This is a genomic window from Amycolatopsis halotolerans (assembly GCF_042647905.1).
GTDB lineage: Bacteria > Actinomycetota > Actinomycetes > Mycobacteriales > Pseudonocardiaceae > Amycolatopsis > Amycolatopsis halotolerans.
In genome coordinates this window covers 173015-398992 of record NZ_JBHRWI010000015.1, presented here as the reverse complement: position 1 = coordinate 398992, position 225978 = coordinate 173015, and the positions used below count along the sequence as shown (strand labels likewise).

General features: G+C 70.1%; 204 protein-coding genes and 4 pseudogenes (1 of these 208 running past the window's edge). 113 read left to right on the top strand and 95 right to left on the bottom strand.

Translation table 11 applies throughout. From position 1 onward, the window contains the following. The first annotated feature begins 78 nt into the window (after positions 1-78). From ruvC to ACFORO_RS11935, 8 genes are all read left to right on the top strand, one after another. Complete coding sequence (gene ruvC, locus ACFORO_RS11970; RefSeq protein WP_377876042.1) at positions 79-681, top strand: crossover junction endodeoxyribonuclease RuvC; 603 nt, start codon at positions 79-81, stop codon at positions 679-681. Further along, positions 678-1274: a Holliday junction branch migration protein RuvA gene (gene ruvA / locus ACFORO_RS11965; protein ID WP_344276934.1), complete on the top strand. Its 597-nt coding sequence runs from the start codon at positions 678-680 to the stop codon at positions 1272-1274. The genes ruvC and ruvA overlap by 4 nt, the downstream gene beginning before the upstream one ends. Before the next feature lie 6 nt (positions 1275-1280). Beyond that, positions 1281-2369, top strand: a complete 1089-nt coding sequence (gene ruvB, locus ACFORO_RS11960; protein WP_377876039.1) for a Holliday junction branch migration DNA helicase RuvB — start codon at positions 1281-1283, stop codon at positions 2367-2369. Positions 2370-2487: 118 nt separating this feature from the next. After that, positions 2488-2925 (top strand): preprotein translocase subunit YajC, encoded by a 438-nt coding sequence (yajC, locus tag ACFORO_RS11955; RefSeq protein WP_354745223.1) that lies wholly within the window; start codon positions 2488-2490, stop codon positions 2923-2925. Positions 2926-3143: 218 nt separating this feature from the next. Continuing rightward, complete coding sequence (gene secD, locus ACFORO_RS11950; protein ID WP_354745225.1) at positions 3144-4862, top strand: protein translocase subunit SecD; 1719 nt, start codon at positions 3144-3146, stop codon at positions 4860-4862. Position 4863: 1 nt separating this feature from the next. Beyond that, the gene (gene secF / locus ACFORO_RS11945) at positions 4864-6096 is read left to right on the top strand and encodes a protein translocase subunit SecF (protein ID WP_377876036.1); all 1233 of its coding nucleotides are present in this window, start codon (positions 4864-4866) and stop codon (positions 6094-6096) included. A gap of 2 nt (positions 6097-6098) precedes the next feature. Continuing rightward, the gene (locus tag ACFORO_RS11940) at positions 6099-6617 is read left to right on the top strand and encodes an adenine phosphoribosyltransferase (protein WP_377896550.1); all 519 of its coding nucleotides are present in this window, start codon (positions 6099-6101) and stop codon (positions 6615-6617) included. A 439-nt stretch (positions 6618-7056) separates the two neighbouring features. Beyond that, the gene (locus ACFORO_RS11935) at positions 7057-9450 is read left to right on the top strand and encodes a RelA/SpoT family protein (RefSeq protein ID WP_377870149.1); all 2394 of its coding nucleotides are present in this window, start codon (positions 7057-7059) and stop codon (positions 9448-9450) included. A gap of 46 nt (positions 9451-9496) precedes the next feature. On the opposite strand, the gene ACFORO_RS11930 is transcribed toward ACFORO_RS11935, so the two are convergent. Next, the gene (locus ACFORO_RS11930) at positions 9497-9913 is read right to left on the bottom strand and encodes a Dabb family protein (RefSeq protein WP_377870150.1); all 417 of its coding nucleotides are present in this window, start codon (positions 9911-9913) and stop codon (positions 9497-9499) included. Between the two features lie 53 nt (positions 9914-9966). Then, positions 9967-11322: an MFS transporter gene (locus ACFORO_RS11925; protein ID WP_377870151.1), complete on the bottom strand. Its 1356-nt coding sequence runs from the start codon at positions 11320-11322 to the stop codon at positions 9967-9969. Positions 11323-11592: 270 nt separating this feature from the next. On the opposite strand from ACFORO_RS11925, the gene ACFORO_RS11920 reads away from it, so the two are divergent. Further along, entirely contained in the window at positions 11593-12372 is a 780-nt protein-coding gene (locus ACFORO_RS11920; RefSeq protein ID WP_377870152.1) for an enoyl-CoA hydratase/isomerase family protein, read from the top strand. Between the two features lie 43 nt (positions 12373-12415). Then, a complete protein-coding gene (locus ACFORO_RS11915) occupies positions 12416-13162 on the top strand; it encodes an N-acetyltransferase (protein WP_377870153.1) in 747 nt (248 codons plus the stop codon). A gap of 8 nt (positions 13163-13170) precedes the next feature. Here ACFORO_RS11915 and ACFORO_RS11910 read toward each other — a convergent pair whose 3' ends face one another. Both ACFORO_RS11910 and ACFORO_RS11905 read right to left on the bottom strand, forming a co-directional pair. Next, positions 13171-13950: an aminotransferase class IV family protein gene (locus tag ACFORO_RS11910; RefSeq protein WP_377870187.1), complete on the bottom strand. Its 780-nt coding sequence runs from the start codon at positions 13948-13950 to the stop codon at positions 13171-13173. Positions 13951-13957: 7 nt separating this feature from the next. After that, positions 13958-14842 carry a peptidylprolyl isomerase gene (locus tag ACFORO_RS11905; RefSeq protein WP_354751161.1) on the bottom strand — a complete coding sequence of 295 codons (885 nt, stop codon included), beginning with the start codon at positions 14840-14842 and terminating at the stop codon, positions 13958-13960. A gap of 136 nt (positions 14843-14978) precedes the next feature. On the opposite strand from ACFORO_RS11905, the gene ACFORO_RS11900 reads away from it, so the two are divergent. Both ACFORO_RS11900 and ACFORO_RS11895 read left to right on the top strand, forming a co-directional pair. Further along, a complete protein-coding gene (locus ACFORO_RS11900) occupies positions 14979-15563 on the top strand; it encodes an MBL fold metallo-hydrolase (RefSeq protein ID WP_377870188.1) in 585 nt (194 codons plus the stop codon). An 11-nt stretch (positions 15564-15574) separates the two neighbouring features. Further along, entirely contained in the window at positions 15575-16201 is a 627-nt protein-coding gene (locus tag ACFORO_RS11895) for a hypothetical protein (RefSeq protein WP_377870154.1), read from the top strand. Between the two features lie 177 nt (positions 16202-16378). Here ACFORO_RS11895 and ACFORO_RS11890 read toward each other — a convergent pair whose 3' ends face one another. From ACFORO_RS11890 to ACFORO_RS11880, 3 genes are all read right to left on the bottom strand, one after another. Then, positions 16379-16633, bottom strand: coding sequence for a hypothetical protein (locus ACFORO_RS11890; protein ID WP_377870155.1), 255 nt, complete (start codon positions 16631-16633; stop codon positions 16379-16381). 84 nt (positions 16634-16717) lie between these two features. Beyond that, positions 16718-18088 carry a YibE/F family protein gene (locus ACFORO_RS11885; RefSeq protein WP_377870189.1) on the bottom strand — a complete coding sequence of 457 codons (1371 nt, stop codon included), beginning with the start codon at positions 18086-18088 and terminating at the stop codon, positions 16718-16720. 441 nt (positions 18089-18529) lie between these two features. Further along, positions 18530-19507 carry a GlxA family transcriptional regulator gene (locus ACFORO_RS11880; RefSeq protein WP_377870156.1) on the bottom strand — a complete coding sequence of 326 codons (978 nt, stop codon included), beginning with the start codon at positions 19505-19507 and terminating at the stop codon, positions 18530-18532. A 98-nt stretch (positions 19508-19605) separates the two neighbouring features. Here ACFORO_RS11880 and ACFORO_RS11875 point away from each other — a divergent pair, with 98 nt between their 5' ends. From ACFORO_RS11875 to ACFORO_RS11865, 3 genes are all read left to right on the top strand, one after another. Further along, positions 19606-20304, top strand: coding sequence for a DJ-1/PfpI family protein (locus ACFORO_RS11875; RefSeq protein ID WP_377870157.1), 699 nt, complete (start codon positions 19606-19608; stop codon positions 20302-20304). A 64-nt stretch (positions 20305-20368) separates the two neighbouring features. Further along, on the top strand, positions 20369-20713 hold the full coding sequence (locus tag ACFORO_RS11870; RefSeq protein WP_344276889.1) for an STAS domain-containing protein: 345 nt from the start codon (positions 20369-20371) through the stop codon (positions 20711-20713). A 60-nt stretch (positions 20714-20773) separates the two neighbouring features. Beyond that, entirely contained in the window at positions 20774-21142 is a 369-nt protein-coding gene (locus ACFORO_RS11865) for an SPW repeat protein (protein WP_354751198.1), read from the top strand. 2 nt (positions 21143-21144) lie between these two features. On the opposite strand, the gene ACFORO_RS11860 is transcribed toward ACFORO_RS11865, so the two are convergent. Further along, positions 21145-21891: an SRPBCC family protein gene (locus tag ACFORO_RS11860; RefSeq protein ID WP_377870158.1), complete on the bottom strand. Its 747-nt coding sequence runs from the start codon at positions 21889-21891 to the stop codon at positions 21145-21147. A gap of 127 nt (positions 21892-22018) precedes the next feature. On the opposite strand from ACFORO_RS11860, the gene ACFORO_RS11855 reads away from it, so the two are divergent. Beyond that, a complete protein-coding gene (locus ACFORO_RS11855; RefSeq protein ID WP_354751196.1) occupies positions 22019-23767 on the top strand; it encodes a pyruvate dehydrogenase in 1749 nt (582 codons plus the stop codon). 676 nt (positions 23768-24443) lie between these two features. On the opposite strand, the gene ACFORO_RS11850 is transcribed toward ACFORO_RS11855, so the two are convergent. The 3 genes from ACFORO_RS11850 to ACFORO_RS11840 all read right to left on the bottom strand — a co-directional run bounded on the left by ACFORO_RS11850 (position 24444) and on the right by ACFORO_RS11840 (position 28850). Next, positions 24444-26333, bottom strand: a complete 1890-nt coding sequence (locus tag ACFORO_RS11850; protein WP_377870190.1) for an ABC transporter ATP-binding protein — start codon at positions 26331-26333, stop codon at positions 24444-24446. A 113-nt stretch (positions 26334-26446) separates the two neighbouring features. Beyond that, a complete protein-coding gene (locus tag ACFORO_RS11845) occupies positions 26447-28180 on the bottom strand; it encodes an ABC transporter ATP-binding protein (protein ID WP_377896549.1) in 1734 nt (577 codons plus the stop codon). Between the two features lie 43 nt (positions 28181-28223). Further along, on the bottom strand, positions 28224-28850 hold the full coding sequence (locus ACFORO_RS11840; RefSeq protein WP_354746599.1) for a TetR/AcrR family transcriptional regulator: 627 nt from the start codon (positions 28848-28850) through the stop codon (positions 28224-28226). A 109-nt stretch (positions 28851-28959) separates the two neighbouring features. Here ACFORO_RS11840 and ACFORO_RS11835 point away from each other — a divergent pair, with 109 nt between their 5' ends. The 8 genes from ACFORO_RS11835 (at position 28960) to ACFORO_RS11800 (ending at position 35113) form a co-directional block, all read left to right on the top strand. Next, entirely contained in the window at positions 28960-29634 is a 675-nt protein-coding gene (locus ACFORO_RS11835; protein WP_446681595.1) for a DUF3885 domain-containing protein, read from the top strand. A 59-nt stretch (positions 29635-29693) separates the two neighbouring features. Next, positions 29694-30320 carry a TetR/AcrR family transcriptional regulator gene (locus tag ACFORO_RS11830; RefSeq protein ID WP_377870161.1) on the top strand — a complete coding sequence of 209 codons (627 nt, stop codon included), beginning with the start codon at positions 29694-29696 and terminating at the stop codon, positions 30318-30320. 297 nt (positions 30321-30617) lie between these two features. Next, the gene (locus tag ACFORO_RS11825) at positions 30618-31289 is read left to right on the top strand and encodes a VOC family protein (RefSeq protein ID WP_377870162.1); all 672 of its coding nucleotides are present in this window, start codon (positions 30618-30620) and stop codon (positions 31287-31289) included. A 38-nt stretch (positions 31290-31327) separates the two neighbouring features. Next, positions 31328-32323, top strand: a complete 996-nt coding sequence (locus ACFORO_RS11820; protein ID WP_377870164.1) for an amidohydrolase family protein — start codon at positions 31328-31330, stop codon at positions 32321-32323. Between the two features lie 28 nt (positions 32324-32351). Further along, on the top strand, positions 32352-32717 hold the full coding sequence (locus ACFORO_RS11815) for a VOC family protein (protein WP_354746606.1): 366 nt from the start codon (positions 32352-32354) through the stop codon (positions 32715-32717). Further along, entirely contained in the window at positions 32714-33664 is a 951-nt protein-coding gene (locus ACFORO_RS11810; protein ID WP_377870165.1) for a S41 family peptidase, read from the top strand. The genes ACFORO_RS11815 and ACFORO_RS11810 overlap by 4 nt, the downstream gene beginning before the upstream one ends. Positions 33665-33761: 97 nt before the next feature. Continuing rightward, positions 33762-34634 (top strand): non-homologous end joining protein Ku, encoded by an 873-nt coding sequence (ku, locus tag ACFORO_RS11805; RefSeq protein ID WP_377870166.1) that lies wholly within the window; start codon positions 33762-33764, stop codon positions 34632-34634. Positions 34635-34906: 272 nt separating this feature from the next. Then, positions 34907-35113 (top strand): hypothetical protein, encoded by a 207-nt coding sequence (locus ACFORO_RS11800; protein WP_354746612.1) that lies wholly within the window; start codon positions 34907-34909, stop codon positions 35111-35113. A gap of 149 nt (positions 35114-35262) precedes the next feature. Here ACFORO_RS11800 and ACFORO_RS11795 read toward each other — a convergent pair whose 3' ends face one another. Together ACFORO_RS11795 and ahcY are read right to left on the bottom strand one after the other, a co-directional pair. After that, the gene (locus tag ACFORO_RS11795; protein WP_377870167.1) at positions 35263-35490 is read right to left on the bottom strand and encodes a hypothetical protein; all 228 of its coding nucleotides are present in this window, start codon (positions 35488-35490) and stop codon (positions 35263-35265) included. A 46-nt stretch (positions 35491-35536) separates the two neighbouring features. Next, the gene (gene ahcY / locus ACFORO_RS11790; protein ID WP_377870169.1) at positions 35537-36997 is read right to left on the bottom strand and encodes an adenosylhomocysteinase; all 1461 of its coding nucleotides are present in this window, start codon (positions 36995-36997) and stop codon (positions 35537-35539) included. 106 nt (positions 36998-37103) lie between these two features. Between ahcY and ACFORO_RS11785 the strand changes: the two genes are divergently transcribed. Next, positions 37104-37862 carry a class I SAM-dependent methyltransferase gene (locus ACFORO_RS11785; RefSeq protein WP_377870170.1) on the top strand — a complete coding sequence of 253 codons (759 nt, stop codon included), beginning with the start codon at positions 37104-37106 and terminating at the stop codon, positions 37860-37862. A gap of 171 nt (positions 37863-38033) precedes the next feature. Here the strand turns inward: ACFORO_RS11785 and ACFORO_RS11780 are convergent, their stop codons facing one another. The 3 genes from ACFORO_RS11780 to ACFORO_RS11770 all read right to left on the bottom strand — a co-directional run bounded on the left by ACFORO_RS11780 (position 38034) and on the right by ACFORO_RS11770 (position 40653). Next, a complete protein-coding gene (locus ACFORO_RS11780; protein WP_377870171.1) occupies positions 38034-39095 on the bottom strand; it encodes a DNA polymerase IV in 1062 nt (353 codons plus the stop codon). A 350-nt stretch (positions 39096-39445) separates the two neighbouring features. Further along, positions 39446-39715, bottom strand: a complete 270-nt coding sequence (locus ACFORO_RS11775) for a DUF3040 domain-containing protein (protein ID WP_377870172.1) — start codon at positions 39713-39715, stop codon at positions 39446-39448. 158 nt (positions 39716-39873) lie between these two features. Further along, positions 39874-40653 carry a right-handed parallel beta-helix repeat-containing protein gene (locus ACFORO_RS11770; RefSeq protein ID WP_377870173.1) on the bottom strand — a complete coding sequence of 260 codons (780 nt, stop codon included), beginning with the start codon at positions 40651-40653 and terminating at the stop codon, positions 39874-39876. Between the two features lie 152 nt (positions 40654-40805). On the opposite strand from ACFORO_RS11770, the gene ACFORO_RS11765 reads away from it, so the two are divergent. The 3 genes from ACFORO_RS11765 to ACFORO_RS11755 all read left to right on the top strand — a co-directional run bounded on the left by ACFORO_RS11765 (position 40806) and on the right by ACFORO_RS11755 (position 44250). Then, positions 40806-42593: a serine/threonine-protein kinase gene (locus tag ACFORO_RS11765; protein ID WP_377870174.1), complete on the top strand. Its 1788-nt coding sequence runs from the start codon at positions 40806-40808 to the stop codon at positions 42591-42593. Beyond that, on the top strand, positions 42590-43411 hold the full coding sequence (locus tag ACFORO_RS11760; RefSeq protein ID WP_354746626.1) for an FHA domain-containing protein: 822 nt from the start codon (positions 42590-42592) through the stop codon (positions 43409-43411). Before ACFORO_RS11765 ends, ACFORO_RS11760 begins: the two co-directional genes overlap by 4 nt. A gap of 107 nt (positions 43412-43518) precedes the next feature. Next, complete coding sequence (locus ACFORO_RS11755) at positions 43519-44250, top strand: FHA domain-containing protein (protein ID WP_377870175.1); 732 nt, start codon at positions 43519-43521, stop codon at positions 44248-44250. On the opposite strand, the gene ACFORO_RS11750 is transcribed toward ACFORO_RS11755, so the two are convergent. Continuing rightward, on the bottom strand, positions 44247-45395 hold the full coding sequence (locus ACFORO_RS11750) for an epoxide hydrolase family protein (protein ID WP_377870177.1): 1149 nt from the start codon (positions 45393-45395) through the stop codon (positions 44247-44249). The two genes, ACFORO_RS11755 and ACFORO_RS11750, sit on opposite strands and share 4 nt — an antisense overlap. Before the next feature lie 99 nt (positions 45396-45494). Here ACFORO_RS11750 and ACFORO_RS11745 point away from each other — a divergent pair, with 99 nt between their 5' ends. After that, positions 45495-46130 carry a GTP cyclohydrolase II gene (locus tag ACFORO_RS11745; RefSeq protein ID WP_377870178.1) on the top strand — a complete coding sequence of 212 codons (636 nt, stop codon included), beginning with the start codon at positions 45495-45497 and terminating at the stop codon, positions 46128-46130. On the opposite strand, the gene ACFORO_RS11740 is transcribed toward ACFORO_RS11745, so the two are convergent. Then, positions 46114-49203 carry a discoidin domain-containing protein gene (locus ACFORO_RS11740; protein WP_377870179.1) on the bottom strand — a complete coding sequence of 1030 codons (3090 nt, stop codon included), beginning with the start codon at positions 49201-49203 and terminating at the stop codon, positions 46114-46116. The two genes, ACFORO_RS11745 and ACFORO_RS11740, sit on opposite strands and share 17 nt — an antisense overlap. Positions 49204-49744: 541 nt before the next feature. On the opposite strand from ACFORO_RS11740, the gene ACFORO_RS11735 reads away from it, so the two are divergent. The 12 genes and pseudogenes from ACFORO_RS11735 to ACFORO_RS11680 all read left to right on the top strand — a co-directional run bounded on the left by ACFORO_RS11735 (position 49745) and on the right by ACFORO_RS11680 (position 61075). Beyond that, entirely contained in the window at positions 49745-50035 is a 291-nt protein-coding gene (locus ACFORO_RS11735; protein WP_377870180.1) for a hypothetical protein, read from the top strand. Positions 50036-50228: 193 nt separating this feature from the next. Continuing rightward, positions 50229-50501 (top strand): hypothetical protein, encoded by a 273-nt coding sequence (locus ACFORO_RS11730; RefSeq protein ID WP_377870181.1) that lies wholly within the window; start codon positions 50229-50231, stop codon positions 50499-50501. A 293-nt stretch (positions 50502-50794) separates the two neighbouring features. Next, positions 50795-51559: a sulfite exporter TauE/SafE family protein gene (locus ACFORO_RS11725; protein ID WP_377870182.1), complete on the top strand. Its 765-nt coding sequence runs from the start codon at positions 50795-50797 to the stop codon at positions 51557-51559. Positions 51560-51664: 105 nt separating this feature from the next. Next, on the top strand, positions 51665-53917 hold the full coding sequence (locus ACFORO_RS11720; protein WP_377896548.1) for a xanthine dehydrogenase family protein molybdopterin-binding subunit: 2253 nt from the start codon (positions 51665-51667) through the stop codon (positions 53915-53917). 1 nt (position 53918) lies between these two features. Further along, positions 53919-54395, top strand: coding sequence for a (2Fe-2S)-binding protein (locus tag ACFORO_RS11715; RefSeq protein ID WP_377870183.1), 477 nt, complete (start codon positions 53919-53921; stop codon positions 54393-54395). Then, the gene (locus tag ACFORO_RS11710) at positions 54392-55207 is read left to right on the top strand and encodes an FAD binding domain-containing protein (RefSeq protein ID WP_377870184.1); all 816 of its coding nucleotides are present in this window, start codon (positions 54392-54394) and stop codon (positions 55205-55207) included. Before ACFORO_RS11715 ends, ACFORO_RS11710 begins: the two co-directional genes overlap by 4 nt. Positions 55208-55336: 129 nt before the next feature. Beyond that, positions 55337-56023 (top strand): flavin reductase family protein, encoded by a 687-nt coding sequence (locus tag ACFORO_RS11705; RefSeq protein ID WP_354746647.1) that lies wholly within the window; start codon positions 55337-55339, stop codon positions 56021-56023. Between the two features lie 372 nt (positions 56024-56395). Then, a complete protein-coding gene (locus tag ACFORO_RS11700) occupies positions 56396-57247 on the top strand; it encodes an ESX secretion-associated protein EspG (protein WP_377870185.1) in 852 nt (283 codons plus the stop codon). Between the two features lie 47 nt (positions 57248-57294). Continuing rightward, positions 57295-57729 carry a hypothetical protein gene (locus ACFORO_RS11695; RefSeq protein ID WP_354746651.1) on the top strand — a complete coding sequence of 145 codons (435 nt, stop codon included), beginning with the start codon at positions 57295-57297 and terminating at the stop codon, positions 57727-57729. A gap of 11 nt (positions 57730-57740) precedes the next feature. After that, the gene (locus ACFORO_RS11690) at positions 57741-59828 is read left to right on the top strand and encodes a PPE domain-containing protein (protein ID WP_377896547.1); all 2088 of its coding nucleotides are present in this window, start codon (positions 57741-57743) and stop codon (positions 59826-59828) included. A gap of 7 nt (positions 59829-59835) precedes the next feature. Next, positions 59836-60135, top strand: a pseudogene (locus ACFORO_RS11685) (type VII secretion target); the annotation flags it as partial. A 349-nt stretch (positions 60136-60484) separates the two neighbouring features. After that, positions 60485-61075 carry a YbaB/EbfC family nucleoid-associated protein gene (locus tag ACFORO_RS11680; protein WP_377868470.1) on the top strand — a complete coding sequence of 197 codons (591 nt, stop codon included), beginning with the start codon at positions 60485-60487 and terminating at the stop codon, positions 61073-61075. A 229-nt stretch (positions 61076-61304) separates the two neighbouring features. Here the strand turns inward: ACFORO_RS11680 and ACFORO_RS11675 are convergent, their stop codons facing one another. Further along, on the bottom strand, positions 61305-61547 hold the full coding sequence (locus ACFORO_RS11675) for a hypothetical protein (protein ID WP_377868471.1): 243 nt from the start codon (positions 61545-61547) through the stop codon (positions 61305-61307). A 74-nt stretch (positions 61548-61621) separates the two neighbouring features. Beyond that, positions 61622-61963 carry an MmcQ/YjbR family DNA-binding protein gene (locus ACFORO_RS11670; protein WP_354746659.1) on the bottom strand — a complete coding sequence of 114 codons (342 nt, stop codon included), beginning with the start codon at positions 61961-61963 and terminating at the stop codon, positions 61622-61624. 89 nt (positions 61964-62052) lie between these two features. Here ACFORO_RS11670 and ligD point away from each other — a divergent pair, with 89 nt between their 5' ends. Beyond that, on the top strand, positions 62053-63042 hold the full coding sequence (ligD, locus tag ACFORO_RS11665; RefSeq protein WP_377868472.1) for a non-homologous end-joining DNA ligase: 990 nt from the start codon (positions 62053-62055) through the stop codon (positions 63040-63042). 82 nt (positions 63043-63124) lie between these two features. Here the strand turns inward: ligD and ACFORO_RS11660 are convergent, their stop codons facing one another. After that, positions 63125-63700, bottom strand: a complete 576-nt coding sequence (locus tag ACFORO_RS11660; RefSeq protein WP_377868473.1) for a TetR/AcrR family transcriptional regulator — start codon at positions 63698-63700, stop codon at positions 63125-63127. A 144-nt stretch (positions 63701-63844) separates the two neighbouring features. On the opposite strand from ACFORO_RS11660, the gene ACFORO_RS11655 reads away from it, so the two are divergent. Together ACFORO_RS11655 and ACFORO_RS11650 are read left to right on the top strand one after the other, a co-directional pair. Then, positions 63845-64747 carry an alpha/beta hydrolase family protein gene (locus ACFORO_RS11655; protein ID WP_377868474.1) on the top strand — a complete coding sequence of 301 codons (903 nt, stop codon included), beginning with the start codon at positions 63845-63847 and terminating at the stop codon, positions 64745-64747. 14 nt (positions 64748-64761) lie between these two features. Then, positions 64762-65631 carry an LLM class flavin-dependent oxidoreductase gene (locus ACFORO_RS11650; RefSeq protein WP_377868475.1) on the top strand — a complete coding sequence of 290 codons (870 nt, stop codon included), beginning with the start codon at positions 64762-64764 and terminating at the stop codon, positions 65629-65631. A gap of 6 nt (positions 65632-65637) precedes the next feature. Here the strand turns inward: ACFORO_RS11650 and ACFORO_RS11645 are convergent, their stop codons facing one another. Next, a complete protein-coding gene (locus ACFORO_RS11645; protein ID WP_377868476.1) occupies positions 65638-66159 on the bottom strand; it encodes a DinB family protein in 522 nt (173 codons plus the stop codon). A 60-nt stretch (positions 66160-66219) separates the two neighbouring features. Between ACFORO_RS11645 and ACFORO_RS11640 the strand changes: the two genes are divergently transcribed. Both ACFORO_RS11640 and ACFORO_RS11635 read left to right on the top strand, forming a co-directional pair. Next, on the top strand, positions 66220-66444 hold the full coding sequence (locus tag ACFORO_RS11640; RefSeq protein ID WP_377868477.1) for a hypothetical protein: 225 nt from the start codon (positions 66220-66222) through the stop codon (positions 66442-66444). Positions 66445-66523: 79 nt separating this feature from the next. Continuing rightward, positions 66524-67822, top strand: coding sequence for an MFS transporter (locus ACFORO_RS11635; RefSeq protein WP_354746670.1), 1299 nt, complete (start codon positions 66524-66526; stop codon positions 67820-67822). On the opposite strand, the gene ACFORO_RS11630 is transcribed toward ACFORO_RS11635, so the two are convergent. Further along, a complete protein-coding gene (locus ACFORO_RS11630) occupies positions 67809-68999 on the bottom strand; it encodes an SGNH/GDSL hydrolase family protein (RefSeq protein WP_377868478.1) in 1191 nt (396 codons plus the stop codon). The genes ACFORO_RS11635 and ACFORO_RS11630 overlap by 14 nt on opposite strands. 138 nt (positions 69000-69137) lie before the next feature. Here ACFORO_RS11630 and ACFORO_RS11625 point away from each other — a divergent pair, with 138 nt between their 5' ends. Then, positions 69138-70688 (top strand): S53 family peptidase, encoded by a 1551-nt coding sequence (locus ACFORO_RS11625; protein ID WP_377868479.1) that lies wholly within the window; start codon positions 69138-69140, stop codon positions 70686-70688. Positions 70689-70696: 8 nt separating this feature from the next. On the opposite strand, the gene ACFORO_RS11620 is transcribed toward ACFORO_RS11625, so the two are convergent. Then, positions 70697-71731 carry an LLM class flavin-dependent oxidoreductase gene (locus ACFORO_RS11620; RefSeq protein ID WP_377868480.1) on the bottom strand — a complete coding sequence of 345 codons (1035 nt, stop codon included), beginning with the start codon at positions 71729-71731 and terminating at the stop codon, positions 70697-70699. Between the two features lie 116 nt (positions 71732-71847). Here ACFORO_RS11620 and ACFORO_RS11615 point away from each other — a divergent pair, with 116 nt between their 5' ends. Continuing rightward, positions 71848-72348, top strand: coding sequence for a L,D-transpeptidase (locus ACFORO_RS11615; protein ID WP_377868481.1), 501 nt, complete (start codon positions 71848-71850; stop codon positions 72346-72348). An 8-nt stretch (positions 72349-72356) separates the two neighbouring features. Here ACFORO_RS11615 and ACFORO_RS11610 read toward each other — a convergent pair whose 3' ends face one another. The 3 genes from ACFORO_RS11610 to ACFORO_RS11600 form a co-directional block, all read right to left on the bottom strand. Further along, positions 72357-72770: a VOC family protein gene (locus tag ACFORO_RS11610; RefSeq protein ID WP_377868482.1), complete on the bottom strand. Its 414-nt coding sequence runs from the start codon at positions 72768-72770 to the stop codon at positions 72357-72359. Between the two features lie 101 nt (positions 72771-72871). Further along, on the bottom strand, positions 72872-73657 hold the full coding sequence (locus tag ACFORO_RS11605; RefSeq protein ID WP_377868483.1) for a SigB/SigF/SigG family RNA polymerase sigma factor: 786 nt from the start codon (positions 73655-73657) through the stop codon (positions 72872-72874). Then, a complete protein-coding gene (locus ACFORO_RS11600) occupies positions 73654-74106 on the bottom strand; it encodes an ATP-binding protein (RefSeq protein ID WP_377868484.1) in 453 nt (150 codons plus the stop codon). Before ACFORO_RS11600 ends, ACFORO_RS11605 begins: the two co-directional genes overlap by 4 nt. Positions 74107-74336: 230 nt before the next feature. Here ACFORO_RS11600 and ACFORO_RS11595 point away from each other — a divergent pair, with 230 nt between their 5' ends. Further along, positions 74337-74882: a bifunctional nuclease family protein gene (locus ACFORO_RS11595; protein WP_354746684.1), complete on the top strand. Its 546-nt coding sequence runs from the start codon at positions 74337-74339 to the stop codon at positions 74880-74882. 501 nt (positions 74883-75383) lie between these two features. Here ACFORO_RS11595 and ACFORO_RS11590 read toward each other — a convergent pair. Together ACFORO_RS11590 and ACFORO_RS11585 are read right to left on the bottom strand one after the other, a co-directional pair. Further along, on the bottom strand, positions 75384-75800 hold the full coding sequence (locus tag ACFORO_RS11590) for an STAS domain-containing protein (RefSeq protein WP_377868485.1): 417 nt from the start codon (positions 75798-75800) through the stop codon (positions 75384-75386). 768 nt (positions 75801-76568) lie between these two features. Beyond that, on the bottom strand, positions 76569-77396 hold the full coding sequence (locus ACFORO_RS11585; protein WP_377868486.1) for an LLM class flavin-dependent oxidoreductase: 828 nt from the start codon (positions 77394-77396) through the stop codon (positions 76569-76571). A gap of 125 nt (positions 77397-77521) precedes the next feature. Here ACFORO_RS11585 and ACFORO_RS11580 point away from each other — a divergent pair, with 125 nt between their 5' ends. Continuing rightward, the gene (locus tag ACFORO_RS11580) at positions 77522-78031 is read left to right on the top strand and encodes a PadR family transcriptional regulator (protein ID WP_354746690.1); all 510 of its coding nucleotides are present in this window, start codon (positions 77522-77524) and stop codon (positions 78029-78031) included. A gap of 16 nt (positions 78032-78047) precedes the next feature. Continuing rightward, on the top strand, positions 78048-79238 hold the full coding sequence (locus ACFORO_RS11575) for a cytochrome P450 (protein ID WP_377868487.1): 1191 nt from the start codon (positions 78048-78050) through the stop codon (positions 79236-79238). A 42-nt stretch (positions 79239-79280) separates the two neighbouring features. Here the strand turns inward: ACFORO_RS11575 and ACFORO_RS11570 are convergent, their stop codons facing one another. The 3 genes from ACFORO_RS11570 to ACFORO_RS11560 all read right to left on the bottom strand — a co-directional run bounded on the left by ACFORO_RS11570 (position 79281) and on the right by ACFORO_RS11560 (position 83688). Beyond that, on the bottom strand, positions 79281-81683 hold the full coding sequence (locus ACFORO_RS11570; RefSeq protein WP_377868488.1) for a glycoside hydrolase family 2 protein: 2403 nt from the start codon (positions 81681-81683) through the stop codon (positions 79281-79283). Between the two features lie 126 nt (positions 81684-81809). Next, complete coding sequence (locus ACFORO_RS11565; protein ID WP_377868489.1) at positions 81810-82655, bottom strand: LLM class flavin-dependent oxidoreductase; 846 nt, start codon at positions 82653-82655, stop codon at positions 81810-81812. A gap of 130 nt (positions 82656-82785) precedes the next feature. After that, positions 82786-83688 carry an NAD-dependent protein deacetylase gene (locus ACFORO_RS11560; protein ID WP_354746698.1) on the bottom strand — a complete coding sequence of 301 codons (903 nt, stop codon included), beginning with the start codon at positions 83686-83688 and terminating at the stop codon, positions 82786-82788. Positions 83689-83761: 73 nt separating this feature from the next. On the opposite strand from ACFORO_RS11560, the gene ACFORO_RS11555 reads away from it, so the two are divergent. Both ACFORO_RS11555 and ACFORO_RS11550 read left to right on the top strand, forming a co-directional pair. Further along, on the top strand, positions 83762-83950 hold the full coding sequence (locus ACFORO_RS11555) for a hypothetical protein (RefSeq protein ID WP_354746700.1): 189 nt from the start codon (positions 83762-83764) through the stop codon (positions 83948-83950). 161 nt (positions 83951-84111) lie between these two features. After that, positions 84112-84414 carry a hypothetical protein gene (locus ACFORO_RS11550; RefSeq protein ID WP_377868490.1) on the top strand — a complete coding sequence of 101 codons (303 nt, stop codon included), beginning with the start codon at positions 84112-84114 and terminating at the stop codon, positions 84412-84414. A gap of 10 nt (positions 84415-84424) precedes the next feature. On the opposite strand, the gene ACFORO_RS11545 is transcribed toward ACFORO_RS11550, so the two are convergent. After that, complete coding sequence (locus ACFORO_RS11545) at positions 84425-85795, bottom strand: hypothetical protein (RefSeq protein ID WP_377868491.1); 1371 nt, start codon at positions 85793-85795, stop codon at positions 84425-84427. A 74-nt stretch (positions 85796-85869) separates the two neighbouring features. Here ACFORO_RS11545 and ACFORO_RS11540 point away from each other — a divergent pair, with 74 nt between their 5' ends. The 3 genes from ACFORO_RS11540 to ACFORO_RS11530 all read left to right on the top strand — a co-directional run bounded on the left by ACFORO_RS11540 (position 85870) and on the right by ACFORO_RS11530 (position 90080). Next, complete coding sequence (locus ACFORO_RS11540) at positions 85870-86622, top strand: nucleotidyltransferase domain-containing protein (protein WP_377868492.1); 753 nt, start codon at positions 85870-85872, stop codon at positions 86620-86622. A gap of 153 nt (positions 86623-86775) precedes the next feature. Continuing rightward, positions 86776-88017: an ATP-grasp domain-containing protein gene (locus tag ACFORO_RS11535; RefSeq protein WP_354746708.1), complete on the top strand. Its 1242-nt coding sequence runs from the start codon at positions 86776-86778 to the stop codon at positions 88015-88017. A 38-nt stretch (positions 88018-88055) separates the two neighbouring features. Then, positions 88056-90080: a hypothetical protein gene (locus tag ACFORO_RS11530; RefSeq protein ID WP_377868493.1), complete on the top strand. Its 2025-nt coding sequence runs from the start codon at positions 88056-88058 to the stop codon at positions 90078-90080. Positions 90081-90094: 14 nt separating this feature from the next. On the opposite strand, the pseudogene ACFORO_RS11525 reads toward ACFORO_RS11530, so the two are convergent. The 3 genes and pseudogenes from ACFORO_RS11525 to ACFORO_RS11515 form a co-directional block, all read right to left on the bottom strand. Then, positions 90095-91431, bottom strand: a pseudogene (locus ACFORO_RS11525) (M20/M25/M40 family metallo-hydrolase); the annotation flags it as partial. Further along, a complete protein-coding gene (locus tag ACFORO_RS11520) occupies positions 91428-92891 on the bottom strand; it encodes an APC family permease (RefSeq protein ID WP_377868494.1) in 1464 nt (487 codons plus the stop codon). The pseudogene ACFORO_RS11525 and the gene ACFORO_RS11520, both read right to left, overlap by 4 nt. 91 nt (positions 92892-92982) lie before the next feature. Beyond that, positions 92983-94800: a glycoside hydrolase family 15 protein gene (locus ACFORO_RS11515; protein ID WP_377868495.1), complete on the bottom strand. Its 1818-nt coding sequence runs from the start codon at positions 94798-94800 to the stop codon at positions 92983-92985. 137 nt (positions 94801-94937) lie between these two features. Between ACFORO_RS11515 and ACFORO_RS11510 the strand changes: the two genes are divergently transcribed. Continuing rightward, positions 94938-96338, top strand: coding sequence for an MFS transporter (locus ACFORO_RS11510; RefSeq protein ID WP_377868496.1), 1401 nt, complete (start codon positions 94938-94940; stop codon positions 96336-96338). 78 nt (positions 96339-96416) lie between these two features. On the opposite strand, the pseudogene ACFORO_RS11505 reads toward ACFORO_RS11510, so the two are convergent. From ACFORO_RS11505 to ACFORO_RS11495, 3 genes and pseudogenes are all read right to left on the bottom strand, one after another. Further along, positions 96417-96659 (bottom strand): annotated as a pseudogene (locus ACFORO_RS11505) (ion channel); the annotation flags it as partial. A gap of 179 nt (positions 96660-96838) precedes the next feature. Beyond that, positions 96839-97243 (bottom strand): PLDc N-terminal domain-containing protein, encoded by a 405-nt coding sequence (locus tag ACFORO_RS11500; protein ID WP_377868497.1) that lies wholly within the window; start codon positions 97241-97243, stop codon positions 96839-96841. A 102-nt stretch (positions 97244-97345) separates the two neighbouring features. Beyond that, positions 97346-100006: a LuxR C-terminal-related transcriptional regulator gene (locus ACFORO_RS11495; RefSeq protein ID WP_377868498.1), complete on the bottom strand. Its 2661-nt coding sequence runs from the start codon at positions 100004-100006 to the stop codon at positions 97346-97348. Positions 100007-100124: 118 nt separating this feature from the next. Between ACFORO_RS11495 and ACFORO_RS11490 the strand changes: the two genes are divergently transcribed. Both ACFORO_RS11490 and ACFORO_RS11485 read left to right on the top strand, forming a co-directional pair. Then, positions 100125-100451, top strand: coding sequence for a hypothetical protein (locus ACFORO_RS11490; protein WP_377868499.1), 327 nt, complete (start codon positions 100125-100127; stop codon positions 100449-100451). Between the two features lie 32 nt (positions 100452-100483). Beyond that, positions 100484-100720 carry a hypothetical protein gene (locus ACFORO_RS11485; protein WP_354746725.1) on the top strand — a complete coding sequence of 79 codons (237 nt, stop codon included), beginning with the start codon at positions 100484-100486 and terminating at the stop codon, positions 100718-100720. 9 nt (positions 100721-100729) lie between these two features. Here ACFORO_RS11485 and ACFORO_RS11480 read toward each other — a convergent pair whose 3' ends face one another. Both ACFORO_RS11480 and ACFORO_RS11475 read right to left on the bottom strand, forming a co-directional pair. Next, complete coding sequence (locus ACFORO_RS11480) at positions 100730-102082, bottom strand: DUF2252 domain-containing protein (protein ID WP_377868500.1); 1353 nt, start codon at positions 102080-102082, stop codon at positions 100730-100732. Positions 102083-102360: 278 nt separating this feature from the next. Then, entirely contained in the window at positions 102361-102867 is a 507-nt protein-coding gene (locus ACFORO_RS11475; RefSeq protein WP_377868501.1) for a DUF1269 domain-containing protein, read from the bottom strand. A 196-nt stretch (positions 102868-103063) separates the two neighbouring features. Here ACFORO_RS11475 and ACFORO_RS11470 point away from each other — a divergent pair, with 196 nt between their 5' ends. Both ACFORO_RS11470 and ACFORO_RS11465 read left to right on the top strand, forming a co-directional pair. Further along, positions 103064-103525, top strand: a complete 462-nt coding sequence (locus ACFORO_RS11470; protein WP_377868502.1) for a DUF7144 family membrane protein — start codon at positions 103064-103066, stop codon at positions 103523-103525. A gap of 98 nt (positions 103526-103623) precedes the next feature. Next, positions 103624-106161 (top strand): LuxR C-terminal-related transcriptional regulator, encoded by a 2538-nt coding sequence (locus ACFORO_RS11465; RefSeq protein WP_377896546.1) that lies wholly within the window; start codon positions 103624-103626, stop codon positions 106159-106161. Positions 106162-106167: 6 nt separating this feature from the next. Here ACFORO_RS11465 and ACFORO_RS11460 read toward each other — a convergent pair whose 3' ends face one another. Continuing rightward, the gene (locus ACFORO_RS11460) at positions 106168-107322 is read right to left on the bottom strand and encodes an AI-2E family transporter (protein WP_377868505.1); all 1155 of its coding nucleotides are present in this window, start codon (positions 107320-107322) and stop codon (positions 106168-106170) included. A gap of 315 nt (positions 107323-107637) precedes the next feature. Between ACFORO_RS11460 and ACFORO_RS11455 the strand changes: the two genes are divergently transcribed. After that, the gene (locus ACFORO_RS11455; protein WP_377868506.1) at positions 107638-108234 is read left to right on the top strand and encodes a DUF6461 domain-containing protein; all 597 of its coding nucleotides are present in this window, start codon (positions 107638-107640) and stop codon (positions 108232-108234) included. Between the two features lie 117 nt (positions 108235-108351). On the opposite strand, the gene pqqB is transcribed toward ACFORO_RS11455, so the two are convergent. The 5 genes from pqqB to pqqA form a co-directional block, all read right to left on the bottom strand. Continuing rightward, entirely contained in the window at positions 108352-109221 is an 870-nt protein-coding gene (gene pqqB, locus ACFORO_RS11450) for a pyrroloquinoline quinone biosynthesis protein PqqB (protein ID WP_377868507.1), read from the bottom strand. Next, complete coding sequence (gene pqqE / locus ACFORO_RS11445; RefSeq protein WP_377868508.1) at positions 109218-110291, bottom strand: pyrroloquinoline quinone biosynthesis protein PqqE; 1074 nt, start codon at positions 110289-110291, stop codon at positions 109218-109220. The genes pqqB and pqqE overlap by 4 nt, the downstream gene beginning before the upstream one ends. Next, a complete protein-coding gene (gene pqqD, locus ACFORO_RS11440) occupies positions 110282-110554 on the bottom strand; it encodes a pyrroloquinoline quinone biosynthesis peptide chaperone PqqD (RefSeq protein WP_354735130.1) in 273 nt (90 codons plus the stop codon). Before pqqD ends, pqqE begins: the two co-directional genes overlap by 10 nt. Positions 110555-110558: 4 nt before the next feature. Then, positions 110559-111257: a pyrroloquinoline-quinone synthase PqqC gene (gene pqqC, locus ACFORO_RS11435; protein WP_377868509.1), complete on the bottom strand. Its 699-nt coding sequence runs from the start codon at positions 111255-111257 to the stop codon at positions 110559-110561. Between the two features lie 79 nt (positions 111258-111336). Continuing rightward, positions 111337-111432, bottom strand: coding sequence for a pyrroloquinoline quinone precursor peptide PqqA (pqqA, locus tag ACFORO_RS11430; protein WP_116204359.1), 96 nt, complete (start codon positions 111430-111432; stop codon positions 111337-111339). 313 nt (positions 111433-111745) lie between these two features. On the opposite strand from pqqA, the gene ACFORO_RS11425 reads away from it, so the two are divergent. Next, positions 111746-114520 carry a glycoside hydrolase family 2 protein gene (locus ACFORO_RS11425; protein WP_377868510.1) on the top strand — a complete coding sequence of 925 codons (2775 nt, stop codon included), beginning with the start codon at positions 111746-111748 and terminating at the stop codon, positions 114518-114520. A gap of 9 nt (positions 114521-114529) precedes the next feature. On the opposite strand, the gene ACFORO_RS11420 is transcribed toward ACFORO_RS11425, so the two are convergent. After that, positions 114530-114856 (bottom strand): ArsR/SmtB family transcription factor, encoded by a 327-nt coding sequence (locus ACFORO_RS11420; protein ID WP_354735127.1) that lies wholly within the window; start codon positions 114854-114856, stop codon positions 114530-114532. A 94-nt stretch (positions 114857-114950) separates the two neighbouring features. Between ACFORO_RS11420 and ACFORO_RS11415 the strand changes: the two genes are divergently transcribed. The 5 genes from ACFORO_RS11415 (at position 114951) to ACFORO_RS11395 (ending at position 121445) form a co-directional block, all read left to right on the top strand. Further along, entirely contained in the window at positions 114951-116099 is a 1149-nt protein-coding gene (locus tag ACFORO_RS11415) for an MFS transporter (RefSeq protein WP_377868511.1), read from the top strand. A gap of 163 nt (positions 116100-116262) precedes the next feature. Continuing rightward, complete coding sequence (locus ACFORO_RS11410) at positions 116263-116964, top strand: IclR family transcriptional regulator (protein ID WP_354735125.1); 702 nt, start codon at positions 116263-116265, stop codon at positions 116962-116964. A gap of 95 nt (positions 116965-117059) precedes the next feature. Then, the gene (locus tag ACFORO_RS11405; protein WP_377868512.1) at positions 117060-118676 is read left to right on the top strand and encodes a thiamine pyrophosphate-dependent enzyme; all 1617 of its coding nucleotides are present in this window, start codon (positions 117060-117062) and stop codon (positions 118674-118676) included. Continuing rightward, positions 118673-120133: an aldehyde dehydrogenase family protein gene (locus ACFORO_RS11400; protein ID WP_377868513.1), complete on the top strand. Its 1461-nt coding sequence runs from the start codon at positions 118673-118675 to the stop codon at positions 120131-120133. Before ACFORO_RS11405 ends, ACFORO_RS11400 begins: the two co-directional genes overlap by 4 nt. A gap of 55 nt (positions 120134-120188) precedes the next feature. Continuing rightward, entirely contained in the window at positions 120189-121445 is a 1257-nt protein-coding gene (locus ACFORO_RS11395) for an MFS transporter (RefSeq protein WP_377868514.1), read from the top strand. 1 nt (position 121446) lies between these two features. Here the strand turns inward: ACFORO_RS11395 and ACFORO_RS11390 are convergent, their stop codons facing one another. The 4 genes from ACFORO_RS11390 to mgtA all read right to left on the bottom strand — a co-directional run bounded on the left by ACFORO_RS11390 (position 121447) and on the right by mgtA (position 127828). Then, on the bottom strand, positions 121447-122727 hold the full coding sequence (locus ACFORO_RS11390) for an ABC transporter ATP-binding protein (protein WP_377868515.1): 1281 nt from the start codon (positions 122725-122727) through the stop codon (positions 121447-121449). A gap of 11 nt (positions 122728-122738) precedes the next feature. Next, positions 122739-124472, bottom strand: coding sequence for an ABC transporter permease (locus ACFORO_RS11385; protein ID WP_377868516.1), 1734 nt, complete (start codon positions 124470-124472; stop codon positions 122739-122741). 3 nt (positions 124473-124475) lie between these two features. Continuing rightward, positions 124476-125195 carry an MgtC/SapB family protein gene (locus tag ACFORO_RS11380; RefSeq protein WP_377868517.1) on the bottom strand — a complete coding sequence of 240 codons (720 nt, stop codon included), beginning with the start codon at positions 125193-125195 and terminating at the stop codon, positions 124476-124478. Between the two features lie 65 nt (positions 125196-125260). After that, complete coding sequence (mgtA, locus tag ACFORO_RS11375) at positions 125261-127828, bottom strand: magnesium-translocating P-type ATPase (RefSeq protein WP_377868518.1); 2568 nt, start codon at positions 127826-127828, stop codon at positions 125261-125263. 251 nt (positions 127829-128079) lie between these two features. Between mgtA and ACFORO_RS11370 the strand changes: the two genes are divergently transcribed. The 3 genes from ACFORO_RS11370 to ACFORO_RS11360 are packed head-to-tail and all read left to right on the top strand — an operon-like array spanning position 128080 to position 129770. Then, positions 128080-128436: an ArsR/SmtB family transcription factor gene (locus ACFORO_RS11370; RefSeq protein WP_344276592.1), complete on the top strand. Its 357-nt coding sequence runs from the start codon at positions 128080-128082 to the stop codon at positions 128434-128436. 25 nt (positions 128437-128461) lie between these two features. Next, entirely contained in the window at positions 128462-129184 is a 723-nt protein-coding gene (locus tag ACFORO_RS11365) for a mycothiol-dependent nitroreductase Rv2466c family protein (RefSeq protein ID WP_377868519.1), read from the top strand. Between the two features lie 19 nt (positions 129185-129203). Beyond that, entirely contained in the window at positions 129204-129770 is a 567-nt protein-coding gene (locus ACFORO_RS11360) for an NUDIX domain-containing protein (RefSeq protein ID WP_377868520.1), read from the top strand. A gap of 45 nt (positions 129771-129815) precedes the next feature. Here ACFORO_RS11360 and ACFORO_RS11355 read toward each other — a convergent pair whose 3' ends face one another. Continuing rightward, positions 129816-130169 (bottom strand): hypothetical protein, encoded by a 354-nt coding sequence (locus ACFORO_RS11355; RefSeq protein ID WP_377868521.1) that lies wholly within the window; start codon positions 130167-130169, stop codon positions 129816-129818. A 142-nt stretch (positions 130170-130311) separates the two neighbouring features. Here ACFORO_RS11355 and ACFORO_RS11350 point away from each other — a divergent pair, with 142 nt between their 5' ends. After that, positions 130312-131130 (top strand): alpha/beta hydrolase, encoded by an 819-nt coding sequence (locus ACFORO_RS11350; RefSeq protein ID WP_377868522.1) that lies wholly within the window; start codon positions 130312-130314, stop codon positions 131128-131130. A gap of 4 nt (positions 131131-131134) precedes the next feature. Here the strand turns inward: ACFORO_RS11350 and ACFORO_RS11345 are convergent, their stop codons facing one another. Then, complete coding sequence (locus ACFORO_RS11345; protein WP_377868523.1) at positions 131135-132511, bottom strand: helix-turn-helix domain-containing protein; 1377 nt, start codon at positions 132509-132511, stop codon at positions 131135-131137. 183 nt (positions 132512-132694) lie between these two features. On the opposite strand from ACFORO_RS11345, the gene ACFORO_RS11340 reads away from it, so the two are divergent. Next, the gene (locus tag ACFORO_RS11340) at positions 132695-133057 is read left to right on the top strand and encodes a hypothetical protein (RefSeq protein WP_377868524.1); all 363 of its coding nucleotides are present in this window, start codon (positions 132695-132697) and stop codon (positions 133055-133057) included. 84 nt (positions 133058-133141) lie between these two features. Here ACFORO_RS11340 and ACFORO_RS11335 read toward each other — a convergent pair whose 3' ends face one another. Further along, positions 133142-133399, bottom strand: a complete 258-nt coding sequence (locus ACFORO_RS11335; RefSeq protein ID WP_377868525.1) for a hypothetical protein — start codon at positions 133397-133399, stop codon at positions 133142-133144. 45 nt (positions 133400-133444) lie between these two features. On the opposite strand from ACFORO_RS11335, the gene ACFORO_RS11330 reads away from it, so the two are divergent. Further along, on the top strand, positions 133445-133648 hold the full coding sequence (locus ACFORO_RS11330) for a hypothetical protein (protein ID WP_377868526.1): 204 nt from the start codon (positions 133445-133447) through the stop codon (positions 133646-133648). A 14-nt stretch (positions 133649-133662) separates the two neighbouring features. Here ACFORO_RS11330 and ACFORO_RS11325 read toward each other — a convergent pair whose 3' ends face one another. Then, a complete protein-coding gene (locus tag ACFORO_RS11325; RefSeq protein ID WP_377868527.1) occupies positions 133663-134145 on the bottom strand; it encodes a MarR family winged helix-turn-helix transcriptional regulator in 483 nt (160 codons plus the stop codon). Between the two features lie 51 nt (positions 134146-134196). On the opposite strand from ACFORO_RS11325, the gene ACFORO_RS11320 reads away from it, so the two are divergent. Beyond that, positions 134197-134601: a nuclear transport factor 2 family protein gene (locus tag ACFORO_RS11320; protein WP_377868528.1), complete on the top strand. Its 405-nt coding sequence runs from the start codon at positions 134197-134199 to the stop codon at positions 134599-134601. Positions 134602-134614: 13 nt separating this feature from the next. On the opposite strand, the gene ACFORO_RS11315 is transcribed toward ACFORO_RS11320, so the two are convergent. Beyond that, the gene (locus tag ACFORO_RS11315) at positions 134615-135472 is read right to left on the bottom strand and encodes a sigma-70 family RNA polymerase sigma factor (protein WP_377868529.1); all 858 of its coding nucleotides are present in this window, start codon (positions 135470-135472) and stop codon (positions 134615-134617) included. 72 nt (positions 135473-135544) lie between these two features. On the opposite strand from ACFORO_RS11315, the gene ACFORO_RS11310 reads away from it, so the two are divergent. After that, the gene (locus ACFORO_RS11310) at positions 135545-136231 is read left to right on the top strand and encodes an FMN-dependent NADH-azoreductase (protein ID WP_377868530.1); all 687 of its coding nucleotides are present in this window, start codon (positions 135545-135547) and stop codon (positions 136229-136231) included. On the opposite strand, the gene ACFORO_RS11305 is transcribed toward ACFORO_RS11310, so the two are convergent. Further along, a complete protein-coding gene (locus ACFORO_RS11305) occupies positions 136221-138857 on the bottom strand; it encodes a glycoside hydrolase family 3 protein (protein ID WP_377868531.1) in 2637 nt (878 codons plus the stop codon). The genes ACFORO_RS11310 and ACFORO_RS11305 overlap by 11 nt on opposite strands. Positions 138858-139058: 201 nt before the next feature. On the opposite strand from ACFORO_RS11305, the gene ACFORO_RS11300 reads away from it, so the two are divergent. From ACFORO_RS11300 to ACFORO_RS11290, 3 genes are all read left to right on the top strand, one after another. Then, positions 139059-139802: a dienelactone hydrolase family protein gene (locus ACFORO_RS11300; protein ID WP_377868532.1), complete on the top strand. Its 744-nt coding sequence runs from the start codon at positions 139059-139061 to the stop codon at positions 139800-139802. Positions 139803-139946: 144 nt separating this feature from the next. After that, complete coding sequence (locus tag ACFORO_RS11295; protein ID WP_354735108.1) at positions 139947-140303, top strand: hypothetical protein; 357 nt, start codon at positions 139947-139949, stop codon at positions 140301-140303. 11 nt (positions 140304-140314) lie between these two features. After that, positions 140315-140959 carry a phosphate signaling complex PhoU family protein gene (locus ACFORO_RS11290; protein ID WP_354735107.1) on the top strand — a complete coding sequence of 215 codons (645 nt, stop codon included), beginning with the start codon at positions 140315-140317 and terminating at the stop codon, positions 140957-140959. Here ACFORO_RS11290 and ACFORO_RS11285 read toward each other — a convergent pair. The 4 genes from ACFORO_RS11285 to ACFORO_RS11270 form a co-directional block, all read right to left on the bottom strand. After that, complete coding sequence (locus ACFORO_RS11285) at positions 140871-142076, bottom strand: phosphatase PAP2 family protein (RefSeq protein WP_377896543.1); 1206 nt, start codon at positions 142074-142076, stop codon at positions 140871-140873. The genes ACFORO_RS11290 and ACFORO_RS11285 overlap by 89 nt on opposite strands. 128 nt (positions 142077-142204) lie before the next feature. Beyond that, positions 142205-142591, bottom strand: a complete 387-nt coding sequence (locus ACFORO_RS11280) for a hypothetical protein (protein ID WP_377868534.1) — start codon at positions 142589-142591, stop codon at positions 142205-142207. Continuing rightward, on the bottom strand, positions 142588-143796 hold the full coding sequence (gene ftsW, locus ACFORO_RS11275) for a putative lipid II flippase FtsW (protein WP_377868535.1): 1209 nt from the start codon (positions 143794-143796) through the stop codon (positions 142588-142590). The genes ACFORO_RS11280 and ftsW overlap by 4 nt, the downstream gene beginning before the upstream one ends. Positions 143797-143859: 63 nt before the next feature. Beyond that, a complete protein-coding gene (locus tag ACFORO_RS11270; protein ID WP_354735103.1) occupies positions 143860-144231 on the bottom strand; it encodes a winged helix-turn-helix transcriptional regulator in 372 nt (123 codons plus the stop codon). Positions 144232-144327: 96 nt separating this feature from the next. On the opposite strand from ACFORO_RS11270, the gene ACFORO_RS11265 reads away from it, so the two are divergent. Together ACFORO_RS11265 and ACFORO_RS11260 are read left to right on the top strand one after the other, a co-directional pair. Next, complete coding sequence (locus tag ACFORO_RS11265) at positions 144328-145155, top strand: alpha/beta fold hydrolase (protein ID WP_377868536.1); 828 nt, start codon at positions 144328-144330, stop codon at positions 145153-145155. After that, on the top strand, positions 145146-146270 hold the full coding sequence (locus ACFORO_RS11260; protein WP_377868537.1) for a hypothetical protein: 1125 nt from the start codon (positions 145146-145148) through the stop codon (positions 146268-146270). Before ACFORO_RS11265 ends, ACFORO_RS11260 begins: the two co-directional genes overlap by 10 nt. Here ACFORO_RS11260 and ACFORO_RS11255 read toward each other — a convergent pair. After that, positions 146195-147193 (bottom strand): DMT family transporter, encoded by a 999-nt coding sequence (locus tag ACFORO_RS11255; protein ID WP_377868538.1) that lies wholly within the window; start codon positions 147191-147193, stop codon positions 146195-146197. The two genes, ACFORO_RS11260 and ACFORO_RS11255, sit on opposite strands and share 76 nt — an antisense overlap. Before the next feature lie 92 nt (positions 147194-147285). Here ACFORO_RS11255 and ACFORO_RS11250 point away from each other — a divergent pair, with 92 nt between their 5' ends. The 9 genes from ACFORO_RS11250 to ACFORO_RS11210 all read left to right on the top strand — a co-directional run bounded on the left by ACFORO_RS11250 (position 147286) and on the right by ACFORO_RS11210 (position 154515). Further along, positions 147286-148176 (top strand): LysR substrate-binding domain-containing protein, encoded by an 891-nt coding sequence (locus ACFORO_RS11250; protein ID WP_377868701.1) that lies wholly within the window; start codon positions 147286-147288, stop codon positions 148174-148176. Positions 148177-148248: 72 nt separating this feature from the next. Then, positions 148249-149562 (top strand): FAD-binding oxidoreductase, encoded by a 1314-nt coding sequence (locus tag ACFORO_RS11245; RefSeq protein ID WP_377868539.1) that lies wholly within the window; start codon positions 148249-148251, stop codon positions 149560-149562. 54 nt (positions 149563-149616) lie between these two features. Further along, positions 149617-149967, top strand: a complete 351-nt coding sequence (gene fdxA, locus ACFORO_RS11240) for a ferredoxin (protein ID WP_377868540.1) — start codon at positions 149617-149619, stop codon at positions 149965-149967. Positions 149968-150058: 91 nt separating this feature from the next. After that, positions 150059-150751, top strand: a complete 693-nt coding sequence (locus tag ACFORO_RS11235) for a helix-turn-helix transcriptional regulator (protein WP_377868541.1) — start codon at positions 150059-150061, stop codon at positions 150749-150751. Positions 150752-150760: 9 nt separating this feature from the next. Beyond that, a complete protein-coding gene (locus tag ACFORO_RS11230; protein WP_377868542.1) occupies positions 150761-151156 on the top strand; it encodes an Imm7 family immunity protein in 396 nt (131 codons plus the stop codon). Between the two features lie 378 nt (positions 151157-151534). Beyond that, positions 151535-152533, top strand: coding sequence for a zinc-binding dehydrogenase (locus tag ACFORO_RS11225; protein WP_377868543.1), 999 nt, complete (start codon positions 151535-151537; stop codon positions 152531-152533). A 69-nt stretch (positions 152534-152602) separates the two neighbouring features. Then, positions 152603-153010, top strand: a complete 408-nt coding sequence (locus tag ACFORO_RS11220; RefSeq protein ID WP_354735095.1) for a RidA family protein — start codon at positions 152603-152605, stop codon at positions 153008-153010. Positions 153011-153053: 43 nt separating this feature from the next. Continuing rightward, positions 153054-153908 (top strand): MBL fold metallo-hydrolase, encoded by an 855-nt coding sequence (locus ACFORO_RS11215; protein WP_377868544.1) that lies wholly within the window; start codon positions 153054-153056, stop codon positions 153906-153908. A 79-nt stretch (positions 153909-153987) separates the two neighbouring features. Next, on the top strand, positions 153988-154515 hold the full coding sequence (locus ACFORO_RS11210; protein WP_377868702.1) for a pyridoxamine 5'-phosphate oxidase family protein: 528 nt from the start codon (positions 153988-153990) through the stop codon (positions 154513-154515). A 752-nt stretch (positions 154516-155267) separates the two neighbouring features. On the opposite strand, the gene ACFORO_RS11205 is transcribed toward ACFORO_RS11210, so the two are convergent. After that, a complete protein-coding gene (locus ACFORO_RS11205) occupies positions 155268-155777 on the bottom strand; it encodes a MarR family winged helix-turn-helix transcriptional regulator (protein ID WP_377868545.1) in 510 nt (169 codons plus the stop codon). A 55-nt stretch (positions 155778-155832) separates the two neighbouring features. On the opposite strand from ACFORO_RS11205, the gene ACFORO_RS11200 reads away from it, so the two are divergent. Next, positions 155833-157782 carry a DHA2 family efflux MFS transporter permease subunit gene (locus ACFORO_RS11200; RefSeq protein WP_377868546.1) on the top strand — a complete coding sequence of 650 codons (1950 nt, stop codon included), beginning with the start codon at positions 155833-155835 and terminating at the stop codon, positions 157780-157782. A gap of 12 nt (positions 157783-157794) precedes the next feature. Here ACFORO_RS11200 and ACFORO_RS11195 read toward each other — a convergent pair whose 3' ends face one another. The 11 genes from ACFORO_RS11195 to ACFORO_RS11145 all read right to left on the bottom strand — a co-directional run bounded on the left by ACFORO_RS11195 (position 157795) and on the right by ACFORO_RS11145 (position 170167). After that, entirely contained in the window at positions 157795-158619 is an 825-nt protein-coding gene (locus tag ACFORO_RS11195; RefSeq protein WP_377868547.1) for an HpcH/HpaI aldolase/citrate lyase family protein, read from the bottom strand. Continuing rightward, entirely contained in the window at positions 158616-159824 is a 1209-nt protein-coding gene (locus tag ACFORO_RS11190) for a CaiB/BaiF CoA transferase family protein (protein ID WP_377868548.1), read from the bottom strand. The genes ACFORO_RS11195 and ACFORO_RS11190 overlap by 4 nt, the downstream gene beginning before the upstream one ends. Next, on the bottom strand, positions 159821-161764 hold the full coding sequence (locus ACFORO_RS11185) for an SUMF1/EgtB/PvdO family nonheme iron enzyme (RefSeq protein ID WP_377868549.1): 1944 nt from the start codon (positions 161762-161764) through the stop codon (positions 159821-159823). The genes ACFORO_RS11190 and ACFORO_RS11185 overlap by 4 nt, the downstream gene beginning before the upstream one ends. After that, positions 161761-162663: a ribokinase gene (locus tag ACFORO_RS11180; RefSeq protein ID WP_377868550.1), complete on the bottom strand. Its 903-nt coding sequence runs from the start codon at positions 162661-162663 to the stop codon at positions 161761-161763. Before ACFORO_RS11180 ends, ACFORO_RS11185 begins: the two co-directional genes overlap by 4 nt. Further along, positions 162660-163979, bottom strand: coding sequence for an ADP-ribosylglycohydrolase family protein (locus ACFORO_RS11175; protein ID WP_377868551.1), 1320 nt, complete (start codon positions 163977-163979; stop codon positions 162660-162662). The genes ACFORO_RS11180 and ACFORO_RS11175 overlap by 4 nt, the downstream gene beginning before the upstream one ends. Next, a complete protein-coding gene (locus tag ACFORO_RS11170) occupies positions 163976-165136 on the bottom strand; it encodes an ADP-ribosylglycohydrolase family protein (protein WP_377868552.1) in 1161 nt (386 codons plus the stop codon). The genes ACFORO_RS11175 and ACFORO_RS11170 overlap by 4 nt, the downstream gene beginning before the upstream one ends. 94 nt (positions 165137-165230) lie before the next feature. Further along, positions 165231-166514, bottom strand: a complete 1284-nt coding sequence (locus tag ACFORO_RS11165) for an ABC transporter substrate-binding protein (RefSeq protein WP_377868553.1) — start codon at positions 166512-166514, stop codon at positions 165231-165233. 38 nt (positions 166515-166552) lie between these two features. Beyond that, positions 166553-167380 (bottom strand): carbohydrate ABC transporter permease, encoded by an 828-nt coding sequence (locus ACFORO_RS11160; protein WP_116199984.1) that lies wholly within the window; start codon positions 167378-167380, stop codon positions 166553-166555. 3 nt (positions 167381-167383) lie between these two features. After that, entirely contained in the window at positions 167384-168337 is a 954-nt protein-coding gene (locus ACFORO_RS11155) for a carbohydrate ABC transporter permease (protein ID WP_377868554.1), read from the bottom strand. Further along, the gene (locus ACFORO_RS11150) at positions 168334-169359 is read right to left on the bottom strand and encodes a LacI family DNA-binding transcriptional regulator (RefSeq protein WP_377868555.1); all 1026 of its coding nucleotides are present in this window, start codon (positions 169357-169359) and stop codon (positions 168334-168336) included. Before ACFORO_RS11150 ends, ACFORO_RS11155 begins: the two co-directional genes overlap by 4 nt. A gap of 256 nt (positions 169360-169615) precedes the next feature. Beyond that, a complete protein-coding gene (locus tag ACFORO_RS11145; RefSeq protein ID WP_377868556.1) occupies positions 169616-170167 on the bottom strand; it encodes a TetR/AcrR family transcriptional regulator in 552 nt (183 codons plus the stop codon). Between the two features lie 66 nt (positions 170168-170233). Here ACFORO_RS11145 and ACFORO_RS11140 point away from each other — a divergent pair, with 66 nt between their 5' ends. The 3 genes from ACFORO_RS11140 (at position 170234) to ACFORO_RS11130 (ending at position 172842) form a co-directional block, all read left to right on the top strand. Next, positions 170234-170995 carry an ABC transporter ATP-binding protein gene (locus ACFORO_RS11140; protein WP_377868557.1) on the top strand — a complete coding sequence of 254 codons (762 nt, stop codon included), beginning with the start codon at positions 170234-170236 and terminating at the stop codon, positions 170993-170995. Between the two features lie 170 nt (positions 170996-171165). Continuing rightward, a complete protein-coding gene (locus ACFORO_RS11135; RefSeq protein WP_377868558.1) occupies positions 171166-172491 on the top strand; it encodes an FtsX-like permease family protein in 1326 nt (441 codons plus the stop codon). A 24-nt stretch (positions 172492-172515) separates the two neighbouring features. Then, positions 172516-172842, top strand: a complete 327-nt coding sequence (locus ACFORO_RS11130; protein WP_354735078.1) for a putative quinol monooxygenase — start codon at positions 172516-172518, stop codon at positions 172840-172842. Between the two features lie 86 nt (positions 172843-172928). Here the strand turns inward: ACFORO_RS11130 and ACFORO_RS11125 are convergent, their stop codons facing one another. Next, a complete protein-coding gene (locus tag ACFORO_RS11125) occupies positions 172929-173954 on the bottom strand; it encodes a LacI family DNA-binding transcriptional regulator (protein WP_377868559.1) in 1026 nt (341 codons plus the stop codon). A gap of 139 nt (positions 173955-174093) precedes the next feature. Here ACFORO_RS11125 and ACFORO_RS11120 point away from each other — a divergent pair, with 139 nt between their 5' ends. From ACFORO_RS11120 to ACFORO_RS11110, 3 genes are read left to right on the top strand one after another with little or no spacing between them, the layout of a single operon-like run. Continuing rightward, positions 174094-175431 carry an MFS transporter gene (locus ACFORO_RS11120; protein ID WP_377868560.1) on the top strand — a complete coding sequence of 446 codons (1338 nt, stop codon included), beginning with the start codon at positions 174094-174096 and terminating at the stop codon, positions 175429-175431. A 26-nt stretch (positions 175432-175457) separates the two neighbouring features. Then, on the top strand, positions 175458-177515 hold the full coding sequence (locus ACFORO_RS11115) for a hydantoinase/oxoprolinase family protein (RefSeq protein ID WP_377868562.1): 2058 nt from the start codon (positions 175458-175460) through the stop codon (positions 177513-177515). Further along, positions 177512-179095 (top strand): hydantoinase B/oxoprolinase family protein, encoded by a 1584-nt coding sequence (locus tag ACFORO_RS11110; RefSeq protein ID WP_377868563.1) that lies wholly within the window; start codon positions 177512-177514, stop codon positions 179093-179095. Before ACFORO_RS11115 ends, ACFORO_RS11110 begins: the two co-directional genes overlap by 4 nt. A 24-nt stretch (positions 179096-179119) precedes the next feature. Here the strand turns inward: ACFORO_RS11110 and ACFORO_RS11105 are convergent, their stop codons facing one another. Next, positions 179120-179530: an NUDIX hydrolase gene (locus tag ACFORO_RS11105; protein ID WP_377868564.1), complete on the bottom strand. Its 411-nt coding sequence runs from the start codon at positions 179528-179530 to the stop codon at positions 179120-179122. 82 nt (positions 179531-179612) lie between these two features. Here ACFORO_RS11105 and ACFORO_RS11100 point away from each other — a divergent pair, with 82 nt between their 5' ends. Continuing rightward, complete coding sequence (locus ACFORO_RS11100; RefSeq protein ID WP_377868565.1) at positions 179613-180119, top strand: HAD domain-containing protein; 507 nt, start codon at positions 179613-179615, stop codon at positions 180117-180119. Here ACFORO_RS11100 and ACFORO_RS11095 read toward each other — a convergent pair. Next, positions 180111-180785, bottom strand: a complete 675-nt coding sequence (locus ACFORO_RS11095) for an endonuclease V (RefSeq protein ID WP_377868566.1) — start codon at positions 180783-180785, stop codon at positions 180111-180113. The genes ACFORO_RS11100 and ACFORO_RS11095 overlap by 9 nt on opposite strands. A 162-nt stretch (positions 180786-180947) precedes the next feature. On the opposite strand from ACFORO_RS11095, the gene ACFORO_RS11090 reads away from it, so the two are divergent. From ACFORO_RS11090 to ACFORO_RS11080, 3 genes are all read left to right on the top strand, one after another. Continuing rightward, a complete protein-coding gene (locus ACFORO_RS11090; RefSeq protein ID WP_377868567.1) occupies positions 180948-181763 on the top strand; it encodes a BPL-N domain-containing protein in 816 nt (271 codons plus the stop codon). 131 nt (positions 181764-181894) lie between these two features. Further along, on the top strand, positions 181895-186856 hold the full coding sequence (locus tag ACFORO_RS11085; RefSeq protein ID WP_377868568.1) for a DUF7927 domain-containing protein: 4962 nt from the start codon (positions 181895-181897) through the stop codon (positions 186854-186856). A 43-nt stretch (positions 186857-186899) separates the two neighbouring features. Continuing rightward, positions 186900-187445, top strand: coding sequence for an AAA family ATPase (locus ACFORO_RS11080; protein WP_377868569.1), 546 nt, complete (start codon positions 186900-186902; stop codon positions 187443-187445). A gap of 6 nt (positions 187446-187451) precedes the next feature. Here the strand turns inward: ACFORO_RS11080 and ACFORO_RS11075 are convergent, their stop codons facing one another. The 4 genes from ACFORO_RS11075 to ACFORO_RS11060 all read right to left on the bottom strand — a co-directional run bounded on the left by ACFORO_RS11075 (position 187452) and on the right by ACFORO_RS11060 (position 191327). After that, complete coding sequence (locus ACFORO_RS11075) at positions 187452-188108, bottom strand: hypothetical protein (RefSeq protein WP_377868570.1); 657 nt, start codon at positions 188106-188108, stop codon at positions 187452-187454. Between the two features lie 94 nt (positions 188109-188202). After that, entirely contained in the window at positions 188203-189363 is a 1161-nt protein-coding gene (locus tag ACFORO_RS11070) for a sulfotransferase family protein (protein ID WP_377868571.1), read from the bottom strand. Positions 189364-189373: 10 nt separating this feature from the next. Next, positions 189374-190153 (bottom strand): SDR family oxidoreductase, encoded by a 780-nt coding sequence (locus tag ACFORO_RS11065; protein WP_377868572.1) that lies wholly within the window; start codon positions 190151-190153, stop codon positions 189374-189376. 4 nt (positions 190154-190157) lie between these two features. Then, positions 190158-191327, bottom strand: coding sequence for a hypothetical protein (locus ACFORO_RS11060; protein WP_377868573.1), 1170 nt, complete (start codon positions 191325-191327; stop codon positions 190158-190160). 87 nt (positions 191328-191414) lie between these two features. Here ACFORO_RS11060 and ACFORO_RS11055 point away from each other — a divergent pair, with 87 nt between their 5' ends. Beyond that, on the top strand, positions 191415-192302 hold the full coding sequence (locus ACFORO_RS11055; protein ID WP_377868574.1) for a helix-turn-helix domain-containing protein: 888 nt from the start codon (positions 191415-191417) through the stop codon (positions 192300-192302). 232 nt (positions 192303-192534) lie between these two features. Here ACFORO_RS11055 and ACFORO_RS11050 read toward each other — a convergent pair whose 3' ends face one another. Continuing rightward, entirely contained in the window at positions 192535-193008 is a 474-nt protein-coding gene (locus ACFORO_RS11050; protein ID WP_377868575.1) for a nuclear transport factor 2 family protein, read from the bottom strand. 82 nt (positions 193009-193090) lie between these two features. On the opposite strand from ACFORO_RS11050, the gene cysD reads away from it, so the two are divergent. The 6 genes from cysD to ACFORO_RS11020 all read left to right on the top strand — a co-directional run bounded on the left by cysD (position 193091) and on the right by ACFORO_RS11020 (position 199684). After that, a complete protein-coding gene (cysD, locus tag ACFORO_RS11045) occupies positions 193091-194008 on the top strand; it encodes a sulfate adenylyltransferase subunit CysD (RefSeq protein ID WP_377868576.1) in 918 nt (305 codons plus the stop codon). After that, positions 194008-195846, top strand: a complete 1839-nt coding sequence (gene cysC, locus ACFORO_RS11040; protein ID WP_377896541.1) for an adenylyl-sulfate kinase — start codon at positions 194008-194010, stop codon at positions 195844-195846. The genes cysD and cysC overlap by 1 nt, the downstream gene beginning before the upstream one ends. 255 nt (positions 195847-196101) lie before the next feature. Continuing rightward, on the top strand, positions 196102-196818 hold the full coding sequence (locus ACFORO_RS11035) for a class I SAM-dependent methyltransferase (protein WP_377868578.1): 717 nt from the start codon (positions 196102-196104) through the stop codon (positions 196816-196818). A gap of 79 nt (positions 196819-196897) precedes the next feature. After that, on the top strand, positions 196898-197032 hold the full coding sequence (locus ACFORO_RS11030) for a hypothetical protein (RefSeq protein WP_354735059.1): 135 nt from the start codon (positions 196898-196900) through the stop codon (positions 197030-197032). A 61-nt stretch (positions 197033-197093) separates the two neighbouring features. After that, entirely contained in the window at positions 197094-198263 is a 1170-nt protein-coding gene (locus tag ACFORO_RS11025; RefSeq protein ID WP_377868579.1) for a YcaO-like family protein, read from the top strand. Between the two features lie 17 nt (positions 198264-198280). Beyond that, a complete protein-coding gene (locus tag ACFORO_RS11020) occupies positions 198281-199684 on the top strand; it encodes a TfuA-like protein (protein WP_377868580.1) in 1404 nt (467 codons plus the stop codon). Here ACFORO_RS11020 and ACFORO_RS11015 read toward each other — a convergent pair. The 4 genes from ACFORO_RS11015 to ACFORO_RS11000 form a co-directional block, all read right to left on the bottom strand. Continuing rightward, positions 199681-200262, bottom strand: coding sequence for a hypothetical protein (locus ACFORO_RS11015; protein WP_377868581.1), 582 nt, complete (start codon positions 200260-200262; stop codon positions 199681-199683). The genes ACFORO_RS11020 and ACFORO_RS11015 overlap by 4 nt on opposite strands. A gap of 130 nt (positions 200263-200392) precedes the next feature. After that, positions 200393-201097, bottom strand: a complete 705-nt coding sequence (locus ACFORO_RS11010) for a type 1 glutamine amidotransferase domain-containing protein (protein ID WP_377868582.1) — start codon at positions 201095-201097, stop codon at positions 200393-200395. Beyond that, the gene (locus ACFORO_RS11005) at positions 201094-202014 is read right to left on the bottom strand and encodes an acetoacetate decarboxylase family protein (protein WP_377868583.1); all 921 of its coding nucleotides are present in this window, start codon (positions 202012-202014) and stop codon (positions 201094-201096) included. The genes ACFORO_RS11010 and ACFORO_RS11005 overlap by 4 nt, the downstream gene beginning before the upstream one ends. A gap of 81 nt (positions 202015-202095) precedes the next feature. Then, positions 202096-202677, bottom strand: a complete 582-nt coding sequence (locus ACFORO_RS11000) for a TetR/AcrR family transcriptional regulator (RefSeq protein WP_377868584.1) — start codon at positions 202675-202677, stop codon at positions 202096-202098. Positions 202678-202740: 63 nt separating this feature from the next. Between ACFORO_RS11000 and ACFORO_RS10995 the strand changes: the two genes are divergently transcribed. Next, entirely contained in the window at positions 202741-204009 is a 1269-nt protein-coding gene (locus ACFORO_RS10995) for an NADH:flavin oxidoreductase/NADH oxidase family protein (protein ID WP_377868585.1), read from the top strand. Here the strand turns inward: ACFORO_RS10995 and ACFORO_RS10990 are convergent. Beyond that, entirely contained in the window at positions 203978-205609 is a 1632-nt protein-coding gene (locus ACFORO_RS10990) for an ABC transporter substrate-binding protein (protein WP_377868586.1), read from the bottom strand. The genes ACFORO_RS10995 and ACFORO_RS10990 overlap by 32 nt on opposite strands. Positions 205610-205636: 27 nt before the next feature. Next, entirely contained in the window at positions 205637-207685 is a 2049-nt protein-coding gene (locus ACFORO_RS10985; protein ID WP_377868587.1) for an ATP-binding cassette domain-containing protein, read from the bottom strand. A gap of 558 nt (positions 207686-208243) precedes the next feature. On the opposite strand from ACFORO_RS10985, the gene ACFORO_RS10980 reads away from it, so the two are divergent. The 3 genes and pseudogenes from ACFORO_RS10980 to ACFORO_RS10970 all read left to right on the top strand — a co-directional run bounded on the left by ACFORO_RS10980 (position 208244) and on the right by ACFORO_RS10970 (position 217263). Then, the gene (locus ACFORO_RS10980) at positions 208244-209578 is read left to right on the top strand and encodes a threonine/serine exporter family protein (RefSeq protein WP_377868588.1); all 1335 of its coding nucleotides are present in this window, start codon (positions 208244-208246) and stop codon (positions 209576-209578) included. Positions 209579-210082: 504 nt separating this feature from the next. Then, positions 210083-216049 (top strand): annotated as a pseudogene (locus ACFORO_RS10975) (SDR family NAD(P)-dependent oxidoreductase); the annotation flags it as partial. Next, a complete protein-coding gene (locus ACFORO_RS10970) occupies positions 216046-217263 on the top strand; it encodes a cytochrome P450 (protein WP_377868590.1) in 1218 nt (405 codons plus the stop codon). The pseudogene ACFORO_RS10975 and the gene ACFORO_RS10970, both read left to right, overlap by 4 nt. Before the next feature lie 246 nt (positions 217264-217509). Here the strand turns inward: ACFORO_RS10970 and ACFORO_RS10965 are convergent, their stop codons facing one another. The 4 genes from ACFORO_RS10965 to ACFORO_RS10950 form a co-directional block, all read right to left on the bottom strand. Then, on the bottom strand, positions 217510-218691 hold the full coding sequence (locus ACFORO_RS10965) for an alkyl sulfatase dimerization domain-containing protein (protein WP_377868591.1): 1182 nt from the start codon (positions 218689-218691) through the stop codon (positions 217510-217512). Further along, positions 218691-220013: an MFS transporter gene (locus ACFORO_RS10960; RefSeq protein ID WP_377868592.1), complete on the bottom strand. Its 1323-nt coding sequence runs from the start codon at positions 220011-220013 to the stop codon at positions 218691-218693. Before ACFORO_RS10960 ends, ACFORO_RS10965 begins: the two co-directional genes overlap by 1 nt. A gap of 77 nt (positions 220014-220090) precedes the next feature. Then, positions 220091-221410 carry an alkyl sulfatase dimerization domain-containing protein gene (locus tag ACFORO_RS10955; RefSeq protein WP_377868593.1) on the bottom strand — a complete coding sequence of 440 codons (1320 nt, stop codon included), beginning with the start codon at positions 221408-221410 and terminating at the stop codon, positions 220091-220093. Further along, positions 221403-223451, bottom strand: a complete 2049-nt coding sequence (locus ACFORO_RS10950; RefSeq protein ID WP_377896540.1) for an acetate--CoA ligase family protein — start codon at positions 223449-223451, stop codon at positions 221403-221405. Before ACFORO_RS10950 ends, ACFORO_RS10955 begins: the two co-directional genes overlap by 8 nt. Positions 223452-223531: 80 nt before the next feature. Here ACFORO_RS10950 and ACFORO_RS10945 point away from each other — a divergent pair, with 80 nt between their 5' ends. After that, complete coding sequence (locus ACFORO_RS10945; RefSeq protein ID WP_377868595.1) at positions 223532-224701, top strand: PucR family transcriptional regulator; 1170 nt, start codon at positions 223532-223534, stop codon at positions 224699-224701. Here ACFORO_RS10945 and ACFORO_RS10940 read toward each other — a convergent pair whose 3' ends face one another. Together ACFORO_RS10940 and ACFORO_RS10935 are read right to left on the bottom strand one after the other, a co-directional pair. Further along, positions 224702-225703, bottom strand: coding sequence for a hypothetical protein (locus ACFORO_RS10940; RefSeq protein WP_377868596.1), 1002 nt, complete (start codon positions 225701-225703; stop codon positions 224702-224704). Positions 225704-225724: 21 nt separating this feature from the next. After that, positions 225725-225978, bottom strand: partial view of a DUF3592 domain-containing protein gene (locus ACFORO_RS10935; RefSeq protein WP_377868597.1) — the final stretch only. 559 nt of this gene lie beyond the right edge of the window; only the last 254 of its 813 coding nucleotides appear in the window; the start codon falls outside the window, past its right edge; it ends in the stop codon at positions 225725-225727.

Below are 225978 nucleotides of genomic sequence, written 5' to 3'. Positions count from 1 at the left end.
GTGTCCGTCCGCCGGGCCGCGCGCCGCGACCGTTAGCCTGCACATCGAACGGATGTTCGCGCGGGCGAAGGAGAAACGGTGCGGGTGCTCGGGGTCGACCCCGGTCTGACCAGGTGCGGCCTCGGCGTGGTCGACGGCGGCAAGGGCCGGTCGGTGCGCCCGGTCGCGGTCGGGGTCGTGCGCACGCCCGCCGACCACGATCTCGCGCGGCGGCTGCTCGGCGTCGCCGACGAGGTGGAGCGCTGGCTCGACAAGTACCGGCCCGAAGCGGTGGCCGTCGAGCGGGTGTTCGCGCAGCACAACGTCCGCACCGCGATGGGCACCGCGCAGGCGGGCGGGGTCGTGGCGCTGTCGGCGGCGCGGCGCGGGCTGCCGGTCGTCTTCCACACGCCCAGCGAGGTCAAGGCCGCCGTCACCGGGTCCGGGCGCGCGGACAAAGCGCAGGTCACCACCATGGTGATGCGGCTGCTCGGGCTCGAGGTCAAACCGCATCCGGCGGACGCGGCCGACGCGCTCGCGCTCGCCATCTGCCACCTCTGGCGCGAGCCGATGCGGGTCCGGCTCGCCGAGGCCGAGGCCCGCGCGGCCGAACTGGTCCGCGCCCACAAGGCCCGGCTGGCGGCCGCGGCCAAAGCGGCCGGAACCACCACGAAGCAAAACGAAACAGGAGCACGACGATGATCTCCTCGGTACGCGGCGAAGTGCTGTCCGTCGGGCTCGACCACGTGGTGGTCGAGGTCGGCGGCGTCGGCCTCGCCGTGCAGGCCACCCCGGCGACGCTGGCCACGCTGCGCCGCGGCGAGCAGACGCGGCTGCACACCGCGCTGGTCGTGCGCGAGGACTCGCTGACCCTCTTCGGGTTCGCCGAGGAGGACGCGCGCGAGCTGTTCGGCCTGCTCCAGACGGTGTCCGGGATCGGGCCGCGGCTCGCGCTGGCGACGCTGGCCGTGCTGGAGCCGGACAAGCTGCGCGCTGCGCTCGTCGAAGGCAACATCACCGTGCTCACGCAGGTGCCCGGCATTGGCCGCAAGGGGGCCGAGCGGCTCAGCCTCGAACTGCGGGACAAGGTCACCGCGCTCGGCGGCGCCGCCGACGCCCCGGTCGTCACCGCGCCCGGCGCGCTGCGCGGCGAGGTGGTGGAAGCGCTGGCCGGACTGGGTTTCCCGGCCAAACAAGCCGAGCAGGCGGTGGACCGGGTGCTGTCCGAGGGCGACGGGCACACCACGTCCTCGGTGCTGCGCGCGGCGCTGGCCGCGCTGGGCCGCAAGCGGTAGCCGCCGATGAACCACGAAGTGACCGAGTTCGACACCGGCGGTTACGAGGCGGACGACGAAACGCTGTCCGCGCTCGCCCAGACCGGCGAACGCGACCTGGAGACCTCGCTCCGGCCGCGCAAACTGGACGAGTTCGTCGGCCAGGAACGCGTCCGCGAGCAGCTGGAACTGGTGCTGGAGAGCGCGCGGCGGCGGGACGTGCCGCCGGACCACGTGCTGCTGTCCGGTCCGCCCGGCCTCGGCAAGACGAGCATGGCGATGATCGTCGCCGCCGAACTGGGCGCGGCCATCCGGATCACCTCCGGGCCGGCGCTGGAACGCGCGGGCGACCTGGCGGCGATGCTGTCCAACCTCGCGCCCGGGGACGTGCTGTTCATCGACGAGATCCACCGCATCGCCCGGCCCGCCGAGGAAATGCTGTACCTCGCGATGGAGGACTTCCGGGTCGACGTCGTCGTCGGCAAGGGGCCGGGGGCGACCAGCATCCCGCTGGAGATCGCGCCGTTCACGCTGGTCGGGGCCACCACCCGGTCCGGTTCGCTGACCGGCCCGCTGCGCGACCGGTTCGGTTTCACCGGCCAGATGGAGTTCTACTCCGCGGCCGAACTGGAGCTGGTCGTCCGCCGCGCGGCGAAGATTCTCGGCATCGAGATCGACAGCGACGGCTGCGCCGAGATCGCGGGCCGTTCGCGCGGCACGCCCCGGATCGCCAACCGGCTGCTGCGCCGGGTCCGCGACTACGCCGAGGTGCGCGCCGACGGCAAGGTGACCCTGGAGGTCGCGCAGGCCGCGCTGAAGGTCTACGACGTCGACGAACTGGGCTTGGACCGGCTGGACCGGGCCGTGCTCAGCGCGCTCACGCGCTCGTTCGGCGGGGGACCGGTGGGCATTTCGACGCTCGCGGTCGCTGTCGGCGAGGAAGCCACTACGGTCGAGGAGGTGTGCGAGCCCTACCTGGTCCGGGCCGGTATGCTCGCCCGCACTCCGCGCGGCCGGGTCGCGACCGCGGCCGCGTGGCTGCACCTCGGACTGGTTCCGCCCCCGGAGGCGGTACGGCCCGACGCGGGCGGTCCGACGCTGTTCGACCAGGCCTGACAAGGGCGGACAGCGGCCCGGGTGGTGGCGTTTCCGCCGGTACCTGGCACACTCGAACACAGCACATCCGTCGAAACCGGACGCGGGCAGCCGAGAAAGGCGTCCGTCGAGGAGAGTCATGAACCAGTTACTGCTGCCGTTGCTGCTGCTGCTCGTGGTGGCCGTGCCGCTCGTCATGGGCACCCGCAAGCAGAAGAAGCAGCAGGCGGCTCAGCAGGAGATGCAGAACAGCATTTCCGCTGGCGACCGCGTGATGACCACGTCGGGCATGTACGGCACGGTCGCCGACACCAGCAGCGACACCACGATCGACATCGAGATCGCGCCGGGCGTCGTCACCACCTGGCTGCGGCTCGCGGTGCGCGAGAAGGTCGAGCCGGCCGTCGAGACCGAGGAGAACGACGACTCGGCCGAGACCGAGGTCGCGGGCATCGAGTCGGCCTCGTCGACCGCGGTGTCCTCTTCGGAAGCCCCGGCCCAGGAGTCGATCTCCGCCGAGGAGAGCCAGACCTCCGGTGCGCAGGTGGCGCCCCCGCTGGAGCACGGCAAGAAGTAGCCTCCGCGCTTCACCGGGCAGTGATCCGCCCACAGCCTACGAAAGTCGGTACGGGCGAACGCCGGGCTCACGCAGCACCGAGTACTGTCTCGGTGCTGCGTGCGTGTCCGCCGTCATAGTTCACGCCCAGCCGCGTCCGGGGGACCCCCTTCCGGCTCGCGCACCCGAACCACTTGGGGTCCATCCAGTCCGTGCCAGTTCGAGGAGACCGAAGCACCGTGGCACCATCGGCCGGGCATCTCCGCCCGGGACGCTATCTCGCCTTCTTCGCCCTGATCGTGGTCGTGCTGTACGCCTTGGTGTTCTTCACCGGCAGCGGCAAAGCGACGCCGAAACTCGGCATCGACCTCCAGGGCGGCACCCGGGTCACGCTCACCGCGCGCACGCCCGACGGCGGCCAGCCCACCCGCGATTCGCTGAACCAGGCGCGCCAGATCATCGAGACCCGGGTCAACGGGATCGGCGTCGGCGGCACCGAGGTGGTGCTCGACGGCAACAACATCGTGATCACCGTGCCGGGCGAGCAGGGCGACGAGGCGAAGAACCTGGGCCGGACCGCCAAACTCGGGATCCGCGAGGTGATCACCTCGGTCCCGAACACCCCGGCCGCGCCGCCCTCGGCTCCCGCCTCCGGCGCCCCGAGCGCCCCGGCGACCGCGCCGAGCAAGCCGGCGGGCGGCGGGGGAGCGGAAGGCGCCCCCGCGCAGCAGCCGCCGGGTTCGACCCCGTCGACCCCCGGCGCGAGCAACGGCCAGGACGCGGGCAAGAACCCGATCGAGGCGGCCCGCGCCGTGCGCCAGGCTCCCGCGCTGATGCCGAAGGACCCGAAGAACCAGCAGGAGGCCGCCGCCGCGCAGGCCGCGCAGCAGAAGGCGCTCGCCGCCCTCACCTGCGCGCCCAACGCCGCCGACCCGCTGGAGGGCAACGACCTTCCCGGCCAGCCGCTGGTCACGTGCGGCGACAAGGACGCCACCAAGTACGTGCTCGGCCCGGAGTTCATCCCCGGCACCGAGATCTCCAGCGCGAACTCCGGCTACGACCAGCAGCGCGGCCAGTGGATCGTCGACCTGAGCTTCAAGGGCGCGGGCGGCAAGACCTGGGGCGACTTCACGTCGGCCAACATCGGCAAGCAGGCGGCGTTCGTGCTCGACACGGACGTGGTGTCCGCGCCGACCGTGCAGAACGCCATCCTCGGCGGCAACACGCAGATCACCGGCAAGTTCACCCAGACCGACGCGAAGAACCTGGCGGACATCCTCAAGTACGGTTCGCTGCCGCTGTCGTTCGACTCGTCGGACGCCACCACGGTGTCCGCGACGCTGGGCTACGCCTCGCTGCAGGCAGGCCTGATCGCCGGCGCGATCGGTCTCGCGGTCGTGTTCGTCTACTGCCTGTTCTACTACCGGCTCCTCGGCATCCTCACGATCTGGTCGCTGGTGCTGTCCGGGCTGCTCGTGTACGCGGTGCTGGTGCTGCTCGGGCGGTGGATCGGGTACACGCTCGACCTCGCGGGCGTCGCCGGCCTGATCATCGCGATCGGCATCACGGCGGACTCGTTCGTCATTTACTTCGAACGGCTGAAAGACGAGATCCGGGAGGGCCGGACCTTCCGGTCCGCGGTGCCGCGCGGCTGGGCACGGGCGCGGCGCACGATTCTGGCCTCGGACGCGGTCAGCTTCCTCGCCGCCGCGATCCTGTACATCATCGCCGTCGGCGACGTGCAGGGCTTCGCGTTCACCCTCGGCATGTCGACGGTGCTCGACCTGGTGGTCGTCTACCTGGTCACGCATCCGCTCGTGGCGATGGTGTCGACCTCGAAGTCGAAGTTCCTGTCCAACCCCCGGAATCTCGGCCTCGGCGCCGTCCAGAAGCTCGGCGCGCAGCGCAAGTCCACGCGCCCCGCTCCCGGCCGCCGCGCGAACGTGAAGGAGGCCTGACGTGAGCGACGAAACCGCAGGCGTCACCTCGGAAGACCAGGACGGCCCGGACAGCGGGGCCACCGCGGCCAAGCCCGGCAAGAAGGAAAGCTTCTTCCACCGGCTCTACGTCGGCACCGGCGCGGTCGACATCGTCGGCTCGCGCAAGCGCTGGTACATGTTCTTCGCGCTGCTGCTCCTGGTGTGCATCGGCTCGATGATCTTCCGCGGCTTCAACGTGGGCATCGAGTTCGAGGGCGGCACGCAGATCCAGCTGCCCGCGCACGGTTCGCACGGCCAGATCACCCAGGACCAGGTGATCAAGTCGTTCAACACCGCGCTGGGCGAGGCCCCGGCCGAGACCCAGACGGTCGGCACCGGCAACGCGGCGACCATCCAGACCCGCTCCGAGACCCTCACCGCCGACCAGGTGGCGAAGGTCAAGAAGCAGATCTTCGAAGACCTGGGCCCGATCGGCACCAACGGCAAGTCGAGCGAGCAGGCCATCAGCGACAGCGCGGTGAGCGCTTCGTGGGGCAACGAGATCTCGCGCCAGGCCCTGATCGCGCTCGGCGTGTTCCTGGTCGCCGTCGTGATCTTCCTGGCGATCTACTTCGACACCCGGATGGCGTTCGCGGCGCTCATCTCGCTGCTGCACGACATCGTGGTCACCGCGGGCGTGTATTCGCTCGTGGGCTTCGAGGTCACGCCCGCGACAGTGATCGGTTTGCTGACGATTCTCGGCTTCTCGCTGTACGACACCGTGGTGGTGTTCGACAAGGTCCGGGAAAACACCCGGGGCTTGCTCGGCCTTTCCCGGCGCACGTACGCCGAAGCGGCGAACCTGGCGCTGAACCAGACCCTGATGCGATCGTTCAACACGGCGTTCATCGCCCTGCTGCCGATCCTGGGCCTGCTGATCGTCGGCTACATCCTGCTCGGCTCGGGCACGCTGCAGGACCTGGCGCTGGTGCAGCTCACCGGTACCCTTGTCGGCGTCCTGTCGTCGGTCGCACTGGCGACGCCGCTGCTGGTCGACTTCAAGATGCGCGACCCGCAGTACCGCCAGCAGGCTGACCGGGTCGCCGCCCGTCGGGCGAAGGCCGCGAAGCGGGAAGCAGCGGACGACGACTTCGACGCAGGAGACGAGGACCAGCTGGCCGCCGAACTCCGCAAGGAAAAGGCCATGGCCGCAGCCGCTGGCGTCCCCGCACGGCACCCGAAGCAGCGTCCGTCGGGGAAGAAGAAGCGCTGAGCATGAAGCTCGACGAGGCACTGGACCTGATCGCCGAAGTCCCGGACTTCCCGGAACCAGGCGTCCTGTTCCGCGATCTCAGCCCGCTGTTCGCCGACGGCCCCGGCTTCGCCGCGGTCGCCGACGCACTGGCGGAAACCCTCGACCCGGCGGCCGAAGCGGTCGCCGGGGTCGAGGCCCGCGGCTTCCTCCTCGCGGCGGCAGTCGGCTACTCCCGCGGCATGGGCGTGGTGCTGGTCCGGAAGCCGGGCAAACTCCCTTCCGTCGCCGGACGGGTCGACTACTCCTTGGAATACGGCACCGCGAGCGTCGAACTGCCCGCGAACGTAGTCAAACCAGGCCAACGCATCGCCATCATGGACGACGTCCTGGCCACCGGCGGCACAGTGGCAGCGACCGCGAAACTCCTGGAAGACGCAGGCGCAACGGTCACCGGAGTATCGGTCGTCCTGGAACTAGCCGCCCTCAACGGCCGCACCGCCCTGGACGGCCGCACCGTGCACACACTCCGCACAGTCTGACTCTCCGCACACACGGTCCTTCACAGCTTTCGGGCCAGGCGGCTGGGCCGAAGTCCGTGAGGGGAACCCTCACGGACTCAGAGTCCCTCAGGGTTCCCCTCACGGACGGCCCCGCAGCCGAGGCACCCACCGAGCCGGGCAGCCAGCCCATCCCGCCGCCGGTGCACCCAGCCGTCGAGGCACCCAGCCCTGCCCCAACCCCGATACGAAGCCTTCCCTGCGGTTCGGGGGTGCTTGTCAAGGCATCTTTCCCGCCTTGACAAGCACCCCCGAACCGTCAGCACAATCAAACTTCGGGGTGGTGGCCCGCCCGGCCGCAATGTCGCCGCCAGGCGACGAGCCGGCCAGTACGCAGCGCAACGGCACGTCACCAAACCCGCCAAAAGACCAACCAGTTACCCTGAAGGTTCGAGGCCGCACGAAGCAGCTGGAGGTGCGGGTGAGCCAAGAGCTCGACGCCAACGTCCCCGCCAAGGGCGGTGCCACCCCCTCCAAAGGCGGCACCACCCCCGCGAAGACCGGTGCCAAAACCGGAGCCACCGCCGCAGACCCCGGGCCCCGGCCCAACGGGGCCGCGCCCAATCCCTCCGCGACCCGCCGCGTCCGCGCCCGCCTGGCGCGCCGGATCACCGCCCAGCGCGCCGCCCCGGTCAAACAGGTCCTCGAACCCCTGGCCGTCATCCACCGCGAACTGCACCCGAACTCCGACCTCGGCCAGCTGCAACGCGCCTACGACGTCGCCGAGGAACTGCACCGCGAGCAGCGGCGCAAGTCCGGCGACCCGTACATCACGCATCCCCTCGCCGTCGCGACGATCCTGGCCGAACTCGGCATGGACACCACTACGCTCGTCGCGGCGCTGCTGCACGACACGGTGGAGGACACCGGCTACTCCCTGGAGCAACTGAAGGCCGATTTCGGCGACAAAGTCGGCGAACTGGTCGACGGCGTCACGAAACTGGACAAGGTCAAGCTCGGCACCTCGGCCGAAGCGGAGACCATCCGCAAAATGGTGATCGCGATGGCGAAGGACCCGCGCGTCCTGGTCATCAAGCTCGCCGACCGGCTGCACAACATGCGCACGATGCGCTTCCTGCCGCCGGAGAAGCAGGCCCGCAAGGCGCGCGAGACGCTCGAGGTGCTCGCCCCGCTGGCGCACCGGCTCGGCATGGCCACGGTGAAGTGGGAGCTGGAAGACCTCGCGTTCGCGATCCTGCAGCCGAAGAAGTACGACGAGATCGTCCGGCTGGTCGCCGACCGCGCGCCTTCGCGCGACACCTACCTGCGCAAGGTGATCGCGGACCTGACGAACAACCTGGTGTCGTCGCGGATCACCGCGAAGGTCGAGGGACGGCCGAAGCACTACTACTCGATCCACCAGAAGATGATCGTCCGCGGCCGGGACCTGGACGACATCCACGACCTGGTCGGCGTGCGGATCCTGGTCGAGGACGTGCGCGACTGCTACGCCGCGATGGGCGTGGTCCACGCGCTGTGGCAGCCGGTCCCCGGGCGGTTCAAGGACTACATCGCGCAGCCGCGGTTCGGCGTGTACCAGTCGCTGCACACGACCGTGATCGGGCCGGACGGCAAGCCGCTCGAGGTGCAGATCCGCACCTACGACATGCACCGCACCGCCGAGTACGGCATCGCCGCGCACTGGCGGTACAAGGAAACCAAGGGCACGCACGCCGCCAACAACGCGATGGAGCTGGACGAGATCGCGTGGATGCGGCAGCTGCTCGACTGGCAGCGCGAGGCCGCGGACCCGGGCGACTTCCTCGAATCGCTGCGCTACGAACTGGCCGCGCGCGAGATCTTCGTGTTCACGCCGAAGGGCGACGTGATCACGCTGCCCGCGGATTCGACGCCGGTGGACTTCGCGTACGCGGTGCACACCGAGGTCGGCCACCGCTGCATCGGCGCGCGCGTGAACGGGCGGCTGGTCGCGCTCGAGCGGAAGCTCGAGAACGGCGAGGTCGTCGAGATCTTCACGTCCAAGGCGGAAAGCGCCGGGCCGAGCCGCGACTGGCTGCAGTTCGCCGGTTCGCCCAAGGCGCGCGCGAAAATCCGGCAGTGGTTCGCGAAGGAACGCCGCGACGAGGCGATCGACGCGGGCAAGGAAGCGATCACCAAGGAGATCCGCAAGGTCGGGCTGCCGATCCAGCGGCTCGTCTCGGCGGAATCGATGGGCTCGGTCGCGACCGAACTGCGGCATGGCGACATTTCGTCGCTGTACGCGGCCGTCGGCGAGGGCCACACCAGCGCGAAGCACGTGGTGCAGCGGCTGGTCGCGCTCCTCGGCGGGGTCGAGGAGGCCGAGGAGGAGCTGGCCGAACGGGCCACGCCGTCCACGGTCACGCGCCGCCGCGGCTCGAACGACGTCGGCGTGATCGTCAAGGGCGCCAGCGACGTCTGGGCGAAGCTGGCGCGCTGCTGCACTCCGGTGCCGGGCGACGAGATCCTCGGCTTCGTGACGCGCGGCGGCGGCGTGAGCGTGCACCGGACGGACTGCACGAACGCCGAGGATCTGCGGACCCAGCCGGAGCGGCTGGTCGAGGTCGAGTGGGCGCCGTCGTCGTCCTCGGTGTTCCTGGTGGCCATCCAGGTCGAGGCGCTCGACCGGCACCGGCTGCTCTCGGACGTCACGAAGGTGCTGGCGGACGAGAAGGTGAACATCCTGTCGGCCTCGGTGACGACGTCGCGGGACCGGGTGGCGGTGAGCCGGTTCTCGTTCGAGATGGGCGACCCGAAGCACCTCGGGCACGTGCTCAAGGTCGTTCGCGGCGTCGAGGGCGTGTACGACGTGTACCGAGTGACCTCGGCCAGCTGATCCGGCGGGTGCGCCCGTCCACGAGCGCACCCGCCGTTCGCTGTCGTCAGTTTCGGTGCTTGCCGGGTGCCGAGCTGCCGGTGTACTCGCTGAGGCCGGAGACCAGTTCGGCGACGTCCGGCACGTTCTCGAACCGGCGGCGGTGGACGTCGGCGATCTTCTCGCCGATCTCCGGGTCCGGGTCGTCGGTGATGTCGCAGGACACGAACTTGTCGACCAGCGGCAGCCCGATCCGGTCCATGGCGAGATGCGCCGGGTGGTTCATGTACGCCTCGTAGGCCTCGATGTCCTCGAGCACGGTGACGGCGCCGTAGTCGAATTCCCCGCCGAATTCGGGGCCGACGACGCGCGCCGTGATCGAGGGGATGGCCGTGATGTGCTCGCCCATGCGCGCGAGACCGGCTGCTTTGTCCGCCTCGGAGACGTCAGGCTTGAGAGTGAACCGGATGCAGTGCCAGATCATCGGGATTCCTTTCCAGCGGCCGCGGACGCGACCGTGCGGTCGGGGGACAAAGTTCAGCTCTGGTGCGCGGTGTCCGAGGCTCGCGGTGACCGGGCGGCGAGCAGGAACGAGAGGGCGAGTGCGAGGAGGACGAGCACGGCTTCGCCGAGGAACGCGGTGGTGAACGAGACGTCCCCGTGCGTGCCCGCGGCACCGATGGCGATCCCGGCGAGGGCGGCGAGCCCGACCGCGCCGCCCAGCTGCTGTGCGGCGTTGATCAGCCCGCTGAGCAGGCCTGATTCACCGTTCGCGCTGTCGCGTACGCCGGTCGCCGTGGCGTTGACGAGGCCGAGCCCGAGTCCGGTGCCGATCACCACGAACGCGCCCAGCAGGCTCGCCGAGAAACCGGCGGTCGTCGTGTCCAGCGCCAGCCACAGGAACCCGGCCAGCAGCACCGCGAGGCCGATCGCCAGCGCGCGGGCCTGACCGGCGCGCTTGGCCAGCAGCGGCGCGGCGACACTGCCGGCGATGATCATGACCGCGATGGGGAGCTGGCTCATCCCGGCCGAGAGCGGGCTCATTCCGAGCACGTCCTGCTGGTACTGGGGAAGGAAGAAGAACAGGCTCGTCAGCGTGCCGCCGACCAGCACCATCACGGCGTTCGCGATGACCACCGGCTTCCTGCGGAACACGCCGGGCGGAACCAGCGGATGCGGGGAACGCCGCTCCACGAACACGAACGCCGCCAGGGAAGCGAGCCCGGCCGCGAGACCGGTCAGGGCGCCGGGCGACCCGAATCCGGCGTCGGAAGCGGAGACCATGCCCAGCGCGAGACCGGAGACCCCGACGGTGATGGTGACGGCGCCGAGTGCGTCGAACCGGCCGGGCCGGCCGGGGATCGCGGGCACCGTGCGCCACACGACGAGCGCTCCGGCGGCGCCGAACGGCACCGGGACGAGGAACACCGACTGCCAGCCCAGCAACTCGGTCAGCACGCCGCCGGAGAAGACGCCGACGAGACTGCCCGCGCCCGCGACCGCGCCCCAGATGCCCAGCGCGCGGGTGCGTTCGGCGGGGGACGAGTAGAGGGCGAGTACGATCGAGAGCGCGGCCGGCATCACCGCGGCGGCTCCGGCTCCCTGGCCGATCCGGCCGACGATCAGCATCGTGCTGTCGGCGGCCAGCGCGCAGCAGGCGGATGCCGCGAGGTAGCCGGCCATTCCGGCCAGGAACACCTTCCGGCTTCCGAGCACGTCGGCGACCCGGCCGCCGAGCAGCAGCAGGCCGGCGAACGTCACCAGGTAGCTGTCCACCACCACCGTGAGTTCGGCGGCGGTGAGGCCGAGTCCGGCGCGGATCGTGGACCCGGCGAGGTTCACCATGGCGCTGTCGAGGATGACCAGGAACATGGCGGTCGCCACGCCTGCCATCGCCGCTCCGCGCGGCGTTCGCGGTCGGGCACGAGCTGTCGTGGGTGCGGTTTCGTCGCTCATCGTCTCGTCTTTCTGCGTGGGTGTCGGGAGTTGTCGTTCCGCGTCGCGGATGTGTTGACGATGTCGTGGACCGGGTTCCGCTCGCGTCGGTGACAATCGCCTAGTCGCGCCCGCGCGCGACGAGGGGTTCCGGCCTGGACTGTCCACTTCGGACACCGTGATCCGGCCCACAGCGGGAGCGCGGCGAGGGCGCATTAGGGTGCTGGCATGACGGACGGACTCGAGTTCACCCGCGAAGGCGCCGTGGCCCGGCTGACGTTCTCCCGCCCGGAGAAGATGAACGCGATCACCCACGGCATGTGGGCGGCGATCGCGGGCGTGGCGGCCGAGGTCGAGGCCGATCCCGAGCTGAAGGTGCTCGTGCTGACCGGGGCCGGCCGGCATTTCTCCGCGGGTGCGGACATTGGCGAGTTCCGCGAGCTGCGTTCGACCGCGGACGCCGCCGCGAAGTACGACGAGGCCGTGGACAGCGCGGTGGCGGCGCTGACCGCGATGCGCAAGCCGACCGTCGCGATGGTCCAGGGCAACTGCATCGGCGGCGGCTGCCAGATCTCGGTCGCCTGCGATTTCCGCTTCGCCGCGGACGACGCGCGCTTCGGCATCACCCCAGCCAAGCTCGGCATCGTCTACCACTTCGCCTCGACACGGCAGCTGGTTTCCCTGGTCGGCCCGGCGAACGCCAAGTACTTCCTGCTGTCCGGCGAACTCGTCGACGCGACCAGGGCCCGCGAGATCGGGCTGGTCAACGACGTGTTCCCGGCCGCGGACCTGGAAGCCGCGACGGCGCGGTTCACCGAGACGCTGTGCGGGCGTTCGCAGGCGTCGATCCGCGGGATGAACCGGATCATCGAGAAGATCGCGGCGGGCCAGGAGAAGACCGACGACGAGGTCGAGGAGATCCGGCTCGCGGCGCTGCACGGGGAGGACTACGCGGAGGGCGTGGACGCCTTCCTGAACCGGCGCGCGCCGAAGTTCACCTACCGCTGACCTGCGCGACAAAGCAATTGACGGCTCGGTGAGACTGGGGCCTGTGGCTCTGACACTTCACCAGCGCAGCCGGAATCCGGAGCTCTTCCGGACGGTCGACCACGCCGATTTCGACCGCTCGTGGCCGGTTTTCCTGCAGCACAACCCGACCGGGCACCTGTACTACGGCGAACTCGACACCGTCGCCGACTACGTGCTGCTCGCGACCGACGGAGCCGAGCCGGTCGCCAAGGCCTACTCCACGCCCTTCGCCTTCGGCGGCCCCGGCCGCGAGGAACTGCCCGACGGTGGGTGGGACCAGGTGATCCGGTGGCAGCACGCCGACCGGCTCGCTGGCCGCGCGCGCAACGCGGCGACTGCCTTGGAGATCGTCGTCCGTAAGGAACGGCAGGGCACTGGGCTTGCTTCAGTGATGGTGAATGCTCTGCGGGACAACGCTTTTCGCCTCGGGCATGACGTGCTCTACGCGCCGGTGCGGCCGTCGCAGAAAGCGGACGAACCCGAGACTCCGATGAGCGAGTACGCCTTCCGGGTGCGCGACGACGGCCTGCCCTATGACGCGTGGCTGCGGGTGCACGTGCGCGCCGGTGGGCGGATCCTGAAGGTCTGCCCGGTGTCGATGACGATTCCCGGAACGCTCGCGCAGTGGCGAGAGTGGACTGGGCTGCCGTTCGACACCGACGGGCCGGTGGCCGTGGAAGGTGCGCTGAGTCCGGTGCTGGTGTCTTTGGCGCAGGATTCCGCCGTGTATGTCGAGCCGAATGTGTGGGTGGAGCACCGGCGGCCCTGAGCGCTGCGTTAGATCTCGTCCCATGGTGCGGCTTCGTAAGCCGCCGTCAGCAGTTCGGTCGCGGTGGGGGAGGTGCGCAGCGGTACGTCGTCGACGGAGGCGACTGGACGGCCGATGGTGGCGGAGTTGGTCACGAACATCGCGTCGAATTCCGGGAACTCGGCCGGGTACACCGGCCGCGTCTCCTGCGGCACCCCGGCCGCGCGCAGCTGTTCCTCGAGCACCAGATACGTGATCCCCGGCAGCACGGGAGCCTCCGGCCACACGATCGTGCCGTCGCGCAGGAAGCCGACGTTCCAGATCGTCGCCTCGCTGATCCGGCCGTCGGCGGCGAGGAACACGGCGTCGTCGTACCCGGCTAGGGCGGCGGCGCGGGAATGCTGCGTGAGACCGAAGCCGCCGAGGTGCTTCACGTGCGGCAGATCCCGTTGGTACGCAACGGATCGCAGCCGCATCGGGGTGGCGACGTGGGAGCTCGGCGGTGCGGTGCGCACCAGGATCTCGGGCGTCATCGCGGCGTCGTGCGGCGAGGAGCGCGAGAAAATGATCACTCGCACCGACAACGCGCCCTGGCCGGCGACGAGCCGCCGGACGTAAGAGCGGACCAGGTCAGTGTCCAGTTCGCTGCCGAACAGTTCCCGGGTGTTCGCCGCGAGCCGGTCGAGGTGGTAGCGGAGGCCGCGCACGCGCCCGTCGCGGACCTGCATCGCGGTGAAGTGGCCGTAGCTGGTCGCCGCGGCGGCGAGATCGGCGGTGCCGGGAGTGGCGCCGCCGATCTCGACTCGCACGGTCAACTCAGGAAACCGTGACCGCGGTGAACTTCACCGGCTGCTTGGGCTCGCCGGTCGAACCGTCCTGGCCGATCGCGCCGATGCCGTTCTTGGCGATCTTGTCGAGCACCTTCAGGCCCTCGTCGGAGATGCTGCCGAAGATCGTGTACTGCGGCTGCAGCGGCGCGTTGCCGTAGACCATGAAGAACTGGCTGCCGCCGCTGTTCGGCTGGCCGGTGTTGGCCATCGCGAGGATGCCGCGGCCGTACTTGGACGTGTCGACGACCTCGTCCGGCACGGTGAAGCCCGGGCCGCCGCGGCCGTCCTTCAGCACGTCGCCCTTCGCGTCCGGGTCGCCGCACTGCAGCATCTGCAGGTCGGTGACGCCGAGGCGGTGGCAGATCGTGTCGGTGAAGAAGCCCTGCTTCGCGAGGCTCTCGAAGGCCTGCACGGTGCACGGCGCGAGCGCGCGGTCCAGCGTCATCGGGATGTCGCCCTGGGTGGACTTCATCGTGATGTTCACGGTCCCGCTCGACGATACGTTCTTGCCGTCCGGCGTGGTCGGCTTCTTCGTCGACGGCGGCTTGCCGCTCGCGTCGGCCGGGTACGAGCACGTCGTCGGGTTCGGCAGCGCCTTCGGGCGCTTGGGGAGCGCGGTGCGCTCGGTGGGGATGTTCGTGACGCTCGGGACCGGCGGCGCGGAGCTCGACGGCGGCGGCGTGGCGGCCTGCTGGTCGCCGCTGCCCCCGCTGTTCACGATCCACACCACGAGACCGGCGACGATGAGGACCACACCGCCGACCACTCCAGCGCCCACGATCTTGCGTCGCTTCGCCTGTTCCGCCCGGCGCACGAGCTGCCGCTCGAGTTTGCGCTTAGCGGCTTCTCGGCGCTGCTGGTTGGTCGCCACCCGCCCTCCAGTTTCCGCTCGAAGTCACACGTCTGAGGTAGCGGCAGTGTATGGGCACAGCCTGTTAGGACTCCGTACAGGGGCGGCTAGTCTTCACCGGGTCGTGATCAAGGCCGCTTCCTGGGAGGAGGGTTCGGTGCTCGTCGCCGGGTTCGCCGCGGGTCCGCTGCGCTCGAATTGCTATCTGCTGGCCCCTGCCGCCGACGGTCCGTGCGTCGTCGTCGACCCGGGCGAGGGGGCTGCCGAACCGCTGGCCGAGGCGCTGGCGGAGCATCGTCTGACGCCGGTCGCGCTGCTCGCCACGCACGGCCATCCGGACCACGTGGGTGCTGCCGCGGAGCTGTCGCGGGCGCACGGTGTGCCGCTGCGGATGCATCCGGGGGACGCTGAGTGGTACGACGGGGCGTTCGAACCGCTCACCGGGAACTGCGTCGAGGCGGCGGGGCTGGCTGTGCGGGTGCTTCCGCTGCCCGGGCACACACCGGGGTCGGTGGCGTTCGCGGTTGAGACGGGTGAGGGTGGCAGGCTGGTGTTCACGGGGGACACGCTTTTCGCCGGATCGGTCGGGCGTACCGGCGGTTCCGGTGCCGACCTGGAGAGTTCGTTGCGTACATTGCTCACGCTCGCTGACGAGACCGTCGTGTTGCCTGGTCACGGGCCGGCTACGACCATGGGGCGCGAGCGCGCCGGGAACCCGTTCGTGCCGGGGGGTGCGCGGTGACTGACAAGCCGGTGGAGCGGCTGCCGTTGTTCGCTGATGAGCCGAAGCTTCGGCGGCGGCGGGCGTGGTCGGGGATTTTTGGCGTGGTGGTTCTCGCCGCTGCGTTCGGCGGGATCGTGGGGTTGATCGCCGGGCAGGTGCCGGGGCTGATTGTGGCGGCTGTGGTGGCGTTGCCGTTGGTTTACGTGGTGGTTTATGCGGCTCGGCGGCGGATTTGGCTGGAGGAGACGGAGCTCGTCGTGCGGACCTGGGGGGTTCGGCGGGTGGACTTGCTTGAGGCGCCGCGGCTGGACGTGGTGATCAGTGATGTTCGGGGGAATCGGACTGTTGCGTTGCTGGTGAATGCCGGGCAGCGGCGGCGGGCGGTGAAGCTTGATTTGGCGGTGTTTTCCGGGACTGGGGGGCGGGAGTTGGGGGCGCTTCAGTTGCGGCGGCTGGCGGATGCCTTGCTGAACAACACTGAGGCCAACGGGTTGGTGTTTTCGGAGTTGTTGGTCGCGGAGTTGCGGGCTGAGGCTCGGGGGGACGCGGTGGCGGAGAGGCCGTTGTATCGGTTGGCTTCCGCCGCGCCTGGGGGGAAGTATTTGCAGAGGTTTCCTATGGAGGCTGTTAGTCGGTTCGTCGCCACGTTGGGGTGAGTTGGGGGATTGGGTCGCCGGCTGTGTTTTTGGCGTCGGCTTCGCCGCCGCGGGCGGGATCGCCTTTGAGTCGGCGTCTGAGGAGCGGTGTGATCGCCTGGGGGCGATCACACCGCTCCTCAGACGCCGACGCGATCCCGCGTTGTGGTCGGGTTTAGGGAAGTGCGTGAGGCTGGGTTAGTCAGCGCCTGTGCGGGTGTGTTCGTCTAGGGCGGTTAGTCGGGCGCGGATTTGGTCTAGGTGGTCGGTTAGTTCTGGGAGTTCTTCGGCCACGTAGGTGAGCAGGCGTTCTAGGTGGCGCAGGGTGGTGCGGGCCTCGTCTACGGCGGTGGCGATTTTCGGGATGGTTTCGGCTGCCTCTAGCACTGATGCGAACAGGCGGCGGATCAGGTGCACGGTGACTCGGGGTCCGGCCAGGACGGCTGAGAACACAGGCCCCTCCTACGGGGGGTACGGGCGTCGCGGGTCTTCGTACCTCATTCGCGGGGAGAGTGTCCGGGCGGGGGCCGCGGGGTGTTACTGGTGTGACTCTGCGGGTTTGGTGGTGCTGATGAGGTGGTCGATGGGTTCGCGGGAGGCGATCAGGGCGGCCAGGACCGTGGTTACTGGGACTGCTGCGACGATGCCTACTGAGCCTGCCAGGGTGCGGATGATTTCCGCGGCGATGTCTTCGCTGCCCAGGAGCGCTCCTAGGCCTACGCCGGAGATAGCGGAGTAGAGCATTACGGGGAGTGCGGCGCCTGCGTAGGCCATGACCAGGGTGTTTACCGCGGAGCCTACGTGGTCTCGGCCGATTCGCAGGCCTGAGCTGTACAGGTCTCGCCAGCCTAGGGACGGGTTCGCTCTGCGCAGTTCCCATACTGCGCTGGTTTGGGTGATCGTTACGTCGTCTAGGACGCCTAGTGCGCCGATCACGATGCCTGCCAGCAGCAGGCCTCTGGCGTCGATGCCGTGGCCTAGGGAGGCGATCAGGGTGGTGGTGCTGTCGTCCAGGCCGGTCAGGGAGGCGGCGGCGGAGAAGATCGCCGACAGGATTCCGATCAGGGCGAGGCTGACCAGGGTGCCCAGGACGGCGACTGAGGTTCTCGCGGACAGGCCGTGCGTCAGGTACAGGGCGATGAACATGATCGCGCCTGCTCCGGCGATCGCTACCAGCAGCGGGTTTTCTCCGGAGAGGATTGCTGGCAGCACGAAGAGGACGATCACTACGAAACTCAGGACCAGGGCGACTAGCGCGGCTAAACCTTGCCAGCGGCCCAGTACGAGTACGGCGACTGCGAACAGGGCGGCGAGCAGCACCAGGGGGGTGCCGCGTTGGAAGTCGACGAGGGTGAACGACTGCGGGTCTAGCGGGTTGCCGCCGTTGTAGGCGAGGACGACTTTGTCGCCCGCGGTGAAGCGTGGCGTGCTTGGTTCGATCGGGACGGTCAGTCGTACCGGTTTTCCGGCTGCTGGGCCGTCGGACATTTGCAGGTCGACGGTGAGGCACGGTTTCGCGTTCGGGTCCGGTTGCGAGCCGACCTGCACTTGGCCGGGTTGCAGGCACGGGCCGGAGGTTGCGGTCGTGATCGCTGCCTGGACGGGGGTGCCTTGCTGTACGGCGCTTTTCGGCAGGGAGCTGCCCCACGGGTACAGGATGATCATGCCCACGACGGTCGCCAAGGCCAGCGGGGCCAGGAGCCAGATCAGGAGTTTGCGGACTCGCTGGGACGCGGGGGCGGCCGGGCCGTGGCCGTGTCCATGACCGTGGCCGTGTCCGGTTGGCTGCGGGGTTTTCTTGGCGGAGGCGGGTTGGGGAGTGTCCTTTTCGGACTGTGGGGGGCGGGCCGGGGGACGGCGGCGGGTGCCGGGCGGCGGGGTGTCGCCGGGGCGGCGGGGGAGGCGCAGTTCGCCCGATTGCGAGCCGCCGCGGAGTTCGCCGGATTCGGAGCCTCGGGAATCCGCGGGGCGCGGGACGCGGGGTGCGCCGGGCTGGGGAGGCCGTGGCGCGGCGGCGCGCGGGCGTCGGGGTTCGTCAGGGCGTTCGGGGCGGCGTCCCGGGTCGCCGGTGCGCCCGGGAGCGCGGTCGGCCGGTCGGCCGGGTTCGCCGGTGCGGCCGGGTTCGGCGCGGCGCGGGCGGCGCGGAGCATCCGGACGGGCGCGGGGAGGGGTGGCTGGCGGTGGCACGGCGGGGGACGCGGGTTCGCCCGGCACTCGCGGGAGCGGGCCGGTGTCGTCGGGGTCCTGATCGGGGTAGTCGTGCGGTGCCACGGCGGACATCCTGCCCTCCCGGCTCGCGGCTCACCCGTACCGGGTGGGGGGAGGAGGCGGGCGTATCCGGCGTTTCGTTCAGGCGTGTGCGGAACGGAGGTGCACGCGCCGATATGCCGAGGGCGGCGTGTCGAAATGGTCCAGAAACGCTTGCCGGAGGGTCTCCGTGGAGCCGAAACCGCAGCGTCGCGCGATCGCGGCGAGCGGGAGGTCGGTGCCGGACAGCAGGCGGGCGGCGTGTTCCGCGCGCACCGTCCGGACGTATTTGCCCGGCGTGGTGCCGAGATGGGCGTCGAACAGCCGGGTCAGCTGGCGGGTGCTGATGCCGGCCTGGTTCGCCAGCGCGGGGGCGCCGAGGTCGTCGGCGAGATGCTCGGCGACGTACGCGGTGAGGTCGCGGACCTGCCGGTGTTCCGGCGGCGGACCGGCGAGGAACATGCTCACCTGCGCCTGGTTTCCCGGCCGCTGCAAGTAGGTGACCAGCGACCGGGCCGCCTCGCGGGCGAGCGTCGGGCCGTGGTCCTCCTCGACGAAGGCGAGGGTGAGGTCGAGCCCGCTGGTGACGCCGGCGGAGGTGTAGACGTCGCCGTGCCGCACGAAAAGCGGCACCGGATCGACGGTCACCGACGGGTATTGCTCGGCGAGCCGCGACGCGTGCGACCAGTGCGTGGTCGCGCGACGGCCGCTCAGCAGCCCGGCGGCGGCCAGCACGGTCGCCCCGGTGCAGACCGACGCCGTCCGCCTGCTCTCCTGCGACAGCCGCCGTACGTGCGCGAGCAGCCGTTCGTCCTTGGCCGCGGCGTAGTGGCCGAGCCCGCCCGCGACGACGAACGTGTCGAGCGGGCCGCGGACCTGGTCGATCCGGACGTGCGGGGCGAGCGTGAGCCCGGACTGGCAGGCGAAGGGGAGCCCGTCGACGCTGGCGAGCCGGACCTCGTACGGCCGGGCCGCGCCGAGCCGGGTGGCGGCGTCGAAAACGTCGGACACGCAGGCGATGTCGAGCAGTTCGGCGTCGGGGTACCCGAGGATCACGACCTGCCGGGGGGTACTCGGCATGGCCGCACGGTAGCAGCTCGCCCGGCCGGATCAACCGGGTTCGCAGGATTTCGGACACGCGTGTCCCGGCCGGGCCGCGGGGGCGGGAGCCTGGCGGCATGACTCAGAAGACGTTCGCGTTCGTCGTGTACCCCGGCCTGACGCCGCTCGACCTGGTGGGACCGCTGCAGGTGATCAACAGCCACGCGGCGGCGGACCCCTCGGTCCGGGTGGCGGTGGTCGGCGAAACCCTGGAACCCCTCGGCACCGACACGCCGCTGCGGATCGCGCCGAGCCATACCTTCGACCAGGTTCCGGACCCGTCCTGGGTCCTGGTCCCCGGCGGCGCCGCGCCGACGCTGCGCGCGCTCGGCGACGAGACGCTCGTCGGCTATCTCCGCCGCGCCGCGGAGTCCGCCGAACTGATGACCTCCGTGTGCACCGGTTCGCTGCTGCTCGGCCGAGCTGGGCTGCTCGAAGGCCGCGAAGCGACGACGCACTGGACCTTCCTGGACACGCTGCGCGCGTTCGGAGCCAAGCCGGTCCGGCAGCGCTGGGTCGACGCGGGCGAGGTGATCACCGCCGCCGGGGTGTCGGCGGGGATCGACCTTGCGTTGCACCTGGTGGAGCGGATGCGCGGGACGGATGCCGCCCGGCTGGTCCAGTTCGGCATCGAGTACGACCCGCGGCCGCCGCTCGGCCCGCTCGACTGGTCGCTCGCCCCGCACGAGCAGATGCGGCCGTTCGTCGACCACATCGTCCGCGAGGGTCTTGCCGATCAGCCGGAGCTGCGCGAAAAGCTGCTGGCGCGCTCGTGAATCGCCCCACCCGGCTGAGGCGGGACGGTTTGCCGGCGCCTCGCGGGCGCGTACCGTTCCGCCAATGGGTTCTCGCGGGGATGCCGGTCTGACCGTCTTCACCAGCAGGAGAGACGGCGACATCGTGCTGGTCACAGCTGCGGGCGAGATCGACATCGCGTCGGTGGGGCAATTCCGCTCCGCGCTTTCCGCCGCCTCCGGAGCCGGCGGAAAACTCGTGGTGGACCTGTCGCGGGTCGGCTATCTCAGCTGCGCCGGGCTGCGCGTGCTCGAGGAGACGAGCCACGTCCGGCCGGCGCTGTCGATCGTGGCGACCGGGCCGCTCGTGCTGCGCGCTTTCGCGGTGTCCGGGATCAAGGCTCCGGTGCGCAGCGGGCTGCGGGAGGCGTGCGCCGCCGCGGGGGCGTGAATCCCCGGCCGGAATCTGGGTACCCGTGGGGTGGAACCGAGATCTGCTGAGGTGATCCAGATGTCCACCAGCACGATGTCCGGCAAGACCGCGGTCTCCGGGGGCGCAGCGGGACTCGCTGTGCTGGCCGGGCTGTACCTGATCGCCGCGCCGTGGCTGCTGCGCTTCGGCGGGGCCGCCGAACTCGCGGTGAGCAACACCGTGGCCGGGCTCGCCATCGTCATCTTCGCCGCGATGCGCGCGCGGGATTCCGGGGCTCAGGCGTTGACCTGGGTGCTGCCGGTGCTCGGTGCGTGGGCCGCGGTGTCCCCGTTCTTGCTTCGGTACGGCGACGAAACAGTGCCGTCGGCCGGCGCGGTGACCGGCAACGTGATCGCCGGGGTCGTGGTGGCCGCCGGTGGCGCGGCGTTGCTGTCGCGCCGCCGCTGACGTCAGCCGAGCGCGTCGGCGAGCCAGCGGCTCCAGGCCGCGATTTCGGCGGTCTCGTCGACGTCCGGGCGGAACAGATGATGTCCCACCGCGATCGGCATGCCGAGCACTGACCGTTCGTGGAAGCGGTAGAGGGCGTCCTCGGTGCGGACTCCGGCGTAGTTCGGGGTCGAGTAGTCGAGGACGCCCTCGACCGTTTCGCCGCCGACCCTGAACTGGACCGCTTGCCCGGCTGAGGGTTCGGCGGGCAGGCCGAGCGCGGCCAGCAGCTTCGGCCACGCGTCGCGGCTCGCCGACGAGGCCGGACCGTCGGCGGTTACGTACGTCGCGAAGCGGCCGGGGAAGTGCGCCAGCAGTTCGGCGAGCGTGTGCAGGTACATCTCCCAGCCGACGGCGAAGGACTCGTGGTACTCGTCGTCCCAGCCGTCCTGGACAAACCCGCGGTGCACAAATCGGAGTACGGAAGTGCCGCCTTCGGCCGCCTCCACGAGGAACTCCATCGCGTCGAACGTGCCGTCCTCAGCCGCCTCGCCCCGGTAGGCGAACCTGCGCGGGGGATCCCACGCGGTGATCTCCGCCTCGGTGCGCATTTCGCCGAGGCGGAAGCGGATCCGCTTGGCCGCGGCGTCGACCTCGTGGCGGCCCATGAACCACGAATCGATGCCGGGCCCGGTCGCGACCGCCTCCCACACGGCTTCGGGTCCCGCGGGCAGCTGAACCTCTTTGCGCACCTCGAACTCGCGTGGCATCGGCGGCGTTCCTCCTCGTGGTCGGTCCTGGCCACGGTGCCATTGACAATAATACTTGTCAATGCGGTGGCGGTTCGCCTGATCGGTGACAGACTGCGAAGGGACTCTCACGAAGGGACGCAGAAGCATGGCGACGGTGGCCGACCAGTTGATCGACGTTCTGGTGCAATCCGGGGTGCGCCGTATCTACGGGGTGGTGGGCGACAGCCTCAACCCCGTCGTGGACGCGGTGCGCCGCACCGGCGGTTCGGCGCGCGGCGGGATCGACTGGGTGCACGTGCGCAACGAGGAAGCCGGCGCGTTCGCCGCCGCGGCCGAGGCGCAGTTGACCGGGCGGCTCGCGGTGTGCGCGGGGAGCTGCGGGCCGGGGAACCTGCATCTGCTGCAGGGGGTTTACGACGCGCATCGCTCGGGGGCGCCGGTGCTCGCGATCGCCTCGCACATTCCGTCCACGCAGATCGGCACCGGGTTCTTCCAGGAGACGCATCCGCAGCATTTGTTCGCCGAGTGCTCGCATTACTGCGAGATGGTGAGTTCGCCGGAGCAGATGCCGCGGCTGGCGCGGATCGCGGTGCAGAACGCGGTCGGGCGGCGTGGGGCCGCGGTGCTGGTGCTGCCCGGGGATGTGTCGCATGAGTCCGCCGCGCACGCCACGGGGGAGTCGGCGTCGCTGGGGAGCCCGCCTGCTGTCGTGCCTGCCGAGGCTGACATCGCTCGCCTCGCCGACCGGATCGACCGGGCCGAGAAGGTGATGATCATGGCCGGCGCGGGGTGCCGGGACGCGCATGACGAGGTGCTCGCGCTCGCTGACGCGGTCGGGGCTCCGGTGGGGCATTCGTTGCGGGGCAAGGAGTTTGTGCAGTACGACAATCCGTTCGACGTGGGCATGAGCGGTTTGCTCGGATACGGGGCCTGTTACGAGGCGATGCACGAGGCTGATCTCGTGTTGTTGCTGGGCACGGACTTCCCGTACGACAACTTCTTGCCGCAGCGGAATACCGTGCAGGTGGACATCGATCCGGCTCGGATGGGGCGGCGGTCGGTGCTGGAGTTCGGGGTCCAAGGTGACGTCGGGGCCACGGTTCGCGCCGTCCTGCCTCGGTTGCGCGAGCGCGGGGATCGATCGTTCCTGCATGCCATGCTGCGCAAGCACGAGCGGGGGCTGCAGCGGGTGGTCGACGCTTATACGACGGAGGTCGCCAACCATATTCCGTTGCATCCGGAGTTCGTCGCGGATGTGCTGGACGAGGAAGCTGCCGAGGACGCGGTGTTCACTGTGGACACCGGGATGTGCAATGTGTGGGCGGCTCGGTACGTCACGCCTAATGGGCGGCGGCGGATCTTGGGGTCGTTTGTGCACGGGAGCATGGCCAACGCGTTGCCGCATGCGATCGGGGCGCAGGCCGCTTCGCCGGGGCGGCAGGTCGTCGCGATGTGCGGCGACGGCGGGCTGGCGATGTTGATGGGGGAGTTGTTGACGCTCAAGACGCATGCCTTGCCGGTCAAGGCTGTGGTGTTCAACAACTCTTCGCTGGGGATGGTGAAGCTGGAGATGCTCGTGGACGGGTTGCCGGAGTTCGGCACCGACCACGATCAGGTCGACTTCGCCGGGATCGCCCGGGCGGCCGGGTTGTATTCGCGGCGGGTGGAGAAGCCCGGGGAGGTTCGGGACGGGCTTCGGGATATTTTGGCGCATGACGGGCCCGCGGTGCTGGATGTGGTCACGGATCCTAATGCATTGTCTATTCCGCCCAATATTACCGCTGCTCAGGTTAAGGGGTTTGCGCTGGCGGCCAGCAAGACTGTGCTGAGCGGGGGAGTGGGGAAGATGCTGGGGCTGGCCAAGTCCAATTTGCGGAACATTCCTCGGCCTTGATTCGGGCGTTCTCCGGGGCTGAAGGTGCCTGATCTTGGGTGATGTTCGGGCAGAGGTCTCCTGAGACGGTGGCCGTTCGGCTGTGCGTGCTGGGAAGGTCGGATTTGTGCCCGGGGTTGCCGGGCGGGCGGGAATCCGAGGAGTGGTGCATGACTGTGTTGCGCAAGGCTGCGTCTGTTGGGGTGCTTGCCGCGGCTATCGCGGTGGCGGGGGCTGGCACGGCGTTGGCTGATGATCCTGGGACGCCTCGGCTTTACAGTTCGTACGGGGAATGTATGACTGCTGGGAACATTCTTGCGCAGCAAGGGAAGGCGCATGTTTTTGAGTGTGTGGCGCTGGGGGCTACTCCGCCTGGGGTGCCGTCCAGCGTGTGGCAGTTGATCATTCACTCTTGACGGGCTCGTCGGGCCTCGTCGCCTGGCGGCGACATTGGCCCGCTGGTTGCGTGGGGCACCCCGAAGCCCGATTGTGACTACGGCGCGGGGGTGTTTGTCAAGGCGGGAAAGATGCCTTGACAAACACCCCCGCGCCGCGTTTTTGGCTTCGTATCGGGGTGCGGGGGTGGTGTGGGTGCCTCGATTTTGGTGCAGCGGCTGCGGTTGGGTGGGTGCTTGGGGGAAAGTCCGTGAGGGGAACCCTGAGGGAATCTGATTCCCTCACGGACGTTGGTGGTTTGTTATTCGGTTTCTGCCATGGCTTCGGCGAATTGGGCCGCGTAGAGGCGGGAGTAGGCGCCGCCCGCGTTGATGAGCGTTTCGTGGTTTCCCTGTTCCACGATGTTGCCGTTTTCCATGACCAGGATTACGTCCGCGTCCCGGATGGTGGAGAGGCGGTGGGCGATCACGAAGCTCGTGCGGCCGGTGCGCAGGGAGTTCATCGCGTGCTGGATCAAGACCTCGGTGCGGGTGTCGACCGAGCTGGTGGCCTCGTCCAGGATCAGGATCGCCGGCTTGGCCAGGAAGGCCCGGGCGACGGTGATCAGCTGCTTCTCGCCCGCGCTGACCGTGCCGCCCTCGTCGTCCAGGACTGTGTCGTAGCCGTCTGGGAGGGTGCGGACGAAGCGGTCCACGTAGGTCGCCTTCGCGGCTTCGATGACTTGTTCGCGGGTGACGTTGTCCGCGCCGTATGCGATGTTTTCCGCGATGGTGCCGCCGAACAGCCAGGCGTCCTGCAGGACCATGCCGGTCTTCGCGCGGAGTTGTTCGCGGTCCATGGCCTTGATGTCGACGCCGTCCAGGGTGATCCGGCCGCCGTCGATTTCGTAGAACCGCATCAGGAGGTTGACCAGCGTGGTCTTGCCCGCGCCGGTGGGGCCGACGATGGCGACGGTGTGGCCTGGTTCGACCGACAGCGACAGGTCCTCGATGAGCGGGGTGTCCTCCAGATACCTGAACGACACGTGCTCGAATTCGACCTGCCCGTGCACGACCTCGGGGAGTTGCGGGTGCTCCGGCTCCGGTTCCTGCTCCTTGGCATCCAGCAACGCGAAGACCCGCTCGGCCGAGGCGACGCCGGACTGCAGCAGGTTCGCCATGCTCGCGATCTGCGTGACGGGCTGGCTGAACTGGCGCGAGTACTGGATGAACGCCTGCACGTCGCCCAGGGTCAGGGTTCCCGACGCGACTCGCAGCGCGCCGACGACGGCGACCAGGACGTAGCTCAGGTTGCCGATGAACATCATGACCGGCTGGATCGTGCCGGAGATGAAGGACGCCTTGAAGCTCGCCTCGTACAGCGCCTCGTTCTGCTGCCGGAAGACCTCCTCGGCCTCCTTGCGGCGGCCGAAGACGTGCACCAGCGAGTGGCCGGTGTACATCTCCTCGATGTGCGCGTTGAGCTTCCCGGTCGTGCCCCACTGCCGGATGAACTGCGGCTGTGCGCGTTTGCCGACCTTGGCCGCGACGAACACCGACACCGGCACCGTCAGCAGCACGATCAGGCCCAGCAGCGGCGAGATGACGAACATCATCACCAGCACGCCCAGCACGGTGAACAGCGACGTGACGATCTGCGAGAGCGTCTGCTGCAGCGACTGCGCCAGGTTGTCGATGTCGTTGGTGACCCGGCTCAGCACCTCGCCGCGCGGCTGGCGGTCGAAGTAGCGCAGCGGCAGCGTCGCGAACTTCGCCTCGATGTCCTGGCGCAGCCGGAAAACCGCGCCCTGCACGAGATCGGTGGTGAGCCGCGCCTGGATGACGCCCAGGAACGACGCGAAGACGTACAGCGCCAGCACGATCATCAGGACCTGGCCGACCGCGGTGAAGTCGATGCCGTGGCCGGGCATCAGGTCGACGCTGGTGAACATGTCGGCCAGGGTGTTCTCCCCGCGCGCTCGCAGGCCGTCGATCACCTGCTCCTTGGTCGCGCCCAGCGGCAGGCCCCTGCTGGTGACGCCGGCGAAGATCAGGTCCGTCGCGCGGGCGAGCACCTTCGGCCCGACCACGGTCAGCGCGACGCCGATCGCGCCGAGCACCAGCACCCCGGCCAGCGCCGCTCGTTGCGGGCGGAGCAGCCGCAGCAGGCGGGCCAGCGAACCCTTGAAGTCGAGCGCCTTTTCCGCGGGCATGCCCGCGGCCATCATCCGGCCGATTCCCGCCGACGGTTCCGGCCTGGTCTTGTCGCGCGCGACGGCGGCCGGTTCGTCGGCGTCGGGCGCGGTGGCGGTTTTCGTTTCCTCGCTCACGCCGCCTCCTGCTCAGTCAGCTGCGAAAGCACGATTTCCCGATAGGTTTCGTTGGTGTCCATCAGCTCGTGGTGGGTTCCGGTGCCGACGACGCGGCCGTCGTCGAGCACGATGATCCGGTCCGCGCCGCGGATCGTGCTGACCCGCTGCGCGACGATGACGACGGTCGCGTCGCGGATTTCGTCGGCGAGCGCGCGGCGCAGCGCCGCGTCGGTGGCGTAGTCGAGTGCGCTGAACGAGTCGTCGAACAGGTAGATCTCCGGCCGGTGCACCAGCATCCGCGCGATCGCGATCCGCTGCCGCTGCCCGCCCGAGACGTTCGTGCCGCCCTGGGAGATGGGGGAGTCGAGGCCCTCTTCCATCCGTTCCACGAAGTCCTTGCCCTGCGCGACTTCCAGCGCGTGCCACAGTTCCTCGTCGGTGGCGTCCGGATTGCCGTAGCGCAGGTTGCTGGCGACCGTGCCCGCGAACAGGTACGGCTTCTGCGGCACCATGCTGACCACCGACGACAGCGCCGCTTGGTCGAGCCGGCGCACGTCGACGCCGTCCACCCGGACGGAGCCCTCGGTGGCGTCCATCAGCCGCGGGATCAGGTTGAGCAGCGTCGTCTTCCCGCTGCCCGTGCTGCCGATGATCGCGGTGGTCTCGCCGGGCCGCGCGAACAGCGAAACGTCCTGCAGCACCGGCTTTTCCGCGCCGGGGTACCGGAATTCGACGCCGGAGAGGTCGAGGTGTCCCCGGTCGGCTCCGACCGGGAGCGGCTCGTCCGGCAGGCGCACGCTCGATTCGGTGTCCAGCACCTCGCTGACGCGCTCGGCGCTGACTTCCGCGCGCGGCACCATCATGAACATGAAGGTGGCCATCATGACCGCCATCAGGATCTGCAGCAGATAGGCCAGGAACGCGGTGAGCGCGCCGATCTGCATGGCGCCGCTGTCGACCCGCTGCCCGCCGAACCACAGCACGGCGACGCTGGAGACGTTCACCACCAGCATGACGGTGGGGAACATCAGCGACATCAGCCTGCCGACCCGCAGCGACACGGTGAACAGTTCGTCGTTGGCGCGGCCGAAGCGCTCGCGCTCGTGCTTGTCGCGCACGAACGCGCGGATCACCCGGATGCCCATGATCTGCTCGCGCAGCACCTGGTTGATCTTGTCGAGGCGCACCTGCATGAGCCGGAAGGCCGAGCGCATCCGCATGACGATCAGGCCGACGGCGACGCCCAGCACCGGCACGATCACGACGAGCAGCGACGACAGCGGCACGTCCTGCTGCAGCGCGAGCAGGATGCCGCCGACGCACATGATCGGCGCGGACACCATCAGCGTGAAGGTGAGCGCGGCGAGCAGCTGGATCTGCTGGACGTCGTTGGTGGTGCGGGTGATCAGCGACGGCGTGCCGAACTTCCCGATCTCGCGCGCGGAGAAATCCTGCACGCGGTGGAAGACCCCGGCGCGGATGTCGCGGCCGGCGGCCGCGGCGACGCGGGAACCGTAGTAGACGGCCCCGATCGACCCGGCGATCTGCACCAGCGTGATCAGCAGCATCACGCCGCCGATCTCCATGATGTAGCCGGTGTCGCCCTTGACGAGGCCGCCGTCGATGATGTCGGCGTTGAGCGTGGGCAGGTACAGCGCGGCGATCGTCTGCACCAGTTGCAGCGCGACGACGAGCCACAGCGTGCCCCGGTACGGGCGCAGGTAGCTGCGCAACAGTTTGACCAGCACGGTCGGGTACTCCCCCAAAGAAGTGAATAGCGTCGGTTCGGGTCTAGCGGGCCGCGCCGGACGCGGCCAGGGCCGGCATCCCGGCGGCGGCCTCCCGCAGGAGGCCGGTGAAAGCGGAGACGAACTCTTTGTCGTCGGAGTCCGAATTGAGCCAGGTATCGAAGGCGATGCGCGAAGCGTTCTGCACAATGCTCGCCATCAGCCGCGCGTGCAACGGATTTGCGTGCTCGCCCGCTCGCTCGGCGATGGCGTCGGCCAGCACGCGCTCGACAGTGGCGTACGCGCGCAGCATCTCGCCGAACAAGCCGCCGTTCTCCATCATCGCCCGCACCCGCCGCACGTCCTCGCGAATCGGACGGTCGTCCTCGGCGAACCGGGTGATGGAGGCGTTGACGACCGCCTCCCACAGCGGTTCGTCAGCGGGCCTTGCCAGAAGCGCTTCGCGCACGCGCTCCTGCCGTTCGACGATGAACGCGCAGACAGCTTCCTCCTTGCTGGAAAAATAGTTGTTGAAGGTGCGCGGTGAAACGCCCACCTCGTTCGCGATGTCCTCCACCCGCAGTTGCTCGACCCCCCGCTCGAGCGCGATCCGCAACGCGGCTTCGGCAAGCGCCCTTCGCGCGGCTCGCTTCTTGCGCTCGCGCAGGCCCAGAGGTGCGGTGGAGGTCACTGGGACGAGAGTAGCAGCAAAAGTTGCGTGGTGCGAAAAATTATGCGGACCGCGAAAAGTTTCGTTCTCGCAGGGGGAGGGCCGGCCGGGGCGGGGGGAGGCCTGAGCGATGGGGAATGATCGGGCAGTGCCGGGAGAAGATTTGCCACGGGGCGATCGTCGTAGTCCGCTGTCACCGGTCCGTCACGTCGGCGCACTGCCGGGTTCGGACGATCTGTCGGCGCGGTGGCAGAGGCAATGGTCCGAGCGCCCGTCGTCGGCCCACCGGCTGAAGGACGCTTACCGCGACCGGTGGGTGCGTTTCCACAGCCTGCCCGAGCCCCGGCGCTATCCCGGCACCGACGCGGAGTACGCCATCGTGCTCGACCGCTACAACACGGTTTTGGACGAGTTGTTCCGCGATCAGGAAGTCTGGGTTGTCACCACCGACTGGTCGGGTTCGGCCGAACCTCCGGAGCTGTCGGAGCGGCACGCGCGGTGGAACCCCGGTGCCCGGCACTGGAAAGCGGTGCGCGCCAACGAGGACGAAACCGACCCGGAGTTCATCACCTACGCCCATCTGTACGCCAGCCGCCGACGCTGGCGGACCGGTCTCGTGGACGCCCTGCTCCGGGCCGTCGCCGACGACGTCACCGCCAACGCGATGATCGCCAGCCTGTCCTTCGACCGCGTGCACCACCCGTACGACGGAGGCTCCGATGTCCTGCTGCCCACGACTGCGGAACGCGACCGGTTGAAAAGCCGCCACGCCGACTGGCTCTCCTCGCATCCCCTCGGCTGCTGAGCACGTCGCCCCGCGTGGCTGCCCAAGCCCCGCGGCGGCGCGGGCGTAAGAATGGGGACATGTCGGAAGAAGCCCCGGTCGGCGCACCGCGCACGCGCAATCGCTGGGGAGAAGGCGAGCTGTTGCGCGGGGAGATCCTCGACGCGGCCAGCCGGTTGCTGTCCGAGCTCGGCGGCGAGGACGGGCTGACCATCCGCGGAGTCGCCCGCGCCGCCGGGATCGCGCCGGCCAGCATCTACCAGCACTTCACCGATCGGGCCGCGCTCGTGGCGGGCCTCGCCGAGCACGAATTCGGCCGTCTGCGCGTCGCGATGGAGGCGGCCGAGGCGCGCGTGGATTCCGGCGACGCGGTCGGCCGCGTCCGGGCGATGCTGCACGCCTCCTGCCGGTTCGCGGTCGACAACCCCGGGCACTACCGGCTGATGACGGCCAACGGGCCGCCTCGGACCGAGCCCGGCGCGCGGCGGGTCGGGCCGCTGGCCGACGTGATCGGTCTGCTCGTCGACGGGTTCGCGAGGTGCGCCGAGGCGGGGATCGCGCTCCGGGTGCCCGCGGAGCGGGCCGCCGTGATCGCGTTCGTCGGGGCGCACGGACGCGTCGCCCTCTTCCCGAACTCCGCCGAGCACTCCGGCGCGGACGCCGTGCTGGCGTTCGTCGACGAGTTCTTCTCGCTCGTTTTCGCCTGAAACACAACGGTTTCTCCGGTTCGCGGCGGCGGCCTTGATCATGACGGTGGACAAGGCCGCCCTAGATGCCTAACATGTGTTCGGTAAGTATCTGAACATTCGTTTGGTAACTTTCCGCAGGGAGGGCTCCGAAGCCTCACCATCGTCCACAGTGGACGGTGACGCGTCGTACTGGAGGATCTGGAAGTCGGCGGGCAGCTGATCCGCGAGGGAGATGGCCTGATCGCCGCGGACACCTCGGTTTCGGCTACGGGGTGCACGAGCTCCCTGTGGCGTGGTGAGACAAGGAGGACCCGCATGTTCCATCTCGATCACCTCTGCCTCGGCGTCCCCGATCTGGACGAAGGAGTTCGCCGGGTGCGGGAGGAAACCGGACTCGCGTACTACGACGGGGGTGCCTTCGCCGCAGGCATCGCGAACACGATCTTTCCGCTCGGCGGGGACGTCTACCTGGAGGTCGAGGCGGTGACGGCTCCCGCGGCCGAACGGGAGGCGGCCGTCGCCTGGTTCGACCGGGTTGTCGCCGGCGGCGACCGGTGGATGTTCTGGAGCCTGCGCGCTGACACCCTCGACGAGTTGGCCGAGGTCGCGCAACGGCTCGGCGGCGAGGTGGCGCGGGTTCCGGGGCGCGTCCAGCCCGACGGGACCCAGCGCATCATCACCACCGCTCCCGGTCCCGGCCGCGCGCTCGACACGTGCTGGCGTCGCGGGCTGCCGAACTGGTTCTACCGCGAGGATCCGGCCACCAATCCGGATCGCGGGGCGGCGGAGAACGGCGAGCGCGCGGCGGCGGTGACCCGGCTGGAGATCGGCGCTGACGCCGACGAACTGCGGGAGCACATCGGCGCCGAGACCTTCGACCGGCTGCCATTGACGGTCGTATCCGGCCCGCCTGGCGTGCACGCGGTGACGGTGCGCACCGCGTCCGGGCGCGAGGTCACCCTGCGCCGGGACCCGGCAGATTTGTAGAGATGCATTCACCGGAATGCGGGGGAGGATCGACACAAATGATCATCGACGTACACGCTCATTACTTTCCTGGTGCGTATCGGCCAATGCTGGGAAAGCTGGCCGCGAAGTCCGCGGCTTCGACCACGGCGAGTTCGGTGCTGGGGGAGCGCAAGACGCTCGCGGTGATGACCGACGAACCGGGGATGATCGAGCAGCGCATCGACATGATGGACGAGGCCGGAGTGGAGCGGCAGATCCTCTCCGCCGCCGGTATCGCGCCCTACGCGGCGGAATCCCGGGTGGCGGTCGAGGCGGCACACGTGCTCAACGACGCCTACCGCGAACTGACCGCGTCGCACCCCGGCCGGTTCTCGTCGTTCGTTTCCCTGCCGTTGCCGCACATCGACGCGGCACTCGAGGAGATGCGGCGCGGGCTGGACGAACTGGGCATGGTCGGCGTGACCATGAACTGCTCGGTGTTCAACCGCTCCACGGCGGAAGAGGAATTCGAGCCGCTGTACGAGGAGATGAACGAGCGGGGGACGACCCTTTTCTTCCATCCGGCGCAAAACGGCATCTGCTCGCCGTTCGTCAACGATTACGGCTTCACGGCGGCGGCCGGGGCGTCCCTTGAGGACACCGCACTCGTGCTTCATCTGATCAAGCGGAACATCCCGGCGCGCTATCCGGACATCAAGATCATCGTCCCGCATCTGGGCGGCATGATCCCGATGCAGCTGGCGAGGCTCGACGGGCAGGCGAACACCCCGGATCTGCTCAGCCCGCCCAGCGTGACGGCTCGCAGCCTGTACTACGACACCGTCGGCTGGGGCTCGCAGGCCGCGCTCCGGTGCGCCTGCGAAGCCTTCGGCGCCGACCGCCTCGTGCCCGGCAGCGACTTCCCCGTTCTGCTGTCCGTCGAGTCCTACCGGCGGACGTTCGAGTACATCAAGGAATCCCGTTTGCCCGCCGAGGAGATCGAGAAGATCCTCCACCGCAACGCGTTGGCTCTCTTCGACTTCGACCCGTCGCCGCGGTCTGTCGCACCTTGATCCGGGTCAGCTGTGCCAGGATGAACATATGTTCGATGGACTGCGCACGATCGTGTATCCGGCCGACGACCTCGCCGCGGCCAAGGAGTGGTGGACCCGCGTGCTCGGGGTGCCGCCGTACTTCGACGAGCCGTTCTATGTCGGCTACAGCGTGCACGGCTATGAGCTGGCGCTCGACCCGAACGGCCGCGCGGAGAACGGCGACGGGCCGGTGACGTACTGGGGCGTGTCCGATGTGGAAGCCGCGGTGGCGAAGCTGGTCGGGGAGGGAGCGGCCGAGCACGCGGCGGTGACCGACTTCGGCGGCGGGATCCGGACGGCGCTGGTGCGCGCGCCGGACGGGAACCTGGTCGGGGTGATCGAGAACCCGCACTTCCCGGGGACCCCGGCTTGAGAAGAGCGCTGGCCGCGATCGTCGTCTTGGCGCTGCTCGGCGCCGGACTGGTCGCGGCCCAGCCGTCAGTGCCGACGCCGCGGACGTATCTTCTCGGTGCGCTGAACCTGCTGCGGGCGCATTCGATCGACCGCGACCGGGTCGACTGGCCGCGCGCGGAAGCCGGCGCTGTGCGTGCCGCGGAAGGGGTTCCGACCCTGTCCGGGACCTATCCGATGATCCGGGACGTGCTCGCCGAACTGGGCAATCCGCACACCAAGCTGCTCAGTCCCTTGCAAGCACGGGCGCCGTCGGCGGCGACGATCAAAGTGCCGTCGAGCCGCGCGGCGGACGGCATCGCGGTGCTGGAGGTGCCTGGCTTCGTCGCCGACCCGGATGGCGAGCGGCGTTACGTCGCGGCCGGGACCGCGGCGCTGCGGGCGGTCGAAGCACAGGCCCCGTGCGGATGGATCGTGGATCTCCGCGACAACAGCGGCGGGAACATGTGGCCGATGCTGACTGTGCTGGCCCCGTTGCTGGGGGACGGGATCGCGGGTTCGTTCGCCGGGCCGGGGCTCGCGCCCAGCTTCTGGTCCATTCGCGACGGCCGGGCCTGGATCGGCGACCACCCCGGCACGGCGGAGGTCAACCCGGTCCGGTTGACCCGGCCGGCGCCGCCGGTCGCGGTGCTGACTTCGCGCGATACCGCCAGCTCGGGGGAAGCGACGCTGATCGCCTTCCGCGGGCTCGGCCGGGTCGCGACGTTCGGCGGGCGCACCGCGGGATACGCCACCGGCAACGAGGTCTTCGACCTGGCCGACGGGGCGAAACTGCTGGTCACCACCACCGTCGACGTCGACCGGACCGGGAGGCCGTACGGGGCCTGGCCGATCGCGCCCGACTTCCCGACACAGGATCCGGAGACAGCCGCCGGTGAGTGGCTGCGCACGCGCGGTGGCTGCGCGTAGAGCCCGGACCTGCGCGGACTGTCGGATTCGGACGATCGCGGCTACGGTGGTCACCGAGCGTGAATACGTACCGGCGAACTCGGCGGAGGTGCGCGGCATGCGGTCGATGTGGAAGGGCTCGGTGTCCTTCGGGCTGGTCAGCATCCCGATCCAGCTGTACGCGGCGACCGAGAACAAGAACGTGTCGCTGCGCCAGGTGCACGTCGCCGACGGCGGGCGGATCCAGTACAAGCGGTTCTGCTCGATCGACGGCGAAGAGGTGCTCTACTCCGACATCGCCAAGGGGTACGAACTGCCCGACGGCGAGATGGTCGTGATCACCGACGCCGACCTCGCCGAACTGCCGCTGCCCACCCAGCGTTCGATCGACGTGCTCGAATTCGTGCCGCTGGAGTCGATCGACCCGATCCGGTTCGACCGCACCTACTACCTCGAGCCGCAGAAGAACGCGGTCAAGCCCTACATCGTGCTGCGCGACGCGCTGCAGAAGGCCAGCCAGGTGGCCATCGCGAAGGTCGCGGTGCGCCAGCGGGAGAGCCTGGCGCTGCTGCGCGTCGTGGACGACGTGCTCGTGATGACGACGATGCTGTGGGCCGACGAGGTGCGGGTCCCGGATTTCCCGTTCCTGCGCGAGGATCCGCCGCAGGTCCGCCCGCAGGAGGTGACGATGGCGGGGTCGCTGATCGACTCGCTGTCCGAGCCGGTGTTCGAACCGGAGAAATACTCGGACTCCTACCGGGAAGCGCTCGAATCGATGATCGAGGCGAAGGCGGGCGGCGGCGAGACGGTCGGCGCGCCGAAACAGGGGGAGAAGGCCGAGGTCGTCGACCTGATGGCGGCGCTGGAGGCGAGCGTGTCGGCGGCGAAGAAGACCCGCGGGCCCGCCAAGGAGACGAAAAAGGCCGCCGGCGACGGCAAAGCGGCGGCGAAGAAACCGGCCTCGCGGGCCCGGCGGCCGAAAAGCGCCTGACCGGCGCGAAGCCGGGTTTCGCCGGTACCGCGCGGGCGAACTCCGGGCAAGGATGTTCCACAGCGCGGAACAGTGAATTTTCTCCGCCGCCGTCCGGAAAATGCCGATCGTCACGCCCGGTGAGCACGTGCGGCCGACTTCACCGGACCGGGGAGGCCGACACGCCGCCAGGTATCCTGCGACGGCGAGTTTTCCAGTGGTACCAAAGAGGAGTCCGGCCCCGGAGCACCTGGCACCGGGGATTCGAAAACCTGAGCGGAAGGCGGCTGAGCATGGAGTGCGCGTTCTGCACGAGCGGCATCGACCACTGTCACGGAACCCTGGTGGTCCACCCGGACCGCGGGTTCGCCGAGTGCACGGACCCGTCCTGCCTGGACCTCGACCGGGTCCGGCACGGCCTGATCATCGACTGTCACACCCTCGACGCGGACTGCGCCTGCACCGGAGCGGGGAAACCCCTGCTGCGGCAGGCTTCCTGACCCCCGGCGGTCCCGCGCGGCGTCACGCTGCGCGTCCGGCGCGGCGGTACCCGATCGGGTACCGGGACGTGTACAAGCTGCTTGGCAGTGTGCTAACACTACCGGGGGTCCTTCGGCTCTCCCTCCCCCTCGGAGCCGGAGGACCCCTTTCAGCGCGCACGCGCCGGATCGCCCGGCAGCCGCTCAGTACCAGTGCGCCCGGCCGCCGACGCGGCGAGGATGATCCCGACCGTCCACAGCGCCGGGACGCCGAGCACGAGCAGGATGAGTCCGAGAGCGAGCGCGAGCCGTTCTCCTTGAGGCAGCGGGCGGGTGCCGGGCAGTCGGTGCGCACTCCAGGAGGATCGCCGCCGCGCGCCGGGCGGAAACGGGGGCATTCGGCGCAGCCCCTGCTCCGTCCGGCGGCATCCGGCGTTCTTGGTTTCAGTAGCGGTAATGGTCCAGTTTGTACGGACCGTCCACGTCCACGCCGATGTACTCCGCCTGCTCCTTGCTGAGCTTCGTCAGCCGGACGCCGAGCGCGCCCAGGTGCAGCCGCGCGACCTTCTCGTCGAGGTGCTTCGGCAGCCGGAACACGTCGTTCGCATAGTCGCCCGGCTTGGTGAACAGTTCGATCTGCGCGAGCACCTGGTTCGCGAACGAAGCGGACATCACGAACGACGGGTGCCCGGTCGCGTTGCCGAGGTTCATCAGCCTGCCCTCGGACAGCACAATGATCGCGCGGCCGTCCGGGAACCGCCACGTGTGCACCTGCGGTTTGACCTCGGTCTTCACGATGCCCGGGAGCTTCGCCAGCCCGGCCATGTCGATCTCGTTGTCGAAGTGCCCGACGTTCGCGACGATGGCCTGGTGCTTCATCCGCGCCATCTGCGCGGCGGAGATGATGCCGAAGTTGCCCGTGGTGGTGAGGAAGATGTCGGCGCGCTCCACGACGTCGTCGAGTTCCACCACGTCGAGCCCGTCCATCGCGGCCTGCAGCGCGCAGATCGGGTCGATCTCGGTCACGACGACGCGCGCGCCCTGTCCGCGCAACGCCTCGACCGCGCCCTTGCCGACGTCGCCGTACCCGCACACGACGGCGTACTTCCCGCCGATCATCACGTCCGTGCCGCGGTTGAGGCCGTCCGGGAGCGAATGGCGGATTCCGTACTTGTTGTCGAACTTCGACTTGGTGACCGAGTCGTTGACGTTCATCGCCGGGAACAGCAGTTCGCCGTTGGCGGCGAGCTGGTACAGCCGGTTCACGCCGGCGGTGGTCTCCTCGGTGACCCCGCGCATCGCGCCGGCGATCCGGGTGAACCGCCGCGGGTCCTCGGCCAGGCTGGCGGTCAGGGTGCGCAGCAGGATCCGGTAGTCCTCCGGGTCGTCCTCGTGCGCGGCGGGCACCGCGCCCGCCTTCTCGAACTCGGCTCCCTTGTGGACGAGCAGGGTCGCGTCGCCGCCGTCGTCGAGGATCATGTTCGGCGGTTCGCCGCCGGGGAAGCGGAACAGCTGGTCGGTGCACCACCAGTACTCGTCGAGAGTTTCGCCCTTCCACGCGAACACCGCGGTGCCTTCGGGGTGCTCGACCGTCCCGTTCGGACCGACGACGACAGCCGCGGCCGCCTCGTCCTGGGTGGAGAAGATGTTGCAGGACACCCAGCGCACCTCGGCGCCGAGCGCGACGAGCGTTTCGATCAGCACCGCGGTCTGCACGGTCATGTGCAGCGAGCCGGCGATGCGCGCGCCCTTGAGCGGCTGGGACTCCGCGAACTCGCGGCGGATGGCCATCAGGCCGGGCATCTCGTGCTCGGCGAGGTCGAGCTGGATGCGTCCGGCCGCGGCGAGCGACAGGTCGGCGACCGCGAACTCCAGGCCGTCGGCGGTACGCAGGGTGGGCGACATTTTTCCGGTCCTTTCCAGGGTTTTCGGGCAGAATGGAGCGCGGGCGCCGTGCCGGCGCCCGAAAAAGGAAGGCGTGCGCGGTGCGGGTCAGGCCAGAATGACGGGCATGACTGAGCGCGCGTTGAGTTTTGGGTCGGTGGCCGCGGCGTACGAGCGGTTCCGCCCGGGGTACCCCGCCGAACTAGCCGAGAGGGTGCTGGACTACGCGGGCGCGCCGGTGGTCGACGCGCTCGAAATCGGGGCCGGGACAGGGAAAATGACCCGGGTGTTCGCGGCGCGGGGGATCGCGGTCACCGCGACCGACCCGGATCCGGCGATGCTGGCCGAACTGCGCGAACACGTGCCCGCCGATGTGGTGACCCGCGAGGGCGCGCTGGAAGACCTGCGGCCGGACCGGCAGTACGGACTCGTGTACTCGGCCGCGGCGCTGCACTGGACCGACCCGGCCGGGCGGTGGCCGCGCATCGCCGCCCTGCTCGCTCCGGGCGGGGTGTTCGCGTCGTTCGGCGGACCCGTCGAACCGGCGGATCCCGCGGTGCGGAAAGCGATCGAGGAGGCTCAGGCTCCGTTTCTGGAGACCGCGCAGTTCCCGTCGCCGGACGGCACGCCGCCGGAGAACGAACTGCAGTGGCCGGGCACGGAACTCGAGCAGTCGGAGTTGTTCGCCGACGTCCGCCAAGTCGTCGTCCGGCAGCGCATGACGCTGAGCGCGGACGACCTCGTCGGCCTGCTTTCCACCGTCTCGGCATACCTGATCCTGCCGACTTCGGTGCGAGAGCAGGTTTTCCAGCGGATCCGGCGGGTTGTGCCCGATACGATCGAGTTGGTCTCCGACCACACGGCGCACCTCGCACGACGGTGCTGACCGGGGCGGAATCGCCATCGGCACGCGACACCTCCTGAACCAGGAGGCGCCCTTCACCAGTACTCTCGCGGGCCGAGCGTGGCGGGGAAACCCCGTCGCAGCGCCTCTCGGCCCCGAGCCGCGCCCCGGCGGGCGCGTGGGTTCCACCTTGGCAAGGCCGGTCCGGGCCTGTCAAGCGCGCGGGAACTCCGCCCGGACGCCGAGCAGCCGCACCGGTTTGCCGAAACTGAAGCGCCCCAACAGTTCCTGGGCAGCCGCCGCGAGCTCCGCCGGATCCGAGGACGGTGCGGGGAGCGTCACGCTGTGCGTGTGCGTGAGGAACGGCGCGAACCGCACCTTGACCGCGACGCGCGCGGCAGGACGCCCTTCGTCGGCGACGTCCTGCGCGACGCGGGCGGCGAGGGCCGCGGTCTCCCGCGCGATGGCCTCGGGGTCGGTGAGATCTTGCTGGAATGTTGTTTCCCTGCTTCGGGAACGCGCGACGTACGGGGTCGCGCTGACCTCGGTGTCACCGATGCCGCCGGCCAGCAGGCGGTACCACGGGCCCAGCTTCGGCCCGAACCTCGCGGCAAGCGCGTCCGGGTCGGCGGCGGCGAGGTCGAGAATGGTGGAGTACCCGGCCTCGGCGAGCTTCTTCGCGGTTTTCCGGCCGATTCCCCACAACGCGTCGGTGGGCTTTTCCGCCATCACGTCCCACCAGTTTTCCTGGGTGAGCCGGTAAATTCCGGCCGGTTTCGCGAAACCGGTGGCAAGCTTGGCGCGGAGTTTGTTGTCGCCGATTCCGACCGAGGACGAGAGCCCGGTTTCCTCCTCGACGCCGCGCCGGATTTCCGCCGCGAGCGCTTCGGGGTCGTCGGCGGTCGCGCCGAGGAACGCCTCGTCCCAGCCGAGCACCTCGACGACCGCCGGGAACTCCCGCAGCCGCGCCATGACGCGGTCGGAGACTTCCTGGTAGGCCGGAGCGTCGACGGGGAGGAGGACGGCGTCCGGACAGCGTTTGACGGCCAGCCGCAGCGGCATGCCGGAGTCGACGCCGAACTCGCGCGCCTCGTAAGACGCGGTGGCCACGACGGCGCGCTCGGTGGGATCGCCGTTCCCGCCGACGATCACCGGCCGCCCCCGCAGTTCCGGCCGCCGCGCCACCTCGACGGCGGCGATGAACTGGTCGAGGTCGACATGCAGCACCCACTCGGACACGAGACCAGTGTGCGGTGCGCGGGGTGGGCGGCGCATCCGGAACTGGCGGGCGTGCGTCGGCGGGCTGGTCGGCGAGGCAGGGTTGGAGCGGTCGGGTCGGGCTCCGGCTCGGTGCTTGCGGGGACGGTTTCCGGCGGGAGATCGGAGGTGGACGGTGCGGTGGCGAGGCGGCGTTCTTGCCCGGGCGGCCGAGCTGAGCGCGATCCGGCCTGGCGTGGTGCTTGCGTGAGCGTCTTTTCGGCCGGATGCGGGAGTTTGTCGTTTCCGGCCTGGCCAAGAACTGTCGCCAGCCCGGCTCGCAGCCGGGTGCCGCATCATTGCGCTGCAGTCCAGGTTGGACGCGGGACAGCCCGAGCCACAACCGCCCGTAACTCCGGCGGAAAGCGTCACCCGCGGTCGCGGCACCCGGCGACGTGCGCCGCCACCCCGCCCGCCGCCGCGAACAGGGAGCACACTGTCAGCACTGGGCTCGCCCCGACCAGACCGGCCACCAGCAGACCGCACGCGGCGACGTCCAGCAGGATCGCGAACGCGGTCAGCAGCGCGGCGGAGCGGACCGGTTTGCCGCGGCTCAGGGCATCGGCCAGTTCCGGATCGCTGGTTTCGAACCAGCGCTCGATCTTGTCCAGCTCGACGCGTTCGTGGTGACTGAGCATGGAAGTCTCCTTCGGCGGCCCGCCTGCCGTCCCGGAGGAAGTACCCGCCCCGTCGCGTCGTGAACCGCGTCACCTTCGATTCACCCGACTGCCCGAACCCGGCGTGAATTCGGGCAGTCCCAGTCACGGTGCGCTGTCGGCCGGACCGTCCACATAGGTCACGGAGCGCAAGCGGGCTCCGGGCCGACGTAGCCCTCGCGCGAGGAGTCGTCGATGCCGACCTCGCACGGGATCGACGGGTCCACGCGGTTGCCTTCGACGCGGGCGCCGGTCGAGTGGATCGCCAAGCCGATCGCGTGGTCCGGGCCCGCGGCGAAGGTGTTGCCGGTGATGGTGGCCTGCTGGACGTCCTCGAACATCAGCGTCTGCGAAGCGACGAGCGTCTCGCAAAAATTGTCCTTGATGAGAAAATCGGTGGTGTGGCCTTTTCCGTCGCCCTCGCCGTCGTTCGGGCCTTCCGCCATCAGGCACATGTTGTCGATTTTCTCGCAGCGGTTTCCTTCGATCCGGATGTGATTGCTCGGCGGGCTGTCGCTGGAAAAAGTTTGCATGCAGTCGGCGTGCGCGCCGTCGCGGTTCGCTGTCTTGCTGATCGTGTTGTGCTCGATGGCGATGTAGTCGCCGAAGAACCGGATACCGTCGCCGTCGCCGCCGTGCGGGGCGGTGATCCTGGTGTTCTTCAGGGTCACGTGATTGCCGCGGATTTCCACGCCGGGCGCGGACGGTTCGTCGAGGACGAAGCCGTCGAGGACGACCCAATCGGCGTCGACGTCGATGCCGGATACGGATTTCGCACCGCCGGTGTACACCCGCGGCTGATTCGGCGTGCCGCCCGCGGTGATGTGCAGGCGGGAATCGGCGGCGTGGGCGGCCGGGGCGAAGACAGCCGCCAGGAGAGCGGCGGCGGCCAGGACGAGGGTGCGGGTCGGGGCGCGCATCGGAACTCCTTCGATCGCGCGGACGGGGACATCGGCGAAGGTAGAGCGCAGCGGCGGGAGGGGTCCCGGGCCGCTTTCTGCGGACGGAGGCGATGCAGTATCGTTACTGCGAGTTACCTCACAGGGGTCGGACCACGCCGAGGGGAGCGTCGGTGGACGCGGACCAGCTGATCGCGGACCGGTACCGGCTGCTGGAACGGGTGGGCAGCGGCGGAATGGGCGTCGTCTGGCGGGCCCACGACGACCGGCTCGGCCGCGAGGTGGCGCTCAAACAGGCCCGGCTGTCCGACGTGGTGAGCGGACGGACGCTGCGCCGCGAAGCCCGGCTGGCGGCCGGGGTGCTGCACCCGAACGTGGTCACCTTCTTCGACGTCGCGGCCGACGGCGACGAACTGTGGCTCGTGATGGAGTACGTCCCGTCGCGCAGCCTCGCGGAAATCCTCGCCGCGGAGGGAAGACTGCCCGCGCGCACAGTCGCCGAAATCGGCGTGCAGCTCTCAGCGGCGCTCGGCGCGGTCCACGCGCACGGCATCGTGCACCGCGACGTCAAGCCGGGCAACGTCCTGATCGCCTCGGACGGCCGCGCGAAGCTCACCGACTTCGGCATCTCCCGCTCGGTCCGCACGGACGAGACGGTGACCGATTCGCCGCTCATCGGCGGCACGCCGGACTACCTGGCCCCGGAGGTCGCGCAAGGGCATGCGCCCACCGCGGCGTCGGATGTTTTTTCCTTGGGGGCAACGCTTTTCGCGGCCGTCGAGGGCAAGGCGCCGTTCTCGGGCGGCAACGAGTACGCCACGATCCGCCGGGTCGCCGAGGGGACGGTCCCGCCGACGCGGCACGCGGACGGGCTCGCTCCGACACTGGAACGGCTGATGCGGCTCGACCCCGCCGAGCGGCCGACCGCGGTGGCGGCGGGGGAGCTGCTGGCCGAGGGGATCGACACCCTGCCGGTCGAGGTGCCGCCGCGCCGCGGCAAGCGGCGCGGGCTGCTGATCGCCGGGGTGGCCGTCGTGGCGGTCGCGGTCGTGGTCACCACGTATTTCGTGACGCGCCCGGCGAAAACCTCCCCTCCGGTCGCCCCGGTGGCGCAGGCGAAGCTCGGGCTCGGCCCCGACCCGCGGGCCGCGGATCCGTGCCGGGTGGTCGATCCCGCGCCGCTGAAACCGTTCGGCGAACCGGAAGTCGTCCCGGACTACGGGAACTTCAACCGCTGCGACGTGATCCTGCACCAGGGGGACCTGAAGGCGGACGTCCTGGCGGAGCTGCACGATCCGCCGGCCGCGGCGCTGGAGGGCGCGCAGTCGAAGTCCGGGCCGTTCACGGTGTTCGCCGCCTCGGACAAGGACCAGTGTGTGCGGCAGATTCCGCTGCAGGACCGGTTCGTGGTGCAAGTGACGGCCAAGAAGCAGGACGACGCCTACAAGCTCGACCTTTGCCAGGCTGCCGACACCGCGGTCGCTTCGGCCACGAAAGCCATGACGGCGGCCGGGGTTCCGGCGCGCGCGGCGGCGTTCCCGGCGGGTTCGCTGGCGTACGTGGACGCGTGCTCGCTGCTGGACACGCTCGCGATCTCCGCCGCGGCCGGGGTCGTCGCGCCGGTCCGGATCGAGCGCGGTTTCAGCGGCTGGTGGTGCGACTGGACGAGCCCGGCGAGCGACCGTTCGGTCACCGTCATGTTCGACCGGGACCAGCCGCCGGACAGCACGACCGGCCAGCTCGTGCAGATCGGCGGACACGACGCGTATCTCAAGACCAACGATTTCGCCGACGGCAGCTGCCAGGCGGTCCTCGTCTACCGTCGCTACACCGACGCGCACGGGGAACCGAGAGTGGAACGGCTGCGGGTCGTGGTGAAGGGCGGCGGGCCGCCGGAACGGCTGTGCGCGCCGGCGTCCACCTTGGCCGGTTCGCTGGCCGGAAAGCTGCCGAAGACATGACCGCGTTTCCCGCACCGCCGGAAGAGCTGGGCCCGGACCACGGCAGTCTCGCGCACGGCGTCCCGCCTTCGCCGCCCGGCACGATTTTCGCGCTCGCCGTCACCGGCGGCGTGCGGATGCCGCCGCGCGACGGCAGGCAGGTGTTGTTCGGCCGCAACCGCGACGACGTGCACGTGTGCGTCGGCGAGGACGACCGGAAAGTCAGCCGGCAGCAGGGATTCCTGGTGCGCCGCGGGGATTCCTGGTGGATCCACAACACCGGGAAGCTGCCGATCCGGCTGCCCGGTTCGCGGCTGCTGTTCCCGGAGGAGGAACCGGTGCCGCTGGCCGAGGGCTACACCGCGGCGTTCGTGCGCGGGTCGGCCGGGCGCGAGCATCTGCTGGAGGTGTACGTCGCGGGCGCGGACGGCCGCCGCCCGGATTCGCGGCCGCAGGACGTCACCGAACCGCCGCGGATGTGGCGGCTCACCCCGGACGAACGGCTCGTCCTGGTTTCGCTGGCGCAGCGGTATCTGCTGCAGGACCAGTATCCGCAGCCGCTCGCGTGGCGGCAGGTGGCGGAGCAGTTGTCCGAGCTGAAACCGGAAGCGCGCTGGAGCGGCAAGCGCGTCGAGCATCTCGTCGGCGCGGTGCGCGCCCGGCTGGCGCGCGCCGGGGTGGCCGGGCTGACCCGGGAAGAGGTCGGCGAGCCGGTCGGGAACGCGTTGAACGACAACCTGATCAAGGAACTCCTCCTGTCGACGTCGCTGGTCCCGCCGGACCTGGCGCTGCTCGAACCCGAGGACGATCCGGGAGGGGTCCCGGCACCTCCTGGTTGACTCGCGGTGCGCGGCGGATCCGGCCCCGCGCCCCCGGCGGGCCGTCGCGGTCGCCCGGCCGGGGTCGGCAGCGGCTCCGCGGGGGGGTGTCCGTGGCAGGGGAGGCGATGCGGACGCTGCCCGCGGGACACCCGAGCCTCGCGCTCGGGTTCGCGTCGCCGCCGGGCACGCTGGTGGTGCTGGGACGCGCGGGGGGAGTCCTGGTGCCGCCGGCGGCGCGCGGGCCGGTCACGTTCGGGCGGAACACCGCGGAGGTGACGGTGCCGCTCGGCGAGGACGACCGGAGGGTCAGCCGCTGTCACGGCGTGCTGGAGCGGCTCGCGGGCCGGTGGTGGGTGCGGGCGACCGGCAAGGTCCCGCTGCGGCTGCCGCGGTCGCGGTTGCTGTTCGCCGGAGCCGCGCCGGTCCCGCTGCCGCCTGGCTATCTCCCGGTGTACGCGCGGGGTTCGGGGGACCGCGAGCACGTGCTGGAGGTGCGGATCGCCGACGGGACGCCGACGCCGACCCCGGCCGGGCGGCTGCGGCCGGACGAACGGCTCGTGCTCGCGATGGTCGCGCGGGGGTTCCTGCGGCGGGAGGAACGGCCGCGTCCGGTGCCGGTTCCGCTGGCGGCGCGCCGGTTGTCCGCGCTGGATCCCGAGGGCGGTTGGACTGCTGAAGTCGTGGCGGCGGTGCTGGATTCGGTGCGGTTCCGGTTCCGTCCGGGGTCCGCGGACGACGATCTGGTGGCGGCGCTGGTTTCGGCAGCGGTGCTGGTTCCGCCGGATCTGGCGTTGCTGTCGCCCGCGTTGCCGCCGGTGGGGGCGGCCGAGTGGATGCCGTCTACCTGGGGCAGCTAAGCGGTCCGGAACGGACGGAAGAAGTCCCGCAGTTCCTGCGCGTACAACTCGGGTTCCTCGAACGGCGCGAAATGCCCGCCGCGCACCGGTTCGGTGACCCGGACCGTGTTCGCCATCCGGTCGAGCCACGCGCGCGGCGTGCGGACGAGATCAGCCGGGAACAGCGAGAATCCCGACGGCACCTCGACCCGCCGGGCGTACTGCTCCGGCGGGATCGCGGCGTTGGCCCGGTACATCCGCATGGCTGAGCCGATGGTGTCGGTGAGCCAGTAGATGGTGATGTTCGTGAGAATCTCGTCCTTGGTGAAGGCGCGCTCGACATCTCCGTCGCAGTCGCTCCAGGCGCGGAGCTTCTCCACGATCCACGCGGCCAGCCCGGCGGGCGAATCGGTCAACCCCACAGCGGCGGTCTGCGGTTTGGTCCGGTGCATCGCGGCGTACGCGCCCTCGGCCGCGCCCCAGGCCGTGACGTCTTGGAGCCATTCGCGTTCCTCGGGCGTCACGTCGTCCGGGACGACCACGGGCAGTCCGCCGTCCATCCGGTGCACGGCCACGACCCGGTCCGGGTGGTCGAGGGCGAGGAAGCGGCTGACGCCGCTGCCGATGTCGCCGCCTGCCGCGGCGAAGCGCGGGTAGCCGAGCACGGTCATCAGTTCGGCCCACAGTCCGGCGACGGCGATCGAATCGGGCGCCGGGCCGGTGGGGCGGTCGGAATAGCCGTAGCCGGGCATGTCCGGGACGACGACGTCGAACGCGTCCGCCGGGTCTCCGCCGTGCGCGCCGGGGTCGGTGAGCAGCGGGATGACCTTCGAATAGCGCCAGAACGAGTCCGGCCAGCCGTGGGTCAGCACCAGCGGCAGCACCGGGCCGCGCGGCGCGACCGCGCGGGCGTGCACGAAGTGGATCCGCGATTCGCCGAGCCGGACGCGGTAGCGGGGCAGTTGCGAGAGCGCGGCCTCCTGCTTCGCCCAGTCGAACTCTTCCGCCCAATAGGTGATCAGTTCGCGCAGGTAGCCGACGTCGGCGCCGAGCGCCCAGCCGTCCTCCGGGGCGTCCGGCCAGCGGGTCGTGTGCAGGCGGGCGCGCAGGTCGTGGAGCTGCGCGGGATCGGTTTCGGGGACGAACAATTCCGGGCGGTCGGCCATGCCCGCGAGCCTACGTGATCTCGGCCGCACTCCGGGAACGCGTTTCTGTCGGTGGTTCTGGGTAGGGTCGGAATCGTTCAGGGGGAAAGGAGTTGCCCGATGACGACTGTTCCACAGGTGCGCACTCGCGTGCGGATCCCGCTGCGGTTCGGCGACGGGCCGGCGGTGCCCTCGGAGGCGGTCACGTTCACGGGGCTGTCCGACGGGCTCGAGCACCTTGCCTTCGTGCTGGGGGAACCCGGTCCGGTGCCGTTGGTGCGGCTGCATTCGGAATGCCTCACCGGCGACGTGTTCGGATCCGCGCGCTGCGATTGCGGCCCGCAGCTGGAGGAGGCGGTCGCGCGGATTTCCGAGGTCGGCGGGTACTTGCTCTACCTGCGGCAGGAAGGCCGCGGAATCGGGCTGTACAACAAGCTCGACGCGTACGCGTTGCAGGATTCCGGTTTGGACACCTACGCGGCTAATGCCGCGCTCGGCTTGCCGGAAGACGCGCGCGACTACACCGCCGCCGCGCAAATGCTCACCGTGTTCGGCGTTCAGCGGCTGGATCTGCTGTCGAACAACCCGGACAAGGCCGCGCAGCTGGCCCGGCACGGCCTCGCCGTGCGCGAACAGCTCCGCACGGGGGTTTTCGCGAACGAGAACAACGTCCGGTATCTGCGCGCGAAAGCCGAGCAGACCGGGCACACGCTCGCGTTGCCGTTCGAGGACTGGTCGGCTAGTTCGGCGGTGTGAGGGCGGAGATTCGGGTGAGGTTGGCGTCTCCTGGTCGCCAGTCTGGGGTGTGGACGGCTAGGTAGCGGACTGGTTTGGTGAGTGCGACGGAGACGGTGCGTTTTCGGTCGGGACGGGCGACTTCGGTGTAGGTCACGCCGTCGGTACTGGTCTCGACGACGGTGGCGGGGATTCGTCCAGCCGTCCAGGCGAGTTCGGCGGTCGCGATCGGCAGCGGTGCGCCGAGGTCCACCACCAACCGGCCGCCGGGGCCGGGTTGCCACGCTGTCGCCGGGTTGTCGTCGACGGCGGCGTCCGGGCTGGTCATCCCGGGCGGCAGCGGTTCGGCCGGGAAAGTCACGGCTCCTAGCGCGCGGTCGTTCAGCGGGTACGGCCGCGTTCCGGCGAAGACGACGGGCACGGTGTGGCGCGGCGGTAACGCGACTGTGCGCGGACGGCCGCCCGTCGGGGTGACGGTCACGACTGTCGGGAGCAGTCCCGGCGGTGCGGTCAGATCGACGCGGCTGGCGTCGCGTACGACGGCGGTCAAGCCGGGCGGTACGGCGGTGCCGGACATGCCGCGCACGGTGAAGCGGGGCGGTTCGATCCGGCCTTCGGCAGCAGCCAGTTCGTAGCTGAACGAACTGCCGGACGCGGTGACTTTCTGCGCGCCTCGGTACAGCAGCAGCGCGGTGCGATCCTGTGGCAGCACGGCCGTTCCGGACGTGGCGGTGGCGGAAAGGTTTGCCAGCACTAGGAAATCGTCCGTGACGCTCGCGTGGATTCCGGTTGCGGTGGCGCGGGCCCGACGAGCGAGCTTCGGCAGGTTCGCGCGGCCGGGATACAGCTCGGCCAGCAGCGGTGCGGGCGGACCGGCGGAAAGCGTGACGTGGTCGCTCGTAACGGTGAGCGGATTCGGGCTGGTGACGACGATCCCGGCCCGGCCGTCGATGTCCAGCCAGCCGCCGGTGCTGTGCAGCGCGGGCGTCGGGTAGGTCGCGACTGGGGTCCACGTGGCACCGTCGGACGAGGTTTCGATCCGGTACTTCCGTCCAGCGGCGGCCTCCCAGCTCAGGCGCACACTGCTGAACCGTTGCGGTGTCCCGAGATCGACGGCCAGCCAGCTGTCCGCGCGCGGGCGGTCCGATGTGGACACTGCCCAGCGCGTCGCGGAATTGCCGTCGGTGGCGTACTTCGCCTCCTTGCCCGGCGCGGCTGACGACGCGGACGCGGTTCCCGTCAGCGCGAGGTCCGGCCCGTCGCCGTCATGGATTTCGAACGACCAGAGCGAGTATCCGTACTGCGGATCCGGCTGTACGCCAAGCATCCGTACGTGCCGCGCGGTCACCGGAGCGAAGCCCAATTCATCAGTGCGGGCACCGGTCGACCCGGACTGCGCCGGGAGCGTCACGGAACCCTCGGCGGCGGTGTAGGTGCGGTCGCCGTCGAGGCCGGGAACGCCTGGCATGGCAAGGTTGTAGACGTTGAGCACGCCTTCATCCGCCGCGACACCAGTGCTGGCGTAGACCGCGGCACCGGTGGGAAGAGTCGCGAGCGCGGCGTACCCGGTGTCGAACCGCAGGACGCCGACGGTGCCATCGAATCCGTCGCGGACCTTCCGATACGTCGTGGCATGGCGTTCGCGCACGGCGATGTTCGTGGCGGGCAGCAGCATCGGGTTCGCTCCGCCGAGCACGAACAGCCAGTCGTCGTGGTTCGGCTGCCAGGCGAATTTCACGAAACCGGGTTTGCTGACGGTCGCGGCCCACGCGGCGGGGGAGCGGTGCGCCAGCAGCCCCGGCCCGGTGCCGAAATCGGCGGCGCGAGCGGCGTGGGCGTCGAATTCTTCCTTGCGCACCGCACTGGTCGGGCCTCCGCTATCGGCGCGCCATTCGTGCAGCAGATAGCTGATGGCGAGTTCGGCGCGGGCTTCCGGTTCGTACTTGGGTTCGCCGGAGAACTTCGTGATCCGGTCGACCGGCGGGTACGCCTGGTACGGCTCCAGCCGCGCGGCCAGCTGGGCCTCGGCGTAGGCGGCGTAGCGGTCGCCGAGCACCTGGGCGCGGAAAGCGAGCGGGATGACGTCGCGGCCGTAGAGGTGTTCGCGGTCGGCGACCATCGGCATCAGTGGTTCGCCCGCGTCGCTGGTCATCAGGAGCATGGTGCGCCACAGCAGTTCGCCGTTCGGCTGCGCGGTGAGCACCTCCGGCAGCGGGGCGCCGGCGGCGAGGAAGTGCATCGCGTTGCGGCCGGACGTGCGCCAGAGTTCTTCCTGGTAGTGCGGGCCGAACGAGCCGTGGTTCTCGACGAGGAACGTGTCGTACAGATTGGTGGCGGTGTTGTCGCTGACCGGTTTTCCGTCGACCAGCCGGGGATTCGCCAGATCAGCCGCGGGCAGGCCGCCCTCGTTGCGGCTCCAGGAACCGAAGGCCGCGCGCCATCCGGGAGCGCGCGGATCGTTCGGCGCCCAGGCAAGCGCCGGGGCGAGCGACTGCGCGTAAACGCCCATCTCTTCGAGCTTCGTGTCGCCGACGTAGCCGCCGCGCAGGCCATTGGGCGTCCAGTCGCCGGAGGCGGGGTCGTTGCCGGTGCCGAGGCTGGTCGTGTAGGCGGCCTGTTCGGTGGCGATGCGCTCGACGTTCCGTTGCGTCGCGGCGTCCAGCTCTGTCCACAAGAGACGGGCGGCGAGCTGGAAGTAGGACTGGAAAGTGGTGTCGAAGAACAGCTTCCGGCCCCACTCGGTGCCGCCGGTGAGCCGGTTCGAAGCGGCGAAGTGCTTGATGGTGGCGAGAGTGTGCGCACGGAGAGTTTCGCGGTCGACCCCGGCGATGGCGGCGTCGTAACCGTCGCGGGTGAGCAGGAGGGCGTTGCCGAGGACGACCGCGAAGGTGAAGTCGCGGGCGGGGTAGATCCCGGCCGCCCGGTCGAACTGCTGCTCGGCCCAGCGGGTGTGCCGGAGAAGGACCCGCAGGTACGTCGCGGCGACGGGATCCGGCGCGGACCGGGGCGCCGCTCGCGCTGTCCCCGAGGTCAGGAGGAGCGCGGCGCCAGCACCCGCGAGACCGAGCGCCTGCCGCCGGGTGAACCCGTCCATCCCGCGTCCTCCAGGGTCGCTGACAACCTTGTCAACGCGGATTCTGTGCGGCGGCCGAGCGCCCGGGCAACCCTCCGGGTCGATCCCGTCCGGTTTCGGACAATGGCGGACGAGATTGTATAACGCCCTATACGGCCCGGCGGGGTAGCGCGGACCCGGATGGCTGTGACTGCGTTGATCGCCGGACTGGCCGAAGGAATCGTCACTGACGAGGTCCTGGGGCATGTCCGCCGCGGCGGTGGAACTTGTCGTCGGAGGGCGGCCGGGAACAGTCGGCCCGCGCGGGCAGGACAGGCGAACGGAGTCCGATGCGATTGCGCACTGTCGACACGTGCTTGTAATTTGATCGCGCCGGTCGGCAGGAGTTCGTTGACGGAAATTGTCGGCGACTTTGCGCGGCGAGGACATCGAGCCGAGTCGGGCCATGCTGGTCTCGCATGAACTGTGCGCGCGGAACTTCCCGGCTTAATGCGATAAAAGCAACGAAAGGATCTGTTCAGTGCGGAACAATTTTCGACCAGGGCGAAGACGGCTGCTTTTCGTGCGGCAGGCGGCGGCCGGCGTCGTGTCGTTTCTGGTGTTCTCCTTGTTGCAGTTCGGCGCCGCCGATGCCGCGCCCGCCGGAAGCACGGCCCCGCCGGCCCCGGCCGCGGACACGGACCAGCCCCCTCAAGTCGGGCCGTCCTTCATCTTCACCACAACCGACGACTGCCAGACCGTGCTAGCCAAGATCAAGAACCACGAGTTCGGCTCGCAGGGCGAGGTCGCCTGCATCGTCCGGGCAACGGCAGACACGCCGCCCGCCGGCGGAACAATTCCGGGCCCCTCGTGACGCACGGAAAGCTGGGTCCGCGAAACGCGGTGCGAGAGCACCGACGATCGACTAGCCGAGGCCAGGGGGAACGCATGAGCAAGTCGGTGCGGACAGCGACCGCTGAGCTGTACGTGGACTACGGGCACTTCTCCGTCACGGACCACGGTGCGGACGTCCCCGGGCTGGGCCCTGCCTACGCCAGGTCTCCGAGGTGTCGCTGGAGAGCGAAGAGGGATTCCTCCTCGTCCACAACATGATGGACGGCCCGCCGCGGGAACTTGACGAACTGGCCTACGTGGGGCCTGGCACCTACCGGGTGCGGGTGCACGCCTGCGGCCGCGACATCGCCCCCCACTCGCGCGCCGACACCCCCAACGAGCACTACCTGATCTCCGTGTGGCCCGCACCGGAAACACCGCCGACCGTTCACAAACAGACCGATCGGTACGGGCACGAAGTCCGGGCCCGAGAGACAAAGCGGTGACCTTTCGCCAGGCACGCTGAACCAGCGAGACGCGCCGATACGAGCGCGGACCGGCCACCGAACGGCAAAGCGCCAGGCGAATGCCGCCGACGGGTAGCCCGGGAACCTGGACCGTGATGGCTGGCCGCGCGCTCGGCACGCTGGCAGCATGGGGGCAATCCGGCTCCGCGCCAAGCGCTCGGCACCCAAAGGACGCAGGGCCTTCTCAGAGCCGCGCAGTGACAACTATCGGCCGCGGTCACCATGGCGTCCCCCGCCGGAAGACGCCCAGACCGCCGTGTTGAGATGACAACGTGATCACTGGCCCCGGCGGATTCCTGCTTCTCGTGCTGGCCGGGGTCGGGGCCGGGCTGACCGGCGCGACCGCGGGCCTCGCGTCGCTGGTGTCGTACCCGGCGCTGCTGGCCGCCGGGCTGCCGCCGGTCGTCGCGAACATGACCAACACGGTGGCAATGCTGGGCACGACCGCAGGGGCCGCCGTCGGCGCCCGCCCGGAGCTGCAGGGCCAACGCCGCCAGCTGCTGCCGTTGTGCCTGATCACCACGGCGGGCGGGGCGTGCGGCGGGCTTGTGCTGCTCGTCAGCTCGCCGGACGCGTTCACCGTCGTCGTGCCGTGGCTGATCGGCGGCGCGTCGGTCGTGCTGATGGCCGGTCCGCGGCTGCGGCGGATGGCCGAGCACCGCGAACACCGCGGGATCGGCCCGCTCACCGGGATCGCCGCGTTCCTGGTCGGCGTGTACGGCGGGTACTTCGGGGCGGCGGCCGGGGTGCTGATGCTCGCGCTGCTGACGACGGTGTGGAGCCAGTCGCTGGCGCGCACGAACGCGGCGAAGAACATCGCCACCGGCACCGCGAACCTGATCGCCGCGCTGGTCTTCGCGTTCACCGGCAAGGTCTACTGGCCCGCGGCGATCGCAGTGTGCCTCGGTTCGGTGGCTGGTTCGTGGCTGGGCTCGGTGCTGGTGCGTTATCTGCCCGCGACGCCGTTGCGGATCGCGATCGGCTTGGGAGGTCTTTCGTTGGCGGCGGTGTTGGCTTGGCAGGCTTACTCGGGTTGAGCCGGGTCGCTCCCGCACAGCGGCTTCGGCGCGGCAAACCAAGGGAGACTGACGCACAGCCGCACGAACGGGCATAGTCGGCGGGGTACCCGAGCAGGAGGACAGATGAGCATTGTCGGCACCCGGGTGGTGCGCGTCGAGGACGAGAAGCTGATCACCGCGGGCGGAACGTACGTCGACGACCTCAAGGAAGAAGCGCTCGCCGGCGCCGTGCACGCGGTTTTCGTGCGCAGCCCGATCGCGCACGCGCGCATCGCCGGGGTCGATGTGGAGGAAGCCCGCACCGCGCCGGGAGTCGTCGGCGTTTACACCGCGGCGGATCTCGACATCGGGTCGGGCAAGGCCGGGCCGGTCGCGGAGCCGTTTCTGGCCAAGGACGTCGTGCGGTACGTCGGCGAGCCGGTCGCGCTGGTGCTCACCGAGGAGCGGTACCAGCTCGCCGACGCGGCCGAACTGGTCGATGTGGACTACGACCCGCTCGAAGCGGTCGCGGATTTCGACACCGCGCTCGCCGGGGAGACGCTGGTGTTCCCGGACCACGGCAGCAACGTGGTCCACTCGAACGGCCCGGAGGAGTTCGACGATTCGGTGTTCGAGGGCTGCGAGGTCGTCGTCACCGAGGACATCCTCAACCAGCGCGTGGCCCCGGCTCCGGTCGAGCCGCGCGGCGCGTCCGTCGCGTGGGGCGAGGACGGCCGGGTCACGCTGTGGCTTTCCACGCAGAACGCGCAGATCGGCCGCAGCATCGTGGCCGGCGGGCTCGGCATCGGCGAGGACCGGGTGCGGGTCATCGCGCCGGACGTCGGCGGCGGGTTCGGCGCGAAGATCGGCGCGGATCCGGAAGCGGTGCTGCTCGCTTGGGCGTCGCAGCGTGCCGGTCGCGCGGTGCGGTGGGCCGAGTCGCGCAGCGAGAACCTCACCTCGATGACGCACGGCCGCGCGCAGCGCAACACCGTGACCATCGGCGGCAAGCGCGACGGAACCGTGCTGGCGTACCGGCTCGACGTCCTCCAGGACACCGGCGCGTACCCGCGGGCGCTGTTCCTGCCGACGCTCACCGAGATGATGGCCCCGGGCGTCTACCGCTTCCCGGTGGTGCAGACGCGCAGCCGCGGCGTGGTCACCACGACGACGCCGATCGCGGCCTACCGCGGCGCGGGCCGTCCGGAGGCGACCGCCGCGGTCGAGCGCGCGATCGATCTGTTCGCCGCGGAAATCGGGATGGACCCCGCCGACGTCCGGCGGGTCAACTTCATCCGGCCCGAGGAATTCCCTTACCAGACACCGACCGGCGGCTCCTACGACACCGGCGAGTACGCCGCGGCGCTCGACAAGGTGCTCGACGCGGCGGGATACGCGCAGCTGCGCGAGGAACAGCGGAAGCGCCGCGAGGCCGGCGACCCGGTGGCGCTGGGGCTCGGCATCGCCTCCTACGTGGAGATCACCGGCGGCGACGCGGCGGGCGAGAGCGGCCGAGTCGACGTGCACCCGGACGGTTCGGTCACCGCGTGGACCGGCAGTTCCCCGCACGGGCAGGGGCTCGGGACGTCGCTGGCGATGCTGCTGTCGGACCAGCTGGGCGTGCCGATGGACAAGATCACCGTGCGGCACGGCGACACCGACGAGGTCCCGCGCGCGATCGGCACGTTCGGCTCGCGGTCGCTGCAGCTCGGCGGTTCGGCGATCCGGCAGGCGGCCGAGGAGGTCGTGGCGCAGGCCCGCCAGGTCGCCGCCGAACTGCTCGAAGCCGCGCCGGACGACCTGGAGCTGGATGTCGAACGCGGCGTCTGGCAGGTCCGCGGCGCGCCGTCCAGCACGACGCTCGACTGGGCCAGGGTCGCCGCCGAGGCGGAAGGCTTCACCGCCGACGTCTGGTTCGGCGACGGCGCCCCGACGTTCCCGTTCGGCGCGCACCTCGCGGTCGTCGAGGTGGACACCGAAACCGGCAAGGTCGAGGTGCGCCGGCTGGTCGCGCTCGACGACGCGGGCCCGATCGTGAACCCGCTGACCTTCCGCGGCCAGCGGCACGGCGGGCTCGGCCAGGGCATCGCGCAGGCGCTGCTCGAGGTGATGAGCTACGACGCGGACGGCAACCCGACCACGGCGACGCTGGCCGACTACTCGTTCGTCACCGCGCCCGAGCTGCCCGATTTCGAACTGGTGGACATGGAGACGCCGACGACCCGGAACCTGCTGGGGGTCAAGGGAATCGGCGAGGCGGCGACCATCGGGTCGACGCCGGCGGTGCACAACGCGGTGGTCGACGCGCTCGCCCACCTCGGCGTGGCGCACCTGGACATGCCGACGACCCCGCTGCGGGTCTGGACGGCCCTGAACGACGCTAGGAAGGCGAACTGACGTGCGGGTCTCGATCGAGGTGAACGGGAAGACGGTCGCGCAGGAGGTGCCCGACCGCACCCTGCTCGTGCACTACCTGCGGGACACCGCGGGCCTCACCGGCACGAACATCGGCTGCGACACCACGTCCTGCGGGGCGTGCACGGTGCTGCTCGACGGCGAATCGGTGAAATCCTGCACGGTGCTCGCCGCGCAGGCGGACGGGCACGAAGTGACCACTGTGGAGGGTCTGGCGTCCGGATCGGGCACCGAGGGCCTGCACCCGGTGCAGCGCGCGTTCCGCGAGCAGCACGGCCTGCAGTGCGGGTTCTGCACGCCCGGCATGATGATGGCGACGGTGTCGCTGCTGAAGGAAAACCCGAAGCCGACCCGCGACGAGGCCCGTGCGGCGCTGGAGGGCAACCTCTGCCGGTGCACCGGGTACCACAACATCGTCAGCGCCGTCATCGACGCGTCCGGGCAGGAGGTGGCGCAGTGATCCCGGCTGGGTTCGCCTACCGGCGTGCGTCCACTGTGGACGAGGCGCTCGCGCTGCTCGCCGAGCACGGCGAGGACGCGAAACTGCTCGCGGGCGGGCATTCGCTGCTGCCGTTGATGAAGCTCCGGTTCGCCGCGCCGGAGGTCGTGGTGGACATCGCGCCGCTGCGGGAGCTGAAGTTCGTCCGGACCGAGGGCGACGAGGTGGTGATCGGGGCGTTGTCCCGCTACCACGACCTCCAGCACGACCCGGTGCTCGCCGAGCACGCGCCGCTGCTCGCGCATGTGTCCGGGTCGGTCGGCGACCCGCAGGTGCGCCATCGCGGGACGATCGGCGGGTCGCTGGTGCACGCCGACTCGGCGGCCGACCTGCCCGCGGCGGTCCTCGCGGCGGACGGGACGCTCGTCGCGCGCGGGCCGCGGGGGGAGCGGCGGATCCCGGCCGCGGAGTTCTTCCTCGGGCCGTTCACGACGCCGCTGGAACCGGACGAGCTGCTCACCGAGATCCGGCTGCCGAGTCAGGCCGGGCTCGGCTGGGGCTTCGAGAAGTTCACCCGGCGGGCCATCGACTGGGCGATCGTCGGCGTGGCGGTCGCGGGGCGTTCGGTCGGCCTGATCAACATGGGCGGCACGCCGCTGCGGGCGTCGGCCACCGAACGCGCGCTGGCCGACGGGGCCACCGCGGCGGAGGCGGCGGAACTGGCCGCGGAGGGCACTTCGCCGCCGGAAGAACCGCACGCCACGGCCGAGTACCGCCAGCACCTCGCCCGAGTCCTCACCGGACGGGCCCTTGCCGCCGCTGGCATCGCCTAGCTGTCCGTGAAGGACTCCTCGAGGGAATCAGATTCCCTCGAGGAGTCCTTCACAGCTTTTCCCCGCCGGTGACAGCGACGGCTGATTTCCGCCAGCGGCGTGCGGGCGGCGGTAGCCAGACTGGGCGCTGTGAACACGACTTTTCCTACGCACACGGCGATCGAGCCCGGAATCCTGTACTTCGGCACCCCGGTGGTGCTGATCTCGACGTCCAATGAGGACGGTTCGGCGAACCTGGCCCCGATGTCGTCGGCGTTCTGGCTCGGCTGGCGCGCGATGCTCGGCCTCGGCGCCCGTTCCAAGACCGCGCTCAACCTCCTGCGCACGCGCGAAGGCGTGCTGAACCTGCCGTCGTCGGCGATGGCCGCCGCGGTCGACCGGCTCGCGCTGACCACCGGATCCGATCCGGTGCCGCCGCGCAAGGAGGAGCGCGGCTACTTCCACGTCGCGGACAAGTTCGGCCGCGCGGGGCTCACACCGGTGCCGTCCGAGACCGTGGCGCCGCCCCGGGTCGCCGAATGCCCGGTCGCGATGGAGGTCGTGCTGGAGTCCGTGCATCCGTTCGCCGAGGACGACGAGGCCCAGCGCGGCGGCACCGTCGGCCTGGAGGTGCGCGTGCAGCGGGTGTTCGTGCACGACGACATCCGGCTGCCGGGCGCCGACGACCACGTCGACCCGGACGCGTGGCGGCCGCTGATCATGAGCTTCCAGAAGCTGTACGGGCTCGGGCCGCAGGTGCACGAGTCGACGCTGGCGCGGATCCCGGAGCGGATGTACCGCTCTCCGGACATCGAACGGGCGCGCGGCGTCTCCTGACGCCGTGTCCACTGTGGAGCAACCAACCGGCGAAACGACGGCGAAGGGCAGAAGAACAACTCGGTAAAACCGGGCACGGCAACGGGCCGCCGCGATGCGCGGCGGCCTTTTGTCAGCTTTCTCGCATCAAGGAATTTCCGCCGCTTCCGGGCCGCCCGTCAAGCGGCGCGCGCGGCGAAACCGCAGGTCGTGTCTGTTCGGACACGGCCCTCGGTACATTGGGGCAGCGGTCCCCGTGGTGATCACCCGCCCCCGCCGGACTGATAGTCTTTCCCCATTGCGAATCCCAGGCACGGCAACGCAATTCGGTGTCACTCACAAGGGTGCCGAAGCGGTCGTGCCCGACCCGGCTGTGGGAAGGATGCCCTCGGGATGGCGGACAGGTTCGAGTTCGTTCTCGACGTCGTCGAAGCTTTGGTGGTCGGGGAGGCGACCGGCGGGAACATCCGCCAGTTCCCGCTCCGGATCGGCACTGTGCCGGCGGAACCGGAGCGGTACGTGCGGATCGCGAAGATCGTCAACGACGCGATCGAGGAGCGCAGGCTGTCGGTCGGCGACGAGCTGAGCCCGTACGTGCGCACCGCCTTCGAGCTGCTCGCGAAGCCGCGGGTCTCGGTCGCGGTCAGCGGGATCGACGGCCTCGGCGCGGACATCGCGGTGGTCGCGCTCAGCGACGGCAGGCAGGCGCTCGGGATCACGCAGGACCCGAAGACCGACAAGCTGCTGTTCTCGCTCTTCGACGACGAGGAACTCGTCGAGGTGATCGCCGGGGTGCTGCCCCAGGCGCGCCCGGCCAGCACCGGCGCGCACACGATCCGGCAGGCGGCCTCGCAGGAGGTGTCGGCGATGACCGCGCGCCGCCGGGCCGAGGCGGCCGAGGACGAGGAAGAGACCGACGCGTTCGGGATGATCGAGGTCAGCGGGCGCGTGCAGCCGCGCCGCCCGGACCCGCGGGTCTCCCGCCCCGCGCCCGGCGGGGTCGAGGTGCTCGAACGCGTGCTGGCGCAGCCGCGGCTCGGCGGCGGGCACATCGCGGTGAGCGGCTGGGGCCGGCACGGCGAGCGGCGCGGCGGCGACCCGATCGGCTGGCTCGACACCGCCGACGGCCGCTACCTGATCAAATCCACCGTCAGCGAGGCGGGCGACTTGACCGCGGAATACGTGCCCGCCGGGCACCGCGAGCTCAAGCGCGCCGTGCAGCAGGCGGTTTCCGCGGTTTACTGACTATTCCACTGCAAGCGGCGACAGTTCACGAGGAGAACGAGGTCCCGATGACCGACGAGGCACCGATGGCGATGGAAGCGAGGATGGCCCCCGTGGCCCCGGTGGGCTTCTCGCTGCCCGCGCGCCAGCTGAAGACGCTGGCCGAGCGCGGATCGTTCGCGGTGGACGACAGCACCGGCGACAAGATGATCGCCGCGCTCCAGGGCGTGCTCGACGCACTGGAGGCGCACGTGCAGCTGATCGAGAAGATCGCCGGGGTCCCGGCGATGTCGAAGAGCCCGGCCGGGATGTTCGTCAGCAAGCACATGGCCGAGACCGCGCGCGACCAGCAGGGCCTGGTCACCCAGCTGCAGGCGGCGCACAAGGAGTTCCCGACCTACGTCGAGGCGATCAAGCTCGCGAAGAAGAACTACAAGGAGCGCGAGCACAGCTCCAGGGAAACCTTCGAGCGCATCCACCGCACCGCGCAAGAGCAGGGCTGAAGGGGAGACCAGTGGCCGACAAGAAGCAACCGACCGCCGAGTCCGTCTCCGATCCGTCCTCGACGGACTACGACCCGGGCAACACCGCGCTCTACAACCCGACGCTGGACCCCTCGTCGAAGTACTACATCGGCCCGGTCCGCCCGGACGACGTGGCCTCGGGCGACCAGCTGCGCGAGGACGCGACCGCGAAGATCAACGCCATGTTCAACGGCTGGCTGCTCCCGAACGTCCAGGGGAAGGCGCGCGACCAGCTGATCCAGGCGATGTACCAGCGGAACCTGGACGAGTCGAAGAAACATCTCGGCAAAGACCTCGAGATGCGCGATCCGGGCGCCGCGCCGCACACCGACTGGAAGAACGCGACGCACGAGCAGATGATCGACGCCATCACCACGCACGCGGACCCGGCCGGGGTGGCCGAGTCCTCGGAGGCCTGGGTGAGCCTCGGCAACGAGCTGGCGACGCACCAGAAGAACCTCGGCGACGCGATCAACGCGAGCACCTCGAACTGGAAGGGCGACGCCGGCGACGCGGCGCGCGTGCACCTCGCCAACGTCGGCAAGTGGCTCGGCACCACCGCGCAGGGCGCGTCGCTCACCGGGCGCCAGCAGGAGGTCCACTCCCAGGCGCTCAACGAGACGCAGAAGGCGATGAACGCCAACCCGCCGGTGAAGTTCTCGGCGCAGGACGCGAACAAGGTCCTGATGACGATCCGGGACCCGGCCGCGTACGTCGTGGCCTATTCGTCGGCCATGAAGACCTTCACCGACCAGCAGGCCGCCCGGGACCAGGCCGCGCAGATCATGACGCGGTACGACCAGACGATCGGCGGGGCGGTGGCGACGCCTCGGTTCGCCGAGCCGCCGAAGCTGCCCGCCGAGACGGACCGGTTGCGGCCCATGACGCAGGGCACCCCGATGAAGCCCGGCGGCGGCGGCGCGGGCGCTCCGGGCGGGGTGCGGGTCGGCCCGGACGGGCGTCCGCTCGGCCCCGACGGCAACCCGATCGGCCCGCCCGGGACCACGGTCGGCCCGAACGGCCAGCTCATCGGACCGGACGGCCGCCCGCTGGGCCCCGACGGCAACCCGATCGGCCCGCAGGGAACCACCGTGGGCCCGAACGGGCAGCCGATCGGTCCCGACGGACGGCCGATCGGACCGGACGGCAAGCCGTACGGCCCGGGCGGCGGCGGTCCCGGCGGGATCGACGGCGGCCCCGGCGGCGTCCACGGCGGTCCCGGCGGGCAGCAGCCCGAGCGCAAATTCGACCCGGCGTCGCTGAAGATCCCCGAGGGCGGCCCCGGCGGCAATCCGGGCGGCGGCGGTCCCGGCGGCTCCTTCCCGCCCATCCCCGGCTCGAACGACCCGGGCGCGACGAAGGCGCAGGGCTTCAACCCGCCGAGCATCCCGCCCATTCCGGGCCCTGGCGGCGGCAACCCCGGCGGCGGCTTCAACCCGCCGAACATCCCGCCGATCCCGGGTCCTGGCGGCGGCAACCCCGGCCCCGGCTTCAACCCGCCGCCCATCCCGTCCTTCCCGACCGGCAAGGACGGCGACCCGTACAAGTCGAACCCGTACAAGCCGCAGCCGTTCAAGCCCTCGATCCCCGAGGGCCCCGGCGGGATCAAGCCGTACGAGCCGAAGCCGTTCAACCCCGGCAAGATCGGCCCGGACGGCAAACCGCTGTTCCCCGGCGGCGGCACCGGCCCGAGCGGGGAGAAGCTCGGCGGCATCGGCAAGGTCGGCGGCGTCAACGGCGAGAGCATCAGCAGCAGGCTCGGCGGCGGTTCAGGCGGTCTCGGCGGCGCCAAGGGCGGCCCGGGCTCCGGCGGCGCGTTCAGCGGCGCGGGCGGCTCCGGCGCGGCTGAAGAAGGCGTCGCCGGGCGCGGCGGCCCCGGTTCGGGCGCGGGCGGCAAGGGCGCGACCGGCGCTCCCGGCATGGGGGCCATGGGCGGCGGCAAGGGCGGCAAGGGCCCGGAGGACAAGGAACACAAGATCGCGAGCTTCGTCGAGTCGGACGATCCGTCGTTCTTCGCACCCGACGAGGTCGTCGCCCCGCCGGTGATCGGCGACTGGAAGAACAAGGACTGGAAGTGAGGCGGCGATGAGCGGAGGCGCACAGGGGTTCCGCGTAGAACCCGACGACCTCGTGGCGCACGCGAGCCACCTGGACGGCCTGGTGGACCGGCTGAACACCGCGGCGCAGGCGGCGAACTACGCGATGTCCGACGACGCGTACGGGCTGCTGTGCGCTTTCCTCCCGCCGATCATCAACCCGACCGGCGAGAAGGCGAAGGAAGCGATCAGCGGGGCGATCGAGGGCGTCCAGGCGACCTCGGACAACGTCCGGACCGCCGCGAAGTCCTACCAGGAGGGCGACGAGGGCCAGTCGAAGCCGTTCAAGAAGGTGGCCACCGAGGGGATGCTCAGCAAGACCGACAGCGGGGAGCTCAAGGAGCGGTTCCGCGTCGGCGGCGTGCAGGCTCCGACCGGGCAGAACGTGCCGTTCAACCGGGACGGCGTGCCCGCGGAGGCCCGGTACGACAGCGCGGAGCCCTTGCAGCCGAGGCAACGGGTCGACGCCGCGCAGCCGGTCGACCGGGGCGTTTCCCCGGGCGAGGCGTAGCGAGGCGATGGCGCTCTCGCGCCGCCGCGGCGGGCGGGTACCGTCGACAGATGACGGTGCCCGTCGCGGCGAGGACAAGACCCGCCCGCAACGGCGCGGGTGACGGGATTCGAGGAGAACGTAAAGCATGACCAGCGCGGGTGGGCTGGGCGACCTGATCAGGGACCCCGACGACGCAATCCGGCGAATGGACGAATGGGCGGCCGGGTTCGCCCGCAAGGCGGAGCGCTACGCGGCGGCCCAGCAGGAAACCGAACAGCTGCGGCTGACCGCGACGAGCCCGGACGGGACCGTCAAGGTCACCGTCGGGGCCGACGGGGTCGTGTCCGACCTGGTGTTCAGTTCCCGCACGCGCACCATCCCGCCGGAGGAGCTCTCCAGGATGGTGCTCGAGACCATGCGGAAGGCGCAGTCGGGCATCACCGACCGCGTGGCCGAGGTCATGGGCCGCAGCCTGGGCGACGAGGACCCGGACACCCGCGCCGTCATGCTCGATTCGCTCCGCAACCGCTTCCCGGACCCCGATCCGGAGCCGGACGAGCAGCAGGACAGCGCGGAGGAGCAGCCGGAGCCGCCCGCCAAGACGCCGCCGCCTCCCGCTGGCGGTGCGCCGCGTCCGCCCGCGACGCCGCCGGCGCCGGGCGGGCCCGCTTCGCCGCCGCAGGGCCGCCGTCCGGGCGGGATCGATCCGGACGAGCAGGACAACAATCCCTGGTGACAGTTTCTGGTGCGCCCCGGCCTTTCAGCCGGGGCGCACTGTCGTTTGTGGACGGTCCGATGTGGACTCGGCGGTGCGAGCCGGGCCGCGGTCGGCGATCAGCGCCGAGGACCTGCTTCCCGGAGAAAGGCTGGCGTCGAGAGGCCGGTCCGATGTGGACTGCCGGAGCAGATCGGCGCTGGCAGCACCCTGAGGCGGGTTGGCGGCCGGGTCCGATGTGGACTCCGGCTCACAGAACCTGTTTGCGGTCGGCGAGGTAGCGCAGGTGGAGGAGCGCCAGCAGCGCCCCGACGGCCAAAACCTCGCCCCACTCCGCCGGGTTGGCGTAGGACGGGCCGCACGAAGCGGGCTGGTCCTGGCCCGGGAGGCACGCGAGGCCGGGTTCGGCGGCGGAAAGCGGCAGCCAGATCAGAAACACCCCCACGGCCAGCACGCCGAACGCCACCAGCACCTGCACCGACCGCCGCGACACCGCAGACCCCCTTCTCGCAGAACACGAAGAAGATCGCCGGAGCTCGCCAGGTCGTTACCCGATATGCCGGATTGTCAGAGCTGTGGCAGCGGAACCTCGGCCGCCAGGTCCTCCGGGGCGGAAAGCCGCCACGCCTCGTACACGAGTTCGGCCAGTTCGTCGGCCTCGATGCCGCCCAGTTGCACCACTACCCAGCCGAACCCGCCGGACGTGAACTGCTCCTCGAAAACGTCCGGGCGCTCCGCGACGAGCGCCTGCTGTTCCGCGATGGTCTGCTTGAGCCCGACGGTGTCGGTGCGCGGCCAGTGGTAGCCGAAGCGCTTGCCGCGCACGCTGAACGACGTGTAATCGCGGCCGCTGCCGCGTTCAACCTCGCGCAGCTTGCGGATGATCCGTTCGAAATCCTTGCTCGGCACCGGTCCTGGCCCCCTCCATCGTGGACCCCGCCATCTTACGGCGGCGGATCCGGCGGGTTCGGCTTACGGTGGTGCGCGGAGGTGCCCGAATGTCCGAAGCGGCCCGCGGCATGCCGCCCGCGATCGAGCCGATGCTCGCGTCGCCCGACGGCGGCACGCTGCGCGACGATCCGGCGTACGCCTACGAGTTCAAATGGGACGGTTACCGGGCGACGATGCGCGTCGCGCCGGACGGTGCCACGTTGCTGACCAGTCGCAACGACAACGACTTCACCACGAGGTTCCCGCAGCTGTCCGGCGCGCTCGGCGACGCGCTCGGCGGCCGCCCCGCGGTGCTCGACGGCGAGATCGTCGCCCTCGACGAGCACGGCCGTCCCGATTTCGGGCTCCTGCAGAACCGCACCTGGCAAGCCGTCGCGTACTTCGCCTTCGACATCCTGAGCCTGGACGGCGAAAGCCTGCTCGACGCGCCGTACGAGGAGCGCCGCGAGATCCTCGCCGAGATCGAACCGCCGGACCGGCAGCTGGTCGCGATCACGCCCTGGTACCGGCACAGCGACCTCGCCGAAGACGGCATGACGCCGGCCGGTCTGCTGGACGTCGCGCGGAAGATGATGCTCGAAGGCCTGATGGTGAAGGCCCGCACGTCGCGGTATCAGCCGGGACGGCGCAGTCCGGAATGGCTCAAGCACCCGCTGGTGCGGACGACCGAGGTGGTCCTCGGCGGCTGGCGTCCGGGCCAGGGCCGTCGCGAGGGCACGATCGGCGCGCTGCTGCTCGGCGCGCACGACCCGGACTCGGGGGAGTTGCGGTACCTGGGCGACGTCGGCACCGGCTTCACCGACGCGATGCTTCAGGACCTTCAGGCGCAGCTGGTTCCGTTGGAGCGCAAGACAAGCCCGTTCGCCGACCAGGTGCCGCGAGACCGGGCGCGCGGCGCACATTGGCTGAACCCGGAGGTGGTCGGCGAGGTGGTGTACCGCCGCCTCACGCCGGGGGACGGCCGGTTGCGGCATACGGCTTGGCGGGGGCTGCGTCCGGAACGGCGTCCGGACGAGGTCGAGGTTCCGGTGCGCTGAGGGGATTGTCGTCCGTGAGGGGAACCCTGAGGGACTCTGATTCCCTCAGGGTTCCCCTCACGGACCTCTGCCGAGGACATCCTCAGCCAGCCTGCCGCAGCCCGGTAATCAGCAGCGCGGCGAGGCGGCGCGCGTCGTAGCTGTCGTCGGCTTCCGCGCCGATGCACAGGTTCCCCACCCCCCGCATCAGGTGCACCGCCTCCAGGTCGGTGTGGATTTCCCCGGCCTTCGCGGCGGCGTCGAGCAACTCGGTGCAGACCGGCACAAGCCGCTCCAGGAAGTACGCGTGCAGCGCCTCGAACCCGCTGTGGTCGGACTGCATGATCCCGGCCAGTCCGTGCTTCGTGACGAGGAAGTCGACGAACAGGTCGATCCACCGCGCGAGCGCGGCGTGCGGGGAATCGTTGTCCGCCAGCAGTTTCGGCCCCGCGTCGGCGCACGCTTCGACCTGGTGCCGGTACACCGCGATGATCAGGTCCGCGCGGGTGGGGAAGTGCCGGTAGATCGTGCCGACGCCGACGCCCGCCCGGGTCGCGATGTCGCGCACCGGTGCGTCGACCCCGGAGTCGACGAAGACCGCCGACGCCGCGTCGAGCAGGGTTTTCTCGTTGCGCCGGGCGTCCGCCCGTTTCGCGCGGGCTCCCGCGTTCTCACCCACGTGCCACTCCCTCCGCGTGCCGCCGGTAGACAAGTGGAACAGTGTTCCGTATAGTTACCGGAGCAACGTTCCGTTTGCTTATGATGCCAGATCGGGCCGCCGGCCACCACACCCTCGCGCCCGACGGCGAAAGAAGGTACTCCCATGTCCGCAGTACAGCCCGCGGCTCCGGTCGTTTCGGTCAAACCGGTGCGGCTCGACGCGCCGGGCCGCGGCGAGGACCTGCTGGTGCGCGTGTCCGCCCCGGCGACCGGACAGGATCTTCCGCTGATCGTGTTCTCGCACGGATTCGGCCAGTCCCTCGACGGCTACGGTCCGCTCGCCGACTACTGGGCCGCGCACGGATTCGTTGTCGTGCAACCGACTCACCTAGATTCGCGAACCCGTGCACTGCCCGCGGAAGACCCGCGCACGCCGAACATCTGGCGGCTGCGGGTCGAGGACCTCCGGCACGTTATTGACCAGCTCGACGCCGTCGAAGCGGCAATGCCTGGGCTCAGCGGGCGAGTTGACCACAGCCGGATCGCCGTCGCTGGGCATTCCTGGGGTGCGCAGTCGGCGAGCATGCTGCTGGGCGCGCGCATCGTCGAGGCGGACGGCAGCGTCGGCGAGGATCTGTCCGATCGGCGTGTGACCGCTGGGGTTCTGTTCGCGATCACCGGCACCGGCGGCGCGGACCTGTCGCCGTTCGCGGCTGAGCATTTCCCGTTCATGAGCCCGAATTTCGACGGCCTGAAGGTGCCTGCGCTGATCGTCGCGGGGGACCAGGACGACTCGATGCTGTCTGTGCGCGGCCCGGACTGGTTCACCGACGCCTACCGGCTCAGCCCGGGGGAGAAGAGCCTGCTGACGCTCTTCGGCGCGGAACATTCGCTCGGCGGCATCTCGGGCTACGAGGCCAAGGAGACCACCGACGAAAGCCCCGAACGCGTCGCACTGCAACAGCGGCTGACCACGGCGTACCTCCGCAGCGCGCTCATCCCGGGCGACGACAGCTGGTCTCGGATCGAGGACAGCCCGCTCGGCCGCGTCGAATCGCACGAGTGAAAGGACTTCTCGCGATGACCACGAAACCGCGGTTCGGCATCATGACCGCGCCGATGCAGACCGATTACGTCTCCCTGCGGCAAGTCTGGCGCGAGGCGGACGCGATCCCGTCCATCGAGCACGCCTGGCTGTTCGACCACCTCCTGCCCATCGCGGGAGAACCGGACGGGCCGATTTTCGAAGGCTGGACACTGCTTTCGGCCCTGGCCGCCCAAACGGAACGGCTGCGGCTCGGGCTTTTGGTGACCAGCAACCGCTTCCGCCCGCCCGCGATGCTGGCGAAGATCGCCGCGACCGTCGACGTCGTGTCCGGCGGACGGCTCGACTTCGGTATCGGCGTCGGATCCCGGCCCAGTCACCCGTTGGCTCGCCGGGAGTACGAAGCGCACGGCCTGCCGTACCTGGAAACCGCCGACGCGGTCGGCCGGTTCGCCGAGGCGTGCACCGTGATCCGGAAGCTGTGGACGGAGGACAAACCGTTCGACTTCGCCGGGCAGCACGTTCGGTTGACCGGTGCGTTGGGCAATCCGAAACCGGTGCAGCGCCCGCATCCGCCGTTCGTCATCGGCGGCCGGGCCCGCGCGACGCTGCGGGTGGTCGCCGAGCACGCCGACGTCTGGAACATCCCCGGCGGGGACATCGCCGACGCCGTCGAACGCAACGCGATGCTGGACGAGTACTGCGCGGACATCGGCCGCGATCCGGCGGAGATCACGCGTTCGATCCACCTGCCGGTGTCGTATGACCAGCCCGCGCTCACTCGGGCGGCGATCGGGGAGGCGTTGGAAGCGGGGTTCGGCCATGTCGTGCTCGGGCTGCCCGCGCCCTATCCGGCTGGGGTTGCGGAGTGGGTGGCGGAGGAGTTGATCGCCAAGGCGGGCTAGGCACCCTCAACGGGCGGCCCGCTGGAGCCGGAGCTGGCCGATCTCCGCGACGTTCTTCATCAATTCGGCGTTCGCCCACGCGATCAGGCGTCCGATGGTGCGCCGGGGATCGCCCTCCGGCTGGAACGGGACGGCAGCGGCCAGGTCGGCGTCGGTGAGCCGGTCCAATGCGGCGAGCCACTCCGTACGCAGGCCGCGGAGCCAGGCGATGGCCGGTTCGCCCGGGCCCGGCCAGGCGACGGCGGTCAGCTCCCGCGGTTCGCGGCCGCGGACCTGGTCGATGGCGACGCTCCACCACCAGCCGAGGTGCCAGCTCAGCCAGGCGACCGTCGGCACCGGGACGGGATCGGGCTCGCTGTCGGCGAAGTCCGGCGTCCAGGTTCCGTCTTCGGCCTGGTGCATCGTCCAGCACAGCGCGGCGGGCTCCCACCGGAAATCGGCGGGCTCGAGCCGTTCCAGGTGGTACTCGAACAGCGACCAGGCGAGCTCGAACTGCCAACGCTGCAGTTCGAGGAACGAATCGGACATCGGCCGACCCTCGCACACCGGAAGGAACCGGGGGAATCGAGTTTCCGCGAGAACGGCCCCATGAGGGAAACCGAACCGAAGATGATCGACGAAAGGAACACCGCGCACCCCGCGCGCTCCAGTTGCGGGCCCTCGACGGCCGTCTCCGGCTCACCGCCGCAGAGGAGCGCAGAGGAGACCGTCGACCTGCGGCCGGGCGGGCTGGTGCACCTTCCGCCGTCGATGCCGCGCGCGGTGGAAGCGGTGGCGGATTCGAGGCTGTCGCTGACGCTGCCGGCCGGGTAAAGCGCCCGCCTTCCGGTGGTCGACCGGAGGGGAGCCGCCGTGCCAAGATGACGCGCCTCGACGAGAAGGGGGCTCGGCAGTGGTGCTTGAGCAGGACGTGAACACGGCGGGACGGGTCCGGCGGGTGGCGCTCGCGAGCGCGATCGGGACGACGATCGAGTGGTACGACTACTTCGCCTACAGCACGGCGACCGCCTTGGTGTTCAACAAGCTTTTCTTCCCGTCGCTGTCCCCGTCGTCCGGCACGCTCGCCGCGTTCGCGACGCTCGGCGTCGGGTTCGTCGCGCGGCCGCTGGGCGGGATCGTCTGGGGCCACTTCGGCGACCGCGTGGGGCGCAAGGCGATGCTGGTCGCGTCGCTGGTGCTGATGGGGCTCGCGACCGCGGGCGTCGGGGTGTTGCCGACGTACCACCAGGCGGGCGTGATCGCGCCGATCCTGCTCGTCGTTCTCCGGGTCCTGCAAGGGATTTCGGCCGGCGGCGAATGGGGCGGCGCGGCGCTGATGGCCGTCGAACACGCTCCGGAAGGCAAACGCGGCCGGTACGGATCCTTCTCGCAGATCGGCGTCCCGGCCGGGCTGATCCTGGCGCAGCTGGTGTTCTTCCTGGTCAACAACTCGCTGTCGCCGGATCAGTTCCGGTCGTGGGGCTGGCGGATCCCGTTCCTGGTCAGCCTCGTGCTGGTGGCGGTCGGGCTGGTGATCCGGCTGCGCGTGGAGGAAAGCCCGGTGTTCGCGAAGCTGCGCAGCACCGGCGAGCGCAGCAAGCTGCCGATCGTGGAGGTGCTGCGCGCGCGGCCGAAGCAGGTGCTCGCGGCGGCGGTCAGCTTCATCGCGAACACCGCGCTCGGCTACATCTTCTTCGCGTACCTGCTGTCGTACGGCACTTCGGTGCTGAAGCTGTCCAGCACGACGATGCTGGTCGTGGTGATCGTCGGCAGCGTCGTGTGGCTGGTGAGCATCGTCGCGGCGGCGATCTGGTCCGACTCGGTCGGGCGGAAACCGGTCTACCTCGCGGGTTCCGTGCTGCTGGTGGTCTGGTCGATCCCGTTCTTCCTGCTCGTGGACACCGCGCGGCCGTGGCTGCTGATCGTCGCGGTGGTGGTGCTGAACATCGGCCTCGGCGCGACGTACGGCCCGCAGTCGGCGCTGTTCTCGGAGCTGTTCGAATCCCGGTTCCGCTACAGCGGATCGTCGTTCGCGTACGCCGTCGGCGCGGTGCTGGGCGGCGGGTTCGCCCCGCTGATCGCGGCGTCGCTGCAGAGTTCGACCGGGACGTCGCTGTCCGTCTCGCTCTACATGGTCGGCGTCGGCGTGCTCAGTCTCCTTGCTGTGCTGGCGTTCCCGCGCAAGCCGCTCGTGGCGGTCACAGGAGAGTGAGCGGCACCGCGTCGGCCATTCGCTGGTACCCGGCGTCGTTGGGGTGGAGGTGGTCGCCGGAGTCGTAGGCGGGGAGCATCGCGAGCGGGTCGGCCGGGTCGCGGACGGCGGCGTCGAAGTCGACGACGCCGTCGTAGATCCCGCTGGTCCGGATGAACGCGTTCACCGCCTGGCGGGTCTTCTCCAGCGTCGGATCGTAGATCTTCCAGCCCTTGAACGGCGTGAGCGTGCCGCCGATGACGCGGATGCCCTGAGCCTTGGCCTGCGCGACAACTTGCCGCAGCGCGGAAATGATCATCGCCGGATCGGTCTGGTGCGGGTTCTGCTGGATGTCGTTGATGCCTTCGAGCACGATCAGCGTGCGGACGTCGCCGCTGGTCAGGACGTCGTCGGCGAGCCGGGCGAGCGCGTTGCGGCCAGCCGTGCCGCCGTCGAGCAGCAGCCGGTTGCCGCTGATCCCGGCGTTGAGCACACCGAGCTGTCCGTGCAGCCGGTCGCTCAGCTTGTCCGGCCAGCGCCGGTTCGCGCCGGGCGTGGAGTGCGCGCCGTCGGTGATCGAATCGCCGAGCGTCACGACGGTGCCGCGCGCGGGTCCGCGGACGTCGACTTCGCTGACGTAGTGCCACACCGCGGTCTGCTCGGTGAACGACGCGCCGGACTCCTCGCCCGCGAAATCGCCGGCGCGGGTGAAGAACGACGTCTGCTGGGCGAGCGGATGGTAGGTGACCGGGCCGGACGGCGTGGGCACGTAGGTGGTCACCAGCAGATCCGCGTCGGCCGGGACGCGCAGCCACGCCGGGTCGCTCAGCACCTCGGCTCCGGGCGGAATGACCACTGTGGACTGTCCGCCGAACGTCAGCGTGCGCATGGTGCCGCTGGCGGCGCGCGGGCCGTCGGCGGCGACGGCGAGCGTCACGTGGCCGAGGGTGAGCGGCGCGGTGCCGAAGGTGTTGGAAAACCTTGCCCTGGCCTGGTTTCCGCCCGCGCTGGTGTGCACGACGTTGCGGATCGAGTAGTTCGGATACCCCTGCGGCGTGTTCGCCACCGCGGCCGCGGGCGACGCCGCCCACGTGCCCACCCAGCCGTGCGCGGCCAGGTCGCCCTCGGCACTGCCCGACGCGGTGACCGCGCCCAGCGTGAGCACGGCGGCCGTCCCCAGCGTAAGGATCCGTTTCATGGAAACACTGTGCGCGCGCCCGCGCGGCGCGGCATCCGCGGTCCCAGCCATCGGGTCGACAAAAAACCGGACAGGTTTTGCCGCCGGACGGGGGATACGACGGTGGTGTGCGGACCTCTCAGGGGAGACCATGGAGTGATGACAGAATCACAGTGGGTATCGCTATCCGGAAGCCTGCGTCCCGCGCTGTCCGAGGCCGAGGTGCTCGGCCCGCTCGACGCGGACGCCACCGTCACCGCGACCGTCGTGCTGCGGCGGCGCGCCGACCTGGACGTCGCCGCGCTGAGCGAGCCGCTCGCTCCCGCGGACTTCGCCGAACGCTACGGGGCCGCCTCCGACGATCTCGACCTGGTGCGCACCGTCCTCACCGACGCCGGCCTCACCGTCACCGACGCGCACGCCGGTTCGCGCCGCGTCTCGGTCCGCGGCCCGGCCCGCGCGATGACGGCCGCGTTCAAGACCGAACTGAACCGGGTCCGCCACGGCGAGACCGGCGAATTCGCCGCGCGCAGCGGGGAACTGGAACTGCCCGCCGCTCTCGGGGACGTCGTGGTCGCTGTGCTCGGCCTGGACGAGCGGCCGCAGGCGCGCGCGCAGTTCCGGCTGCACAAGGAAGCCGCCGCGAAGGGGTACACGCCGGATCAGGTCGGGCGGCTCTACGGGTTCCCGGCCGACGCCGACGGCACCGGGCAGACCGTCGCGGTGATCGAACTCGGCGGCGGGTACAAGCCGGACGACCTCAAGAAGTACTTCGCGGGCTTGAAGATCACCGAACCGAAAATCACCGCGGCCGGGATCGACGGCGGCAAGAACGCGCCGGCCGGCGACCCGAATTCGGCCGACGGGGAAGTGCTGCTGGACATCGAGGTGATCGGGGCGCTCGCGCCGGGAGCCGCGCAGGTCGTGTACTTCGCGCCGAACACCGACCAGGGCTTCCTGGACGCGGTGAGCACCGCGGTGCACGCGACGCCGACCCCGGTCGCGGTCAGCATCAGCTGGGGCCAGTCCGAGGACCAATGGACGCCGCAGGCCCGCACCGCGATGGACCAGGCGTTCGCCGACGCCGCCGCGCTCGGCGTGACGGTGTGCTGCGCGTCCGGCGACAACGGCAGCGCGGACGGGCAGACCGACGGCGCGCAGCACGTCGATTTCCCGGCGTCGAGCCCGCACGCGCTCGCCTGCGGCGGCACCAAGCTCGACGGCACCCCACCGTCCACAGTGAACTCCGAAACCGTCTGGAACACCTCCGGCGGCGGCGCGACCGGCGGCGGGGTGAGCGACGCGTTCCCGGTGCCGGACTACCAGCAGGCCGCGGGCGTGCCCGCGCGGGCGGGGGACGGCAAGCCCGGCCGGGGCGTCCCGGACGTCGCTGGCAACGCGGATCCTTCGACGGGGTACCAGGTTCTCGTCGACGGACAGCAGATCGTGGTCGGCGGCACGAGCGCGGTTTCGCCGCTGTGGGCGGCGTTGCTGGCCAGGCTGGCGCAGGTGTCCGGGCGCGGATTCGGGCTGGTGCACAGCAAGTTGTACGCCGGGGTCGGCGCGGGCAAGGCGCAGCCGGGGTTCCGCGACATCACCGAAGGCGGCAACGGCGCGTACTCGGCCGCCGCCGGATGGGACGCGTGCACCGGGCTCGGGGTGCCCGACGGTGCGGCGCTGCACCAGGTTCTCGGCGGCAAGAAGTCCTAAGTGGACAGTCAGGCGCCGAATTCCTTCCGGATCCTCGGAAGGACCTCGGCGCCGAGCAGTTCGATCGCTTTCATGACCTTGCGGTGCGGCACGCCGGACCAGTCCATCTGCAGGGCGTAGCGGTCGGCCCCGGTGAGTTTCCCGACGGCGATCAGCCGGTCGGCCACCTCGTCGGGGCTGCCGACGAAGAGCGCGCGGGCGTCCCGCGTGTACTCGTCGTACTCCGCGCGGGTCGGGACCTGCCAGCCGCGGGCCCGCGCGCCGTACTTCATCGTTTCCAGCCAGTACGGGTAGAAACTCTCCTTGGCGTCCTGCGAATTCTCCGCGACGAGGCCGATGGCGCTCATCGTGACGTGCAGGTCGCCGGGGGAGTGCTCGCCCGCTTCGCCCGCCTGGCGGTAGAGGTCCACGAGCGGCGCGAACCGCTCCGGCTCGCCGCCGATCACCGCGTACACCACGGGCAGGCCGAGCAGCCCGGCGCGCACCGACGACTCCGGATGCCCGCCGGTGCCGACCGAGATCCGCAGCCGCCGCCCGTACGGGCGCGGGTAGACGTGCGCGTCGGCGAGCGGCGGGCGGAACCGGCCGGACCAGGTGATCGGGTCCTCGCGGTCGAGCCGCAGCAGCAGGGCCAGCTTCTCCTCGAACAACTCGTCGTACTCGGTGAGATCGGCCCCGAACAGCGGGAACGACTCGGTGAACGAACCCCGCCCGGCGAGCAGTTCCGCACGGCCGCGGCTGAGCTGGTCCAGGGTGGTGAACTGCTGGTACACCCGAACCGGGTCCTCGGTGGACAGCACGGTGACTGCGCTGGAGAGCGTGATGCGCTCGGTGACGCTCGCCGCGGCGGCCAGCACGGTGGCCGGGTTCGAGATCGCGAACTGCTCCAGGTGGTGCTCGCCGAGGCCGTAGAACCCGAGGCCGAGCTCGTCGGCCAGCCGGATCCGCTCGAGCGTTTCGGCCAGCCGCTGCGCGACCGACACCTGTTCGCCGGTCACCGGGTCGGCGGGCCGGTCGCCGAAACTGTAGATGCCGAGTTCCATCGCTTCACTTCCTCGTCGTCGCCCGCCGACGATACCGGTTGTTGACACGTCATCGGTGCAACCTTCCGCCCCGCTCGCCCGTAGAGCACAGTGGAACGAACGGCGGGAGCGGACGGATGCGCGGGAAGATCGTCGCGATGGTGCTGGCCGGGACGGCCGCGGTCGCGGCCGGGTGCGGGGCGCAGGCGGAACCGGAGGCGCAGGCGGCCGGTCAGCCGCTGGCGCCGTCGCCGGAACTGCCCGTGCCCCGGGTCGCGCACACCCCGCCGGGTCCGCCGTGCTCAGTGGACACCGGCGCGTGCGCCAGCCTCTCGCTGCGGCGGGCGTGGCTGATGGAGAACGGCGCGGTGGTGCGTTCGGTCCCGATGGAGCCGGGCGCTCCGGGCCAGCCGACTCCGACCGGGACGTTCAAGGTGGCGTGGAAGGACCGCGTGCACCGCAGCGACGAGTACGGCGACGACATGCCGAACTCGGTCTTCTTCGCCGCGGGCGGCATCGCCTTCCACGCCAGGCCGCTCGACCGGCCGTCGCACGGCTGCATCCACCTCACCGAGGAGGATTCGGCGCTGTTCTTCGACCGGTTGCCGCTGGGGGCCAAGGTGGAAGTGCGCGGCTGACGGACGGCTCAGCCGGGCTCGCCGATGTTGACCATCCAGGAAATCCCGAACCGGTCGGTGCAGGCGCCGAATTCGTCGCCCCACATCTGCTTTTCCAGCGGAACCGCCACCGTCCCGCCGTCGGACAGCTTTTCCCAGCAGCCGCGCAGCAGGTCGCCGTCGTCGCCGCTGAGGCTGATCGAGATGTTCGTGCCCGGGTGGTGCTCCATGCCGGGCGGGACGTCGGAGGCCATGAGCGTGAACCCGTTGCCGCCCTCCAGCATCGCGTGCATGATGTTGTCCGCGTTGCCGGCTTCCGCGGGTGCGCCGGACTCCCCGTAGGTGTTCAGGGCGAGGTCGCCGCCGAACACGCCGTGGTAGTACTCCATCGCCTCGCGCGCGTTGCCCGCGAAGCTGAGGTACGGGTTGAGTTTCGAAGCCATCGGGCCCTCCTCGGGTACTGGACGGACTCGAATCGTCGCAGCTCTGAAGGGGTGCGGCAACGGGATCAAGCCCGGTCGGGCGACCCCCGTCGCGGGCGTTCTCAGGGGTCGCCGGTGAGCTTGTCGCGCAGCTGCTCGAGGGTTTGCGACAGCAGCCGGGACACGTGCATCTGGGAGATCCCGACCTGCTCGGCGATCTGCGTCTGGGTGAGGCCGCCGAAGAACCGCATCACCAGGATCGCGCGCTCCCGCTTGGGCAGCTCGCGCAGCAGCGGCTGCAGGGCCTCGTGGTTCTCGATGTGCTCGATCTCCGGGTCGTCGCTGCCGAGCGTGTCGGCGAGCAGCAGCGGCTCGGCGTCGTCGTGCACCGGCTTGTCCACGGACAAGGTCTGGTACGCGTGGCCCGCCACGAGTCCTTCGTGGACCTCGGCGAGCTCGAGGCCGAGGTGCTCGGCGAGCTCGGTGGGCGTCGGCGCGCGGCCGAGCGTCTGCGACAGGGTGGCCGAACCGCGGCTGAGCGCGAGGTGCAGTTCCTTGAGCCGCCGCGGCACGCGCACCGACCAGCCGGTGTCGCGGAAGTACCGGCGGATCTCGCCCATGATCGTCGGCACCGCGAAGGACAGGAAGTCCGGGCCGCGGTCCGGGGTGAACCGGTCGATCGCGTTGATCAACCCGATCCGGGCGACCTGGACCAGGTCCTCGCGGGGTTCGCCGCGCCCGGTGAACCGGGTGGCGATGTGCTCGGCGACCGGGAGGAACTCGGTGACGAGCTGTTCGCGCAGCCGCGGCCGCCGCCCGTCGTCGGCGGGCAGGGCGGCGAGCTCTTCGAACAGCGGCGCGGTGTGCGCGTATTCGTCGCGGTGGCGGGTGGCCGGCTGCTGGTTCACCCGCTCCCCTCCCGGTGCAGATCGAGGTCGAGGGTGAGCGCGTACCCGTCTTCGGCGGGGTCCGGCACGCACCGCGCCGACACGTTCGCGGCCAGGGTGGTCAGCACGTGCCAGCCGAAACTTCGTTCGCTCGGCGGCTCGGCGTGCTGCGTGCGGGTCCGGACGCCGAACCGGATCCCGTCGGGCGAAACGGTGAACTGGCAGGTCATCGCGGCCCCGGGGGCGGCGGTCGAAACAACCTGGGCACACGCCTCGTCGACGGCCATCTTGGCGTCGGCGATCGCGTCGAGCCCGTAATCGGCCCGCGCGGCGACTGCCTGCGCGAGCATGCGGACAAGCGGGATCTGGTACGTCTCCGCCGGAAGCCGAAGCTCGATCACCTCGTCGAGCAAACGGTCCACGGCTGGCATGCCGCCGCTGGCGCGGCTGCCGGGGCCCTCGTCGTTCATGGCTCCCGCATACCCAGGCGCGGCGGGATCGACACGTGCGGCGGGACACCCGAATTGTGCGCAGGGGCACGTTTGCGGCCCGGTTCTCCTGGTTCACCGCACCTTGGCGGTGTGTGCCCGCCTGCTGCTCCGCGTGAATCTCCGGTGAGGCGGACGGCGATTTCGCGTGACAAACCGCGCGACGTTGGGTAGTCAGCAGGGAGAACCTTTTCGGAAGCGGGGTGACCCCCATGGTGCAGGTGCGGGTGCAGGGGCTGGCCGTGGTGGCGCAGGAGTCGGCGCCGGTCGTGCTGCTGCGTGAGGAATCGGGCTCGCGCCGGTGGCTCGCCATCACCATCGGCGCGCCGGAAGCGCAGGAACTGGCCGCCGCGCAGGAGCAGGTCGTGTCGGCGAGGCCGGGGACGGTCGAGCTGATCATCGAGGTGCTGGCGGCGCTGGGCCAGCGCGTCGAGCGGATCGAGATCACCCAGTTGCTGGACAGCATCTTCCACGCGGACCTCGTCCTGACCGGCGGCGTGCGCGTCTCGGCCCGCCCGAGCGACGCGCTCGCGATCGGGCTGCGGACGCATGCCCCGCTGGAGGTCGCGGAGGCGGTCCTGGACGAGGCGGCGGTCGACGTGACGGTGGCGGCCGGGGACGAAGCGTCTCTCGGCTCCGCGCTCGAGGCGGCGGGGGATCTGGAGGAACCGGCTGAGGCCAACGAGGACGAGATTCGCCGGTTCCGGGATTTGCTGAACGACGTGAGTCCGGAGGACTTTCGGGATCCGGACGCTTGAGGCCACTTCGCTCGCGGTGCGTCGTTGGTCGTGGCGTGAAGGGGCTACTCATGGACGGTGTCGCGTCCGGCCCGGTTCGTCGTCCAGTGTGCCGCGTTGACGGAGCAACGGCGGTTGTTCGTCGCGCCGTTCGCGCCGGGCTGACTCCGGGGCGAGGCTGGGGGACGCCGTTGTCGCTGGGATTGCATTGTGTGGCCAGTGAAGTCAAGGGCTGATGCTGTCTGCGGCAGTGAGTGATGCTGACCTGGTGGCGTCGGGTGATTTGGCGGCAGTCGAGTGGCGGCGATTGGGTGACTTGGCGGCGGTCGGAGGCCCCGGCTCCGCGTGGCCTGCTGCGGGAGTTCTCCGAGTTGGTGTGGCCGCGGGTCCCGGCTCGGCTGCAGAAGGTTCGCCGAGGCGAGATGAGTTCCGCTTCGGTGCCGGGCCTCGTTGGGCGGAGTTGCTCAAGCTCGTGCCACCGGTCGCGGTGCCCGGTGCGTTCTCAGTGTCCTCAGTGGACAGTCAACCCGTCTCCGCGGGCCGGGGCAGCGGGATCTCGGTGAGGCCCTCGGCGGCGCCGGGGCGGGTGCAGTCCAGCGGGAACAGCGAGAGCAGGCGCCGGACCGTGGGTGCGGTGCCAGGGTCGACGTAGAAGTCGGTATCTGCCCCCGCGGCGAGCAGTTTCAACCGGATCAGGACGCGAAGCCCGGCGACGCCGAGGAAGGTCGTGCGGCGCAGGTCGACGATCACCAGGCTGACTGTGCTGCGCAGCCTGGACTCGACAACCTCGGCCAGCCGCGGCGCGGTAGCCAGGTCGACTTCCCCGGCGACCTCGACGACGGCTGTCCCCGGGGCGGGATGGCGAACGCGCAGCCGGAGCATCCCCGTCGGGTCCGGCGACGGCAGTAGGGGCAGTCGGGCACTGTGCGCGGCGGTCATCACGGCACTCTCTCTGAGCCGCGCACAGGGCTGCGGCGGAATGCCGGACCGGCCGGGCACCGGGCATCCCGGCGCGCGGGACGAATCACGGTGGCTGGAGGCTCAACCACCTTCCACGGTAGCTCCCCTCCGCCGCACAGGGAAGCCGCCGAAGGGGGACGGACGGCGAGCGGTCGTCCCAGCGGCCTGGCTGCCTGGTGGAGGGCCGGGTGCGGCTGGGTGGTTGTTGAACGATCAGGCGACTGTGGGGGAGGTTGCGGTTGCGGGGGGCTGAAAACGGTGCGGCCGAAGTGCAAACGGACGGCGAGCGGTCGCTCCGGGGACCTGGCTTTCCACCGGACGGGGCGGGTGCGGCCGGATGGTCGTTGAACGATCAGGCGACTGCGGGGGAGGTTGCAGTTGTGGGGGGCTGAAAACGGTGCGGCCGAAGTGCAAACGGACGGCGGCCGGTGGCTCCGGGGGCTTGGCTGCTGCTGGACGGGGCGGGTGCGGCCGGGCGGTCGTTGAACGATCAGGCGACTGCGGGAGAACTCGCGGCGGGTGCCGAAAACGGTGCGGACCAAGAACAATCCCGCCGGGTGGGGGAGTTTGTGCCGGCGGACGGCGGAGATCCGTCGCGGCGGGACGGCGGTGGCGGCGGGGAGCACGCTGATCGGCTCGGCCAGGCCGGATCCTGCTGCCACAAGCGAAATCCTCGATCGCCCCCGTCTAACCTTCGATCCGGGGCGGTCGGCCAGCTGTCGCGGTCCGCGAAATCCCCGATCGTCTCTAGCCTCCGATCCGGGGCGGTCCGGCATCGACGACGGTCAGCGAAAGCTCCAGCGGATCGAAGTGGATCAGCGATTCCATCCACCACGTCATCCCCGCCTCGGCGAGTGCCGCCAGGTCCACCGTGGTCGGGTCCTCCCATGCTGGGCTGGCGTTCCCGGACACCGCGACGTCGTAAGGGCGGTCCACCGGACGGACTTGGGCTACCAGGTCGGCCAATGCCGAGGGCGAAGGCGGCTGCGGGCCAGGGTTCGGGAAGATCCCGTCGCTCGCGGCAGCGCGGCGCAGGACTCGCTCGTGCCGGGTGGTGCTGCCCGTCCACACCGGAATGCGATACGGCTCCGGCGCGGTGGCGTCCAGGCTCACTCGGTAATGCGGCCCTTCGTGTTCAACGGCTTTCCCGGCCCACATCGCGCGGACGATCTCCAGCGCCTCGTCGGTCCGTGACGACAACACCGCGGGGGAGGACGGCTCGCCGAAGCGGCTGAAGTCGCCGGTTTCGTCGGAGCCGATGCCGGTTCCCAGGACGAGCCGTCCGCGGGAGAGGCGGGCGACGGTGGCGGCCTGGCGGGCCAAGACCCACGGACGGCGACGGCTTGGCGGCGTGACCATCGGGCCCAGCAGCACCCGGCTGGTCGCTTGGGCGATGGCGGCGAGCGTGGTCCAGGTGTCGGCGATCGGCGGCATCGCGGGCACCACGTGGTCCCACAGGAACACGCCGTCCCAGCCGGCGGCTTCGGCCCGGACTGCCAGGTCGGCCAAATCCGCCGGGTCGCCGAGCGGGCCGAAAGGCGGCAGGTAGAGGCCGTAGCGAATGCGGTCGGACACGGGAGATCCCCCTCTGGATCGGTCGAACCCGACGGTACCGGGAGGGACCGACAAAAAACGGGCCCGAGATCTTCTTCCGGCATCCGCCGTTCGGATGTTGCCGGGTCACCGGACCCTAGGTTACGGTGACCTATGTGTGGATCGACGTGCTCCTGCTCGCGAAGCTCGCCGAGCGGCCGTGGCACGGGTATGAGCTGCGCAAGCAGGTCGAGGAATCCAGCGGTCGCGCGTTGTCGAACAACTCGCTTTATCCGGCGCTGCGACGATTCGCCGAAGCGGGCGCGGTGACCCGGACCGCGGAGCCGCAGGAGGGGCGGCCGCCGCGGCATGTTTACACGATTACCGACGTCGGGCGGGAGCTGCTGCACGATCTGCTCGCCGATCTGCCGCCGGAGCTGGCGGGCGATCCGGCCGAGTTTCTGGCGCGGCTGGCGGGATTCGGCAGGCTCGGCCCGGAGGAACGGCTGCGGGTGCTGGACGCCCGGGAGGCCGCCGTCGCGGCGCAGCGGGACCGGATCGCGAAGCTCGGCGCGGGGCAGACCGACCCGTGGAGCAGGCTCGTGCTGGCCGAGGTCCAGCGCCGCGCGGAGAACGAACAGGACTGGCTCGCGTCGTTGCGCACGCGGGCGGGCTGACCGAGGAGGATCCCGAATGCCGACCCCGACCAAGCTGCCTTTCGCCAGGCCGAACGTCCTGGACATCGCGCCGCTGTACGAAGTCCTGCGCCGCGAAGGCCCGATCGTCCCGGTGACGACCCCGGCGGGCGACCCGGCCTGGCTCGTCACCGACTACGAGCAAGCGCGGGAGGTGTTCGCGGACAACCGGTTCGGCCGTTCCCACCCGCATCCCGAGGACGCCTCGACGGTCTCCGACGCCGCGGTGCTGAACGGGCCGCAGGGCGATTTCGAGACCGAGCAGCAGGAACACGCCCGGTTGCGCCGGTTGCTGGTCCCGGCGTTCTCGGCGAACCGGATGCGCCGCCTCGGCGGCCGGATCCAGGAACTCGCCGACCGGTGCCTCGACGGGATGGAAGCCGCGGGCTCGCCGGCGAATCTGCACGAGCATCTGTCGTTTCCGTTGCCAGTGCTGGTGATCTGCGAGCTCCTCGGTGTCCCGTACGAGGACCGCGAGAAGTTCCGCGACCTCTCCGACCGCATCGGCGTCCTCGACAGCGGCGGCGACGCCGAGGTGGCGATGACCGAGTTCACCGCCTACATGTCCGGCCTCGCCGACGCGAAACGCGCGAACCCGGGCCAGGACGTGGTGTCGGACCTGGTCGCCGCGCAGGCTGACGACCCGACCTTCACCGACGACGACCTCGGCAGGCTCGCCGCCGGGCTGCTCTTCGCCGGCCACGAGACCACGTCGAACCGGATCGACCTCGGCGCCCTGTTCCTGCTCACCGACCTCGCCCGCCGCGACGCGCTGGCCGCCGACCCCGAAGGGCGCGTGCACGCCACCGTCGAGGAGATCCTGCGGATGTCCGCGCCGGGCGGGCTCGGGCTGCTCCGGTATGCGCACGAGGACGTGGAAATCGGCGGCGTCCGCATCCCGCGCGGCGACGCGGTGATGATCTCGACCGCCTCGGCCAACCGCGACCCGGCGGTGTTCGCGGACGCGCACGAGTTCGACGCGGACCGGAAGCCCAACTCCCACATCGCTTTCGGCTACGGCGGTTATTTCTGCATCGGGGCGAGCCTGGCGCGTACGGAGTTGCGGGTGGTGTTCACGACGTTGTTCCGCCGGTTCCCGAATCTGCGGCTCGCGGTGCCTGCCGAGGAGCTGGAGGTGCGGGCGAACCGGTTGACGGGCGGGGTTTCGCAGGTGCCGGTGGTGTGGTGAGGGTGGTGAGTGGCGGTTGCCGGTGAGAACCGGCGCCAGCACTCACAACGACTCGATCGTGGCAGTCCCGGTGTTGACGAACGGATGCGTGGCGCTCACGGCGATCGTCCCGGGAGTGCCGCGCATCGACCGGACCCATACCGCCGCCGCGCCGCCGACCGCGCCGAAATCCAGGTAAGGGTCGCCGATCAGCACGCCGGGGCCCTTCACCGCGACGGCCAGCACCCCGTGGGCGTGCGGACGCGGCGCGCCGTAGCGGTCGAGCAAGCGCAGTGCGACCCGGGTGGTGTCCGCGCCGTCGGCGATGATCTGGTCGTCGTCGGCGGTCACCGCGATGGTGTCGTACGTCGGGTCCGCGCTGAATCGCCTGCGCAGCACGGTTTGCCCGCCGATCCGGCCCTCGACGGTCAGTTCGGGGCGCGTCCGGCCGTTCACCCGCAGGTCCACCGGGAACGGCGGATACGCCAGGTGCGGGAACCGCGAGCGATCCGGCCGCACGGTGATCGGGCGCTTGCCCGCGACGGTCACCACCAGTACCTCGCAGTTCGACCAGATGATCGCGTCGCGGCCCGGTCCGGCCGGTGGCGAGCCGGGGCCGAAATCCCAGTAGAAGGCCGGTTCGATCACCGCGCCGCGGGACGGATCGCGCTGGGCGCGGTAGAAAGCCGCGCCCAGTTTGGGGATGCGGAAGAAGTCCATCACGCCGGGGTACTTCACGCCGCGATAGTGGTGATACCAGCCGGAAGGGTAGTCGAAACCGCACCAGCCGAGCAGGCCGCTGTAGCGCGGGTCGGCCGCGGCGTGGTCGTGCACCCACGCGTGCAGCATGCTCTGTTCCCGTTGCACGGCAAGGGAATCCGTGCGCCGGAAATACGCCGAGCCGACGAGGGTGCCGATCGCTTCGCTGACCAGGTAGGGAACTCCGCGTCGTGGTGGGCGAAGCGGGGGAGGGGAACCGGGCGGGTGCGGGCGGCTGTAGTCGTTGAAGGAGAACACCCCGCCCGCCGCTTTCACCGGGTACAGCGGCGAAACGTAGCCGCGTTCGCCCGCGACGGCGCCGGTGCACGGGCGCATCGGGTCGAGTTCCGCGGCTAGCTGATCGGTCCTTCCGTACAGCGCGTATTGGCCGAGTGTCTCGTTCACCCGGGTGCCCCACACGATGATCGACGGATGGTTGCGGTCGCGCACGATCATGTCGTGCACGTCGCGCACCGCCAGCTCCTGCCACGCGGTGTCGCCGACGTGGTCCCAGCCGGGCAGTTCCTCCCACACCAGGATGCCGAGCTCGTCGCAGGCGTCGAGAAACGCCGTGGCCTGTGGATAATGCGAGCAACGCACCATGGTGCAGTTCAGCTCGTCCTTCAGCAGCTGAGCGTCGCGGCGCTGCACCCGGTCCGGCATCGCGCCGCCGACGAACGGGTACCACTGGTGCCGGTTGAGCCCGAACAGCTTGAGCGGCTTGCCGTTCAGCCGGAAACCGTCCACAGTGAACTGAGCGTCGCGCAGCCCGGTGCGCACCGAGTAGGTGTGCACTTTCCGGCCGTCGACGGCGAGCGTGACGAGGATGTCGCACAACGCCGGGTCGTCCAGATCCCACAGCTGCACCGCTTCCAGCTCTTGCAGCGACACCGTGACCTCGGTGTCGCCCTTCGGCAGCCCGGTGAGATCGGTGTAGGACGACGCCACCTCGGCACCGTGCTGGCTGAGTGCGGCGGTGAGCCGGACCGGGCCGTTGACCGCCTTCGCCGAATCCACCGTGCAATGCAGCAAGACCTCGCGATTCGGCGTCAGCACGGCGATCTGCTGGGCGTACACATCGGACAGACAGGTCTGCGGCACGCCAATGAGCTGGACGTCGCGATACAGCCCGGCCGGCTGGTAGAAGTCGATGGCCGTCGGGTTCGGGAACTCCGGCAGATCCGGCGGCGTGTTCTGCTGCCAGCGGCCGTCGACGACCACCGCGAGCACGTTGTCCTTCTCGGTCAGCAGACCGGTGACCTCACAGCGCAGCGGAAGGTAACCGCCGCTCCGCATGGCGACGCGGCGGCCGTTGAGATACACCGTCGCGGCGCTGAGCACCCCGTCGAACCGCAGGAACGCGCGGTTCCGGCGCAGCTGCGCGGGCGCGAGGAAATGCTGCCGGTACACCCAGACGTGCTGCCAGTCCGACGGGTCCCAGTCCTGCCAGGACAGCGGGACGACGCAGTGCGGCACCGAAACCAGGGCCATCTCGCTGTCGTCGAAGTCCGGATCGGTGCTGCCGGGCACGAACGGGCCGAACAGCCAGTCCGCGCCGAACCCGTCCCGCGCCACCGGGGGCGCGGGACGGGAAAGCGCGGCGGCGAGCGCGCCCGAACCGGCGATCGCCGCACCGGCCCCCAGCAGGAAATTTCGCCGGGGGTGCGCGGCGAGCCAGCGGGCCCGCCCGGAGGGCTCGCCCGTCATCCCCGCCGGCGGGCAGTTCCGGGGCGGGGCGCGGACGAGCCCCCGGAAAGCGTCGCTGCCTGCATGGCGCGAGCTTACTTCCGGCGTTGTTCAGGCGAGGTCAGTTGTTCGGCAGGGGTCAGCTGCTCAGGCGAGATCGGCGAGCCGGTCGACCTGGTCGGGATCGCCGCCCCAGCAGTACAGCATCACCTCGTCCGCGCCGAGATCGCGGTACGCGCGGATCGCGGCCCGGATGTCGTCGGCCGCGGTGAGCATGCCGCTCGCCATCTGCTCCGCCATTCCGGTGAATTCGTAGTACGCGTGCATCGCCGCTTTGGCTTCGTCCACGAGGGAATCCGGGCCGAGCGCGACGTTCACCTGCGCGACAAGACGCGGCTCGCCCTTGCGGCCGAGCTCCTGCCAGTCGCGGCGCACGGTGTCGAACAACCCGCCCGCCCACGACGGCGGAGCGGCGGCGAGCAGGCCGTCGCCCCAGCGGGCCACGCGGGCCAGTGCCTTGGGTTTGAACGCGCCGATCAGGATTTCCGGGCCGCCTTCGCGGGCCGGGGCGGGGCCGATCGGACCGGCTTCGGCGCTGTGCGGTTCGCCGGACCAGAGCCGGCACAGGTCGGCGAGCTGCTGGTCGAAGCGGCGGCCGCGGTCGCGCAGCGGGGTGCCGGCGACGTGGTGGTCGTCCTCCCGGCCGCCGACGCCGAGGCCGAGCACGAACCGGCCGCCGCTCATCAGGTCGAGCGTGGCGGCCTGCTTGGCGAGCAGCGCGGTCTCGCGCAGCGGAGCGAGCAGGACCTCGGTCTGCAGCCGGACGCGGGTGGTCGCGCCGGCCAGCACGGCGAGCGCGGTGAGCGGTTCGGGATTGTGGTAAACGAGCCGGTCGAGCAGCCCGAGCGTGTTGAACGGGCCGGCGTCCGCGCGCCGCGCCCACTCGAGCAGGGCGGCGGGGTCGCTGATGGGCAGGCCAATGCCGAGGGACATCGGAGAACCTCCGGGTAAACGGGTCGACAACAACAGGGTTGCCGCCCGCTCCTGGACCTGGGTGATGTCAGGCTGGCCGGTCCGTTCTGCGGCGTACTTCCGGGGACCGTTCCATCGGAGTGATCGAAGCCTATCCGGCGGCCGTCGCGTCGGGCAACGAGATTTCCAGGACGGCCAGCAGTTCGGTGAGCGCGGGGCCGAGCGGCAGGTCCGCGCGGACGGTCGCGTGCTCGTCGCCGCGCGTCTGGCCGCGGTTGACGATCACGACGGGCTTGCCGGATTTGGCGGCGCGCCGGACGAAGCGCAAGCCGGACATGACCGTGAGCGAAGAACCCAGCACCAGCACCGCGGACGCCTCGTCGACCAGCCGGTAGCACCGCTCCACGCGGGCGCGCGGCACGTTCTCGCCGAAGAACACCACGTCCGGTTTCAGCACGCCGGAACAGCTCGTGCAGGGCACGGTGCGGAAGGTGCGGACGACGTCCTCGGCCAGTTCGACGTCGCCGTCCGGGTTGATCCTCGTTGCCACGGCGCCGAAATCCGGGTTGGCCGCGCGCAGCCGGGCGTCGAGTTCCTCGCGGGCGGTGGTGCGGCGGCAGTCGAGGCAGACGACGCGGTCGAGGTTGCCGTGCAGTTCGACCACACCGGGGGTGCCGGCTGCGCGGTGGAGGCCGTCGACGTTCTGTGTGATGACACCGGAGAGCCAGCCGCCCGCCCGCAGCGCGGAAACCGCGTGGTGCCCGTCATTCGGCGCGGCCCGCGCGATGGTGCGCCAGCCGAGGTGGCTGCGCGCCCAGTACCGCTGGCGGCCCGCTTCGCCGGCGACGAATTCGCCGTACGTCATGGGCGTGTGGCGGCGAAGGCTGCCGGTTTCGCCGCGGTAGTCGGGGATGCCGGATTCGGTGGAGAGCCCGGCTCCGCTCAGCACGAGCACCCGCCGCCCGGAGACGATCTCGGCCACGTCGGCGACCGTGCCCGTGCGCGGCAAGGGTTCTCCAGGTCCGGCCCAGGTCAGCGTCGGTCGCGTGCGCACGCCGCCAGTCTAATCGCCACTCGGTCGGGGAAAGAGCGATTGGTTTTCCGCGCGCTTGGGTACCAAAGCCACCATGTGGTTCGCGCTGGCTACGCCCGTGGTCGTGATGGTCGCCGCCGTGCTGATGGAATCCGTGGAGCGATATTGCCTGCGGACTCCCAACGGGACGGTCCGGCGGCCGGTCGAACGGGCGGCGCTGCGGGAAGCGTCGATGCCGGTCGTAGCCGTCGGGGCGGCTCGGCTCAGGCAGCGGACCGCCTGAGCGCCCACAGGCCGGAGGGGCCGGTGTTCTTGGGAGGAACACCGACCCTCCAGCCCGTGGGCGAGGCCCTCGCTCTCCCCGTCGGGGTGGGAGAGCGGGGGCCGCTTCACGTCCGGCCCCGTTGATCTTCCCGGACAATACGGACAAGTACGCTGCGGCGCGTGAACATCGAACTGCTGTGGCTGATCGTCGCGCTGCTGATCCTCGGAATCGTGCTGAGCACGGGCTGGGGTTCGAGCACCAGGTCGCTCGAGCGCCGGATGACCCGGCTGGAGCGCAAGCTCGATCTCGTGCTCGACCACCTCGGCGTTCAGCAACCGGGCGGCGATCTCGCCCGGGAGCTGGATCCGTTGCTGCGCGAGGGCAAGACGATCGCCGCGATCAAGCGCTACCGCGAAGTGACCGGAGCCAGCCTGAAGGAAGCCAAAGACGCCGTGGACCGGATGAGCGGCAGCGTGCGGTGACCTCCGTCCGCTACCGGGCGGCGTCCTTGGTGAGCTGCCGGTACCAGTCGTCGTACGGGTGGTTGGTGGCCGGGTAGTTGACCAGCGGATCGGTGGCGAGGCCCGCGGTGTCGAAGTCCCAGCCGCGGACCACGTGGCCACTCTTGCGTGCGGCGACCAGGAATGCCGATTCCTTCGCCGGAGCACCGTAGAACAGCCCGTCCTGGAGTTCGGCAGGGTCGCCCTGCTGGTATTCGTCGAACGCGACCTGCTGGTACTGCACGCGGCCGCCGGTGACGAGATCCGTGGAGTAGCGCAGGGTTTGCGCCGGCGTGGACCCGTCGGCGCCGGTGGTGACAGAGATTCGCCCGGCGTTCGCCTTGTCGTAACGCGGATCGGACGTCTTCGCGTTGCCGGTCCAGGTCACCGTCTCGCCGGAGAGCGTGCCGCGCCACTGCCAGTTCTGGTTGTTCGCCTGGCTGCGGTGGATTTCGCGGACGCCGCCGCCGGTGAACGCGACTGTCGGAAGCACCCCGTTGTCGTACTGATGGCTTGCCGACCAGGTGATTTCGCCGTCGGCACCGAGCTGTCCGGTGTGATACCAGAGCGTGGTGGCGCTCTGCGACTGGTGCACCTCGACGATCCGGCCGGAGTCGTCGAGTGCGACCGCGGGGGTCTGGCCGCTGTCGTAACGGCCGTGGCGCTGCCAGGCGACGCGTCCGTCGGCGCCGAGCTGCCCGGTCCAGTACCAGAGCGCGCCGCCGCCGGAGTCGTGCACCTCCACGACCTGGCCGCGGCTGTTCACCGCGACCGCCGGGTGGTACCCGACATCGCGGCGATACGCCGCGCGCGTGCCGCCGTCGCCCGACAGCAGCGGAAGGACCTTGCCGCGCAAGGAATCCGTGGTCGCGCCGGTGCGGTAGGCGGCGGGGGAGAGCAGCCGCGGGCCGAACGCGGCGCTCAGCTCGGCGTTGACCGCGGCCAGGTTTCCGGCGGCGAACGAGTCGTTGTCGGTGAGGTCGTCCTTCAGGTCGAGCATGACGACGATCGGCGCCGCGTCCGGGTGCGCGGCGGACCAGGTGTTCACCACGGCGAGCCAGTCGCGGAGGCTGTCGGACGCCGGATTTCCCGCGTGGTCGACGAGATCGCCGGGCGAGCTGTGGCCGATGCCGTAGTCGCGGCGGGTGGCGTAGCCGTTGTCGTGGACGTCGAATTCGATGAACCGGACGCCCTGGTCGAGCTGGTAGGCGATGGCTCCTTTCGCGCCGTCGACGTTGCCGGAGTAACTGTTGTGCGTGGCGGCGAAGATCGTGTCGGAGAAGGACTGCGCGGCGTTCGCGGGTGCGACGCCGAGCGCGGTGACAGCCGCGGTTGCGAGCGCGATCGTGCGTAAACGGTGCATTCGGACCCCCAGGCCAGACGGACAACCGGCGAAATACAGGCGATCTTGGCAGAGATTCATGGCATGTTCTCCTGATGCGGGAAAACGACGAGGAAACCTTCGCCGACCACGTGGCTGAGCTGCTGTCCGGTTTGCCCGGGGTCAAAGCGGTGGCGCTGGGCGGATCGCGGGCGCGCGGAAGCCACCGCCCGGACAGCGACTGGGACTACGCGGTGTACTACCGCGGCGCGTTCGACCCGGACGACCTGCGCGCGCTCAACCTGCCGGGCGAGGTGTCCGGCCTGGGCGAATGGGGCGGCGGGGTCTTCAACGGCGGTGCGTGGCTCACCGTGCGGGGGCGGCCGGTGGACGTGCACTACCGCGACCTGGACGTGGTCGAGCACGAACTCGCGGAGGCGGAGAAGGGCCGGTTCCATTGGGAGCCGCTGGCGTTCCACCTGGCCGGGATCCCGAGTTACCTGGTGGTGGCGGAGCTGGCGCTGAACCGCGTGGTGCGCGGGGAGCTGCCGCGGCCGGAGTATCCGGAACTGCTGCGGGAGAACGCCCCCAAGTTCTGGCGTGCTTCGGCGGCACGGACTTTGGAGTACGCGAAATCGGCGTATGTGCGGCACGGGCGGGTCGCGGAGACCGCGGCTTCGGTGGGGGTGGCGGCGATGCAGGCCGGGCACGCGGTGCTGGCCGCGCGCGGGGAGTGGGTGACGAACGAGAAAACCCTGCTGGAACGGGCGGGGTTGCGCGGGCTGGACGACGTGGTGGCCGGGATGGGGCACGACCTGGCGGGGGCGTTCGCCACGGCGTGCGCGCTGATCGGACAGGCGGTCGAGTAGTCCGGAATCCTTGCGGCGCACCGGTTTCCGCGGATCAAACCGCGCTGGGCGGCACGGATCCGTTTCATTCCGCCGATTTCGGGTATATGACTTCGGCACGGCCGCAGCCGCCACGCCGTGGCGAGTCGCGCGTGCTGAACGGAGGAACGCCCTATGCCGAAGTCCGAGCCGATCGCGAAGGATCCGGACAAGGGATACGTAGCGCTGCTCGGCTGGTCGCTCAACGCGGTCGAGGCGCTCGACCGGTTCGACCGGCGCTACGTCGTGGTCGCCCCGGACTGGGCGGAGAAGTACTGCGCCGAGCACGACATCCCGTACGTGTCGTGGAATTTCGAGCGGCTCAACGACCGGTCGATGGAGATCGCCGAGATCCTGCACGAGGAAGGCGTCGACGTCGCCATCCCGCTGTTCGAGGAGACCGTCGAATGGGCCGGGGCGATCAACTCGGTGCTGATGGACAACCCGCGGCTGTTCGGCCAGGCCATGCTGCTGCGGGACAAGGCGCTGATGAAGCGGCGCGCGCAGCTCGGCGGCATCCGGGTGGGGATCTTCGAGGAGGCGCACGCCCGCGACGACGTCGTCCGGTTCCTCAAGCGGGTCAACCAGACGCTGCTCAAGCTCGACGGCGACCCGAACGACCCGATCCACCTCAAGGCGTTCGACAAGGCGGGCTGCCTCGGGCACCGCGTCATCCGCACCCCGGACGAGATCGACTCGATCCCGGACGAGGAGTTCCCGGTCCTGATGGAGTCGCATCTCGACGGCTGGGAGTTCGCCGTCGAGGCGTGGATCCACGGCGGCAAGGTCAAGTTCCTGAACATCTCCGAGTACGTCACGCTCGGGTACTCGGTGTTCGTCCCGGCGACCCCGGAGCTGGAGCGCTACCGGCCGCAGATCACCGCCCAGATCGAGAAGCTCGTCAAGACCTTCGACATCGAGTTCGGCTTCGTGCACCCGGAGTACTTCGTCACCAGCGACGGCGAGATGTACTTCGGCGAGGTCGCCTACCGGCCGCCGGGCTTCAAGGTCTTCGAACTGCTCGAACGGGCCTACGGTTTCAACGCCTACCAGGCGCTGGTCCTGTCCTTCGACCCGAAGACGACCGAGGAGGAGATCGACGCTTTCTTCCCGACGGAGGTCGTCGACGCGACCGGGGTCGCCGGCTGCTTCGGCGTTTACCCGCGCCGCCGCGTGGTAAGCGAGTTGAAGATCCCGCAGCAGACCGAGGACGACGACTACTACGAGTCACACGACCTGACCGCGCCGCTGGAAGAGACGGTGACGAAGAGGACCGCGTTCGGCACGCACTGGGGTCTGCTGTACTTCTTCGGGGACGACACCTACCGGATGCGCGACCTGCTGAAGGAACAGGAAGAACTGGACTTCTACGTCTGACCCCAGGACGAGTCCGCCACCCCGACCGAAGGACGCATTTGAAGCCGAACGCCGACGTCACCGGCACGACTGCGACGCTGGCCAAACGCGTGGCCTCGCTGGACGACGCTGTCGGGGCCATGGCCGAAACCCGCGACTTCGGCAAGCACACGAAGCTGCGGCGGGTGCTGGAGGCGCTGCGGCGGGTGCTGCTCCAGCCGGACGGCGCGGCAGCGGTCCGGGCCAGGGCGCAGGCGCTGGAGGAGGCCGGGGTTTTCCAGGACACGGACTGGGACACCCCGGAGATCCTCATCCCCGCGCTGGTCGGGCCCGGCCTGCACAGCGAGAACACCGACACCGTGGTCATCGAGGCGACCAGCGAGCTGCGGATGCTCGCGGTCGCGTGCGGAGACTACGAGCACCCGACGCTGCCGGCCGAGGACGCCCGCGTCTTCCTGTCGCAGGTGCTCGGGGCGAACCTGGAGCTGCTGTTCACCCCGCCCAGCGAGGCCGAGCGGACCAGGCAGGGCCGGACCGCGCAGCTGATCCGGGACCTGCTGCGGTATCTCGCCGACCAGATCGGGTACGACAGCATCCTGGACAAGGTCGTCGAGGAGATCTGGCGGGTCCTGCGCCAGCGCCCGATCCAGGTCGACCAGGTCCGGTCGCTGATCACCCGGATCTCGATCTACCGCGGCGACCCGGACGTCGACCTGGGCGGGTCCTCGGTGCAGGGGCTCGACCGGCTCATCACCAGCCTGTTCGGGACCACCGAGGCGTGCCGGGAGGACCCGGGCGTCGAGGTGTTCCGGTCCCGGCTCGAGGCGATGGACGCGGCGACCCTGCAGTACGAGGCGACCGGGTTCGCCCGGGCCATGCACGACACCGGCCTGGTGTCGCCGTACCACGCCGAACTGCTGCGGTACCTGGCGCACGAGAGCGACTACCTCCTGGGCGAGGCGCTCGGGTTGTCCGACGTGGGCCGGAACTGCCTGCTGCGCTACCACGACCTGGTCCACCGGCTGATCGAAGAGGCGGTGCATCCGCAGACCGCGCAGTGCGTCTACGGGCTGGCGCTGCTGCTCGACCGCGGCATTCTCTACGAACCGCCGGTCGTGCCCGCGCTGTGGCGGCAATTGGCGCTGGAGCTGTCCGCCGCCGCGCGGGAACGGCTGGCGCTCGTGTTCGGCGACCAGCCGAGGCCCGAGGCGCGGCTGCTCGCGGGCGTGCTCTCGATGCTGGGCCAGCCGCTCGGCGTCGGGCAGGGCGACAACCCGACCTGCCAGTCGGCGCGCGCGTTGTCGATGTGGGCCTACAACGACCCGGACTACCTGCTGCAGGTCGTGGTGTGGGCGGCGCGCGACGACGAGGTCGTCATGCACTTCGAAGGACAGCCGGTCTCGTCGAGGGAAAGCGGCGCCGGGCTGTCCGCGGCGCTGCCCGTCGACCTGGACCCGGTGTCGTCGCTCGTCGTGCCGCACCTCGACCGGATCTACGCCGAGATGGGCCGCCGCTGCGCCGACCGCCCCGGCGACCCGCACCGCTGGGTCAACCCGGAGTTCCACGGCTGGTGGGCGTCGCGGGGATTCCGGATCAACGTCGACGTCGCCACCGGGAAACTGGTCGACCCCGACGACTTCCTGCGGCAGTTCTACGCGAGCTACCACCCGGCCTACAACGGCGATCAGCCGCTGATCCACCCGCAGCCGGCCGGGGTCGCGGTCACCGACAGCGCGGCCCGCTACGTCGGCTGGCACGCGATCACGATCCTGCGCACGGCCCCGGACCCCGAGGACGTCATGCGGGTGTACTTCTACAACCCGAACAACGACAGCGGCCAGGACTGGGGCGACGGCGTCGTGGTCTCCACGGCGGGCAACGGCGAGCGGTTCGGGGAGGCCTCGCTGCCGTTCGAGCAGTTCGCGTCCCGGTTGTACATCTTCCATGTGGATCCTCGGGAGCACGGGGAGCCGGAGAAGGTGCCCGCGGAGGATGTCGCGCGGATTCTCGGTTACGTCGAGCGGAGCTGGGGCGCGGACCGGTTGCCCGCGGGGACGTTGCAGGCGGCGCCTCCGCGGGTCTGACTTATCAGCGGGAGCCCGTAGCCGCGCAGGAACAATGCCTCGGCCAATGCCATGTCCGCGATCTCTTGCGGCGCGACGCTTCGTTGGGCGCGTGGATGAGCGACTGCGGTTCCTCGACGCCCAGGAGCAGGATCTCCGCGTCCGGGTACGTCTCGGCGAGGACAGTGCACAACGGGATCGAACCGCCTTGGCCGAGCTGGCGCATCGGGCGGCCGTAAGCGGTTTGCATGGCTTCGGCCAGCGTCCGGTAGGCGGGGCCGTCGGTCGAGGCGCGGAACGGGTGGCCGATCCCCGCGACGTCGGCCGAGACCTCCACGTCCCAAGGGGCGGCGGACGTCAGGTGCCCGATCAGGGCGCGGGCCGCGTCGTACGGGTCGATGCCGGGCGGGATGCGCAAGTTCAGCCGGGCGCGGGCGCGCGGGACGATGGCCGCGGTCGACCCGATGACCGGCGGGCAATCGATGCCGAGCACCGTCAGCGTCGAGCGCGCCCACAAGGTGTCCGCGACTGCGGCGTCGCCGAGCAGGACCGCGTCGAGGGAAAGGCCCGCATCGGTCCGGAAGCGTGCCGCCGGGTAGGCGGCTCCGGACCAGCGGCCGTCGTTGGGCAGGCTGCGGATCGTCGTGTTGCCGTTGTCGTCGCGCAGCGTCGCGAGCATCGACACCAGCGCGGCCAGCGCGTCGGGGGCGGGACCGCCGAACATGCCGGAGTGCAGTTCGGACGGCAGGGCTTCGACGGAGACGACGACGTCGACCATGCCGCGGAGGCTGACCGTGACGGCGGGTTGCCCGACCGCCGCGTTTCCGGTGTCGGCCACCAGGATCGCGTCGGCTCGCAAGAGGTCGGCGTTGCCGGGCACGAACGCCTCCAGCCCGCCCGTGCCCTGCTCCTCGGAGCCTTCCACGACGAGTTTCAGGTGGACCGGCACGTCGTCGCCGAGCGCGCGCAACGCGGTCAGGTGCATGAGGATGTTGCCTTTGCAGTCGGCCGCGCCGCGGCCGTGCCAGCGACCGTCCACTTCGGTCAGTTCGAACGGCGGCGTCCGCCATGCGCCCTCCCGCAACGGAGGCTGGACGTCGTAGTGCGCGTAGAGCAGCACGGTCGGGGCGTCTTCCCGGGCGCACGGACGAGAACCGACGACTGCCTGGCTGCCGTCCGGGGTGTCGGCGAGGATGGTGTCGAATCCCGTTCCGGCGAAGGCCCCGGCTACCCATTCCGCAGCCCGGCGGCATTCCTCCGGCGGGAACTGGCGCGGGTCCGCGACCGACCGCATCGCGACGAGGTGCGCGAGCTCGTCGCGTGCCCGCGGCATGAGCCCGGCGATCCGGCGCCGGAGTTCTGTCGCGTTCATGACTCGCTCCCTTCCGGTTGCCGCCACGACGGTTTGCGCGAGCGGTAGAACAGGAAAGGCACCAGCAGACCGAGACCGAGCGCGCCGCCCGCGACGATGCCGACGTACATCCACGGGCTGCCGGAGCCGAATTGCGCCGGCGGGACGAACCCGACCAGCAGCGCGGCCAGCGACGCGCAGAACCCGACGCCGCACAGGCCGAGCAGCATCGGCGCGCGGAACCCGCGCGGACGGTCGGGGTGCTTGCGCCGCAGCCGCACTGCCGCGACGAACATCAGCAGGTACATGATCAGGTACACCTGGGTGGTGATCACCGAGAAGATCCAGTACGCGCTGGAGACGTCCGGGATGAACGCGTAGAGCAGGGCGATCACGGTGGTGACCGCGCCCTGGGCGACGAGGATGTTCCGCTGCACGCCCCGGCCGTTGAGCCGCTGCAGGAACGGCGGCAAGTAGCCCTCCTGGCGGGAGATCAGCAGCAGGCCTTTCGACGGTCCGGCCAGCCAGGTGAGCATTCCGCCGAGCGACGCGAGGACGAGCAGGACGCCGATCGCCGGGGTGAGCCATTGGATCCCGAAGGCGGCGAAGACCGCGTCGAAGGCCTGCATCACCCCGGCGGTCAGCGACAGCTCCCCGGCCGGGACGATCCAGCTGATCGCCAGCGCGGGAAGCACGAAGACGAGCAGCACCAAGCCCATCGCCAGGAACATCGAGCGCGGGAATTCCTTGGCTGGCTTGCGAAGCGACGACACGTGCACCGCGTTCATCTCCATGCCCGAGTACGAGAGGAAGTTGTTCACGATCAGCACGAGGCTGGCCAGCCCGGCCCACGCGGGCAGCAGATGGTCCGCGGACATCGGCGCGGCGGACGGATGGCCTTGCCCGAGGAACACGATCCCGAGAACCACCAGCAGCGCGCCGGGGATCAGGGTGCCGAGCACGAGCCCGCCGCCCGCGAGCCCGGCGACGCCCTTCGTGCCCCGGGAGGAGACCCAGACTCCGGACCAGTACGCGACGACGATGACCGCGGCCGTCCACCAGCCGTTGTCGGCGAGGCCCGGATCGACCACGTACGCGAGCGTGCTCGCGACGTAGCCGAGCAGGCTGGGGTAGTAGAAGATCGTCATCGCGAACTGGCACCAGACCGCGAGGAATCCCGCCGGCTTCGAGATGCCGAGCGCGACCCAGTTGTAGACGCCGCCGGACCAGCCCGACGCCAGTTCGGCCGAGACCAGCGACGTCGGCAGCAGGAACACGATCGCCGGGACGACGTAGAGGAAGACGGCCGCGAGACCGTAAACCGCCATGGTCGGCGACGGGCGGAGGCTCGCGACGGAGCTGGTGGTCATGAGCGCGAGCGCGACCCAGGAGATCCACGCGGCGGAGGGCGGCCGGGCGTGTTCGCCGCTGCCGCCGGACGGCGGGGGAGCGCCGGGCGGATCGGATGCGTTGGCGGTCATCGCTTGGGGCCTCCCAGCGCTCGCTTCGACGGGTGCCTCAGCGTGGTCCGCGGCGGGCCTGGCCGGGTCACCCGCGACGGGCGAGACCGGCTCATCGGTCGAGTGCGGCGTCGAGGGTGACCGCGGCGTCGATCAGCGCCAGGTGCGTGAAGGCCTGCGGGAAGTTGCCGAGTTGCTCGCCGGTCGGGGCGATTTCCTCGGCGTACAGGCCGACGTGGTTGGCGTAGGTGAGCATCTTCTCGAACGCTGTGCGGGCCTCTTCCAAACGTCCGGCGCGGGTCAGCGCGTCGACGTAATCGAAGCTGCACAACGAAAACGTGCCCTCGCCGCCGGCGAGCCCGTCCGGGGAGGAGACCGGGTCGTAGCGGTAGACCAGGCTGTCGGTGACCAGATCGGCCTTGATCGCGTCGAGCGTCGAGAGCCACAGCGGGTCCTTCGGCGGGAGGAAACCGGTGCGGGGCATGCGAAGCAGGGCCGCGTCCAGTTCGTCGCCGGTGTCGTGCTGGACGAAGGCGTTGCGCGTGCGGTGCCAGCTGCGGCTGAGGATCTGGCTGTGGATGCTGTCGCGCTGCCAGGTCCAGTCCTCGACCGGGGCGGGGCGGCCGTGCGTGTCGGCCAGCCGGATGGCGCGGTCGAAGGCGACCCAGCTCATCAGGCGGCCGTAGGTGAAGCGTTTCCGGCCGCCGCGGGTCTCCCAGATGCCTTCCTCCGGCTGGTCCCAGTGGTCGCCGAGCCAGTCGAGCGCGGCGCGGAGTGCGGTCCAGCCTTGGTGCGGCAGTTCGAATCCCGCGCGGTCGGCGGCGAAGACGCTGTCGAGGGCTTCGCCGTAGATGTCGAGCTGCAGCTGCCCGGACGCGGCGTTGCCGATCCGGACCGGGCTCGACCCGCGGTGCCCGGACCAGTGCGCGAGGCGTTCCTCTCGCAGGTCCGACGTGCCGTCCACCCGGTACAGGACGGCGAGCGGTCCGCTGGCCCCGCCGTCGCCTTCGCGGATGCGGTCGCCGAGCCAGTTCCCGAACCGGGCCGCCTCCTCGGCGAATCCGAGCGCCAGCAACGCCGACACCGAGAACGACGCGTCGCGGACCCAGGTGTAGCGGTAGTCCCAGTTGCGTTCGCCGCCGATCTGCTCGGGCAGCCCGAGGGTGGGCGCGGCGACCAGCCCGCCGGTCGGGGCGTAGGTGAGCAGTTTGAGCGTGATCGCCGAACGGTCCACGATTTCCCGCCAGCGGCCGCGATAGGAGGATCGGGCGAGCCAGGTGCGCCACCAGTCCACTGTGGACTCGAAGAGCGCGGTGAACTCGGCGACGCCGATCTCTCGCGGCGGCGCGTCGGCTCCGGTCTCGAGCACGACGCCGCGGACCTGGCCCGCGTCGAGAGCGATCCGCAGATGCACGTCCTCGCCTTCGACGCGCGCCTCGGCGAGCTGCTCGTCGCCCGGCTCGCGAACCGCGTGCAGCACCAATGACATTCCCGGCGCGGTGAACACGGCCCCGTTCTTGACGAGCATCGCCCGGTGCGGACGGCGGCCGTAGTCGAAGCGGGGCGCGACCAGCACGTCGAAGGTCATCCGGCCGCGGACGCAGCGCACGAGCCGGGCGATCCGGTGCCGCTTGGCGGGGGCATCGCCGCACGGCGGCATGAAGTCGACGACCTCGCCGATCCCGTCCGGCCCGGAGAACCGGGTGATCAGCACGGCGGTGTCCGGGTGGTACATCTGCGAACTCGCGCAGGCGCCCGCCGGGCGGACCCGGAACCGGCCGCCGCGCTCGTCGTCGAGCAGGGCGCCGAAGACCGACGCCGAATCGAACCGCGGCGCGCAGAACCAGTCGATCGACCCGTCGGTGGTCACCAGCGCGGCGGTCTGCAGGTCGCCGATCAGCGCGTGCTCGGCGATCGTGGTCTCGGTCATGGTTTCTCCCTCGGGGCAACGGTTTCCTCGTCCGCACCGTCGCCGGAGCGGGCCGGGACCGCCTCATCCGCGCGGGGTGAGGTGGCCCGGCCGCCGCCGCGCCACCGTGTGCGGCACCCGAGCAGGAAGGCCCGCCGATGATCGTGCTGCCCCTGGCCCTCGCCCAGTTCGTCGCGAGCTACGCGGCCACCACCATGACCGTCGCGGTCAGCGCCGTCGCCGCGGATCTCGGCACCACCGTGCTCGGCGTGCAGACGGCGATCACGGTGTTCACGCTGACGATGGCGTCGCTGATGGTGCCGGGCAGCAAGCTGAGCGATCTGCTGGGCCGCAAGCGGTGTTTCCTGGCCGGGCTCGGCGTTTACGGCGCCGGCGCGCTGCTGGCTTCGCTCGCGCACGGGCCGGGGATGCTGATCGTCGGCTACTCGCTGCTGGAAGGGATCGGTTCGGCGCTGATGATCCCGCCGATCTACATCCTGGTCACCGTGACCAGCCCGGACCTGACGGCCCGCGCGCGGGCGCTGGGCGTGGTGAGCGGGGCGGGCGCGCTCGGTGCGGCGGCCGGTCCGCTGCTCGGCGGCCTGGTCACGACGTGGCTCGGCTGGCGCGCGTCGTTCCTGCTGCAGGTGCTGCTGGTCGCACTCATTGTCCTGCTGGCCCTGCGCGTCGCCGAACCGCCCGCGCCGCCCCGCGAGAAGCGGTTCGACGCGGGCGGTGCGCTCCTTTCGGCGGCCGGTCTGTTCTTCGTCGTTTTCGGTGTCCTGCAATCGGGTTCGTATGGCTGGTTCGTTTCCCGGACGGACTTCGCCGTCGCCGGAGTCGTGCTGATTCCGGCGGGAAGCGTCTCGCCGGTGTGGCTGTTCGCCGGAATCGGCGCGGTGCTCTTGGTCCTGTTCTTCGTCCACGTCCGCGCGCGCGAACGGGCCGGACGGGATCCGTTGGTGCCGTCAGGGCTTTTCCGCGACCGGATCACCGGTCTCGGCTTGGCGACCCAGCACGTGCAATGGCTTGTTCTGCAGGGCGCGTTCTTCGTGGTGGCGGTCTTCCTGCAGGAGGTCCGCGGCTGCGACGCGATCGAAACCGGGTTGATGCTGACACCCGCGACGATCGGCATCCTCGCCGCTTCGGCCGCCGCGGGCCGGATGGCGCGGCGGCACTCCCAGCGGTGGCTGATCCGCGTCGGCTTCGTCCTCGCCGTCGCCGGATTGGTCCTCGTGCTTGTGCTGGTGCGCGCCGACTCGGGAGTGGCGAGCGCGGCGCCCGGGCTGTTCCTGCTCGGCGCCGGTGTCGGCATCATGCTCACGGCGTCGGCGAACCTGGTGCAGTCCCGCTTCCCGGATTCGGCCCAGGGCGACATTTCCGGGGTGTCGCGCAGCGTGTCCAACCTCGGCTCGTCGGTCGGGACCGCGCTGGCCGGTTCCGTTCTGGCCGGGACTCCGCACCTCGGGGACCGGTCCTTCGCGCTCGCCCTCACGACCTTGGCCGTCGCGGCGGTGGCCGGGCTCGTCGCCGCTCTGTTCCTGCCCGCGCCGAAGTAGCGGGGCCGGTCGGCGGCGCCGCACCGCGGCCACGATCACCCGCAGCACCACGCCGAGCACGACCAGATCGGCGACCATCTGGAGGGTCACCAGCACCCGGGCTGTCGCGGAAACCGGGGCGATGTCGCCGAATCCGACCGAGCTGAACACCGTGACCGTGAAGTACAGCGCGTCCGTGCGCGTCAGGCCGGTGGCGAAGGAACCGGGACGGTCGTGGCCGAGCACGTAGTAGCCGTCGGCGAACAGCAGCAGGAACAACGGGACCACGAGGGCCAGCGCCTGGACGCCCTGTCCGGCCGGGAACGGCGAGCGCAGGATCATCCGCACCTCGCCGACGACCAGCAGCACCACGAGCGCGAGCCCGGCGACCAGCACGGCCAAGGTCCAGGGCCGCACCGGCTGGCCGACCGGGAGCAGGTAATAGAGGCAGACCAGCGCGGTGACCGTGAGCAGCGGACGGAGCACCGCGAGCTGGACGAACCGCCACCGCCGCGCCGCGGTCACGGCGCGAGCGCCTTCCGCATCAGGGTCTGGTACTCCGTGTCGTTGATGACGCCGTCGTCCAGCAGTCGCCGGGCTTCGGCGATCTGCGCCGCACTCGTAGTGTCCGATGTGGACACTGAACGCACATAGCCGGCGAAGCGCCGTTCCGCGGCTGCTTCCCGGACGCGCCGCCGGTCGTGCAGGCGGCGGCCCTCGATGCCGAGGTAGAGCAGGACGCCGACGACCGGCAGCACGAGCATCAGCAGGGTCCAGCCCGCTTTGGCCCAGCCGGAGGCGTCGGAGCGGCGGTAGAGGTCGCCGATGGCCACGAACAGCAGGCCGAACCAGGCGACCCAGCAGAAGAACACCAGCATCGTCGCCATCACGTTCAAGAACGGGTACTCCGCGCTCGCCAGGGTCATGACTTCTCCTCGCCGTCGTTCGGGGGCCGGACGGGCCCGTTGCCCGCCCACCCGACCGGATCGCGGACGCGCCCGCCTCGCCCGCCGCGGGTGGGGCGGGCGCTATCCGGCGAAGTCGGGGACCTCGGCGTCGAGCAGCCCGCGTTCCCGCGCGATCGCGACCGCTTCCCGGCGGCTGCGGACGGCGAGCTTCGCGTAGATCCCGCGGACGTGGGTCTTGACGGTGTTGGGCGAGACGGTCAGGTCTTCGGCGATCTCGTCGATCGACCGCTGGGTCGGCAGCAGGCGCAGGACGCCGCGCTCGCGTTCGGTCAGCGGCTCCGGCATCGGCGGGGTGCGCAACCCGCGCCGCACCGCGAGGATTTCCCCGGCGCACCGTTCGCCGCCGCCCAGCGCGCCGAGCCGGCTGGTCAGGAACCCGATGAGATCGGGCGGGGCGAAGACGAACGGGAACCGGACCCCGGCGGGTTCGGCCGCGCGCAGGGCGTCGTCGAGCAGCCGGGCCGCCCGCTCCGGCGCCCCGGCGGCCAGCGCGGCCTGCACCCCGACCAGCGTCGCCTCGACCGCCGCCCACGGGAGCGTCATGGGCGCTTCGTCCTCCGCCAGGGAACGCAGCACGGAACTCGCCCCGTGGTGCCGGCCGAGCCGCAGCTGGGTCCGGGCGCGCACGAGCAGTTCCTCGCCCGAACCGGCAAGCGCGGGCGCAGCCCAGCGAACGGCTTCCTTCGCCTGGCCGGCCGCGCCCAGCCGCAGCGCCGCGCGGTGTTCGAGGACGGCGCACAGGACCGCGTGCCGGGCCGGGCAGGACCGGCTGGTTCCGAGCCGGCGGCGGGCCCGGCGCATCCGCCGCAGGCCGGAGTGCCAGCCGCCGAGTTCGAATTCGGCCGCGCCGCGCAGGGTTTCCGCGAACAGCCGCAGGCTGCGGGCCGCCCGCGCGGGCGCGTCGCCGAGCAACTGCCCGACCCGTTTCGCGTGCGTGACGCACTCAGCGGGCTCGCCGCGCACCAGCGCTCCGTACGCCAGCAGGGCCGCTGCTTGCGCACGCTGGAACGACTGCGGCGAATCCTGGTGCGGCTGCGCGGTCCCGGCCCGGCGGGCGAGCCGGTCCATCGCCGGGTAATCGCCGTCCTGGCAGGCGATTTCGGCGAGCGCGGCGAGGCAATGCGCGACCGTGAACTCCTGCCCGAGTTCTTCCGCCGCGGCGAGGAGGTGCTCCAGGGATCGCCGGGCTTCTTCGCGCTCGCCGCGAATTGCGAGTGCACCGGCCCGGTGCGCGGCCGCGAGGCCGGCTAACGCGGTGGCGAGTCCTTCGTCGATCTGCTCCGCCGCGCGCCCAGCATGCGCAGGGGTGCGGTCGAGTTGGGCGAGCCGGGACTGCGCCAGTTGCCGCAGGACGGTCAGCTCCGCTGTCGGCTGGTCCGGCCACGCGGCGTCCGCCCAGGCGAGCTGGAGGCAGGCCGCTGAGGTCTCGGCGGCCTCGAGACTCAGCGCCGCCGAGATCAGCGCCGCCAGGGGATCGGCCGCGACCCGCCGGTCTTCCACCGCGGCGAGCGCCAGGCGCAGGACCTGGTGTTCGCCAGCGAGGAACAGCGAAACGGCGTGCGTGCGCAGCAGTTCGCCGACCTGGCCGGGATCGCCCGCGTGGACGCTGTGCAGCAAGGCGGCCGCAGGCCGGTCGTGGTCGGCGAACCAGCGAGCAGCCGTCGCGTGCAGAGTCCGCGCGCGGTCCGGAGCGCGCCGCTGCAGTTCCGCACGCAGATAGGTACGCAGCAACGGCGTGACGCGGCGGTGCGGCGGACTGCCGCCGGAGTCGACCGCCCGGACGGACGGCCCGCTCAGCTCGTGGAGCATCGCCTCCGCGTCGGCCCGCCCGCACAGCACCGGAGCGAGCCCCGGCGGGATGTCGTCGCAGACGCTGATCGTCCGCAGCAGTTCCCGCTGCGCCGCCGAAAGCGGGGCGAGGACCTCGTCGGTCAGATAGGCGAGCGTGGCGCTGTCGCGGCCGGTGTCGAAGTCCCACAAGCTGCCGTGCCGGGCCGCGGACGCCGCCGCGAGACGCAGCCCGACCGGCCAGCCCCCGGTCCGGTCGACCAGCGGCGCGACCTCGTGCCGGGGGATCGCCGCGTCCGCGGTGGCGAACAGCGTTTCCGCCTCCCCGGCGGTGAACCGCAGCCGCTCGGCTCCGATTTCGACGAGCCGGTCCGCGAGCCGCGCCCGGCCCAGCGGCAGCGGGGGTTCCCGGCGGCTCGAAATCGCGAGGCACAGTCCCGCGGGCTGGTGGCGCATCAGCGTCCGCAACCCGCGCCACGGCTCGGGCGAGGTGATCTCGTGCGCGCTGTCGAGCACGAGCACGACGGGTTCGCTCAGCGCGTCGAGCGCGTCGGCGAGCTCGGCCAGGAACGCGAGATCGGTGCTCGGAGACTCGGGCACCGCCAGGAACCGCACCGGATCGCCGTCCGGGAACCGGCCGCTGCGGCTGAGCGCTTCGAGGACCGCGGACCAGAAAAGCCGGTCGTCGTTGTCGTCGGCGTCCGCGGACAGCCAGGCGACCGCCCCTCGTCCCCGGCGGCGCGCCCAGTCGGCCAGCAGCACGGTCTTGCCGAACCCGGCGGGGGCCCCGACGAACACGATGGCGGCCTCGGCCGCGCGGTCGAGGACAGCGAGCAGCCGCGGCCGCGACACGAGGTCCGCGGGCGGGCCGGGAACGGCGACTTTGGTTCTCGGCACTTGTCTTCGGAGCGAGACGTCGGGGCGTCGGCGCATGCGCAATTCTCCTTCGCGGTCGGTTCCGGGCGATTCCGGCGGATTTTGCCAGGCACGGAGAGCGGCTCATCCGCTGCGGGCGAGGAAAACGGCGTCCGGCGGCAGAATCGTGGGGCGGGTGAAAATACGCGGGAATTCCTCGGGCGGTCGGCCGCGATTCGCCTGCACGCAGTTCTTCTGGCTCGGGCCGGGCGAGGTCGTGGTGCTCGACCTGGTGCGGACGGGCTCGGTCAGCGCCGGGACAGCGGTGCTCGGGCTGACCGTGGCGCTCGCCTCGCTGGTCTCGCCCGCCCGGATCCGGGCGGGCATCCGCGCCGCCGCGGACCTGGTCGCACGGCTGGTCTTCCTGCCGCCGCACGGCTGGTCGGCGTTCGTGGTGCTGCTCGATCTGGCTGTCGTCGGCTTCGCGTGGCACGCGTCCGGGCGGGACGGGGGCCGCCGGTGAGCGCGCCCGCCGTCCCGGGTATCCGAGCGCGCGTGAATTACGTTTTCCGCGGCTGTGGCGCCATTCCGGGAGGAGCCGCCGAAAGCGCGGCCGATTTCCGGGACGTGCTCGTGGTCCCCGTTCCGCCGGAAACGATTGTGTTCGGCACCGTCGCCGATCCCGGCGACCTTCCGCGAATCCTGCGCCGGCTCGAATCGCTCGGGATGCACGTCGAATCCGTCCATCGGGTCCGCGAACTCCCCCGGACGGAGCACCGCGCGCTCGGGTGAGGCGGTCCGTCACGACCCGGCCGCCGCGACGCGGCCGAGCCGGATCGCCCGCCGCAGCGCGGCGTGGTCGCGTTCGTTCTGGTCGGCGCAGGCGATCGAGAATTCCCGGACGGCCTCGGCGAAACCCGATCCGGAGCCGAGGTACGCGGCGATCGCGAGCGCGTCGCCGGTGCGCGCGTGCGCCTTGGCCACCGTCCAGCCGCACAGCCGGGCGTTGGCCCGCAGGACGTCCGGGGTCATCGTCGCGATGTCGCCGCAACTTCGGTCGTGGCGCAGCCGGCGGACGTGGAAGTCGCGGGCCGGACCGTCGAAACCGGGGGAGCGGGCCCAGCCGAGGAAGACGTCGCCCGCCGCTTGGATCAGCCGTTGCCCGGTGACCACCCGCCTTCCGGGACTGTCCAGCGTGGAGGCGCCGGTGCACTCTTGCAACACTGACGGCCGGGCTTCCTTCAGCTGCAGGAGAAGCGGGTCTCCGGTGTCCGTCCGGACGAGCAGGGCGACCCAGCATCGGGCGCCGGAGCCGGCCGGGCCCGGCACTGTGCGCGCGGCGTCGGCCAGCCGGTAACGGTCCAGCATGGCCCGTCGCGCGGGGCCGAGTGTGCGCCGGTAGCGCCTGAGCACGGAGCAGAGGCGATCGGCGAGTGTCTCCGGATCGCTGTCCCCGCCGATGCGGCCAGCCGCGAGCGCCCATGGCGCGCGGGCGGCGAGCTTCACCGCGCCGTCGCGGATTTCGGTGTGCCGGAACGGGTCGGCGGCGCGTCGACCGGCGGGGCCGAGGCGATGTGCCGCGACCGTGCGCAGCGTCCTGGGGTCCGGAGGGGCGAAGAAGAGCTCGAGCGGGGTGCGGCGCGCGAAGTCGTGCATGGCCAGCCGGTACGACTCGACCGCGGCCAGCACCGTGCGCCTTCGCTGCGCGGCGGGGTGCCCGATCTCCCGGCCGGTGACCTCGAAGCTCGCGGCGAGCCGTTTGACGTCCCATTCCCAGGGCGCGCGCAGGGTCTCGTCGAAATCGGCGAAGTCGAAGACCAGCCGGCGGCCCTGCGCGGCGAACAGGCCGAAATTGGCCAGCTGGGCGTCTCCGCAGGCCTGGACCGCGAATCCGGTCCGCGGCGTGGCGGCGAGGTCCGCCGCGGCGGGCAGCGCGGCGCCGCGGAAGTACGCGAGCGGCGAGGCGGCCAGCCGGGTGTAGCGCAGGGGCAGCAGTTCCGGGACCCGGCCGGAATCCTGGCGCGCCAGCAGGGCGAGGGGATCGGCGCGCAGGACGGTGCTCGGGAACTCCGCGTGGCGGGCGGCGGGCACGGTGAGGCGCGCGGCACGGGCGCGGGCGATCCGCACGGTGGTGTCCTTGTCGGTGAAGGGCATGGCACGGATCCTCGGCCCGGCGACCGGACGGCGGCGTCGCCCGCCGGGGGTGAAGCGAGGTCATCCGAGGCGGGTGACGACGAAACGCGGGTGCGCCCGCAGAGTGGCGGTGGAGGTGCGGTCCGCCTCCGGCGGGAGACCGCGGCGACGTTCGGGGGCGCCGCCGCGGTCTCGCTTGCGCCGCAACGGCGTTCGCCCGTGCTGCCGAGCACAATGGACCGAACGGACGCGAGCGGGCCCTCGCCGAACTGTTCGGCGGGGGCCCGTTCGCGTGCGGGTTAGAGCTGCTCGTGCTCCGGGGATTCCCCGAAAGCGGCGCGCAGCCGGGCTTCCTCCTCGTCGGACAGATTGGTCGTCAGCAGCGAGGCTCCGGTTTCCTTGAACGGCTCGGCGACCCGGTCCAGCACCGCGTTGTCCGACATGACGAACAGCGCCGACGTGCCGGGCGTGACCTGGGTCCGGACGGTGTCGACGAACTCCTCGTCGATCCCGACGTGCCGCAGCGATCCGGTCAGCGCGCCGATCGCCGCGCCGACGGCCGCGCCCAGCAGCGGGACGAGGAAGATCAGGCCGAACAGCAGGCCCCAGAACGTCCCGCCCAGCGCGCCGGCCCCGGCCAGCGAGCCGAGTTCCTTGGTCTTCGGCTTCTTCCGGCCATCGGGCCAGCTCACGCGCGCCGCGTCGGTGATCGAGATCAGCTGCTGCTTCTGCAGCCGCTGAAGCAGATCCAGTGCGTTATCCGCGCCGTCGACGGTCGGGAACCTCCATACGGTCAACGTGGCCATGACGTCTCCTCGCTCCGGGATCGGTGGTCCGCCGCACTGTTTCCCGTCCCGGCGGCCGCGGCTTCGCCCGCCCCGGGTGAAAGCCCGGGACGCCGCGAGCCCCTGATCTCACCTGGCGCGGGCGAGGCCGGGCGGCGCGGGGGCCGACCATGATCGCCCGGGTCCGCAGCCCGTCGACGAACGAGGAAGAGAACCCATGACCGAACGCATGCACCCGCCCGCCGGAAACGTCGGAGCCCGGCCGCCGTTCCCGCCGGAGCGGGCCGTCTCCCGGCCGCGCCGGGCCGGCTGGATCTGGTTCGCCGGGACGATCACCGTCCTCGCCGGACTCTTCACCGCGGTGGAGGGCCTGGTCGCGCTGGTCGACCGGCACTACTACGCGGTCGGCCCGTCCGGCCTGCTCGTCTTCTCCCTGACCGGCTGGGGCTGGGTCCACCTGATCGTCGGCGTCCTCGTGGTGCTGACCGGGATCGCGCTGTTCACCGGCGCGCAGTGGGCCCGGGTCTGCACCGTCGCGCTCGCCGGCTTCAACGCGTTGGCGCAATTGGCCTTCCTGTCCGCGTACCCGTTCTGGGGCGCGATCGTGATCGCTCTCGACGTCCTGGTGATCTGGGCCGTCATCGTGCACGGCGACGAGGCGGCCGCCGAAATCTGGTGACCCGGCGGCCCGGTTCCCGGTGCTCAGTACAGTCGTGGCCCCCGCCCGTCGACCGCGGGAGCCGGGGGCGCACTCTCCCGACAGCCGAGAGGTCCGACGTGCCCGCTCGAACGACGACCCGGTCCCGGCCGGTCCCCGGTGCGAAGGTCGCGGTGCCGCGCCTGCCGGGGATCTTCGTCCCCCGTCCCCGGCTGGACGTGCTGTTCTCCCGCGCCGCCGTGCGGCCGGTCACCGTGGTCCGGGCCCCGGCCGGGGCGGGCAAGACCACGGCGCTGGCCGCCTGGGCCGGGGTCGGCCGCGCGGCGGCCTGGGTGTCGCTCGACGAGGACGACAACGACGAGAGCCGGCTGTGGGGGGCGATTCTCGACGCGTTGCGGCGGGATTGCGCGGAGGACAGCGCGCTGCACCGGTTGCGCCCGCCGCCGCCCGGGCGGCGGCGGGCGTTCCTGGCCGACCTCGACGACGTGCTCGCCGGGCAGAACGGGCCGGTGCGGCTGATCCTGGACGACCTGCAGGAGATCCGCCGCCCGGAGCCGCTGGAAGCGCTCGCGGCACTGGCCCGCCACCTGCCGCCCGCGCTGCGCCTGGTGCTGTCCACCCGGGTCGAGCCGCCGCTGCGGCTGGTCCGGCTGCAGTTCGAAGACGTGCTGTCCCGGGTGGACGCGGCCGAACTCCGGTTCACCGCCGCGGAGACGGGGAGCCTGCTGCGGGCCGCCGGAGCTTCGGTGGACGACGAGTGCGTCCGGGAGCTCACCGAACGCACCGCGGGCTGGGCCGCGGCGCTCGGCTGGACGGCGGTTTCGGTGCGCGGGGCGGAGGACGCCGCGGTCGACTCCGTCACCGGCGACGATCGTGCCGTGGCGCGGTTCTTCTCCGACGAAGTGCTCGCACACCTGCCCTCGGCGACGACGGATCTGTTGCTGTGCCTCAGCATCTGTGACGCGGTCTCGGCGACCCTCGCGGTCCGTTTGTCCGGCCGTCGAGACGCGGGCGCGCGATTGGACGAACTCGAGCGCTCGTGGGGCCTGGTCACGCGCACACCGGCCGACACCTATCAGTTCTTCCCGCTCCTGCGCGGCTTCCTGCAAGCCGAACTGGCGCGGCGGGACCCATCGCGGGTGTCGCGGCTGCACGGGATCGCCGCGCGGTGGCACGCTGGCGAAGGACGGTTCGGGGAGGCGCTCGGGCACGCGGTCGCCGGACAGGACCGGGAGTACGTCCTGGTGCTGGCCCGGGAGCGAGCCGTGCGTCAGGTGCTTGCCGGAGACGGGGGACCGGTGCGTGCGGCGCTCGATTTCCTCGGCAGCGCGACGGTCGCCGCGAACCCGTCGCTGCGGTTGGCGTCCGCGCTCGAGAACATCCAGGGCGGACGGCTCGCCGAAGCGGAGTCCGACCTCGGCGAGGAGGGCGGTGGCGACTGGTGGCCGCTCGCCGTCCGGCACCTGGCCGCGATCAAGGGAAACCGCTTGGCCGGAGCAGAACCTCCCGCAACGCGGCACCCGGCGTTCGACGCCTGGTCCCATCTCGATCGCGCGTGGCGTTCGCTGCACCGAGGCGCGCGCCGCCACGCGGGCACACAGGCGCAGGAGGCGTTGCGCCTGGCGAGCGGCGAACGGCTGGACCACCTCGTGCTGCACAGCAGGCTCGCACTGGCGGTCGCCAGCGCTGTCGGCGGGAAGCACCCCACGATGCGCCGAGCGTGCACCGGGGCGCTCGCGGTCGCACGTCGACACGAGTGGCAACGCGCTCCGGGAGTCGCCGAGTGCCGTCTATTGCTGGCCTACGACGAACTGATGCGCGCTGAACCGGCTGCTGCGGCTCGGGAACTGGCCCAGGCGACCGCTGTGCCTGGTTCAGCGCCGTTGCTGGTGCCGTTGCGTGAGTTCTTCGAAGGCGTCGCACGTTTCGACGACGGGGGCCGGACGGCGGGTTCTCAACTCATGCGCGCAGCGCGTCGGCAGCTCGCGGGTTTGGACCTGCCCCGGGAACTCGTCGGGGTGTGCGCGATCGCCGAGCAACACGCCGCGCTCGCTCTCGGCGAAGCGCTGCACGCGACAGAAGTCCTTGCCTGGGCCCAGGAACAGCTGTCGGGCAGCGGCGAACTGGCTGTCTTGCGGATCCGCGCCCACCTCGCCGCGGACGAAACCGGGGCGGCCGAAGCCGTGCTGTGCGAAACGGCGTCGGCGATCGCGCTGCTGCCCGCCACCCCGGTCGACCGCTGCCTGGCCGAAACCGCGCTCGGCCTGCGCTCGCACCGCCGGACCAAAGCCCTCCAAGCCCTCGACCAGGCTCTCGCGATCGCCCGGCCGAACGGGCTGGTGCGGCCGTTCGCACTCGCCGAGCCGCCGGTCCGGGACCTGCTGATCGGGCACTCCGGCGGCTTCGGCTCGCTCGACCGCTTCGCGCAGACTGTCCGCGGCAGGCTCGTCCCGCACGCTCCGCCCAGCGACCTGACCGATCGGGAGCAGGTGGTGCTGCAGCGCTTGCCGTCGCAGCGTTCGCTGGACGAGATCGCGTCCGACCTCACCGTCTCGGTCAACACGGTGAAAACCCACGTGCGGGCCATCTACGGCAAGCTCGGCGTGAACAACCGGCGCTCGGCCGTGGTCGTCGCCCGGCGGCACGGCCTGACCTGACGCCGGTCAGCCGTCGTCGCGGCGCGGAGCCGACAACAGAGCCTCCGCCCAGCGGGCCCGCGGATCGACGTCCACCAGCAGCGCCTTGGCCAGCAGCGTGGCCGGCACGGCGAGGACCGCGCCGAGCGGGCCGAGCAGCCAGGTCCAGAACACCAGCGCCAGCACGGTGACCACAGTGGACAGTCCGACCGAGCCCGCCACGAACCGGGGCTGGATCAGCGACTGCACCACGAAATTCAGCACGAGGTAGACGGCGAGCACGATGGTCAAGCCGCGCCAGCCGTGGTCGAGAAGCGCGATCACCGCGGGCGGTGCCACCCCGATCACGAACCCGACATTGGGGATATAGTTGGTGACAAAGGAAAGCAATCCCCACAGTATCGCACCCGGAACGCCGATCAGCGCCAGCGCGGCTGTGTCGAGCGCCGCCACGAGGCCGCCGAACACCGTTGTCACGAGCAGATACCGCCGCGTGCCCGTGACGAACCCGCGCAATGCCGCGGAAATCCACGGCCGGTCGCGGGCGATGCGGCGGAGGCGTTGGCCCGCCCAGGCCGTTTCCGCGCTCAGGAACAGCAAAAGGCCGAAGAGGAACGCGAGATTCGTGACCAGCTTGCCCGCGCTCGCGAGCAGCGAACCGGCCAGCTGGACAAGTTTTCCGGTGTCGACGGAGGAAAGCATGCCGCGCACCTGCGCCTCGCCGATCCCGAGCGTGGCCAGCCCATGGTGCAGCAGTTCGTCGACCCGCCCGGCGTAGCTGGGGGCCAGCGCGGACAACTGCGCGACAGACACCACTACGACGAGGAAGAAGACCAGCAGGACCGCGTAGACGGCGACAACCAGCACCGTGACGGTCAGCCAGCGCGGCAATCCCTTGCCCCGCAACCAGGTTCGCACCGGATCGAGGGTGATGACCACGACCAGCGCGAGAAACACCGGCGCGACGAGCCAGGCGATGGCTCGCACCCCGGCGAGCACGACCGTCGCGGAGGCCGCGCCGAGCAGCACGATGAGCGCACGGGGGAGTGAGGTTTTGTTCGCTTCGCACTCGGGCAGGACCGGTTGCGTTCTCTCGGCTCTTGGGTCAGCGACGGTGTGCTGTGCCCGCCTGGACTTGCGGAACCGGCGAGCCGGGAAATCGGTGAACGATGCTCGCACCATGCGAATCCCTCCCGAAGCAGGCGGCGGATCTCACTGAGGTTCCCAGTAGCGCGCCGGGGTCTCGCGCCGCGCGGCTGGCCTGGTGCGCGATGCGGAGGTCCGTGAGGGGAACCCTGAAGGAATCAGAGTCCCTCAGGGTTCCCCTCACGGACCTTCGCGGCAACGCAAGCCACGCCCCGCACTACTGAGAAAACCCCACTGTGGCCGGGAGTGCGGGCCCGGTCTTCACCCGGTGCGGGCGGGTTGTGCTTGCCCGCGTGCGTTTTTTGTCGGTGGTCCCTGCGACCATGTCCTTGACCGACCGAGGAGGGCACGATGACGGACCTGTTGACAGAACTGACTTGGCTGGAGACCTACGGACCGCTGAACGACATCTTCTGCGTTTCCTTCCTGCGCGGGCTAGATCCGCCAGAAGTATTACGACGCTTCGGAGCCGCCTCCGGCGAGCGGCTGGCTTTCGCCGACCTGAACAGCCTGGTGTCGGAATACGTGGAACAAACCCAAGGCGGCAGCGGCGGCGGGTATGTCGGCGTGGCGCCGTCCGGGGAGTGGAGCGTGGCGATCGAGCCGTGGGGCTGGCAGGGGAATCTGCCGGAAGTGATTGGCGGACTGTCGAAGGGAAGCGAGGTCGTGGCGATCAACCGGCACGACTACGCCGAGGCCCACTTCGTACACGCGGTGGACGGCACGGTGCTCGGAGGCTTCCTCCCACGCCTGCCGAGCGAGCGGTACGGCAGCGACCCGGAGCGATTGACGCCATGGATGTGCGAGGCCGGACTGGATCCGGAACAGGACGAACGCCCGCCGAACCCGATCGCGGCGGCGTTCGCGGTGGCGGCCAGGATGACCGGAGTGACGTTCACCCCGGAGTTCCTTGAGCGGCCGTTGCTGGTAGGGGACATTCGGACCTAGCCGATGCGGGTCTGCGCAGTGGCCGGATGGCAGCCGGGAGCTGAGTCGGCGGCCGAGGCCGGGTGACGGCGACGATTGCGGTGGAAGGCCTTGCCTGTGTTTGCTCGAGCGCCGCTCTCAGAGGGTGAACTCGGCTCCGTCCACCGGCAATTCCGCGCCAGCCCCCGCCACCGCGACGTGCTCCGGGCCAGTCGGGTCGACGACGGGGTTCGTGTTGTTCAGATGGGTGTAAGCCCACCGCGTGGCACCCGGTCGGTTGGTGATCATCGGCAGCGTAGCGGTGATCGGCACGTGGCCCATCGCCTGCTGGGCGGCTGGGTTGGCACCGTCCACAGCGGCAGTGAACTCGCTGCCGCTGTGGAAGGTGCCGTCCAGCAGGACGAGGCTCGCGCCGTCGGTGAACGCGTCGAAGCCCGGCGGCCAGGTGCGCAGGCACGGCGCGTAGACGAGCGTGCCGCCGGTGGTTGGGTCGTGGATGCGGTAAGCCACGACCCACGGACCGGGGTGCGTGGAGGTGCGGGCGTATTTCGGTTGCTTGTCGCTGATGGGGAGGGAGGTGATCACCAAGCCGTCGAGAGTGGTTTCCGTGACAGGGTGCCAGTTCCAGGCGTGGTACTCGCTGATGATGGTGCGGGCCGGGAAGTGTTCGGTCAGCGCGTGCAAGGCCGCGGCGGGGGCGTGGACGGTGAGAGCTCCAGCCTCGCGGAGCATGAGCAGGCCGAGGGTGTGGTCCAGTTCGGCGTCGGTGAGCAGGACCGTGCGCAGCGGCGTCTCGCGCGGGCCCGGTCCGGCGCGCAGGGCTGGGGTCGCCAGGATCTGGGCGCGGATGTCGGGCGAGGCGTTGAGGAGGTGCCACACGCGGCCGTCCGCGCTGAAGGCGACGCTGTCCTGCGTACGCGGGGGAGAATCGGAGGTGCAGTAAGAGCAGGCGCAGTTCCATTGTGGACACCCGCCGCCAGCAGCGGTGCCTAGGAGGACGACCTTCATCGGGCCGGGCCACGCATAATCAGGTCCGGAGTGGACGGTGCGGCGAGGATCAGGTCGACGGTGCCGCGGTTCGGCGAGCGGGAGCAGACGGGGTCGGTGTTGGCCGCGTCGCCGGTGAGGTGGAACGCTTGACAGCGGCAGCCGCCGAAGTCGGTGGTGCGGCGGTCGCAGGTGCGGCACGGCTCGCTCATCCACTCTTCGCCGCGGTAGGCGTTGAAGGACTCCGAGCGGTACCAGATGTCGGCAAGGGCGGTGTCGCGGACGTTGTCGAGGGCGAGCGTGGTGATCGCGCTCGCGGCGGGGCAGGGGAGCACGGTGCCGTCGGGGGCGATCGTCAACTGCCGCGCGCCCCAGCCGTGCATGCACGGTTTCGGGAACGGCTCGTAGTAGTCGGCGACGACGTAGATGATTTCCATCGTGCCGCGCAGGCGCTCCACCGCTGAGCGGACCACGGGTTCGGCGGCGGCGAGTTGCGCGCGCGTGGGCATCAGGGCGTCGCGGTTGCGCAGCGCCCAGCCGTAGTACTGGGTGTTCGCCAGTTCGAGGCGGTCCGCGCCCAGTGACTCGGCCAGGGCGATGATTTCCGCCAGCTGGTCGTGGTTTTGCCGGTGCAGCACCACGTTGACGGTCAGCGGCAGGCCCGACGCTTTCACCAGCTCGGCCGCGGCCAGTTTGAGGTGGAAGGCCTTCGCACCGGCGAGCAGGTTCGCGCGGTCGGGAGTGGCGGCTTGCGCGGAAAGCTGGACGTGCGCCAAGCCCCGTTCGACGAGGTCGTTCAGCCGTGGCTCGGTCAGGCCGAGGCCGGACGTAACCAGGTTGACGTAGCAGCCGAGACCGCTCGCATGCGTGACCAGCTGGGGAAGATCCGGGCGCGCCAGCGGTTCCCCGCCGGACAGATGAACCTGCAGCACCCCCAGCTCCCGGGCCTGCGAGAGCGCGTCCGTCCAGTCCGCGGTGGACATTTCCGCGGCTCGGCCCACGAGCTCCAGGGGATTCGAACAGTAGGAGCAGTGCAGGGGACACCGGTGCGTCAGCTCCGCGAGCAACCCCAGCGGTGCGGTCACGTCCATTCGATCACCCGCCGTTGTCCGAACCGGGTCAGCACCGCGAGGACGTCACTCTCCTGGACGCCTTGGTACCGGCTGTTCAAGAGACCGATGATGCCGGAGACCGGCGTGGCGCCGTCGCAGAGTTCGAGGACTGCGGTGGCGGTGGAGTTCGGCACGAGCACGCCTTCCGGGAACAACAGCACGTGCACCCCGCGCACGTGATCGAACGTCAGGCGCACGCCGACGCGCAGCTTCGGCACCGACGCGGCGGTGATGGTGTCCATCGGCTCACTCCTTGGCCGCGGCGCGTTCGACGGCGTCGAGCATCGACCACAGGACGTCGCACTTGAACGACAGCGCGGCCACCGCCTTCTCCTGCTGCTCGCGGGTGACGCAGTGGCGCACCACAATGTCCAAAGTGTCCTTGCCCTCGCCGGAAACCTTGTCGATCCGGTTCGTGAAATACGCCAGGTCCGCGCGGGAGATCCACGAGTAGTTCGCCAGCACGTCGGCCACCCGTTGCTGCATCAGGTGCCCGGCGAACATCTCGGTCAGGCCGGAGGCGACGGCTTCGACCCACGGTTTGGTGCGCGCGAAGGTCACGTAGGCGTCGACAGCGAACCGGACACCGGGGGAGACGTGCCGTTCGTCGAGAACCTCAGCGCGGTCGAGACCGACGGCGGCGCACAGCCGCAGCCAGCGTTCGGCTCCGCCCTCGCCTTCGACCGCGCCGTCGTGGTAAATGATCCGGTCGAGCCAGACGCGCCGGATTTCCGGGAGCGGGCAGTTGCTGATGACGGCGGCGTCTTTTTGCGGCAGCTGGCATTGGTAGTACCAGCGATTCGCGGCCCACAGTTTCAGTTCGTGCTCGGCCAGTTCGCCGGCGTGCATCCGCTGGTGGAACGGGTGGCTGCCCCAGTACCGGTGGGCGAGCCCGCGCAGGGCTCCGGTGAATTCCGCCGGGCTCATCGGGTGCACAGTGGACATTCGCATACTCCGGGATTCACTGAGCGGTACGGTTTTCCGGACGGACGGGACCGCGAGAGAACCGGCCCCGTCCGGCGGGTCACTCCTCCCGGCGGGCCGCGTAGGCGGTGACCTCCATCGGCGTTTCGTACTCGACGAAGTCGGGCGCGGTCCACATTTCGGCGGTTTCGGGCATGAGGAAACTCGCTTTCCTTCGGTGGTGCACCGGTGAGCGGGGCAGGCGTCCCGCCGCGAACGCCGTCACCCTAAAAGCGCAAGGCGGCCGGTCGCCAGAGGCGCGGGCCGATTTCCGGCCGACTTTGTAAATATTCCTTCCGATGGCGCAGCGACGGTCACTCTCGGGCGTCGGCGCCCCTTGTCCGCCCGACAGATTCCCCGCCGGCGCGCGACAACCTCCTGATGCCGCTTGACATCGGACCCGCGGGCAACCGAATAATAGGGTTCAAGCGCGGTTGACAACGTTGTCAGTGAGAGGCTTCGGGAGCGACGTGACCCAGGTGAATCGCAGGCGTTTCCTGTCCGGCGGAATGGCTGTCGCAGGCGGCGGCGTGCTCGGCGCGTTCGGACTGTCCGGTACCGCCGGGGCAGCTCCGGACGCCCGGCCGTCCCAAGCGAGCGGCGGCGAAATCGGCAGCGGATGGACCTTCGCCGCGGCGGACGGCACTACCGCGGGCAGCGCGCTGTCCAGCGCCCAGAACATCGCCGGTCTGAAGCCGGCCATAGTCCCCGGAACGCCGCTCACGAGCATGATCGCCAACGGCGAGTATCCCGACCCGCTGTACGGCCACATCGTGACCGACACTGTCCCGGACACCCTCAAGGACACCGCCTACTGGTACCGGGTCGCGTTCCGTGTGCCGAAACTCGTTCCCGGCCAGCGGTTCTGGCTGCAGTTCGACGGAATCAACTACCTGGGAACGGTCTGGCTCAACGGCGTCAAGCTGGGCACGGTCGAAGGCGCGTTCAAGCGCGCAGTCTTCGAAGCCACCGACATCATCGCGAAGTCGACCGGGACGGCCTGGCTGGCGGTGCTGGTCGGAAAACTCGACTACACTGACCCGCCCGCGTTGCCGAGCTACACCAGCGGCGTGACACGAGGCGGCCGCAACGGCGGCCCGACCGGAATCACGCTGAAGAACGGCCCGACTTTCTTCTGCACCGCTGGCTGGGACTGGCTGCCCACCATTCCCGACCGAGACCTGGGAATCTGGCAACCAGTCACCTGGCGCACCACCGGCCCCGTCCGGCTGGCCGACGTACAAGTCACCTCCACGCTGTCGCAGGACTTGCACACGGCGGATATCGCAGTCGAACTAGCCCTGGACAGCGCCGGCGCGAAGTCCGCAGTGGTGAAGGGATCGCTAGCCGGAAGAGAGTTCCGGCGAACGGTCGACGTTCCCGCCGGCGCGTCATCGATCACGCTGACGTCGAAAGACCTCGCCTGCCTGCGGTTGAATCAACCGAAACTATGGTGGCCCAACGGCTACGGCGACCCGTACCGCTACCGGCTGGCCGTCAGCATCGAGTCCGGCGGCCAGGTCCACGACGAACGAACGGTGGACTTCGGAATCCGGCGGATCGAGTACACGACCCCCATGCGCTCGCCGTCCGGCGCGGTGGCCAACTGCCTGGCGATCACCGTGAACAACCAGCCGATCCTGGTGATGGGCGGAAACTGGGGACTGGACGAAGCCCTCAAGCGAATCCCGGGGGAGCGGCTGCGGGCACAGGTGCGCCTGCACCGCGACGCCAACCTCAACCTGATTCGAAACTGGAACGGCCAGAGCAGCACCGAAGAGTTCTTCGCCGCCTGTGACGAGTACGGCATCCTGGTCTGGCAGGACTTCTTCTGCTCGACCGAAGGCCCGCCCGCGGAAAATACGGTTCGCGACCTGGCGAACATCCGCGACTGCATCGTGCGGTTCCGCAACCACCCGTCAATCCTCCTCTGGTGCGGCGGCAACGAGGGCCCGCCCCCGCAACCGCTGATCGACGGCCTGGACGCGCTGGTCGCCGACCTGGACCCGCAACGCGTCGCGCTGACCAGCTCCGCGGGAGACACCGGCGCGAACCCGATCGACGGCTACCGATCCGGCGGCCCGTACCACTGGGTGCCGCCCGCCAAGCACTTTTCCCTCAACGACGGCACGCAATGGCCGCCGTTCCACAACGAGGTCGGCTCGTACTCGATCCCGACCCTGGAGTTCCTGCGGAAGATGCTGCCGGAGTCGTCGTGGGAGCACCCCGACGACTTCTGGGCGGACCGCGACGTGAACGGCAACGGGGGCAACGGCGGCGGCGCGGGCTATCTCCGCTTGACGGCCGAACGGTACGGAGAAGTGCGGAACCTGCCGGACTTCGCCCGCAAGTCGCAGCTGATGAACTACGAATGCATCAAGGCGATTTACGAGGCCCCCGTGGCGAATATGCGCAGCGCCGGGCCTTACCCGCGCACCGGAGTCATCATGTGGATGACCAACCCCGCGCAACCGAGCTTCGTCTGGCAAATGTACAGCCACGATTTGGAGGCACATTCGTCGTACTACGCAGTCCAGCACGCCTGTCGGCGGATCAACGTGGTGCTGGACGCGAAATCTTTCGACGTCGTGGTAGCGAACCACGGCCGATCGGCGGTCCGGGGCCGGGTTGAGGTCACGCTCTACGGGCTGGACGGCGTCGAGGTCAGCCGCGACTCATTCGAAGCGGACGCAGGGACTTCTGACCGAACTGTGGTCGGGAGCATCGCGTCGCGGTTGAAGGATGTTCCGTCGGAGATTGTCTTTGTTCGGATGGTGCTCAAGGACTCTCGAGGCTCGGAGATTGTCCGAAACTTCTATTGGGCGGAGAACCCCGCGAGGGCGGCAGGATTCGCCGGACTGGACGAGATGCCCGCGGCGGCTGTCTCGGTGATCGCCGGAGTTTCAAGGGGACCGGACGGCGCCGAGGTGGCTGTCGATGTGCGCAACGTCGGGGAATCCATGGCGTTGATGGTGCATTTGCAGGTGTACGACGTTCGGACCGGCGAACGGGTTTTGCCAGCTACGTTCAGCGACAACTATCTGAATCTGGTCGCCGGAGAAGCGACAACCGTGAGAGTTGAGCTGGACAGTGAGCAGGCTCGGCAGCATCCGAAGCTCGGAGTGCGGATCGACGGATGGAAGATCGACCAGCGAGCGTCCCGATTGCGAGGGCGCGGCGCGGCGGTGACGTTCAACAACCAGGCGTTGGACACCCATCCCGCAGTACCCACGTTCGGACGCTGAGCCGAAGCGTCACCCGCGCTCAGGAGCAGCGAGAATCGCCTCCAGCAACCCGGGAAACCGCCCCTCCACCTCGTCCGTGCGAACATGCACGATCCGCCGCCGCCCCTCGGTGACAGTCCGGGTCAACCCAGCCTCCCGAAGAACCCGGTAATGATGCGAGATCGTCGGATTGCTCAACCCCAGCCCGGCCTTCTCCACCAACGTCGCACAGTCGACCGGCCCCCCGGCCTGATACATCGCCCGCAAAATGGTCCGCCTCCCGGGATCGGCGAGAGCACCGAGGATCACCGTCAAGTCGAACGACTCGACCACCGGCTCAGGCAACGTCCGCGACACGGGCGGGTCTCCTCCCACACTTTGACCGTCATCGAATCATAGTCTACGGTCCACCAATGTGACGATTCGACAAGTATCGAACGGTGTGCGCCTGGTGATCCTGGCCGTGGGCACGTTCGTCCTGGGGGCAGACGGATTCGTACTCCCCGGCCTGCTCGCGGACATCTCCCGAGACCTGTCGGTGAGCGTGGCGACAGCAGGCCAGCTCACCACAGTCTTCGCGGTCTCCTACGCCATCGGCTCCCCAGTGATCGCAACACTCGCGGGCCGGGCAGACCGCAGGCTGGTCATCGGAACAGGAATGGCAGCGTTCCTCGTCGGCATGGTCCTGCAAGCAGCAGGCCCAACCTTCAGCACTGTCCTGGCAGGCCGAGTAATCGCAGCACTGGGAGCAGCCGCATTCCAGGCCAACGCCTTCGCGGTAGCAGGCGTACTGGCCCCACCGGAACGACGAGCGAGAGCATTCGCAGTGATCGGCGCGGGCTCCAGTCTCACCGCGGTCCTAGGAGTTCCGCTGGGCCTCCTGATCGGCCAGACCTGGGGCTGGCGCGGCACGCTCTGGACGATCGCGGCGCTGGCCGCGGTCGCGGCGGCACTGGCCGCACTATTCGTCCCCTCGATGACCCTGCCCGCCACAACGATGCGCGACCGGCTGGCGGTACTGGTCAATCCCCGAATCCTCACCCTGCTGGCAGTGAGCGCCCTGATCCTGGCCCCGTCCTTCCTGCTGCTGGCATACGCCTCCGCGGTAATCGGCGTCAGCTCCCCGGGCAACGCGACCGCGATCCTGCTCGCCCTCCTGGCCAACGGAGCAGGCTTCTTCCTGGGCAACAGACTCGTCGGCCGGATCACCGATCGATTCGCTCCATTGCGAGTGATCGCGACAGGCCTGGGAGTCGCAGCGGCAGCCGCGGCATCGCTGTCGATAGTCGAGCGATGGTTCGCCCCAACCCTCGCCGTACTGTTCCTGCTCGGAATCCTGGGCTCGATCCTGTTCATCCCGCAGCAGACCCGGGTCTACGCGGCAGGCGGAGACGCGGCAGCAGTAGCACTGAGCCTCAACGGCTCCATGAACTACGCAGGAACCGCGATCGGCGCAGGGCTCGGCGGGCTGGTGCTAGCGAACGCCGGAGCAAGTTGGCTAGGCCCCGCCGCAGCACTCCTGGCAGTCCTGGTACTAGCGGTCACCTTGGCTACCGCCCCCGAGCGACAGGAGCCGAAGCTGACCGGCGCGGCGCCGTGAACGTCCAGTGTGGACAGACCGAAGAACGGCGGGTTGCCGTGTCCGCGGTACTGGCGGATGATGGGCGGCCAGTCCCCGTCCCGCTCCACCGCAGCCCCGGAGGCACGCGATCGCCGGCAACGCCGCCGAACCCGGGCGCACGGTCCTCAGCCGCGCGTTCGCGGTGCTGGATTCCTTCCTGTCCGGCCGACCCGAGCAGACTCACGGCGAGATCACCCGGGCGACCGGGCTCGCGCCCGCCACGGTGCATCGCCTGCTGGCCGAGCTGACCGGCTGGGGTGCGCTGGAGCGCACCGGCCGAGGCCGGTACCGGATCGGGCTTCGGCTGTGGCAGCTCGGGGCGCAGGCTCCGGGCGGGCGCGAGCTGCGGGACGTCGCGCTGCCGTTCCTGCAGGACCTGCTCCAGGTGACCCACGAGGTCGTCCACCTGGTGGTCCTCGACGGGGACCGCGCGCTGTATCTGGAAAAGCTCGAGGCGCATCCGGACGTCGTCGTCACCTCGCGGGTCGGCTTGCGGCTGCCGTTGCACGCGGCGGGTCCGGGCAAGGTGCTGCTCGCGCACGCGCCGCCGGAATGCCTCGAAGGCGTGCTGACCACCGGGCTGGAGCGGCGGGCCAGCGGGACGATCACGGATCCGGCGCGGCTGCGCCAAGTGCTCGCGGAGGTGCGGCTGCAGGGATTCTGCATCTCCCGCAACGAAATGACCGAGGGCGCGTCGTCGGTCGCGGCTCCGGTGCGCGGGCCGGGCGACCAGGTCGTGGCGGCGATTTCCGTGGTGGTGCCGAGTTGCACGCCGAATCTGTCACCGCTCGTGCCGGTGGTCCGGATGGCGGCGCTGGGGGTCACACGGGCATTGCAAGGCTGAGGAACTTTTCCGCTGAGTGGAAGAGGGGCTGGGCGTCCCGGAACCGAGCCGGGAGACTCCGGACCCACCCGCTCGCACTGCCCGAGGAGAAGTCCGTGAGCCCTGCCCCGACCGTTCGCGACGCCGCGTTCGATGTGCTGCGCCGGTTCGGCGCCACGACGGTGTTCGCCAATCCCGGGTCGACCGAGATCGCGCTGCTCACCGACCTGCCCGACGACCTCGAGTTCGTGCTGGCGCTGCACGAGGGTTCGGTGGTCGGGATGGCGACCGGCTGGGCGCTCGCGAACGACCGGCCCGCGGTCGCGATCCTGCACACCACCGCGGGGCTTGGGAACGCCGTCGGCGCGCTCGCGACGGCCCGGGTCAACCGCGCGCCGCTGGTCGTGCTCGTCGGGCAGCAGGACCGCCGGCACCTCGCGCTGGAGCCGTTCCTCACCGGCCACCGGCTGGACGACCTGGCCCGCCCCGCGCCGGTGTGGATCGCGGAACCGCCGCGCGCGCAGGACGTTCCGGGCGCGCTGGCCCGCGCCTGGCACGAGGCGCGCGAACACCGCGGCCCGGCGCTGGTGATCGTGCCGATGGACGACTGGTCGGAGCCGGCGGCCGCGGACGAGCCGCTGCCCGCCCCGGCCAAGCTGATCCGCGCGAACGCCGCCGAGCCCGCCGTGCTGGCCGAGCTGGCGGAATTCCTCGGTACCGCAAGCAATCCGGTGCTCGTGGCGGGTGCCGGTGCGGACGACGCGGAGTCGTGGCGCGGGCTGACCGCGCTCGCCGAGAAGCTCGCCTGCCCGGTGTGGCAGGAGGCGTTCGGCGCCCGTGCCGGATTCCCGCAGGACCACCCGCAGTTCGCCGGGCATCTGCCGCCGGGCCGGGAAGAACTGCGGAAAGCGTTGTCCGGCCACGACGCGGTGCTCTCGGTCGGCGCGCCGGTTTTCCGGCAGTACCCCCGGGAACCGGGACAGCTGACCGAGCCGGACACGCGCATCGCGGTGGTCACCGACGATCCGAACGAGGCGCACCGGAGTCCGGTCGACCTTGCCGTGCTGGCGCGGCCGTCGTCGGTGTGCGGTCCGTTGGCTGAGCTGATCCCGGCGCGGGAAGCGGGCACGGAGAAGATCGGCCGGACCGTCGAATTGCCTGGTGCGCCGGAGGACGGCGCGCCGCTGGCACCGGAGCACGTGTTCGGGCTGCTCGCGCGCCAGTTGCCCAAGGACACGGTGCTGGTCGAGGAATCTCCGTCGAGCCGCCCGTTGCTGCACGCGTACGTCCCGGCACGCGAACCGCTCGGATTCCTCAGCGCGGCCATGGGCGGCCTCGGATTCGGTATTCCGGCGGCGATCGGGCTGCGGATGGGCGGCCTGAAGCGGCCGGTGGTGGCGGTGATCGGGGACGGCTCGTCGCTGTACTCGATCCAGGCGCTGTGGAGCGCCGCGCATTACGGCGCCGGCGTTCTCGTGATCGTGCTGTCCAACGGCGGTTACGCGATCATGGACAAACTCGCCGTGCGGCACGGAGAACGGACGGCCGGGGGCGGCAAGGCGCCGTGGCCCGGGTTCGACGAGGTCAGCGTGAGCGGGCTCGCGAAGTCGCTCGGCTGCCCGGCGCGGCGCGCGGAAACCTACGAGGAACTGGAGTCAGTGGTGAACGAGGTGCTGCCGACCCTGGCCGCGCGCACGGAGCCGCTGGTGCTGGAAGTGGCGGTGAAGGCATGACATTGCTCGGCAACGACTGGCAGGGCCGGATCTTCTCCGGCGGCTGGATCCCCGGCGCCGGCGGCGAATACGACGCGGTCGAGCCAGCTACCGGGGCGACGCTGGCCCGGGTCGGCGCGGCGGCTCCCGAGGACGTCGCCAAGGCAGCGGCGACCGCGCGGGAAGCACAGCGGGAGTGGGCCGCTCGGCCGTACGACCAGCGGGCGCGCGTGTTGCGCCAGGCGGCGCGGCTCTTCGAGGACCACGGCGACGAGATCGACGAGTGGCTCATCCGGGAATCCGGTGCTACGCGGGGGTTCGCGCAGTTCCAGACCCGCGCGGTCGCGGCGGAGGAATGCCACGAAGCCGCCGCGCTGGCCGCCCATCCGTACGGGGAACTCTTGCGTTCCAGCCAGCCTCGGCTGTCGATGGCGCGCCGCGTTCCGGCCGGAGTGGTCGGCGTGATCTCGCCGTTCAACGCGCCGATCATCCTGTCCGTCCGCGCGATCGCGCCCGCTTTGGCGCTCGGCAACGCGGTGCTGGCGAAGCCCGACCCGCGCACCGCGGTGTGCGGCGGCGTCGTGCTGGCCCGGGTCTTCGAGGAAGCCGGTCTGCCGGAAGGCCTGTTCCACCTGCTGCCCGGCGGCGCGGACGTCGGTGCGGCGCTAGTCGAGGACCCGCTGGTGCGCGTGATCGCGTTCACCGGTTCGACGAACGCGGGCCGCCGGATCGCCGCCGCGGCGGGGGAGCGGCTCAAGCGCGTGCACCTCGAACTCGGCGGCAACTCGGCGCTGGTCGTGCTCGCGGACGCGGACGTCGAGCAGGCCGCGGCGGTCGGCGCGTTCGGTTCGTTCAACCACTCCGGGCAGATCTGCATGGCGACCGGACGGCACCTGGTCGCCGCGGAAATCGCCGACGACTACGCGGCCGCGCTCGCGGAGCACGCGGCCAAGCTGACCGTCGGAAACCCGGCGAACGGCGACGTCGCGCTCGGTCCGCTCATCGACGCGGGGCAGCGCGACCGCGTGCACTCGGTGGTCACCGGCAGCGCCGAGGCCGGGGCGAAGATCGCCACCGGCGGCACCTACGAGGACCTCTTCTACCGCCCGACCGTCCTCACCGACGTCCCGCTCGGCGCGCCCGCCTACGCCCAGGAGGTGTTCGGCCCGGTCGCCCCGGTCGTGCCGTTCTCCACAGTGGACGAAGCGGTCCGCCTGGCCGGCGGTACCGAATACGGGCTGTCGCTGGGCATCCTGACCCGGGACGCCGCGCGGGGGCTGGCGCTGGCCGAGCGGATCCCGTCCGGTCTGGTGCACATCAACGACCAGACGGTCAACGACGAGGCCCTCGCGCCGTTCGGCGGGGTGGGGGATTCGGGAACCGGCTCCCGGCACGGCGGCGCGCAGGCCAACCTGGAGGCGTTCACCGAAACCCAGTGGGTCACCGTGCGCGGCGACCTTCCGCAGTACCCGTTCTGAACTCGTTTTAACCGAAGCATCCGCCCAGGTCCCCTCCGACGACGCAGGTGATGACATGACGGTCTCGACTGATCCCCGGGCGCGCCACGCCCGCTGGGTGGCCCCGCTGTGCTGGACGGCGGTGGCGCTCGAAGGCTTCGACCTGGTGGTGCTGGGCGTCGTGCTGCCCGCGCTGCTCAAGGACAAAGCGTGGGGGCTCGACCCCAACACTGCGTCGCTGATCTCCGCGGTCGGGCTGCTCGGCGTGGCGGTCGGCGCGTTCGCGATCGGTCCGCTCAGCGACCTGTTCGGCCGCCGCGGGATGATGCTGCTGACGGTGGTCAGCTTCTCGGTCTGCACGCTGCTCTGCGCGTTCGCGAACGGGCCGTGGCTGTTCGGCGTGCTGCGGTTCCTGGCCGGGCTCGGGCTCGGCGGCGTGCTGCCGACCGCGCTGGCGCTGATCACCGAGTACGCGCGGATCGGCCGCGGCGGCAGCGCGACCACCGTGCTGATGACCGGCTACCACGTCGGCGCGGTGCTCACCGCGCTGCTGGGAATCCTGGTGCTGCAACGGTTCGGCTGGCAGTGGATGTTCGTCATCGGAGCCGCGCCCGCGCTGATCCTGGTGCCGCTCATGGTGAAGTTCCTGCCCGAGTCGAAGGCGCTGGAACGGGCGAAGGAGGCCCGGCGGAACCGCAACCCGCTCGGCGTCCTGTTCCGGCACGGCTACGGGCGCGCGACGATCGCGTTCTGGGTGACGTCGTTCATGGGGCTGCTGCTGGTGTACGGCCTGAACACGTGGCTGCCGCAGATCATGCGCGCGGCGGGCTACGAACTCGGCGCGGCGCTGGCGCTGCTGCTGGTCCTGAACGTCGGCGCGGTCCTCGGCCTGCTGGTCGGCGGCCGCGTGGCGGACAAGATCGGCTACCGCCGTTCCGCCATCGTCTGGTTCGCCGCGGCCGCGGTGTTCCTGGCGCTGCTGAGCATCAAACTGCCCGGGGCGAGCGTGTACGTCGGGGTGCTGCTGGCAGGGATCTTCACCTTCAGTTCGCAGGTGCTGGTCTACGTCTACATCGCCCGCGTGTACCCCGCCGAAGCCCGCGGCACCGGGCTCGGCGCGGCGAGCGGGATCGGCCGGTTCGGCGCGATGTCCGGGCCGCTGGTGACGGGGCTGCTGCTGTCGGCGGGGCTGGCGTATCCGTGGGGCTTCTACCTGTTCGCGGTGGTGGCGGTGATCGGCGCGCTCGCGATCGCGCTGGTGAACCGGGATCCGGCACCGGACGCTCCGGCGGACAGCCCGGTGCCGGACGCGGTTCCGGCCCCGGAGAGCTGAGTCATTCGGCGGTCGTCTGGGCGATCCGGTCGCTGTCGGTGTCGTAGTCGAACAGTTCCGCGTACCGGCCCCAGTCGATCGCCGTGTCCAGCTGGTGCCGGGCGTCGGCGGCGGAGAAGCCGCGGCGGAGGAGGTCGAGGAAGAACTCCGCGCGCAGCGTGCCGTCCGAACTGGCGGTGAGCGCGTTGACGATCGTGCGCACCAGCGGTGCCCGGTCGCGGACCTGACCGGCGAAGATCTTCTTGCTGGTCTGGATGTCCGCGGTGGTGAAGGCGGTGCCGACCGGCGTCAGGTGCAGGTCTCCGCCCGCCACGAAGAGGAGGTCGAGCAGGGCGGCGGCGTCCACGAGCGGCAGCAGGTCGTCGACCTCGAAGCTCAGTTCGGCGGCGAGATCCGGCAGATCGGCGTGTCCGCCGCGGGCGTGCACGAGTTCGACCAGACCGGCGAGCCCGCCGACCGACGCCCGCGGCAACGGTCGTGCGGTGGGCGTCGCCTGCGCGGGTTCGACGGCTGCCGGGTCGCGGCCGGTGAGCAAGTCGTAGAGCCGGTCGACCAGTGCGGCGAACGCGGGGGATTTGCGGTCGCGCGGCCGGGCCAGGTCGACCTCCACTTCCGCGCGCAGGTTCCCGGGGTTCGAGCCGAGGACGAGCACGCGGTCGGCGAGCAGCACCGCCTCCTCGATGTTGTGCGTGACGATGCAGACCGCCTTGGTCGGGAAATCGTCGCGCTGCCACAGGCTCATCAGCTCGGTGCGCAGGTTCTCCGCGGTCAGCACGTCGAGCGCGGAGAACGGTTCGTCCATCAGCAGCACGTCCGGTTCGAGCACGAGCGCGCGGGCGAAGCCGACGCGCTGGCGCATTCCGCCGGAAAGCTCCTTGGGATAAGCGGATTCGAAACCGTCGAGGCCGATCAGGTCGATCGCCCGCAGCGCGCGGTCGCGGCGGGCTCTCGGCGGGATCCCGCGCGCGGCGAGGCCGAGTTCGACGTTGTCCTGCACGGTCAGCCACGGCATCAGCGCGAAGGTCTGGAACACCATCGCGGTGCCCGGATTGGCTCCGTCAAGTTCGTCGCCGCGATAGCGCACGGTGCCGCGCGTCGGGCCGATCAGCCCGGCGATCGTGCGCAGCAGCGTCGATTTCCCGGAGCCGGACCGGCCGAGCAGCGCGACGATCTCGCCCGCGCGCAGGTTGAGGGTGATGTCGTCGAGGACGCGCAGTTCGTCGCCCGCCGAACCGGGGAAGCTTTTGCTGACCTGCTCGACGGACACGAGGACTTCGGACATGAGGATGCCTTTCAGGAAAGGGAGAACCGGCGTTCGGCGAGGCGGTACAGCCGCCGCCAGAAGAGCCGGTTGAGGCCGACGACGTACAGGCTCATCACCGCGACGCCGAGCAGGATCCGCCCGGAGTCGCCGGAGCCGGTCGCGTCGGCGATGTACGCGCCGAGACCGGTCGCGGTGAGCGTCACCCCGTTGTAGGACACGATTTCCGCGACGATGGAGGCGTTCCACGCGCCGCCCGCCGCGGTGATCCCGCCGGTGACATAGCTGGGGAAAATCGCGGGCAGCACGAGCCGCCGCCACCACAATGCCCGGGGCAGCCGCAGGTTCGCGGCTGCCTCGCGCAGGTCGTGCGGGATGGCCGAGGCGCCCGCGATGACGTTGAAGAGGATGTACCACTGCGCGCCGAGGCTCATCAGCAGGATGCCGCCCCAGTCCAAGGAAATCCCGGTCGCCACGAGCACCGCGGTGATCAGCGGGAACAGGAAGTTCGCCGGGAACGAAGCGAGCACCTGCACCACCGGCTGGGCGAGCCGCGACACGCGCGGGTTCATCCCGATCCACACGCCGATCGGCACCCATACGAGCGTCCCGACGACCACCAGGGTCACCACCCGCGCGAACGTGATCAGGCCGAGCAGGAGCACGTGGCCGATCTCGCCGTACCCGGTGGTTTCTCCGATGAACAGCACCGCGCGCACCGTGCCGTAGATGATCAGTCCGAAGACCACGACGCTGAACACGATGTCCGCGGCGCGCCGGCGAGCGGGGGAGAACCGCAGCGGGTACTCGGCGAGCCCGAAGACCGCCAGCGCGCGGTCCAGCGGGAACACCAGCTTGCCGAGCACCCGGCCGAGCAGCGTCGGGATCCGGGATCGGCGCAGCAGGTCGAGCACCAGGCTGCGGGGTGCTTCGGCGGCTTCGGAGTTCTCGATGCGGAACCGTTCCGACCACGCGGTGAGCGGTCGCCAGAACAGCACGTTCACGCCGACGACCAGGACCACCATCACGCCGACGGCCAGCAGCACCTTGCCGAGATCGCCCTCTGCGGAGGCGGTCGCGACGTACGCGCCGATGCCGGGCAGCGCGAACTTCTGGTTGTTCACGCTGAGCGCTTCGGAGGCGGTGAGGAAGAACCAGCCGCCGCCGAAGCTCATCATCCCGTTCCAGACCAGCGGGATCATGCCGCTCGGCACGTCGACGCGCCAGAATCGTTGCCAGCGCGACAGCCGCAGCAGCCGCGACGCCTCGTCGAGGTCGCGCGGCTGCGACATCAGCGAGTGGTGGAACGCGAACGTCATGTTCCACGCCTGCGCGGTGAAGATCGCGAAGATCGACGCGCATTCCAGGCCGAGCTGCGAGCCGGGGAACAGCGCGATGAACCCGGTGATCGTCACCGACAGGAACCCGAGCACCGGCACCGACTGCAGGATGTCGAGTGCGGGCAGCAGGATCTTTTCGGTGCGCCGCAGCCGGGCCGCGGCGGTCGCGTAGACGAAGGTGAACCCGACCGACAGCACGAGCGCGACGAACATCCGCAGCAGCGAACGTCCGGCGTAGTAAGGGAGTTCGGCCGGATCAGTGGACACTGTGGACGGTGCGGTCGCCGGGGTCCACGCCGTGGCGGCGCCGTGCGCGAGCCGCACGATCAGCCACAGCGCGGCGGCGGCGCCGAAGAACACCGCCACGTCGGCGATCGTGCGGCGGGGCCGGACGAGTGCGCCGCGGGTGGGGAAGGTACGCAGCATGGTCTAGTTCTCGCTGTCTTCCTCGGTGTAGGAGAGCTCGGCTTGCCAGCGCACGCTGGTCACCGACGGCTCCATGGACAGCCGGCTGACCGCCGACTCCATCTGCTTGTCGTCGCGTTGATCGGCGGACAGTTCGGCGCGCACCTGCACCTGCCCGGCGGTGTCGGTATTGGTGCTGGTGACCGATTGCAGCGCGAAATCCGTCCGTGCCAGCGCCTGCACGAGCAGCGCGCGCACGTGCGCTTCGGAATCGTCCTTGGTCACCGCCAGGAAGGTGTACTGCGTCGGGGTTTCGCGGCCGGTCACCGGACGGCGGTCGACCACCCGGCCGAGCGGGCGCAGCGCGATGTTCACCGCCATCACCACCGCGGTGCCCGCGCCCGCCGCCGTGTACAGCCCGGCTCCGGCCAGCGAGCCCACCGCGGCGGAACACCACAGCGTCGCCGCCGTGTTGAGCCCGCGCACGGTCAGCCCTTCGCGCAGAATCACGCCCGCGCCGAGAAAACCGATTCCGGAAACGATTTGCGCGGCGACCCGGGTGGGGTCGGCGCTCGCTCCGCTGAATCCGTGCGCGGACAGCAGCACGAACAGCGTCGACCCGGCCGCGACCAGGGCGTTCGTCCGCAGTCCCGCCATCCGGGCGCGGTATTGGCGTTCAAATCCGATTACTGTGCCGAGGCCCACGCCGGCGCCAAGGCGCAGCAGCATCTCCGCAGTCGTCATCTGCGCTCCCACTGGTTGTCACGAAAAGTTCAGAAAAGGGTTGGAAAAGCCTCAAAAAAGGACGGTTACCACCACGTACGTTGGCGTGCGTAGCCGCGTTTCGCTACTTGAGCTGCCAGCGCGTACCCGGCCAGGACGAGCACCAGCCACAGCAGATAGCCGGCGGGCAGCGCCTGCATCCGCAGCGGTCCGGCGAGCGGCGACAGCGGCACCAGCAGGCCGACGAGCGCGGCGGCCGCCGTGGCCAGGACGACCGGGCGGCTGGCGCGCAGGGGAGTGCCGCGACCGCGCAGGACGAGCACGACCAGCAACTGCGACAGCAGGCCCTCGACGAACCAGCCGGTCTGGAACAGCAACGGGTCCGCTCCCGCGCCGAAGACGTTCCACAGCACCGCGAACGTCGCGAGGTCGAACAGCGACGACAACGGGCCGAAGACGAGCATGAAACCGGTCAGCCCGCGGGCGTCCCAGCGGCGCGGCTTGCTGAGGTAGTCGTCGTCCACCCGGTCCCACGCGAGTGCGAGCTGAGCCAGGTCGTAGAGCAGGTTCGACACCACGAGCTGGATCGGCAGGATGGGCAGGAACGGCAGGAAGGCGCTGGCCGCGAGCACCGACAGCACGTTGCCGAAGTTCGACGCGGCGGTGATGTTGACGTACTTCAGCGTGTTGCCGAGCGTCCTCCGTCCTTCGGCCACGCCGCGGGCGAGCACGCCGAGGTCGCGTTCCAGCAGCACCAGGTCGGCGGCGTCCTTGGCCGCGTCGGTGGCGGTGTCCGGCGCGATCCCGACGTCGGCGGTGCGCAGCGCGGCGACGTCGTTGACGCCGTCGCCGACAAAGCCGACCGCGCGGCCGTTCTCCCGCAACGCGGTGACGACGCGGGCTTTGTGCGCAGGCGTGAGCTTCGCGAAAACAGTGGTGTCCTTGACGATCTCGCGCAATTCAGCGTCGTCTGCCGCTTCGACTTGGCGGCCGAGCACGACCTCGCCCACCGGGATGCCCGCCGAATCCGCGACGCGCGCGGCGACATGGCGGTTGTCCCCGGTCAGCACTTTCAGCGCGACGCCTTGCTCGCCAAGGGTTTTCACCGCGTTCACGACCCCGTCGCGGACCGGGTCGACGAATCCCACGAAACCGACGAGGATCATTTCGTTCTCGTCAGTTTCGTCAAACCCGTCGAGCCGGGCGTTGACTTCCCTCGCGGCGACCGCGAGCACCCGCATGCCGTGTTCGGCGTACGCGCGCACCAATTCGTCCGCGCCGATCCGGGCGGCATCGTCGAATTCGGTGACCACCCCGTCGCGGCGCGCGTAGCTGCAGCGCGGCAGGATCTCGTCCGGGTCGCCCTTGCTGATCAGCAGGTGCTCGCTGCCGCGCCGGACCACGACGCTGGCCCGGCGGCGCGCGTGGTCGAAGCCGATCTCGGCGACGCCGGTGAACAGCGCGTCGGTGACGAGGTCGTCCTCGCCGTCGAACAGGGTCTCGATCGCCTCGTCCAGCCGGTCGTGCCGGTCGGTCTGGAACCGCACCGCCAGCCCGGCGTACTCGGCCGCTTCGCCGTCCGGGCTGCCGGAGTAGTCGACGCTGTGCGCGTACGCGATCCGGTCCTCGGTGAGCGTGCCGGTCTTGTCGACGCACAGCACGTCCATCGCGGCGAGGTCCTGAATAGCGTTGAGCCGCTTGACAATCACCTGCCGCCGGGACAGTGCCGCCGCGCCTCGGGCGAGGTTCGTCGTGACGATGACCGGCAGCATCTCCGGGGTGAGACCGACCGCGACGGCGACCGCGAACATCCCGGCCTGCGCCCAGTCGCCGGTGACCGTGCCGTTGACCACCAGCACGATCGGCACCATCACGAGCATGAACCGCACGAGCGTCCAGCCGACGCGGCGCACCCCGGCGTCGAAGCTGGATTCCGCGCGCGGCTCGGCGGATTGCCGGGCCAGCTCGCCGAAGTAGGTGTCGCTGCCGGTCGCCGCTACGACCGCGGTGGCCGTTCCGCCGACCACCGACGTACCGGCGAACCCAAGCGCGGGCGTCTCGACGAGTTCGTGCTCCTCGTGCTTGCCCGGCTGGGGTGCCCGCTTCGCGACCGGCAGTGCCTCGCCAGACAGCGCCGACTGGTCGACCACAAAGTCTTTAGCAGCAACAATGCGGACGTCCGCCGGGATCACGTCACCAGGCCCGAGCAGCACGACGTCGCCAGGCACGAGGTCTGCCGTGGGCACCTCGCGCTCGCTGCCAGGGAATTCCGCCGCCGCGCGCCGACGCACGGTGACGGTGGTGGTGATCTGGTCGCGAACCGCGCTGATCGCGCGCTCGGACCGCGCGTGCTGCCAGTAGCGGAGACCGATGCTGAGCACGACCATCACGCCGACGGTCACCGCGCCGCGAATATCGCCGACACCGGCGAACACCAGACCCAGCGCCGTCAGCAACGCGACGAACGGGCTGCGCGCGGCGGCCCAGACGCGGACGGGCGCCCGGATCGTGCCGTCGATGCGGTTGTCGCCGAAGCGCCGCAACCGCTCGGCTGCTTCGTTCTCGGTGAGGCCTTTCGGCGAGCTGTCGAGATTCCGGAAAAGAGTGAGCACCGGCGCGTCGCCGTGGGCGCGCAGGGCGGGAAAGCGGGTCATGGTCGTCCCCCTCGAGGTCAGCTGGACGTCAGCGGACCGCGCGGGTTCTTCCGGACCTAGCTGGCTGCCGGGGTTCCCGCACGGTCGTGCCGACTACTTCCTTCGCCGGTCACCCGGCTCACCTCCTCCGCAAGACTCATCGACCGGCGCCAGCGCGCCGACCGGGGACCAGTAGAGCGCAGATCACGAAAACAGTCAAACACTTGTGCAACTGATGGGGGCTAAGTCACGCTGGGGGCCCGCCCGAGAGGATGTCCGTCGTGTCCACCCCATCCCAGCCCCCGCTAGAACCTCTCCCCGCCGACCTGCTGCAGGACGCCGCCGCGACGTTCGGCCTGCTGTCCGCGACCGTGCGGCTGCACCTGCTCTGGCTGCTGTCGCACGGGGAACGCGACGTCGGCACGCTCGCCGAGGAAACCGGCCAGACCGTGCCGACCGCCAGCCACCACCTGGGCAAACTGAAGCTCGCCGGCCTGGTCCGCGCCCGCCGCGAGGGGAAACGGCAGGTGTACGTGCTCGACGACCCGCACGTGCGGCACATCGTCCAGCTGGCCGTGCAGCACCACCAGGAGCTGTCGGGCGACGTTCGGCGGAGCAAAGGCGCTTGACCCTTCCCCGACGTAGAGTCGGGCCATGGCCGAGCTGAACTTCTACTTCGATCCGGTGTGCCCGTTCGCGTGGATGACCAGCAAGTGGGTCCGCCAGGTCGCCAGCCAGCGCTCGTACTCGGTGGACTGGCGGTTCATCTCGCTGCGCCTGCTGAACGCGCACCTGGACTACGCGACGCACTTCCCGCCGGAGTACGACGCTTCGCACACTGCGGGCTTGCGCCTGCTCCGCTTGGCGGCGGCGGTGCGCGCCTCGCATGGCCGGGAGGCTGTTGGTCCGCTTTACGAGGCGCTGGGGGAGCAGAACTTCGAGAGCGGTCTTGTTGAGGACACTGCCGAGGCTCGGGCTGCTCATGGCACGCTTTCGGCGGCTTCTGCTGCTCTGTCGCGCGTTGGTCTCGATGTGTCTCTTGCTTCTGCGGTCGATGATTCCCGGTGGGACGCCGAGATCCAGCGCGAGACTGATGAAGCGCTTTCGTTGACCGGCAAGGATGTCGGGACGCCGATCCTGCACTTCCAGCCGCCTGAAGGGGTCGCGTTCTTCGGCCCGGTGATCAGCCGGCTGCCGTCCGATGCGGAGGCGGTGGAGCTGTGGGACCACGTGGTCGGGTTGGCGAGGTTCGCCGGTTTCGCCGAGCTGAAGCGGAGTTTGCGGGAGATGCCGCAACTGCCGTCGTTCGGGGTGGCGGCGGGGGAGACCGGGGAGGAACAGGATTGGCACGGCGGGAGCCGACGCCTGAAGAAGTAAGCGGCGGTACGGTCTAGCGATGGATCCGGATCGGCCGCCTGAGGCCACCAAGTGGACGATCCATGGCGAACGCCTTGTCGACGACACCCGACGCTTGCGGCTGAGCGTCGCCTCGGTCGAACTGCCTGACGGCGTGACCTTCGAGCAGTACGTCCTGCGGATGCCGAAGGCGGCGATGATGGTGGTGCTGGACGATCCCGGCACCTCGGTGTTGATGATGTGGCGGCATCGCTGGATCTTCGACCGGTGGGTGTGGGAACTGCCCGGAGGATACGTCGACCCGGACGAGAACCCCGCGATCACGGCGGCGCGCGAGGTCGAGGAAGAGACAGGATGGCGACCGCGCACCAGCGAACCGCTGGCTTCGCTTCAGCCGAACGTCGGCGTAGCAGACAACGAAAACCTGCTGTTCCTGTCACGGGGCGCGGAGTACATCGGCGGCGACGTCGACCTCAACGAAGCGGAGCGCGTGGCTTGGATGCCGTTGTCGTCTGTGCGTGAGCGGATCGCGAAGGGCGAAATCCTCGGTGCGTCCTCGCTGGTCGGTCTGCTCCATGTGATCGCGTTTCCCCCGGCTGCGCGCTGAAGCGGCGGACTGCTGCTTGGCCGATTCTCCGGGCAACCACACGTTTCACGCATCGGCCCGCGTGACCGAACCGTCCTTGGTCACGACGTACACCTCGATGCCGAGCAGGGCGCGCAATTTCGCTGGAACCCGCAGCGTGTGCCATTTGATGGTGTCCGGTACGACGACGGCATACCGCGCGCCGGGCGTGCCGAACTCGCCCATCCGGCGCAGAATCTGGCCCCAGAGGACGTCCGCGTCGATGCCCTTCTCTTGGGTGGTGCCCTTGGCTTCCACGTGGAGCCGGTCGCCCGCTCGGGTGGCGTAGAGGTCGAGGTATCGGTCCGGGCCGGGGCCGACTGTCCAGCCGTCGTGTTCTAGCCAGGTCGCGAACGCGGCGACCACTTCGGCTTCTCTCATGACTGCCCCGCCCGGTTTCCGCCGTGTGCTCCCAGTGTTCGGTCGTGATATCTGTGGTTTGCGTTACTCCACTAGCGTTATTTCACTCCCCGAAGTCGTGAACCTGCAAGACTGGGACTTGACGACAACTCCGGGAGTGTCCATGTCGCGCGACAGCTATCGGACAGTTCGTACACCGGACGGCCTCCGCCTGGCCAGCACCCTCACCGAGCCGGACGGTCGCCAGCCGCGCCGCGCGGTGTTGCTCGTGCAAGGGGCGAGCGTCACCCGTGAGGAAGGCGGCTTCTTCACCCGCCTCGCCGAGGGCCTGGCCGAAGTCGACATAGCTTCCCTGAGAATCGATCTTCCCGGCCACGGCGAGAGTGAAGGCCGCCAAGAGGATCTCTCGCTTTTCGCCCTGCTCAACGTGATTCGCGGCAGCATCGAGCACTTGTCCGGTGCCGTCCCGGGCGTGCGGACGTCGCTCGCGGCGGCGAGTTTCTCCGGCGGTGTCGCGGCGTGCTACGCGGCCGAGCGGCCGGACGACGTCGAGCGGCTCGTTCTGTTCAACCCCCTCCTCGATTACCGCGGACGGTTCATCGAGGAGAAATCCGCGTGGTCGGCGGACGGCTACCTCAACGACAAGGAAGCCGCCGATCTCAAGGAGCGGGGCTACCTCGGGCACGGGCCTGGGTTCCGGCTCGGGCGGGCCGTGCTCAACGAGGCGTTTTGGTTCGAGGCAAGGCAAAACCTGCCCCGCATCACCGCGCCGACGCTGATCGTGCACGGCACCGAGGACACTTTCGTTCCCGTCGAGTCGTCGCGCGCGGCCGACCGGGAGCTGACCTGCGAGCACCGGCTGATCCAGCTCGAAGGCGCCCAGCACGGCTTCGCGGTGCACGACGATCCGAAGTACGCCGATCCGCGAACGCAAGCCTGGCAACGGCAAGTGATCCGCGAAGTGCAGGAATGGCTTCGCTAAGCGGTCAGCTGTTGAGTGCCTCGCGCAATTCCCGTACATCGGGACGGTTATGCCACGGCTTGAGCACTCCGACGACCCGCCGGAGTTCTTCTCTCGTGCGGCGGGAGTTCGTTTCCGCCGCGCGATGAGCGGAGGCGAGGCCGGTTTTGGCGGCTTGGTCCGGTTCGCCGGAAAGGGCGAGCGAGTTCGCCATGAGGGACAGGAAGAACCCGTAGTCGCGACGGGAGAATTGGGTTTCCTTCAACGTCTTCTCGTACAGTTCGACCGACCGCCGCGGCTCGCCCGCTTCGGTGTAGCAGATGGCGGTTTGCATATTCAGGAGAGTCGCGTTGAAGTGCGCGCCCAGCGGCGATTCGATCGGCCCGGCGTCGCCGAGCAGTTTCCAGGCGACGTCGAGTTTCCGGTTTACCTGGTCGGCCGACGCGCCGAGCATCGCCTCCGCGCGGGCTTCCTGCTGGGCGGCCTCGGCCTGGAGCCGCTGCGGCAGTGACCAGGGGCCTTTGCGCACCGCCCGGGTGAGGATGAGCATCCGCCGCGGGTCGCGTTCGTCGTAGGCGACCTGGGCTTTTTTGAGCAGAATGTAGCCCTGCATCGTATTGTCGCCCGCCGCCTGCGCCCATTCCATCGCGCGGTCGTGCCAGTACAGCGAGTCTTGCATCTGCCGCCGGTCGCGGTAAAGCCATCCGGCGAACTCCGCGCCTTCGGAACCGATTTGCAGAAGGTCCCGCTGATCCTCGGCGGTCGCGTCGCGGGCGATGCGGTCGATGATGTCGAGCACGCCGAGCGTCATCGGAAGCGTTTTGGCCGGACCGCGTTCGCCGTCCTCGTATTTGTACTGGTCGAGCTGTCTGCGGAAATAGTGCGTGACGGTTTTGTCCATGTACCGCCGGGGATTCTCCAGCGCTCGCGCGACGTGCTCGGCGCCGCCTATTCCCAGCGCGGGCAAAGCCGCGACCGGCAGGCCGTTCTTGAGCAGTGAGCGGCGACTGAGCGGGCTCATGACGTCCCATTCTGTGGTCGGAACCGCTGGCGGGGCCGCGTCGCCGAGAGCGGGCACGAGCCGGCCGAGGACGCTGGCCCCGACCGTGGCCCGGTCCAGCGGCAGCGCGACCGGCCGCCCGTCGACGATGACGGGGAGCAGCACGCTCGGCGGCCCCCGGAGGTCCGCGGGCGTGCCTTCCCGGAGCAGCTCCTCCAGCCGGGCGGGGCTGATGCGCAGAAGCCGGGCGAGCCGGTCGCGCCGGTGCGGACGGGGCTCGGACCGGCCGGATTCCCACGCCCGGATGCTCTTTTCGTCCGCGGGGAGCAGCGCGGCGAGCTTTTCTTGCGTCAGGTTCGCCGCTTTGCGCGCCCGGACAAGACCTTCTCGCCGTTCGCCCATGGGCGACACTCCTTCGCCACGAACCGGGGTCGTCAGATTACCGCAGGTCACTGTGTGCGGGGCAAGGCAAGTCGCTCGGTTGCCGCCCGCTTTTCTCCCGGTTTGCTGGCTGGTCCAGGCCACTGGACCGCTCCATGGTGGTGGGGCACGCGAAGACACTTCCGAAGCCGAGAGGTGCATCGCATGAAGGCAGCAGAGATGCTCGGCGAGGCGACCCGCACAGGTCATCCGGCAGTGGTCATCGTGTGTTGTGTGCTCCTGCTGCTGGTACTGCTCTCGATGTGGCTGTGGCGGGCGCGCCGCCCGATCCCGCCGCCGCGCGGACGGCTGACGGTCCGCGACATCAAGGCCCGGCTGGACTACGAGGTCCAGGCCGGGATCGAGGAAGCCCGCCTGGCCGAGTTCCGCCGGACGGCCGAGGCGATGGCCGCCGAACGCGCCGAGGAGGACACCGAGGTCATCCCGAAAGTCGAGGACACCGTCGTCTTCCCGGAGGTCGGGAAACCGCGAAAAGGGGAGAAACCCGATAAAGCTCGGTGCGGTTAGGAGCGTCCCGCCCATCGCTCACCGCACCGTTATGCCTGCCCCAGCCTGGCGCGGCACGCCACCTCCCCTGGGCTGGGGCAGGCCTCATCCGTTCAGCGCCACCGGGCGTGCCGTGGCGCGGGCGTAGTCGGCGAAGGAGACCGGCGGCCGGCCGGTGATCCGCTGGAGATCGTCGGTCACATCGGCGGCACAGTCGTTGCGGATGCCTTCGTACATGGCGGCGTAGAAGTCGGCGACCTGACCGGGAGTGCCCCCGCCGAGCAGGGCTTCGCGGAATTCGCCCGGGTCCATCACCTGGTACCGCACCGGTCTTCCCGCGGCGTCGCCCACGATCGCGGCCATGTCCGAAAAGGACAGTGAATGGGGTCCGGTCAACGAGCAGGTCCGGTGCCGATGCCCGCCCTGGGTCAGCCCGGCTGCGGCGACGGCGTCTACGGCAGGGCGCTGCTGCGCGCCCCGTGGGGCATCGGGTTCGGCTACGACTCGGAATTCGCGTTCGCGCGGGCTTTCGAACGGGTCGTCGGGCACGCCCCCGGTCGGTATCGCGCGATGCGCCATCGCGAGGAGGGCGCTACGGGCACGCGGCGATGACTCATGCTGTCCGCCTATTCGCCGGGCAGGGCGGCACGACGCGCGATCACGTCCGCGGTTCCGCCGGTCACGTCGAGCAGGCGTGCCAGGGCTAGCCGGGCCGCTTCGGCCGCGTCCTTGCCCGTGGATCTCGTCAGCCGCTCGTCCAGCTGCTTCCGGATCCGGCGGCTGTCGTTGATGAGCTGCCAACCGCGGTCGGTGAGCTGGGCGCGTCGCACTCGGCTGTCGGCGGGATCCGGCACTCTCTCGACGTAGCCGAGCCGCTCCAGTTCGAGAAGGTGCTTCGAGGCCGCCTGCTGGGTGACGCCGAGAAGGCCGGCGAGTTCGGAGACTGTGGGCGCGCGGTCGATGAGGTGCTGGACGACGTATCCGTGGGAGTTGCGCACGCCGGGGTGGCCCGCTTCGTGCAACTCGGCCAGGATCGCCCGGTTCGCGGAACTGCCCGCCAGCCAAGCGAGAGTGGTGAGGTCGATTTCGGCCAGGTCCAGTCGGGTCACGGCGTCCACCATGCAATTGACAACCAAGGTTGTACAACTATAGTTGTTCTTATGGCCGACGACCCGGTTGCCCTCGCGACCTCCCTGCTGCGGGCACTTGAAGCCGGGCAGTGCGGCGAGGATCTCCGGAAGCACTTCGCTCCGACGGCGTCGACCGTCGAGCATCCGAACCGGCTCAAACCCGAGGGTGCCCGCGCGAACCTGGACCAGATGCTCGCGGCGTCGGAGGCCGGTGCCGGGTTGATGTCCAGCCAGCGGTACGACGTGCGCTCGGCCGTGGCGGCAGGGGGCACGGCGATCCTTCGCCTCACGTGGAGCGGGGTGATCGCGCGTGACGCGGGCCCTTTCCGTCGCGGCGACGAACTCGTCGCGCACATCGCCCAATTCGTCGAGACCGCCGACGGCGTGATCGCTTCAATCGAGACCTTCGACTGCTACGAACCATTCGACCTTTAAAGTGTATAACGCCCTATACGGCCTCGCGGGGGAGCGCGGCGATCTCCATCCCCGCCAACCGCTCGGCACTCACCACCACTTCATACGCCTGGAGCAAACCGCCCCGAACCTCGATCTTGAGCACCCCCACCAGCCGCCCAGCCGGAGCGAGCACCAGCCCGACATCCCCGTCGATCAGGGCCAGTTCGGCCAGCCGCGCGTTCCCCGCGAACAACTTCGTCCCCCGCGCAACCTCATCCGCCCCGCGCAACACCGCAGCAGCACCCGGTGGCAGCATCGCCGGATCGGTGACCCGGACGACATCCGGAGCCAGCACAGTAAGCAGCGTCGCCATATCCCCGCCGCGAGCCGCTGACAAGAACGCCGTCACTACTTCCCGATGCTCGGCCAGCTCCGCGGCAGGCACGGCAGGCTCCCCGCGCACCCGCAACCGCGCGCGGCTGGCGAGTTTCTTCGCGGTAGCGGGCGTCCGGTCGAGGATCGGGCCGACCGCGTCGAACGGCACCGCGAACAGGTCGTGCAGCACGAAGGCCACTCGTTCGGGCGGGGCCAGCCGGTCCAGGACCACCAGCAGCGCGCGTCCGACCTCCCCGGCCAGCAGGATCTCGTCCTCGGGAACAGTGCCGCCGGCGGCATCGGGCACGGACGAGACCGGCGTTTCCCGGCGGGCGCGCAGCACGTCCAGGCACAGCCGTGACACGACGGTGGTCAGCCACCCGCCGAGGTTGTCGACGCCGGACGACCGGCCCAAGCGCAGCCACGACTCCTGCACGACGTCCTCGGCCTCGGCCGCGTTGCCCAGCATGCGGTAGGCCAGCGCGTGCAGCCGCGGGCGCTCGTTTTCGAAGCGTCGCGCCAGTGCGTCGTCCATCGGTCACCTTTTCCCGTCTCGATCCGTCATGGGAGTGCCGGCCCGAGGACCAAGGACGAGGAGAGGAACCGGATGACCGTCATGCTAGCGCCCCTGCTGCACGTCGATTCGAGCGCCGACCGCGAGGCGTCGGTGAGCAGGCAGCTGGGCACGTTGTTCGCCGACGAGTGGCGCAGAGGCGGCGGAACCGTGCGCCACCGCGACGTTTCCGCTGATCCAGTACCGCCGCTGAGGGAGGCGTACGCGCGGCTCGGCCGCCGAGTGGAACGCAAAGGCGTGCTGTCGCTGGAAGACATCGCGGCACTGATCGCGGACGACGACGAACAGCGCGAATGGGACCTGACCCTGCCGCTGGTCAACGAGGTGCGCGAGGCCCGCGTGGTGCTGCTCGGCGTGCCGATGTACAACTTCGGCGTCCCGGCGACGCTCAAGGCGTGGATCGACCGGATCAGCTTCCCAGGCGTGTTCGCCGACCCGGAGACCGGCCGGAAACTGCTGGCGGACAAGGACTTCGTGGTCGTCAACGCGCGAGGCGGCGGGTACGGCCCGGGCGCGCCGCGCGAGAAGTTCGAGTTCCAGGAGTCGTATCTGCGCGCTTACCTCGGCGACAAAGGCGTCGAGCGGCTGACGTTCGTGGCCCAGGAGTTCACCCGCGTCGGCGACGTTCCGGCGCTGGACGGGCTCGAAGACCTGGCCGCCGCGTCGCGCGCGGCGGCCAGGTCCAGGGTCGTGGAAACCGCCCAGCGGCTCATCCGGTGAGGTCGGAGCACTTCCGCGCGTCCGGATCCTTCGCCCCGCCCGGCGACCACCGCACGTTCGCGAACGACGCCGAGAACGCGCCGTCGGTGTAGACGAGGAACGGCGTGTCGACGCTCTCGAAGTCCAGCCCGCTCGCGAAGCAGGACAACGGGATCTTCACCGTCGACTTCTGCCCGGCAGGCAGATCGCCGAACAGCTTCGTCGCGTTGACCTCGGACGAGCACGGGTAGACGCAGTGCAGGCTGACCACCGTCCGGTTGACCGGCGGCGAGTGCACGATCACGTCGAACTCGAGCGCGCCGTCGGCATTGAGGTACCCGCGCAGATCGTCGGTGCCGCCGGGATGCTGTGAGTACAGCTGCGCCGCGCCGGTGCCGGTCCACGTCGCTTTCAGGCCGTCGCCCTGGACGTTGACGTCGGCCGGCACCACGTTGATCTCGGGGTGCGACGCAGTGCCGTCGGGACCGATCTCGGTGCCGCCCCAGTTCGCCGCCGAACCGATAAAACTCTTGTACGGCGCGACATCCGTGCGGTCGTAGATCGGCAGGTCCTCGGTGGCGGTGCCGCCGCCTCCGGTCGATCCGCAGCGGGCCGGGCCTTCGGTTTCGTCGAGCTTGCCGACGGTGGTCCGCTGGTGCGAGGTGAGGCCGTAGCCGAGCGCGAACAGCGGGTCGTAGCCGGGACTCCACGGGTTGAGTGGCGTCTGGCACGCGCTCTTCGGCCACGAATAGGACAGCTTGCCGTGGTATCCGCCGCGATCCTTGCCGCGCACCAGCATGTCCGCGACTCCGCCGCCCTCAGTGCCCGGCAGCCACGCGGCGACGAACGCGTCGGAACGGTTGAGCTCCTTGTTGACGTACAGCGGACGCCCGCTGACATACACAGTCACCACCGGAATGCCCTTGCCGCTGACTTTGTCCAGCAGCGCAAGGTCTTCCGGATACAGCTTCGCCGCTTCAAGGCTCTTCCGCTGCAGATCGCCGACGCCTTCCGCGTACGGAGTCTCGCCGACGACAGCGATGACAGCGTCGTAACCCTTCGGATCGACGGTGCCAGTGGGATCGAAGGTGACGTTCGCGAGATCCTCCTTGAGCCCGGCGAGGATCGAAGTGGCGCCGGGGAAGTCCGCGTTGGTGTTCCCGGTGCCCTGCCAGGTCAGCGTCCAGCCGCCGGTCTGGTTCTGAATGCTGTCCGCGCTCTTGCCGACCACGAGCACCTTCGCGTTGCGCGCCAACGGAAGCACGTTGCCGTTGTTCTTCAGCAGTGTCTGCGACTTGCGCACCGCTTCGCGAGCGAGCGCCTTGTCCGTGAGCGCGTCCGACGAACCGGCGTACCAGCGCTGCGACGGCTTGCGTTCCTCGAACAGCCCGGCGCGCAACTTCACTCGCAGGATCCGGGTGACCGCGTCGTCGATGCGCGACATCGGGATCTCGCCGCCGCGCACCTGCGCGACCGTGTTCGCGATGAAGGCCTTCCAGTCGTTCGGCACCATCACGACGTCGAGGCCGGCGTTGATCGCGCGCGGGCAGCTGGCGTTGGTGCAGCCGTCCACCTGGCCGATGCCGTTCCAGTCCGACACGACCAGGCCGTCGAAGCCCATCTTGCCCTTGAGGATCTGGTTGAGGACCTTGTCGCTGCCGTGGATCTTGCCCTCGTTGATGCCGAGGTCGGGGTTGGTCCAGCTGTTGAACGACGCCATGACCGTCTGCGCGCCCGCGGCGAGCGCGCCGTAGTAGCCCTGGCCGTGGAGGTTGATCATGTCCGCTTCAGAGGAAGCGTTGACACCCTGGTCCTGGCCGTTGGTGGTGCCGCCGTCGCCGATGAAGTGCTTGGCGGTGCCGATGACGCCGTTCGGCCCGATCCGCAGCCGCGCACCGGCCTGCAGGCCGTTCATGGCCTCGTATCCGTAGGCGCGCGTGATGCGCGGATCCTCGGAGAAGCCTTCGTAAGTACGGCCCCAGCGGTCGTCCTGCACGACGGCGAGGGTCGGCGCGAACGCCCAGTCCTGGCCGGTCGAGCGGATCTGCCGCGCGGTGGAGTTCTCGACGTCGCGCACCAGGCACGGGTCGTGCGCCGCACCGAGCGCGATGTTCTGCGGGAAAACGGTGGAGCTGTACACATTGTTGTTTCCGTGCACGGCATCTATGCCCCAAATTACCGGAATCTTTGTCCTCGTGGCCTTCGCCGCGTCCCAATAGGAATCCGCGAGCCTGAGCCAATCCTGCTGGCTGGCGTGTTTGTTCCCGCCCGGCCACGAGCCGCCGCCGTTGAGCACGGACCCGATGGAGTACTGCGTGACCTCGGCCGGGGTGATCGCGGCGATCTCGGGCTGGGTCATCTGGCCGACCTTTTCCTCCAGCGACATGCCGGAGACGATCTGCTTGATCCGCCATTCGTCGACCGGGTTCCGCGGCATCGCGCTGCGCACCTTCGGCCAGTCGGCCAGCTCGGGCAGCGAGTTTTCGATGCGGGCACAGCCGTTCCGGTCCAGCGCGGGCGGGCCGAGGTCCGGCTGGCGCGGGGGAGCGGCGTGCGCGGCCTGGGCGGGGACGAGCCCGCCGAGGAGGACGAGCGCGGCGAGGGCGACCCGGTTCCGGGCGCGCGGGGAGCGAGGAGGTCTGGCCATCGACAGTCCGTTCTGCGGAGGGCGGCCCGGAGCGGGCCCGGTGATCCTGACCGGGCAAACCGGACTCCGTCAATCCGCCGACCGCAGTGGTTCAGTCCATTGACCGGACAGGAAACGGGACATTCGCGGGGCGCGGCGGCCCGTTGCCGGACGGGGATAGATTGATCGCGAAGGCACTGAATTCAAGGGAGGACAAAGCGGATGCGCAAGGAAAAGCCAGACGTTCCGGCCGCCGACGGGACCGCGGACGCGTACCTGGCCGTGCCGGACGGCGGGCCGCATCCCGGGGTGCTGCTCTTCCCGGACGCGTTCGGGCTGCGGCCGCGGATCGAGGAGATGGCCGACCGCATCGCCGAGGCGGGCTACGCCGTGCTGGCGCCGAACCTGCTCTACCGCGGCGGCCGGACGCCGCTGGTGGACCTCGCCGCGCTGGAGGACCCGGAGCGGCGCGGCGAGGTCTTCGGCAAGCTGATGCCGCTGATCGAGGCGTTGGACACCGACGCGATCACCCGCGACGCGGAGAAGTACCTCGACTGGTTCGCCGCGCAGGACGGCGTCGCCGAGGGGCCGGTCGTGATCACCGGCTACTGCATGGGCGGCACGAACGCGCTGCGCGTGATCGAGGCGTTCCCGGACCGGGTCAAGGCGATCGCGTCGTTCCACGGCGGACGTCTCGCGACCGACCAGCCGGACAGCCCGCACCTGCGGGTCGGGTCGATCACCGGCGAGGTGTACTTCGGGCACGCCGACCAGGACCCGTCGGCCACCGCCGAGCAGATCAAGGCGCTGGAGCACGCCCTCGACGAGGCAGGCGTGACCTACCGGTCGGAGGTCTACGAGGGCGCGTCGCACGGCTTCACGATGTCGGACACGGCGGCGTACCACGCCGACGGCGAGAAGCGGCACTGGGAGAACCTGTTCGGGCTCCTGGAGCGGGTGCGCTGACCTGCCGGTGAGCGACACCGCGCAACAGCCGGCTTGCTGTCCGTGAAGGGCTCCTTGCGGGAATCAGATTCCCGCAAGGAGCCCTTCACGGCACGCGGCCGGGCCCTGCGCGCGGAATCGGCGGCGGCCGTTTACGCTGGCCGCATGGCCGAAGGTGCGCTGTGCCGCGAACCGGTGGAGCTGACCGGGCGCGAGCGCTCGGTCCTGCGGAGCGTCGCGGTCCGCGGGACGGAGCCCGAGCTGTTCTGCGAGCTGGAGGCCGGGCACGGCCACGAGCACGCGACCCAGGTCGGCGGACGCGGCGAGGAGCCGCTGATGTGGCTGCGCTGGTGGCCCGGCCGCCGCGTGCTGGAGACCCGCGCGCTGTGCGGCGCGGAGTCCGACGAGGGCGTGTTCTGCCGGGTGCCCGGCGGGCACGAAGGCAGCCACAGCTACGAGCTGGCCGAGCCCGAGGAGGCCTGGCCGCTGGCCGACGCGGGCCTGTCCGTCGGCCGCCGGTAAAGTCGCTCGACATGCGCGAAGGCTTCCAGGACGACCTGAAACAGCTCGACGGGCGTCTGGCGGCGATGGCCGAGGCGGCCGCCGAGGCGATGCGCCGGGCCACCCGGGCACTGCTGACCACGGACTTGCCGCTCGCCGAACAGGTGCTCAGCGGCGACGCCGACCTCGACGACGAGCGTGCCGCGTGCGAGGACGAGGCGTATTCGCTGCTCGCCCTGCAGGCCCCGGTGGCGGGCGACCTGCGCGCCGTGCTGGCCGCGGTGTACTGCGCGGAGAAGCTCGAGCGGATGGGCGACCTCGCCGCGCACGTCGCGGGCACCGCCCGGCGCGGCCACCCGGACCCGACCGTGCCCGCCGACCTGGAGCCGGTGTTCGCCGAGCTCGGCGAGGTCACCTCGGCGATGGCCGAGCGGCTCGCCGACCTCGTGCACGGCGAGGCCCGCGGCGGCTACGCCGAACTGAGCCGCGCCGACGAGCGCGTGGACGCGCTGCACGCCCAGGTGATGGCGACGGTCACCGCGCCGGACTGGACGCAGGACCAGCGGATCGCGGTCGCGCTGAGCCTGCTCACACGTTTCTACGAGCGTTTCGCCGACCAGGCGGTGTCGGTCGCGAAGCGCCTGGAGTTCGCCGCGACGGGCGATCTCCCGGGCTGACCTCCGGCGGCGGACCGGCCGGAGCCTGGTTCGACGGCCGCGGCGGCGAACCGGCGCCGCGGGATTGCGGCGGACCGGCCGGACGGGGCTGTTGCGAGCGCGCCGGACGGGCAGGCGGCTGCGCGGGCGGACGGCCCGGATTCTGCGGCGGCGCGTCGGCCGGACGCGGCTGCGGTTCCGCGGTGCGCATCGGCTGCGAATCCTGCCGCGGGCGTGCCGGACGGGGTTGCGGCTCGGCGGTACGGATCGGTTGCGAGTTCTGCCGCCGCGGCGGTGGACTCCCTGCGACGCGGCCTTCCGGCTGCGGATTCCGCGGACGGACCGGGCGGCCGCTGCCGTCCCGAGGCGCTGAATCGGCGCGCGGCCCACGCGGGGGCAGAGAACCGGCGGGCGCGTCCTCAGAACGAACCGGCGCGGCATCGACGTCCCTGCTGTCCGGACGACCACCGCGAGGTCCCCGAGCCTTCTTCTTCTCAGCCGGAGGAAGCACCGTCGTCGCCTGCGCACCTTCCGGCGCGACACCCAAGAGCCCGAACGGCACCTTCCCGGCGAACCGCCGCACGAGCCCGGCCGCCGGAGCAAGCGCGTACCGCTGCAGCAGCAACGACATCCCGGCCCCGAGCGCGAGCCCGATCAGCACGTCGTGCGGATAGTGCGCCCCGACGAAGACACGCGAGAAGCCCATCGTTGCCGCGAAGGCCGCGAGCCACGGCGCGCCCTTGCGCCACGCGAAGGCCCCGCCGAGCGCGACGGCGGCCGCGATGGTCGAGTGGTTGCTGGGGAACGACCAGTCGCCCGGCGGCGGGCACACGCCGACGATCGCCTCCGGCGGAAGTCCCCGGCACGGCCGCTGCTCGTGCACGAAGGCCTTCACGATCTCGCTGAGCACGTACGCCACCACCGTGGCCGCCGGGACCAGCAGCGCCGCCGCCATCCGCTCGGGCGAGCCGGTCGGGCGCGCCCGCCACCAGAGCCAGGCGAAGAACGGCGCCACGAGGACCAGGCCGTAGGACGTGTACGCCAGCACGAGAGACTGCACCCAGCCCGGCATCGCCTGGGCGAAATGGGTGATCGCGTCGTACGTCTCGCTGCTGGAAGCTCCGGCCGTGGTCGCCATACAACCCCTCTCCGGTCCGCCGGTTCGCCTGGCGGCCATCTCGCGTTCACCCGAAGGTCACGAGCGTACCGAGCGGCGGAGAAGAGTTCGCGACGCCCCGTGAGTCCGCGGGGACTCTCCGGGACGGATCAGGAGTCGGTGGTGTGCTTGCAGGTCACCGGCTTGCCGGGAGCGGGGGCGCTCGCCGTGGCGAGTTCCTTCTTCTTGTCCAGCAGGATCCGGCAGCGCAGGGTCGCGGCGGTCGACGGCGTCGCGGTGACCGAGGCGTCCTGTCCGGCGCTGACCACGACGTCCTGTTTCCACGGCAGCCCGAGCGGGCCGGCGAGCTGGTGCGGCGCGACCTTGTCCTCGTAGCGGTTGCCCGATTCGCCGTAGGTGACGCCGGTGGCCGTGGTCTGCTGGTCGGAGGTGACCTCGTAGGTGATCGCCCACGACTTGCCGGTCGGGTTGGAGCACGCGGCGAGGCCCGCGAGCGCGACGGCCGCGAAGGTAGCGGAGAGTGCCTTCTTGATCACGCTCGGACTGTACCGGAGGCCTTCTTCGGCAGCCCGGCGAGGAACGTCCGCGCGGCCGGTTCCTCGCGCGCGGCCTGGGCGAGGATGCCGAACTGCAGCATGGTGACCACGAGCGACGTCCCGCCCGCGGATACCAGCGGCAGGGTCACGCCGGTCACCGGCAGCGCGCCCGCGACGTAGCCGATGTTGATCAGCGCCTGCGCCACCAGCAGCAAGGTCGTCGTCCCGGCGACGAGCCGCACCCACGGATCGGTGACCCGGGACGCGGTGCGCAGGCCGATCACCGCGAGGTAGCCGAACAGCCCGAGCACCAGGAGACAGCCGGCGAAGCCGAGTTCCTCGCCGACGAGCGCGAAGACGAAGTCGTTCTGGACGTCCGGCAGATAGCTCCACTTCGCCGCGCCCCGGCCGAGGCCGACGCCGAACCAGCCGCCGTCGGCGAGGGCGTATTGCGCCTGCTGCGCCTGGTAGCCGCTGCCGCTCGAATCGGGGTTCGGCGAGAGAAAAGAAAGGATGCGCGCGAGCCGGTAACTGGCGAAAAGGGCGAGTACGACGATTCCGACGACGCCGCCGGCGAGAATGGCGGCGAACAAGCGTTTCGGCGCGCCGGCGAACCACAGCAAACCCAGGGTGATCAACGCGAGCGTGACCGTGCCGCTGAGATTCGGCTGGGCCAGCAACAGTGCGCACAACGCGAGCGTCACCGGGATCAGCGGCACCAGCAGATGCCGCCAATGGTGCAGCACCCGCTGTTTCGACACCAGCAGGTGCGCGCCCCAGAATACCAGCGCGACCTTCGCGATTTCCACTGGCTGCAAGGTGATCGGCCCGGCGGCGAGCCAGCGTTGCGCGCCGCCGTGGTCGGAACCGAGCGGGGTCAGCACGAGAAGCAGCAGCACGACCGCGGCGGCGAGCGCGGGGGTGGCTGCCTTGCGCATCCGGGAAAACGGGATGCGCAGGCCGAGCACGAAGGCGACCGCGCCGAGCGCGACGAAGGTCAGATGGCGGAAAAAGGCTTGGTACACCCCGGTTCCCGCGGTCGGGTTGGCCGCGGCGGCCGAGGACGACAGCGCCATCACCGCGCCGAGCAGCGTCAGCAGCGCCCAAATCGCGGTGATGATCCGGAACGACGCGAGCGGATGCGCGAAGAACTGTCCGATTGCGTGCCGTGCGGGTTTGCTGTCCCGTTCGGTTGGCGACTCCACAGCGGAAGAGTGTGTGCCGTTTTCCCGTCGTGGTGGCTGACCGACTCGCCCGTGTGCGGAAAATTACCGTTCGGATTCCTGATTGGCCTGGTCGACGTCGGCCATGTGTTCTTCGGCCCACGTGCGCAACACCGCGAGCGCGGATTCCAGCGACGCGCCGAGCGGGGTGAGCCGGTAATGCACCCGAGGCGGCACGGTGGCCTCGACGCGCCGCGAGACGAGACCGTCGCGGACGAGGCTCTGCAGGGTCACCGAGAGCATCTTCTGCGACACCCCGGGGATGCGGCGGCGCAGGTCGGCGAACCGCACCTCGTCCGGCGCGGCCTCGGCGAGGATCTTGACCGTCATCGACGTCCACTTCGTCCCGATCCGGTCGAGCAGCCGCCGCGTCGGGCAGGCCGGGTCGAACAGATCGCCGCGGGCGGAGGGGGTCACCTCGGGCTCACCACCTGTCGGGAAAGTGCCGTCTTGGCGGCACGTCAGGAGTTACCTACCGTGTGCTGGTCACCAATGGTAACCACAGGAGGTCCGATGAACGCGGTGCGGCAGGTCGAGGCGAACGGGGTCCGGCTGAACGTCGCCGTCGCCGGGAGCGGTCCGGCGGTGGTGCTGCTGCACGGGTTCCCGCACACCTGGCAGCTGTGGGGCAAGGTCATCCCGACGCTCGCCGAGCGGTACCGAGTAATCGCGCCGGACCTTCGCGGCCTGGGCGCGAGCAGTCGTCCGGAGAGCGGTTTCGACGCTGGAGCCGTCGCCGACGATGTCGCGGCCCTGCTCGACGCGCTGGAGGAACCGGACGCCGAAGTGGTGGCGATCGACCTGGCGGTGGCGGGTGCGTTGCTGCTGGCGCTTCGGCAGCCGGAGCGCGTGCGCCGCCTGGTCCTGATGGAGTCGCTGCCCTGGGGTTTCCCGGCCAGCCCGCCGTGGTGGTTCGGCTTCCACGCGGTGCCGGGACTCGCCGAGACTGTCCTTAATGGACACGAGGCGGAGTACGTCGGCTGGTTCCTCGACCAGGGCACGCTCGGTCGCGGCGTTCCGGCGGATATCCAGACGGCCTTCGCCGAGGCGTACACCGGGACCCACGCGCTCCGCTGTGCCTTCGAGTACTACCGGGCGTTGCCGGAAAGCGCCCGCCAGCTGACCGAAGCGGCGGCGAATCGGCTGACCGTCCCGACGCTGGCGATCGGCGCGAATCCCGTCGGCGACGCGCTGGAGCAGCAGTTGCGCCCGATCGCTGACGACCTCACCGGGCACGTGCTGCCGGACTGCGGACACCTGATTCCGCTGGACCGTCCGCGCGAATTCCTCGATCTCCTGCTGCCGTTCCTGTCCCGGGAGATACTGGCCGGGTGTCGTTGACGTCCGAGCTGGCCGACCCGCGAGGGACGCTCGCGCGCTGGTGCGCCCGCGTCTTCACCGGCACGGCCGCGGCCGCGCGCCGGATCGAGGAGGCGACGAACGGCGTGCGCCCGATCCGCCCGGCGCTCGCGCGCCCGCCGCGCCAGCACTGGGCCGAGATCGGCGGCGCGTTCGGCCAGCGGATCGCGGACCTCGTGCAGCCCGCGCCGCCGTACTACGCGCTGCTCGGGATGGTGCGCGCGCAGTGGGGCAGCGGTCCGTGGGCGCACGCGCAGGCCGCCGCGTACCCGACGCACGACGAGCTCCCGCCGGAGTACCGGGCGCGGGCGCTCGGCATCCGTCCGGCGGCAACGACCTGGCTCGACCTCGGCGACGGAATGCCGCACGGCGAAGCGCTCCCGGGCGCCGAGGAGCTGTGGGGCGAACTGCTGGAACGCGCTCGCCGCTATCAGGCGCAGCACGCCCCGCCCGGCGTGCTCGGCGGACCGGGCGCGGAGGCGGGTCTGGCACGGACGAACTGGGTGCTGTCGGCGTGCGAGGACATCTACCGCTCCGGCAAGATCGATCCCCGGCTCGCCCGAGTCGTCGACGGCGGCGGCACCATCGCGAACCTGCGCGCCCTGCCCGCCGACGCGGCGGTGACCGAGCTGGCGGAACTCGCGAAACGCTTGCACGACAACGGTGCGCTGTGGGAACTGCGCCGCCTCGCCGGTGCGCCGCCCGAGGGCTATCCGCTCGGCATCGCCGGGCCGACCATCGTGCCCGGCTGGGCGGACGGCGACCTCCTGCTCGGGAAGCTCGACCCGGAAGCGGGGATCGCCGAGGGCACGCTGCTGGACGTGAAGACGGTGCTGACCGTCGGCGACCCGGACCGCGCCGGGCGCTGGCTGTGGCAGATCCTGCTGTACGCCTGGCTGGACGTCGCCGACCTGTACCGGATCCGCGAGGCCGGACTGCTGCTCGGACGGCACGGAAAGCTGGTCCGCTGGCCGGTCGGCGAACTGGCCGCGGAGCTGCTCGGCGGGGACGGCCTGGTCGATCACCGCCGGGACGAGTTCAGGGACATGGCGCGGGGGCTGCTCGACTCGGTCGGGTTGAGCTTGGCCGACGGCTGACCCGCGGGCCGCTTTGTCGCGCCGCGACCAGCGAAGCAGACCGCGCCGAGCACGATCACGCACCCGGCGAGTTGCAGTGCGCCGGGTCGTTCGCTGAGCAGCAGGAACCCGAAGGCGACCGCGCCGACCGGTTGCAGCAGCATCATCGTCGCGCCGGTCGAGGCCGCCAGCCGAGGCAGCGCACCGGCGATCAGCAGCCACCCGATGACCTGGCCGACCAGGGCCAGCGCGGCGAACCAGCCGAGCGAGGGGAGGCTGGGCGCGAGGTCGAGGCGGCCGAACGGCAGTCCGAGCGCGACTGACACGAAGCCCGCCGACACGGTGGCCAGCGACAGCGAGCGGACCTGCGTCGCGGGGCTGCTGCTGAGCCGGAGCAACAGCAGGTACCCCGAGTAGCCCGCGCCCGCGGCGAGCGCGAAAACCATGCCCAGCACCGGGTTCGAGCCGCTCATCGACGAGCCGAACACGCCGCCGGCGAGCACGATGCCGACGATCAGCGTCGGCGCGACGAACTTGAACCGCGGGTCCGGGCGCTCCTTGAGGAAGAGGAACGCCAGCAGCGGCACGATCACGACCTGCACCGAAAGCAGCATGGTCGCGACCCCGGCGCCGACGCGCGGGATCGCCTCGCCCCACAGGACGAAGTCGAGTCCCAGGCCGAGCCCGGCCAGCAGCGGCAGCAGGATCTTCGCGCGCACGCGGGTCCGCCGCGCCTCGCTGAACGCCAGTACCGCGAGCAGCGGCAGTGCGAGCGCGCAGCGCCAGAACGCGCTGGTCGCCCCGCTGGCCCCGGAAACCTTGATGAGCACCGAGGTCAGCGCGATGCAGAGGCAGCCGGCGGCGGCCAGCAGCCGCGGGTCGGCGCGGCCGGTGAGGGCGGCGATCGGACCGGCGGTCGGCAGCGCGGCGGGTTCGGTGGTCATGCCTTCTATCGTGGGGCCGCTAACTATCAAGGACAAGTGAATGTTCCTGCGTAAAATCCGGTAGCATCACTACTGTGTTCAGTGTGGATCGGATGCGCGCTCTGCACGCGGTCGCGCAGCACGGCTCAGTCGCCCGCGCGGCGGCGGCGCTGCACGTCACGCCGTCCGGGGTGTCGCAGCAGCTGGCGAAACTGGAGCGGGAAGCGGGCCTGGCGCTGTTGGAGCCGCGCGGCCGGACCGTGCGGCTCACGCGCGCCGGGCAGGTGCTGGTCGGACACGCCGAACGCGTGCTGGCGCAACTGGCCGAAGCGCGCACGGATCTCGAACGGTTGCGGGAGGATGTCTTCGGGCCGTTGCGGATCGGGTCGATCGCGACGTGCGTCCACGCCCTGCTGCCGCCCGCGCTCGCCACGCTCACCGAGCAACATCCGCGGCTGAACGTCACGCTCGGCGAGGGCGAAGCCGAACAGACGTTGCCGAAGGTGCTCGCCGGCGACCTCGACGTCGCGGTGTTCGAAAGCTGGGCGGACCGGCCCACCGTGGTGCCGGCGGGGATCACGCAGGTCACGCTGTTCTCCGACGTTGCCGATCTGGCGCTGCCCGCCGGGCACCGGCTCGCGCACCGGCGCACGGTCGATCTCTCCGAGGTGGACGACGTGTCGTGGATCAGCTGGACCGGCCGTTCCGGCTGCTACGAATGGCTCGTGCACGTGCTCCGTTCGCAGGACCTGGAGCCGCGGATCAGTTGCACCATCGGGAGTTACGTGACGCAGCTGGCGCTCGTCGCGGGCAACGTCGGCGCCGCGCTCGTCCCGCGGCTGGCGCGCGGCCCGGTGCCCGACGGCGTCCGGATGCTCGCGACCCGTCCGGTGCTGAACCGCACGATCATCGCCGCGTGCCGTTCCGGCGAAGAGGCGCACGGCGGGGTCCGGGCGGCGCTGGAGGCGCTCAGCGAGGCGTCGGCGACTTATGTGAATCACTGAATCTTGTTGCGCGGCTGCCTTTTCCGGCCGGTTCGGCCCTAGAGTCGGAATCGACGAGCAGGGGAGCCGCCCATGACTGCCGAGGATGCCGCCCGCGCCTTGCGGGCCAGATTGCCCGCCGAGCAAGTACACACTTCTGGTCCGCAGTACGCATCGGCGGCGACGGTGTGGAACGCCGCCGTCGTCGCGCGGCCGGACGTGGTCGTGGAGTGCCGGAGCACCGCTGATGTCCAAGTCTCAGTGCGTGTCGCGCGCGAATTGGGCCTGTCGTTGTCCGTGCGCAGCGGCGGCCACGACTGGGCCGGACGCGCGGTGGCGGACGGCGGGATCACGCTCGATCTGCGTCCGTTGAACCGGGTCGCGGTCGACGCCGGGCGGCGAGCCGCGGTGGTCGGCGGCGGTGCGCGGGCCAACGATGTGCTTGCCGCGGCTGAGGTTCACGGCTTGACGGCGGCAGTCGGCACAATCGGCACGGTCGGCTTCGCCGGGCTCTCACTCGGCGGAGGATACGGTCCTTTCCTTGGCAAATACGGGCTGGCCGCGGACAACCTGCTCGGTGCCGAGATAGTCCTCGCGGACGGCGAAGTCGTGCTCGCGAACGCTTCGCGGCTGCCGGACCTGTGGTGGGCGCTGCGGGGCGGCGGCGGGAACTTCGGCGTGGTGACGTCGCTCGGAGTGCGGCTGCACGCGGCACCGCACATCACGACCGGCCCGGTCTGGTACCCGGCTAGCGACGCGGCTCGAGTTTTCGCCGCGGTCACGGAAATCCAGGCCGATGCGCCGGACGAACTCACCGTGCAGACCGGCGTCCTCGCCGGTGCCGACGGTTCGCTGTGCGTGCTGGTCTGGCCGACATGGTGCGGTGATGCCGATCCCGACGGTTTCTTGGCCCGGCTCGGACCGCCGCTCGCCTCGCAAATTGCTCCGGTCTCGTCGTATGCGGCAGAGATCGCCCGCCGGGACGAGATGTTCCCCGGCGGCCGATCGGTCACCATCCGCACGCGGTCGCTGTCGGCGTTCGCTCCGGAGATTGTCTCGGTGCTGGTGAAGCAGGCGGAGACCCGGACGTCGCCGTTGTCCGGACTGTCGATCCACCACTTCCACGGCGTCGCCTCCCGGATCCCGGTGGCGGCCACGCCGTTCCCGCTGCGCGAGGACCATCTGATGGTCGAGGTGCTCGGGCTGGGGGAGGGCAACGACGACCGGGCGTGGGCGGATGCCACGTCGGCCGCGTTGGCCCCCTACGCCTTGCCGGGCGCGTACGCGAACCTGCTGGGACCGGATGTGTCGTCGGCCGAGCCCTTCGGTCGCCACACCGCCCGGCTGCGAGACATCAAACACCGCTACGACCCGGACGGGGTTTTCCGCGCCATCCCGCTCGCGTGACCCTTTTTGCCGAGTACATTGGTGAAAACGAGGCCGGGCTGAAAGGGGCGGGCCGTGGCGTATGTGATCGCCGAGCCGTGCGTGGACGTGATGGACCGCGCGTGCGTGGACGAATGCCCGGTGGACTGCATCTACGTCGGCGAACGCTCGCTCTACATCCACCCGGACGAATGCGTGGACTGCGGTGCGTGCGAACCGGTGTGCCCCGTTGAAGCTATCTATTACGAGGACGACCTTCCGGAACGCTGGCGCGGCTACGCCGGCGACAACGCCCAGTTCTTCAGCGAAACCCTGCCTGGCCGCGAGGTGCCGCTGGACAGTCCCGGCGGTGCGGTGAAACTCGGCGACCTCGGGGTGGACACGCCGCTGGTCGCCGGGCAGCCGCGACCGGAGATCCAGTCGTGAACCAGACGATCTTGGACCGGTCAGGCCGCCGAGGCCGGAGATCCCCGCGCAGCAGTAGTTTGCCCTAGTTCGCTCGGTTAAACTATCCCACATGGGCGAGCAGACGCTGACCGACCCGCACGGCTCCCGCGCGCTGGGCGAGAGCCGGGCCCGGGTGCTGGACGCGCTGCGTTCGGAGGGCGGTCCGGTCGCGGTGCCGGACGTCGCGGCGCAGGTGGGACTGCATCCCAACACCGCGCGGTTCCACCTGGACGGCCTCGTCGAATCCGGCCTCGCCGAACGCCAGGCTGAAGACCGCACCCGCCCCGGCCGACCGCGGACGGTTTATGTCGCAGTCGCCGAGGAGGCCGCCGAGGGACGGCGCAGCTACCGGCTGCTCGCCGAAATGCTGACCGGTTTGATCGCCGAAAACGTGGCTGATCCCGGCAAGGCCGCGGAATCAGCAGGCGAAGCGTGGGGCCGCTACCTGGCCGATCGTCCGCCGCCGACCCGGCGCGTCGACGAGGCCGAGGGCCTCCGGCGACTGTCCACTGTGCTCAGTGACGCCGGATTCGCCCCGGACCCGGACGGTGACCTCGAGCGTCCGGTGATCCGGTTGCGCCACTGCCCGTTCCGGGAGGTCGCGGAGGAGCACCGGGATGTCGTGTGCGGGTTGCATCTCGGGCTGATGCGCGGGGTGCTCGCCGAGGTGCGCGCTCCGTTGACGGCGGAACGGCTGGAGGCGTTTGTCGAGCCGTCGTTGTGTTTGGCGCATGTGAAACCGACGGCGAAGCGGCGCCGCTAGGCTCGCGCCGTGTTCGAATATCACGGGTGGATCAGCCTTCACTCGACCGCTGAGGCGGTCGACGACGAACCGCCCCTTCGCCTCGGCGAAATCCAGGCCCTGGTCGACGACTTGGCCGGCTACGCGCTGATCGATCTCCAGCCGATGAACGGCTCGTACTGCATCCACCTCGGCGGGCATCCGAATCACCGAGGGCAGCAGGGCGCCGAGGTGATCGAGTTGTTCGCGAAGGTCGGGCGGCTCGCTCCGGGGTCGTACGGACTGCTGTACGTCCACGACGACGAACATCCGGAGCACCATTCGGGCTTCCGGGTCTTCCGGCTGGTGCGCGGCGAGGTCACCGAGCACGCGGATCACCTGCTGTCGCCGGTGATCCCCACCTTGGAGGACGAGGAACCTAGCTGATCGCGAGCTCCGCTGTCTGATGTGGACGGACACCGCGGCGAAACCCGAGGCGCGACAAGCCGAAGGATTCCGCTGCGCGCGATCGCTCGGCGGCAGGAGCATTGCCGACCAGGGCGAGATACGCGACCGCCCACGCGCCGTGCGGGGTCGGGTGTGGGCGATGACCGCGGACGCGACCCGCCAGCGATCGCGCACCCGATGCCGAGTGCGGCGAACGGCCCCGCGGCAGCGGCTCGTGGAGTCATATATCCAAACTAATCTAGTGAAAAAGATCAGCTCAGCCCGGTCGGCGCGGCGGCTTGGGAGCGAAAAATTCCCGCTGTGACGGGATTCGCCCGGCGCACCGCAGGATGCGGCCCGGCTGTTACGTTCGCGGACGTGACAACAAAAGTGATGCGGGCAGTGGTGCACGAAGGCGCGGCGGGAGTCGGCGGGGTGCGGGTCGCGGAGGTTCCGGTGCCGCAGCCCGGACCGGGCGAAGTGCTCGTGCGGCTGAAGGCAGCCGGGCTGAACCACCGGGATCTGTTCATCGTGGACAGTCGCACTCCGGCCGATCCTTGGGCCGTGCTGGGCTCGGACGGTGCCGGAGTGGTCGTGGCGACGGGTGCGGACACGAGCGTCGAGATCGGCACCGAGGTCGTCATCAACCCGTCCCTCGACTGGGCCGAGCCGGACGTCGTGCCAGAAGTCCCCGCCATCCTCGGGGTGCCGACGAACGGCACGCTGGCCGAGTATGTCGTCGTCCCGGCGGGCAATGTCCTGCCGAAGCCCGCGCACCTGAGCTGGACCGAAGCCGCCGCGCTCCCGCTGGCCGCGCTCACCGCGTACCGGGCGCTGTTCACCCGCGGCGGGCTGACCGCCGGGGAACACGTGCTGCTGCCCGGCATCGGCAGCGGGGTCGCGACCTTCGCCCTCGCCATGGCTAAAGCCGTGGGCGCGACGGTCAGCGTCACCTCGCGCAGCCCCGAAAAACTCGCCAGGGCAACGGAACTGGGCACCGACCGCGCGATCGGCAGCGGCGGCGACTGGGCCGCGGAACTCGGCGAGCCGGTGGACCTGGTCGTCGACAGCATCGGCTCGGCGACGTTCGATTCCTGTCTCTCGGTACTTCGCTCCGGCGGCCGGATGGTGACGCTCGGCGCGACCACCGGCCCGGACGTCGAGTTGTCGCTGCGCAACCTCTTCTTCCGGCAGATCAGCCTGCTGGGCACGTCGATGGGGAGCGCGCGGGAGTTCTCTCAGATGGTCGCGCTGGTCACGGAACACCGGCTGCGGCCGGCGGTGCACCACGTCCACGACCTGGCGGACGGGCCGCGCGCGCTGGGCGGACTGGCTTCCGGGGACCAGTTCGGCAAGCTGGTCGTCACGATCGGGTGACCGGCCGGAGATTTTCTGTCGGTGGCTCGTGGTGAACTGAGGGCACGAACCAAGGGAGGGGAACACCTGATGAGCAAGCGCTGGAATCCCGGGACGGTCGCGGCGCCGATAGGCCGCTATAGCCACCTCGCGCAGATTCCCGCCGACCACGAGCTGGTCGTAGTGGCCGGGCAGATCGGCGCACGGCCGGACGGCACGCTCGCCGGTCCGGACGCGGAAGCGCAGACGCGCGAGGTGCTGGCGAACATCGAACGCGTGCTCGCCGCGGCGGGAGCCGGGCCGGAGCATCTGGTCAAGGTCTTCAGCATGGTCGCGGGCACCGAACACCTGCCCGGCTTCCGCGCGGCGACCGGCGACGTGTTCAGCCGGTGGTTCCCGGAAAGCGACTGGCCGACGCAGTCGCTGATCGTCGTGGCGGCGCTCGCCAAACCGGAGCTCTTCGTGGAAATCGAGGCGATGGCGGCGGTGCCCCGATGAGCGTGCGCACGACGTTCCCTTTCCCTGAACGACAGGAAACCCGATGACCATCACACTCGGACCGCTGCGGATCGACCCGGTAGCCGAACTGGACCACTGGCCGTTCGCCCCAGCGGACCTGTTCCCGGCAGTCACGCCGGAACACCTGGGGGAGCACCGAGGCGACCTCGACCTGTCGATCACCACGTACCTGGTGCGCACGCCGGACCAGACCGTGCTCCTCGACGCCGGGAACGGCAACGCCAAGGAACGCCCGGTCCTGCTGGCGCACCACCAGTTCGACGCGCCGTACCTGGAGCGCATGGCCGCCGTCGGCGTCGTGCCGGAGGACGTCGACGTCGTAGTGGCGACCCACCTGCACCCCGACCACTGCGGCGGCTTCACCCAGCTGGTCGACGGCTCCTGGGATCCGACGTTCCCGCGCGCCCGGTACCTGATCCCGAGCGAGGAATACGCCTGGCTCCAGCAGGTCCACGCGTCGGCGCCGGACGGCGGCGTCGCGGGCGACCTGGCCCGGACGTTCGAAGACAGCGTGCTCCCGGTCGTCGAGGCCGGTCTGGTCGAGTTGATCGACCTGCCGTACGAGGTGACCGGCGGCATCACCCTGCGCGCGATGCCCGGCCACACCACCGCGCACCTGATCGCGGAACTCAACGGCGGCGGTCAGCACGCCCTGGTGAGCGGGGATGTGCTGCACCACCCGTTCCAGTTCGCGAACCTGACGCTCGCCCAGGGCGGCGACGCGGATCCCGCCGCGGCCGCGGAATCCCGGCGGACCCTGTGCGAACTGGCCGTCGAACGGGATGCGCTCCTCCTGCCCGCGCACTTCCCCGTCGGCCGAATCACCCAGGACGGCGACGATTTCCGCTACCGCCCAGCTACGCCAGGAGGTGCCTGACCCATCCCTTGTGCCGGGGCCGGTTTCGATTTTCGCGAGGCCGGTGTCGATTCGGCGGCACCCCGTTCGACGCATGGGCATGACTGACTGCGAACCGACCTCAACCCGCAACCTCGACCGCTACGGAAACGCTCCGCTGCCGTGGAGCCGCGCCCGCGCCGTCCTGGCCGCCGACACTCCGACCGTCGACCTGACGTTCTTCGTGGCGACCGTCCGCCCGGACGGACGTCCGCACTCGGCGGGCGTGGGTGCCGTCTGGGTGGACGACGCCCTGTACTTCGTCGGCGGACCAGGCACGCGCCGCTCCCGGAACCTCGAGGCGAACCCGGCATGCGGCATTTCGGTACGACTGCGCGGCCTGGACCTGGTGCTGGAAGGCGACGCACACCGAATCACCGACGTCGACACCGTGGCACGCCTAGCCGAGGTCTACCGCTCCGGCGGCTGGCCAGCCGAGGCGACCGGCGACGCGCTGACGGCACCGTTCAGCGCACCGAGCGCAGGCCCGCCGCCGTGGCACCTGTACCAGCTCACCTTGCGCCGCGCGGTGGGAGTCGCGTCGGAGGAACCGCACGGGGCGACCTGCTGGGAGTTCGCCAGGGGCTGAGCCCGGCGGCTCGCCTTGGCGCGGGCCGCCGCGGTGGAGCTTCCTGCGGGGAGTCTGCCGGGGTTCGGCGGGGTGGTCCGGTTCTGTCAGAGGCAGCACAGCGGAAGCGCCTGCCGGGAGCTCGCCGGGGTTCGGGCGCGGTGGTCTGGTCCTGCCGTGGGCGGCCATGGTGGAAGTGCCTGCTCGGAGTTGGCCCGGGGATCGAAGGCGGTCGTCCGGTTTGGCACGGGTTGCCGTGGTGGAGTCACCGGCTGGGAGTTGGCCGGGGTTCGGCGGGGTGGTCCGGTTCTGCCAGAGGCAGCACAGCGGAAGTGCTTGCCGGGAACTCGCCGGGGATCGGGCGCGGTGGTCTGGTTCTGCCGTGGGCAGTCATGGTGGAAGCGCCTGCCCGGAGTTGAGCCGGGGATCGAAGGTGGTCGTTCGGTGTGGCAGGGGTTGCCATGGCGGACCCGTCGAGTGGGAGTCCGCCGGGGGTCAGGCCCCGCGGCCGGGTTCTGCCGTGACACAACCCGGCCGCGGCGGGTGGGAGTTCGCGAGACGCTGAGTGCGGTCTGCTGCCGAGATGCGGTCAGGCCGGAATCGGAAGCGCGTCCCGCCGGTCGAGCGGTTGGCCCGGCTCGCTGAGCGAACGGCCGCGGCAGCACCGCCCCGCGATCTTGCTCCGTCGGGTTCGCGCCACGGGAGCGGCCGTTCGCGAGCGGGGCACTCGGCCAGCACAGGCAGAGCCGCGCGCCCCCGGAAACCGCCGGAAATCAGGCCCGTCCGTCCGGCCCTTCCCACTCCAGCAGCAGTTCCCGCAGGTCGTCGTTCATCCGGTCCTGTTCCGCGTGCGACAAGACGCCCAGCAACCGAGCCTCGGTCTGCGTTTTCATCCCGAATACCTCGATGGCCCGCGCCAACCCCTCCTCGGTCAGGCTCACCAGGATCTGCCGCCGGTCACCAGGGTCAATGTCCCGCCGAACCCAGCCCTTGCGTTCCAGCCCGGCCACGCGTTTGGTCACTCCGCCGGACGTCAGGCGCATGCTGTCCAGCAGCTGCCCAGCCGAGAGGCGGTACGGGGGACCGGCCCGCTTGAGCGCGCCCAGCAGTTCCACTTCCCACAAGCCGACCCCGAAGGCGTCGAACTCGCGGCGCAGTTCCGTTTCCAGCAGGCGGGCGGCGCGCAGCAGACGGAAGCTCAGCGCCTTGCTGACCCGGTCTTCCTCGCGCACGCCGGTGATCTGCGCCATGACTCCGTCGACGTGGTCTCGCTCCGCTGGCATGGGCGAGTATTCTAACACCAGTAATTATCTTACCAGTCTCGAATCAGGATGGTCCGTGCACGCTTCCCCTGCCCCCGAGCCCGATCCGCAGCGCTGGCGCGCCTTGTGGGTGTGCCTCATCGCGGGGTTCATGACGCTGCTCGACGTCAGCATCGTCAACGTCGCGCTGCCCTCGATGGAGCACGGGATCGGCGCGACACCCGCGGACGTCTCGTGGGTCGTGTCCGGTTACGCGCTCACGTTCGGGCTCGCGCTGGTGCCCTCAGGACGGCTCGGCGACGACTACGGTCGCCGCCGGATGTTCCTGTTGGGGCTGGTGTTGTTCGTGGCGACCAGCGTCTTGTGCGGTGCGGCGCCGAACGCGACGTGGCTTGTGGTGGCCAGGCTGGGGCAGGGCGTCGCGGGCGGGTTGCTGAACCCGCAGATCATCGGGCTGATGCAGCAGCTGTTCTCCGGTCGCGAGCGGGGCAAGGCGTTCGGCGCGTTCGGGGCGACGGTCGGGCTGTCCACCGCGATCGGGCCGGTGCTGGGCGGGTTGCTGATCCAGGGCATCGGCGTCGACCAGGGGTGGCGCTGGGTGTTTTACGTCAACCTGCCGATCGGGATTCTCGCGATCCTGTTCGGGCTGCGGTTGCTGCCGAAGGACTCGCGCAGCGGCCGGAAGCGGACGCCGGACTTGATCGGCAGCGTGCTGCTCGGCGTGGCGGTCGTGCTGGTGATGCTGCCGTTGATCGAGCAAGAGGAACAGGCGACGTCGCCGCGCTGGTGGCTGATGGGCGTCGCGGCCGGGTTGCTCGTGCTCTTCGTGCTGTGGGAGCGCTGGCTCGGCAACCGCGGCAAGCAGCCGCTGGTGAACTTGAAGCTGCTGACCGTGCGCAGCTACTCCATGGGTTCCGCGCTCGGCATGGTCTATTTTGCCGGATTCACCGGGATTTTCCTCGTCCTGACGCTGTTTTTCCAGCAGGGCCTCGGCTACACGGCGCTGCAGGCCGGCGCGGCGATGCTCGCGTTCGCGATCGGCTCGGCGATCTCGCCGACCATCGGCGGGCGGCTCGTGCACCGGTTCGGCAGGCCGATGGTCGTCCTCGGCACCTTGCTCGTGGCGATCGGGCTCGCCGCCACCGCGTGGCTCGTCCGCGACTACTCCGGCGCGAACACCGCGTTCGTGCTCGCCGCGCCGTTGTTCGTCGGCGGGTTCGGCAGCGGGCTGGTGATTTCGCCGAACTCGACGCTCGCCTTGGAAGAGGTCCCGCCCGCGGAAGGCGGCACCGCGGCCGGAGTGCTGCAGACCGGGCAGCGGATCGGTTCGGCGGTCGGGACGGCGCTCGGCGGGTCGTTGTTCTTCGGTGAGCTCGGCCGTTCGCACGGGGACTACCACTCCGCGACCGCGCTCGGGCTGATGGGCTCGACCGCGCTGGTCGTGCTCGCGCTGCTGTTCGGGGTTGTCGATGTCGTGCTGTCCCGGACGCGAAAGCGCCGCAGCACGCCGGAAAACAAGCCGTCCGCGGCGATTTCTGGTGCGGTAAGCGGTCTCGCTCCCGCCGAAACCGCCGCGGTGAGCCTGACTTCCTTGGAAACCCACGAAGTGCGCCGCACCACCACCGGCGTGGACAGCGGCTTCGCTCTCGACGCACCAGCCGGGACGTATCTGCTGCTGGTCCAGGCGGGCGGCCGCGAGCCCGTGGCGCGGCACGTGCAGGTGGGCGCCGAACCGGTGCGCGAGGACGTCGAACTGGCGCGGTCGGTCCGGCTCACCGGCACCGTGCACGCGATCCGCGGTCCGTTCCCCGGAGCCCAGGTAGCGGTGCTGGACGCCGAGGGCGAGGTCCAGCGGGTGACCGTCACGGACGAGGCGGGCCACTACACCGTCGACGATCTTTTCCCCGGCGAGTACACCGTCGTCGTCACCGGGTATCAGCCGGTCGCGGGCCCGGTGCAGTTGACGGACGAAGGGCCGGTCCGGTTCGATCCGTTGCTGCGCTTGGTTTCCGCGGACAAGGTCTAACGCGGACAAGGTCTAGTCGGCCACCAGCGCCAGCACCGCCAACGCCTGGTCTCGCATCGCGACGTCCAGGAACGTCCCGTCGGCGAGCGCGATCGCGCCCACCCCGGCCTGAGTGGCACCGTCCATTCGGGACAGAACCTCCCGCGCCCGAGCGACTTCCTCCGCGGTCGGCAGGAACGCCGCACGGATCGTCGGCAGCTGCACCGGATGAATCGCCGTCCGGCCGCGGAACCCGAGTGCCCGTCCGGCCCGGCAGCTCTCCGCCAGCCCGTCAAGATCCCGGACGTTCGCGTACACCGACATCGCGGGCGGTGGCAGGCGCGCGGCGCGGGCTGCGTTCACGATCCGGCTGCGTGCCCAGGTGAGCCCGGCTTCGTCGGCGAGCCGCAGGTCGGACCGCAGATCCGCCTCGCCCAGCCCGAGCGACGCCGTCTGCGGGGAGGCGAGCGCGATCTCCAGTGCCCGCTCCACCCCGAGCGCGGATTCGATCAGCGGGTGCAACTCCCGGCCCGGCAAAACATCGGCGTGCGACCGGACGTCCGCCGAACTCTCGACCTTCGGCAGCCGCGCGCCCACCCACGTCGGCAGCGTGGCGAGCGCGGCGACGTCCGCCGCGTGCCACGGCGTGTCCACGTGGTTGATCCGCACCTGCACCGGACGCGACGCGGGCACGTCGGCCAACAGCTGCATCGCGTTGTCCCGCGCGGCATCCTTATGCGCGGGCGCGACGGCGTCCTCCAGGTCGACCAGTACGACGTCGGCGTCCGACGCGAGTGCCTTGGCGACGCGGTCGGGCCGGTCCGCAGGGACGTAGAGCAAGGTCAGCGCGGGCGTCATACCGCTCCCTCCGCACGAAGCTCGGCGATTCGCGACGGAGCGAAGCCCAGCGAACCGAGCACCTCGTCGGTGTCCGCGCCGTGCGGTCGTCCGGTGAATCCGATGACGCCGTCGTTGTCCGACAACCGAAAGAGCGGCCCCTGCATCAACGTCGTGCCCAGTTCCGGGTCGTCGATCTCGTGGATCGTGCCCAGCGCGCGGAACTGCGGGTCGGCCACGATGTCGGCGGCGTCGTAGATCGGGGCGACCGCTGCCTGTGCCTCCTCGAACGCGGCCACGACCTCGTCGCGCGTGTGCCGTGCGATCCAGCCGCCGACGGCCTCGTCCAGTTCGTCCGCGTGCGCCGCGCGGTCCGCGCCGGTCGCGAACCACGGTTCGTCCGCCAGTTCCGGACGGCCGACCAGCCGCACGACGCGTTCCGCGATCGACTGTGCCGACGTCGACACCGCCACCCACTGGCCGTCGCTCGTGCGGTAGGTGTTGCGCGGCGCGTTGTTCGTGGACCGGTTGCCGGTGCGCGGCTGGACCGTGCCGAGCTGGTCCCATCGCGTGATCTGCGGTCCGAGCATGGCGAGAATCGGCTCGATGATCGCGACGTCCACGACCTGGCCGCGTCCGCTGACCGTCCGCCCGGCGAGCGCGACCATGATCGCGTACGCGGTGGCCAGCGACGCGACCCCGTCGGCGAGCCCGAACGGCGGCAGCGTCGGCGGGCCGTCCGGTTCGCCGGTGGCTGCCGCGAATCCGCTCATCGCCTCGGCGAGCGTGCCGAAGCCGGGCCGCGAGCGATACGGGCCGAGCTGGCCGAACCCGGTCACCCGGGCCAGAACAAGGCCCGGGTTGCGCGCGGACAGCTCCTCGTAACCGAGGCCCCAGCGTTCGAGAGTGCCCGGGCGGAAGTTCTCGATCACCACGTCCGCGGTCTCGGCGAGCGCCAGGAACACCTCGCGTCCGCCGTCGCTGCCGAGGTTCGCGGTGACGGTGCGTTTGTTGCGCCCCAACGTCTTCCACCACAGATTGACGGCGCCCTTGGCCACCCCGTGCGTGCGCGACGGGTCAGGCCGCGACGGGTGCTCGACCTTGAGCACCTCGGCGCCCATGTCGCCGAGGTGCATCGCGGCCATCGGCCCGGCGAACAACGTCGACGCGTCCACGACCCGCAGCCCGGCCAGCGCCCCGGCGGAAGCCTCCCTCGACACGGTCATCGCGTCACGTCCCACGCGCAGCGGAACCCGACGGTCGCGCCGCGCGCCAACCCCAACCCGGGCAGCAGCAGCTTCACGCTGTAATCCGGGGCGTGCCGGCCGCCCTCGACGTACCATTCCGAACCCTCGGCGCGGTAATCGCTGCCGCCCTTGAGCATCACGAACCGGGTCCTCCCGTCGGAGTGTTCGCTTTCCGTCCAGTTCCACACCGCGGGCGTGCCGCGCCGGAGCCCGCCGGTTTCCCCGGCTAGCTGCCATTCGTCCTCGGTGGGCAACCGGCCGCCGCGCCACGCGCAGTACGCACGGGCGTCGTCGAGGTCCACAAAGGTCACCGGCTCGTCCTCGACCAGGCCATCGGCCCAATGCGCGAGGAACCGATGGGGCTCGACCGGCTGGTATCCGGCAGCGGCAAGGAATTCCGCGAACTGGCCGTTCGTCACCTCGGCAGCGGCGACCGCGACCGGCGAGGCCAGCGAACCGTCTCGCTGCAGCGTCCGGGCGTCGTGCAGCCGCGGCGGCAACGGCTTCCACTCGTCGACATACGGCGCGCCCTGGTACATCCCGGTCTCGCGCCCGCGGTAGCGCACCGTCAGCACGTACGGCCCGGCAGGCACCACGACCGCGTCGTCCTCGGGCCTGCCCAGAGTCGGCTCGCGAACGACCCGCGTCGCGAGCCGGTGCGGGAAACGAGCGTCCGGATCGTGGGGGAGAGTCGCCACCCGGGACAGCCACGACGGCTCCGCCGCACCCTCGGAGACCCGCAGCAGCGCCGAAATCCCGCGCGCGGGCACCCGCCCGTCGGCGAAAAGATCGATCACCGGCCCGTCAACGACCGGCCCCAGATAATCCGAGTCGCCACGGTTGACGACTGTCCACAGTGTCCAGTCACCCAGCTCCCAGCGCGACGCGTAAACCCCAGCCGCTTCCGCTTCCGGCGTCAGCGGAGCCAACGGCGTCCACTCGCCATCGCGCAGCAGATCACCGGCCGCACGCTGCACCGTCACCATCCGCCGCACGGTCGCGGCATCCCGCTGGGACCACCCGACCCACACGCCGAACACGACTTCCCACACCATCACGCCGACGCCGTTCAACCACGCGGACTGCAGTTCCTCGGTGTGGTCGCGGTGCCATCGCCGCACGTGGTGCTGCATGTGCCGCCGCTCGTACCAGTGCGAACGCAGCACGCCCGGCACCGGCGAATCGGCGAAGAACTGCGCCCACGATGCCGAGTGGTCCTCGATCCGCTCGACCGGCAGCTTCGATTCGCCCTCCAGCACGACCCCGGGCCGCCCGCGTTCGAGCTGCTCGACGAGCGCCGGATCGGCCTTCTTCAACGTGTCCAGGAAGACGCCGTCCGCGCCGAAATCCGCCAGCACCGCGGACAGTTCCGCAGCGTCGTCCTCGCCCCGCCGCGTGCCGACGTCCCACGGGTTGTAGTCCACGAACACCCGCACGCCCGCCGAATGGAACGTCTCGACCAGTTCGCGGAGACCGGGCACGTCGCGGTAGAAATCCCACTGGTTGCGGTCGTCGAGGCCGATCACCGGGTACGCGTGCCACAGCACGACCGCGTCGAGGCCGCCGAACCGCTGGTGCGCGTCGGCGAGGAACCGCTCCGGCGTGAACCGGTGCTCCTCGAACGAATACAACAGCTCGTCCCACAGCCAGACCTGCGCGACGGTGTGGCATCCGGCGGCCCACGCGGCTTCGGGCCGGTCGTAGGCGCGGCCGTGGTAGCTGTGCCGTTCGTGCGCGTCGGCGCGCCATTGCCGCAGCCGCGCCCGCCATTCCGGACGGTCGGCAGGGTCTGCCGGGCCGACGAAGATCTTGGCCTCGTCCAGCGCGACGAGCTGCTCAGCCGACAGGGGAGCGCCCAGCGGGACCTCGGTCGGCTGGTCGATCGGGCGCGGGACGAGCGGGTCGAACACGTACGTCATCGGGCGTTTCCTCCGGTCGCGAACTCAGCGAACTCGGCGACCTCCGCAGCGGTCGGCACGGCGGACTGCGCGCCGGGCCGGGTGACAGCGAGCGCGGCGGCGGCCCCGGCGCGCTCGGCGGCTTCGCGAAGCGGACGACCCTCGGCGAGCACCGCCGCGAGCACGCCGCAGAACGTGTCCCCGGCTCCGGTCGTGTCCACCGGGGACACTCGGAAGCCGGGCAGGTGCGCGATTTCCGCTTCGGCGACCACACAACCGGCCGCCCCGAGCGTGATCACCACAGCGGGCGCGCGCTGCTGCAGGATCCGGGCCAGCTCCTCGGGCGAGCCCGGCGTCCCAGCCAGGTCCGCGGCTTCATGCTCGTTGACGACCAGCACGTCAAGGTCAAGATCCGGCAGCGGCCGGGACGGCGCGGCGTTGAGCACCATCCGCGCACCAGATCGCCGAGCCGCGGCGGCAGCGGTTACGGCCTCGAGCGGAACTTCCAGCTGCGCGAGCACAACGTCCGCCGAAGCGATCCGCTCCAGTTGCTCCTCGCCGAGCTGGAGTCGCGAGTTGGCCCCAGGCGCGACCACAATGGAGTTCTCGCCGTCCGGCGACACCATGATGAACGCGGTGCCGGTCGCACTGTCCACTCGAGACACCAGGTCAGTTCGCACCCCAGCCTTCGTCAACGACGCCAACAGAAACTCGGCACCGTCATCGACCCCGAACGCTCCGACGAACGTCGTCTCGGCCCCACCGGCGAGCGATGCGGCAACCGCCTGATTGGCACCCTTGCCACCGGGACTGCGCCGAACATCCCCGCCAAGAAGGGTCTCGCCCCCGTGCGGCTGCCGCGGAACGTCGACCACCAGATCGACATTCGCCGATCCGACGACAGCAACCCGCCCGGTCATCGCGTCACCCCGGCCGTCCGCGCGGCGAGATCGGTGATCCGCTGCTCGCCACCCGGCAACGACGTCGCGATCCGGTTGTCGAGCGGCTTCGTCCACTGCTCGCCGATCCCGTCCGCACCCAGCAACGCGCCAACGACCCCGCCGACCGTCGCCGCCGCGGAATCCGTGTCCCAGCCAGCCGTGACAGCGAGCGAGATGCTCTGCCCGAAGTCGCCATCGCCGCGAGTCAGCGCGTACGCGATCACCGCCGCATTGTTGAGCACGTGCACCCAATGCAGGTCGCCGTACTCGGCGTGGAGCCGGTCCAGCCCGTCGTCGTACGCAGCAGCTTCCCGCCCAAACCGGACCGCCGCAGCCAGCCGACTGTGGGGCGGCAGAACAGTTTCCGCCGCATCGAGGACATTGTGGACGGAGTCGCAGACCATCGCGGCCGACGCCAGCGCAGCTGCCCACATCGCGCCGTAGATGCCGTTCCGAGTATGGCTGAGCCGCGCGTCGACCCACGCGAGCCGCGCGGCGCCGCGGACTTCTCCAGGGGAGACCCAGCCGAAGACGTCGGTCCGGATCAACGCCCCGATCCACTCGCGGAACGGGTTGAGGTGCGTCGCGGTCTCCGGCACCGGCCGCGCGTCCAGCAGATTCCGGTACGCGGCGCGCTCGGCGGTGAACACCCGCCCGGCGGGCAGTTGCTCCAGCCAGAGCTGCGCGACATCGTCGGTGGTGAACTCGCGGCCGTGCCGTTCCAGCAGCGTGAGCGCGAGGATCGGGTAGTTGAGGTCGTCGTCCTCCGGCATCCCGGAGATGTTCTCCTCCAGGGAAGTCGGCCGGGAGCGCCGGTTCCACGGCCACCGCGCCGCGACGTCTTCGGGCAGCCCGACCTCGGTGAACCACCGGTCCAGCGGCCAGCGGCCGGTCGCGCGCAGGATCTCCTCGATGCCCTCGCGCGGGATCTTCTCGACCGGCTTCCCGAGCAGGCACCCCGCCGCCCGGCCGGTCCACGCGCCGAGCGTGCGGTCCGCGACGGGTCGGGGGAGGACCGGCGCGGCCGGAAGCAGCGGGGTGATCGCGTCCCAGTCGTCCGGCTCGTGCGGCGCGGCAGGACAGGGGAGTGCGGCCAGTTCCTCCAGCAGCGTCCGGGCCAGCGCCCGCAACGCTGGGGGCGCCGGCCGCGGTCCTGCCCCGCTCACGGCGGGCACCGGATCGCCGCCGGCGGCGATCCAGCGCTCCCGCACCGAGGTCACGTCCTTGCCCTCCGCGGCGGACTGGACGAACTCGTGCGCGAGCAGGTCTTCGGGCTGAGCCCAGGTCAGCCTCATGCGGCGGCCAGCGCGTCGAGAGCGGCGAGCCGCGCCTGGGTCCGCGCGCGGTCGGCCTTCACGATGTCCGTCGCGGCGGACGCGAGCAGCAGTCCGGTCTCGCGCAGATCCATCTTGCTGGCCTCGCCGATCGGATCGATCCACTCGTCCGGCACCGAAGCCGCCCCGCCGAGCCCGGCGCAGAGCGCGCCCGCCATCGACGCGATCGAGTCCGCGTCCCGGCCGTAGTTCACCGAACCCAGCACCGCGCCGCGGTAGTCGCCCTGGTGTCCCAGCACAAAGCCGAGCGCGGCGGGCAATTCCTCGATCGCCTTGGTCCGCGACGGCCGCCGTGCGTCCATCGACATCTGCCGGTACTCCGGCCCGACCGAATCGAACGGCGCGACGACCTCGCGGATCTTCCGCGCGAGCGCCCGCTCCTCGTCGTCGGTCTTGGGCGTGGCGTTCCACCCCTCGAAGGCTTCGACGACAGCCCGCAGCGCCGCCAAAGTCCCGTCGTGCGACACCTCGAGCGCGGCCCGCACGAGGTCGTCCAGCCCGGCGCCGGGCGCGACCGAAGCGGCGACCATCGCGGCCAGCACCCCGGCGGCCTCGCGGCCGTAGCTGGACTGATGCGGCGCGGTCAGGTCGATCGCCTCGGCATACGCCGCCTGCGGATCGCCCGGGTTCACGACACCGACCGGCGCGATGTACATCGCCGCGCCGCAGTTCACGATGTTGCCGACGCCCGCCTCACGCGGGTCCACGTGGCCGTAGTGCAGCTTCGCGACGATCCACTTCTCGGCGAGGAACACCCGCTGCAGCAGCAGCGCTGTCGACTCCAGCTCCGGCACCCAGCGCGGCTCGCCGATCATCAGCGGCACCAGGTCCTCGGCCATCGAGTACGCGTCGAGATGCGCGCGGCGCTTCGCGTACACCTCCACGATCGCGCGGGTCATCAAGGTGTCGTCGGTGATGTGCCCGTCGCCCTTGTGGTACGGCGCGATCGGGCGCGCGTCTCGCCAGTTCGGGTACCAGGGCGGGACGATCCCGGTCACCCGGCCGCCGTGGCGCTCCTCGATCTGCTCGGGCGTCCACCCTTCGGTCGCGCCGCCGAGCGCGTCCCCCACTGCCGCGCCGGTGATCACTGCCACCGCGCGGTCCTCCAGCCAGGTCACCGGCTTGCGTCCCTTCGTTCCCCGGCGCGGGCACTGCCGCCCGCGCCTGTTGTGCGCGCCGGGACCGGACGCGTGCCCGGTCCCGGCGCGGCGGTCACTTGCCGACGCTCTTCCAGCCGTCCTTCAGCTGCTGCGCCAGCGTGTTCGCGTCGATCTGGTTCGCCAGGAAGCGCTGGTAGGCAGGCGTCGCGACAGTGTCCTTCCACTGCGCGTACTTGCCGGCGAACAGATACGGCGCGGAGGTCAGGTACTTGCCCGAGGCCAGGATGGTGCTCCAGCCCTTCTTGGCGCCGAGCTTCTTGTCCAGCGCCTCGCGAGCGGAGTTGCTCGCCGGGATCAGCGTGTCGGCCTCGTTGAGCGCGGCGAGGTTCTCGGTGCCGGTGAAGAAGTCCAGGAACTTCGCGGCCTGCTCGACGTGCTTGGAGTCCTTGTTGACCGACAGCGTCTGCGGGTTCGCCGCCTGCGCCGGTCCGGCCGGGCCGGCGATCGGGGGCAGCGCGACCCAGTCGAGGTCCTTCGGCGCGTCCTTCTCGATGTTCGCCGCCTGGTACGAGCCCTGCACGGTCATCGCGACCTGGCCCGCGTAGAACGGGGCCAGCGCCTTGCCGCCGGACTGGGTCAGCGTCACCGGCAGGATCGAGTGGTCGGTCGCGTTCATGTCGTGCACCAGCTGCGGCAGCGCCATCTCGCCCTGGCCGACGCTGATCTGCGCCTGGTCGCCGGTGCCCTCGAAGTACTTGCCGCCGAACGCCGGGGCCATCGCCACGAACGTCGCGGTCGGGCTCGACAGGCCCCAGCCGAGGCCGTATTTGCCGTCCTTCGTGGCGGTCTTGGCCAGCTGGCGCAGCTGGTCCCAGGTCATCGTCTCGCCGGTCGGGACCTGCGCGCCGGACTGCTCCAGCAGCTTCTTGTTCGCGAAGACCACATAGGACTGCAGCTCGGTCGGGTACGCGACGACCTTGCTGTCCACGGTCACCGAGTCGAGCACGCCCTTCGGGATGTCCGCGCGCTTCTGCTCGGTCAGGTAAGGGGAGAGGTCGGCGAGGTAGCCGTCGGCGGCGAACGGCCCGATCCCGGCGGCCTCGTAGTGCACGATGTCCGGCGCGGTGCCCGCGTTGAACTGGGTGATCAGCTTGTCGTAAGCGCTGTCCCAACCGGCCTGGACGACCTTCACCTGCGTGTCCGGATGCGCCTGGTTCCACGCGCCGACGATCTTGTTCGTGGCGGCGATCGCGGCGGGCTGGTCCGACAGCGACTGGAAGGTGAGGGTGACCGGTCCGCCGTCCCCGCTGCCGCTGTCCGCGCCGCTGCCGCACGCCGCGGCGAGCAGGCTGGTGAGGGCGAGGCTGGCGGCGATGGCCGCGCGTCGTGTCTTCATCGACCGACCTTTCGAAGGTGTTTCCGATGGGGTGGGGCTCATCCCTTCACCGCCCCGGCCATGAGGCCGCCGGTGAGTTTCTTCCGCAGGAGGCTGAAGAAGGCGATGCTCGGGATCGCCGCGAGCACGGCGCCCGCGGCCAGCGGACCGAGGGCGACCTTGCCCTCGCCGCCGATGAACATGGTGAGCGTGATCGGCAGCGTGTAGTTCTCCGGCGACTGCAGCAGCACCAGCGCGAAGAAGAACTCGTTCCACGACGACACGAAGCTGAACATCGCGGTCGCGACCACGCCCGGGGCCAGCAGCGGGAACACGATGGTGCGCAGCACGGTGAACCGGGTCGCGCCGTCCATCGCCCCGGCCTCCTCCAGGTCCACCGGGATCGCCGCGACGTAGCCCTGCAGCATCCACAGCGCGAACGGGAGGATGTAGGTGGTGTGCACGAGCGTCAGCCCGACGAGGCTGTCGGCGAGGCCGAGCGTCCGCAGCACGAGGAACAGCGGCAGGATCACCAGCACCACCGGGAACACCTGGCTGACCAGGATCCAGGTGACGCCCGCGACGCGCAGCTTCCCCTTGAGCCGCGCCAGCACGTAGGCCGCGGGCACCGAGATCAGGATCGCCAGCACGGTGCTGGCCAGCGCGACCAGCAGGCTGTTGAACGCCGAATGCAGCAGGCCCTGGCGGGAGAGCGCTTCGCCGTAGTTGTCCCAATGCCATTCGCTCGGGACCAGGTTGACCGACAGGGAGTTCAGCTCCGCCGACGACTTCACCGACGCGGAAATCAGCCACAGCAAGGGAAAACCGAGGAACAGCAGGTACAGCACGAGAGCCAGGTATTGCGCGGGGCGCACGGACCAGCGCATCGCTCACCGCCCCCTTTCCGGGCGGTCGCCTCGGAACTGCGACCGCAGGTAGATCGCGAGCAGCGCGACGACCACGATGACGAGGACCAGCCCCATCGCGGCGGCGTAGCCGATCTCGCGGTTCTTGAACGCTTCGAGATACACGAACAGCACCGGGACCATGGTTTTGCCGCCCGGGCCGCCCGCGGTGAGCACGTACACGAGCGAGAACGAATTGAAATTCCAGATGAAGTTCAGCGAGGTAATGGAGCTGACGATCGGACGCATGCTCGGCCAGGTGACTGCGGTGAACCGTCGCCACGCACCAGCTCCGTCGACCGCGGCCGCCTCGTGGAGTTCAGCCGGGATCTGTTGCAGGCCAGCGAGAAGCGTCACGGTGGTCTGCGGCATGCCGACCCAGACACCGACCACGATCACTGCGGGGAGAGCGGTGTTGAAATCGCCGAGCCAGTTGATTCCGTCCGGGAGGCCGATGCTGCCGAGGAAAGCGTTGAGCGGTCCGCCGTTGGCCGAGTAGATCATTTGCCACATGATCGCGACGACCACCGGCGGCATCGCCCACGGAATGAGCGCGAGCACCCTAGTGAGGCCCTGGAGTTTGAGGCCGGAGTTGAGCAGCAGCGCCAGGCCCATCGCGGCGGCCAGCTGCAGGACGGTCACCCCGACCGTCCAGATCAGGCCGATCCGCAGCGAGTCCCAGAACAGCGAGTTCCCGCCGAGGCGGACGAAATTGTCGATCCCGGCGAAGCCGAAGTCCGGATGCCGCACCAGCCGCGTGTCGGTGAACGCCAGCACGATGCCGATGACCAGCGGGGCCACCGACAGCACCAGGATCGGGATCAGTGACGGCAGCACCAGCGCGATCGCCTCGCGCCGGCGCGTGCGGGCCCGCGTGGTCTTCTTCGGGCGCGGCGGGGGAGCGGGGGCGGCTCGCCTCGGCTCGATCGCGGTGGTCATTCCGCGTCCTCCACGTTCTGGTCCACGGTGGATTCCCGGACGAACAGCTCGGTGCCGACCGAGATCTGCCGCGCCGGCGCGTCCGCGTCGTCGGTGAGCCCGAGCATCAGCCGGGCGGCGGCGCGCCCGCGTTCGGCCGAACCGAGGGACACACTGGTCAACCGGGGCAAGAAAACCTGTCCGAGCTCGGTGTCGTCCATGCCGGTGACAGCGACGTCGCGCGGGATGCTGAGCCCGAGTTCCCGGGCGGCGCGGACAGCCCCGATGGCGAGCAGGTCGTTGGCCGCGACGATGGCGTCCGGCCTATGTGGACGGTCGAGCAGCTTCCGGGCGGCCTCGATCCCCGCTGCGACAGTGAAATCGGTCGCGACCTCGACGTCCGTCTTGGCGGCGAAGTCCTTCGCGGACACCGCTTCGTCGAAGCCGCGCTGCCGCGAGGAGCCCGGCGTGGTGTCGAGCGGCCCGTTGAGGAAGCCGATCCGGCGGCGGCCCAGCGAAACGACGTGCTGCACCGCCGCGCCGATCCCGGCGGCGGAATCCGTGGAGACCGAACTGATCCCGCGGTCGCTCATCGCGCGGCCGATCACCACGACCGGCACCGGTGCCCGGCCGATCTGCTCGATCAGCTCGTCGTCGGTGCGCAGCGGGATCACGATCATGCCGTCGACGAACCCGCCGTGCAGGCTGTGCATCAGTTCGGTTGTCGACGCCGCGGTGTCCCCAGTGGACATGACGACAACCCGATAACCGTGCGGTGCAAGGACTTCGTGGATGCCGCGCATGATCTCGACGTAGACCGGGTTGCCGATGTCCGCCACCGCGAACGCGATCTGCGACGTCTTCTTCAGCCGCAACGACCGCCCGATCGCGTCCGCGCTGTACCCGAGTTCCGCCGCGGCCGCCCGCACGCGCTCGACCATCGCCTTGCTCGCGCCGGTCCCGTGCAGCGCGCGCGAGGTCGAAGCCAGCGACACGCCGGCGCGCTCGGCCACCTGGATCAGCGTGGCTCGGGTTGACGTCATCGTCCCTCCCAGTCGGACACAGCGAGCAACAGTGCGGATACCGCTGTTGGAAACGTTTCCAGTCTACGGACTGGATGGTTTGGAAACGTTTCCAAGCGGTGCCGGGATCATGTCACCCGGATGGCGGACGTGTCAACGGAGCTGGTGCGGGGTCTCGGGATCTGTGATGCCAGCGTGACGTGCGCCGGTTCGGCGCAGACCCAGTCCAGACCCAGTGCGGGCCCGGTGCAGGTCCGGGTGCTGGTCTGGCGCGGGTTTAGCGGGATCGCCAGTCGGCGCGGACCACATCCGCGGCCGAGGGAGCGTGGTCCGGATCGGTCAGCCACTGCAGCGCGGTCCCGACCAGCAGCGAGTAATAGTGCGCGCCGACCGCGTGGACGTCCTTCGGGTCGGCGTCCGGTCCCAGATCGCCGAACGCGCGGGCGAGCCCGACGCGCGCCAGCTGCTGGCCCTCGGCGTTGATCTTCCGGACCTTCTCGTCGTGCTGGAGGTAGCTGACGCTCTCGAAGTTCACGAACCACAGCTCGCGGTGTTCGCGGATCGACTCGATGATCCGCGCCCAGCGCTGCTCCGGCCCGGCCTTCTCGCCGTCCGGGTCGGAGAGGACGGCGAACAGCATCTCGCCCCACTCGGTGTTGAGGTCGGACAGCGCCTGCGTCAGCAACTGTTCCTTCGACCCGAAGTGGTAGTTGATCGACGCCTGGTTGGCCCCGGAAGCGGCGACGAGGTCGCGCACCGTAGTGCGCGCGTAGCCGGCTTTGAGGAGGCATTCCCGGGCGGCGGTGATCAGGTTCTCGCGGTGTCCCACACGTGCTACCGTATCATGTAAACGTTCGTTTTAAACGTTCATTCACATCTCTGAGAGGACTGGAAGATGACCGCACCCGCGATCCGCACCAGACGGCTGCGCTGCCGCTTCGAAGGAGAGGGCGGCCCGGTCGACGCACTGCGCGGCGTGGACTTGGACGTCCCTCGAGGTGCCTTCGCGGCGATCATGGGCCCGTCGGGCTCGGGGAAGACAACGCTGCTTCACTGCGCGGCTGGCCTGCGCACCCCGACTGAAGGCACCGTCGAACTGGACGGCGTTGATCTGTCTGCTTTGGACGAACCGCGGCTGGCGGCGCTGCGCCGCCAGCGGATCGGGTTCGTGTTCCAGCAGTTCAACCTGCTGCCCGCGCTGACCGCCGAGGAGAACATCGAACTGCCGTTGCGGTTGGACGGCCGCAGCCCGGACCCGCGGCGCACCGCGGCGTTGCTGGCGCAGGTCGGTCTGGCTCAGCGTGGGGGACACCGTCCCGGGCAGCTGTCCGGCGGGCAGCAGCAGCGGGTGGCCGTGGCCCGGGCGCTCGTGACGGATCCGGAGGTGGTTTTCGCCGACGAACCGACTGGCGCGCTGGACATCCGCAGCGCGCGGGAAGTGCTGGGCTTGCTGCGGCAGTTGGCGGACCGGGGCCAGACGATAGTCATGGTGACGCACGACCCGGTGGCCGCGTCCTATGCCGATGCGGTGCTGTTCCTTGCGGACGGGCTGGTGGTCGATCAACTGGCCCGGCCGACTGCCGCGGCGGTGGCGAATCGGATGGCGGTGCTGGTCGAATCCGCTGAGCGGGCGGCGAATGCGGTGGGTGCCCGGTGAGGCGGCGCGAAAAGCCCTGTGGCGACAGCAAGATCGATGGGGCCTGACATGGTGAGGCTTGTTTTGCGGCGGTTCGGCGATCACCGTGCCGACCGGCCGGGTGGTGTTCGTCGAGGCAGCGCGCTCGGCGAGATCGAGCGCGGTGTCCGTGCATCCAAAGGGGAATTGACATGTTGAAACTCGCTCTGCGGCTGTTCGGTCACCACCGCGCGGCCGCTATCGCCACCGGCTTGGTCGCGCTCGTCGGGATGGCGCTGGTGGTCGCGATGACCGCCCTGCTCGGCACCGGCCTCTCCGGCAGCACCGCTCCGGCCGATCGGGGATTCCTCACCCAGTTCCCGCTCATTATGGGCGGTTGGGTGGTGGCGATCGTGGTTTTCGCGATGGTGTCGACGATCGGCGTCACGCTCGCCGCGCGGTCCGGCGAGATCGGCGGGTTGCGGCTGATCGGTGCGGCGCCGCGGCAAATCCGGGTGCTGGTCTCGATGGAGACCCTCGCGATCACCGCGGTGGCCGCGCTGCCCGGACTGGGACTCGGCTACCTGCTCGGGTTCCTTGTGCTGACCGGTGTGCGTTCGACCGGGCTCACCGCGTCGAACACGTCGTTCGCGCCGGGGATCGGGCTGCCGCTGGCCGGTGTCGCGGTCGTGCTGCTGGCCGGGGTGCTCGCGGCGTGGATCGGCAGTCGCGGTCCGGCTCGGCGCAGTCCGGTCGACGAGGAGTCCGGACCGCGCCGGATCAGGTCGGCGCGACCCCGCCGGATCGCGGCGATTGTATTGCTGGCAGCCGGTTTCGGCTTGGCGAGCGCGGTGCTCGCCCTGCCTGCCGACAGCATCGCGACGACCGGCCTGACCGGTCCCGCCGTGGTGCTGTGCTCGATCGGGTTCGCGATCCTCGCGCCTGAACTGATCACCGTGGCGAACCGGGTCGTCGGCCGTCTGTCGCGCGGGGCGAAGAACGCCGAAGCGCATCTGGCGGGGGTGAACCTGCGTGCCGCACCGGAACGGGCCCGGCCGATCGTCACCTTCCTGACGCTGCTGGTCGGCGTCTCCGCGGGCACGTTGGCCATGCAGGGCATCGAAAACCAGCACAGCGTCCCGGGCAGCACCGCCGACGTCCTGGCCTCGATCAACTACCTGGTGGTCGTCCTGATCTCGCTGTTCATGGCGATCGCGCTGACCAACAACCTGGTGGCCGCGATCGGCGACCGCCGGACGGAGTTCGCGACGCTGTCGCTGATCGGCTCGACCGTCCGGCAGGTGCGCGGCGTGCTCCTGCGCGAAACCGCCGCCGCGACCCTGCTGGCGATTGTCGTCGCGGTGGTGGGGTCGGTGTTGTGCGTCCTGCCGTTCTCGATCGTCAAGACGGGCGGTCCGGCAGCCGCGTTCAGCGTCACGCCGTTCGTGGTGAGCGCGGTTTTCGGGGGAGGAGTGGTGTTTCTGGTGACGTCGGTGGCCGGAGCACGGGTGATTCGTTCGGCGGCGGTGGCCGGGTAGCCGGTCGCTTGCGATACTCAGGGCATGATCTTGATCGTCCTCAAAGCACAGATCCGTCCAGAGAAGCGCGCCGAATGGCTGGAAGGCATCGAGCGCTACACCGCGAACGTCCGGAGCGAACCGGGGAACGTCTCGTTCGACTATTACCAGAACGGCGGCGACGAGAACGAGTTCGTCATGGTCGAGGTCTTCGCCGACAGCGCGGCCGGGGACGCACACGTCGCGACCGCGCACGCGCAGGAGTTCTTCCCGTTCATGTCGACAGTCGTGGCGAAGAAGCCGGAGATCAACTACCAGAACCTCGACGGCGCGGCGTGGTCGGAAATGGCCGAGGTCACCCCGGTGGACTAGCGGCAGGCCGTGAAGGGAACCCTGCGGGACTCAGAGTCCGTGAAGGTTCCCCTCACGGCACACTCGCCGAGTATCGAAACCCGGCGTCAGTCGCGTCGCCTGGTTGATTCCCGCAATCGCAGTTCGGGAGTCAGAAACACCGGCCCGGCAGGCGTCTCGGCCCCGGACAACCGCGCCAGCATCAACTCCACCGCTCGCTCGGCCAGCGCTTCGTGCGTCAGGTCCATCGCGGTGATCGGCGGCGAGCTCGTGCGGGCGTGCTCGCTGTCAGTCAGGGCGGCGAGCAGCAAGTCGTCCGGGATGCGCAGGCCTTGCGCGGCCGCGGCTTCGGCGATCAGCGGGGCGAAATCGCTTGTCGCGACCACGATCGCGTCCGGTCGGTCCGGGCCGGACAGCAAGGGCTGCACCAGTTCGGGCACGTCGCGCTGGGTCAGGCCTTCGCTGAGCAGAGCGGTCCGCGGTGGTAGTCCGCGCCGCTTGCACCACGCCAGGTAGGCCTCGCGCGGACGCCGGTTCCAGGCGTTGTCCTCGGTGCCGGACAGCAGAAGCACGTCGCGCGCGCCTTGGTCGTTGAGATGGTTCAGCAGCGCCTCGACGACCGGCGGATAGTCCAGCCGCACCGCCCACGGGAGGTCGGGCTGTTCGGGATCCTCCTCGACGGTCACCACGGGCAGGCCCCGGCCGAGCAGTTCGGCCAGCGCGGTGTCGCCGCCGTAGGGGTGGGCCACGATGCAGCCGTCCATCGGCACGCTCGCCACCGCGGGGTCGTGCAGGTCGGGCACGTGGATCAGGCCGGTCTTGTGCCGCAGCATCTCGGTCGCGATCGACCCGACGAGCCGGTTGAACGTCTCGGCGCGGTCGGGCGTGCCGGCCACCGCGTAGCGCGGCCGCAGGATGAGCCCGACGAGGCCGGACCGGCCGGTGCGCAGCGAGCGCGCGTTGGGGTTCGGGTCGTAGCCCAGCTCCGCGGCGGCCTCGCGCACCCGCGCCTTCGTCGCCGCGGAAATGGGCCTGCGCCCGGAAAGCGCGTGCGAAACCGTGCTGATCGAGACCCCGGCGCGCTCGGCGACCTCCCGGATCGTCACCGGCCGCTTGCCGCTCGCCGTGTCCACTCCTCGTACCCCTTCGCCCTGCCTCCGGACGGCCCAGTATCGCCCACCGGCCGGCGGAGGAGGGCTTGACACCGCACCGGCGCGCGGGTTTGATGCCGCGAAAGCTCATCAAAACGTTTTGATGATGATAGGAGGCGCCATGGCCGCCCCGCACGAGCCCGCCCCGCCCACCTCCGCCGCCGCGCCGACCGTCGGCGACGTCTGCACCGGGATGCGGCTGACCCGGCGGCATTGGCTGGCCGGTTCGGTGCTGTTCTTCGCGTTCGTCGTCGAGGCCTGGGAGCAGGTCGGGCTGGTCTACGTCTCGAACGGGATCGCGGGCGAGTTCGGCGTGGACAACACGAAACTCGGCTGGGCGCTGTCCGCGGTCGCGTTCGGCATGGTGCCCGGGGCGCTGCTGTGGGGCGGGCTGATCGACCGGCTCGGCCGCCGCCGCGTGACCGTCGCGAGCCTCCTGATTTACGCGGTGCTCGCGCTGGCCGCGGGCCTGTCACCGGCATTCTGGCCGTTCGTTGTGCTGCGGTTCCTGTCCGGCGTCGCGTTCGGCGGGGTCTACGCGGTCACGTTCCCGTACTTCCTCGAACTGCTGCCCACCGCCCGCCGTGGCCAAGGCGCCGTGGCGCTCAGCATCGGGTTTCCGATCGGCACGCTGCTGTGCATCGGGGTGAGTCAGTCGCTCGGGATGATCAGCTGGCGCGCTGTCGCCGTGGTCGCCGCGCTGGCCGGGCTGTGGGCGTTCGCCGTCCTGCGCTGGGTACCGGAATCGCCGTACTGGCTCGCGCGGCGCGGGCGACACGCGGAGGCCGCCACTGTGCTGCGCGGGCTCGGTGCGGAAATTCCGGCTGACACAACCTTTGCCGTTGAGGACGCCGACCGCAAGGCAGGCGCGGTGCGGAACCTGTTCCGGTCGCCGGTGCGGCGGCGGTTCCTGCCGCTGCTGCTCACGTCGTTCACGTTCAGCTGGGGCTATTGGGGTTTGCAGACGTGGTTGCCCGTCCTGCTGCAGAATCGCGGGCTGAGCGTGTCCGGCGCGCTGTGGTTCGTCGCGGTGACCCAGGTCGTGTCCGTCCCCGGCTACCTGCTCGCCGCGTGGCTGACCCGCCGCCACGGCCGCAAGCGGATCTTCCTGCTGTTCGCGCTGGCCTCGGCGATCGGCGGCGTGCTGTTCGGCCTCGCGACCGGTTCGACGCAGTTGTACGCGGGCAATCTGATCCTCGCGTTCTTCTCGCTCGGCGCCTGGGGCATCTGGAACACCTGGTCGGCCGAGGTACTGCCGACCGGACTGCGCGGCGTCGGCTACTCGTGGTCCACCTCGGCGATCCTGCTGGCCAACACCGTTTCGGTGCCGGTGATCGGCGCGATGATGGACCACGGCGTCGCGTCCTCGCTGACTGTCGCGTCGATCGTGGCCTTCCTCGTCGTCGCGCTGCTCGCCGTCCTTCCGCTGCCCGAGACCGAGGGTCGCGCGCTCACCTGATTTCCCTTACCGGACAAGGAGTTCCCATGACCTACCGGGTCGCCATGGACATCGGCGGCACCTTCACCGACGTGGTCGTCCACGACGGCGCGACGCGGCGGCTGCGCGCGGGCAAGGTGCTCACCACCCCCGACGACCTCGCGCGCGGCGTTTTCGGCGCGCTCGAAGGATTCGACCTGCCGTTCGCCGAGATCGAGTTCTTCGTGCACGGCACCACCCAAGGACTGAACGCGCTGCTCGAACGACGCGGCGCGAAGGTGCTGATCCTGACCACACGGGGGATCGGCGACGTCTACCGGATCGCGCGCGGCAACCGGAACCGGCTGTTCGACCTGCACTACCGCAAGCCCGAACCGCTCGTCGGGCCGGAAGCGGTCGCGGAGGTCGCCGGACGGCTCGACGCCACCGGCGCCGAACTCGAACCGCTCGACGAGGACGCGGTGCGGCTGGTCGCGAAACGCGTGCGCGAAGAGGGTTTCGAGGCCGTCGCGGTGTGCTTCCTGTTCTCCTACTTGGATTCCGGGCACGAACGCCGTGCGGGAGAGATCCTGCGGGACGAGCTCGGCGACGACGCGCTGGTCGTGCTCTCCCACGAGGTCGCGCCGGAATGGCGGGAGTACGAGCGGACGTCGACCGCAGTGCTCGAGGCCTACACCGGCCCGTCGGTGCACCGGTATCTCGACCGCATCGAAGCGCGGTTCACGGAGAAGGGCCTGCACGTCCCGGTACACGTCATGCAGTCCTCCGGCGGCCTGGTCAACGCCGGGTTCGCGCGGCGGCATCCGTTGCAGACCCTGCTTTCCGGTCCGGTCGGCGGCACGATGGGCGGCGTCGCGGCGGCGAAACTGCTCGGCCGTCCCGACCTGATCTGCATCGACATGGGCGGGACCTCGTTCGACGTCTCGCTGGTGATGGACTACGCCGCCGACGTTTCGCCGGACGGCGAGGCGGAGGGATTCCCGCTGCTGATGCCGCTGGTCAACCTGCATACGGTCGGCGCGGGCGGCGGTTCACTCGCCTATGCCGAGGGCGACGCGCTGCGCGTCGGCCCCGAATCGGCGGGCGCGGTGCCCGGCCCGGCGTGCTACGGCCGCGGCGGGACGCAGGCGACGGTCACCGACGCGAACTGCGTGCTCGGCCGTGTCGATCCGGAGTCGTTCGCGGGTGGCGGAATGCCGCTCGACCTCGAGGCCGCGCGCACGGTCGTCGCGACGCTGGCGGATCAGCTCAGCATGGATCCGGTCGAGCTGGCGTCCGGTATCTGCGACGTCGGCAACGCCAAGATGGCACAGGCGATCCGCACCCTGACCGTCGAACACGGCCGCGAGCCGGGCCAGTTCGCGCTGCTCGCGTTCGGCGGCGCGGGACCGATGCACGCGGCGTTCATCGCGCGGGAAATCGGGATCACCGAGGTGATCGTGCCGCGGTTCCCGGGCGCGTTCTCGGCGTGGGGCATGCTCGAGGCGGACGTGCGGCGGGACTTCACCATGCAGTTCTTCGCCAACGGAGCCGAACTCGACACCCGCGCCCTCCGCACGGCTCTCGACTCGCTGCGCGATCAGGCGCTGGAAGCGTTGCGGGACCAGGGAATCTCCGAGGACCGCCAGTCGGTGACGCACGGCGTCGACATGCGGTACGAAAGCCAGGACTACACCCTGACCGTGCCGATCCTGGACTCAGACCCCGTCGACAGTCCCGATTTTCTGCCTGCGGTGGAGGCGCGTTTCGCCGAGATCCACCACCAGCGCTACGGCCACGCCACCCCCGGTGCGCCAGTGCAGTTCGTCGCGCTCCGCACCACGGGCCACGGCGTCGTCGACCGCGCCGCGGCCTCCTCCGAGGCGATCGTCGAGCGACCCGAGCCCGTTGTCCGCGACGTCGTTTTCGCCGGCCAGGCCGTGCCCACCACGATCGTGGCGCGCGCGTCGCTCGCCCCCGGCAGCCGCTTGTCCGGACCCGCGATCGTGCACGAGGAAACCGCCACCACGGTCGTCCCGCCGGACGCCGAACTCGCCGTCGACGACCACGGCTTCCTGGTCGTCACCCTCGCGGCCGCCGGCCACCTGCAGGAGGAGCACGCGTGAGCATCAGCCCCGTCACCACCGAAATCATCCGCTCGGCGCTGATCCAGGCGGCCGAGGACATGAACATGACCCTGATCCGGTCGTCGTACACACCGACGATCTACGAGGGCAAGGACTGCGCCGTCGCTTTGCTGGACCGGCGCCATCGCGTCCTCGGCCAGTCGTCCGGGCTGCCGATTTTCCTCGGGAACCTGGAGATCTGCACGAGCCACACCGAGGACCTGTTCGGCGCGGAAGTCTGGCAGCCCGGCGACGTCTGGGTGCTCAACGACTCCTACATCGGCGGCACGCACCTCAACGACTGCACGGTTTACGCGCCGATCTTCGTCGGAGACGAACTGGTCGGGTTCGCGGCTTCGCGCGCGCATTGGATCGACATGGGTTCCAAGGATCCCGGCGGTTCGATGGATTCCACGAACATCTACCAAGAGGGCCTGCGGATGGGGCCGACGCGGATCGTCGCCGGTGGCGTCGAATGCGCCGACATCCTGCGGCTGATCGAGACGAACGTGCGGTTCCCGTACGTGACCCTCGGCGACATGCGCGCGCAGATCGCCTGTGCCCGGATGGGCGTGCGGCGGCTCGGCGAACTGTTCGCCCGCTACGGCGCGCAAACCGTCGACGCCGCGCGCGAGCAGATCTTCGCCCAGACCGAACGGCTCGAACGCGAGCGGATCGCGGCGATCCCGGACGGCGAGTACGAGGCGACCGGGTATCTGGACAACGACGCGATCGACCCGGACACGCCGCTGAAAGTGCGCGTGCGGGTGGTCGTCGAGGGCGAATCGATGACGATCGACCTCACCGACTGTGCCGACCAGGCCACCGGTCCGGTGAATTGCGGCCGCTCCCAGGCGATTTCGGCGGCGCGGGTCGGGTACAAGCTGCTCATCTCGCCGCAGGTGAGCCTCAACGGGGGTTCGTTCGCGCCGCTGGACGTCCAGGTCCGCGACGGGTCGATGCTCGGCGCTCGGGAGCCCGCCGCGTGCCAGTACTACTACTCCAGTCTCGGCATGCTCATCGATCTCGTCGTGGCCGCGCTCGCGCCCGCGATGCCGGACCGGGTCGCCGCGGCCAGCTACGGCGATTCGATGATCGTGCAGTTCGCCGGCGACCACCCGCGGACAGGCGAACCGTTCGTGACCCTGGAAGCGACCGTCGGCGGCTGGGGAGCCTGGAACGGCGGCGACGGGGAAACGGCGCTGATCAACAACGTCAACGGGTCGTTGCGGGACCTGCCGGTCGAGGTGGTCGAAACGCTGTATCCGGTGCGGGTGAACGAATACCGCATCCGCACCGGCTCGGGCGGCGCGGGCCGCTGGCGCGGGGGCGACGGAGTGGTGCGGGAGTACGTGATGGAGGCGGACCAGGACCTGTCGCTGTGGTGGGAGCGGTCGGTGACGCCCGCCTGGGGGCTGTTCGGCGGGTCGTCGGGCGCTCCGCCGCGCGTGGTGTTGAACCCCGGGACGCCGGACGCCCGGGAGATGTTGAAGGTGAACAGCCTTCGGGTGCACCGAGGAGACGTGCTGCGGTGCGAGTCCGGCGGGGGAGGGGGTTACGGGACGCCTGCCGGGGTGTAACGGAGTCTTCCGCGAGGTGACTGTCTACTGTGGAGCTTCAGCGAGCAGCCCGGCTTCGCGCAGGTGATCGAAAATGACCTGGTCGACCGGGGACACCTTGCTCCGGTCGGCGTAGGTCAGCCAGACGATCTCCTCGATCTCGCTGCTGGGAGTCAGGGCTCCGCGGTAGTCGGCGGTGTAGCAGGTCATCCGGACGGCGATGCCCGCGGCGTGTCCGTGGGCTTGGGCCTGGAAGGTGCCGAAATGCCGCGCGCTCTCGGGCTTGATGGCGACGGTGAGCTCCTCGTCGATCTCGCGGACGAGAGTCTGGAGATCGGTCTCGCCGGGTTCGCGTTTGCCGCCGGGGAGGTAGTAGACGTCCTTGCCTCGTGAGCGAGTGCTGAGAACCCTGCCCGCGTCGAACCGGATCCAGGCGATCTTGTCGATGACGGTCAACGGGGTTCCTTCCGGGCGGGATTCGTCGGGTGAAGGTAGCTGTCGCGGGGTTGGCGGCTCAACTGGATAAGCTGGCAGCGCAATGGAATCGACCGAGTCCTCCCTTGGCGGCCGTCGCTCGTTGGTGTTCCTTGATGTCGACGGAACGCTGCTGCCGTTCGGTGCTGCCCCGGGCCGCGAACCGCTTGAGCCGGGTCCGCTGCTGGATCGGCTCGATCCGCGGTGGGGGATCCGGCTCGCCGCGCTGCCCGCCGAATTGGTGTGGGCCACGACGTGGGAAGACGAAGCCAACACCGAGATCGCGTCGCGGCTCGGCCTGCCGCGCTTGCCGGTTGTGCGCTGGCCGGAGCTCTCGGAAGCGGAAGAACGCGAAGACCGGTGGCTCGGCGTGCATTGGAAGACCCGGACGCTGGTCGAGTGGGCGGACGGACGTCCCTTCGCCTGGGTCGACGACGAGATCACTGACGGGGACCGGGAGTGGGTGCTGGCCCGCCATCCCGGTCGTGCGCTGCTGCACCGCGTCGCTCCGGATCTCGGTCTCGCGGAGGAGGATTTCGTGGTGATCGGCGAGTGGCTGCGGTCATTGTGAAAGCTGGCGCTCCGCCAACGCCCGACGGCACAAGGAATCCGCCCGGCGCGTCGTCTCCGGCAGTCGGTACTTCCGTGCCAACGCCAGCGTCGCATCGCTAGCCTCCGCCAACCCGATCCGATGACCGACCGAAACGAAGACCGGCTTGACCCCAGCCTGCGTGCGCAGCGCCCGCCCGACGACCTCCGCGCCATCAACCAGCGGGGACCAATCGCCGCGCGCCGGAGCGGGGTGGTCGTAGGTGAAGGTGAACGGCGTTTTGGCGACCCCGGCGGTGCGGAGTCCGGTCAGGACTCCGAGGTGGCTCGCCAGCCCGAGCCGGCGCGGGTGGGCGAGGCCGTAGCCGTCGCAGAGGACGAGGTCTGGGCGGTGGCGGAGGGCGGCCAGGGCGTCCAGGACGGGCGGGAGTTCGCGGAAGGCGAGCAAGCCGGGGACGTAAGGGAAGCTGACTTGCCCCGCCGCCGTCGTTTCTTCCACCGTTTCGAGCGACGTGAAGTCGACGAGCACGGCGGCTGCGACGACCAGGTCCCGTTCCTCGTCGTAGGCGACGTCGACGCCCGCTACCAGGGCACCGTCGGAGAGGGCCGGGCCGGTCGGGTCCACGAGGGCGCGCAGGCGGTGTTGTTCGGCAAGGGCGTCGGCCTCGGTGGCGGGCCAGGCTGGCATGGGGTTCCTCGCGGAGTGGCAGGCCCAGCAGGTCCTGCGGCACGATCGGTTACGGGCGAAAGGTCGGCGCTGACCCTATCAGGCTCAAAAGTGTGACCGTTACTAAAAGCTAATCGTTAGTACTATGGTGCGGCAACGGCCGCCAAGAGGAGAGAGAAAACCATGCCCGGTACGGACCTCAGGCCCGACCGTCGTCCCGCGATTCCGGGGCGGCGGCGGTGGCTGGCCGGTCTTCTCTCGGCCGCCGCGTTGCTGGCGGTGGGTTGCGGTCAGCCGGAGGCCGTGGCGGAAAAACCTCCGGCGCGGGGTGCGGAAGCGCCGCTCGTGCTGGTTTACAACGGGCCGCAAGGGTGCGCGGATTGCGGGCCCGCGGTGGCCGATCTGCTGCGCCGCGCACCGCAGCATTTCCGGGTCGAGTACGTCGGGCCGGGCACCGGGAAGCCGCTGACCGCGGCCGTGCTGGCGGAGGCGCAGTTGTACGTCCAGCCGGGCGGCGGTCAGGATCTCGACCGGACTTGGCAGGACCTGGACGACTCCGCCAACGCGGTCCGCGATTGGGTCCGGGGCGGCGGCAGCTACCTCGGCCTGTGCTTCGGCGGCTATCTCGCGGGCCGCGATCCGGGGTTCGGCCTCCTGCCCGGCGACACGCACGGGTACGCGGGTTCTCCCGGCTCGACGGTCCCGGACGAGCGCGACACCGTCATCGAGGTCAGCTGGCACGGGAAGCCGCGGCACATGTATTTCCAGGACGGGCCCGTCTTCCGGCTGGACGAGGGTTCCCACGCGACTGTGCTGGCGACCTACACCAACGGGGCGCCCGCGGTGGCAGTCACCCCGTACGGCAAGGGGCGGGTCGGCGTCAGCGGGCCGCATCCGGAAGCCGACGCCTCCTGGTACGACGAGAAGGGGCTCACCAATCCCGACGGCGTCCAGACGGATCTGGCCTACGAGCTGATCCAGGCGACTGTCTCGCGGTAAGGGAAATGCGCGCGTGAATGTTTTTCGCGGGCGGGCAATTCCGGTGTCTAAGGTGAACTCAAGTGGGTGACTTGTGCGCCCCGCCGCGCTTTCGAGTTGTCGGTTGGGGTGCGCGTTGATTCGATGCGATCATGGTGCGCTGGGCGGGTGGGAACGGGAAAGCGGTCCGGCGGTTGGCCGTGCGGGTTCTCGTGACGGCGGTCGCCGTATCGGGTGTCGTGGTCGGCGGCGCTGCTCCCGCGTCGGCGGAGACGTGGCCGGTGGAGGGCGAACAGAGTCCGTCCGCATTCGACTGCGACCATCTCTATTACAGCAATTTCCGCTCGGGCATGCAGTTCCGCACCGACGCCGCCGGGGACGCCGAGATCCAGAACACCGTGATCAGCAAACGGGCGGGCACCGGCCTGCCGGATTACTGGTCGACCGATATGGCGCTCGGCAAGGATCCCGACACCGGCCGTCCCGCCGCGTTCTATTCCAGTTACACGAGTGCGAACCGGAAGCTGTACAAACACGTTTCCGGGACGGACCGGGCCACCGACGAGATCGCGGCCGGCCAGACCCGCGACCTGCCCGCCGGCGTGAACTGGGGCGGGACCGCCGCGGATCCGAACACCGGGATGCTCTTCGGCGCGCAGAACGGCGGCGCGCCGAAGCTGTTCGGGATGAACCTGGCGACCGGCGCGACGACCGTCTGGACCAGGGGCTCGAACCTCACGCCGGTCCCGTCGAACGATCCCGTTTTCCTCGGCGGCTCGCTGGTGCCCGACCTGTTCGTGGACGCCGACGGCGGCGCGTACTACGGCATTTCCTACGGCGGCTCGACCTACGTGTACCGGCTCGATCTGGCGACCGGGACCACGACGCGGGCGGTGCACGTCGTCGGACCGGGGTCGAGCAACGGCTTCAACAACTACGGAATGGCCTACTTCCACGGTTCGATCTACCTCGGCTACTACGGCGGCGCACTGTACAAAGTGGACCCGAAGACCGGCGCGTCGACGCTGGTGCCCGGCGGGAACGCCCAGGACAACCAGGTCGGCCGGATCAAGTCCGAATCCGGCGGCACCTGGCCGATCACCGACCTCGCCAGTTGCTCGATCGCGCCGAACCTGACATCTCGCCTCGTCGTGCGCAAGACCGCCAGCGAGCAGACCGCTAAGCCGGGGGACACCGTGCGGTACACGGTGACGATCACCAACGAGGGCGACGCTCCCGCACCCGCCGCCCAGCTGACCGACGACCTGAGCGCGGTCCTCGACGACGCCGCGTACAACAACGACGCGTCCACCACGAACGGCGGGGCACCGACGCCGACCCAGCCGGGCTACGACGGCCGGAAGCTGACCTGGACGGGTGCGATCGCGCCTGGCGACACCGTCACCATGGCCTATTCGGTGACCGTGGGAAAGCCGCCCGGCGGGGACAAAAAGCTGACCAACGTCGTGACAGTCCCGGAAAGCAATTGCGCTGAGCCGTCGAAGGACCCCGCGTGTTCGACGGTCGTGCCGATCGCCACGTTGAAGATCGCGAAGCATGCGTCGCCTGCCAACCCGAGCCCGGGGAGCGTCGTCTCGTACACGGTCACCGTGACCAACGACGGTCAGGCTGATTGGGCTGGAGCGCACGTCACCGACGATCTGACCGACGTCCTCGACGACGCCACCTACAACAACGACGCGCGCGCAACCGGTTCCGGCACGATTACCTACGACCCAGGACGAGCGCTGCGCTGGACCGGCGATGTCGCGGCGGGTGCCACGGTCACCATCACCTACACGGTGACCGTCGCCGACCCGCCGCGCGGAAACCGTCGCCTGACCAACCGCGTCGTGGGCCCGGACGGTTCGAACTGCGGCACAGACCCCTCATGCACCACGGACGAACCGATTTCCGGCCTGGTGATTCGGAAATCGTCCTCGCCCGCCACCGCGAAGCCAGGCGACACCGTCACGTACACGATCACCGCCGAGAACATCGGCGGCGCGACGGCGACCGCGGTCCGCCTTTCCGACGACCTCACCGGCGTGATCGACGACGCTGCCTACAACAACAATGCCGCTGCCACCATCGGCGGCACTCCCACGCCGAGCCAGCCGGGATACGATCCGAGTACGGTGAAACTCATGTGGACCGGCGACATCCCCGCCGCCCAGACCGTCACGATCCGCTACACCGTCACCGTGCACTCGCCGCCGCACGGGGACCACAAACTGCGCAACACCGTGACCGGCCCAGAGGGATCGAACTGCCCGCCGAACAGCACGGATTGCACCACCGACACTCCCATCGGCGCGCTCGAAATCAAGAAGATCGCGGACAAGACCGATGCCAAGCCCGGCGAGCGCGTCAGCTACACCGTGACCGTGCGGAACATCGGCGAGGCCGCGTATCCCGGAGCGTCGTTCACCGACGACCTGTCCGGTGTCCTCGATGACGCGACGTGGAACAACGACGCGACAGCCACGTCGGGCACCGCCTCCTTCGCTGCCCCGCGGCTGCACTGGACGGGCGACGTCCCGGCCGGTGCCACCGTGACCGTGCGCTACTCCGTCACCGTCGGCACCCCGCCCGCCGGTGACAAGCGGCTGCGCAACCTCGTCACCGGACCGGACGGTTCGACGTGCCCGCCCGGCAATACCGACCCGGACTGCGGTACTGACACCGGGATCGGCGCCCTCGAATTGTCGAAGACCGCTTCGCCCGCGACGGCGCAGCCGGGCGACAAGGTCACGTATACGGTGACCGCGCGGAACCCAGGCACCGCAACCTATCGAGGCGCGCGTTTCACCGACGACCTGAGCCGAGTCCTGGACGACGCGACCTACAACCAGGACGCCCGGGCCACTGCTGGCACCGTCACCTACGCCGAACCCACCTTGACGTGGACCGCCGACCTGCCCGCGGGCGGGACCGCGACGATCACGTACTCGGTTACCGTCAGCCCGACGCGCACCGGGGACAGCGAACTCCGCAACGCGATCACCGGCCCGCCCGACTCCAGTTGCCCGCCCGGCACCAAGGACCCGGACTGCAATGCGGTTACGCCGGTCGCTCGGCTGCACGTCAAGAAGACCGCGAGCCCGTCGAATCCGCTGCCCGGCGACACCGTCACTTATACCGTTTTGGTGGCCAACGACGGCAAGGCCGCTTACCGTGGCGCTTCCGTCACTGATGACCTGACTGGTGTGCTTGATGATGCGAGTTACAACAACGATGCTCGTGCGACGAGTGGCGCGACTGCTTATGCCGCACCGAAACTGACGTGGAATGGGGACGTCGGGGCGGGTGCGTCGGTGACGATCACGTACACGGTCACGGTGCATAATCCGCCGACCGGCGACAAGGAGTTGGTCAATGCGGTGACGGGCGGTGATTGTCTGCCGGGTGGTCATGATCCGGAGTGCGGGACGGTCACGCCGTTACCATCGCTGAAGGTCAAGAAGACCACGAGCCCGTCGAATCCGCGGCCCGGCGACACCGTCACTTATACCGTTTTGGTGGCCAATGACGGCAAGGCCGCTTACCGTGGCGCATCCATCACTGACGACCTCACCGGCGTTCTCGATGACGCGAGTTACAACAACGATGCTCGTGCGACGAGTGGCACAACTGTCTATGCCGCACCGAAACTGACGTGGAATGGGGATGTCGGGGCGGGTGCGTCGGTGACGATCAGCTATACCGTCACCGTGCATAATCCGCCGACCGGCGACAAGGAGCTGGTCAATGCGGTGACGGGCGGCGAGTGTCTGCCGGGTGGTGATGATCCGGATTGCGGGACGGTCACGCCGTTGCCAGCGCTGAAGATCACGAAGACCGCGACTCCAGCGGAGATCAAGACCGGCGATCGGGTCAGCTACACGATCACCGTCGAGAACGTCGGCGAGGCTGATTACCGGGCCGCGTCTTTCACGGACAACCTCGCGGGCGTGCTCGACGACGCGACCTACAACGGCGACGCCAAAACGGACACCGGCACCGTAGCCGTCGCGCCGCCGAACCTGACGTGGACCGGAGACCTGGCCAAGGGGGCCACCGCGATCGTCACGTATTCCGTCACGGTCACCAACGCAGGCGACCACCGGCTCGTCAACACCGTCACCGGAAGCGGGTCGAACTGTCCGGAGGGGTCGACCGATCCGGACTGTCGGGTCGTGCTGCCGAAGCCGCACCTGCGGATCACCAAAACCGCCGCCCCGGCGATCGCCGAACCGGGCGGGAAGGTCGCCTACACCGTGACCGTCCGCAACATCGGCGAGGCACCGCAGCCGGACGCACAGTTCACCGACGACCTCTCCGGTGTCCTGGACGACGCCGCCTACAACGGAGATGCCAAGGCGACTGCTGGAGACGTCCGCTACCAAGCCCCGCGTCTACAGTGGACTGGACCTGTCGAGGCGGGTGCGCAGGTCACGATTACGTATTCGGTGACGGTCGGGGATCCGCCGCGTGGCGACAAGGTCCTGCGCAACGCGGTCACGAGTCCGGACGACACGAACTGCCTGACCCGGGACCCGGCTTGCGGCACGGAAACCCCGGTGCGCGCCATGACCATCACCAAGCGCGCGGGCGTGGCGACGGCGAAACCGGGGGAGAAGGTCGCCTACACCGTCGATATCGCCAACACCGGCACGGCCGCCTATCCGGACGCGGCGTTCGTTGACGACCTCTCCGACGTTCTGGACGACGCCACCTACAACCAGGACGCCAAAGCCACCAGCGGAACCGTCGACGAGAGCGGTTCGCGGCTGACCTGGCACGGGGTGCTTGCAGTTGGCCAGACCGTCACGGTCACCTACTCGATCACCGTCAAACCTGAAGCGGCTGCTGGGAGCCATCTGCGCAACGTCGTGGTCTCGTCGAATCCGGGAACCAGTTGTGTCACCGGAACTGAGCCTGGTTGTTCCACGGACACTCCGGTGACACCGCCGACTCCGGTGAAACCCCCGAACCCGGCGGTACCGCCGAGCACACCGCCGCTGGCCTCGACCGGCACACCCTTCCGGGACCTCCTCTTCAGTTCGCTGTTCACCTTGCTCACTGGCTTCGCGCTGCTGGTTGCTACCCGGCGACGCAGGCGGCGGGGCTGAAAATCGTTGGCGGGCCGCCGATGAAGAAGGCAGGGTCCGGGGCGTGACGATCTTCGTGGTGACCGGAATCCAAGCGGCGGGCAAGTCGACGGTGGCGCAGGCCCTCGCGGATCGGTTGCCGAAATCCGTGCACGTGCGCGGGGACGCGTTCCGGCGGATGGTGGTCAACGGCCGGGTCGAGATGGGTCCGGCCGAGCCGCCCGCCGAGGCGATCCGTCAGCTTCGGCTGCGGTACGCGCTCGCGGCCCAGGTCGCCGACGGGTACGCCGACGCCGGGTTCACCGTGGTGCTGCAGGACATCGTGCTCGGCGAACACCTGACCGAGATGGTCGACGCGCTGCGCACGCGGCCCTGTTACGTCGTGGTTCTCGCGCCGAGCGCCGAGGTGGTGGCGCAGCGCGACGCGGCTCGGCAGGCGGCGCGGGGGAAGATCGCGTACCAGCCGGGCGACACGGGCATCGCCGGGCTGGACGCGTACCTCCGCGAAGAGACTCCGAAGATCGGGCTGTGGCTGGATACCTCGGAGCTGACGGTCGAGGAGACTGTCGACGAGATTCTTGCCCGGGCAGAGGCTGAAGCGGTGGTCTGACCGGAGTCAGTTCGGCGGCTGCTGCGGGCCTTCGCCCGGGTTGGGCTGCGGCGGCTCGGGCTGGGAGTGCCCAGGCTGCTCCGGCTGGGGGTAGCCGGGCTGCTGCTGGAAGTAGCCGGACTGCTGGCCGGGATCCGGCGCGGGGTAACCGGGCTGGGGCTGACCGGGCTGACCCGGTTGCGGCTGACCGGGCTGACTGGGCTGGCCGGGTTGCGGATAACCAGGCTGCGCGTAGCCGGCCTGCGGATACCCGGGCTGGCCGTAACCGGCCTGCGGGGCGAACCCGGGCTGCCCGCCCGTCGGGTACCCGCCCGGCGCGAAACCGGGCTGCGCGGCGCGGCCGCCCTTCGCGACCGCCAGCACGACCAGCAACCACGACAGTATTTCGAGACCGTTGAGCGTGATGCCCACGGACGTGAAGATCGTCGACAGCTCGGCGGTGCTCAGGTGGTCCGACATCATCCAGGACGTGATGTTCGCCAGGATGAGCTGCCAGGCGATGTTCAGCGCCGTGGTGACGAGCATGACCGCGAAGGCGGCCACCATCAGCCCGGAACCGCCGCGCGAGCGCCTGCCGATCGAGAGGATCAGGCCGAACAGCCCCACGATCAGCAGCAATGCCTGCGGGAGGACCTGGATGATCGTGTTGGTGAAGGTCGTCATACCTGCTCTCCGCTCAAGGAACGTCGGGCAGATCCTAGGGGGCGGCCCCGTGCGGCGTGGCCGGTTCGCCGAAGATCCCGGTCTCGAAACGGCTTCAACTTCGGTGCGCGGCACGGTATCCGGCGAACCGCTCGTCGACCTCCCCGGCGGTCAGTCCGAAGTCGGCGAGGTCGTAGCGGTGCCTCGGTTTCGCGTCCCCGGTGCGGCTCCGCTCGTGCAACGTGGTCATCGCGTCGCGCGCCCGCGGGGCGAGGTCGAGGCCGAAGTGCTGGTAGACGCCCTCGACAGTGCTGATCGGGTCGGCGACGAAGTCCTCGTACCGGACGTCGCAGAACTGCGCGGGGTTGTGCCGCTCCCGGGCCGCTGCGAACTGTTCTGCGCCGCGCGCCCACAGGTCGAGCTGGCTGCGTCCGACGACCTCGCCGCGGAAAGTGTCCGACCAGCCTTCGGAAGCCTGCTCGGTGAGGCTGCACACCGACGCGATGATCGTGCTGGGCGCGCGATGGGTCTGCACGACCAGCGCGTCCGGGTAGACCTCCATCAGCGCGTCGAGCGCGAACAGATGGCTCGGGTTCTTGAGCACCCAGCGGCGGCCGGCGTCGGGAAGGCCGATGAGCTGGAGGTTGCGTCGGTGCCTGCGGTAGGCGTCGGTCCAGTCCTGTCCGTCGAGCCAGCGCGAATAGCCGGGCACGTGCGCGAGGCATTCGTACGAAACGGATTTCAGCGACTGCCGCAGCAGTTGCCAGCATTCCTCGACCTGGTCCGCCGACATGTGGTGCAGGCCCATGAACTCGGGATGCTCGACGTGGTGCTGCTCGTAGCCGGCCTGAATCGCTTGGAACACCGGGTTTTCCGCCCAGGTTTCGCGCGGCGGGCGCGGCTGCGGCATTTCGGTCAGCCACACTTCGAGACCTTGGTGGGCCGGGTCTTCGGTCAGCAGCCGGTGCAGCGCGGTCGTCCCGGTGCGCGGCAGTCCGGTGACGAAGATCGGCCGCTCGATCGGTACGTCGGCGTACTGCGGATTCTGTTTCCACGAAGCTTCGCTCAGCAGCCGTGCGACCAGTGCGCCGCGCAGGAAAGCACGGTGGACTTTGTTGCCGTACGGCGTCAAATCCGCTTCGCCGGCGTATGAATCGAGCAGCACACGCAGGCCTTCGAGGTACTCGTCGCCGCCGAAATCGTCGAGGCCGGTGAGCTTCGTGGCGGACGCGTGGAGGTCTTCGACCGTGCCGACGCTGTCTCGTCCTGGACGCATGATCTTCCCCTCAGTGATGGTATTCGCCGGCGTTCACGTCGAGGCATTGCCCGGTGACGCAGCGGGCCAGCGCGGACGCGAGGAACACGACAGTGTCGGCGATCTCGTCCGGTTCCGGGAGGCGGCGCAGGTCGATCGTCTCCGCCGTTTCCTCGTACACCTGCTCCGCGGGCACGCCGCGTTCCTTGGCCAGGTAAGCGAAGTACCACTTGAGCGAGTCTGCCCAGATGTAGCCCGGGGCAACGGAATTGACCCGGATTCCGCGCGGGCCGAGTTCCGACGCCAGGCTTTGCGCGAGCGCGAGCAAACTCGCCTTGGCCATCTTGTACGCGCCGAAAGTGCGCCGCGAATGCCGCAGCACGGCCGAGTTGATCATCACCACCGAACCGGCGCTTTCGGCGAGTGCGGCGGTGCAGAGGCGGGTCAGCCGGAGCGCGGCGAGCACGTTGGTTTCGAACCCGGCGCGGACCGCGTCGAGATCGACTTCGGCGAGGTCGGTGATCGGCGGAATGGCGAAAGCGTTGTTCACCAACGTGTCCACTCGCCCGAACTCGCTCAGCGCTGTCTCGACGAGCTTCGCTGCCGAGGCGTCGTCGGTGATGTCGGTGGGCACTGCGACGGCCCGGCGGCCAAGCGCCTCGACCTCGGCGGCGACTTCGGCGAGCCGGGATTCGGTGCGGGCCGCGAGGACGACGTCGGCACCGGCCGCGGCGGACCGCAACGCGATCGAACGACCCAGCCCCGGGCCGATTCCGGAGACGAGAACGACTTTGCCCGTAAGGAGATCCATGGATTCAGCCCAGCATCCTGGCCGCGACCGCGGCCTGTCGTGCGGCGATCCGCTCTGCCCATTCCTCGGGGGTCACGCCGGCCTCCTTGTGAAACGGCAGCCGGTCGGCGAGTTCGCCGAACTTCACGACTTCGACCTCCGGACCGTCCTCAGCGGTCAGTTGCCGGGAAAGCCGCTGCCAGCGGATCTGGACGTACCCGCGGTCGTGCCCGGTGCGTTCGAGCCAGTTCGCGACGCCGGGGTCGCGTTCGCTGATCACGAACCGCATCTTGCCGTCCGGGTCGGTCCGGGCCTGGTCGGCGGTGAGGCTGGTCTGGTGGTTGAGGTAGTCGAGCGAGACGTACCACGGGCTGCCGAGCTGGATGCCCTGGTACGGCGCGTCCGAACGGGGCACGGTGACGATCATGACCTCGTCGTCGGCGAGTTCGTAGTGCCCGGCCGAGGAGTACTGGGTGGGCAGGCCGCCGGGCGTGCTGCGCGGTTCGGTCATCGTGTTCACCGGCAGGTTCAGGTAGAACCACTTGGGGAAGGCGAGGAACGTCCGGATCCGGCTGAGCAGGATCTTTCCGGTGACGCCGTAGCGTTTCTCCATCGCGGTGCGGGACAACGCGGGCGGCGCCTGGCCGGTGGTGCCGGCGCAGCGGAGCTGGATGCTGCCGCGCTGTTCGGTCGCCCAGTCGCTGTAGACCTCGCGCACGACGAGCATCGACGAGCCCGGACCCAGCACGAAATAACCGGGCTCGGGATCGGGTTTCGCCGGGCCGAAACGGATCTCGAAGGTGCCGTCGGCGGCGACGGGGATGTCGCGGTCGTCGAACGCGGTCATGCTGTCGGGCACCTCGACCGGCGTGTAGTCGCCGTTGAGGACCTGGAAGCTCAGGTCGGCGGTGGTGCCGCGGGTGCCGGTGACGACGTACTCGCGGTCCTCGCGGATGTTCGCGTTGAAGTACAGGGTGTCCGGGTTGTCGAGGCCCATTTTCGTGTACGGGCCGGTGGACAGGGTGAAATACGGGAAGTCGCGGTCGTAGGCCCACGCCGTCTGGACCGAGGCCCGGATGCTGCCCGCGAGGTAGTCGTAGCCCTCGATCAGGTCCTGTTCGGTCCGGACGTGCGGCGCCTCGGCGATGATCTTTTCGGCTTCGGCGATCGCGCCGGCGAGCGGTTCGGTCAGCACCGGAGACTCCTCACGCTGGTCCAAATCTGTACCGGGGTGGTACGTTCGGTGTCGGTTGAGACTAGAACGCGTTCTAAGGATGGGTCAATGGCGGTTACCCGGCGCTCGCCGCCGACCGAACGGGTCGTGCGGCTGCTGGCCTATTTCGCGGTCCGGCCGGGACAGCGCTTCGGACTGTCCGCGCTGGCCCGCGAACTGGACCTGAGCAAGCCGACCTGCCTCGGCATCCTGACCGAGCTGACCGCGAGCGGCTACGTGGTCCGCGATCCCCGGTCGACGACCTACCGCCTGGGACCGGCGATGATCGCGGCTGGGCGCGCGGCCGCCGAGGGTTTCGGCGCCAGCGAAATCGCCCGCGCGCACCTGGAAGAACTCAGCGTCCGCTACCAGGCGACCTGCACCGCGTCGGCTGTGGTCGACGGTCGCATCCTGATGCTGCAGAGTGCCGGGCCGAGCAAGGTGCGGCTCGGCGAGACGTATCCGTTCGCGCCGCCGGTCGGGCTGATGTACGTGCTGTGGGACGCCGAATCCGCCTTCGACGCCTGGCTCGCGACGCCGCCCGCGGTGCCCGTGCGACTGGACGAGGCGTACCTGCGGCGCGTGGTCGCCGAGTGCCGGGAACACGGGTATCTCGTGGAAAGCCTGACGTCGGCGGGCCGTCGGCTCTACACGCTGATGGCGGGCGTCGCCGCTGGTGACCTGCCGCCCGAGGTGCGCGGGTTGGTCGGCGAGCTGGTGTCGAGCCTGGGGGAGCGGGTGTACCTCGGCGCCGACCTCGAACCGCGGAAGAAGCACGCGGTGAGCCTGCTCGCGGCCCCGACTTTCGACGCGTCGGGGAGGCAGGAACTGGTGCTGACGCTCTCCGTGGGCGAACCGATCACCGGTGCGGAAATCGCCCGGCGCGGGGCGGCGCTGGCCGCGGTGGCGGATGCGGTGACGGCGGAGGCGGGCGGGGTTCGTCCTCGCTCGGTTTGACGTCCGTGAGGGGAACCCTCAGGGACTCAGAGTCCCTCAGGGTTCCCCTCACGGACTCCAGTAAACGGTCGCATGGTCGTGAATCGGGCATTCCGGCAACCTTGACGTCCTTTGTGGACGGTCGGCGGGCGTAGGCTGCGCAGCTTAAGGCCCTGGCATTGTCGCAGAGGTCCGTGAGGGGCTCCTTGAGGGAATCTGATTCCCGCAAGGAGCCCTTCACGGACCGCCGCGGTCAAGCGGGCTGGCCCCACATGTTCGCCGTCAGCTTCCACCCCGGCTGGTCCTTCATCGTCACCAGCGTTTCGTACAGCCGCTCGTACCCCGTGCCGCTGATCCGCCAGGCGCCGTCCTCGCGCCGGTAAGTGTCCTCGTAGTACGCGGCGCCCTCGATCACGACGCGGTGCTCGGCGACGATCACCTTGTCCTGGAACATCCACCGCCCGGTCGCGGTGTCGCCGTCGATCTCGATTTCCGGGTGGCCGGCGAAGTGCATCGTCGTGATGCCGGGGCCGACGGTGGTGCGCAGGAACTCCATGAGCTTGTCGCGGTTGTCGAAGTTCAGCGGTTCGCCGTAGGAGGGCGTGCCGTAGTGCACGCGGGCGTCGGCGGTCAGCGTCTCCGCCATCTCGTCCCAGCGCTTCAGGTCGAGGCACCGGAGGTAGCGGAATTTCACGCGGCGGATTTCTTCGAGCGCGGCCAGGTCCATGCGCTCAGCGTCCTCCGCCGCTTGACCGAGCGCAAGAACCTGTTCTACTTTTCTGTCCTCGAACCCCGGAAGGGCGGATCCGATGGCGACCCAGGCACCCCCGGCCTACGAGCTGAGCCACCTCGGTGCGCTCGAAGCCGAAGCCGTGCATGTCTTCCGCGAGGTCGCGGCGACCTTCGAGCGGCCGGTGCTGCTGTTCTCCGGAGGGAAAGACTCGATGGTGATGCTGCACGTCGCGGCGAAGGCGTTCTGGCCCGCGCCGCTGCCGTTCCCGGTCATGCACGTCGACACCGGGCACAACTTCGACGAGGTCATCCGGTTCCGCGACGAAACCGTCGAGCGCTACGGGTTGCGGCTGGTGGTCGCGAGCGTCCAGGACGACATCGATGCGGGCCGGACCGTCGAAGATCCGAAGGCGGGCCGGAATCGGCTCCAGACGGCGACTTTGCTGCGCGGCATCCGCGAGAACGGCTTCGACGCGGTGTTCGGCGGTGCGCGGCGCGACGAGGAGAAGGCCCGGGCCAAGGAACGGGTGTTCAGCTTCCGCGACGAGTTCGGGCAATGGGATCCGCGGCGGCAGCGGCCGGAATTGTGGAATCTTTACAACGGCCGCCATCGCAAGGGCGAGCACATCCGGGTCTTCCCGCTGTCGAACTGGACTGAGCTGGACATCTGGCAGTACGTCGAGGCGGAGAACGTGACCCTGCCGTCGCTGTACTACGCGCACCGGCGGCCGGTGGTGCAGCGGGACGGCATGCTGCTCGCGGAGACCCGGTTCCTCGCCGTGGGCGAGGGCGAAGTTCCTTATCCGGCAACGGTTCGCTTCCGCACGATCGGGGACGCGACCTGCACCGGCTGCGTCGAATCAACCGCTTCGTCACCGGCGGAAGTGGTGGCCGAGGTCGCCGCGACGCGGGTCACCGAACGCGGCGCGACCCGGGCCGACGACCGGATTTCCGAGGCCGGAATGGAAGACCGCAAGAAGGAAGGCTACTTCTGATGGGCACCGGGGATCGGGTCACGACGGTGCGGCTCGCCACGGCGGGCAGCGTGGACGACGGCAAATCGACCCTGATCGGCCGCTTGCTGTTCGATTCGAAGACGGTGTTCACCGACCAGCTCGAAGCGATCGAGCGCACCAGCCGGGACCGCGGCGACGCGTATCCGGACCTCGCCCTGCTGACCGACGGCCTGCGCGCCGAACGCGAGCAGGGCATCACCATCGACGTCGCGCACCGGTATTTCGCCACGCCCAAGCGGAAGTTCATCATCGCCGACACCCCGGGGCACGTGCAGTACACCCGGAACATGGTCACCGGGGCGTCCACTTCGGACGTCGCGCTGATCCTGGTCGACGCGCGCAAGGGCGTGCTCGAACAGTCGCGCCGGCACGCGTTCCTCGCCAGCCTGCTGGGCATCCGGCACCTGGTGGTGTGCGTGAACAAAATGGACCTTGTCGACTGGTCGCAGGAGCGGTTCGAGGAAATCCGCGAGGACTTCCGCCGGTTCGCGATGAAATTGCAGACGCCGGATCTGACTTTCGTGCCGATGTCCGCGCTGCACGGCGACAATGTGGTGCACCGGGGCGCGAGTATGCCGTGGTACGAGGGCACTTCGCTGTTGCATCACCTGGAGCAGGTGCACGTCGCTTCGGATCGCAACCTCGTCGACGCGCGTTTCCCGGTGCAATACGTGATTCGCGAACACAGCCGGGACTTCCGCGGTTACGCCGGAACGGTGGCCGGCGGCGTGTTCAAACCCGGCGACGAGGTGACGGTGCTGCCGTCCGGGTTCACCACGACCGTCCGCGCGATCTGGGGCCCCGGCGGGGTCGAGGTGCCGGAGGCGTTCGCCTCGCTGGCCGTCACCATCGAACTTGCCGACGAACTGGATCTCAGCCGCGGCGACCTGATCTGCCGTCCGGGCAACCGTCCGCACGTCGGCCAGGACGTCGACGCCATGGTCTGCTGGTTCTCCGAACAGGCCGCGCTCGCTCCGGGCGCGAACTACCTCGTCCGGCACACGACCCGTGAGACGAAGGCCGAGGTCCGCGCGCTCGACTACCGGCTGGACGTCACCACGCTGCACCGCGACGAGGCCGCTGAGTCGTTGTCGCTCAACGAGATCGGCCGGATCCGGCTGCGCACGCGACAGCCGTTGCTGTTCGACCCCTACCTCCGCAATAAGCCGACCGGTGGATTCCTGCTGGTCGACGAACACTCCGGGGACACCGTCGGGGCGGGCATGATCACCGGCCCGAGCGCGACCGCGCCGAACGTGGTCTGGCATCCGGCCGCGGTGTCGCGGGACGAACGCGCGACCCGCGGCCGCACCGTCTGGCTCACCGGGCTGTCCGCCTCGGGCAAGTCGAGCGTGGCCGTCGAGCTGGAGCGCGGGCTGGTCGCCTCGGGCCGCCCCGCCTACCTGCTGGACGGGGACAACCTCCGGCACGGCCTCAACGGCGACCTCGGGTTCGCCCCGGCGCAGCGGGCCGAAAACATCCGCCGCGTCGCGGAGGTCGCCAAGCTGTTCGCCGACGCCGGGGTAGTGGCCGTCGTGTCGCTGATCAGCCCGTATCAGGCCGACCGCGAGCTCGCGCGGGCCGTGCACGAAACCGCGGGTTTGCCGTTTTTGGAAGTCTTCGTCGACACGCCGCTCGAAGTGTGCGAGGACCGCGATCCGAAGGGCATGTACGCCAAGGCGCGGTCGGGGGAAATCACCGGATTCACCGGAGTGGACGCGCCGTACGAACGGCCCGCGTCCCCAGAGCTGGTGCTGCGTCCGGAAAACGGCGACCCGACCGCGATGGCGGCATTGGTTCTCGCCGCCCTGGAGTGACGTCCGGGCGGCGCAGGACGCATTCGTACGGCTGGGCTAATTCGCGCTGCGACCGTTTTCCGCCGAGAGTCGATCGGGCAGGCGTGCCAGTTTCTTCGGGTAACGACCTTTGACGGTGCGTCGCGGGCGCTGCGACTCTGGAGTTCTGCCTCCGGCGGGGCGCCCGCTGGATGCTGAGGTCTCGGTCGAGCCGGGCGATTCGGTGCCCGGTCCGGCGTCATTCGCATTTCGGCAATGGTGCTGGGAGTGTCAGGCGTGGATGTCACTTTTTTCGAACAGGCTTTGCAACGCGAAATCCGGCCGGGTTCCTTCGCGGTCGAAATCGGCGACAGCACGCTGCCGGTCGCCCCGCAGCCGCTGGGATGGTGGAAGCGGGAACCCGGAGCCGAGCCGCCGGTCGGCTCGGACGTGCTCGACTGGGTGCGGGACGGCTACGTCCTCGACATCGGCTGCGCCACCGGCCGTGACCTGGAGATTCTCGCTGCTCGCGGGGTCCGCGGGCACGGGATCGAGCTGATCCCGGCCGCGGTGGAGATGGCGCGGGCCGCGGGCGTCTCCTGTGTCCGGGCGGACGTCTTCTCCTACCTGCCACCGCGACCCGTGGACACGGTGCTCGCGGTTGGCGGAAACGGCGGAATGGCAGCCCGGCTCGCCGCACTGCCGGAATTCCTGCTTCGGTTGTCCTCGTGGCTGACCGAAGCCGGCCGCATTGTGTTCACCAGCACGGATTGGCGGAAACTGCCGCCGGGAACATTCAACACCGGTGAACTCTCCGACGGCGGATACCGCGGGGACATCCGGATGCGGCTGTGGCTCGAGGACGAGGCCGGCCCGTGGTTCCCCTGGCTGTTCGTCGATCCTGACGCACTGGAAAAGGCCTGTGCCGAGGCGGGGCTGCGGATCGCCGGCCGCAAGGAATGGCAGGGCGGGATCGCCTACGCGGCGCTGCTCGAGCGGGCCGTTTCCGCCTGATCGCACGGGGAAGGCGCGGTCCGCGCCCCCGAATTTCCCTGGTCCGCAGGGGAAAAGTGGAATGAAAGGAAGTTCCCGCATGAACGAAATCGTGCTGCCCACGGCCGCCGAACTGGAAGCCGACCTGACGAGCGTCCGCTCGGAAAAGATCTCGACCTTCCAGTCCCCGTTCGCCGAGGGCGTGGCCGAAAGCAGCGAACTCTGCGGCTGCTGACCGGGGTCGGGCTGGCGGTGCGTGCCGCCAGCCCGATCGGCGCGGAAGAAACGAGGCGACGATGACCCAGCAGACGGCCGCGGATCCGGGCCCGGCCAAGGTGGTGTTCGACGGGACGCACCGGAGCCGTCGGCCGGAGGAGACGTGGCAGTGGATCAAGCCGAAACTGCCGCGGCTCGGCATCACCCGCGTCGCCGACGTCACCTGGCTCGACGAGATCGGGATCCCGGTGTTCCAGGCGATGCGGCCGAACGCGCTGACCCTCTCGGTTTCCCAGGGCAAGGGCGTCAGCGCCGCGCTGGCCCGGGTGTCTGGGGTGATGGAGGGCGTCGAGCTCTGGCACGCGGAACACCCGCTGAAATTCTCGGTCGACACAGCCGCCGTCGGCGAGGTCGAACGGTTCACCGGGTACCGCGTCGACGAGCTCGCGCTGGCCGCCCGGCATTGCCTCAACCCGGACACGCGGTTGGAATGGCGGACGGCGCGGCTGGTCGACGGCAGCGGTACGTCACTGGTCCCCGTCGAGCTGATCGCGCTCGACTTCCGGTTCGACGAGCGCTGGCTCCCGCCGTTGTTCCGGATCAGCAGCAACGGCCTGGCCAGCGGAAACACCCTGGACGAGGCGTTGCTGCACGGGATGTACGAGGTGGTCGAACGCGACTCGATGGCGCGCCGCGCCGCCGGGGAACAGCCGTTGCTGGTGCACCCGGAAACCGTCGAGAACGCCGGGCTGGTCGCTCTGCTGGAGAAATACCGGGCGGCCAAGGTGCACGTCCAGATGAGCTTCCTGCCGAATCCGTTCGGCATCCCGGCCTTCGACGTGCTGATCTGGAGCGACGCGTTCCCCGCGACGTTCACCGGCTCCGGCGCTCACCTGGACTCCGCAGTCGCGTTGTCCCGGGCGCTCACCGAAGCCGCGCAGTCCCGAGCCACAGCCATCGCCGGGGCGCGCGACGACATCGGCAAGGCCCCGTACCGGGAAGCCCGCGTCTTCGGGGTCCGCCGGTCCTCGGATTCCCCGCCCTTCAAGGAGGACGACGGCCCGGCGATCCCGTTCGGCGAAATCGAATCGGCCCCGCTGGCCACTTTGGCCGGCGAAGTGCGGGACGTCGCCGAGCGGGTCAAGCGAGTGACCGGGCACGCCCCGCTGTATGTCGACCTGACCCAGCCGGACCTCGCGATCCCGGTGGCGCACGTCGTCTGCCCGGGAACCTCCTTCCAGCACCATTGACCCGGAACGGACGCCTCATGCCCCGTCGTCTTCTTTTCGCCGGTCCGAGCCTGCCGGACGCCGCCGAGCTCGCGCGGGACTCGGACATCGAGGTGCTGCCTCCGGTGGCTGCGGGCGATCTGCCCCGGCTGTCGCTGGCTCCCGGGGACGCGGTCGGCATCGTCGACGGCTACTTCCACCAGGTCGGCACGGTCCGGCACAAGGAAATCCTGGCGCTGCTGGGCGAAGGGGTGCGGGTGCTGGGCGCGGCCAGCATGGGCGCGCTCCGGGCCGCCGAACTGGACGTCTTCGGCATGGAGGGCATCGGCCGGATCTACGCGGACTACCGCGACGGGCGGCTGGAGGCGGACGACGAGGTCACCCTGCTGCACAGCACACCGGAGGAGGACTACCGGCCGCTCTCGGAACCGTTGGTGTGCATGCGCGCGACCTTCTCGCAGGCGGTGGCGGCCGGGGTGTGCGACAGCGAGACCATCGCACGGCTGGTCGCTGTCCTGGCCTGCTGGCCCTTCGGCCGAAGGTCCTACGACGGTCTTGCCGCGGCTGGCCGGGAAGCCGGGATCGATCCGAAGCTGGCCCGCGAGATCGGCCAGTACTGCGTCGCGCATCGGCTGGATCCCAAACGTTCGGACGCGATCCTGCTGCTGGACGCCCTGCGGCACGAACGGCCGACCCCGCTCGACCCGCCGACGGTCAACCGGACTTCCTTTCTGTACCTGTGGCAGACGGCGGCGTCGGGGCTCGAGATCGGGGACTCGCCGCACCAAGGCCACCTCGGCGCGCTGCGCGCCTGCCAGCTGTTCGCGGCCGACTATCCCTCGTTCCACCGAGGGGTGATTTTCCGTGCTCTGGCGGCGAAATGCGTCGAGGAATGCGGCAGCGAGCCACCCGCCGACGACGCGGAGACTGCTTTGCGGCACGGCGAACACCGGGGCCTCTACCGGCTCCCGGCCGACCCCGCGCGGCTGGCCTTCCTCGCGCAGTGGCTGACCGCGGCCGAGCGCGAAACTCTGCCCCGGTCAGCGCAACTGCTGACCTTTCTCGTGCGCAGTTTCCGGGTGAATCCGGGCCTCACGTGGGAGGAACTGCCGCTCCGGCAGCTGCGGGAGAAGCCGTCGTGGGAGGATGCGCGACGGCTCGTGCGGCTCGCGTGGGAGGTCAACGACCGGGTGTTCGCCGAGGACCAGGAACGCGACGTCAACGACCTGTCGCACGAGAAGATCCTCGACCTGTTCGCCGACCGGTGGGGCGTCGCCCGCGACGAGCTGGAACTGGCGGCGATGGACCGCGGGCTGGAGTCGCTGGACAGCCTGGTGATGGCGGGCCGCGCGTTCTACCTGCTCGCGCGCTACAACCCGAACCTGGCGCGGCTCACCGTCGAAGCGGCCGATGCCCCGACGGCGAGCCGGAGTGCCAGCTAGCGCGACAGGGCCAGGCACCGGATCCCGAAGCGGTCGCCGTAATTGTTGAAATAGGACACCAGGCTGAAGCCTTTGGCGACCCAGGCCGGGTTCTGCCAGCGGCAGGCCGCGTGGAAGTCGATGGGAACCGACGTTCCGTGCCCGACGCACCGCCAGGACGCGACATTGTCGCCGACGCTCGCGTCGGAATAGCCGAGGGAGTTGCAGTATTTGTTGACCTCGATTCCGCCGACGTCGGCGTACGCGGACGGATTGGCCCAGCACCGGCCGCCGTTGTTGGTCACGGTGAAACCGGCCCGCACCAGGTCGGAGAATTGCCACCGGCAGGCAGCGGTCAACGGCACCGCGGTGTCGATTTTGTGGTTCCCGACGCAGAACCAGACGTCGGCGCGCCGCGTGACGTCCGCGAACCCGTTCGCCTGGCAGAACTCGCGAAGCATCATCCCGCCGAGGTCGCCGACTGTGGCGGGCGACGCGGGTTTGGCAGGTGCGGCGGACGCGGCGGGGGAAATCAGCAGGAATGCGAGCACTGCGCCGCCCACCGCGGCCAGCAGCGATCTGAACCGTGATTGTCTCATCGGAAATCCGTCCGTCTCTGTCCGGAATTATCGCTTTGTGGTGCGCCTCGCGAAGCGGTCCGGGTATCGTTGCGCGCAGGGACGGGTGAGCACAATCAGCCTATGAGCGTAAGCCGTGGCGTCATTCGCGCTATGCGGCGGAGACGTCGGCGATGATCCGGCGCGCGAGCGCGGCCGACGAGCCGGGATTCTGGCCGGTGTAAAGAGTGCGGTCGACGATCACGTGAGACTTCAGCGGCAGGCCGGCGACGTAGTCCGCGCCCGCCTCCTTGAGCCGGTCCTCCAGCAGCCACTTGGCTTTCCACGCGAACGGGTTGAACCGTTCTTCGACGTTGGAAAGCCCGGTCATCCGGTATCCGGCGAACGGCCAGGTCCCGTCTGGGTTCTTCGCGGCCAGCGCGGCGGCGGGCGCGTGGCACAGCAGCGCGAGCGGCCTCGACGAGGACAGCCGTTCGGTCAGCAACGCACCGGAAACCGGGTCGACGGCGAGGTCTTCCATCGGACCGTGGCCGCCGGAGTAGAAGACGACGTCGAAGTCGTCCGGGTCCACTTCGGACAGATCGGCGGGCTGGGCCAGCACGGGGGAGAGGCGGTCGAGTTCGGCCTTGAGTTTCTTGGCGGTGCGCGGAAGAACGCCGCCCTTGACGCCGAGGCTGAGGTTGTCGACGACGGGCCGCTTGCCGCCGGGAGTGGCGACCGTGACGTCCCAGCCCGCTTCGGCGAACAGCGTGTAGGGGACGACGAACTCCTCGGCCCAGAATCCGGTCGGGTGTTCGGTGCCGTCTTTCAGCGTCCAGACCCGGGCGGCGGAAAGCACCTGCAGGACCTTGGTCATCGCGAAACTCCTCGCTGGGGAACCGAGTACGGGACCGGCAGGTGCAGCGCGAGCTGGCCTTCGGCGAGCACGTCGAACCGGACCGGGCGGGTCGGCTTGAGCGAGCGCAGGTCGTCGCTCATCCGGCCGCGGCCGAGCTGCAGATCCACGGTGCGCGGGAAAGACGCGCTACCGGCCGACAGGGCGTTCGTCTGGCTGAGCGTCGAGTGCCAGGCACCGTTGATGGTCGTGTACGAGGTGAGGGTCGAAACGCGTTCCCCGCTGGGGTGCCTGGTCTGCGCGGGGGTGGCGGCGGACAGTGTCAGATCGGCGTCGCCCTCGTCGTTGGCGACGCGGGCGGTGGTGCGTTCGGCGTCGATGTCGACGTCCAGTTCGGTGACCCACTTCGGGAAGCCGTAGCCGTCGTGGCCGCGGACCTGCGCGATGTCGGTGTTGACCGGCAGCGACAGGACATAGGTGTCGAGGTGGTCGTTCTTCAGCGCGGCGAGCAGGTCGACGAACCCGAGCTTGCCGTGCCGCGCGGGCTGGACCGCGACGCCGACGGCCGCCTCGGTGTAGAAGTCGATGTCGCACACGTCGTAGCGGAAGAACATCACCGACACGAGGCCGAGGCCGGGCGCGACTTCCAGCGGGGCCAGTTCCCGCGGCAGCCGGGCGCGGATCGCGCGGGAGCGGGCGAGCATGGTGAGCCGTGCCGAGGACATCCGGTAGTAGAAGTTCGGCGTCAGCGTGGGCCCGATCGGCGACTCGACCCTCGTCTTCGGCAGGCCGCGGAAGAACTCGACGCCGCTGACGCGCGGATCGCGCGCGACCTCGTCCAGGTCGGCGGCCATCCGGTAACGGTCGTACAGGCCGCCCGCGGGGACGGTGACGAGGCGACCGCCCAGGTCGACGTCCACAGTTCCGGTCGATGCCATCGGGGTCGCTCCTGTCGCGTCATGTGTGCAGTGCTTACATGACGGTAAGCCTCGATGTGAGCACTGTCAACACTGGGGTCGTCACTCGCCCGCCCGGGCGGCGAAGACCGCGGTGAAGGACGCGCGGACCCGCTTGGCGACGTCGTCGGGGGAGTCGCTGGCGAGCTTGCCGTCGAGGTGCAGGCTGGCCAGTCCGTGCACCATTCCCCAGCCTGCGATCGTGATGGCGGCCAGGTCGGCTTTGGGGAAGACGGTGGCGACGGCGCGGGCGAGCGTTTCGTGCACCGCGGCGGCGGCCTGGACGCGCTCGTCGTTCGTGTCGTCGCAGGCGTTGCCGAACATGAGCCGGAACAGTGCCGGTCGGCGCAGGGCGAAGCCGACGTACGCGACGCCCAATTCGGCCAATTCGGCGACCGTGGTCGGCACCGCGCCGCCCTGGGCCAGGTCGTCGTTCAGATCGCGGAGGCCCTGGGCGGCGAGGGCTGATTCGAGGGCGTCGCGGTCGGCGAAGTGCCGGTACGGCGCGGTCGGGGAAACGCCCGCTTTCCGTGCGACAGCCCGCAGGGAGAACTGCTCGCCCTGCTCGAGCATCTCCATTGCGGTCGTCAGCAAGGCGGCTCGGAGGTCGCCGTGATGGTAGCCGTCCTTCGCGGAAGTTGACACTGCTTACATCGCCTCCTACTCTCATGTGAGCACTGCAAACATACCGCACGGATCGAAGGAATCATGACCACCTCGCCCCTGTTCGCGCCGTTCGCGCCCGCCCACGGCCCCGCGCTGGCCAACCGGCTCGTCAAAGCGGCCATGGAGGAGAACATGGCCGGCTCCGGGCAGTTGCCCGACGAGCGGATGCGCCGCCTGTACCGCCGCTGGAGCGAGGGCGGCGCGGGGCTGCTCATCACCGGCAACGTGATGGTGCACGCCGAAGCGATGACCGGACCGGCGGGCATCGTCCTGGACGAGCGGTCGCCGCTGGAGCCGTTCCGCGCGTGGGCGGACGCGGCGAAGAGCGGCGGCGCGCGGGTGTGGATGCAGATCAACCACCCCGGACGCCAGGTGATGGCGAACCTGCCCGGCGTCGCGTGGGGTCCGTCGGCGATCAAGGTGGACCTCGGCAAGCAGAGCAAGCGGCTCGCCCAGCCGACCGCGATGACCGCTGACCACATTGGACAGACGGTGGCGCGTTTCGCCGAGACCGCGCGTCGCGCCGAGGAAGCCGGGTTCGACGGCGTCGAGATCCACGCTGCCCACGGGTACCTGCTGTCGCAGTTCTTGTCGCCGCTGGTCAACACGCGTACCGACGAGTGGGGTGGCAGTTTGGACAACCGTGCGCGGCTGCTGCTCGACATCGTGCGAGCCGTGCGAGACGTCGTTTCCCCGGATTTCGCGGTCGCGGTGAAACTGAACTCAGCCGATTTCCAGCGCGGCGGATTCGACGCCGCGGACGCCGGCCGGGTGATCGAAATGCTGGCTCCGCTCGGTGTCGACGTCGTCGAACTGTCCGGCGGCAGCTACGAAAGTCCCGCGATGTCCGGCCGGTCCGCCGACGAGCGCACGGTGGCGAGAGAGGCGTACTTCCTGACTCTGGCGGAAGAACTCGCCCGGACAAGCCCGCTGCCGCTGATGCTGACCGGTGGCATCGTCCGGCGTTCGGTCGCCGAGCAGGTCCTGGCGGGCGGGATTGAGCTGGCCGGGATGGGGACCGCCCTCGCGGTGGACCCTGACTTGCCGAAGAAGTGGCTTCACGGCGAGGATGCCGCTGTCGAACTCGAGCCGGTGACGATCAAGGACAAAGCGCTGGCGTCCGCGGCGGGGATGGCCCGGGTGCGCCGCCAGTTGCGACGGCTCGGCGCGGGCCGTGCGCCGCGGTTGCGCACGAATCCCAAGCTGGCGCTGGTGAAGGAAACCGTTCTGCAGCAACGCGCCTTGCGCCGCTACCGGGGCTGGCTCGCGGACCGGGGCGTCAGCAGGACGTTTTCGCCGCAGCAGGCGTGACCGCCTTGTTCCACACCGTCCCGGTGGATCCGTCGGCCCTGATCTCCACGACCGGGAACGGTTTCTCCACCGGGTTGCCGTACTGCGCCTGATCAGGGCTGAACTGGATGCTGCCGCTCGCCCCGTGGACGGCGTTCTGGCACCGCATTTCCTCGATGAGCCCGATTTGGGACAGGGGCGCGCGCACGACCGTGTCGGCGACGCCGTTCGCGGCGCGTCTGGCCGCGGTCACGGCGACCATCATGGCGTCGTGGGTGAGGATGCCTTCGCCGCTGCCCAGGTCGACGACGGAGAAGGCCAGCGGGGCGGTGCCGTCGTCCGCTCGGACCGGCTGGCCGTCGCACGCGCCGGGTTTGCCGGTGAAGACCGCCTGGAAAGTGTTGTAGGCGGCCTGTTCCCCGGAACCGTTGCACGGACCCCATTCGTCGGGACTGGCCAGCGAGGTGAACAGCACCCGGACGTGGCCGCCGCGGACGGCGTCGCGGAGGCTCGCCTCGTTGATCGAGGCGCCGCCGTCGTCGCCGGTGACGACGGTCAGTTTCCCGTTGGCGCACGGGGTGTTCCCCTGCGTCCAGGATTGCACGAACGGGCCGAGATCGGTGCCGCGGCCGGTGAAATAGACGACCGTCGGCGCGACCGAGCAGAGATTCTGGTCCAGGTAGGCGAACTGGGTGAGCAGCGGGTCGGCACGGGAGACGTTGGGAGGCAGCGGGCCCGGCGAGGTGAACGGGAACCGGTGCGCCGCGGGCATTTCCTTGACGGCCATCGCGCCGAGGGTCTGGGTGTAGTCGTCGCCGGGGATGTTGTCCTGCACGATCGCGACCCGCGACGGGTCCGGTTCGATGCTCGCGATGTACCGGGCGGCCGCCGCCACGGAGTGGGTGTTGGTGGGCGAGGTGCGGAAGAAACCGGTGTTGAGCTTGCCCTCGGGGGTGAGGTTCATGGTGTCCCCGGTGACCGTCGCGCCGATCACCGGCAGATGCGCCTGGCCGGTCAGTTTCGCCGCGGCCGCACGGGTGTTGTCCAGGCTCTGCCCGAGTCCGATCACCGAGACCACATGGTGGGCGGCCGCGTGCTCGGAGATCTTGTCGACGGCCTCGGACCAACTGGCGTACTGGCTGCCCATGTTGGCCAGGAACAGCTTCACTTTCGGCACGCTGCCCTGGAACGCGGCGGTGTGGTTGGCCCGCCACGCTCCCGCGAGCGCGCCCTCGATGTCGGGATACAGGTCGGGGTAGAGCCTCGTGTCGACGCCCTCGTTCGGCGTCATGTCCTGGAGCAGCACGACGGACACGTAGTTGTCGGTGACGGCTTCGTTGGCGGCCCGGACCGTCTTTTCCAGTTCCCGCATGTGCTCCGGTTCGTCCTTCCGGAACTGCGAGCTGTCCAGGTTGATGCCGACGCAGGTGTCGTTCGCGTCGGCGGACATGCCGTCCCCGCACGGCGCGAACAGCGGCGGGACGAGGACGATCGCGGCGACGAGGGCGGCCACTGTCAGCGTGGCGAAGCTGGTGGCCGTCACCGGTCGCCGCAGCACCCAGTTGACCAGACGCGGGAATTTCCAGGTGAACCAGCGCAGGAATTTTCTGATGAGGCGCATCGCGCTCCTGTAGGGGAAGGGGCGGCTTTACCGGCCGCTGAATTGTGCGGCGGCCTCGGTCAGCGCGTCGGTGTCGTCACCGGCCGCGTAGTTGCCGGCCAGCCTCGTGAAGTTTCTGGAGATGCGCTTGTCGTGCGACGGGCTGGGAACGGTGTGCGGGTCGTGGTAGAGCCACAGCCGCGCGACGATGCTGGTGATCGCGGCCTCGGCCGATTCCCGCCCCGGCGGCCCGTCGGGCACGAGCTTCGTGACGCTGTCCTCGGTCGGCTCGACCGCGGGCAGGCGGCACGGAGCCATCGTGATCTGGTCGACCAGCCGAACCCAGGCTGGGTGTGCGACTTCGGCGAACCGGTCGACCAGTTCGCGGACGACGGGCGCGAAGTTGTCGCAGGCGAGCGCGTAGTACAACCGCCGGGCCTGATCCTCGGTCTCGCCGGTCGGTTCGGCGCAGGTGTTCGCCATCCGCCTGAACACTTCGGCCCACGTCATGGCCACGGGATGGCGGTCGGCGCTTTGCGCGTGCAGACCCGCCAGCAGGCAGGCGAGCAGCCACGGGTGCAGGGCCGCCGGATGGTCCCGCCCGGGAGCGGAGACCGGCCACAGACGCGAAGGCCGCGCGGCGAAGGTGCTGATCCACAGGTTCTCCCGCAGCGAGCGCAGGATGTCGTTCGCGTCGGGAAAGGCGGCGGGATCCAGTCCGGCCGACCGCCCCGGCTGGCCGAGCCGCACCGCCACCGCGACCGCCTGCGGAACGACGGCGTGCAGCGCGTCCGCCAGCAGCGACATCGGCAGGAAAGACTTCAGCGCGCGTTCCCACAGCGCGATTCCTTCGTACGGCTGGAAAAGCAGCGAGCGGGCGAGCGGTGCGACGTCCGTCGGCAGTTCGGCGACCCAGCGGCCGATCTCCTGCGCGGCGGCGGGCAGGCCGCCGGAGAGCCGCTGGACGAACTCGTCGAAGACAGCCGGTTCCCAGCCGTCCGGGGTGGTCGGGGCGAGTTCGCGGAGCGCCTCGGGGCCGGGCGGGTCCAGCCAGACGGGATACCAGGCCCGCGCCGCGCCCGCCCGGGCGGCGGCCAGGTGCTGGGTCCACTGCTTGAAATCGGCCTGGGACAGCAGCGGGACCGGCCGCCCGTCCGGGCAGTCCGCCTTCGTCAGCCACGGCTCCCGCCACTCATGGCCCCAAGCGGCCGACCACCGGTCCATCGCCGCCACGATCAGCAGCGGATCGCGTTCGGGCAACCGATTCTGTCGTGCGCGGATGAATGCGGTGAGGAATGCGCGGCCCGCGGGAGCGGCGTCGACGTTGTCGATCAGCAGCGCCCAGGCGTGCTCGTGCGGGCCGTCCTGTCCGCACGGGGCCAGACACTGGCATCGCCGTACCGGCGTCGTCCATTGGTCGGCGCTGCGCTGCAAATCAGTCAGGAACGCGTTCATCACGTGCGGGAGCGGATCCGTAGTGCGTTGGCTCAGCTCGATCAACGAGTCGAGCGTGTTGGCTCCGTCGAGCAGGCCGCCGAACCAGCGCAGCGCCTGGCGCACGCTTCGCCGCCGTCGGTTCGCGAGACGCAGCAGCGCGCCGATTCCGCTGCTGACCGCTTTCCGGACCGCGGGACCCGGCACCTGATCTCCGATCCCGGACAGCGAAACGGCGAATCGGACCGCCGCGCCGGCCATGTCCGCGATCCGATTGTCCTCCTCCTGGTGCAGGTAGCTTCCGATGAGCTGGAGCAGGTACGAGCGGGCGGCGTCGTGGTCCTGCGGCAGGGTTTCGTTCAGCGCCAGCAAGGAAAGCCCGACGCGGTGGAAGGTCGGGTCGCGCGGCAGGTTGTCCCAATGCCGTGCCAGCAGGAAGGAAACGCAGGCGACGGCGGAGATCGGGTCGGCGACGCGGGCGTCCTGGAAATCGAGCCGGGCGTGGACGAGCGTGCCGCCGCAGGCGCCGCCGATCGCTCTCAGCGCGGTGCTCTTGCCCGCGCCCTTCGGCCCGAGCAGCGCGACCACCGGCTCCGGTACGGCCGTCCCCTCCGCCGGTCTCCGGAATGCCTGCCCGACGAAAAGCTCTGCGGCAGTGTTCACGGGTGGTTCCCCCAGGTCTTGGACGCGCTGTTCGGGTCGCTCGCGGTGCGAAGGCACGGCAGAGGGTGTATCGGTTCAGATGTGGGCCGTGTCACAGGTATCGCGGCGGTTCACTCAGAAGTGTGGCCATCCTGGCCGGTCGCACAAGCGGCCGTCCGGGGGTGTTCCGGTGGCTGGAACAAAGGCTGGGGCGGCGTGGTGCCGGGGTCTGCGAGGGGGCAATGCCGGGGGCTTGAGCTGCGCGGCTCATGTCTGTCGGCTGTCCACAAAGGACATGCGCGCCGCCGGAATGCCCGATCTGTGGCCAGGTGGCCGGGTCCTGAAGTCCGTGAGGGGAACCCTGAGGGACTCTGAGTCCGTGAGGGTTCCCCTCACGGACGCCTCGCCTCGCGCAGGTCCTCCGAACTGGGCGAATCGCACCCGCAGCGCCGTCTTGAGGCCCTGGCATTGCCGTGAGGGGAGCTCACGGACCTTGGAAAAGCCACGATCGGGCGAAGCTGCCGGAGCGACGCGTTCGCGGGCGCATTTTTGTCTGGGTGCCTCCTTAAAGTGCGGTTCATGGCAAAGGACGAGCGCGAACAGGCGCGAAGGGTGCTGAGCTTCGCGCTCGATGTGGCGATGCAGATGTTCCAGCAGGGCATCGAAACGGCGGTCATCGTGCGCACGGTCCGCGGGCTGGCGCTCGCGGGCGGCGTCGAGGATCTGCGGATTTCGTTGGGAGTAAGGGCAATTCACCTTCAATACTGCCCAGGCGGCGGCGGGGAACCGCTGGTGCTGTTCGGGAGCGTGCGGGCGAACGACGCGCGCGACATCGGCCGGATGGGAGATCTGGAGGCGCTCGCGGTTCGCGCGGGCGCCGGTACGATTTCGCCTGCCGATGCCGAGCGCGACGCCGAAATCCTCGCTCAAGCGGGGCCGACTTGGCCGTGGTACGTAAGTCTGCTCGGCGGCTGCTTGCTCGCGGCGATGATTTGCCTGCAGGCGAACGGGACTGTGCTCGCCGCGGTGGTGTCGGCCGGGTTGTTCGTCTTCGCCAACCGCGTCGGCTGGGCGTTGAGCACGGTCGGCATCGCGGAGTTCTTCCAGGTCGCGGCCAAGGCGAGCACCGTGCTGGCCGTCGCGATTTCGTTGCTGTCGCTCGGTTTGCTCACCGGGCACGAAGCAGCGAGCCTTTCGGCGGCCAATCTCGTGCTGTTGCTGCCGATTCTGTCGTTGGTGTCGCTGGTGGAGGACGCGGTCGGCGACTTCCATCTGATGGCCGCCGCGCGGATCGTGACAGTGCTGCTGCTGACCGGGGCGATCGCGACCGGGGTGATGGTCGTGGTGTCGGTGGCGAACGACCTCGACATCCTCGGCGAGGCAAGCCGCGTTTCGCTCGCCGCGCTGCCGCTCGCGCTGGTCCCGGTGACGGCGCTGGTCGGTTCGCTGGGAAACGCGATCCTGATGGGCACCCCGATGCGATGGTGGCTGCTCGCCTGCGGGGCCGGACTCGTGACGTCGCTGGTGAACTGGGCCGGACGATCGACGCTAGGACTGTCCGCACCGGTGTCGATTTTCCTCGCCACCACAGTGCTCGGCGTCCTCGCCGGAGCGGCGGCTCGGATCTTGAAGGTACCGACCGCAGTCGTGACGATCCCCGGTTTGACCGGCGCGGTTCTGCCGGGACCGGCGATGTATCTGAGTTTGTCGCAGGTTTTCGCCCGAGTCCCCGGAGCTTGGGATGCGGTGGCGGAGGCGATCGTGTCGACAGCGGCGATCGGTGTCGGCGTTGTGCTGGGCCTGCAACTCGCGGCGTTGCGCCGACCGGCTGCGGTGCGGCTGGGCGAGCCTCGCCGCGAGCAGGTCGGTCCCGGTGCCTGGGAGAAAGGGGGCGAACGGCGAGAATTCCGTTGAGGCACTGGCCGGTGCGGCGGCCCGAGCCTTGCTGCCGACCGCGGTCGTGTCAATTCCTGGTTTAGCGGGTGCGGTGTTGCCGGGGCGTGGGATGTATTGAGTTTGTCGCAGGTTTTCGCTCGTGTCCCTGGTGCTTGGGATGCGATGGCGGAGGCGATCGTGTCGGCGTGGTGCTGGAGGCGAAGACCCGCTGGCTGGTTCGGACAATGCGTTCCTCCGAGGTTGAGCAACTACGTCCTGCGGCACAACCTGGACGTCCGTGACCAGCGCGGTGCTGCTGGGCGAACACCAGCACGAGCAAATCGATCCCGGAGCCCGGGAGAAGGGGGGTGAACGACGGGAATTCCGCTGAGGAAAAGGAGATCCCCGCGCTGCTCAGCGCGGTGCGCGAGCGACGCCGGAGGGAGAACCGGCCACCGGGGCCCATTATCTAGGGGGTGGCAGTGATCCCGTTGGTGCGTAATGTCGGACTGGTCACGCCGCACATCTAGCCCTGGGGGGCCGTTGAGCGAGTCCGAACGCACCCTGGTCGCCGCATTGCGTACGTCGCTGAAGGAGAATCATCGGCTCAAAGACGAGAACCGGCGGCTGCTCGGAGCGGCCGCGGGAGCGGAACCGGTCGCGATCGTCGGCGCGGGATGCCGGCTGCCGGGCGGGATCGAGACGCCGGAGCAGTTGTGGCGGCTCCTCTCGGACGGCGGCGACGCGATCGGCGGGTTCCCGGACGACCGGGGTTGGGACGTCGAGCGGCTTTACGATCCCGAAGGGGTCCGGCCCGGGTCGATTTCCGTGCGGGAAGGCGGATTCCTGACCGGTGCCGGGGAGTTCGACGCCGGGCTCTTCGGGATCAGTCCCCGCGACGCCCTCCTGATGGACCCGCAGCTGCGGCTCCTGCTGGAGACCGGCTGGGAATCCCTGGAGCGGGCCGGAATCCCGCCGCGTTCGCTGGGCGGCAGCCGGACCGGCGTGTTCACCGGCGTGATGTACCACGACTACCCGGGCAGTTTCGCCGCGTCCGGAATGGTGTCCGGCCGGGTCGCCTACACGTTCGGGTTGCAGGGCCCCGCGATCACGGTGGACACCGCCTGTTCGTCGTCGCTGGTCACGGTGCATCTGGCGGCACAGGCGCTGCGCGCGGGGGAGTGCGAACTCGCGCTCGCGGGCGGGGCGACGGTGATGTCGACGCCGCGGACCTTCGTCGAGTTCAGCAAGGACGGCACGTTGTCTCGCGGCGCGCGGTGCCGGAGTTTCGCCGAGTCCGCCGACGGAACGGCGTGGTCCGAGGGCTGTGTAATGCTGGTGCTGCAACGGCTTTCCGATGCGCGCCGATCCGGTCGCCCCATCTTGGCGGTGCTTCGTGGGAGCGCGGTCAATTCCGACGGGGCGTCGAACGGCATCACCGCGCCGAACGGTCCGGCGCAGCGCCGGGTTATCAAGCAGGCGCTGGCGTCGGCTCGGCTGTCGGCCGCGCAGATCGACGTCGTGGAGGCGCACGGGACCGCCACGCCGCTCGGGGATCCCATTGAGGCGCAAGCGCTTCTGGCGACGTACGGTGCGGACCGGGGCGGCGGCGCTCCGCTGCGGCTCGGGTCGTTGAAGTCCAATCTCGGGCACATGCAAGCCGCGTCCGGTGTCGCTGGGCTGGTGAAGCTGGGGCTCGCGTTGCGGCACGAGCTGCTGCCCAAGACCTTGCACGTGGACGCGCCCAGCAGCCGGATCGACTGGTCCGCCGGCGAGGTCGAGCTGCTGACCGAGGCGACGCCGTGGCCGCGCGGGTCTCGACCGCGCCGGGGTGCGGTATCGAGTTTCGGGCTGAGCGGGACGAACGCTCACGTTGTGGTGGAGGAAGCTCCCACCCCCGCCGAACCCGCTGCGGGCGATGGGGCGGCGGTGCCGGTGGTGCTCAGCGGGCGCGATCCGGCGGCCCTGCGGGCGCAGGCGGACCGGCTGGCCGAGCGGGTGCGGGAGGAGCCGGATCTCCGTCCGGCGGATGTCGCTTGGACGCTCGCGACCGGGCGCACGCACCTGGAACACCGCACGGCAGTCGTCGCGCGCGATCGGGACGAACTGCTCGCCGGGCTGGACGAACCGCCCGCCAGAGCGGCGCGTGGCGAGGGGCCGTTGGCGTTCCTGTTCTCGGGCGCCGGTTCGCAGCGGACGGGCATGGGCGAGGAACTGGCCGCCGCGTATCCGGTGTTCGCCGCCGCTTATGCCGCTGCTTGTGCGGAACTCGATCGGCATCTGGACCGTCCGCTGCGGGAGGCGATCGGCGGCGCGCTCGACGAGTTCCGCTACAGCCAGGCGGGGTTGTTCGCGATCGAGGTCGCGTTGTTCCGGCTGGCCGAATCGTGGCAGCTGCAACCGGACGTCCTTTGCGGACACTCCGGGGGCGAGCTGGCGGCCGCGCATTGTGCGGGCGTGCTGACGCTCGCGGACGCGGCGGAGCTGGTCGTCGCGCGGGCGACGCTGATGCAGGCCCAGCCGCGCGGCGTGATGGCGGCGATCGAGGCGGAGCCGGAGGAACTCGCTGGGGAAGCGGTCGATGTCGCGGCGAGCAACGGTCCGCGAGCGGTTGTCTCCGGGGTGGCGGTCGATGGCCCGCAGGCGGTCGTCGTTGCTGGGGAAGCGGCCGATGTGGCGGCCAATGGCCCGAGAGCGGTTGCCGTCTCGAGGGAAGCGGTCGATGTGGTCGCAGTCGATGGTCCGGGAACGGTCGTCGTCATTGGGGAGGCGGTCGATGTCGCGGCGAGCAACCATCCGCGAGCGGTTGCCGTCGCTGGGGAGGCGGTCGATGTGGCCGCGGTCAATGGTCCGCGAGCGGTCGTCGTCTCCGGGGAGGAAGCGGCGGTGCTGGCCGCCGTCGCCCGGTTCTCCGCTGCGGGGCGGCGTACCAAGCGGCTGGCGGTCTCGGTGGCCTGCCATTCGCGGCTGATGGATCCGGTGCTGGAGCCGTTCCGAGCGATCGCGGCGCGAGTGACATACGCCGAGCCCGCGCTGCCGATCGTCTCCACCGTGACTGGCGAGCCGATCGACTCCTTCGACGCGGACTACTGGGTTCGCAACATCCGCCGCACGGTCCGGTTCGGCGATGCGGTCCGCACGCTGGAGAGTCAGGGCGTCACCCGATTTCTCGAACTTGGCGCGGACGGGCCGCTCACGGCGATGCTTCCGGACGCTCCGCTGGCCGTCGCCGCGCTGCGCCGGGGCGTGCCGGAGGACGTCGCCATCGCCGAGGCGATCGGGGCGCTGCACGCCGACGGCGTAACCCTGGACTGGGCCGCAGTTCTCGCGCCGCGCGAAGCGGGGTTCGTGGACCTGCCGACCTACGCCTTCCAGCGGGAACGCTACTGGCTGTCCGCTTCTGCCGAGGCGGGCGACCTGTCCGCGACCGGGCTCGAAGCTGCCGGGCACCCGTTGCTGGGGGCCGCGGTTCCGCTCGCCGACGGCGACGGATTCCTGTTGCACGGCCGGATTTCGGTCGCCGCGCAGCCGTGGCTGGCCGGACACGCCGTCGGCGGTTCGGTGCTGTTTCCCGGCACCGGATTCCTGGAACTCGCCCTGCGTGCCGGTGCGGAGTCGGGAGACACGCGCGTTCGCGAGCTGACCGTGCACGCGCCGTTGGTGCTGGCGGCCGACGGGGTCCGGGTTCAAGTCCGGGTCGGTGGGGCTGATGAGGCTGGGGTGCGTCCGCTGAGCATCCACGCGCAGACGGGCGACGCACCCTGGGTGCGGCACGCCGACGGTGCGCTGGCTCCGGCTGGCCCGGCGCCTGAGACCGCTCCGGCTTGGCCGCCTGCCGGGGCTGAGGAGATCGATTTCGACGGGATGTACGAGCTACTCGCCGAGCGCGGTGTCGAGTACGGTCCGTTGTTCCAAGGGCTGAAGACCGCTTGGCGGCGCGGCGACGAGGTGTTCGCCGAAGTCGAGCTGCCGGAGTCCGCGGTGCTGGATGCCGCTGAGTTCGGCCTCCACCCAGGGCTCGCCGATTCTGCCCTGCACGCTGTCGGTCTCGGCCCGGCTGCCGGTGCGGGGACGCTGCTGCCGTACTCGTGGTCCGAAGTGGACTTGTGGTCGCCCGGCAGCTCCGAGCTTCGAGTACAGGTGAAACCGTTCGGGGAGAATACGGTCTCCCTGTCCTTGTCGGACTGCTCGGGCCATCCGGTGGCCACGATCGGTTCCCTGGCGTTGCGGCCGGTCACCGGCGTGCGGCGGGCTCCCCGCTCAGGATCGTTGCTCCGTCCGGAATGGACCGAATGCACCCTGTCCGGCGGAGCGGCGGAGGACGTCCAGACTTTGGTCGTTTCGCCGGGCTCCGACGCCGCGGCGGCACAGCACGAAGTCCATCGGATCCTCGCCGCGTTGCGCACGGCGCTCGCGGACGACCGGCGGATCGTGGTGATCACCCGGCACGCGGCCGGACTGCCCGGTGAACCGGTGGACCTGGCCGGTGCGGCGGTCGCCGGGTTGATTCGTTCCGCGCAGACCGAGCACCCAGGCCGGATCACGCATCTGGACACGGACGCGGCGCCGTCCGACGACTTGATCGCCGCCGTGCGCGAGCCAGCCATTGTCGTGCGTGACCATCGAACCCTGACCCCGCGTTTGGTCGCCGTCGAAGCCGCCGACAGCGCGGAGTGGGGTCCGGGACCGGTGCTGATCACCGGCGGGACCGGGCAGCTCGGCCGGTTGGCGGCCGAACACCTAGTCCGTCACCACGGCGTACGGAAGCTGGTGCTGGCGAGCCGGACCGGCCGGGGCGGGGACGCCGTCGCCGCCGGACTGGCCGCGCTCGGTGCGGAGGCCGAGGTGGCGGTCTGCGATCTCGCCGACCGATCCGCCGTCGCCGCGCTGCTGACCGCGCACCCGGTCACCGCGATCGTGCACGCGGCGGGAGTGCTCGCCGACGGGATGCTCACGTCGCTGACCGCGGACCAGGTCGACGCGGTGTTCGAGGCCAAAGCCACCGCGGCGTGGAATCTGCACGAACTCGCCGGTGCCGTGGACAAGTTCGTTCTGTTCTCGTCTGCGGCAGGCCTCCTCGGCGCGCCGGGCCAGGCGAACTACGCGGCGGCGAACGCGTTCCTCGACGCACTCGCCCAGCACCGCCGCAGCCTCGGACTGCCCGCTCAATCACTGGCCTGGGGCCTGTGGAACTCCGACGAACGCACCGGCGGTCTCACCGCTGAAGCGGGCCTGGCTCTGTTCGACGCGGCCCTCGCCGACCCGGCACCGGTACTGGCCCCGCTGCGGCTCGACGCGTGGCGTGGCGACGATGTCCCGCCGCTACTCCGCGGCCACGTGCGGACCACCCGGCGCGCAGGCGGTTCCGCCGCCGGACGACTGCGCCGCACCCCACCTGCCGAACGCCGGGAGCGGTTGGCGGAACTGGTCGGCGCGCAGGTCGCGGCAGTGCTCGGACACGGCGCGACCCTCGAACCCAGCCGTGCGCTGCCGGATCTCGGTTTCGACTCGCTCACCGCGGTCCAGGTGCGCAACCGGCTCGCCGAACTGACCGGCCTGACTCTCGGTGCGACCCTGGTGTTCGACCATCCGACGGTCGCGGACCTGGCCGAATTCCTGAACGAGTCCTTTTCGGACACTCCGGCCGAGTCTTCCGCTCCGGTGCCGGCGGATCCGGTCGCCCGGCTGTTCGCCGAGGCAGTGGCGGCGGGTCGGGTGCCAGATGGCGTCGCCCTGCTGGGGGCCGCGGCGAATCTGCGCGAGTCGTTCAGCACGGCGATCGGGACATCTCGGCCAGTACGGCTCGCGGAGGGACCACAGCGTCCCGCGCTGCTGTGCGTGCCCTCACCGGCCGCGATGACCGGTGCCGTCCAATATGGACGCTTGGCCGCGCCGTTCCGCGGCGACCGGCGCGTCTGCGTGCTGTCCCTGCCCGGTTTCACCGCGGCCGAGCCGCTTCCGGCCGACCTCGCCACGCTCGTCACCACCCTCGCCGACCAGGCCCGCGAAGCGGCCGACGACGAACCCTTCGCGCTGCTGGGATATTCGTCCGGCGGGCTGCTGGCCGAAGCTGTGGCGGCGGAACTGGCCCGCACCGGCCGTGCCCCGGCGGGCGTGTGCCTGCTGGACACCTACGAGATGGGCGGCCCGGCCGAGAACGCCGTTCACGCGATGGCCGGGGAAGTGCTGTCTCGCGAGGACGAAGGCGGGTTCGACCGGGCGCAGCTGACCGCCATGGGCCGCTACCTCGGCCTTCTGGCCGCCGCGGGACCGCCGGACATCCGGGTTCCCGCGGTGCTGCTGCGCTCCGCCCGCAGCTTCGGGGACGTGGCGGGGACGGCGTGGCAGACGACGTGGTCGCGAGCCGACCGCGGGGAAACCGTGCCCGGGGACCATTTCAGCATCGTCGCCGAGGACGCGGAGAGCACGGCGTCGGCCGTCGGGGCGTGGCTGGAATCCGTGGCAGAACCGATCGTGGAAACCGTTACCGGACTTGGGAGTTCGTCGTGAACACTGAAGTGTGCCCGTACCCGTTCGCACCGTCGGCGCTGGCGGTCGACGCCCGGTACGGCCAGATGCGCGAGCAGCCTGGAATGAGCCGGGTGCGGCTGCCGTACGGTGGCGAGGCCTGGCTGGCGACGCGATACGAGGACGTGCGGGCCGTGCTGGTGGACCGGCGGCTGATGCGCAGCCTGACCGTCGGCAAGGACGCGCCGCGCGGGACCGAGGCGATCGAGAGCGAGAGCTCGATCATCACGATGGACCCGCCGATGCACTCCCGACTGCGCCGGCTCGTCGCGGCCGCGTTCACGCCGAAACGGGTGGAAACGCTGCGCCCGCGCGTCCAGGAGATCACCGACGGCCTGATCGACCGGATGATCGAGCAGGGCCCGCCGGTCGACCTGGTGTCGTCGTTCTCGATCCCGCTGCCGATCACCGCGCTGTGCGAGCTGCTCGGGGTGCCGCAGGAGGATCGCGAGAAGGTGCACACCTGGACCGACACGATGCTGATGCTCAGCGGCGACGGCTCGGACCACACCGCGATCATGACCGCGCAGCGCGAACTGTGGGGTTACATCGCCGGTCTGGTCGCGGAACGCCGGGAAACCCCCACCGACGACCTGATCGGCGCGCTGGTGCGGGCCCGCGACGACGAGGGCAGGCTGACCGAGGGCGAGCTGATCGACCTGTCCGGCGGCATCCTGGCCGTCGGGCACGAGACGACCGCGAACCACATCTCCAACCTGCTCTACACCCTGCTGACGAACCCGGACCAGCTGGCCCGCCTGCGCTCGGATCCCAGCCTGATGCCGTCGGCGGTCGAGGAGCTGCTGCGGTTCGTTCCGCTCAGCGCGAGCGCCAGTTTCGCGCACATCGCCAGCGAGGACGTCGAAATCGGCGGCCAGCTGATCCGCAAGGGCGAGGCGGTGTTCGCCGACGTCGACGGTGCCAACCGCGACGCGACCGTGTTCGAGTGCCCGGAGGATCTCAACCTGGCCCGCCCGCGCAACCACCACGTCGGCTTCGGCCACGGCCCGCACCACTGCCTCGGCGCCCAGATGGCGCGGCTGGAACTGCAGATCGCGTTGGGGACGCTGCTGGCGCGGTTCCCGGATCTGGGGTTGGCGGTGGACGCGGCCGACGTGCCGTGGCTGAGCGCGCGGCGGCAGCGGGGGCCGGAGCGGCTGGAGTTGACTTGGACCGAGGCGTTGCCCGCGCAGTGACCGGGCGGGTCGTGAGGGGAACCCTGAGGGAATCAGATTCCCTCAGGGTTCCCCTCACGTACTTCAAAACACAGTCACATGGCGAAAAATAGGGCATTTCGGTGCCGGTGGCGTCCTTTGTGGACGGTTTAGCGGACCGAGGTCGCGCGGCTTACAGTAAGTTCCTGGCATTGGGAATCAGAGTACGTGGGGGTTCCCCTCACGTACGTCTGCGGAGCGGGCGACTCGTTCTGGACCGCCGCGGCGTCACCAGCCGCTGCGATAGAAGCTCCGCGACACGTAACTACTCGCCTCCGCAGCCCGAACCGCGCACAGTTCCTCCTTCACCGCCCGCGCCTGCTTGACCAGCGGGTCGTCCCCAGGCGCGAGCGCCAGCAGATCGATCACGTGCAACGCCTCCTGCACCCGCCCGTCCGCGCGCAGCCGCTCGGCGTGGTCGAGCACCGCCTGCTTATCCGTGATCGCCCCGGCCCGGGCGGCGGCCGCGGCGTCTGGGCGGGACGGGTGCAGGGTCGTCGGATTTCCGTCCCACCAGCCGGTTTCCGAGCGGACGATATCGCGGACGATGTACTCCCGGTGCCCGTAGTGCTCGCGCATCCACGGCACGTCGAACAGCTCGGCCGGGTACCGGAGGTCGTGCACGATGTCGTCCGCTCGCCGGCCCCGGTTGAGCTGGTCCACGACCGCGCTCCGCAGCCACCGGAGGGCGGCGGCGGTCATGGTGAGCTGCCGGACCGGATCCTCGCGGATGACGGGGCCGAATTCCGGCACCAGGACAGCGGGGTTCAGCGCGGCGAGGCGGTCCAATGTATCGGCCCAGCGGACGGTGTCGCGCATGGTGCGCATCGGCGTCCCGATGTTGGGGATGCCGTTGATCACCGCCGCGCTCCCGTACAGGACCCGCTGGGACGGCAGCCACACGGCGGTCACGTCGTCGGTTTCGGACGGGGCCCACAGCAGCCGGACGTCCGGGGCCAGGGTCATCGCTTCCCGGTAGGTCTGGTCGGGGAAGGTGACCGGCGGCGGGGCCGTCAGGTCGGCCATCGGGCGGCGGAATTGCCGGGTGTTGATGTGGTTCTGCAACCCGGCGGTCTCCAGATACCGCCGGTAGCGCCGGACGACGTTCTCGTGCGCGACGACGGCCGGGCGGCGTTCGCCATGGGCGGCCGCGTAGTCGAAGAACCCGGGTACGCCGTAGTTGTAGCCGAGATGGCCGTGGCTGTAGACGATCCAGCGCACCGGTTCGCTGAGCTGGTCCAGTACCGGCGCGACGAGGTCCGGAGACGGGCCGGTGTCGACGACGACGAGACCCGAGGGAGTTTCCACCGCCAGGCTGTTGCCCTGCAGGCCGATCGAGCGGACGCCGGGCGCGACCTCGGTGATCTCACCGGTGCCGTAGAGCGGGTTTTTGGTGTCCTGGAAAGGCATCAGCCGACCACCTCGGTGCGGAGTCCGAGCCGCCGCGCGGTGCGGTCCGGGTTGACGAAGAACATCGCGAGCAGACCGCCCACAATGGACAGCAGGCCGCTGATCGTGAAGGCGAGCGTGAAGCCGCCCTCGGGCGACGAAGCGGCTTGGATCAGCCGCCCGGTGAGATACGGGGCGAGCAATCCCGCCGTGGTGACCAGTCCGACGCTGATCGACAGCACCGCGCCGCGCTGCCGGGTCGGGCTGATCTCGGCGTTCATCGTGACGCCGAGCGCGAACACGACGCCGCCGAGACTGAACGCGACGGTCAGCAACGCGATCTGGAACCAGCCCCCGGTGTGCGGGAACAGCAGCATCGCGAGACCGGAGACGAGCACCGCGATGCCGCCGAGCACACCGCGGGCGACCCGGCTCGAAACCCCGCGCCGCATCAAGCGGTCGCTGAGCGCGCCCTGGGCGAGGTTGAACACGACGGACGCGATCCACGGCAGCGCGACCAGCGTCCCGGTGGTCACCGTGCTGTAGTGCAACGCCGTCTCGAGGTAATGCGGCACCCACGCGACCAGCACGGAAAGCGCCCAGTACGCGGCGAAACCGGCCAGGAAACCGCCGAGCCACGTGCCGCTCAGCAGGATCCGGCGGTAGGGCACGCGGGGTTCGTCCGCTTCGGTCTTGGCCTCGTCCGCGTGCACGGACGCGGTCCCCGCGACCTTGCCCTCCCGCCCGAAGATCGCCCACAGCAACGACCACACCAGGCCGACGACAAGCAGCGCGAAGAACGCCCACCGCCAGCCGTAGCCGACGATCAGCGCCGTCAGCAGCGGCGAGGCCAGCGCCACGCCGATGCCGGAACCGGCGTTCAGCAACGCGCTCGGCAGGCCGCGTTTCTCGTTGGGGAACCACTTGTACGCCGCGTGCATGGCCAGCGGATTCGCCGGTCCTTCGGCCGCGCCGAGGACGATCCGGCTGACCAGCACCGCGCCGAAGCCGACGGTGCCGAGCATCGGGGCCTGGGTCAGCGCCCAGACGACGCCCAGCACCAGCAGGATCCACTTCGTCGGCACGCGGTTCGACACGAACCCGACCACGATCGCGGAAATGCTGAACAGGAAGTAGAACCCGCTGCTGATCAGGCCGTACGCCTCGGGCGTCAGGCCGAGATCGTGCATCAGCGGCTTCGCGGCGAGCCCGAGCACGGCCTTGTCCGCGAAGTTGATCAGCATGAACACCAGCAGCAGCCCGGTGACGACCCAGCCGCGGGCGCTGGTGCCGCGGGTGCGCCGGCGGGCGGCGGTTTCGGCGGGGAGGGCGGGAGCGTTCATCGTGGGGTCCCCATTTCAACGTCGTTGTCGGACGGGGTGGTACAGAAAACTCAGAAAACTCAGAAAACTCAGAAAACTCAGAAGGCCCAGCGGGTGCGGCCCGCGGTGCGGGTGCGCAGTTGCTCGGCGCGGTCGGTGCCGTCCAGCACGGCTTGGGATTCGGCGGCGGCCCAGGCGTAGACGCCCTTCGCCATCGTCGAGGTCGCCGCTTTTTCCAGTGCGGTGAACACTTCCGCGCGGGCCGTGTGCGCGGTTTCGTCGTCCGGGGCCGCGTCCACGGCGAGCTGGGCGAAGTGCCCGGCCAGCCGGTGTTGCCCGGCGGCGAGCAGTTCCCGCGCCCGCGCGGCCAGCCGGTCGGAGCCGCCGGACAGGTCGGCGAGTTCGCGCGACAGGTCGGCGCGGCGGGCGGGTTTGAGGTTGGCCGGGTCGCCGTCGTACCAGCCGCCGTAGAGCCGCCAGACGTTGCGGACGACGAATTCCGGCTCGTCGTACGACGGTTTCAGGTACGGCTTGGCCAGCAGCTCGGCAGGCGCGGTGACGCCGTGCACCACCTCGTCGAGCGTGGCTCCGGCGTTCATCGCGTCCACGGTCTGGTCGTGCAGGGTTTCGAGGAACTCGGCGGTGTCCGACAGCGCGGTCCGGATCCGGTCCGCGCCGACGATCGGCACGCCGTGCCCGGGCAGCAGCAGTTCCGCGCCCAGTCCGGCCATCCAGCGCAGCGCCTGCGCCCACTCTGCGGCGTAGCGCTGGACCTTCTGCGGATTGCCCGGGTTGGGGGAGGACCAGATGAAAAAGTCGCCGCAGCACAGGATTTTCCGGTCGGGCAACCACGCGATCGTCGCGTCGTCCGTCTCGCCGCGGCCGTGTTTCAGCTGGACGTCGAGGTCGCCGATCCGCAGCGTCGTGGTGTCGCGGTAGGTGAGGTCGGGGTGCCGGTACCGGTCCGGCCAGCGGAAACCGGGCGACTGGAACTGCCGCTGGTTGATCACCGTGTTGTAGCCGCGGGTGCGCTCGTACCGCTCGAAGCGCGGCGGCGTGTTCTCGTGGGCCAGCACGGACGGGCGACGCCAGCCGCGTTCCTCGGCCTCGGTGTCGAATGGCCCGACGCCGAAGACGTGGTCGATGTGGCCGTGCGAGTAGACGGCGGTGTGCAGCGGGGCGTCGGTGCGCGCGCGGGTTGCGCCGAAGAGGTCTTTGGCGGTACGGCGTTCGCCGGTGTCGAAGCAGAACAGGCCGTCGGCGGTGGGGAAGAGGAAGACGTTGCCGAACGCCGGCCACATCCAGACGCCCTCGGCCAGCTCGTGCAGACCGTCCTTGCGCAGCGCGCCGGTGTGATACACGCGGGTGTCGGCCTCGCCTCGCCAGACTTTGTCCGCGTAGTCGAGCAGGTCAGTCACGGGATGCCTCCTGAAGAGTCTCGGTGAACAGCGCGTCGACGGCGACGAGGTCGTCGCCGGTGACGCAGAGCGGGTTGAGGTCGGCTTCGGCGAATTCCGGATGGTCGCCGAGGATGCGGACGAGCCCGTCGATCGCGGCGGCGACGGCGGGGACCGGGGCGGCGAGGACGTCGCCAGCCCATTCCGCCAGTTCGGCCCGCTGCTCCGGGGTCGCCGGGAGCAGCAGCGCCCGACGGGGTGCGGTGGGGTCTTCGGCACGGTCGCCGCCCGCGCCGAGAACGATCGCGGTGCCGTACAACGGATCCCGTGTCGCGCCGAGGGCGAGTTCGGCGGTGTGCGGCAGCAGGGGTTGCACGACGAGGGTGCGGTCCGGGTCGGCGGAGACCTCGTCCAGGCGGGCCTGGAGTGTCTCCAGCACCGCAGGTAGCTCGGCCGCTGTGACGCCGACGCGGACGAGCCCGGCGCGGGCCCGATGCGGAACGTCGGCGGCGTCGCCCTTGACCACGTACGGCTCCGGCCAGCCGTGTTGCTGAACAGCAGCAGCGAGATCGAGCCCGGCGACGGTTTCCACGTGCGGGATGCCAGCGTCGTCCAGCACCGGGATCGCCCGCAGCTCAGTCCACACTGGACGGTCGTCGCCGATAGCCTGGTGCGCGGGTTCCGGGACCCGGTCCGGGACCAGCACCTGAAGCCGTCGTACGAGAGCGCCGATGCTGGGCAACACGGTGTCCGGCCGTCCGACGTTCGCCAGCTCGCCGGGCGGCGCGCATGCCCAGATGAACCACGTCGGAGTCCGCATCGCTGCGGCAGCGGCGGCAAGCCGGTGATACGCCTCCCGGAACCGGTCGCCGAACGTCAGATAGAGCACGACGCCGTCCAGCTCCGGGTCTTCGTCGAGCGCGCCGAGGAGATCGCCGACGCGGTCGAGCCAGCGGTCGATGTTGCCGCCGAGATCGACCGGGTTCTCGTCGGCCGCCTCGACGCCGCCGACCTCGGCGAGCTTCGCGCGCGTCGCGTCCGACAAGGGCGGGATCCGGACGCCCAGCGCGGTGAGGTTGTCGGCGAGGATGCCGCCCGCGCCACCGGACATCGTGAGCACGGCCAGCCGCGGAGCAGGCGGAAGCGTCGTGCCTTTGCGGGCGCAGAGCACGGCGTCCACGAGCTGGTCGTCGTCCGTGACCAGGTGAATGCCCTCTTGACGGCACAACGAGGCGAGCAGGAAGTGATCACCGGCGACGGCCGCGGTGTGCGACAACGCGGCCTGCCGCCCGGCGGCGCTGCTGCCCACCGCGAGGGCGACCACGGTCTTGCCCGCCGCTCTAGCCTGGCGTCCGAGTTCGCGGAGACCGTCCGCGTCGCGCACGCCTTCGAGGTAGAGCACGAGCACCTCGACATCCGGCTGGTCGAGCAGGCAGCTGCCGAGCTCGTGGCTGGACAGGCAGGCTTCGTTCCCGACGCTCGCGTAGTACGAGTAGCCGATCCCGGCCTGTTCGAGCAGGTCAGCGAGCACGAACCCCATCGCGCCGCTCTGCGTGACGATCGCGAGCGGGCCCGGCGGGACGCGTTCGCGGTCGAGGAAGACAGTCGTGGACAGCTGCACCCCGGCGGGGTGGCTCACGACGCCGAGGCAGTTCGGGCCCAGCACGGGCAGGTCTCCGGCGGCCTCGCGCAGTTCGTCCTCCAGCGCGGTGTTGCCGCCCTCGGCGAAACCCGAGGCGAAGACGATGACCGCGCCGGAGCCGAGTTCGCGCGCCTGCCTGACCAGCCCCGGGACCGTTTCCGCCGGGGTCGCGAGGACCACGAGGTCGGGGCCGTAGCCGATCTCGGCGAGCGAGCCGACCGTCCGTACGCCGGGCAGCTCGAGCGGGCCGCGCGAGACCGCGAAGACCTCGCCGCCGTAGCCGCCGCGCAGCAACCGGTCCAGCGCGATCCGCCCCCAGGACAGCGCGGTGGTCGCGGACACGCCGACCACGGCGACCGACTTCGGGCGGAACAGCGGCTCGCAGCGCATGGGTCCGGGGCCTCCTGTGATCGCGGTCATGGACACAACCCCAACTGTCGCCCCTGGCCAATCCGGCTGGTAGCGCACATTGCCCAGGTTTTCGGCTACCGTGCTGTGACATGTCACAGCTGTCGTGGCGCAGCTTCGAGCACCGGCTGCCGAAGATGGGCGAGCGGACGATCCGCCGGTACGTCGAGACGTCCCCGCACTACCGGGGCCAGGTGCCCGCGCACCTGCACCTCCACATGGCGCACACCTGCCGCGAGTTCGGCCGGATGTTCGCGCGCGCCGTGCGGGAGCACGACGAGCTGCGCGAGGACGAACTGGAGCTGTTCCGCCGGCGCGGCCGGGAGCGGGGCGCGGAGGGGCTGCCGGTCAGCGAATTCGTGCACGCGTACCTGCTGGCGGCCGAGGAGATGTGGGCGGAGATCCAGGACCTGTCGGACGGGTCGCCGCCCGGCGAGACGACCGCCGTGCTGCTGAAGTGCCTGCACCAGGTGCTGAACGCGGCCGTGCAGGCGCACCAGAAGGAATTCCAGACCGCGGACCACGAACAACGCGAGGCGGCACGGGCCCTGGTCCGGCGGCTGGCGGCGGGGGAGTTCGTCCCGGAACCGGCCGACGTCCGGCTCGCCTCGGCGTACGGCGTGCTGGCCCTGCGCTTCGCCGCGGACCCGGCGGATTCAGTCGGCGACGCGGTCGGCCGGCATCTGGCGGGACAGCGGAAGGCGCGGTTGCTGTTGCAGCACCTGCGTCGAGAACTGTCCGGAGACGTGCTGGCCGCGTTGGATCCGGATGGCGGGCTGCTGTTGCTTCCGGCTGCTTCGGACAGCGGCGAGGCGGCGCTGATCGAGGCTCGGCAGGCTGTTCCGCGGGCGCATCAGACGACGGGGGTGGAGATCACCGGGGCGTTCGCGCACGCGGCGGATCTGTCGGAAATCCCGGCGGCGGTGGCTGAGGCGGAGAGGTTGCTGCGGTTGAATGCGGTCGCCGATACCGTTGCGGTGCTTGCGGATCATCTTTTCGAGTACCAGTTGAATCACGACAGTGCGGCGACGCCTCAGCTGCGTGCGCTGGCGGAGCGGCTGGGCGGCGAGCCTGATCTGACGACGACGCTCCGGACGTACTTCGAGACTGATTTCAACCGTCGCGAGACTGCGCGGAAGCTGCACGTCCATCCGAACACGGTGGACAATCGCCTGTCGCGGATCGCGAACCTGACCGGTGCGGATCCGCGTACTGCCAAAGGGTTGTTGCTGCTCGGCGCGTCGCTGGGCTTGGCGGGCTGATCATCCGGCGAGAGAACCGCTGCCGTTGGGTCCGGTGACCGTGACGCGAACGGTGCGAGCTGTTGGCAGCTGGACGACGGTGACCTGCCAGGTTTGCGGCGTGCCGACGTCGATGGTGCGCAGGGCTTTTCGGACCGAGCCGGGAATCTGGTCGACGGGCAGCGAACGGAGATCGAAGCGCGGGATCTGGACTCCGGTCGGCGCGAAAACGACGGTCAGCCGGTGTTCCTGGACGACCGCGGTGAGCGTCTGCGAGACGTCAATGCTCTGGGCCAGCCCATCGACGGCACGGCGCAGCTCTCCCTCGTCCAGCAAGGACCGGTCCGGGCCGACGTCGACCGTCGCGGAGCCTGACGAGGTCACCTCGGACGACGCGGGCGGCGGCGGTGCCGGGGCGCTCGCGTCCGGAGCGAACAGTTCGACGCGGAAGAGCCCGAGGACGGCGCCCGCGCCGAGCAGCAGGCCGAGCAAGGTCAGGACGCCGGCCGCGCAGCCTTCCGGCGGCGGGTGGACCAAAGCGGACTCAGCCGCGGGTTCGATGACCGCGTTCGCCGCCCGGCGCTGCCATCCCGGCGAAGGATTGGAGACGAGCCGGACCTTCCACGGCCGCTCCGGCGGGTACACGACCACCAGGACGTCGCCCGTGCGGTACTGCGGGAGATCGACCAGATTGACAGTGTGGGTCATCGCCGCGCGATGGGACGGGGCCCCGTCCGGCGCGACCGTGAGGATGAATTCGACCGGGAGATCGCCTGTTTCGGTGCCTCCGGCGCGCAGGCTTTCGATCCGCGCGAGCGCCACGACAGGTGGCACGGCCGCTTCGCGGGCGCGGCGTGGCATGCCGCCGAGGTACACGAGAATGCCGTAGCCGGCCGGAATTCCCAGCCCGGCCACGAACAACGGAACACTCTCGAGGATGACCCCGACGACGAGCGAACACAGGGTCGCTCCGATGACCAGACCGGTCAGGAAACCGAACGCGATCGTGCGAATGGCTGCCATGGAAGTGCTCCCTTGCGGCGGTCAGAGGGAAATCGGTTCCACCAGAACGGCTTTCGGATCCTGCGGGTCGTAGCGGACCTTCACCGCCGAACCCTGCGAAGGGGCTTGGAACAGCGGCGTGATCATGGTCGTCACGACCTCGCGTTCGCCGGTCTCGGTGGGAAACCGCACGGTGACGGCGAATCGCGGATTCCCCATGACCCAGACGTTCGTGAAGTCCACGCGGGTGAGAAAACCCGTCACCTGACGGCCGGAGCGGAGCAGCGCCTGCTCGC

What these genes read in the sequence shown, in the direction of transcription:
- ACFORO_RS11470 (WP_377868502.1), top strand. Translation starts at nt 103,064, where the DNA reads ATGACCGAACGCATGCACCCGCCCGCCGGAAACGTCGGAGCCCGGCCG.
- ACFORO_RS11920 (WP_377870152.1), top strand. Translation starts at nt 11,593, where the DNA reads ATGACGGACGGACTCGAGTTCACCCGCGAAGGCGCCGTGGCCCGGCTG.
- ACFORO_RS11600 (WP_377868484.1), bottom strand. Translation starts at nt 74,106, where the DNA reads ATGAACGACGAGGGCCCCGGCAGCCGCGCCAGCGGCGGCATGCCAGCC.
- ACFORO_RS11740 (WP_377870179.1), bottom strand. Translation starts at nt 49,203, where the DNA reads ATGGACGGGTTCACCCGGCGGCAGGCGCTCGGTCTCGCGGGTGCTGGC.
- ACFORO_RS11070 (WP_377868571.1), bottom strand. Translation starts at nt 189,363, where the DNA reads ATGCGTCCAGGACGAGACAGCGTCGGCACGGTCGAAGACCTCCACGCG.
- ACFORO_RS11850 (WP_377870190.1), bottom strand. Translation starts at nt 26,333, where the DNA reads ATGCCCGCGGAAAAGGCGCTCGACTTCAAGGGTTCGCTGGCCCGCCTG.
- ACFORO_RS11360 (WP_377868520.1), top strand. Translation starts at nt 129,204, where the DNA reads ATGGATCCGGATCGGCCGCCTGAGGCCACCAAGTGGACGATCCATGGC.
- ACFORO_RS11100 (WP_377868565.1), top strand. Translation starts at nt 179,613, where the DNA reads ATGGAATCGACCGAGTCCTCCCTTGGCGGCCGTCGCTCGTTGGTGTTC.
- ACFORO_RS11220 (WP_354735095.1), top strand. Translation starts at nt 152,603, where the DNA reads ATGAGCAAGCGCTGGAATCCCGGGACGGTCGCGGCGCCGATAGGCCGC.
- ACFORO_RS11235 (WP_377868541.1), top strand. Translation starts at nt 150,059, where the DNA reads ATGGGCGAGCAGACGCTGACCGACCCGCACGGCTCCCGCGCGCTGGGC.
- ACFORO_RS11630 (WP_377868478.1), bottom strand. Translation starts at nt 68,999, where the DNA reads ATGAAACGGATCCTTACGCTGGGGACGGCCGCCGTGCTCACGCTGGGC.
- ACFORO_RS11115 (WP_377868562.1), top strand. Translation starts at nt 175,458, where the DNA reads ATGACCTACCGGGTCGCCATGGACATCGGCGGCACCTTCACCGACGTG.
- ACFORO_RS11285 (WP_377896543.1), bottom strand. Translation starts at nt 142,076, where the DNA reads ATGGCGACCACGGCCGGAGCTTCCAGCAGCGAGACGTACGACGCGATC.
- ACFORO_RS11055 (WP_377868574.1), top strand. Translation starts at nt 191,415, where the DNA reads ATGGCGGTTACCCGGCGCTCGCCGCCGACCGAACGGGTCGTGCGGCTG.
- ACFORO_RS11860 (WP_377870158.1), bottom strand. Translation starts at nt 21,891, where the DNA reads ATGCCACGCGAGTTCGAGGTGCGCAAAGAGGTTCAGCTGCCCGCGGGA.
- pqqA (WP_116204359.1), bottom strand. Translation starts at nt 111,432, where the DNA reads ATGCCCGAAACCGCCGAAATGTGGACCGCGCCCGACTTCGTCGAGTAC.
- ACFORO_RS11515 (WP_377868495.1), bottom strand. Translation starts at nt 94,800, where the DNA reads ATGACCGAGACCACGATCGCCGAGCACGCGCTGATCGGCGACCTGCAG.
- ruvA (WP_344276934.1), top strand. Translation starts at nt 678, where the DNA reads ATGATCTCCTCGGTACGCGGCGAAGTGCTGTCCGTCGGGCTCGACCAC.
- ACFORO_RS11835 (WP_446681595.1), top strand. Translation starts at nt 28,960, where the DNA reads ATGGGGAATGATCGGGCAGTGCCGGGAGAAGATTTGCCACGGGGCGAT.
- ACFORO_RS11720 (WP_377896548.1), top strand. Translation starts at nt 51,665, where the DNA reads ATGAGCATTGTCGGCACCCGGGTGGTGCGCGTCGAGGACGAGAAGCTG.
- ACFORO_RS11135 (WP_377868558.1), top strand. Translation starts at nt 171,166, where the DNA reads ATGTTGAAACTCGCTCTGCGGCTGTTCGGTCACCACCGCGCGGCCGCT.
- ACFORO_RS11590 (WP_377868485.1), bottom strand. Translation starts at nt 75,800, where the DNA reads ATGACCGCCGCGCACAGTGCCCGACTGCCCCTACTGCCGTCGCCGGAC.
- ACFORO_RS11315 (WP_377868529.1), bottom strand. Translation starts at nt 135,472, where the DNA reads ATGGACGACGCACTGGCGCGACGCTTCGAAAACGAGCGCCCGCGGCTG.
- ACFORO_RS11245 (WP_377868539.1), top strand. Translation starts at nt 148,249, where the DNA reads ATGACTGCCGAGGATGCCGCCCGCGCCTTGCGGGCCAGATTGCCCGCC.
- ACFORO_RS11565 (WP_377868489.1), bottom strand. Translation starts at nt 82,655, where the DNA reads ATGTCCCTCGGCATTGGCCTGCCCATCAGCGACCCCGCCGCCCTGCTC.
- ACFORO_RS11620 (WP_377868480.1), bottom strand. Translation starts at nt 71,731, where the DNA reads ATGGAACTCGGCATCTACAGTTTCGGCGACCGGCCCGCCGACCCGGTG.
- ACFORO_RS11770 (WP_377870173.1), bottom strand. Translation starts at nt 40,653, where the DNA reads ATGCGCGCCCCGACCCGCACCCTCGTCCTGGCCGCCGCCGCTCTCCTG.
- ACFORO_RS10980 (WP_377868588.1), top strand. Translation starts at nt 208,244, where the DNA reads ATGGCAAAGGACGAGCGCGAACAGGCGCGAAGGGTGCTGAGCTTCGCG.
- ACFORO_RS11335 (WP_377868525.1), bottom strand. Translation starts at nt 133,399, where the DNA reads ATGGCCGCGATCGTGGGCGACGCCGCGGGAAGACCGGTGCGGTACCAG.
- ACFORO_RS11400 (WP_377868513.1), top strand. Translation starts at nt 118,673, where the DNA reads ATGACATTGCTCGGCAACGACTGGCAGGGCCGGATCTTCTCCGGCGGC.
- ACFORO_RS11305 (WP_377868531.1), bottom strand. Translation starts at nt 138,857, where the DNA reads ATGGCCAGACCTCCTCGCTCCCCGCGCGCCCGGAACCGGGTCGCCCTC.
- yajC (WP_354745223.1), top strand. Translation starts at nt 2,488, where the DNA reads ATGAACCAGTTACTGCTGCCGTTGCTGCTGCTGCTCGTGGTGGCCGTG.
- ACFORO_RS11215 (WP_377868544.1), top strand. Translation starts at nt 153,054, where the DNA reads ATGACCATCACACTCGGACCGCTGCGGATCGACCCGGTAGCCGAACTG.
- ACFORO_RS11190 (WP_377868548.1), bottom strand. Translation starts at nt 159,824, where the DNA reads ATGACCGTGTCGAGGGAGGCTTCCGCCGGGGCGCTGGCCGGGCTGCGG.
- ACFORO_RS11455 (WP_377868506.1), top strand. Translation starts at nt 107,638, where the DNA reads ATGACGGACCTGTTGACAGAACTGACTTGGCTGGAGACCTACGGACCG.
- ACFORO_RS11255 (WP_377868538.1), bottom strand. Translation starts at nt 147,193, where the DNA reads ATGACCACCGAACCCGCCGCGCTGCCGACCGCCGGTCCGATCGCCGCC.
- ACFORO_RS11340 (WP_377868524.1), top strand. Translation starts at nt 132,695, where the DNA reads ATGAAGGCAGCAGAGATGCTCGGCGAGGCGACCCGCACAGGTCATCCG.
- ku (WP_377870166.1), top strand. Translation starts at nt 33,762, where the DNA reads ATGCGGTCGATGTGGAAGGGCTCGGTGTCCTTCGGGCTGGTCAGCATC.
- ACFORO_RS11090 (WP_377868567.1), top strand. Translation starts at nt 180,948, where the DNA reads ATGCCCGGTACGGACCTCAGGCCCGACCGTCGTCCCGCGATTCCGGGG.
- pqqE (WP_377868508.1), bottom strand. Translation starts at nt 110,291, where the DNA reads ATGGACGTGACCGCACCGCTGGGGTTGCTCGCGGAGCTGACGCACCGG.
- ACFORO_RS10940 (WP_377868596.1), bottom strand. Translation starts at nt 225,703, where the DNA reads ATGGCAGCCATTCGCACGATCGCGTTCGGTTTCCTGACCGGTCTGGTC.
- ACFORO_RS11800 (WP_354746612.1), top strand. Translation starts at nt 34,907, where the DNA reads ATGGAGTGCGCGTTCTGCACGAGCGGCATCGACCACTGTCACGGAACC.
- ACFORO_RS11300 (WP_377868532.1), top strand. Translation starts at nt 139,059, where the DNA reads ATGCGCAAGGAAAAGCCAGACGTTCCGGCCGCCGACGGGACCGCGGAC.
- ACFORO_RS11480 (WP_377868500.1), bottom strand. Translation starts at nt 102,082, where the DNA reads ATGCCCTTCACCGACAAGGACACCACCGTGCGGATCGCCCGCGCCCGT.
- ACFORO_RS11020 (WP_377868580.1), top strand. Translation starts at nt 198,281, where the DNA reads ATGCCCCGTCGTCTTCTTTTCGCCGGTCCGAGCCTGCCGGACGCCGCC.
- ACFORO_RS11460 (WP_377868505.1), bottom strand. Translation starts at nt 107,322, where the DNA reads ATGGTGCGAGCATCGTTCACCGATTTCCCGGCTCGCCGGTTCCGCAAG.
- ACFORO_RS11535 (WP_354746708.1), top strand. Translation starts at nt 86,776, where the DNA reads ATGCCGAAGTCCGAGCCGATCGCGAAGGATCCGGACAAGGGATACGTA.
- ACFORO_RS11625 (WP_377868479.1), top strand. Translation starts at nt 69,138, where the DNA reads ATGACAGAATCACAGTGGGTATCGCTATCCGGAAGCCTGCGTCCCGCG.
- pqqC (WP_377868509.1), bottom strand. Translation starts at nt 111,257, where the DNA reads ATGTCCACTGTGCACCCGATGAGCCCGGCGGAATTCACCGGAGCCCTG.
- ACFORO_RS11755 (WP_377870175.1), top strand. Translation starts at nt 43,519, where the DNA reads ATGCGGACGCTGCCCGCGGGACACCCGAGCCTCGCGCTCGGGTTCGCG.
- ACFORO_RS11205 (WP_377868545.1), bottom strand. Translation starts at nt 155,777, where the DNA reads ATGCCAGCGGAGCGAGACCACGTCGACGGAGTCATGGCGCAGATCACC.
- ACFORO_RS11010 (WP_377868582.1), bottom strand. Translation starts at nt 201,097, where the DNA reads ATGACCAAGGTCCTGCAGGTGCTTTCCGCCGCCCGGGTCTGGACGCTG.
- ACFORO_RS11815 (WP_354746606.1), top strand. Translation starts at nt 32,352, where the DNA reads ATGTTCGATGGACTGCGCACGATCGTGTATCCGGCCGACGACCTCGCC.
- ACFORO_RS11180 (WP_377868550.1), bottom strand. Translation starts at nt 162,663, where the DNA reads ATGACCGGGCGGGTTGCTGTCGTCGGATCGGCGAATGTCGATCTGGTG.
- ACFORO_RS11370 (WP_344276592.1), top strand. Translation starts at nt 128,080, where the DNA reads ATGTCCGTCGTGTCCACCCCATCCCAGCCCCCGCTAGAACCTCTCCCC.
- ACFORO_RS11880 (WP_377870156.1), bottom strand. Translation starts at nt 19,507, where the DNA reads ATGCCGAGTACCCCCCGGCAGGTCGTGATCCTCGGGTACCCCGACGCC.
- ACFORO_RS11750 (WP_377870177.1), bottom strand. Translation starts at nt 45,395, where the DNA reads ATGGCCGACCGCCCGGAATTGTTCGTCCCCGAAACCGATCCCGCGCAG.
- ACFORO_RS11175 (WP_377868551.1), bottom strand. Translation starts at nt 163,979, where the DNA reads ATGAGGCTGACCTGGGCTCAGCCCGAAGACCTGCTCGCGCACGAGTTC.
- ACFORO_RS11265 (WP_377868536.1), top strand. Translation starts at nt 144,328, where the DNA reads ATGAACGCGGTGCGGCAGGTCGAGGCGAACGGGGTCCGGCTGAACGTC.
- ACFORO_RS11395 (WP_377868514.1), top strand. Translation starts at nt 120,189, where the DNA reads ATGACGGTCTCGACTGATCCCCGGGCGCGCCACGCCCGCTGGGTGGCC.
- ACFORO_RS11570 (WP_377868488.1), bottom strand. Translation starts at nt 81,683, where the DNA reads ATGACGGGCGAGCCCTCCGGGCGGGCCCGCTGGCTCGCCGCGCACCCC.
- ACFORO_RS11520 (WP_377868494.1), bottom strand. Translation starts at nt 92,891, where the DNA reads ATGACCGCCAACGCATCCGATCCGCCCGGCGCTCCCCCGCCGTCCGGC.
- ACFORO_RS11075 (WP_377868570.1), bottom strand. Translation starts at nt 188,108, where the DNA reads ATGACGACCTTCACCAACACGATCATCCAGGTCCTCCCGCAGGCATTG.
- ACFORO_RS11610 (WP_377868482.1), bottom strand. Translation starts at nt 72,770, where the DNA reads ATGGCTTCGAAACTCAACCCGTACCTCAGCTTCGCGGGCAACGCGCGC.
- ACFORO_RS11510 (WP_377868496.1), top strand. Translation starts at nt 94,938, where the DNA reads ATGATCGTGCTGCCCCTGGCCCTCGCCCAGTTCGTCGCGAGCTACGCG.
- ruvB (WP_377876039.1), top strand. Translation starts at nt 1,281, where the DNA reads ATGAACCACGAAGTGACCGAGTTCGACACCGGCGGTTACGAGGCGGAC.
- ACFORO_RS10950 (WP_377896540.1), bottom strand. Translation starts at nt 223,451, where the DNA reads ATGACCGCGATCACAGGAGGCCCCGGACCCATGCGCTGCGAGCCGCTG.
- ACFORO_RS11555 (WP_354746700.1), top strand. Translation starts at nt 83,762, where the DNA reads ATGTGGTTCGCGCTGGCTACGCCCGTGGTCGTGATGGTCGCCGCCGTG.
- ACFORO_RS11795 (WP_377870167.1), bottom strand. Translation starts at nt 35,490, where the DNA reads ATGCCCCCGTTTCCGCCCGGCGCGCGGCGGCGATCCTCCTGGAGTGCG.
- ACFORO_RS11005 (WP_377868583.1), bottom strand. Translation starts at nt 202,014, where the DNA reads ATGGCATCGACCGGAACTGTGGACGTCGACCTGGGCGGTCGCCTCGTC.
- cysC (WP_377896541.1), top strand. Translation starts at nt 194,008, where the DNA reads ATGGGCACCGGGGATCGGGTCACGACGGTGCGGCTCGCCACGGCGGGC.
- ACFORO_RS11760 (WP_354746626.1), top strand. Translation starts at nt 42,590, where the DNA reads ATGACCGCGTTTCCCGCACCGCCGGAAGAGCTGGGCCCGGACCACGGC.
- pqqB (WP_377868507.1), bottom strand. Translation starts at nt 109,221, where the DNA reads ATGAAGGTCGTCCTCCTAGGCACCGCTGCTGGCGGCGGGTGTCCACAA.
- ACFORO_RS10945 (WP_377868595.1), top strand. Translation starts at nt 223,532, where the DNA reads ATGTCACAGCTGTCGTGGCGCAGCTTCGAGCACCGGCTGCCGAAGATG.
- ACFORO_RS11345 (WP_377868523.1), bottom strand. Translation starts at nt 132,511, where the DNA reads ATGGGCGAACGGCGAGAAGGTCTTGTCCGGGCGCGCAAAGCGGCGAAC.
- ACFORO_RS11295 (WP_354735108.1), top strand. Translation starts at nt 139,947, where the DNA reads ATGGCCGAAGGTGCGCTGTGCCGCGAACCGGTGGAGCTGACCGGGCGC.
- ACFORO_RS11495 (WP_377868498.1), bottom strand. Translation starts at nt 100,006, where the DNA reads ATGCGCCGACGCCCCGACGTCTCGCTCCGAAGACAAGTGCCGAGAACC.
- ACFORO_RS11380 (WP_377868517.1), bottom strand. Translation starts at nt 125,195, where the DNA reads ATGACGACTGCGGAGATGCTGCTGCGCCTTGGCGCCGGCGTGGGCCTC.
- ACFORO_RS11050 (WP_377868575.1), bottom strand. Translation starts at nt 193,008, where the DNA reads ATGGACCTGGCCGCGCTCGAAGAAATCCGCCGCGTGAAATTCCGCTAC.
- ACFORO_RS11065 (WP_377868572.1), bottom strand. Translation starts at nt 190,153, where the DNA reads ATGGATCTCCTTACGGGCAAAGTCGTTCTCGTCTCCGGAATCGGCCCG.
- ACFORO_RS11930 (WP_377870150.1), bottom strand. Translation starts at nt 9,913, where the DNA reads ATGATCTGGCACTGCATCCGGTTCACTCTCAAGCCTGACGTCTCCGAG.
- ACFORO_RS10960 (WP_377868592.1), bottom strand. Translation starts at nt 220,013, where the DNA reads ATGAACGCTCCCGCCCTCCCCGCCGAAACCGCCGCCCGCCGGCGCACC.
- ACFORO_RS11210 (WP_377868702.1), top strand. Translation starts at nt 153,988, where the DNA reads ATGACTGACTGCGAACCGACCTCAACCCGCAACCTCGACCGCTACGGA.
- ACFORO_RS11195 (WP_377868547.1), bottom strand. Translation starts at nt 158,619, where the DNA reads ATGACGCCCGCGCTGACCTTGCTCTACGTCCCTGCGGACCGGCCCGAC.
- ACFORO_RS11085 (WP_377868568.1), top strand. Translation starts at nt 181,895, where the DNA reads ATGGTGCGCTGGGCGGGTGGGAACGGGAAAGCGGTCCGGCGGTTGGCC.
- ACFORO_RS11310 (WP_377868530.1), top strand. Translation starts at nt 135,545, where the DNA reads ATGACCGTCATGCTAGCGCCCCTGCTGCACGTCGATTCGAGCGCCGAC.
- ACFORO_RS11385 (WP_377868516.1), bottom strand. Translation starts at nt 124,472, where the DNA reads ATGCTGCGTACCTTCCCCACCCGCGGCGCACTCGTCCGGCCCCGCCGC.
- ACFORO_RS11780 (WP_377870171.1), bottom strand. Translation starts at nt 39,095, where the DNA reads ATGCGCCGCCCACCCCGCGCACCGCACACTGGTCTCGTGTCCGAGTGG.
- ACFORO_RS11030 (WP_354735059.1), top strand. Translation starts at nt 196,898, where the DNA reads ATGAACGAAATCGTGCTGCCCACGGCCGCCGAACTGGAAGCCGACCTG.
- ACFORO_RS11875 (WP_377870157.1), top strand. Translation starts at nt 19,606, where the DNA reads ATGACTCAGAAGACGTTCGCGTTCGTCGTGTACCCCGGCCTGACGCCG.
- ACFORO_RS11540 (WP_377868492.1), top strand. Translation starts at nt 85,870, where the DNA reads ATGCGGGAAAACGACGAGGAAACCTTCGCCGACCACGTGGCTGAGCTG.
- ACFORO_RS11545 (WP_377868491.1), bottom strand. Translation starts at nt 85,795, where the DNA reads ATGCACCGTTTACGCACGATCGCGCTCGCAACCGCGGCTGTCACCGCG.
- ACFORO_RS11365 (WP_377868519.1), top strand. Translation starts at nt 128,462, where the DNA reads ATGGCCGAGCTGAACTTCTACTTCGATCCGGTGTGCCCGTTCGCGTGG.
- ACFORO_RS11785 (WP_377870170.1), top strand. Translation starts at nt 37,104, where the DNA reads ATGACTGAGCGCGCGTTGAGTTTTGGGTCGGTGGCCGCGGCGTACGAG.
- ACFORO_RS11150 (WP_377868555.1), bottom strand. Translation starts at nt 169,359, where the DNA reads ATGACGTCAACCCGAGCCACGCTGATCCAGGTGGCCGAGCGCGCCGGC.
- ACFORO_RS11595 (WP_354746684.1), top strand. Translation starts at nt 74,337, where the DNA reads ATGGTGCAGGTGCGGGTGCAGGGGCTGGCCGTGGTGGCGCAGGAGTCG.
- ACFORO_RS11650 (WP_377868475.1), top strand. Translation starts at nt 64,762, where the DNA reads ATGACCACGAAACCGCGGTTCGGCATCATGACCGCGCCGATGCAGACC.
- ACFORO_RS11925 (WP_377870151.1), bottom strand. Translation starts at nt 11,322, where the DNA reads ATGGCAGGCGTGGCGACCGCCATGTTCCTGGTCATCCTCGACAGCGCC.
- ACFORO_RS11640 (WP_377868477.1), top strand. Translation starts at nt 66,220, where the DNA reads ATGAGGGAAACCGAACCGAAGATGATCGACGAAAGGAACACCGCGCAC.
- ACFORO_RS11865 (WP_354751198.1), top strand. Translation starts at nt 20,774, where the DNA reads ATGTCCACCAGCACGATGTCCGGCAAGACCGCGGTCTCCGGGGGCGCA.
- ACFORO_RS11140 (WP_377868557.1), top strand. Translation starts at nt 170,234, where the DNA reads ATGACCGCACCCGCGATCCGCACCAGACGGCTGCGCTGCCGCTTCGAA.
- ACFORO_RS11120 (WP_377868560.1), top strand. Translation starts at nt 174,094, where the DNA reads ATGGCCGCCCCGCACGAGCCCGCCCCGCCCACCTCCGCCGCCGCGCCG.
- ACFORO_RS10995 (WP_377868585.1), top strand. Translation starts at nt 202,741, where the DNA reads ATGACCACCTCGCCCCTGTTCGCGCCGTTCGCGCCCGCCCACGGCCCC.
- ACFORO_RS11655 (WP_377868474.1), top strand. Translation starts at nt 63,845, where the DNA reads ATGTCCGCAGTACAGCCCGCGGCTCCGGTCGTTTCGGTCAAACCGGTG.
- ACFORO_RS11830 (WP_377870161.1), top strand. Translation starts at nt 29,694, where the DNA reads ATGTCGGAAGAAGCCCCGGTCGGCGCACCGCGCACGCGCAATCGCTGG.
- ACFORO_RS11355 (WP_377868521.1), bottom strand. Translation starts at nt 130,169, where the DNA reads ATGAGAGAAGCCGAAGTGGTCGCCGCGTTCGCGACCTGGCTAGAACAC.
- ACFORO_RS10990 (WP_377868586.1), bottom strand. Translation starts at nt 205,609, where the DNA reads ATGCGCCTCATCAGAAAATTCCTGCGCTGGTTCACCTGGAAATTCCCG.
- ACFORO_RS11290 (WP_354735107.1), top strand. Translation starts at nt 140,315, where the DNA reads ATGCGCGAAGGCTTCCAGGACGACCTGAAACAGCTCGACGGGCGTCTG.
- ACFORO_RS11095 (WP_377868566.1), bottom strand. Translation starts at nt 180,785, where the DNA reads ATGCCAGCCTGGCCCGCCACCGAGGCCGACGCCCTTGCCGAACAACAC.
- pqqD (WP_354735130.1), bottom strand. Translation starts at nt 110,554, where the DNA reads ATGGACACCATCACCGCCGCGTCGGTGCCGAAGCTGCGCGTCGGCGTG.
- ACFORO_RS11250 (WP_377868701.1), top strand. Translation starts at nt 147,286, where the DNA reads ATGCGCGCTCTGCACGCGGTCGCGCAGCACGGCTCAGTCGCCCGCGCG.
- ACFORO_RS11320 (WP_377868528.1), top strand. Translation starts at nt 134,197, where the DNA reads ATGGCCGACGACCCGGTTGCCCTCGCGACCTCCCTGCTGCGGGCACTT.
- ACFORO_RS11680 (WP_377868470.1), top strand. Translation starts at nt 60,485, where the DNA reads ATGACCAGCGCGGGTGGGCTGGGCGACCTGATCAGGGACCCCGACGAC.
- ACFORO_RS11825 (WP_377870162.1), top strand. Translation starts at nt 30,618, where the DNA reads ATGTTCCATCTCGATCACCTCTGCCTCGGCGTCCCCGATCTGGACGAA.
- ACFORO_RS11615 (WP_377868481.1), top strand. Translation starts at nt 71,848, where the DNA reads ATGCGCGGGAAGATCGTCGCGATGGTGCTGGCCGGGACGGCCGCGGTC.
- ahcY (WP_377870169.1), bottom strand. Translation starts at nt 36,997, where the DNA reads ATGTCGCCCACCCTGCGTACCGCCGACGGCCTGGAGTTCGCGGTCGCC.
- ACFORO_RS11025 (WP_377868579.1), top strand. Translation starts at nt 197,094, where the DNA reads ATGACCCAGCAGACGGCCGCGGATCCGGGCCCGGCCAAGGTGGTGTTC.
- ACFORO_RS11575 (WP_377868487.1), top strand. Translation starts at nt 78,048, where the DNA reads ATGCCGACCCCGACCAAGCTGCCTTTCGCCAGGCCGAACGTCCTGGAC.
- ACFORO_RS11700 (WP_377870185.1), top strand. Translation starts at nt 56,396, where the DNA reads ATGGCGGACAGGTTCGAGTTCGTTCTCGACGTCGTCGAAGCTTTGGTG.
- mgtA (WP_377868518.1), bottom strand. Translation starts at nt 127,828, where the DNA reads ATGACCCGCTTTCCCGCCCTGCGCGCCCACGGCGACGCGCCGGTGCTC.
- ACFORO_RS11160 (WP_116199984.1), bottom strand. Translation starts at nt 167,380, where the DNA reads ATGCGCTGGTCCGTGCGCCCCGCGCAATACCTGGCTCTCGTGCTGTAC.
- ACFORO_RS11185 (WP_377868549.1), bottom strand. Translation starts at nt 161,764, where the DNA reads ATGACGTACGTGTTCGACCCGCTCGTCCCGCGCCCGATCGACCAGCCG.
- ACFORO_RS11695 (WP_354746651.1), top strand. Translation starts at nt 57,295, where the DNA reads ATGACCGACGAGGCACCGATGGCGATGGAAGCGAGGATGGCCCCCGTG.
- ACFORO_RS11820 (WP_377870164.1), top strand. Translation starts at nt 31,328, where the DNA reads ATGATCATCGACGTACACGCTCATTACTTTCCTGGTGCGTATCGGCCA.
- ACFORO_RS11745 (WP_377870178.1), top strand. Translation starts at nt 45,495, where the DNA reads ATGACGACTGTTCCACAGGTGCGCACTCGCGTGCGGATCCCGCTGCGG.
- cysD (WP_377868576.1), top strand. Translation starts at nt 193,091, where the DNA reads ATGGCGACCCAGGCACCCCCGGCCTACGAGCTGAGCCACCTCGGTGCG.
- ACFORO_RS11350 (WP_377868522.1), top strand. Translation starts at nt 130,312, where the DNA reads ATGTCGCGCGACAGCTATCGGACAGTTCGTACACCGGACGGCCTCCGC.
- ACFORO_RS11870 (WP_344276889.1), top strand. Translation starts at nt 20,369, where the DNA reads ATGGGTTCTCGCGGGGATGCCGGTCTGACCGTCTTCACCAGCAGGAGA.
- ACFORO_RS11130 (WP_354735078.1), top strand. Translation starts at nt 172,516, where the DNA reads ATGATCTTGATCGTCCTCAAAGCACAGATCCGTCCAGAGAAGCGCGCC.
- ACFORO_RS11855 (WP_354751196.1), top strand. Translation starts at nt 22,019, where the DNA reads ATGGCGACGGTGGCCGACCAGTTGATCGACGTTCTGGTGCAATCCGGG.
- ACFORO_RS11500 (WP_377868497.1), bottom strand. Translation starts at nt 97,243, where the DNA reads ATGACCCTGGCGAGCGCGGAGTACCCGTTCTTGAACGTGATGGCGACG.
- ACFORO_RS11155 (WP_377868554.1), bottom strand. Translation starts at nt 168,337, where the DNA reads ATGACCACCGCGATCGAGCCGAGGCGAGCCGCCCCCGCTCCCCCGCCG.
- ACFORO_RS11390 (WP_377868515.1), bottom strand. Translation starts at nt 122,727, where the DNA reads ATGTCCGAAGTCCTCGTGTCCGTCGAGCAGGTCAGCAAAAGCTTCCCC.
- ACFORO_RS11475 (WP_377868501.1), bottom strand. Translation starts at nt 102,867, where the DNA reads ATGGCCACGTTGACCGTATGGAGGTTCCCGACCGTCGACGGCGCGGAT.
- ACFORO_RS11940 (WP_377896550.1), top strand. Translation starts at nt 6,099, where the DNA reads ATGAAGCTCGACGAGGCACTGGACCTGATCGCCGAAGTCCCGGACTTC.
- ACFORO_RS10965 (WP_377868591.1), bottom strand. Translation starts at nt 218,691, where the DNA reads ATGCCTTTCCAGGACACCAAAAACCCGCTCTACGGCACCGGTGAGATC.
- ACFORO_RS11015 (WP_377868581.1), bottom strand. Translation starts at nt 200,262, where the DNA reads ATGAGACAATCACGGTTCAGATCGCTGCTGGCCGCGGTGGGCGGCGCA.
- ligD (WP_377868472.1), top strand. Translation starts at nt 62,053, where the DNA reads ATGTCCGAAGCGGCCCGCGGCATGCCGCCCGCGATCGAGCCGATGCTC.
- ACFORO_RS11165 (WP_377868553.1), bottom strand. Translation starts at nt 166,514, where the DNA reads ATGAAGACACGACGCGCGGCCATCGCCGCCAGCCTCGCCCTCACCAGC.
- ACFORO_RS11645 (WP_377868476.1), bottom strand. Translation starts at nt 66,159, where the DNA reads ATGTCCGATTCGTTCCTCGAACTGCAGCGTTGGCAGTTCGAGCTCGCC.
- ACFORO_RS11775 (WP_377870172.1), bottom strand. Translation starts at nt 39,715, where the DNA reads ATGCTCAGTCACCACGAACGCGTCGAGCTGGACAAGATCGAGCGCTGG.